General features: G+C 45.2%; 164 protein-coding genes and 2 tRNA genes (1 of these 166 cut by a window edge). 64 read left to right on the forward strand and 102 right to left on the reverse strand.

The features are described 5' to 3' along the window. Window positions 1-365 carry the 5' end (the start) of an ATP-binding protein gene (locus ACRD7A_RS03625; RefSeq protein WP_430810933.1) on the reverse strand. Its footprint begins 1,075 nt before the window's first position, so only the first 365 of its 1,440 coding nucleotides appear in the window; the start codon lies at window positions 363-365; the stop codon falls past the left edge of the window. 222 nt (window positions 366-587) lie between these two features. On the opposite strand from ACRD7A_RS03625, the gene ACRD7A_RS03630 reads away from it, so the two are divergent. Genes ACRD7A_RS03630 through ACRD7A_RS03640 form a run of 3 tightly spaced genes read left to right on the forward strand, consistent with a single transcriptional unit; the run spans window position 588 to window position 3,279 of the window. After that, complete coding sequence (locus ACRD7A_RS03630) at window positions 588-2,363, forward strand: alanine/glycine:cation symporter family protein (RefSeq protein ID WP_430810934.1); 1,776 nt, start codon at window positions 588-590, stop codon at window positions 2,361-2,363. A gap of 21 nt (window positions 2,364-2,384) precedes the next feature. Then, window positions 2,385-2,684: a LysO family transporter gene (locus tag ACRD7A_RS03635; protein WP_430810935.1), complete on the forward strand. Its 300-nt coding sequence runs from the start codon at window positions 2,385-2,387 to the stop codon at window positions 2,682-2,684. Continuing rightward, window positions 2,674-3,279, forward strand: a complete 606-nt coding sequence (locus ACRD7A_RS03640) for a LysO family transporter (RefSeq protein ID WP_430810936.1) — start codon at window positions 2,674-2,676, stop codon at window positions 3,277-3,279. The genes ACRD7A_RS03635 and ACRD7A_RS03640 overlap by 11 nt, the downstream gene beginning before the upstream one ends. A 460-nt stretch (window positions 3,280-3,739) precedes the next feature. Here the strand turns inward: ACRD7A_RS03640 and ACRD7A_RS03645 are convergent, their stop codons facing one another. Beyond that, the gene (locus ACRD7A_RS03645; RefSeq protein WP_430810937.1) at window positions 3,740-4,192 is read right to left on the reverse strand and encodes an META domain-containing protein; all 453 of its coding nucleotides are present in this window, start codon (window positions 4,190-4,192) and stop codon (window positions 3,740-3,742) included. A gap of 272 nt (window positions 4,193-4,464) precedes the next feature. Here ACRD7A_RS03645 and ACRD7A_RS03650 point away from each other — a divergent pair, with 272 nt between their 5' ends. The 8 genes from ACRD7A_RS03650 to ACRD7A_RS03685 all read left to right on the forward strand — a co-directional run bounded on the left by ACRD7A_RS03650 (window position 4,465) and on the right by ACRD7A_RS03685 (window position 11,890). Then, window positions 4,465-5,568 (forward strand): DNA polymerase III subunit gamma/tau, encoded by a 1,104-nt coding sequence (locus ACRD7A_RS03650; RefSeq protein WP_430810938.1) that lies wholly within the window; start codon window positions 4,465-4,467, stop codon window positions 5,566-5,568. 29 nt (window positions 5,569-5,597) lie between these two features. Further along, complete coding sequence (locus ACRD7A_RS03655) at window positions 5,598-6,185, forward strand: DUF8493 domain-containing protein (RefSeq protein ID WP_430810939.1); 588 nt, start codon at window positions 5,598-5,600, stop codon at window positions 6,183-6,185. Between the two features lie 105 nt (window positions 6,186-6,290). After that, complete coding sequence (locus ACRD7A_RS03660; protein WP_430810940.1) at window positions 6,291-8,519, forward strand: NADP-dependent isocitrate dehydrogenase; 2,229 nt, start codon at window positions 6,291-6,293, stop codon at window positions 8,517-8,519. A gap of 203 nt (window positions 8,520-8,722) precedes the next feature. Next, complete coding sequence (locus tag ACRD7A_RS03665; RefSeq protein WP_430810941.1) at window positions 8,723-9,217, forward strand: DUF4199 domain-containing protein; 495 nt, start codon at window positions 8,723-8,725, stop codon at window positions 9,215-9,217. Window positions 9,218-9,388: 171 nt separating this feature from the next. Continuing rightward, window positions 9,389-9,736 carry a type II toxin-antitoxin system RelE/ParE family toxin gene (locus ACRD7A_RS03670; RefSeq protein ID WP_430810942.1) on the forward strand — a complete coding sequence of 116 codons (348 nt, stop codon included), beginning with the start codon at window positions 9,389-9,391 and terminating at the stop codon, window positions 9,734-9,736. Continuing rightward, window positions 9,733-10,062: a helix-turn-helix domain-containing protein gene (locus ACRD7A_RS03675; protein WP_430810943.1), complete on the forward strand. Its 330-nt coding sequence runs from the start codon at window positions 9,733-9,735 to the stop codon at window positions 10,060-10,062. Before ACRD7A_RS03670 ends, ACRD7A_RS03675 begins: the two co-directional genes overlap by 4 nt. A gap of 22 nt (window positions 10,063-10,084) precedes the next feature. Next, window positions 10,085-10,855 (forward strand): DUF169 domain-containing protein, encoded by a 771-nt coding sequence (locus tag ACRD7A_RS03680; RefSeq protein WP_430810944.1) that lies wholly within the window; start codon window positions 10,085-10,087, stop codon window positions 10,853-10,855. Between the two features lie 312 nt (window positions 10,856-11,167). Continuing rightward, the gene (locus ACRD7A_RS03685; RefSeq protein ID WP_430810945.1) at window positions 11,168-11,890 is read left to right on the forward strand and encodes an NAD(P)-dependent oxidoreductase; all 723 of its coding nucleotides are present in this window, start codon (window positions 11,168-11,170) and stop codon (window positions 11,888-11,890) included. A gap of 106 nt (window positions 11,891-11,996) precedes the next feature. Here the strand turns inward: ACRD7A_RS03685 and ACRD7A_RS03690 are convergent, their stop codons facing one another. Continuing rightward, complete coding sequence (locus ACRD7A_RS03690; RefSeq protein ID WP_430810946.1) at window positions 11,997-12,950, reverse strand: metallophosphoesterase; 954 nt, start codon at window positions 12,948-12,950, stop codon at window positions 11,997-11,999. 95 nt (window positions 12,951-13,045) lie between these two features. On the opposite strand from ACRD7A_RS03690, the gene ACRD7A_RS03695 reads away from it, so the two are divergent. The 8 genes from ACRD7A_RS03695 to ACRD7A_RS03730 all read left to right on the forward strand — a co-directional run bounded on the left by ACRD7A_RS03695 (window position 13,046) and on the right by ACRD7A_RS03730 (window position 22,041). After that, window positions 13,046-14,029, forward strand: coding sequence for a glycosylasparaginase (locus ACRD7A_RS03695; protein ID WP_430810947.1), 984 nt, complete (start codon window positions 13,046-13,048; stop codon window positions 14,027-14,029). Window positions 14,030-14,082: 53 nt separating this feature from the next. After that, window positions 14,083-15,075 carry a Gfo/Idh/MocA family protein gene (locus tag ACRD7A_RS03700; protein ID WP_430810948.1) on the forward strand — a complete coding sequence of 331 codons (993 nt, stop codon included), beginning with the start codon at window positions 14,083-14,085 and terminating at the stop codon, window positions 15,073-15,075. A gap of 131 nt (window positions 15,076-15,206) precedes the next feature. Then, entirely contained in the window at window positions 15,207-17,531 is a 2,325-nt protein-coding gene (locus tag ACRD7A_RS03705) for a glycoside hydrolase family 20 protein (protein ID WP_430810949.1), read from the forward strand. A 403-nt stretch (window positions 17,532-17,934) separates the two neighbouring features. Then, window positions 17,935-18,345 carry a methylmalonyl-CoA epimerase gene (gene mce, locus ACRD7A_RS03710; protein ID WP_430810950.1) on the forward strand — a complete coding sequence of 137 codons (411 nt, stop codon included), beginning with the start codon at window positions 17,935-17,937 and terminating at the stop codon, window positions 18,343-18,345. Between the two features lie 36 nt (window positions 18,346-18,381). Next, the gene (locus tag ACRD7A_RS03715; RefSeq protein WP_430810951.1) at window positions 18,382-19,941 is read left to right on the forward strand and encodes an acyl-CoA carboxylase subunit beta; all 1,560 of its coding nucleotides are present in this window, start codon (window positions 18,382-18,384) and stop codon (window positions 19,939-19,941) included. Window positions 19,942-19,952: 11 nt separating this feature from the next. Then, entirely contained in the window at window positions 19,953-20,312 is a 360-nt protein-coding gene (locus ACRD7A_RS03720; protein ID WP_430810952.1) for an OadG family protein, read from the forward strand. 6 nt (window positions 20,313-20,318) lie between these two features. After that, complete coding sequence (locus tag ACRD7A_RS03725; RefSeq protein WP_430810953.1) at window positions 20,319-20,750, forward strand: biotin/lipoyl-containing protein; 432 nt, start codon at window positions 20,319-20,321, stop codon at window positions 20,748-20,750. Between the two features lie 37 nt (window positions 20,751-20,787). Further along, window positions 20,788-22,041 carry a sodium ion-translocating decarboxylase subunit beta gene (locus ACRD7A_RS03730; RefSeq protein WP_430810954.1) on the forward strand — a complete coding sequence of 418 codons (1,254 nt, stop codon included), beginning with the start codon at window positions 20,788-20,790 and terminating at the stop codon, window positions 22,039-22,041. Between the two features lie 399 nt (window positions 22,042-22,440). Here the strand turns inward: ACRD7A_RS03730 and ACRD7A_RS03735 are convergent, their stop codons facing one another. From ACRD7A_RS03735 to ACRD7A_RS03745, 3 genes are read right to left on the reverse strand one after another with little or no spacing between them, the layout of a single operon-like run. Then, the gene (locus ACRD7A_RS03735) at window positions 22,441-23,127 is read right to left on the reverse strand and encodes a DUF4377 domain-containing protein (RefSeq protein ID WP_430810955.1); all 687 of its coding nucleotides are present in this window, start codon (window positions 23,125-23,127) and stop codon (window positions 22,441-22,443) included. A 19-nt stretch (window positions 23,128-23,146) separates the two neighbouring features. Further along, window positions 23,147-25,531 (reverse strand): exopolysaccharide transport family protein, encoded by a 2,385-nt coding sequence (locus tag ACRD7A_RS03740; RefSeq protein WP_430810956.1) that lies wholly within the window; start codon window positions 25,529-25,531, stop codon window positions 23,147-23,149. 5 nt (window positions 25,532-25,536) lie between these two features. After that, a complete protein-coding gene (locus ACRD7A_RS03745) occupies window positions 25,537-26,349 on the reverse strand; it encodes a polysaccharide biosynthesis/export family protein (RefSeq protein ID WP_430810957.1) in 813 nt (270 codons plus the stop codon). A 349-nt stretch (window positions 26,350-26,698) separates the two neighbouring features. Here ACRD7A_RS03745 and ffh point away from each other — a divergent pair, with 349 nt between their 5' ends. Then, window positions 26,699-28,036 (forward strand): signal recognition particle protein, encoded by a 1,338-nt coding sequence (ffh, locus tag ACRD7A_RS03750; protein WP_430810958.1) that lies wholly within the window; start codon window positions 26,699-26,701, stop codon window positions 28,034-28,036. A 69-nt stretch (window positions 28,037-28,105) separates the two neighbouring features. Further along, complete coding sequence (gene folD, locus ACRD7A_RS03755; protein ID WP_430810959.1) at window positions 28,106-28,990, forward strand: bifunctional methylenetetrahydrofolate dehydrogenase/methenyltetrahydrofolate cyclohydrolase FolD; 885 nt, start codon at window positions 28,106-28,108, stop codon at window positions 28,988-28,990. Between the two features lie 156 nt (window positions 28,991-29,146). Here folD and ACRD7A_RS03760 read toward each other — a convergent pair whose 3' ends face one another. From ACRD7A_RS03760 to ACRD7A_RS03775, 4 genes are all read right to left on the reverse strand, one after another. Further along, a complete protein-coding gene (locus ACRD7A_RS03760; protein ID WP_430810960.1) occupies window positions 29,147-29,488 on the reverse strand; it encodes a DsrE family protein in 342 nt (113 codons plus the stop codon). A 29-nt stretch (window positions 29,489-29,517) separates the two neighbouring features. Then, window positions 29,518-31,218, reverse strand: coding sequence for a UvrD-helicase domain-containing protein (locus tag ACRD7A_RS03765; RefSeq protein WP_430810961.1), 1,701 nt, complete (start codon window positions 31,216-31,218; stop codon window positions 29,518-29,520). 157 nt (window positions 31,219-31,375) lie between these two features. Continuing rightward, a complete protein-coding gene (locus tag ACRD7A_RS03770; protein ID WP_430810962.1) occupies window positions 31,376-32,116 on the reverse strand; it encodes a DUF4197 domain-containing protein in 741 nt (246 codons plus the stop codon). Further along, window positions 32,113-34,047 (reverse strand): YgiQ family radical SAM protein, encoded by a 1,935-nt coding sequence (locus ACRD7A_RS03775; RefSeq protein ID WP_430810963.1) that lies wholly within the window; start codon window positions 34,045-34,047, stop codon window positions 32,113-32,115. Before ACRD7A_RS03775 ends, ACRD7A_RS03770 begins: the two co-directional genes overlap by 4 nt. Before the next feature lie 161 nt (window positions 34,048-34,208). On the opposite strand from ACRD7A_RS03775, the gene ACRD7A_RS03780 reads away from it, so the two are divergent. From ACRD7A_RS03780 to asnB, 6 genes are all read left to right on the forward strand, one after another. Further along, window positions 34,209-34,502 (forward strand): DUF3450 domain-containing protein, encoded by a 294-nt coding sequence (locus tag ACRD7A_RS03780; RefSeq protein WP_430810964.1) that lies wholly within the window; start codon window positions 34,209-34,211, stop codon window positions 34,500-34,502. A gap of 9 nt (window positions 34,503-34,511) precedes the next feature. Continuing rightward, complete coding sequence (locus ACRD7A_RS03785; protein WP_430810965.1) at window positions 34,512-34,817, forward strand: cell division protein ZapA; 306 nt, start codon at window positions 34,512-34,514, stop codon at window positions 34,815-34,817. Window positions 34,818-34,923: 106 nt separating this feature from the next. Then, window positions 34,924-36,465: a ribonuclease Y gene (rny, locus tag ACRD7A_RS03790; protein ID WP_430810966.1), complete on the forward strand. Its 1,542-nt coding sequence runs from the start codon at window positions 34,924-34,926 to the stop codon at window positions 36,463-36,465. Window positions 36,466-36,659: 194 nt separating this feature from the next. Further along, window positions 36,660-37,907: a glycosyltransferase family 4 protein gene (locus ACRD7A_RS03795; protein ID WP_430810967.1), complete on the forward strand. Its 1,248-nt coding sequence runs from the start codon at window positions 36,660-36,662 to the stop codon at window positions 37,905-37,907. Window positions 37,908-37,972: 65 nt separating this feature from the next. Beyond that, on the forward strand, window positions 37,973-38,608 hold the full coding sequence (locus ACRD7A_RS03800; protein WP_430810968.1) for a hypothetical protein: 636 nt from the start codon (window positions 37,973-37,975) through the stop codon (window positions 38,606-38,608). Window positions 38,609-39,184: 576 nt separating this feature from the next. Beyond that, the gene (gene asnB, locus ACRD7A_RS03805; protein WP_430810969.1) at window positions 39,185-41,023 is read left to right on the forward strand and encodes an asparagine synthase (glutamine-hydrolyzing); all 1,839 of its coding nucleotides are present in this window, start codon (window positions 39,185-39,187) and stop codon (window positions 41,021-41,023) included. A gap of 292 nt (window positions 41,024-41,315) precedes the next feature. On the opposite strand, the gene ACRD7A_RS03810 is transcribed toward asnB, so the two are convergent. The 17 genes from ACRD7A_RS03810 to ACRD7A_RS03890 form a co-directional block, all read right to left on the reverse strand. After that, entirely contained in the window at window positions 41,316-42,392 is a 1,077-nt protein-coding gene (locus tag ACRD7A_RS03810) for a glycosyltransferase family 4 protein (RefSeq protein ID WP_430810970.1), read from the reverse strand. 54 nt (window positions 42,393-42,446) lie between these two features. Then, window positions 42,447-42,659 (reverse strand): four helix bundle protein, encoded by a 213-nt coding sequence (locus ACRD7A_RS03815; protein WP_430810997.1) that lies wholly within the window; start codon window positions 42,657-42,659, stop codon window positions 42,447-42,449. A 3-nt stretch (window positions 42,660-42,662) separates the two neighbouring features. Then, window positions 42,663-42,806, reverse strand: coding sequence for a four helix bundle protein (locus ACRD7A_RS03820; RefSeq protein ID WP_430810971.1), 144 nt, complete (start codon window positions 42,804-42,806; stop codon window positions 42,663-42,665). A 117-nt stretch (window positions 42,807-42,923) separates the two neighbouring features. Next, window positions 42,924-44,228: an O-antigen ligase family protein gene (locus ACRD7A_RS03825; protein WP_430810972.1), complete on the reverse strand. Its 1,305-nt coding sequence runs from the start codon at window positions 44,226-44,228 to the stop codon at window positions 42,924-42,926. 9 nt (window positions 44,229-44,237) lie between these two features. Continuing rightward, window positions 44,238-45,392, reverse strand: a complete 1,155-nt coding sequence (gene rffA / locus ACRD7A_RS03830) for a dTDP-4-amino-4,6-dideoxygalactose transaminase (protein ID WP_430810973.1) — start codon at window positions 45,390-45,392, stop codon at window positions 44,238-44,240. Between the two features lie 431 nt (window positions 45,393-45,823). Beyond that, window positions 45,824-46,972, reverse strand: coding sequence for an acyltransferase family protein (locus ACRD7A_RS03835; protein WP_430810974.1), 1,149 nt, complete (start codon window positions 46,970-46,972; stop codon window positions 45,824-45,826). Beyond that, window positions 46,973-47,668 (reverse strand): GNAT family N-acetyltransferase, encoded by a 696-nt coding sequence (locus tag ACRD7A_RS03840; protein WP_430810975.1) that lies wholly within the window; start codon window positions 47,666-47,668, stop codon window positions 46,973-46,975. Then, on the reverse strand, window positions 47,665-48,600 hold the full coding sequence (locus ACRD7A_RS03845) for a glycosyltransferase family 2 protein (RefSeq protein WP_430810976.1): 936 nt from the start codon (window positions 48,598-48,600) through the stop codon (window positions 47,665-47,667). Before ACRD7A_RS03845 ends, ACRD7A_RS03840 begins: the two co-directional genes overlap by 4 nt. Continuing rightward, window positions 48,597-48,959: an EamA family transporter gene (locus ACRD7A_RS03850; protein ID WP_430810977.1), complete on the reverse strand. Its 363-nt coding sequence runs from the start codon at window positions 48,957-48,959 to the stop codon at window positions 48,597-48,599. The genes ACRD7A_RS03845 and ACRD7A_RS03850 overlap by 4 nt, the downstream gene beginning before the upstream one ends. Window positions 48,960-49,711: 752 nt before the next feature. Further along, the gene (locus tag ACRD7A_RS03855; RefSeq protein WP_430810998.1) at window positions 49,712-49,819 is read right to left on the reverse strand and encodes a hypothetical protein; all 108 of its coding nucleotides are present in this window, start codon (window positions 49,817-49,819) and stop codon (window positions 49,712-49,714) included. A 28-nt stretch (window positions 49,820-49,847) separates the two neighbouring features. Beyond that, a complete protein-coding gene (locus tag ACRD7A_RS03860; RefSeq protein WP_430810978.1) occupies window positions 49,848-50,081 on the reverse strand; it encodes a hypothetical protein in 234 nt (77 codons plus the stop codon). 496 nt (window positions 50,082-50,577) lie between these two features. Further along, window positions 50,578-52,068 (reverse strand): ArnT family glycosyltransferase, encoded by a 1,491-nt coding sequence (locus ACRD7A_RS03865; RefSeq protein WP_430810979.1) that lies wholly within the window; start codon window positions 52,066-52,068, stop codon window positions 50,578-50,580. Between the two features lie 501 nt (window positions 52,069-52,569). Then, the gene (locus ACRD7A_RS03870) at window positions 52,570-53,079 is read right to left on the reverse strand and encodes a GNAT family N-acetyltransferase (RefSeq protein WP_430810980.1); all 510 of its coding nucleotides are present in this window, start codon (window positions 53,077-53,079) and stop codon (window positions 52,570-52,572) included. Then, window positions 53,076-53,363 (reverse strand): type II toxin-antitoxin system TacA family antitoxin, encoded by a 288-nt coding sequence (locus ACRD7A_RS03875; RefSeq protein ID WP_430810981.1) that lies wholly within the window; start codon window positions 53,361-53,363, stop codon window positions 53,076-53,078. Before ACRD7A_RS03875 ends, ACRD7A_RS03870 begins: the two co-directional genes overlap by 4 nt. A 476-nt stretch (window positions 53,364-53,839) precedes the next feature. Further along, on the reverse strand, window positions 53,840-54,154 hold the full coding sequence (locus ACRD7A_RS03880) for a nucleotidyltransferase family protein (protein WP_430810982.1): 315 nt from the start codon (window positions 54,152-54,154) through the stop codon (window positions 53,840-53,842). A 5-nt stretch (window positions 54,155-54,159) separates the two neighbouring features. Continuing rightward, the gene (locus ACRD7A_RS03885; RefSeq protein ID WP_430810983.1) at window positions 54,160-54,561 is read right to left on the reverse strand and encodes a nucleotidyltransferase substrate binding protein; all 402 of its coding nucleotides are present in this window, start codon (window positions 54,559-54,561) and stop codon (window positions 54,160-54,162) included. A 40-nt stretch (window positions 54,562-54,601) separates the two neighbouring features. After that, on the reverse strand, window positions 54,602-54,799 hold the full coding sequence (locus ACRD7A_RS03890) for a hypothetical protein (protein WP_430810984.1): 198 nt from the start codon (window positions 54,797-54,799) through the stop codon (window positions 54,602-54,604). A gap of 285 nt (window positions 54,800-55,084) precedes the next feature. Here ACRD7A_RS03890 and ACRD7A_RS03895 point away from each other — a divergent pair, with 285 nt between their 5' ends. Then, window positions 55,085-55,810 (forward strand): hypothetical protein, encoded by a 726-nt coding sequence (locus ACRD7A_RS03895; RefSeq protein ID WP_430810985.1) that lies wholly within the window; start codon window positions 55,085-55,087, stop codon window positions 55,808-55,810. Window positions 55,811-56,226: 416 nt separating this feature from the next. Here the strand turns inward: ACRD7A_RS03895 and ACRD7A_RS03900 are convergent, their stop codons facing one another. The 27 genes from ACRD7A_RS03900 to gyrA form a co-directional block, all read right to left on the reverse strand. Then, window positions 56,227-56,637 (reverse strand): endonuclease domain-containing protein, encoded by a 411-nt coding sequence (locus ACRD7A_RS03900; protein WP_430810986.1) that lies wholly within the window; start codon window positions 56,635-56,637, stop codon window positions 56,227-56,229. Window positions 56,638-56,721: 84 nt separating this feature from the next. Continuing rightward, window positions 56,722-58,047: a glycosyltransferase family 4 protein gene (locus tag ACRD7A_RS03905; RefSeq protein ID WP_430810987.1), complete on the reverse strand. Its 1,326-nt coding sequence runs from the start codon at window positions 58,045-58,047 to the stop codon at window positions 56,722-56,724. A gap of 400 nt (window positions 58,048-58,447) precedes the next feature. After that, window positions 58,448-59,575, reverse strand: coding sequence for an AlbA family DNA-binding domain-containing protein (locus ACRD7A_RS03910; protein WP_430810988.1), 1,128 nt, complete (start codon window positions 59,573-59,575; stop codon window positions 58,448-58,450). Window positions 59,576-59,828: 253 nt separating this feature from the next. After that, entirely contained in the window at window positions 59,829-60,956 is a 1,128-nt protein-coding gene (locus tag ACRD7A_RS03915) for a glycosyltransferase family protein (protein WP_430810989.1), read from the reverse strand. Window positions 60,957-61,171: 215 nt separating this feature from the next. Then, window positions 61,172-61,606: an IS200/IS605 family transposase gene (gene tnpA, locus ACRD7A_RS03920; RefSeq protein WP_430810990.1), complete on the reverse strand. Its 435-nt coding sequence runs from the start codon at window positions 61,604-61,606 to the stop codon at window positions 61,172-61,174. A 290-nt stretch (window positions 61,607-61,896) separates the two neighbouring features. Next, window positions 61,897-63,099 carry a UDP-N-acetyl-D-mannosamine dehydrogenase gene (gene wecC / locus ACRD7A_RS03925; RefSeq protein WP_430810991.1) on the reverse strand — a complete coding sequence of 401 codons (1,203 nt, stop codon included), beginning with the start codon at window positions 63,097-63,099 and terminating at the stop codon, window positions 61,897-61,899. A 233-nt stretch (window positions 63,100-63,332) separates the two neighbouring features. Further along, on the reverse strand, window positions 63,333-63,767 hold the full coding sequence (gene tnpA, locus ACRD7A_RS03930; protein ID WP_430810992.1) for an IS200/IS605 family transposase: 435 nt from the start codon (window positions 63,765-63,767) through the stop codon (window positions 63,333-63,335). 203 nt (window positions 63,768-63,970) lie between these two features. Then, a complete protein-coding gene (gene wecB, locus ACRD7A_RS03935) occupies window positions 63,971-65,119 on the reverse strand; it encodes a non-hydrolyzing UDP-N-acetylglucosamine 2-epimerase (protein WP_430810993.1) in 1,149 nt (382 codons plus the stop codon). 956 nt (window positions 65,120-66,075) lie between these two features. Beyond that, window positions 66,076-67,182 (reverse strand): glycosyltransferase family 4 protein, encoded by a 1,107-nt coding sequence (locus ACRD7A_RS03940; protein WP_430810994.1) that lies wholly within the window; start codon window positions 67,180-67,182, stop codon window positions 66,076-66,078. Next, window positions 67,182-67,628, reverse strand: coding sequence for a hypothetical protein (locus tag ACRD7A_RS03945; protein WP_430810995.1), 447 nt, complete (start codon window positions 67,626-67,628; stop codon window positions 67,182-67,184). The genes ACRD7A_RS03940 and ACRD7A_RS03945 overlap by 1 nt, the downstream gene beginning before the upstream one ends. A gap of 1,448 nt (window positions 67,629-69,076) precedes the next feature. After that, the gene (locus ACRD7A_RS03950; RefSeq protein ID WP_430811110.1) at window positions 69,077-69,508 is read right to left on the reverse strand and encodes a hypothetical protein; all 432 of its coding nucleotides are present in this window, start codon (window positions 69,506-69,508) and stop codon (window positions 69,077-69,079) included. Between the two features lie 13 nt (window positions 69,509-69,521). Next, window positions 69,522-70,460: a glycosyltransferase family 2 protein gene (locus tag ACRD7A_RS03955; RefSeq protein WP_430811111.1), complete on the reverse strand. Its 939-nt coding sequence runs from the start codon at window positions 70,458-70,460 to the stop codon at window positions 69,522-69,524. A gap of 41 nt (window positions 70,461-70,501) precedes the next feature. Next, window positions 70,502-71,710 carry a glycosyltransferase gene (locus ACRD7A_RS03960; protein ID WP_430811112.1) on the reverse strand — a complete coding sequence of 403 codons (1,209 nt, stop codon included), beginning with the start codon at window positions 71,708-71,710 and terminating at the stop codon, window positions 70,502-70,504. Beyond that, a complete protein-coding gene (locus ACRD7A_RS03965) occupies window positions 71,707-72,237 on the reverse strand; it encodes a hypothetical protein (protein WP_430811113.1) in 531 nt (176 codons plus the stop codon). Before ACRD7A_RS03965 ends, ACRD7A_RS03960 begins: the two co-directional genes overlap by 4 nt. Continuing rightward, on the reverse strand, window positions 72,234-72,416 hold the full coding sequence (locus ACRD7A_RS03970; protein WP_430811210.1) for a glycosyltransferase: 183 nt from the start codon (window positions 72,414-72,416) through the stop codon (window positions 72,234-72,236). The genes ACRD7A_RS03965 and ACRD7A_RS03970 overlap by 4 nt, the downstream gene beginning before the upstream one ends. Window positions 72,417-72,640: 224 nt before the next feature. Further along, a complete protein-coding gene (locus ACRD7A_RS03975; protein ID WP_430811114.1) occupies window positions 72,641-73,195 on the reverse strand; it encodes a DapH/DapD/GlmU-related protein in 555 nt (184 codons plus the stop codon). Beyond that, window positions 73,192-74,439: a glycosyltransferase family 4 protein gene (locus ACRD7A_RS03980; RefSeq protein ID WP_430811115.1), complete on the reverse strand. Its 1,248-nt coding sequence runs from the start codon at window positions 74,437-74,439 to the stop codon at window positions 73,192-73,194. Before ACRD7A_RS03980 ends, ACRD7A_RS03975 begins: the two co-directional genes overlap by 4 nt. A gap of 107 nt (window positions 74,440-74,546) precedes the next feature. Beyond that, window positions 74,547-75,437 carry a hypothetical protein gene (locus ACRD7A_RS03985; protein WP_430811116.1) on the reverse strand — a complete coding sequence of 297 codons (891 nt, stop codon included), beginning with the start codon at window positions 75,435-75,437 and terminating at the stop codon, window positions 74,547-74,549. Beyond that, the gene (locus ACRD7A_RS03990; protein ID WP_430811117.1) at window positions 75,438-76,877 is read right to left on the reverse strand and encodes an MBOAT family O-acyltransferase; all 1,440 of its coding nucleotides are present in this window, start codon (window positions 76,875-76,877) and stop codon (window positions 75,438-75,440) included. 98 nt (window positions 76,878-76,975) lie between these two features. Then, window positions 76,976-78,754: an ABC transporter ATP-binding protein gene (locus tag ACRD7A_RS03995; protein ID WP_430811118.1), complete on the reverse strand. Its 1,779-nt coding sequence runs from the start codon at window positions 78,752-78,754 to the stop codon at window positions 76,976-76,978. Between the two features lie 575 nt (window positions 78,755-79,329). Next, the gene (locus tag ACRD7A_RS04000; RefSeq protein WP_430811119.1) at window positions 79,330-79,608 is read right to left on the reverse strand and encodes a type II toxin-antitoxin system RelE/ParE family toxin; all 279 of its coding nucleotides are present in this window, start codon (window positions 79,606-79,608) and stop codon (window positions 79,330-79,332) included. Continuing rightward, window positions 79,592-79,831 carry a hypothetical protein gene (locus ACRD7A_RS04005; protein ID WP_430811120.1) on the reverse strand — a complete coding sequence of 80 codons (240 nt, stop codon included), beginning with the start codon at window positions 79,829-79,831 and terminating at the stop codon, window positions 79,592-79,594. The genes ACRD7A_RS04000 and ACRD7A_RS04005 overlap by 17 nt, the downstream gene beginning before the upstream one ends. Before the next feature lie 278 nt (window positions 79,832-80,109). After that, window positions 80,110-80,349 carry a hypothetical protein gene (locus tag ACRD7A_RS04010; protein ID WP_430811121.1) on the reverse strand — a complete coding sequence of 80 codons (240 nt, stop codon included), beginning with the start codon at window positions 80,347-80,349 and terminating at the stop codon, window positions 80,110-80,112. Window positions 80,350-80,714: 365 nt separating this feature from the next. Next, the gene (gene rfbC / locus ACRD7A_RS04015; RefSeq protein ID WP_430811122.1) at window positions 80,715-81,266 is read right to left on the reverse strand and encodes a dTDP-4-dehydrorhamnose 3,5-epimerase; all 552 of its coding nucleotides are present in this window, start codon (window positions 81,264-81,266) and stop codon (window positions 80,715-80,717) included. Window positions 81,267-81,282: 16 nt separating this feature from the next. Continuing rightward, window positions 81,283-81,876, reverse strand: coding sequence for an adenylyl-sulfate kinase (cysC, locus tag ACRD7A_RS04020; RefSeq protein ID WP_430811123.1), 594 nt, complete (start codon window positions 81,874-81,876; stop codon window positions 81,283-81,285). An 833-nt stretch (window positions 81,877-82,709) separates the two neighbouring features. After that, window positions 82,710-83,870, reverse strand: a complete 1,161-nt coding sequence (locus ACRD7A_RS04025) for a tetratricopeptide repeat protein (protein ID WP_430811124.1) — start codon at window positions 83,868-83,870, stop codon at window positions 82,710-82,712. A gap of 48 nt (window positions 83,871-83,918) precedes the next feature. Next, on the reverse strand, window positions 83,919-86,447 hold the full coding sequence (gene gyrA / locus ACRD7A_RS04030; RefSeq protein WP_430811125.1) for a DNA gyrase subunit A: 2,529 nt from the start codon (window positions 86,445-86,447) through the stop codon (window positions 83,919-83,921). Window positions 86,448-86,794: 347 nt separating this feature from the next. Between gyrA and ACRD7A_RS04035 the strand changes: the two genes are divergently transcribed. Continuing rightward, window positions 86,795-89,308 (forward strand): ATP-dependent Clp protease ATP-binding subunit, encoded by a 2,514-nt coding sequence (locus ACRD7A_RS04035; RefSeq protein ID WP_430811126.1) that lies wholly within the window; start codon window positions 86,795-86,797, stop codon window positions 89,306-89,308. A gap of 79 nt (window positions 89,309-89,387) precedes the next feature. Here ACRD7A_RS04035 and ACRD7A_RS04040 read toward each other — a convergent pair whose 3' ends face one another. The 6 genes from ACRD7A_RS04040 to mtnA form a co-directional block, all read right to left on the reverse strand. After that, the gene (locus ACRD7A_RS04040; protein ID WP_430811127.1) at window positions 89,388-90,263 is read right to left on the reverse strand and encodes a tetratricopeptide repeat protein; all 876 of its coding nucleotides are present in this window, start codon (window positions 90,261-90,263) and stop codon (window positions 89,388-89,390) included. 177 nt (window positions 90,264-90,440) lie between these two features. Continuing rightward, complete coding sequence (locus tag ACRD7A_RS04045; protein ID WP_430811128.1) at window positions 90,441-91,079, reverse strand: tetratricopeptide repeat protein; 639 nt, start codon at window positions 91,077-91,079, stop codon at window positions 90,441-90,443. A 111-nt stretch (window positions 91,080-91,190) separates the two neighbouring features. Next, entirely contained in the window at window positions 91,191-92,495 is a 1,305-nt protein-coding gene (thrC, locus tag ACRD7A_RS04050) for a threonine synthase (RefSeq protein ID WP_430811129.1), read from the reverse strand. 3 nt (window positions 92,496-92,498) lie between these two features. Next, on the reverse strand, window positions 92,499-93,707 hold the full coding sequence (locus ACRD7A_RS04055) for a cofactor-independent phosphoglycerate mutase (RefSeq protein WP_430811130.1): 1,209 nt from the start codon (window positions 93,705-93,707) through the stop codon (window positions 92,499-92,501). A gap of 113 nt (window positions 93,708-93,820) precedes the next feature. Then, window positions 93,821-96,247 (reverse strand): bifunctional aspartate kinase/homoserine dehydrogenase I, encoded by a 2,427-nt coding sequence (thrA, locus tag ACRD7A_RS04060; RefSeq protein ID WP_430811131.1) that lies wholly within the window; start codon window positions 96,245-96,247, stop codon window positions 93,821-93,823. A gap of 313 nt (window positions 96,248-96,560) precedes the next feature. Then, on the reverse strand, window positions 96,561-97,613 hold the full coding sequence (mtnA, locus tag ACRD7A_RS04065) for an S-methyl-5-thioribose-1-phosphate isomerase (protein WP_430811132.1): 1,053 nt from the start codon (window positions 97,611-97,613) through the stop codon (window positions 96,561-96,563). 231 nt (window positions 97,614-97,844) lie between these two features. Between mtnA and ACRD7A_RS04070 the strand changes: the two genes are divergently transcribed. After that, the gene (locus ACRD7A_RS04070; protein ID WP_430811133.1) at window positions 97,845-98,927 is read left to right on the forward strand and encodes a substrate-binding domain-containing protein; all 1,083 of its coding nucleotides are present in this window, start codon (window positions 97,845-97,847) and stop codon (window positions 98,925-98,927) included. Between the two features lie 4 nt (window positions 98,928-98,931). Here ACRD7A_RS04070 and ACRD7A_RS04075 read toward each other — a convergent pair whose 3' ends face one another. Continuing rightward, complete coding sequence (locus ACRD7A_RS04075; RefSeq protein ID WP_430811134.1) at window positions 98,932-99,300, reverse strand: hypothetical protein; 369 nt, start codon at window positions 99,298-99,300, stop codon at window positions 98,932-98,934. Between the two features lie 216 nt (window positions 99,301-99,516). Between ACRD7A_RS04075 and ACRD7A_RS04080 the strand changes: the two genes are divergently transcribed. Continuing rightward, entirely contained in the window at window positions 99,517-100,674 is a 1,158-nt protein-coding gene (locus tag ACRD7A_RS04080) for a hypothetical protein (RefSeq protein ID WP_430811135.1), read from the forward strand. Window positions 100,675-101,059: 385 nt separating this feature from the next. Here the strand turns inward: ACRD7A_RS04080 and ACRD7A_RS04085 are convergent, their stop codons facing one another. The 6 genes from ACRD7A_RS04085 to ACRD7A_RS04110 all read right to left on the reverse strand — a co-directional run bounded on the left by ACRD7A_RS04085 (window position 101,060) and on the right by ACRD7A_RS04110 (window position 108,390). Then, complete coding sequence (locus ACRD7A_RS04085) at window positions 101,060-101,971, reverse strand: dihydroorotate dehydrogenase (protein ID WP_430811136.1); 912 nt, start codon at window positions 101,969-101,971, stop codon at window positions 101,060-101,062. After that, entirely contained in the window at window positions 101,965-102,735 is a 771-nt protein-coding gene (locus ACRD7A_RS04090; RefSeq protein ID WP_430811137.1) for a dihydroorotate dehydrogenase electron transfer subunit, read from the reverse strand. Before ACRD7A_RS04090 ends, ACRD7A_RS04085 begins: the two co-directional genes overlap by 7 nt. Window positions 102,736-102,908: 173 nt before the next feature. After that, window positions 102,909-103,364: a helix-turn-helix domain-containing protein gene (locus tag ACRD7A_RS04095; RefSeq protein ID WP_430811138.1), complete on the reverse strand. Its 456-nt coding sequence runs from the start codon at window positions 103,362-103,364 to the stop codon at window positions 102,909-102,911. A gap of 1,087 nt (window positions 103,365-104,451) precedes the next feature. After that, window positions 104,452-104,955, reverse strand: a complete 504-nt coding sequence (locus ACRD7A_RS04100; RefSeq protein ID WP_430811139.1) for a flavodoxin — start codon at window positions 104,953-104,955, stop codon at window positions 104,452-104,454. Between the two features lie 12 nt (window positions 104,956-104,967). Next, entirely contained in the window at window positions 104,968-107,013 is a 2,046-nt protein-coding gene (locus tag ACRD7A_RS04105; RefSeq protein ID WP_430811140.1) for an alpha-ketoacid dehydrogenase subunit alpha/beta, read from the reverse strand. 78 nt (window positions 107,014-107,091) lie between these two features. After that, on the reverse strand, window positions 107,092-108,390 hold the full coding sequence (locus ACRD7A_RS04110) for a dihydrolipoamide acetyltransferase family protein (protein WP_430811141.1): 1,299 nt from the start codon (window positions 108,388-108,390) through the stop codon (window positions 107,092-107,094). Window positions 108,391-108,761: 371 nt separating this feature from the next. Between ACRD7A_RS04110 and ACRD7A_RS04115 the strand changes: the two genes are divergently transcribed. The 4 genes from ACRD7A_RS04115 to rimK all read left to right on the forward strand — a co-directional run bounded on the left by ACRD7A_RS04115 (window position 108,762) and on the right by rimK (window position 114,095). Further along, window positions 108,762-110,813, forward strand: a complete 2,052-nt coding sequence (locus ACRD7A_RS04115; RefSeq protein WP_430811142.1) for a M13 family metallopeptidase — start codon at window positions 108,762-108,764, stop codon at window positions 110,811-110,813. Window positions 110,814-111,058: 245 nt separating this feature from the next. Beyond that, a tRNA-Arg gene (locus ACRD7A_RS04120) sits at window positions 111,059-111,132 on the forward strand. A gap of 946 nt (window positions 111,133-112,078) precedes the next feature. After that, window positions 112,079-112,152: transfer RNA gene (locus ACRD7A_RS04125), tRNA-Arg, on the forward strand. Between the two features lie 566 nt (window positions 112,153-112,718). Next, window positions 112,719-114,095 (forward strand): 30S ribosomal protein S6--L-glutamate ligase, encoded by a 1,377-nt coding sequence (gene rimK, locus ACRD7A_RS04130; protein WP_430811143.1) that lies wholly within the window; start codon window positions 112,719-112,721, stop codon window positions 114,093-114,095. 72 nt (window positions 114,096-114,167) lie between these two features. On the opposite strand, the gene ACRD7A_RS04135 is transcribed toward rimK, so the two are convergent. From ACRD7A_RS04135 to ACRD7A_RS04160, 6 genes are all read right to left on the reverse strand, one after another. After that, complete coding sequence (locus ACRD7A_RS04135; RefSeq protein WP_430811144.1) at window positions 114,168-114,962, reverse strand: glycine betaine ABC transporter substrate-binding protein; 795 nt, start codon at window positions 114,960-114,962, stop codon at window positions 114,168-114,170. A gap of 192 nt (window positions 114,963-115,154) precedes the next feature. Beyond that, complete coding sequence (locus tag ACRD7A_RS04140; RefSeq protein ID WP_430811145.1) at window positions 115,155-116,003, reverse strand: glycine betaine ABC transporter substrate-binding protein; 849 nt, start codon at window positions 116,001-116,003, stop codon at window positions 115,155-115,157. Between the two features lie 151 nt (window positions 116,004-116,154). Beyond that, window positions 116,155-117,006: a glycine betaine ABC transporter substrate-binding protein gene (locus tag ACRD7A_RS04145; protein WP_430811146.1), complete on the reverse strand. Its 852-nt coding sequence runs from the start codon at window positions 117,004-117,006 to the stop codon at window positions 116,155-116,157. Window positions 117,007-117,020: 14 nt separating this feature from the next. Further along, window positions 117,021-117,887, reverse strand: a complete 867-nt coding sequence (locus tag ACRD7A_RS04150) for an ABC transporter permease (protein ID WP_430811147.1) — start codon at window positions 117,885-117,887, stop codon at window positions 117,021-117,023. 2 nt (window positions 117,888-117,889) lie between these two features. Continuing rightward, the gene (locus ACRD7A_RS04155) at window positions 117,890-119,131 is read right to left on the reverse strand and encodes a quaternary amine ABC transporter ATP-binding protein (protein WP_430811148.1); all 1,242 of its coding nucleotides are present in this window, start codon (window positions 119,129-119,131) and stop codon (window positions 117,890-117,892) included. A 3-nt stretch (window positions 119,132-119,134) separates the two neighbouring features. Further along, window positions 119,135-120,289: a hypothetical protein gene (locus ACRD7A_RS04160; RefSeq protein WP_430811149.1), complete on the reverse strand. Its 1,155-nt coding sequence runs from the start codon at window positions 120,287-120,289 to the stop codon at window positions 119,135-119,137. A gap of 478 nt (window positions 120,290-120,767) precedes the next feature. On the opposite strand from ACRD7A_RS04160, the gene ACRD7A_RS04165 reads away from it, so the two are divergent. Together ACRD7A_RS04165 and alr are read left to right on the forward strand one after the other, a co-directional pair. Next, window positions 120,768-121,895, forward strand: a complete 1,128-nt coding sequence (locus ACRD7A_RS04165; RefSeq protein WP_430811150.1) for an amidohydrolase — start codon at window positions 120,768-120,770, stop codon at window positions 121,893-121,895. A 66-nt stretch (window positions 121,896-121,961) separates the two neighbouring features. Continuing rightward, window positions 121,962-123,110: an alanine racemase gene (gene alr, locus ACRD7A_RS04170; RefSeq protein ID WP_430811151.1), complete on the forward strand. Its 1,149-nt coding sequence runs from the start codon at window positions 121,962-121,964 to the stop codon at window positions 123,108-123,110. A 369-nt stretch (window positions 123,111-123,479) separates the two neighbouring features. Here alr and corA read toward each other — a convergent pair whose 3' ends face one another. Both corA and hrpB read right to left on the reverse strand, forming a co-directional pair. Continuing rightward, complete coding sequence (corA, locus tag ACRD7A_RS04175; protein ID WP_430811152.1) at window positions 123,480-124,544, reverse strand: magnesium/cobalt transporter CorA; 1,065 nt, start codon at window positions 124,542-124,544, stop codon at window positions 123,480-123,482. Window positions 124,545-124,565: 21 nt separating this feature from the next. After that, complete coding sequence (gene hrpB, locus ACRD7A_RS04180; protein ID WP_430811153.1) at window positions 124,566-127,046, reverse strand: ATP-dependent helicase HrpB; 2,481 nt, start codon at window positions 127,044-127,046, stop codon at window positions 124,566-124,568. Window positions 127,047-127,132: 86 nt separating this feature from the next. Between hrpB and ACRD7A_RS04185 the strand changes: the two genes are divergently transcribed. Beyond that, entirely contained in the window at window positions 127,133-128,011 is an 879-nt protein-coding gene (locus ACRD7A_RS04185; RefSeq protein WP_430811154.1) for a hypothetical protein, read from the forward strand. 546 nt (window positions 128,012-128,557) lie between these two features. Here the strand turns inward: ACRD7A_RS04185 and tnpA (ACRD7A_RS04190) are convergent. The 6 genes from tnpA (ACRD7A_RS04190) to ACRD7A_RS04215 form a co-directional block, all read right to left on the reverse strand. Continuing rightward, window positions 128,558-129,025, reverse strand: coding sequence for an IS200/IS605 family transposase (tnpA, locus tag ACRD7A_RS04190; RefSeq protein ID WP_430811155.1), 468 nt, complete (start codon window positions 129,023-129,025; stop codon window positions 128,558-128,560). 371 nt (window positions 129,026-129,396) lie between these two features. Beyond that, a complete protein-coding gene (gene trpB / locus ACRD7A_RS04195; protein ID WP_430811156.1) occupies window positions 129,397-130,623 on the reverse strand; it encodes a tryptophan synthase subunit beta in 1,227 nt (408 codons plus the stop codon). 248 nt (window positions 130,624-130,871) lie between these two features. Further along, entirely contained in the window at window positions 130,872-132,272 is a 1,401-nt protein-coding gene (locus tag ACRD7A_RS04200; RefSeq protein WP_430811157.1) for an NfeD family protein, read from the reverse strand. Window positions 132,273-132,312: 40 nt separating this feature from the next. Continuing rightward, window positions 132,313-132,882 (reverse strand): DNA-3-methyladenine glycosylase I, encoded by a 570-nt coding sequence (locus ACRD7A_RS04205; RefSeq protein ID WP_430811158.1) that lies wholly within the window; start codon window positions 132,880-132,882, stop codon window positions 132,313-132,315. A 91-nt stretch (window positions 132,883-132,973) separates the two neighbouring features. Then, a complete protein-coding gene (locus tag ACRD7A_RS04210; protein WP_430811159.1) occupies window positions 132,974-133,786 on the reverse strand; it encodes a M48 family metallopeptidase in 813 nt (270 codons plus the stop codon). Window positions 133,787-133,958: 172 nt separating this feature from the next. Beyond that, window positions 133,959-136,424, reverse strand: a complete 2,466-nt coding sequence (locus tag ACRD7A_RS04215) for an FAD-dependent oxidoreductase (RefSeq protein ID WP_430811160.1) — start codon at window positions 136,422-136,424, stop codon at window positions 133,959-133,961. A gap of 251 nt (window positions 136,425-136,675) precedes the next feature. On the opposite strand from ACRD7A_RS04215, the gene ACRD7A_RS04220 reads away from it, so the two are divergent. The 3 genes from ACRD7A_RS04220 to ACRD7A_RS04230 all read left to right on the forward strand — a co-directional run bounded on the left by ACRD7A_RS04220 (window position 136,676) and on the right by ACRD7A_RS04230 (window position 140,515). Then, window positions 136,676-137,575, forward strand: a complete 900-nt coding sequence (locus ACRD7A_RS04220) for a DMT family transporter (RefSeq protein ID WP_430811161.1) — start codon at window positions 136,676-136,678, stop codon at window positions 137,573-137,575. A gap of 122 nt (window positions 137,576-137,697) precedes the next feature. Continuing rightward, window positions 137,698-139,116, forward strand: a complete 1,419-nt coding sequence (locus ACRD7A_RS04225; RefSeq protein WP_430811162.1) for an SDR family oxidoreductase — start codon at window positions 137,698-137,700, stop codon at window positions 139,114-139,116. A gap of 88 nt (window positions 139,117-139,204) precedes the next feature. Then, window positions 139,205-140,515 (forward strand): cryptochrome/photolyase family protein, encoded by a 1,311-nt coding sequence (locus ACRD7A_RS04230; RefSeq protein ID WP_430811163.1) that lies wholly within the window; start codon window positions 139,205-139,207, stop codon window positions 140,513-140,515. 19 nt (window positions 140,516-140,534) lie between these two features. On the opposite strand, the gene ACRD7A_RS04235 is transcribed toward ACRD7A_RS04230, so the two are convergent. Then, window positions 140,535-140,900, reverse strand: a complete 366-nt coding sequence (locus ACRD7A_RS04235) for a NifB/NifX family molybdenum-iron cluster-binding protein (RefSeq protein ID WP_430811164.1) — start codon at window positions 140,898-140,900, stop codon at window positions 140,535-140,537. A 104-nt stretch (window positions 140,901-141,004) separates the two neighbouring features. Here ACRD7A_RS04235 and ACRD7A_RS04240 point away from each other — a divergent pair, with 104 nt between their 5' ends. Beyond that, entirely contained in the window at window positions 141,005-141,421 is a 417-nt protein-coding gene (locus ACRD7A_RS04240) for an acyl-CoA thioesterase (protein ID WP_430811165.1), read from the forward strand. A 21-nt stretch (window positions 141,422-141,442) separates the two neighbouring features. On the opposite strand, the gene ACRD7A_RS04245 is transcribed toward ACRD7A_RS04240, so the two are convergent. The 5 genes from ACRD7A_RS04245 to ACRD7A_RS04265 form a co-directional block, all read right to left on the reverse strand. Next, window positions 141,443-145,339 carry a leucine-rich repeat domain-containing protein gene (locus tag ACRD7A_RS04245; RefSeq protein ID WP_430811166.1) on the reverse strand — a complete coding sequence of 1,299 codons (3,897 nt, stop codon included), beginning with the start codon at window positions 145,337-145,339 and terminating at the stop codon, window positions 141,443-141,445. 62 nt (window positions 145,340-145,401) lie between these two features. After that, on the reverse strand, window positions 145,402-146,427 hold the full coding sequence (locus tag ACRD7A_RS04250; RefSeq protein ID WP_430811167.1) for a glutaminyl-peptide cyclotransferase: 1,026 nt from the start codon (window positions 146,425-146,427) through the stop codon (window positions 145,402-145,404). A 6-nt stretch (window positions 146,428-146,433) separates the two neighbouring features. Continuing rightward, a complete protein-coding gene (locus tag ACRD7A_RS04255) occupies window positions 146,434-147,606 on the reverse strand; it encodes a MalY/PatB family protein (RefSeq protein ID WP_430811168.1) in 1,173 nt (390 codons plus the stop codon). Between the two features lie 67 nt (window positions 147,607-147,673). After that, entirely contained in the window at window positions 147,674-148,162 is a 489-nt protein-coding gene (locus ACRD7A_RS04260) for a DUF4625 domain-containing protein (RefSeq protein ID WP_430811169.1), read from the reverse strand. A gap of 81 nt (window positions 148,163-148,243) precedes the next feature. Beyond that, the gene (locus ACRD7A_RS04265; RefSeq protein ID WP_430811170.1) at window positions 148,244-149,230 is read right to left on the reverse strand and encodes an SDR family oxidoreductase; all 987 of its coding nucleotides are present in this window, start codon (window positions 149,228-149,230) and stop codon (window positions 148,244-148,246) included. A 347-nt stretch (window positions 149,231-149,577) separates the two neighbouring features. Here ACRD7A_RS04265 and ACRD7A_RS04270 point away from each other — a divergent pair, with 347 nt between their 5' ends. The 8 genes from ACRD7A_RS04270 to ACRD7A_RS04305 all read left to right on the forward strand — a co-directional run bounded on the left by ACRD7A_RS04270 (window position 149,578) and on the right by ACRD7A_RS04305 (window position 158,209). After that, window positions 149,578-150,339, forward strand: a complete 762-nt coding sequence (locus ACRD7A_RS04270) for an enoyl-CoA hydratase/isomerase family protein (protein ID WP_430811171.1) — start codon at window positions 149,578-149,580, stop codon at window positions 150,337-150,339. Between the two features lie 24 nt (window positions 150,340-150,363). Beyond that, window positions 150,364-151,695: a 3-hydroxyacyl-CoA dehydrogenase family protein gene (locus ACRD7A_RS04275; protein WP_430811172.1), complete on the forward strand. Its 1,332-nt coding sequence runs from the start codon at window positions 150,364-150,366 to the stop codon at window positions 151,693-151,695. A gap of 3 nt (window positions 151,696-151,698) precedes the next feature. Next, complete coding sequence (locus ACRD7A_RS04280) at window positions 151,699-152,934, forward strand: thiolase C-terminal domain-containing protein (RefSeq protein WP_430811173.1); 1,236 nt, start codon at window positions 151,699-151,701, stop codon at window positions 152,932-152,934. A 30-nt stretch (window positions 152,935-152,964) separates the two neighbouring features. Further along, a complete protein-coding gene (locus tag ACRD7A_RS04285) occupies window positions 152,965-154,113 on the forward strand; it encodes an acyl-CoA dehydrogenase family protein (protein ID WP_430811174.1) in 1,149 nt (382 codons plus the stop codon). Between the two features lie 18 nt (window positions 154,114-154,131). Beyond that, the gene (locus tag ACRD7A_RS04290; RefSeq protein WP_430811175.1) at window positions 154,132-154,875 is read left to right on the forward strand and encodes an electron transfer flavoprotein subunit beta/FixA family protein; all 744 of its coding nucleotides are present in this window, start codon (window positions 154,132-154,134) and stop codon (window positions 154,873-154,875) included. A 61-nt stretch (window positions 154,876-154,936) separates the two neighbouring features. Beyond that, entirely contained in the window at window positions 154,937-155,914 is a 978-nt protein-coding gene (locus tag ACRD7A_RS04295) for an electron transfer flavoprotein subunit alpha/FixB family protein (RefSeq protein ID WP_430811176.1), read from the forward strand. 223 nt (window positions 155,915-156,137) lie between these two features. Then, window positions 156,138-157,394, forward strand: coding sequence for a 4Fe-4S dicluster domain-containing protein (locus ACRD7A_RS04300; protein WP_430811177.1), 1,257 nt, complete (start codon window positions 156,138-156,140; stop codon window positions 157,392-157,394). Between the two features lie 26 nt (window positions 157,395-157,420). Continuing rightward, the gene (locus tag ACRD7A_RS04305; RefSeq protein ID WP_430811178.1) at window positions 157,421-158,209 is read left to right on the forward strand and encodes a (Fe-S)-binding protein; all 789 of its coding nucleotides are present in this window, start codon (window positions 157,421-157,423) and stop codon (window positions 158,207-158,209) included. 179 nt (window positions 158,210-158,388) lie between these two features. Here ACRD7A_RS04305 and ACRD7A_RS04310 read toward each other — a convergent pair whose 3' ends face one another. From ACRD7A_RS04310 to ACRD7A_RS04335, 6 genes are all read right to left on the reverse strand, one after another. Then, entirely contained in the window at window positions 158,389-158,829 is a 441-nt protein-coding gene (locus tag ACRD7A_RS04310) for a thioredoxin family protein (RefSeq protein ID WP_430811179.1), read from the reverse strand. A gap of 112 nt (window positions 158,830-158,941) precedes the next feature. Continuing rightward, on the reverse strand, window positions 158,942-160,357 hold the full coding sequence (locus ACRD7A_RS04315; protein ID WP_430811180.1) for a TlpA family protein disulfide reductase: 1,416 nt from the start codon (window positions 160,355-160,357) through the stop codon (window positions 158,942-158,944). A 160-nt stretch (window positions 160,358-160,517) separates the two neighbouring features. Further along, window positions 160,518-161,894: a RagB/SusD family nutrient uptake outer membrane protein gene (locus ACRD7A_RS04320; protein ID WP_430811181.1), complete on the reverse strand. Its 1,377-nt coding sequence runs from the start codon at window positions 161,892-161,894 to the stop codon at window positions 160,518-160,520. A gap of 84 nt (window positions 161,895-161,978) precedes the next feature. Continuing rightward, entirely contained in the window at window positions 161,979-165,494 is a 3,516-nt protein-coding gene (locus ACRD7A_RS04325; RefSeq protein WP_430811182.1) for a SusC/RagA family TonB-linked outer membrane protein, read from the reverse strand. A gap of 79 nt (window positions 165,495-165,573) precedes the next feature. After that, on the reverse strand, window positions 165,574-166,758 hold the full coding sequence (locus ACRD7A_RS04330) for a FecR family protein (protein WP_430811183.1): 1,185 nt from the start codon (window positions 166,756-166,758) through the stop codon (window positions 165,574-165,576). Between the two features lie 156 nt (window positions 166,759-166,914). Next, window positions 166,915-167,475 carry a sigma-70 family RNA polymerase sigma factor gene (locus ACRD7A_RS04335; RefSeq protein WP_430811184.1) on the reverse strand — a complete coding sequence of 187 codons (561 nt, stop codon included), beginning with the start codon at window positions 167,473-167,475 and terminating at the stop codon, window positions 166,915-166,917. A 242-nt stretch (window positions 167,476-167,717) separates the two neighbouring features. Between ACRD7A_RS04335 and ACRD7A_RS04340 the strand changes: the two genes are divergently transcribed. Beyond that, window positions 167,718-168,233, forward strand: a complete 516-nt coding sequence (locus tag ACRD7A_RS04340) for a hypothetical protein (RefSeq protein ID WP_430811185.1) — start codon at window positions 167,718-167,720, stop codon at window positions 168,231-168,233. A 12-nt stretch (window positions 168,234-168,245) separates the two neighbouring features. Here the strand turns inward: ACRD7A_RS04340 and ACRD7A_RS04345 are convergent, their stop codons facing one another. The 3 genes from ACRD7A_RS04345 to ACRD7A_RS04355 form a co-directional block, all read right to left on the reverse strand. Next, window positions 168,246-169,709 (reverse strand): hypothetical protein, encoded by a 1,464-nt coding sequence (locus ACRD7A_RS04345; RefSeq protein WP_430811186.1) that lies wholly within the window; start codon window positions 169,707-169,709, stop codon window positions 168,246-168,248. A 345-nt stretch (window positions 169,710-170,054) separates the two neighbouring features. Beyond that, entirely contained in the window at window positions 170,055-171,335 is a 1,281-nt protein-coding gene (gene odhB, locus ACRD7A_RS04350; protein ID WP_430811187.1) for a 2-oxoglutarate dehydrogenase complex dihydrolipoyllysine-residue succinyltransferase, read from the reverse strand. An 89-nt stretch (window positions 171,336-171,424) separates the two neighbouring features. After that, window positions 171,425-174,247 carry a 2-oxoglutarate dehydrogenase E1 component gene (locus tag ACRD7A_RS04355; protein WP_430811188.1) on the reverse strand — a complete coding sequence of 941 codons (2,823 nt, stop codon included), beginning with the start codon at window positions 174,245-174,247 and terminating at the stop codon, window positions 171,425-171,427. A gap of 218 nt (window positions 174,248-174,465) precedes the next feature. Between ACRD7A_RS04355 and ACRD7A_RS04360 the strand changes: the two genes are divergently transcribed. Beyond that, on the forward strand, window positions 174,466-177,321 hold the full coding sequence (locus ACRD7A_RS04360) for a PD-(D/E)XK nuclease family protein (protein ID WP_430811189.1): 2,856 nt from the start codon (window positions 174,466-174,468) through the stop codon (window positions 177,319-177,321). Between the two features lie 10 nt (window positions 177,322-177,331). Here ACRD7A_RS04360 and trmD read toward each other — a convergent pair whose 3' ends face one another. Further along, window positions 177,332-178,009, reverse strand: a complete 678-nt coding sequence (gene trmD, locus ACRD7A_RS04365; RefSeq protein WP_430811190.1) for a tRNA (guanosine(37)-N1)-methyltransferase TrmD — start codon at window positions 178,007-178,009, stop codon at window positions 177,332-177,334. Between the two features lie 284 nt (window positions 178,010-178,293). Between trmD and ACRD7A_RS04370 the strand changes: the two genes are divergently transcribed. After that, a complete protein-coding gene (locus ACRD7A_RS04370) occupies window positions 178,294-180,222 on the forward strand; it encodes a DUF349 domain-containing protein (RefSeq protein ID WP_430811191.1) in 1,929 nt (642 codons plus the stop codon). Window positions 180,223-180,296: 74 nt separating this feature from the next. Here ACRD7A_RS04370 and ACRD7A_RS04375 read toward each other — a convergent pair whose 3' ends face one another. After that, the gene (locus ACRD7A_RS04375; protein WP_430811192.1) at window positions 180,297-183,050 is read right to left on the reverse strand and encodes a fasciclin domain-containing protein; all 2,754 of its coding nucleotides are present in this window, start codon (window positions 183,048-183,050) and stop codon (window positions 180,297-180,299) included. Between the two features lie 385 nt (window positions 183,051-183,435). On the opposite strand from ACRD7A_RS04375, the gene ACRD7A_RS04380 reads away from it, so the two are divergent. Together ACRD7A_RS04380 and ACRD7A_RS04385 are read left to right on the forward strand one after the other, a co-directional pair. Beyond that, the gene (locus ACRD7A_RS04380) at window positions 183,436-186,363 is read left to right on the forward strand and encodes a DEAD/DEAH box helicase (protein WP_430817927.1); all 2,928 of its coding nucleotides are present in this window, start codon (window positions 183,436-183,438) and stop codon (window positions 186,361-186,363) included. Between the two features lie 93 nt (window positions 186,364-186,456). After that, window positions 186,457-187,149 carry a head GIN domain-containing protein gene (locus ACRD7A_RS04385; protein ID WP_430811194.1) on the forward strand — a complete coding sequence of 231 codons (693 nt, stop codon included), beginning with the start codon at window positions 186,457-186,459 and terminating at the stop codon, window positions 187,147-187,149. Between the two features lie 238 nt (window positions 187,150-187,387). Here the strand turns inward: ACRD7A_RS04385 and ACRD7A_RS04390 are convergent, their stop codons facing one another. Next, window positions 187,388-187,981 carry a flavin reductase family protein gene (locus tag ACRD7A_RS04390; protein WP_430811195.1) on the reverse strand — a complete coding sequence of 198 codons (594 nt, stop codon included), beginning with the start codon at window positions 187,979-187,981 and terminating at the stop codon, window positions 187,388-187,390. Window positions 187,982-188,438: 457 nt separating this feature from the next. Between ACRD7A_RS04390 and ACRD7A_RS04395 the strand changes: the two genes are divergently transcribed. From ACRD7A_RS04395 to ACRD7A_RS04405, 3 genes are read left to right on the forward strand one after another with little or no spacing between them, the layout of a single operon-like run. Further along, window positions 188,439-189,581 carry an efflux RND transporter periplasmic adaptor subunit gene (locus tag ACRD7A_RS04395; protein ID WP_430811196.1) on the forward strand — a complete coding sequence of 381 codons (1,143 nt, stop codon included), beginning with the start codon at window positions 188,439-188,441 and terminating at the stop codon, window positions 189,579-189,581. 2 nt (window positions 189,582-189,583) lie between these two features. Beyond that, window positions 189,584-192,730, forward strand: a complete 3,147-nt coding sequence (locus tag ACRD7A_RS04400) for an efflux RND transporter permease subunit (protein ID WP_430811197.1) — start codon at window positions 189,584-189,586, stop codon at window positions 192,728-192,730. After that, window positions 192,727-194,100, forward strand: a complete 1,374-nt coding sequence (locus ACRD7A_RS04405; RefSeq protein ID WP_430811198.1) for an efflux transporter outer membrane subunit — start codon at window positions 192,727-192,729, stop codon at window positions 194,098-194,100. The genes ACRD7A_RS04400 and ACRD7A_RS04405 overlap by 4 nt, the downstream gene beginning before the upstream one ends. 106 nt (window positions 194,101-194,206) lie before the next feature. Here the strand turns inward: ACRD7A_RS04405 and ACRD7A_RS04410 are convergent, their stop codons facing one another. Further along, window positions 194,207-196,414 (reverse strand): bifunctional alpha,alpha-trehalose-phosphate synthase (UDP-forming)/trehalose-phosphatase, encoded by a 2,208-nt coding sequence (locus ACRD7A_RS04410; protein ID WP_430811199.1) that lies wholly within the window; start codon window positions 196,412-196,414, stop codon window positions 194,207-194,209. A gap of 253 nt (window positions 196,415-196,667) precedes the next feature. Here ACRD7A_RS04410 and ACRD7A_RS04415 point away from each other — a divergent pair, with 253 nt between their 5' ends. Beyond that, a complete protein-coding gene (locus ACRD7A_RS04415) occupies window positions 196,668-198,476 on the forward strand; it encodes a glycoside hydrolase family 15 protein (RefSeq protein WP_430811200.1) in 1,809 nt (602 codons plus the stop codon). A gap of 617 nt (window positions 198,477-199,093) precedes the next feature. On the opposite strand, the gene ACRD7A_RS04420 is transcribed toward ACRD7A_RS04415, so the two are convergent. Further along, a complete protein-coding gene (locus ACRD7A_RS04420) occupies window positions 199,094-199,600 on the reverse strand; it encodes a ferritin (protein WP_430811201.1) in 507 nt (168 codons plus the stop codon). A 207-nt stretch (window positions 199,601-199,807) separates the two neighbouring features. Here ACRD7A_RS04420 and accC point away from each other — a divergent pair, with 207 nt between their 5' ends. Genes accC through ACRD7A_RS04435 form a run of 3 tightly spaced genes read left to right on the forward strand, consistent with a single transcriptional unit; the run spans window position 199,808 to window position 203,417 of the window. Then, entirely contained in the window at window positions 199,808-201,343 is a 1,536-nt protein-coding gene (gene accC / locus ACRD7A_RS04425; RefSeq protein ID WP_430811202.1) for an acetyl-CoA carboxylase biotin carboxylase subunit, read from the forward strand. 11 nt (window positions 201,344-201,354) lie between these two features. Continuing rightward, a complete protein-coding gene (locus tag ACRD7A_RS04430; RefSeq protein ID WP_430811203.1) occupies window positions 201,355-201,861 on the forward strand; it encodes a biotin/lipoyl-containing protein in 507 nt (168 codons plus the stop codon). Window positions 201,862-201,878: 17 nt separating this feature from the next. Next, complete coding sequence (locus ACRD7A_RS04435; protein ID WP_430811204.1) at window positions 201,879-203,417, forward strand: acyl-CoA carboxylase subunit beta; 1,539 nt, start codon at window positions 201,879-201,881, stop codon at window positions 203,415-203,417. Between the two features lie 72 nt (window positions 203,418-203,489). Here ACRD7A_RS04435 and ACRD7A_RS04440 read toward each other — a convergent pair whose 3' ends face one another. Next, on the reverse strand, window positions 203,490-203,861 hold the full coding sequence (locus ACRD7A_RS04440; RefSeq protein WP_430811205.1) for a hypothetical protein: 372 nt from the start codon (window positions 203,859-203,861) through the stop codon (window positions 203,490-203,492). 142 nt (window positions 203,862-204,003) lie between these two features. On the opposite strand from ACRD7A_RS04440, the gene xerA reads away from it, so the two are divergent. Next, on the forward strand, window positions 204,004-205,377 hold the full coding sequence (gene xerA, locus ACRD7A_RS04445; RefSeq protein ID WP_430811206.1) for a site-specific tyrosine recombinase/integron integrase: 1,374 nt from the start codon (window positions 204,004-204,006) through the stop codon (window positions 205,375-205,377). A 296-nt stretch (window positions 205,378-205,673) separates the two neighbouring features. Next, on the forward strand, window positions 205,674-205,997 hold a 324-nt coding region (locus ACRD7A_RS04450; protein ID WP_430817928.1), incomplete at its 3' end, for a hypothetical protein.

Genomic DNA, 205,997 nt, shown 5'->3' on the forward strand with positions numbered 1-205,997 from the left:
AGTACCGCCATTAAAATCAGAATGGGATAGATGAATGCCGAGGCTGCGGTGGCCACACCAATGGGACTGAATAAGATGGAGTAGTTATAGATGTGGAGGGATAATACCACAATATCGATGGTGACTGAGAGGTAGGGTACCCAGGTATGGAGGGTATGTTTCTTTAAGATCCAATAGAGGGAGAAGTTATATCCACCGTATAGCGCAATGGGAAAGGCAGATACTAATGCTTCGTACCGATGTCCACGTGAATAAATATAACTGATTAAAACAATTATAACTGTCAGTAAGACCCAACGGAACTGCATGGCTTTTTTTTCGCCCCATTTGGCTTCGCTTTCAAACAAACGGTTAAATTCATTCATGCTCATTGGGATTAGCCTTGTAAAGATAGGAAAAACCACAGATCAATCTTTTGATATGCCAACACTATATTTGAAAATCATAGCGCTGAGAACAATCATCGTTAAAATAAGTTAGGCTTACAATAAGTAGTTTTTGGGCTTTAAAAACTTGCCTATGTCCCATTCAAAAACAATATTTGTTATAGAAAATCTACACATTACAATAATCTTAGATCCAATTCTATGCAGATAATCAATGAGTTTTTGCTCTTAATCGACGCGTACATAGGCAGTCATATTTGGTTTGTTTTATTTCTTTTACTCACCGGTATTTTTTTTACTTTTTATCTTAAATTTCCTCAGTTTCGCTATTTTAGATATGCCTTACGCATTGTAAGGGGTAAGTTCGATAAGGACGATGATGAGGGAGATACCTCCCATTTTCAGGCTCTCACCACTGCTTTGTCGGGTACGGTGGGTACCGGTAATATTGCCGGGGTGGCCCTGGCTGTGCACCTGGGCGGTCCTGCTGCTCTTTTCTGGATGTTGGTAACGGCGCTGTTTGGTATGACCACCAAGTTTGTGGAGGTAACCCTTTCACATAAGTATCGCGAGAAGGCTGAGGACGGTTCTATAGCGGGCGGTCCCATGTATTACATGCGTAAGCGGCTTAACATTAAAATGCCGGGCGGTAAAATATTGAAAACCGGTCACTGGATTGCCGGTATTTTTGCCCTGGCTACAATACTATCCTCATTTGGTACGGGCAGTCTTCCGCAGATTAATAGTATCTCCAATTCTTTGTTTGCCACCTTTGGTATTCCCCATATGCTTACCGGCCTGGTATTGGCAGTGCTGTTGGGCTTTGTTATCATTGGCGGCATTAAGCGCATTGCGCTGGTAACTTCGCGTTTGGTGCCCGCCATGGCTGTTATCTATTTCATTGGAGCTATGGCAGTTATTTTATTCAATTACGATAATATATGGCCTTCGCTACAGGCCATTGTAGGAGATATATTTACAGGCTCTTCGGCCAGTGGTGGTTTCCTGGGGGCCACTATTGCCTTTGCTTTTAACCGCGGTGTTAACCGGGGCTTGTTCTCCAATGAGGCAGGGCAGGGGTCGGCACCCATCGCTCACGCGGCTGCCAAGGCTCACGAGCCTGTTTCAGAAGGCCTGGTGGCCCTCTTGGAGCCTTTTATCGATACCATAATTATTTGCAGTCTGACGGGCTTGGTGCTGCTTTCCTCGGGCGTTTGGCGCGAAAAGGTGGATAATCGCTTTCAGCTCGTTGACTTGCAAGTGATCAGTTCGGAGCATATCAGCGATGACAATGCAGAGGGACGCAAGGAGCTGGCGCAGCATGTATTGGGCGATAAGATTTTGCCCTTATTCAGTGGGGAACTCAGGGTTGAGGAAGGCCGTATCCTAACACCTGTTACACTCATTCATGCACGCTCCCTGGCCGAAGAGGTGAAGGTGAAGCGGGGACAGCGGCCATATAGCGGGGTGCTATCAGTGAACGAGGGCAATATTATTATTCAGGATAAAGCATTGGGCCTGTTTGAGCGTATTAAAGCACAGTTTTCGCACAGCGGCAACAATAAAATTGTCATAGAGGGTAAGTCGCTCATTCATAGTGCGCCACTTACGGCTGTAGCTTTTACGCGTAGTTGGTTTGGTCACTGGGGACAATACATCGTGTCCATTGGACTGCTGCTTTTTGCCTTCTCTACGGCCATCTCGTGGTCGTACTACGGCGACCGTGCCATCACCTATCTATGGGGTTCTAAATATGTATTATGGTACCATTTAGTTTACGTCATCGGTTTTTTCATCGCCTCTTTTGTCGATACCACCATTATCTGGACGCTTTCGGGCATAACAATCGCGCTAATGACCATTCCCAACCTGTTTGGTTTATTATTTTTGCACAAAGAAATGAAGCGCGATGTCAAAAGTTTTTGGGAAGAGTATAAACAGCGCTTCCCGGAGGATAAAAGGGTGCCGCGCGATTAATTATCTTATTTTTTTGATGTTATGACGTCGTATATTGTAATTGCTTTGTTTGCTATGGGAATTGGCTTTGGTCGCCTGATGCGCGATAAGGACAAGGCACGTAAAGGAATAGATGCCGCCGTTACCTGGTCGGTGTATCTCTTATTGTTTTTATTGGGCATAGCCGTGGGTACTAATGCTGACATTATCAATAACTTTTCCCGTATTGGTTACACGGCTTTTTGGCTGACTATTGGAGCTGTGGGCGGCAGTGTGTTGCTCGCAGCATTGGTCTATCACTTCTTCTTTAAAGCTGGGAAAGGAGCTGATTATGAAGGGTAGTATCATTATTCTGGGTTTTTTTGCTCTGGGCTTAATCGGGGGTATTGCACAATGGTTTCCGCAATGGTTGCTTAGTGATGATTTAACAACGTATGCCTTGTTTATACTCATGTTTTTGGTGGGCATCAGCATTGGCAGCGATCGTAATGCTTTTTATATCTTGCGCAAGCTTAATGTTAAGGTGGTGTTGGTGCCCCTATCAGTGATCGTGGGCAGCCTGGTAGGTGCTTCTGTAGTATCCTTCATGCTCAGTGACGTGAATGTTAAGGAGGCCATGGCGGTGGGTGCCGGATTTGGTTATTATTCGCTATCCAGCATCTTTATTGGGCAGTTGCACAGTCAGGAGCTGGGCGTCGTAGCGCTCTTGTCCAATATCTTTCGCGAAATTATCACTCTGTTGGCAGTGCCTATTCTCGTTAAATACTTTGGTAAGCTGGCCGGCATCGCCACGGGGGGCGCAACGGCCATGGACACAACATTGCCGGTTATTGTGAAGTTCACCGGTAAAGAGTACGGTATCGTCGCAATATTTAGTGGTATTGTCCTTACCATCCTGGTACCTGTGCTGGTTACGCTGATTCTGGAAGTGTTGTAAGGTGGGGATACGTGACAAACCTTCAAAATTCAACCGCCTTATGGTTGTTAGTGGTGTTTTTAAGTTCGTTAGCATCATTCTTGTTATAAGATAGGGTTTAGGTTGTTGATCCCCATCCCCGCGCCCTTGGCACGGTACTTCCCCTTTTGCTGAGGCAAAAAGGGAAGAGGTGATGGGATGTTTAGGTTTGATATTGCGAATGTTATGCCAAATCATACCCCCTTACACATCGTACATTGCTATTTGATCCATTCAGGATTATTGTATTAAAAACCACGAATGTGGTTTACTTTGAATAGCCCTGGATGTAATCCTGGGCATATTAAGATAATATCGTTTTTGAATCCTGGAGGGATTTTAATCTTTAAATGTGTTTTCCCTCAGGTTAGCGGATAAAAAAATCACGCTAAGGCTGTAAGATATCCTTAGCGTGATCGCAAATAATTTTATCAGAAGTTTTCTACTCTGCTTTCAGGGTAAAAGCAAGTAACACAACATCATCTTTTATCAACTCCAGGGTGTTGCCGCTTATCTTGTACTGAAATTTTTGTTGCAGCAATTTGAAAAATTCATTTTCAGGCACGCCGCCGCAGTACATCTTGGTTGAAAATACATTACTGAAGGTAATGTTATCGCCTTCGATAAGTATTTGCGCACCAAAGGAGTTGCAGCCGCCATTACCACCGGCTTTCTGTTCTGCTTTGTTAATGACAAGCATAGGCGTCTTAGCTACAAATCCTGCTTCGGCAGGTGTTTGCCCCTTAAAACTGCTCAGCTCCCACTGATTGGTCTCTGTAAATTGCTCACTAACACTTTGTGCAGGCGTTAATTGCGTGGCGGGAATGGTATTTTTTTGTGTCTTACAACTCATCATTGTTGAAATGGCCAAAAGGGCAAAAATTACTTTTTTCATATCTATCCGTTTATTTTAATTTGATGTTTCGACAATAAATATCGTGCCAAATTTAGCTCAAAAAAAAGAAAACTAGAACTAATCGTAGCGCAGCCGCTTTTCGCAGTACCGTCAGTAGATTGAAAACAAAGCCTTGAGTCTGTTGATAACTTATGAAGGTGCAAATTGGGAAGCGCCCAAAGAAATTATATATTTGTCTTGCAAAAAAATGGCGGAGGTCTCAGTCTAGTGCAATGAGAACTACTGCATTTGCTTATATTAAAATAAATTGAATGGAATATATTGTTTCGGCAAGAAAATACAGACCCGCTACCTTTCGTTCGGTTGTGGGACAGGATAATATTACTACTACACTAAAGAATGCTATCAAAAGCAATCATTTAGCGCATGCGTATTTGTTCTGTGGCTCGCGTGGTGTGGGTAAAACTACCTGTGCGCGTATCTTTGCTAAGACAATCAACTGTTCGAATATATCGGATGATTTTGAAGCCTGTAATGCCTGCGAGTCATGTATGTCTTTTAACGATAATCGTTCGTACAATATTCATGAGCTGGATGCCGCCAGTAATAACTCGGTGGACGATATTCGCAGCCTGATTGATAAAGTGCGTGTACCCCCACAGTTAGGCAGTTATTCTGTTTACATCATCGACGAGGTACATATGTTGTCACAGGCGGCATTCAACGCCTTCCTGAAGACCCTTGAGGAGCCGCCGCGTCATGCTATCTTTATATTAGCCACCACCGAGAAGCACAAGATATTACCCACCATACTCTCGCGTTGCCAAATCTTTGATTTTAATCGCATTACCATATCCGATGCTGTTGGGCATTTGAAATACGTGGCCGAAAGCGAAGGAGTAAGTGTGGAAGAGGAAGGCTTGGCTGTAATTGCTCAAAAGGCCGATGGTGCCATGCGCGATGCGCTGTCTATCTTCGATCAGATCGTGGCTTTTTCGGGAAAGGATATTAGTTATCAGCAGGTTATTGAAAACCTGAATGTGCTGGATTACGATTATTATTTTAAGCTAACCGATGCTTTTCTGGCTGAGGATTATAAGCAGGGGCTTCTTACTTTTAACGAGATTTTGCTTAAGGGCTTCGATGCACAGCATTTTATGGCGGGCCTCAATAGTCATTTTCGTGATTTACTGATGTGTCGCGACGAAGCGACGGCAAGCCTGTTAGAAGTAGGGCAGAGCACGCGTGAGAAGTACAGCCGTCAGGCAGTGAATTGCTCGGTTGACTTTCTGTATGAGGCTTTGAAGATTATTAATGACAGTGAGCAAAATTACCGCTCGGCCAAGAATAAGCGCCTGCATATTGAGTTTGCCCTTATTCGCCTGGCGCGCATCATCAGCGAAAAAAAAAAGTAGCAGCCGATGAGCCGATTCCCATCGTAACGGTGGGTAAGGTGATTCCCAAGGCTACTGCGCCTGTCCGGCAAAATGCAGGCGGCAAGAATCAAGTACCAAAGATACCGCCACCCCCCAAAGCCAATGGCAGTGCAGGAGGTATCAGGTCGGTGTCTTTAAAAAATCTGGCGCAGAAGTTTCAACAACATGTTGTCGCTGAGCCTCAGGTAAACCAGCAGAAAACAGAAGCGCCCATCGATCCAAATTGGAAAGATGCCTTCAATCAGGAGCAGCTGGATACCGCATGGCGTAGCTATACACGGCAGCATGAATCATCACCTCGCCTGCATACCATTTATAAAAACCATCCGCCCAGGCAGGTGCAAGATGCCAGCCTGCGAATTACACTGTTGAATAAAACACAGGAACACGAACTCAATAAAGAGCGTGCTTCAATTCTTTCGTATCTAAGGCGTAGCCTGCGCAATGCGGCTATTCAACTGGATCTGGAAATTTCACAGGATGAGGGGACGCAAACGAAAAGAGCTTATACGGTAGCGGATAAGTATAAAGAGATGGCTGAGAAAAATCCGGCCCTGGTAGCTTTTCGTAAACAGTTTAACCTGGATTTTGAGTAGAGAACTGTAGGGGATGACATTTAGCTACTTAAGGTAGCTTGCATTAAACACATCCAGCAATTAAACGTTAACATTAGGCATGTATTCATTTCATAATTGATTAAAATGAGAACACAAACTCCGAAAATTATTTACACTAAAACGGACGAAGCGCCGGCCTTGGCAACCTATTCATTATTGCCAATAGTAGAAGCCTATACAAGGCAGGCCGGCATAAGTGTTGAAACCCGTGATATTTCTCTGGCAGGTCGTATCCTTGCCAACTTTCCGGACTATCTGAAGCCGGAGCAGCAGATAGATGATGCTCTTGCTGAACTGGGACAGATGGCCCAAACACCGGAAGCTAATATCATTAAGCTGCCCAATATCAGTGCCTCAATACCACAGATGCAGGCTGCTATTAAGGAGCTGCAGGCCAAAGGTTATGCCTTGCCTGATTACCCTGAAGAGCCACAGAATGCTGCCGAAGAGGCCGTTAAAACCCGCTATGATAAGATCAAAGGAAGTGCTGTAAACCCGGTTTTGCGCGAGGGTAACTCCGACCGACGTGCGCCGCGTGCCGTTAAGAATTATGCCCGTAAAAATCCGCATTCCATGGGTGCTTGGCGTGCTGACTCCAAATCCACTGTGATGAGTATGAGCGAAGGTGATTTTTACGGTAGCGAGCAATCGCTGACCCTGGAAAAGGCGACCGTCGTGCGTATTGAATTGAGCGATGAGAAGGGGGAGAAGTATATTTTAAAAGAGGGTTTATCCCTTCAGAGTGGTGAGATTATTGATGCTGCTGTTATGAGCAAGAAGGCCTTACGTGCTTTCCTGGCTGAGGCTATTGAAAAGGCCAAAGCGGATAATATCCTCTTCTCAGTTCATCTGAAAGCAACCATGATGAAAGTGTCTGACCCGATTATTTTCGGACAGGTGGTGGAAGTCTTCTTTAATGAAGTATTCGAGAAATACGGAGATCTGTTACGCGAGAACGGTATCTCGGCCAACAACGGCTTGGGCGATATGCTGGCCAAGATAGCAAAGTTGCCAATGCCCCAACGCAGTGAAATAGAAGCGACCATAGAAGCGTGTTATGCCGAGCGCCCACCGCTGGCCATGGTGAACTCCGACAAGGGTATCACTAACCTGCATGTGCCCAGCGATGTGATTATTGATGCCTCCATGCCGGCAGCCATTCGTAGCTCGGGTCAGATGTGGGGACCTGATGGAGAATTGAAGGATACTGTATATACTATTCCCGATCGTTCTTACGCCGGGGTATATCAGCAAACCATTGATTTTTGTAAGAAGCATGGGGCTTTTGATCCCACAACCATGGGAAGTGTTTCCAATGTGGGACTGATGGCGCAAAAAGCCGAGGAGTACGGCTCGCATGATAAGACTTTTCATATACCTTCAGCAGGAACGGTAAGCGTAATTGATGAAGACGGTAAAGTACTGCTGGAGCACAGCGTAGAAGCAGGTGATATCTGGCGCATGTGCCAGGTGAAAGATGCGCCGGTGCAGGACTGGGTGAAGCTGGCTGTTAAAAGGAGCCGGGCAACAGGAACACCCGCCGTATTTTGGCTTGATGAGATGCGGGCGCACGACCAGGAACTCATTAAAAAGGTAAAGGCCTATCTTTCTGATCATGATACACAAGGTTTGGAACTGTATATAATGGCGCCAGAGGAAGCCACCCGTTATTCGCTGGAGCGTATCATTAAAGGGGAAGATACCATATCAGTAACCGGCAATGTGTTACGCGATTATCTTACCGATCTGTTTCCCATACTGGAGTTGGGTACAAGTGCCAAGATGTTGTCTATTGTACCCCTTATGAAGGGCGGTGGGCTATTCGAAACCGGTGCAGGGGGCTCAGCGCCCAAGCATGTGCAGCAGTTTGAGCAGGAAGGTCACCTGAGATGGGATTCATTGGGTGAGTTTCTGGCGCTGGCCGTATCGCTTGAACACCTTAGCACAAGTACTAATAATGCCAAGGCAAAAGTACTGGCCGAAACGCTGGATGAAGCAACAGAAACATTGCTTGAGAATCGTAAGTCTCCGTCGCGTAAGGTGAAGGAGCTGGACAACCGGGGAAGTCATTTCTACCTGGCCATGTACTGGGCACAAGCGCTGGCGCATCAAGGTAAAGATGCAGAACTGCAGGCTATCTTTATGCCTGTGGCACAGAAGATGGCCGAGCGCGAAGCGCTGATTGTGGATGAGCTGAATAAAGCCCAGGGAGCGCCCATGGATATTGGGGGGTATTATGCACCCGTATTTGATTTGGCCTCAAAAGCCATGCGACCAAGTGAAACATTCAATGCATTAATCGACAGTTTGTAAGATGCTGTTTTGAAATAGATTAAGAAACGCCGGTGTAGTACGCATCGGCGTTTTTTATAGCTAACTTTTTCAAAGTTTTAGACTGTTGGAAAAGTCTCTTTCCTTGACTTGGGGTATTATATTGCAATATTTTCCTGGAACATTTGGTCGGTTAAGCTGTTACAAAAGCGCCAATAAATTTCATATATTAAAGCGTTGGAACCATGAAAAAAATTGCGATAGAACTTAAGTGGGGCATCATCTTTTTTGCCATTATGTTACTTTGGGTAGTATTTGAGAAGATGATTGGCCTGCACGATGAGCGCATCGATCGCCACCATATCTTAACTAATTTCTTCGCCATCCCCGCCATTATTATTTATGTATTGGCGCTGCTCGACAAGCGCAAGAGTCTCGGCGGAGTCATGTCCTGGTCGCAAGGCTTTGTATCAGGGCTTATCATTGCCCTTATTGTAAGTTTACTGAGTCCTCTGGGGCAGTATCTAACGCATAGCTATCTGTCGCCCCATTACTTTTCCAATATAATTGCTTATACAGTGGAGCAGGGACAGCTGAGCCGCGAACAGGCCGAGGCATATTTCAACCTACGCTCGTACATTCAACAAAGTATGGTGGGCAGCCTGATTATGGGTGCTGTAACCGCAGCCATAATTGCCTTTTTTACCCGTAAGAAAGCCGATGATAATACTTATGCATAGAGGAGCAGGAGTATCTATTGCCTTGTTAGAATGCTGATTATAAGACATGTATTGAATGTGCATTGCTTGTATGCTTTTTGCTTTTATAGTTAGCTTTAAGGCATATAATACCTTGCAATGTTTCAATATATGGAAACATTCACTAACTTTGGATTGAAATAAGGGTCTCTTATGAAGCAGAAATTTGAGGTGATATTTCTAGATGAAGCCATTGATTTTGTAAACAGTTTGGACAGTAAATCACGCAATAAGATCTTCTATAACATCGACAAAACAAGATATTTAAATGACCCGAAACTATCTGAGAAACTCGAAGGTGAAATTTGGTATTTTAGGACAAAGTTTCTAACGCTTCAATATCGTGTGTTTGCTTTTTGGGATAAGACAGATAAGGTTGATACGTTGGTAGTAGCAACACACGGAGTTATTAAGAAATCAAATAAAGTTTCAAATTCAGAAATTGAAAAAGCAGAAAAAATTAGACAAGAATACTTTAATAATATAAAGCGCCAATCATGAACACGAAGGGAAGTATGAAGATGATGACTTTAGATGAGCTTAAAGATAAACATATCGGGAGAATAGGTTCTTCAGAACGAGACGATTATGAGTTTGAGCTGAAAGTTGAAGTTCTTGGAGCAATGATTAAAAGCGTAAGAATAGAACGTAACTTAACCCAAGAACAACTTGGGGAATTAATAGGTGTCAATAAATCTCAGATATCGAAACTTGAGCGCAATACGAAAAATGTTACAATAGAAACTGTGTTAAAAGTTTTTAGAGCCTTAAAGACCAACATAAAGTTTTCCATCGAAAAAATGGATGAAAATTACGGTCTGGCATAAAAAACACTAAAGTCAATATATCATGGAGGATCCGATAAGTAGCAAGTTAATTGAGGCCTTGAGATTTAAAATGCAGCCGGTGGCAATAATTCACACTGATGAAAAACCTGAAGAAGGACTGCATTTTAAGGAAGGAAGCAAGCGTGGTTGTGTGGCTTCTTTATTGGTGTCGGCAAGCAAGAAAGGCCGCCTTGCTTTTTTTGACCGTAATTCTTATGGTTGCCCCGGTGGAGGCACCGGTTTGGGCTTTGGCGATCGCTATGGGAAATTTCCCATCGAGTGCCTTTTGTCAACCGGCAATAAGGAGATGGCTCAGCAAATGGGGCGTGAAGGATCCATGATGATGGAGGGAGAACGGTTTTATAAGGACCCTAAGCTGGCGAGGAAATGGGTTGATTCGTTGCCCATGACCGATGTGGATGCCGAGTATGTGGTGTTTAAACCCTGGGAACAAGTCACCGAGAAGGATAAACCCGAGTTAATCGTCTTTTTTGCAAATGCCGATCAACTGTCCGCTCTGGTGGTGATGGCCGATTATAATCGGGGAAGTAATCAAAGTGTGGCGGCGCCCTTTGGGGCAGCTTGTCAATCAATCCTCTATGGCTATGCCGAAGCCAAGAAGGAAAATCCCAGGGGGGTGATGGGTTTTTTCGATATCTCACAGCGGTGGGCCGTTGATAGTGATATTTTGACCTTCACCGTTCCATTTAAATTGTATCAGGTGATGGAGGCAGGCGTGAAGGGCAGTTTCCTGGAGATGCATGCCTGGAAAAAACTACAGGAGCGCCAGTAGTATGGATGTTTTCAAATGTAGCGCAGAGGAATAAAGCAGGTTCAAAACTGCATATCCTTAAACCCTGCCTTTCAAAGCAGAAGCGTCTTCTGCATGGATATAGGCTTTAGCCATGACCTTTAATGTGTATATCACATATTTAATGATGGCAGTTGGGGCCGATTGATGCATACTGCACAATCCCATTAAGGGGGGTGTAAGTATTGCCTTTAAGCCTTTCCCCTTCGGTAATGGAAGTTAAAGCTTTTCCAAAGTTTTAAACTTTGGAAAAGATAGGATTTGCATAGTGAAAACACCTAAAAACATCGTGTAATGAAAGTATTAGTTGTAGGTGCAAGTGGTGCCACAGGAAGACATTTGGTCAACCAGCTTCTGCTCAGGAAGAATAAAGTTAAAATAATCGTCCGTTCAAAAGAAAATCTTCCGGAGGGATGGCATAACAACACTAGCTTAGAAATTATTACTGCAAGTATCCTTGAGTTGGGTACTAACGAATTAATGAATCATACAGCCGGATGTGATGCAGTTGTATCCTGCCTGGGGCACAATATTTCCTTCAAAGGTATGTTTGGTAAGCCCAGAAAGTTGGTGACAGAGGCAACTATGCTACTTTGTGATGCCATCAAAAAGCAACAACCTCAAAGGCCTGTTAAGTATGTTTTAATGAATACTTCCGGAAACAGTAACCGCGACTTGAATGAATCAATTTCCTTGGCTCAAAAATGTGTAATTGCCCTTCTGCGCTTATTGCTTCCGCCACATGCCGATAATGAACAGGCGGCTGATTATCTAAGAACCCAAATAGGTAAGGGTGATAGGTACATAGAATGGGTGGCAGTGAGGCCGGATGGTTTGGTAAATGAGGATGAAGTGAGTAATTATGAGTTATATCCCTCTCCAATCAGAAGCGCTATTTTTGATTCAGGAAAGGTAAGTCGCATCAATGTGGGACACTTTATGGCTGAATTGATAAACGACCATAAGCTTTGGAATAAGTGGAAGGGGCAGATGCCTGTAATTTATGCGAGCGACTGAATACAAGACATGTATGATGAAAGTAATTTACTTTTAAATTAAAGAACAATTGGGTTAGTCTCATCTCAATTCTCACATCTCATTCCTACTAACGAAAGACTAATCCTTACTTTCCAAAAACAAAGTGATCGGCTGAAGGCTCCTTTTCGCCGTTGTAGCGATAGGCGGCCAGGCGGCCGGTGCCGGTCACGCAAGCATCCACGCAGCATACGTTGGAGGTGGGGATCAAAGGGCCTCTTCCCATGCAGTAATGCCCTACAAACACCAGGGGTGCCTCTTTGGGATACACCGCGTAGTCGCTCATTATCTCGGTGGGGACGGTGTAGTCGGGCAACTCAAATTTATTACCATAGCTCAGCTCTTTAAATGTCTTGCCGGTGGGCGCGCACCACCATTTCACCCTGAAGCTGTCGCGTTTGATGTTATCGGCATCTTTAATCACCAGGTCGCGGGGCATTTTCAGCTCAACCCCTTTAATGGTTTCAGCAAAGGCCCGCCCCAGAGCCGTGTCGGTATCGCGCAGCTTCTTAAGGGTGCGTTTCTTTAGTTTCCCCTTACGATGCAGGTTACGAAGTTTGTCTATGTGGGCATCGTTCCAATAGGCATGTACTACCCGAATGCCGTTCAGCTCAAGGAATAGGGGCAGCGTGCGCAGCCACTTAATGTCTTTTTTCAGTGCCTCCGTATTCCCATGATATTCCTGCTCAAATTTATTCAGTAGCCTTGCATTGCTGTTTCCCGGAAGGCGCAGGGGTCGTCCTTTATCATCTTTCGTAAAATAGAAAATGGCATTGACCTCGTGGTTGCCAAGGATGGCCAGCGCGGTGCCGGCATTTACCATATCACGTATAGCATTAATCACACCTCGGCTGTTAGGCCCACGGTCAATAAAGTCGCCCACAAATACGGCCGTGCGGTAGGCATGCGTCCACACACCGTTTAGCAGGGAGTAGCCAAGTTTAATCAGCAGGTGCTGTAATTTCAGGTGATGGCCGTGTACATCGCCAATTATGTCGTAAAAATGTTCATCTTGGTGTGCTAGCTTGGAATTGGCCGTCATCCTATTCTTAATTTTGTTACATTTGGTTGTGCTGCATCAAAAATAAAAATTTTATATACTGTATCAGCATGCTTTGATTTAAAACAAACGAAAATATGAGTTCACGGAGAAATTTTATTAAGAAGAGTGGTTTGGCATCGCTGGGATTGCTGGCTGCCGGTGCACAGGCAAACAATATGAAAGCAGCAGCTTTTAAACGCAAACGTATTGTAAAACCGCTGGCTATTTCTACCTGGAAAAATGGTATGCAAGCCAATGAGGCAGGTTGGCAGGTGCTCAAAAGTGGCGGACGTGCTTTGGACGCTGTAGAACAAGGGGTGAAGGTGGTGGAAGCCGATCCCAATGATATGAGTGTGGGCTATGGCGGACGTCCCGACCGCGATGGCATTGTAACACTGGATGCCTGTATCATGGATGAGACAGGAAATGCAGGTTCGGTATGTGCGCTCGAAAATATTAAGCATCCCATATCAGTAGCGCGGCGGGTGATGGAGAAAACACCCCATGTGATGCTGGCGGGTGACGGTGCCCTGCAGTTTGCCAAAGAGGAAGGCTTTGTGGAGGAAAACATACTGACCGAGAAAGCTAAAAAGCAATGGCAGGAATGGCGCAAGACCTCTGATTACAAGCCCGTGATTAACATTGAGAATCACGATACCATTGGTATGCTGGCCCTGGATGCTAAAGGCGATATTTCGGGTGCCTGTACTACCAGTGGGCTGGCTTATAAGATGCATGGACGGGTGGGAGACAGTCCCATTATTGGTGCCGGCATGTATTGCGATAATGAAATAGGCGGAGCCGTTGCCACGGGCATGGGCGAGCTGGTGATGAAGACGCTGGGCTCCTTTTTGGTAGTTGAGCTGATGAATCAAGGCTTAAGTCCGCAAAAAGCGGTGGAAGAGGCCATTGCCCGTATCGTTAAAAAGATACCCGGGTACCAGGATTTTCAAATTGGTTATCTGGCCATTAATAAAGCCGGTGAGGTGGGTGCTTACAGCCTGCACCGAGGTTTTAATTATGCTTTATATGCCAATGATGAGAATCGGCTAATTGATTCGGATTACTATTTGAAATAGGCCACGGCTGGTTAAAATTTTGTATTGGATATTCACACACAAAAAAGTACACTATGCTCAAACGTATTAAATGGGGAATTATAGGTTGTGGTAATGTTACTGAGGTTAAAAGCGGTCCTGCTTTTAATAAGGTAGCAGGTAGTTCATTGCAGATGGTGATGCGGCGCGATGCCGAAAAAGCCAGATCCTACGCCGAGCGTCATGATGTACCGATCTGGACCAATGATGCCGATGCTTTAATTAACCATCCCGATATTAATGCCATTTATATTGCTACGCCTCCCGGGGCGCATGCCGATTATGCCATAAAAGCCATGGAAGCAGGCAAGGCGGTTTATGTGGAGAAGCCCATGGCAGCTACCTACGCCCAGGCACAGCAGATGCTGGCCTGTAGTGAGCATTGTGGGGTGCCTCTGTTTGTAGCCTATTACCGGCGTACTTTACCCGGATTTTTAAAAGTGAAAGAGCTGTTGGAAGCAGGCACGATTGGTCAGATGCTTTATGTGAATATGCGCCTGATACGATCAGCGCGGCCCCACGAAAAAACGGGGCAGGATACCTTCTGGCGACTGCAGCCGCAGCACTCCGGGGGGGGTATATTCTATGATCTGGCATCGCACCAGCTCGACTTTCTCGATTTCCTGTTTGGCCCTATCAAAACTGTGTTTGGTGTAGCCGCCAATCGCGGTGGGTATTACGAAGTGGAGGACACCGTGAGTGCCTCCATGCAGTTTGAAAATGGTGTGGTGGGAAGTGGCATCTGGTCTTTTGTGAGCTCTGAGAATACTGAAGAAGATGTTATTGAGATTGTAGGTACTCAGGGTAAGATTCAGTTCTCCGGCTTTCAGCATACACCCATTGTATTGTTTAAGGATGGTGATGTGATTGATTATCCCTATCTCAATCCCGAAAACATTCAGTATAACTTGATAAAACAAGTGGTGGAGACCCTGCAGGGCATAGGCGAGTGTGTTAGCACAGGGGCTTCGGCCATTCGCACCAACCGTGTGATGCAGAAGATTGTACAGGATTTCTATACGACCTGAGAAACGTGTTGCCGACAACCCCGAACTTTTTCCCGTCCTGAATTTTAGGTGGGGAGGTTTATCAATAATTAACTGCGTTTACCCTGGAACGAAATGAATAAAAAAGTAAAACAATTAATCAATAAATAAAAATGATACGTAAACAACATTTTCTTGCCTTTGCCGCCTTATTGGCCGGCCTGTTCATGGGGCAGACAAAGGCACAAACAACCGCTGACTACCGCGTGGTGCCCTTACCACAAACTATTAACGAGGTGGGGGGCGAAGCCTTTGTGATGAACGCCAAAACGGTGATCACCTATCCGGGCGATGATGCACAGCTGGCGCAAAATGCGGCTTTCCTGAGCGAGTACATCAAGGAGCAAACGGGATTAAGTCTGAAAACAAAGACCAAAGGAAGTAAAAACGCTATCTCCCTGCGTGTGGAGGCCAACGAGGACGCGCCGGAAAGCTATACAATAACAGTGGCTCAGCAGGGGGTTATCCTTACCGGAGCTAGTGCAGCCGGTGTTTTCTATGGTATCCAAACCCTTCGCAAAGCCATTCCGGTGCAGCAGGCCACTCAGGTGTCATTGCCGGCTGTCAGCATTGCGGATGCGCCTCGTTTTGCCTACCGGGGTATGATGCTCGATGTGGCACGTCATATGTTTTCGGTGGAGGAGATCAAGACCTATATCGACATGCTGGCACTGCATAACATTAATAACTTTCACTGGCACCTGAGCGAGGATCAGGGCTGGCGCATTGAGATCAAGAAATACCCACGCCTCACCGAGATTGGTTCAAAACGGAAAGAAACGGTAATTGGTCGTAACAGCGGCGTGTACGATGGTGAGCCTTATGGCGGATATTACACTCAGGAAGATATTAAGGAAGTGGTGGCCTATGCAGCTAAGCGTTACATCAATGTGATTCCGGAGATTGATATGCCCGGACACATGCTGGCGGCTCTGGCTTCTTACCCTGAGCTGGGATGCACCGGTGGCCCCTACGAGGTGTGGACGCAGTGGGGCATCTCAGATGATGTGCTTTGCGTGGGCAATGATAAAACGCTCACCTTCGTAAAAGATGTACTCAATGAGGTGATGGATCTGTTTCCTTCGGAGATGATTCATATTGGTGGCGATGAGTGCCCCAAAACGCGCTGGACGAAATGTGAGAAGTGTCAGGCACGCATCAAAGAGCAGGGGCTGGAGGCCGATGAGGAACACAGTGCCGAGGAGCGCTTGCAGAGCTATTTTATCAGCTATGCCGAGAAGGTAATCAACGAGCGGGGACGTCGTATGATTGGCTGGGACGAGATCCTCGAAGGCGGTTTGGCGCCCAACGCTACGGTGATGTCGTGGCGCGGCATGCAGGGCGGTATTCAGGCGGCGCAGATGGGCCATGATGTGGTGATGACGCCCAACTCACACGTCTATTTCGATCATTATCAATCCACCGATGTGGCACGCGATCCCCTTGCCATTGGCGGCTACTCGCCCCTGAGTCGTGTGTATAGCTTTGAGCCCGTACCGGCCAAGCTAAATGCCGAGCAGCAGAAGCATATTCTGGGGGCGCAGGCCAACCTGTGGACCGAATATGTGCCGGTGTTCTCACATGCTCAGTTTATGGTATTGCCCCGCATGGCTGCTTTGGCCGAAGTGCAGTGGATGCAGCCCGAGCATAAGGACTATGAGGCTTTCTTGCAGCGTCTGCTGAAGTTGATAGAGATTTATAAATTGGAAGGCTATAACTACGCCAAACACATCTACGATATAGAGGCATCCTTTACACCCAACGCTAAGGATGAAACCATTGATGTGCACCTGAATGCCCTTACTGATGGACCTATTTATTACACGGTGGATGGTACGGCTCCTGTAAAGCACTCGCCTGTTTACAAAGATGTGCTGAAGATCAATAAAAATGCTTCCATCAGTGCCCGTACTTTTCACAAGGACGGAGCCAGTCGTGTGTTGCGCGAAAATATCGTTTTTAACAAGGCAACTACCAAGCCTATTAAGGCATTACAGCCTGTAGATAAGCAGTATAGCTATGAGGGTATCAGCACCTTGGTAGATGGTTTGCAGGGCAATAACAACTACCGCACAGGTCGCTGGATTGCCTTTCGCGGCAACGATTTAGAGGCAGTAATTGATATGAAGCGCCCTACTGAAATACGCGAGTCCTCTATCACCACCAATGTGGTGAAGGGTGATTGGGTATTTGATGTGCGTAAGTTTGAGATTCAGGTGTCCGACGATGGTAAGGAATATCGCACGGTAGCTACACGCACTTATGCGCCTTTGGCAAAAGAGGATGCGGATGGAATAAAAACACATACGCTTAAGTTTGAGCCCGTGCAGGCACGTTATGTGAAACTTATCGCTACCACCGAGAAAGAGATGCCTCAGTGGCATGGTGGCAAGGGCAAAGCGGCCTACCTGTTTGTCGATGAAATTGTATTGAAATAATAAAGGCCTACTTACATTATTATAAAAACCCGGCAGGCGGATCGCTTGCCGGGTTTTCTGATTTTTGTTAGCACTGTTTATGATATAAATCAGCGTGGGCTTTTGATATAAAACTACTTTGAGCTTTTCGCTTGCGTTTTGAAAGATTAAATATCACTCTGCTCACAATTTTATACAGTATATCTATCAATTTGTAAGAAGGATCATCTTAGTCTGAATAACTTCGTTTGGGTCGATAGTTGAATTGCATATTCCTTATTTAGTTAATTTTAGTATTATTTAACCAAGATTTATAAGGTTAATATGTTTTAAAACAACCTTTTTTTAGGGCGAAAAATGAGGTTTAGCTTTGATTAGTTTTTACATTTGCTGAAACATTTTATTAAACAATAAATTATTAAAGATGAAACCAACGCATATTGAGCACATTGGGATTGCAGTGAAAGATTTGAAGGAAGCCATTCCTTTTTTTGAGAAGGTTTATGGTTTAGAGTGTTACGCCGTTGAGGAAGTAGCTGACCAGAAGGTGAAAACGGCTTTCTTTAAGGTGGGCGATACCAAAATTGAGTTGCTGGAGTCAACGGATCCTGAGGGACCCATTGGTAAATTTCTGGAGAAAAAAGGAGAGGGTATTCACCACATGGCATTTGCCGTTGAAAACCTGGCCGAAAAATTAACTTTTGCCGAGGAGCAAGGCGTTCGTTTGATTGACAAGGCACCCCGCAAAGGAGCAGAAGGTTTAAATATTGGCTTCTTACATCCAAAATCAACCTTTGGTGTTTTAACAGAGCTTTGCGAAGACCCCAATAAGTAATCCATTTTCTGACTATTAATTACTACTCTACTCTATATGTCAACTCAGGATAAAATTAAAAAACTTATTGATCTCCGCTCAGATGCTAAGCTGGGTGGAGGCGAAAAACGTATCGATAAGCAGCATGCCCAGGGTAAAATGACGGCCCGCGAGCGCATCGAAGTCTTACTCGATGACGGCTCTTTTGAAGAGCTGGATATGTTTGTTACGCATCGCTGTACCAATTTTGGTATGGAGAAAAATAAATTTCTAGGCGATGGTGTGGTTACCGGACACGGTACCATCGATGGCCGTGTGGTGTATGTATATGCCCAGGATTTTACCGTATTTGGCGGCTCACTGTCCGAAACAATGGCCCAGAAGATCTGTAAGATCATGGACATGGCCATGAAGGTAGGTGCGCCCGTTATCGGTATCAACGACTCGGGCGGCGCACGTATTCAGGAGGGGGTGACCTCCCTGGCCGGATACGCCGAGATCTTTGAGCGTAACATATTGGCATCGGGTGTAATACCGCAGATTTCCGCTATTTTTGGCCCCTGTGCCGGTGGCGCTGTGTATTCGCCTGCCTTAACTGATTTTATCATGATGACTGAAGAATCGTCATACATGTTTGTAACCGGTCCTAAGGTGGTGAAAACCGTGACCGGCGAAGAAATTACAGTGGCTGATCTGGGCGGCGCTGATGTGCATGCTTCTAAATCGGGCGTGGCACATTTTAAGGTTGAGGATGAGCAGGAAGGTCTCTTACTGATTCGTAAGCTGGTATCCTATCTGCCGCAAAACAATATGGAAGAAGCACCCGCACTTGAGTGTCACGATCCCATTGACCGCCTTGACGATGCCCTGAATGACATAGTGCCGGATAACCCCAACCTGCCTTACGACATGAAAGATATTATCTTTTCCATTGCCGATGAGGGGGAGTTTTTGGAGGTACACCGCAACTATGCAAAAAATATTATCACCGGCTTCTGCCGCATGGATGGTCAGTCCGTGGGAGTAGTAGCCAATCAACCCAACTATCTGGCCGGAGTACTTGATTGCGATGCTTCCCGCAAAGCAGCCCGTTTTGTGCAGATGTGCGATGCCTTTAACATTCCCATTCTAACACTGGTGGATGTTCCGGGCTTTCTACCCGGGTCGGGACAGGAATATGCCGGTATCATTATTCATGGAGCCAAGTTGATGTTTGCCTATGGTGAGGCCACTGTGCCCAAAGTAACGGTAACCATTCGCAAGTCGTACGGTGGAGCGCACGATGTGATGTCGTGTAAGCAGCTGCGGGGCGACTTTAACTATGCCTGGCCCATGGCAGAGATTGCCGTAATGGGCGCCAAGGGTGCCATTGAGGTGCTGGAGGGGCGTAATGTGGCCAAGCTCGAATCGGATGAGGAAAAAGCCGAGTATGTTCAGAAGAAAACCGAAGAATATGAAACGGCCTTTGCCAATCCCTATCAGGCAGCTTCCTATGGCTATATCGACGATGTGATAGAGCCCCGAAACACGCGCTTTAGAGTGATACGTGCCTTCCAGAACTTACAGACCAAGAAGGTGACGAATCCGCCCAAGAAACATTCTAATATTCCATTGTAAAATCAAGTACCATGACCTTATTAATTGTAGATTCAATGACCTGGACCATCACCGTTCTGGGATGGTTCATCGTCTTTCTGGCACTGGTATTCTTGATCGGGGTGTTTCTTACGGTTCCAAAAATTCTTAACTGGAGCCTGAAACGATCCCTGCGTAAAAAGAACAAGGACAATGTGAAGGAAGACGAGTCGGACGATGCCTGGACCATCACGGGCGAGACAAATGCGGCAATCGCAATGGCCATTCATCTGTATTTTAATGAAATGCACGATGAGGAGAGCAATGTGATTACCATTAAAGAGGTACGTAAGCGTTACTCCCCCTGGAGCTCCAAAGTGTATAGTTTTAACAATGTTAATTTCCCCAGATAGCAGGACATGAAAAAATTTAGTTTTACCATTCGAGGTAATAAATACGACGTTCACTTAAAGGATCTTGAGGAGAATATCGCTCAAATGGAAGTGAATGGCACTCAATATGAGGTTGAAATACATCAGGACGTAAAAAAACCTGTGAAAACACCTAAGCTGGTGCGCAAAGAGATTCAGCGTAAGCCGGGCGAAGGATTTATCACGAAAAATGCGGGTGGAGGTACCATTAAGGTGAATGCACCCCTGCCGGGTAACATCTTCAAAGTATTGGTGAAAGAAGGCGATGTAGTGAAAAAAGGCGATACACTGCTGGTAATGGAAGCCATGAAGATGGAGAATAACGTGCTGGCCGAGAAGGAAGGTACCATTACTTCGGTAAAGGTGTCGGTGGGTGATGCTGTGTTACAAAACGATGTATTAATTGAAATGGAACAGTAGGCTCCGGCTTGTGATATCCATTGTTTAAAAATTAATTATGAAAAGACTTATCACGCTTTTTGGTGTGTTATCCATCTTGTTTAGTCTGCAGTTTGTCGGGGGCGGCTTCGAAGCCATGGCGGCCGGTACTGAGGCGGGAGATACTTTTATGGATCACGCATCAAAGGGGCTGGAAATGTTTTGGAATTTCACCGGTTTTGCCAATGCGCATTACACCAATCTGATTATGATTGCAATCGGTTTGTTCTTCATTTATCTGGCCATTAAATACGATTACGAACCTTTGTTGTTGATCCCCATTGGTACGGGCGTTATTCTGGGTAATATACCTTTTTTAGCCGGTTATAAAATCGGTTTATACGAAGAGGGCTCAGTGCTGAATTACCTGTATTTTGGCGTTCAGCAAGGTGTTTATCCGCCCTTGATATTTTTAGGTATTGGCGCCATGACGGATTTCTCATCCCTGATATCCAATCCCAAACTGATGATTTTGGGAGCCGCAGCTCAGGTGGGTATTTTTGCCACTTTCCTGGGGGCTTCAGCCCTTGGCTTTACGCCACAGGAGGCCGGTGCCATTGGTATTATCGGGGGTGCTGACGGTCCTACAGCGATTTTCCTGTCGTCAAAGCTCGCACCTACTCTCATGGGTGCCATCGCCATCGCAGCTTATTCGTACATGGCTTTGGTACCGGTTATTCAACCGCCTATTATGCGCCTGATTATTCCCAAGCATGAGCGTACCATTAAGATGAAGCCACCACGTGCCGTGTCCAAGACAGAAAAGATTATGTTTCCCATTATCGGCTTGTTATTAACGACTTTCATATCACCGTCGTCCTTGCCGCTTTTGGGTATGTTGTTCTTTGGTAATCTCCTGAAAGAGTCGGGTGTTACAGAGCGACTGGCGGATACAGCCCGTAACTCCATGATCAATATTGTAACCATTCTGCTGGGAATTACCGTGGGTGCCTCTACACAGGCCGATTATTTCCTCACCACCGATTCATTGAAGATATTTGGTTTGGGTGCCGTGTCCTTTATGGTAGCTACCGCCGGAGGTTTGATTTTTGCCCGTCTGATGAACTTGTTTTTGAAGGGAGATAATAAGATCAATCCACTGATTGGAGCAGCAGGTGTATCCGCTGTTCCTGACTCGGCTCGCGTGGTACAGCACGAAGGCTTAAAGAGCGATCCCAATAACCACCTGCTGATGCATGCCATGGCACCCAACGTATCGGGCGTTATCGGTTCTGCCGTAGCGGCGGGTATATTACTATCTTTCTTGATGTAAAGAGATTTTTTACACAATATTAAAGGGCTTGTAACACCGTGTTGCAAGCCTTTTTATTTGCAATGATAAGCTGCGTAAATCAGCAATGAAGGGGGTACTGTTATCTGTTAAAGCTTTGTTTTTTGTTGTTATTCAACTGCGCTGCGGTTGTCTTGGGATGTCTGTTGTTGCCCAGTGCTTCACACCGGGCTATCCATATTCAATCCCTAACGGGATTGCGTTGTAATTTCGGAGTAAAGTTTTGTTCTAAATACATGTATTTTTGGATGCTGTGACCGCCCTAAGCTTCGTGTGGGGGTATTCACAGTCAATTCCTTCGAAATTTGCAGCCCTATGCATTGACAAGTTGCTTTATATGGTGCCCCACATCTTGAAGCTGAGCCATGAGTGGCCGCCCTATTAGTCCATGCGGCGGCATTTGATCACTACTTCATCATTGGCCATCAAATACAACTCCTGATTAAATCTAAAAAAGGCATTCACTTGTTCAAGTGCATTCAGATAGCTGCTTTCCAAAGCGGCGCAGGGGCACATCTTTTTAGTGGTGGATAGTTTTGTTATGGAAAGTCGATTACTACCCTCACTAGTGCTGATTTTACCCTTAAAATGATTGCAGCCCGCTGTGCCCATCACCGTCATGTTATTCAGGTTAATTTCCAGCGTCAGCTCACAGTTCATCGACAGTGGTTTTTGACCCTTTAGATCCATTACGCCCCAAATGTCGTAGAGAGCATGGGCCGGCGGACAATAGGCAGCCGAGTCAATGATCTCAGCTAGCTCATAGCTGATGGAGGAGGCATCGGCCGGTACGTCTGACCTTTTATGCGTGTTTATTGCAACGGTATAAGAAGTACCCGGGGTGTGAGTAAATCCCTTGATGGGGGCATAAAAATACTGCCAATGTTCTTGTTCAGATTTTCGTACCAGCAGGCATTTCATAGGACCTACACCTGTACAATCCACCTTGTAAGGTGCCACCTCATATACTACTTGTCCATTTGGTTTTGGTTGTGGCTTTTGCTTCTTCTGCAGGACTGAACAAGCGGCTAACAGTGCCGCACAACAAAATATTAATATCTGTTTCATTTCATTACTTTATTCGTTTCTACTCTTCGTAATATCCGTGACCGTATCCATAGCCATACCCGTATCCATAGCCGTAACCATATTTGTTGCGTCTGACTTGTATGTCGTTTAGTAAGATGCCGATATTACTTACATCTTCCTCCTGCATGTTTTTTATGGTTTGTGCCAATACCGATTTAACCGTATGTTGTTGCCGTACCAAAAAGATAAGGGTATCAGTATGCCGCGCCAGAAGATAGGGGTCGGACACAATACCCATGGGCGGTGTATCGATGATGATGATGTCAAAGTCGGCCTTTAACCTATCCATAAAAGCTTTGGTATTGGCGGCACTGATCAGCTCCGAAGGGTTAGGAGGGATATCACCCGAGGGTAATATAGTCAGGTTTTCCTGTCCTGAAGGAACCAGTATTTCTTCGTAAGCTACTTGCCCTATCAGATAGTTGGAGATACCCTTTTTATTGTTGATGTCAAGTATCTTATTTAAACCGGGCTTACGCAGGTCAAAGCCCAGTAGGGCCGTTTTCTTGCCACTGAGGGCAAAGGCAGCCGCTGTGTTAAGGGCACAGAAGGTTTTACCTTCGCCCGGCATAGATGAAGATACACCAATAATGGGTGAGGCAACGCCTTTATTCATGAACTCAATGCGTGTGCGTAGTCGCCTGAATGTTTCGGTCACCACCGACTTGGGGTGAGACTCCACAATGTTGTGCTCTTCTTTGCTATTATGAATAATATTACCCACAATGGGCAAGGAAGTAATGCGCTCGATATCTTCGGTGTCAATTACTTTGTTGTTAAGGAGCTGGCGCAGGGCTAAAAAAGCCAGCGGAATGATCAGTCCCAGCAGTAAGGCTTTTTGTTTGTTACCTGTTTTATTGGGGGATACCTGTCCGGCAAAACGGGCGCTTTCCAGTACCTGATGATCGGGTGTATTGGAGGCCTTCTGTATCTGTGCCTCCGATTGCTTACGAAGCAGATAAGTATATACCTCGTTGCTCAAGTCAAATTTCCGCTCAATACCCAATAACCGACGCTCTGTTTCGGGCAGGCTGTATAGCTCCTTTTCATTTCGTACCTTCTCGGCCATCAGGCGGATGCGGTTGTCCTCAAACACCTTCAGCTGGCTGGCAATGGTCTTCAAAAGGGTTTTGCGGGCTATATCAATCTGGTTTTCCAACTCTTTGTTGGCCAGGTTACCCGCCTCACCGTAAGAGCCTATCAGCGACAGCCGCTGTGAATTAAGATCGATAATGGTCTTAACCTGTTCGCTCAACATGGTATTTTCCATCTCGTACATGGCCGGTGCCAGCACATTGTTCTCATCAATTTCGTCGGAGAAATAATTCTGCAGGTATAAGAAATAGCTGCGCTTAATCTCCAGCTCCGTCAATTTCTGCTCCACCTCCTGCATGCCGCTAAACAGGTACTCAGCCTTGGCCGATACGCTTTGTATGCGGTTGTTAGTTCGGAACTGACTGAGTTCTGAGCCGGTCAACTGCAGGGAGTCGGCAATTACCAGCAATTGCTGACTGATAAAGTCTATGGTATTGGTGGCAATGAGGTTTTTCTGTTTTAGGTTATTGGCAATGAATACGCTGGCCAGTTCATTAAGGAAGACCTGGTTTTTTTCGTTGTTTCTGCCGGTGACAGACACCCGTATGATGGAAGAACCTTCGCGGGGCGGTTGCGCTATCAATCGGCTCTTAAAACTGGCAGCCAGCTGTCGTGGATGGTTAAATACAAAGTACTGCTCAGTACCACTGTTGTAATGCGTGCTACGGGGTACAATCTTAAAAGAGGCCCAGGGGGTGGTCACCATTTCGTTGTAGGTTACGGTGGCTTCATACTGGATTGGGCCCACGGTGCTGCCTTCACGTTCTCCTTTGTACACGTGGGTGCTGCTCATCTTCTCAGTATTGACCAATACCTTGCACTGTCGCTCGTTGAGCGGTAGTATGTAGATGGGTGTATTGAGCAGCTGCGGGTAGGTGGAGTCAAACTCAATGTGGTAATTGGTATTGCGGTACATCTCGGTGTTTTTCAGGCGCCCTTCGGCAAAATAGCTGACGTGAAAATCCAGCCGGTCGATGGTTTGTTGCACCACGTCCCACGAGGTGAGTATGGCCACCTGATTATCGATGCTGCGCTGTCCCGGGGTCAGTCCAAAACCCTGCATCAGGTCTTTGTTAGGCATCACATCACCCCGTTCCTCCATCAGCAGGGTAATGGTGGTGCGATAGACCGGATGTACATAGCGGTGTATCATAAAAACCACAAACAGACTCAGCGGTATGGTGATGGCAAAGAGCCACCAGAAATGCAGTAAGTCTTGAATAAAACGTTTTATATCGATATTAAAAGGCGAGTTGTTGCCTTGCGAGGGATGTGATTGAGGCAGCATAAAATTTATTTAATAATAGCATCAAGGGTCAGGTAAAGGGCCAGAGCGGTGGTGATCAGCCCCAGTGAAAAGGATTCGCCAATGCCCAGCTGTTTGGCGCGCATCGGACGGACGTACAAAAGGTCGTTGGGGTAGATATAGTAATACTCCGAATTGACGATGTTTTTATCGGTCAGATCCACCTCGTAGGTAACCGGACCGTCGGGCAGCTGACGCACCAGCTTCATCTTTCGCTTTTTACCAAAAGGGGTTGTCCCTCCGGCCATGGCCACAGCTTCAAATATGGTGACTTGCTCCTTTTGCATGGTCTGTACCCCTTGCTTTCGGAATTCGCCCAAGGCGGTAAAGGTGTTGGAAGCCAGTTTAAACGTGAGGTTATATTCCTTTAGGAAAGGTTTCAGGGCTTCCTGTACCCGTGTTTTCCCCATTTTCACATTACAGCCCGCCAGATTAATCTTACCCACGTAAGGGAAGTCGATGTTCATGGAGTCATCGATCTGGTAATAGAAAAAATTCTGATTGCGTTGCGCGTTACCGCCTCCACTGCTGCTCGATTGGTTGAAAAACTCCGATAGCTTTGGATCCGGGGTTGAAACATTGATGAATAAGTAGTCGTTGGGCATCAAAAAATACTTATCGGTGATGTTAGTGCCCGGGCCAAAGGGATTTTCATAATTTCCTTTTGTGCTCTTATCCTGCAATAATATGTACTCTTTTTGAGGAATGCAGCCACTTAACAAAAAGGTAACTACAAAAATACTGATGATGGTTGGCTTATAGTAGCGCATGGGTTTGATAGGATGGATATTATTATTCATTGCCTGAAGATTCGCCTGTTAATTGTTATTTCGTTCAGGTAAAAGAACGATTTTGCTTATTAATATGCGCAAAAATAAGGTTTTATTTCTCTTTATAACCATAATACCGACGACAATGCACTGAACTTATCACAATCGTTATTTTATCTTTAAAAAACATTTGCTGGTAATGGGGGATGAATTCGCATTCTATGTATTTGTTCATCAGACTCATGCGTTGATGTATTTGCTTTGTGTCCGTAGCAAGACAGGAATCCAATGAGGGAAACTATCGCTTAATAGTAAAAAACTGCGGACTATCTCTTATTATTTTTTTAATTTTGCAGGAAAATTTAAAATCGTCACAGGAATGTTTGAAAATCTGAGCGAAAGGCTTGAGAGGTCCTTTAAACTATTGAAAGGTGAGAGTAAAATCACCGAACTAAATATTGCCGAGACACTTAAGGATGTTCGACGTGCACTGTTGGATGCCGATGTTAACTATAAAACCGCCAAAACCTTTACCGAAACCGTGAAGAACAAGGCCATGGGTCAGGATGTTCTGAATGCTGTGAAGCCGGGAGAGATGATGGTGAAGCTGGTGCACGATGAGCTAGCCGTTTTAATGGGCGGTACTTCCATCGATATTGACCTGAAGAATAATCCCAGTATTATACTGATTGCCGGTTTGCAAGGATCGGGTAAAACGACTTTTACCGGTAAGTTGGCCAACCTGCTGAAGACCAAGCGGGGTAAGAATCCGTTATTGGTGGCAGGCGATGTGTATCGTCCGGCGGCCATCAATCAGCTGCAGGTATTAGGCGAGCAGATCGGCGCTACTGTATATACCGAGGAGGGATCCAAGGATCCGGTGAAGCTGGCCACCGACGGTATTAAGCTGGCCAAGAAGGGGGCACACGATGTGGTGATTATTGATACCGCCGGTCGTCTTGCCATCGATGAGCAAATGATGGAAGAGATCTCTGCGGTTAAAAAAGCCGTTAATCCCGATGAAATTCTGTTTGTGGTGGATTCCATGACGGGTCAGGATGCGGTAAATACGGCCAAAGAGTTTAACGATCGTCTGGATTTCGACGGGGTGGTGCTAACCAAGCTCGATGGTGATACTCGCGGTGGTGCGGCCTTGTCCATCCGTAGCGTGGTAGATAAACCCATTAAGTTTGTGGGTACGGGTGAAAAAATGGAAGCGCTTGATGTGTTCCACCCAAGCCGTATGGCCGATCGTATATTGGGTATGGGTGATATCGTTTCGCTGGTGGAGCGTGCACAGGAGCAGTATGATGAGGAAGAAGCCCGTAAGCTGCAAAAGAAAATCGCTAAAAATCAGTTTAATTTCGACGATTTCCTGAAGCAGATACAACAGATCAAAAAGATGGGTAACCTCAAGGATCTGGCAGCCATGATACCGGGAATGGGTAAGATGATGAAGAATATCGATTTCGATGATGACGCCTTTAAAGGTATCGAAGCCATCATCCGTTCCATGACACCGGCAGAGCGCGAGCAGCCTGCTATCATCAATGGCAGTCGCAAGAAACGTATTGCTTCCGGTAGCGGTACATCCATACAGGAGGTGAACCGACTCATAAAGCAATTTGATGATACACGCAAGGTCATGAAAATGATGACCTCGGGCAATAAAATGGGCAAGATGATGGGTAAAATGCCCATGGGACGGCGTCGATAAATAAAGAAAAGAGAAAAAGAAGCACGCTTGTGCTTCTTTTTTTATATAGTAACCCCTAAAATAAACAGCATGCAACTGATTGATGGAAAACTAACATCGAAAGAAGTACGTAAGGAAATTGCGGCCGAAGTGGCGGAATTAAAGGCCCGCGGCGCCAAAGTACCTCACTTGGCGGCCATATTGGTGGGGCACGATGGAGGAAGCGAATCGTATGTGGCCGGAAAAATGAAGGCCTGTGAAGAAGTGGGTTTTAAGTCGAGTCTTATACGTTTTGAGCAGGAGGTGACAGAAGCCGAGTTGCTAAGCCAGGTAAAGGCCTTGAATGAGGATCCCGATGTGGATGGATTTATTGTTCAGCTGCCACTGCCTAAGCATATTGATGAAGAGAAGGTTAACGAGGCTATTGATCCCCGAAAGGATGTGGACGGCTTCCACCCGGTTAATGTGGGGCGTATGGCCATTGGTATGCCGGCTTTTGTATCGGCTACACCCCAGGGTATCATGGAGCTGTTAAAGCGCTACGAGATAGAAACAGCGGGTAAGCACGTGGTGGTGATTGGTCGTAGCAATATTGTGGGACGCCCTATGAGTATCCTGCTGTCGCAAAAGGGAAATCCGGGCAATGCCACCGTAACAGTAGCACACAGTCGTACAGCTAATCTTAAAGCCTTATGTTTGGATGCCGACATTATTATCGCGGCCATTGGTGTTCCGGGCTTCGTAAAGGGTGATATGGTGAAAGAGGGTGCTGTGGTGATTGATGTGGGTACCACGCGTGTGCCGGCCACCGATACCAAATCAGGATGGCGCTTAAAAGGAGATGTGCTCTTCGACGAGGTGGCGCCCAAATGCTCCTATATCACGCCTGTTCCGGGTGGTGTGGGTCCCATGACAATTACTTCGTTAATCATCAACACGCTTAAGTCGGCCAAGAAAGAGATTTATACTGAGTAAGTAAATATATATAGGATCTTGCTTATCGGATGATTCGGCCATTGCTTGTGCGTGCTGTTATTCTTTCGATGGGTGTTAAAAAGTTACAAGCCAAGATATAATGCACTGTCTCATTGCTGATAAAGTGCATTTTACCTTGGCTCATTTATTTTGTAACTATAAGGTCAATACCTTTGTGGCATCGCTTTGTAAGGTGATGATATCGGGCATGGTACCCTTGTGGCCGGCCACAATGTTATCAATACCGTAATGATCGAGGCAGGTAGAACAGACGATCATTTTCACTCCGCGCTCCTGCAGGGTTTGCAGCTGTCCGGTAAATTCACTGTTCTCCGCCACTATCTTTACCCCCTCATTGTAAAAGGCGATAAAAGCCGGCTGTCGGTTATCCCGTATCAGAATGTTAAAGTATTTACCCAATAGCTCAAGGCTCAGGGCGGGATCGCCGTTGCCCATACCCTTTTGGGCAATTATCAGCAGGTCACAAAGTTTCTTCATCTTCGTTTTGTTTTGTGTATGTTGTTAAATTAAAACCTTAAGTCCAGCTTATCAACGCGCTTAATAATAGCTGTTTGACTGCGTCCCAAAAGGAGCGCTATTTCCTTCACTGTTTTACCTTGTATATACAGTTGCTTGAGTTCTGCTTCCTCGCTGCGCGACCACAGCTGATTACGCCGTGGGGCTTTGGGGCGGGGTTTGCTATTGCGTGCAAAGGCATTCACATCGTTGTCCACGCTTTCATGCTGATGGATATGATAGCCGCTGGGCAACAGATGCAGGGGGATGTGCAGCCGTGCCTTGGTACGGGTAGCGGCTACATATAGCAGGTTAATCTCTTCGGCAAGGGTGTCAGCACTTAGTTCCTGCGCCTTAAGGGCTGGCTTTAAGTCCATGATTTGCTGCTCGTTAATAAAGTCATCCGTAAGAAATACTTCATCGTATTCCAGCCCCTTGGCTTTGTGTACGGTGGAAAACACCATCTCGGCGCGGTGTTTATCGGCCTCGTCCACACAGCAGGTTTTAATGCGATTTAGATAGTAAGGGATGTCTTTATTGTAGGTCTGCACCAGGTCAACCAAGCCTTTTAGTGAGGTGTCGGAAGTCTCTTCCAAATAGTCTTTTAAGTGGTCGAAGGACGGCATAGTCTTCAGCAGGTCATCTTTAATCAAATGACGCTGATTATTATACAGATTCAGTACATCATAAATGGAGCCGCCGTCGTCGGAAAAGGTGTAGGAGCTTAATTGCCCCTCAAAATAGATGCTATCAATGTCTTTTCGTTGTACCAGCAGCTCAATGGCCTTGGTTACCAGCTTGCTGTTGGAGCGGGCCAATAGGAGGCGTGACTTGATTGCGTTATGCACCCCCAGACCCTGTATACGGGCTTGGCTTATCTGGCCAATCTCTGTTTTCCAGCCCAGTATGGATTTGGCCAATCGGGCTATTTCCTGATTGAAGCGAAAGCTATTGCTCAGGTTTAATGAGGGATAGCTGATTTGCTGGAGTGCGTTTACGGCATAGCGCCAACCGTAGATCTGTTGATGTTGGTCGCCAATGATAATGATCTTAGCCCTTTGTTGCAGCACGGTATCCAGCATGGCACCCGAGGCATCCTGTCCTTCATCAAAAAGAATATAATCGTAAGGTAGGGAGGGTTTGCTGAGTTGAAATTGTTTCAGGTAAAAATCGTGTATGATAGGTATCTCGCCCCGTTGCATTTTGGCCAGAAATAGCCGGGTGTAATGGGCGATGGCATCATAATACTGCGTGGCAAAGTCCAGGCTTTCCGCACTGGTGAGGGTCTCCAGGTAATCGATATCCAGTACTTTCCTTGCTTTTGAATTGCAAAAGTAGCGCACGAACAGCCCAATATGGCTGGCCATCTTCAGGTGCGATAAATCGCCAGCACTAGGTTGTATACCCAGTATCTGCACAATCTCATGGGGTTTGTAGTCGAAACGTAAGCGGTATTGCCGATAGGGAGCCAGGTATTTATAGGCCAGTGAATGGGCTGTTTCCACCCGTACATGCGTCAGTTGCATCTGCGCAAGTTTCTGTTCGGCCTCCAGTTTCACCGACTTGTTAAAAGCCAGGTAGAGGATGGAAGCTTTAGGGCGCCGCCGTGCATATTCCATAATGGTGGTCGTTTTGCCTGAGCCGGCCACCGCATTTACTTTCAGGTTGCCATCGTGGTCAATAATGGCTCTTTGTTCATCACTTAATTGCATTCACCGTTTCAATTATTTCCGGATGTTACAGCCCATCCTGGGTAATCCGTCTTTAGCAGCGTGTTGGATATATTTTATAAAAGGGTGCTCTATCGCATGGTACCTAAAAAAACCGTTCCGTAAAGAGTTTATTAATAGGAGCATTCAATACCTACTGCTAGCTGCCAAAAACACGTTTTAAGAGGGCGTTAACACGAGCCTGAGGATTTTCGCGGATGGCAGCTTCCTCCTGGGCAATTTTTACGAACAGGCCATTCAGGGCCTCTTGGGTCAGGTAAGTATCCAAATCGACCTTCACCGCATTAAGGCCGGCCATTTTACCCAGGGGGTTATCGGCAATGCGGTTCCATTTGTTGGTCATGGATTCCCACGATGCATTGGGGGAGATGCCGGCAGCTATTTCCTTATCCAGTGCGGCCTCTATCTTTGGCTGGTATAGCTCGAAGAGTGCGTCGTAGGTGTTTTCTTTCAGATAATCGGTGGCAGCGCTTGGCTCACCCTTCAACAGGGTAAAGGCATCGCTTATGCTCATTTGCCGGATGGCCTCCCAAAATACAGGACCCGCTTCGCCTGCCGCCTGTTCGGCTGCCCGGTTGATATGCCGCAGTACATCTTCAACAAGGCGCTGGCCACCGGGTATTTTACCGGCATTTTCCACAATAATATCGGTCTGAGGAGGCAGCTGTATTTTCACCAGGGCATCGCCGTAATAGCCATCCTGCTGTCCAAGGCGTGCGGCTGCCGAATCGGTGCCCACGCGCAGGGCTTCTTTCAGGCCTTGAGCCACTTCATTTTCCGTAAGTGGTGCATTGGTGGTGTAGGTATCCATCACGGCCGTCAGTTCAGCGCAGGCGCACAGGGTGAGTAAACTTAGTCCGTAGAATATTTTTTTTATCATGATCTGTATTTCTTTGGGTGCTTAGTATTCGTTTTGTGTTTCTTGTGCTTGCCTTTGCCCGCGGGCTTAGGTGCCGGCTTCCCATCCTTGTCGGGAAATAGCTTTTTCAGCATATCGAAACGCTTGAAATTCTTAAGCCGCTCTTTAATTTTGGCTTGGTACTCTTTCTTGTACCAAAACAGGTACATTCGCTGCTGTAATTTCTCGTTTTTAGTGCGGGGCGTATAAGTTTCTTCCAGGGTATAGGGATGCACGCCGGAATAATAGATAACGGTAGCCACTGTCATGGGGGTTGGGGTAAAGTCCTGTACCTGTTCCAATTTAAAATCCATATCGTGCGTCTCACAGGCTAGGTTAGCCATATCCAACTCTTCGCTGCCCGGGTGGCTGGAGATAAAGTAAGGGATGATCTGCTGATTTAGTTTTTTGGCTTTGTTAATGCGATCGAAATCGGCCTTGAACTTATGAAACAGTTTAAAAGTAGGCTTGCGCATGATTTTAAGCACCTGATCGGAGGTATGCTCAGGTGCTACCTTCAGGCGACCCGATACATGGTGCTCAATCAGTCTTTGCATATACCGTTTATGGCTCTCTTTTTCATCAGCCGATGCCATGGGGTTGTATAGCATGTCGTAACGCACTCCGCTGCCGATAAAGGCTTTCTTAATGTTAGGATGCTGACTCACCTGTTCATACAATTCCGTCATGGCGCTGTGGTCGGTATTCAGGTTGGTGCATATGTTGGGATGAATACACGACGGACGGGTACATCGCTCGCAGATGCGCAGGTTTTTACCGGCCATGCGGTACATATTGGCACTGGGGCCGCCCAGATCCGACAGGTAGCCCTTAAAATCAGGCATCTGGGTAATGGCATCCACTTCTTTCAGGATACTTTCCTTGGAGCGGGAGGCGATGAACTTGCCCTGGTGGGCCGAAATGGTGCAGAAGCTGCAGCCGCCAAAGCAGCCCCGGTGCATATTCACCGAGAATTTGATCATTTCAAAGGCAGGAATTGCTCCTTTGGCCACGTAACGCGGGTGTGGCAATCGTGTATAAGGCAGGTCAAAGGAGGCGTCCATCTCGCGGCTGGTCATGGGTGGATAAGGCGGATTGATTACCACCTTGTGTTCGCCTGTGTCCTGACTGAGTCGCGCAGCATGCCAGCGGTTCGATTCTTCTTCGATGTGCCGGAAGTTACGGGCATATTTTATTTTATCGGCCAAACAGTCTTCATGACTATTCAGTACAATGTCTTTCCAGTTTTTATTCTTGGGTAAATCACTCTCTTTGGCTTGTAAAAAGGCGGTTTGAGGAATTGTTTTCAGACTTTCCATCGGCACGCCGCGATCCATCAGGCGGATGATCTCCAGCAGCGGTTGTTCACCCATGCCATATACCATCAGATCGGCCCGTGCATCGGCCAGTATGCCGGGCCTTAGTTTGTCTGACCAATAATCGTAGTGACTTACACGCCGCAGAGAGGCCTCAATGCCGCCCAGCAGCACGGGTACATCGGGGAAGAGGTCTTTCAATATATTACAATATACCACCGAGGCATAATCGGGTCGCTGCCCTGCACGACCGTCGGGCGTATAGGCATCATCAGAGCGCAGACGTCGGTTGGCCGTATAGTGGTTGACCATGGAGTCCATGGCACCGGCAGTCACTCCAAAGAAATAGTTAGGGCGTCCCAGCTTTTTAAAGTCCCGCAGATCATCGCGCCAGTTGGGTTGAGGCACAATGGCAACCCGCAAGCCATGGGCTTCCAGCAAGCGACCGATCACGGCGGCTCCAAAAGCCGGGTGGTCAATATAGGCATCACCGGTAAAAAGAATAACATCTATGCTATCCCATCCGCGGCGTTCTACTTCCTTGGCAGAGGTAGGCAGCCAGTCCTCCATCTTATTCTTTCGCTCAGTTTTTATCATATCAGGGGCAAATGTAGCTGAATTTTAATTATCTTGCTTTCCGTTCGGGGTATTGCCGGCAGAAAAAGTGTTTTTCATTCAAAAGGTAAACCCCCAAAAGAGTTAAAGGTTTTTTTTTATATTATAAAACCAATGTTAACTTTGTATTGAAAAATTTGGCCATGACAGACCCAAATAGCGAATTAATTGTTGAGTTAAAAGACAAGATTAACAAGTTGATACAACGCTATCAAAGCTTGAAATCGGAAGTGCAGTTGTTGGAAGGAGAGAAGAGTAGATTAACGAATCAGCTGGAAGATGCCGCCCGGGAATACCATAACCTGGAGCAGCGATTCAACAATTTAAAGATTACGAAAGACTTGGTGATCGGTAGTTCAGAAGCCGGTGATACCAAAAAGCGAATTGGTCAAATTGTGCGGGAAATTGATAAGTGTATTGCGCTTTTAAACCGTTAAGCTAATTAAATGGACGATAAACTCTCGATACGTGTAAACATTGCCGATAGGTTTTACCCCTTACGCATCGATCGCAACGATGAAGAGCGTATTCGTCTTGCTGCTAAGCTCATTAACGAAAAGGTTTTACAATATAAGCAACGGTATTCAGATAAAGATGTGCAGGATTTTTTGGCTATGGCCACCTTACAGTATGTGATTAAACTGTTGGAATTGGAAAATCGCCACGATGTGGATCCTTTTATTGAGTTGGTACGTGATTTAAACGCGCAATTGGAAAAAGTGCTGTCTGATAAAACAGACGTTGTTTATTAGATAAGTACATATTAATTAGAATTTTACCCGCATTGTTTATTGTACTCCTATAATTAGGAGACTAATGAAATAATGCGGTTTTGTTATATATATAAATACGATAAACATGAGTTTACCAATAGTAATAGGAATTGCAATTGGGGCGCTTCTGTTAGGTGCTTTTGTAACATGGCTGATTATTACAAAAGCGCTTAAAACAAGAAGTGAACAAATTGTAAGGGAGGCCGAGGCAGAGGCCGAAGTGATCAAAAAAGACAAGATTCTGCAAGCAAAAGAGAAATTTTTGCAGCTGCGCACCGAACACGAGAAGGAGATCAATTCTCGTAACGCCCGCATGGTGAATGCTGAAAACAAAATGAAGCAGAAGGAGTCGAACCTTTCGCAGCGTATTGAAGAGCACAATCGCAAGAAGAAAGAGGTGGAGGCCATACGTGAAAACCTGACGGCACAGCTGGAGCTGGTGGAAAAGAAGACTGAGGAAGTAAATAAGGCGCATAAACAGCAGGTAGAGCAGCTGGAAGCCATTTCAGGCATGTCGGGCGATGAGGCCAAAGAAATGCTGATGGAGAGCCTGAAGGCAGAGGCCAAGACTGAGGCCATGTCGTACATCAATGATATTATGGACGATGCGAAAATTAATGCCAATAAAGAGGCCAAACGCATTGTGTTACAAACAGTGCAGCGCGTGGCGACTGAAACGGCTATCGAAAATTCAGTGACCATCTTCCACATTGATTCGGATGAGATGAAGGGTCGTATTATTGGTCGTGAAGGACGTAATATCCGAGCACTGGAAGCTGCTACAGGTGTTGAGATAATTGTGGATGATACCCCCGAGGCCATCGTATTATCGGCCTTTGACCCCATGCGTCGTGAAATTGCTCGTCTGGCTTTGCACCAGCTGGTAACCGACGGTCGTATACACCCCGCACGCATTGAAGAAGTAGTAAATAAGGTACGCAAGCAGGTGGAAGAGGAGATTCTGGAAACCGGTAAGCGCACTGCCATAGACTTGGGTATTCATGGTCTGCACTCCGAGCTGATTAAGCTAGTGGGTAAGATGAAGTACCGTTCATCCTACGGGCAAAACCTGTTGCAGCACTCGCGCGAAACGGCCAACCTGTGTGCCATTATGGCGACCGAATTGGGCTTGAACGCCAAGCGTGCTAAGCGAGCCGGTTTATTGCACGATATTGGTAAGGTGTCCGATGAGGATCCGGAATTACCACACGCTATCCTGGGTATGAAGCTGGCCGAGAAGTATAAGGAGAAACCTGATATTTGTAACGCCATTGGTGCCCACCACGATGAAGTGGAGATGACCACCATGATAGCGCCCATCGTGCAGGTGTGTGATGCTATCTCGGGTGCCCGTCCCGGTGCCCGTCGTGAAATCATCGAGGCTTATATCAAGCGTTTGAAGGATTTGGAAAATCTCGCATTGTCCTACCCGGGTGTGCTGAAGACCTATGCCATACAAGCCGGTCGTGAGCTGCGCGTGATTGTGGGTGCGGAGAAAACAACGGATAAAGAAGCCGAGGAGCTATCGTATGACATTGCGCGTAAGATACAAACTGAAATGACCTATCCAGGTCAGGTGAAGATTACAGTGATCCGCGAGACGCGTGCCATCAGTTACGCCAAATAATAAGGTATAATCAATGATACTGAAAAGCGGCCGAGGCCGCTTTTTTTGTTCTCTCTCTTCCCCTTGGGGAAGTCCGCGCAGCCGGATGGGGCCTCTTCCCCCGGGGGAAGTGCCTGCAAGGCGATGGGGAATTAAGCAGCCCAATAGAAGCTTAATTTTTCAGACTAAGAAGACTATTCACTATCTTCGCCTACATGAAAAAGCAAACACCTAAGCGTAAAATCCTCATCTTCATAGACTGGTTTCTGCCCGGCTACAAAGCAGGTGGACCGGTGCGTTCCATGGCTAATATGGTGGAGTACCTGAAAGATGACTATGCGTTTTATATTGTCACACGGAATACCGATTATACTGAAACAACACCTTATACGGGCATTGAGAGTAATACCTGGGTGGACTTTAGTCCGCATGTAAAAGTATTTTATGCCGATGAGGCGCATCAGGATAAAAAGAACTACCGCAACCTGATCAGGGAGATGAACCCGAATGCTGTTTATATCAATGGGGTATATTCGTGGAAGTTTTCTATCCTGCCATTGATGGTGGCAAAGAAGGCTGGTGCGCATCAGGTGATTGTAGCGGCACGGGGCATGTTGGCTGCCAGTGCTATAGATGTAAAGGAAGGTAAGAAAAAGTTATTTCTGCGCCTGGCTCGTCTGGCTGATTTATACAAAAACACAGTGTTTCATGCTACCAACGAAAAGGAAAAGCAAGACATAAAAGATAGTTTGGGTAAAAATATCCGGATAAAGATAGCCGATAACCTGCCCAAAAGTAAGCTGCCGGCCATAAAACCTATCGCAAAGCAGCGTGGCAACCTGCGACTGGTGAGCCTGGCGCGTATAGCTCCCGAGAAAAACACCCTGTTTGCCCTGGAGCAATTGGCCGGGCTGGGCCATGTGGCCGGAAACATCACTTTTCACCTGTATGGGCAGGTTTATAACGAAAGCTACTGGCAACAGTGTCAGACTGTGATGGCGCAGTTGCCTGATAACATTCAGGTGGAACACATGGGAACAGTGGATGCCGACCTGGTGGGGGAAACCATCCAACAGTATCACGCCCTCTATCTGCCCACACGCGGCGAGAATTTTGGGCATGTGATTCTTGAAAGTCTGAGCGCCGGACGCCCCGTACTAATAAGTGATCAGACGCCGTGGAGGGGATTAATAAATGAGAAAGCAGGGTGGGATATCTCTCTTGAGTTGAAAAGCGGAAAAGTTGATGAGTTGAATGTAGAATCAGCGTCCAGGGTGCAATGTCCGATGTCCGGAGTCCGTGGTCCAGAGTCCGAAAGTAGTGCATGGTGCGCAGTAATTCGTACACTGCTTGAGATGGAGCGGGAAGAGTTCGACAGTTGGTGCACAGGTGCACGAAATCGGGCAGAGGCCTTTGTTTATAACCCGGCGCTGAAAGAGGCGTACAGGAAGCTTTTCGATTAACCGCTGCTTTAACGCTGTCTGGTACAAGTTCGCAGACAGATTTTGCAGCTATAAACCAAATGGCGATGGCTGATTCGTTTGAAAAGATAGAAGCAGGTAGGTTTTACCATATCTATAATCGGGGGATTAACAGCTGCAATCTATTCGATGGGGAGGCGGATTATAAGCATTTTCTGGTTCTGTATGAAAAATTTATTGACCCCATAGCGGAGACTTATGCGTGGACACTTTTATCGAACCACTTTCATTGTTTGGTTAAGATTAAGGAGGACATCAGGTATAAATATACGATGGAGAAGGTTGTTAAGGCCAACGCACGTAACGTTGTCAGGACTAAAGACGCTGACAAGTTAGGCTGGGTAAAAGACTTTGCAACAAATAAATGGGCAACGGTTCCTTTACCTGACGGCGTCAACGACCCGTCAGCGTTAAAAGGCAACGATGTCGAAGAGGGTGAAAACGATGGCCCGTCAACCTTTCGGGGAATTGCTGATATCCATCCCTCAACGCTGTCCGGTACAAGTACGCAGACAGGTTTAGGGAGGCAGTCCGATGACGCTGTCAGGCTACCGAACCCTACAAAACATTTCTCCCACTTATTTAATGCCTACGCCAAATATTATAACACGAAAAATAACCGGCATGGCGCTTTATTCGAACGGCCGTTAAAAGAAGGTTGGTTGATTCAGCGGATTATCTGAAGCAATGTGTTATTTACATTCATACTAATTCTGTTCATCATCACTTTGTTTCAAGCCCGATGGAATACCCTTGGAGCAGTTATTTGGATTACCTATCATGTGAGAATACGCTGTACAATGAATGTATCAGTGATTATTTTGGCGATATAGCCAATTTTAAATATTGCTATAATAAAATGAACCATGATTTTGAATGGGAATAGCCCCAACCGGTCTGCGTCGGCACAACCTGACCGCGTAGGGGGCGGTTAATGAAGATGACCGCGTTGGGCGGTACGACCTGACCACGTGGGGCGGTTTAAAGTCTAATTCATTGGACATAGAAAGAAACCCGTTAGGGGTTGACGAAGCATTAAAAGATAATTATTCCCTGTTAAACTCCTCAACGCTGTCCGGTACAAGTACGCAGACAGGTTTCGGGCTGTTGCATTCTAAATGCTTTCCTGTATATTTGTGACCGTTAATATGGCAGGCTCATCAGGTTAGGATCGTAGCCGCGGAGCACTCCGGAAGAGCGATGAAACGGTAAAGGGTATAGGATAAAATAGCCGCGGAGCGGCGACAGAATAGTTAGCAATGTGTGGAATAAACGGAATAATAGCAGACAGCAAGGATAAACAGGATCGACTCAGCAGGATGAATGCCGCCTTGCAACACCGGGGACCGGATGATGAAGGGACATTCGTAAACGATGAAGTGGCATTGGGGCACCGCCGTCTGATGATTATCGACCTGTCACCAGCCGGGCATCAGCCGATGACGACACCGGATGGACGTTATACCATGGTGTTTAATGGCGAGGTATATAACTATCGCGAGATTCGTAAGGAGCTGGATTATCCCTTTCGTTCTAATACCGACAGTGAAGTGATTCTGGCAGCGTGGCAGAAGTGGGGTTCCGAATGCGTGCAACGCTTCAACGGTATGTTTGCCATCGCTATCAGGGATCACCACCAAAAACAACTCACCCTGGTGCGCGACCGGCTTGGCATTAAGCCTTTATACTGGCATTACAGTAAGGGGCAATTGGTGTTTTCGTCGGAGGTGCGTGCGTTGCTGGCTTCCGGTTTGGTTGAGAAAACCATTGACCCCGATAGCCTGGTGGATTACCTGCGTTATCAAACCGTGCAGGCACCGGATACCATATTGAAGGATGTTAACATGCTAAAGGCCGGTTCGTTGTTACGATTCAGGCTGGGTGATCAACCTGTAGTTACTGAATATTGGCGGCCTGAGGTGAAAAGTATACAGGGAACCACCAGCTACGAGGAGGCTAAACATAAGGTAAGGGAGTTGTTCTTTAATTCTGTGGAGCGGCGACTGGTGGCCGACGTGCCTTTCGGAGCCTTTCTGTCAGGAGGTATTGATTCCAGTGCCATCGTGGGTGCCATGAGCAAGGTATCCAATCAGACTGTAAAGACCTTTAATATCTCCTTTGCCGAGGAGGAGTTCAGCGAAGCCCGTTATGCCCGTCATATCGCCGAGATGAACGGAACCGATCACACTGAAATAAAACTCAGCCCTGAAGATTTCCTTAACTACCTGCCAAACGCCTTGGCCGGCATGGATCATCCCAGTGGTGATGGCCCTAATACGTGGTTGGTGTCGAAGGTAACCAAGGAAGCGGGTGTCACCATGGCTTTATCTGGGCTGGGGGGCGATGAGCTCTTTGCCGGTTATCCCATCTTTAAGCGGATGATGACCCTGGACAGTAAAAAATGGATTTGGAACACGCCCGGTGTATTCAGGCAATTGGCCGGCACGATCCTGAAAACGCTAAAGCCCGGCGTAGCGTCAGAAAAGATGCGCAGCCTGTTGCAGATGTCCGATTATCAGTTTGCCGACGTGTATGCGGTATCGCGGCAGGCACTGATGGATAATCAATTGGCCGGACTGCTGAACCGCGATGCCTTGCCTGCACATAAGCCCGCAACTTACCTAAGTGCTCTGATGAATGAACACCCGCAGCAGGTGCTGAGTAATGTATCCATAGGTGAGTTAAGCACCTATATGCAGAATGTGTTATTAAGGGATAGCGATCAGATGAGTATGGCCCATGCCTTGGAGCTTAGGGTGCCCTTCCTCGACCATGAACTGGTGGAGTACATGCTGAGTCTGCCCGATACTATCAAATACCCAACAACGCCTAAAAAGCTGCTGGTGGATAGCTTGCCCGACCTCTTGCCCGATTATATCGTTAACCGGCCCAAGATGGGATTTGTATTCCCCTGGCAACACTGGCTAAAAAATGAGTTACATGCTTTTGTTGATGAGCGACTGGCCAGCCTGGCTAAACGTGATTTCTTTAACGAAGCAGCGGTGATGAATTTATGGAAACAGTTTAAAAACGGAGATCCTTCCGTAACGTATTCACGTATTTGGCCCTTGGTGGTGCTGGAAGAGTGGATGAAATAGGGGGTAGGGTATAGGACTTAGGAAATGCGGTGTAGGTATAAGAGTTTAGATTTTAGGATGTCTGCGGTTTTAGGCAAGTCGGAGCAGTAGTGTGATGGTTTGACGCTCTGCCGGAGTGCGGTGCACGAGGTAAGCTATTTTCTGCCAACCATTGACTTAATACGCTAAATCCTACGTGCTATAACCTAATCCTCAATCTTTACCATCATACCGCAAACCGCTTTTCTGCCGACCCAATTAGCACATCCTATGTCCTAAACCCTACAATCTACAGCCGAAGGCGCCCTAACACCTAAATCCCCATCACTTTCTCTGCCCATATTTCCGGCGTATGCTGCATGCCCAATTGGTGCGATTGCTGGCTCATGTTTTTTAATGTAAGCTGATCCATATCCATCGTTTTTTTGAGTGCCTGCTTCAAGGCTTCTTTGTTTTCATTTTCAAAGATAAAACCGTTGTGGCCATCCTGCAGAAAGCGGGTGGCCGAGCCTATGGCATTGGAGCAGATCATTGGGAAGCCCGCCACGGCCATCTCATGTACCACTACACCCCAGGGCTCAAAGCGGCTGGGCAGCACAAACACTCCTGTCTCGCTCAGGTATTGATGCATGTCGGCAGGCTGCACAAAGCCATGGTGCTGAATCTTCGGGTGCCGGGGGCGCTGATCAAACAGTTCGCCCGTACCCAGGCACCAGAGCTCCCATTCCGAGGCCTGTTCGTTCTGCAATTCCATGAAAGCCTCAAAGAGCAGATCAAGCCCCTTGGCTGCTATATAACGTCCCACGTACAAAAAGCGTTTGGGTACTTCAGTTAGCTGCTTTTTATCGTTGTAGATCTGTTGAAAGTGGGCGGTGTCAGCACTGTAAAAGCCGGTGGTGATACGCTTGCCAAAGCCCAGTTTACGGGCATAGGCCGCCTGCGGCTCGCCGGGCACCCACGCATGCGAGAAGTGTCGGCGGATAAAGAAAGGTGACAGCAGGCGCATCACCAGTTGCTTCGCGTTGCCAAACCAATGGTTATCGAGGGTGAGTAAGGTGGGTACCTGTCCTTTGTAAGCCTTGCACACCTTCAGGTAGCCTTTATCTACCCAGCCGCTGCAGATGATCTTATCCGGATTAATGTCATTCACCAGTTTCATCAGCAGCTCATCGGTATAATCCGGCCGGTTGTAGATGTGTACCCCATCCGGACTATCAAACGCAAAAGGCGCTTCTTTATTTACCGGCCAGCGCACCACGTGGACTTCGACACCCATCGGGTGGTTTAGGCCATTGGGTATAGGATTTAGGGATTGTGGTGTGGCGGCTAAGGCCTTAAAGCAGCTCATTACGTAGCCGGCCAATTCGGTGTATAGGAAAAGTATTTTCATGATTATTATAGGTTATTGGGTTTAGGGTATAGAATATAGGTTATGGGGTTTAGGCTATAGGGTTGAACGCTTTGAGGATATGAGCGCGTTTATCATTTTTAATATTTCCATGCTTTTACTCTCTAGTAATTCGAGTTGAGAATGTTGAAGGTGCCCTCTTCTATAGAAAAGATTGAGTACTGTAATTGACTCGAATAAAGAAGCTCTGGCAATGTGAAGAAAATGGATAAATTCCTTTTTTGAATAGCGTCCTTTACCCTCGGCAATATTTTAAGGTACGGAGCAAGAGCATGCTTCAAGTTGTTCACACAATCGAAAATGCCCTTTAATGGCTTCTGTAATTTGAAGACATTCGTCAGCAAAATCCATAGCTTTCTGCCAAACCACTAATTCCTTAAAACTGAATTTTTCCATAACTTATTTATTTTTGAAATTTTGTCTTTGGTTGGGGTTAGGATATAGGTCGTAGGTAATAGGTTGAAGGGTATAGGGTAAAAGGTAAAAGGAATCCTAAAACCCACACCCTACGTCCTATGTCCCACACCCTAACTCCTCATTCCTGTAAAACCCCTCATTTCCCAACATACTCAAGATAATCACCAGTACAATTGTAAATGGATTAAGGGAAGCCACTAGCCATGATTCTACACTAATGGAAAGAAGCATACCAAATAGAACGGCCCATACCAAAGGGCTGAGGCGTGATGCTTGGCGGAAATTTGCTAACCAGCCGTAGGCAAATAATATAAGGCCAACAAGACCGGTGTCCATCCATATAGTAAGCCAGCTATTATGCACATTGCCCTGGTGTCCGTGCTGGACAAAATAATCGGCATATTGAGCAAGGATATGCAAGTGATAAGTGAAGCCATAGCTAAACCAATAGTTCATCTTTATATGCTTCCACGCTATTTCGGCTACCACTAAACGCCCCGAACCTGAATCAAGACTCTCTAAGCGGAAGTATTCGGCCAACCCCAGGGAGGTGACAATTGTTTCGAAGTTAGCCATCACATATTGGTAGGATGCAAAAACCAGCGACATCACAACAAAGGCGACTAATACGCTGCGCTTAAACAGAATGTAGGCCATGGTAAACAGCAGGGCAGAGAAAATACCGCCACGTGAGCCGGCTAATATGAGTGATGCGAGAATAACACTGTAGATAAAAATGATTTGAGGTCGTGTAAACAGATGTTTTTGAAAATGGATGGTTAGCGTGAACAGCGCAAAAAACAGAAAGCCATAGATGCCAATAGCATTGGGGTTTCCTAAAAGGCCTGAGTAACGGCCGCCGGCAAACATCACAAAGCCCGGCGCCATAAAGCGTAGTGCCAAGCCGGCTGTTAGCACCAATACGCCAATCATAACCAGATGGTAAAGAAAACGATCGCGCTCATAAGTGATTAACAGATTTACAAAAAAGGGAATGATCACCAGTAGCAATAGATAAGACAGGGTTTTCTGAAAGCCTGTAAACCCAACAGGACCCGATAAAAGCGAAAAGAAAGCTAATGCAAAAAACGGAATAAAGGGGCGTAAAAAAGCTAAGTGATCATAGCGGCCTTTAGGTGCCGTCATGTATAAATAGCCCATGACTAAGATCATGGCTGTTTTCAGGTTTTTGGCAAAGCTAAAAATGCCCTGGCGGCTATCACTAACGGTTAACACCAGCCAAAACCCCAAAAGAATCCACAGCCATTGACCTTTTTGCTTAATCATAAGCACATGCACCGGAACAGCTACATAAGTAAGCGGTCCTGCTACAATCCCTATTAGTAGCCAAAACAGTAAGGTGAGGTAGTTATTCTTTTCTAAAAGAATTTGCTTGTACATGAAACGATATTATTTAAATTCCCTTAAGGTATCCATAATCTTTTCCTGCATCGCCGGTTCCAGGTCGTAAAAGAGTGGCAGTCGAACCAGGCAATCCGAGTAGCGGTCGGATTGGGATAGTTCCGGACCTTCATACTTGTTTTTATAATAGGGGCTTTTGTGCAGACTCAGGTAATGGAACACACTGTGTATATCGTTTTCGCGCAGGTAGGCAATCAGGCGGGTGCGGAATTCACCATCGGGGCATATCATGTAAAACATGTGGCCATTAACCGTGGCATGGTGTGGGATTGTCGGGAGTTTTACGTCCTGTTGGTCTGCCCATTCCTTTAGGCCTTCGTTGTAGGTATGCCATATTTCGTTGCGGCGTTTTTGTATGGTATCCAGTTCTTCGAGCTGTGCCCACAGGAAGGCGGCGGTTACTTCGCCCGGCAAAAAGCTGCTGCCCGTATCTACCCAGCCGTATTTGTTTACTTCGCCACGGAAAAACTCGGCCCGGTTGGTTCCTTTCTCCCATAATATTTCGGCGCGTTGGATAAAGCGCTCGTCGTTAATGGCTAATAAGCCACCTTCGCCGCATTGAATGTTCTTGGTTTCGTGGAAGGAGAAACACCCCAGGTGACCGATGGATCCCAGCGATCTGCCTTCCTCCCCTTTGGGGAGGACCGACGAGGGGCTTTTATAATAACTATCCACAGCTTGTGCGGCGTCCTCTACTACAAAAATATTGTATTTATCGGCCAGGGCCATTATCTTATCCATATCGCAGGCCACACCGGCATAATGCACGGGCACAATGGCTTTGGTTTTGGGGGTGATGAGCCTTTCTATTTGGCTTTCATCAATGCCGGGATGGTCGGGCCGGCTGTCGGCAAAGCGAATAATAGCCCCTTGGCGCACAAAAGCCAATGCTGTGCTCACAAAAGTGTAGGAGGGAATAATCACTTCATCGCCCGGCTGAATATCCAACAAAAGAGCGGCCATCTCCAGGGCATCGGTGCAGCTGGTGGTGAGCAGGGTCTTTTTAAAGCCCCAGCGTTCCTGAAAATAATTTTGGCATTTTTTGGTGTAGCTGCCATTGCCACTGATGTGTCCGGTAGCCACCGCACCATAGATGTGGTGTACCTCTTTACCGGTGATATGGGGTTTGTTAAATGGAGTCATATATGCGATTGTTAAAGCGTTAGTAATTAGATTGATAGCTTGGCTATAGATGTTACCCTATAGCTGCATACTTGCCTGATATAAATAAGTTGATGTACGCAATCATTTTTATAAAAGTCACAAATTTAATCCTTTTTTTGGAGGACAAAATACGAATGTTTCTTTTTGGTATGTTATGTGTAGCAGAAGCCTAACCGCAGGGTATCGTGGTGTTAAACACCGAGTAACGCAGAGTATAATGTTTAACAAATGAGTACCACGGAGTTTTTAATTTCTCTCCCGTCTGAGCCGGGACAGCTTGTGTAACTCCTATTTTAAAAAAATACTCTGTGTAACTCTGTGGTTTATTTTCGTTTGCTGAGCACCGCCGAAGTATAAGCGCAAAATAAACGCTCAATACTCACCTCTCAAAACTCACCTCTCAAAACTCACTACTCTTTACTGCCGCTCTTTATAATGGCAAATTTTGATTTGAATTTTAAGAATATTTTCTCGTATCGATGGTAACTGAGCTGTGCCATGGCAATGGTTAAAAGTGTGCTGGCCGGGTAGAGAAACCAATTGCTGACCAGCCCGTACTGCAGGGCAAGCTTGATGCATAGCACGATGGCAATTGGGTGTAGCATGTACAATCCGTAGGAGATATTTCCCAATGCATTGAAGAGCTTATTCTCCAGCTTGATTTTGATATTGGGGTTGGCCGCAAAATTTAATATGATTATGGCATAACAGCCCGAGTAAACAATGTTGTTGATGTAGGGGTAATACATACCCAACAGGTAGTTAGTGACTGCAAACGCGATAGCTAGGTTAAAAGCCACCCTGTTTTTAAGTAATTTTAACAACTGGGGGGGGTGATGAGCAAACAGCATCACTGCGAAAAAGCCACCGATGGCCATGGTATCAATTTTAAATCCTGCCCAAAACTCCCTCAAAATAGTATGGTAGGGTAATGATAACGAAACCGGCGATGCCAGCAACATGCGGATTGCATTATAGCCAATTACAATGGCAACCATCAGTAAAAGACGGTTCTTTTTAATATAGCGAATTACCACTGGCCATAGGAGGTAAAACTGCTCTTCGGTGCCAATACTCCAGGTTTGCGAGGCGTAGGGGATGATGCCCAGCAAGGCCAATACCAGGTTGGCAAAGAAGAAGAGGTACAGAAATAGTTTAAGCCCCAAATTGGATTGGACCTCCTCAATAGGAAAACCCGGCAGGCTTAATAATTCGATATGAGGAAAAGCAAACAGCGACAGAAGTACCACGGCGAGGTAAAGGGGCCATATCCGCAATATGCGCCGCATGTAAAACTTCTTTATTTTAATGGTGTTTATTTTTTGTTCTTCGGCCAGCAACAAATAGGTGATTAAGAAGCCACTCAGCACAAAAAACAGGATGACTCCCTGTCCGCCCACAATGCGAATAAACTTGTTAATAAGCGCATCGCCCGTCCAATAGGAGGGAAGCTGAAAAATGGCCTTGAACTGTTCGATATGATGAATAATCACCAAAAAGGCCGCGATAAAACGCAGGCCATTCAGGTTGGGGAAATAGATTCGCTTGGAGGGGTGCATTTAAATATGGTAAATTAATTGAGTATGAGCGACATTATAGCCTGATTTTGTGTATAGTTTACAGGCTCCTGTATTATCCAACTGGGTAACAACGGATGCTTGAGTTATTCCGTTTTTAGCGTACCACTTGTGAGCAGCTTTTATTAATGCACCACCAATACCTTGGCCATGATATGACGGGTCAACTGCTATTAAACCTATTTGACCCATATTGCTATTTTTTTTAACAGTCACAAAACCTCTTATATGATTGTCGATTGAAGCTACAAAAACACTATCAGCCATTTGCCCTCTTAAAGACTTCTCAATCCATTGCTGATAGAGCGCTTCAAATTTTTCATTTAAGATGGGGTCTTTTTTAAATCTACTTTCATGCCCACTTAAATAAGTAAGTTGAAGCAATTCTTCAGATATGATACCATTGTAGTGTATTATGAAATCCGTGGGTTGATTACTTGTCGAAATATGGTGAGTGATATAGGTTACTTTTTTATCGATAATTTTAATGTATCTTTCTTCAAGAGTTTTTTTTGCTTTTTTATCTGTCTCTTGTGTAAATAGATAAATTAAGTCATAATTTTTATTTGTTTTTTCATGGAATAAATCAATCAAAGTTGCCTCAGTTAGTATTGAAACTTTACAAGAGCCAATTTTTTTCTTAAAAAAATGAGAATCCCATTCCAAATATTTTATCATTCGTCGAAGTTTATTAACTGTTCAACTATAAATGTAGGGCGGTTTTTCACCTGTTCAAAAATGCGGCCAATATATAAACCCAGCATGCCTAACAATGTTATGATTACACCGGCCAGAAACCAGATAGAAATAATTAAGCTGCTGTAACCAATTACATCAATTTCTCCATTTAAGGCTCGAATGAATGTATATATAGCAAATACGAAAGAAAATATAGAGATGTAGATCCCTAGCTTTACAGTTAAACGAAGTGGTTTGTCAGAAAATGATAATATGGTATTCAAAGCAAGTCGCAGCAGGGCTTTAAAATTATACCCACTTTGGCCCTCTTCTCTGGCAGCATGAGCTACTTTTATTTCGGTTCTTGAAAAACCAACCCATTTAACCATTGCAGGGAAATAGCGCGTTTTATCTTTCATAGATAAAATGGCATTAACTACTTTGCGATGATAAATGCCAAAATTAGCTACCTCTGCATTTTGTTCAGTATCGGTTAGATAAGCAAGCGTCTTATAAAACCATTTCGACATATTCTTTTTTAAAAAGTTATCCTGGCGTTCAACTCGTCTGCCTAATACAATATCATAACCCTCTTTTGCTCTCTCCAGGAAAGCGGGGATTTCTTCCGGTTGATCTTGTAAATCGCCGTCCATTACAACAATCCATTCACCAGTAGCGTGTTTTAATCCTGCGTGAATAGCATAGTGCTGCCCAAAGTTTCTGGAAAGGTTAACGCCCTTGATTCGTTGATCAGAAGCAGTTTGTTCCTGAACTTTTTCCCAATCATTTTCAGGACTTGCATCGTTGACCAGAATTATTTCAAAATCGGAAGTAATTGATTGAAGTGTTTCAACAAGACGGTTGCTCAATTGAGCAATAGATGCACTGCAGCGATAAAGTGGTACAACGACCGATATATAGATCTTCTTCATAATTTCACAGTTACAATAATACCGGCAATAATAAGCAGCAGTCCGGCTACTTTGCCCCAGGTAAACGATTCGCCAAATATACCCACACTTAATAGCAACACCAAAACAAAGGCGAGACTCATAAAGGGGTAGGCAAAAGAAATTTCGAATTTGGTCATGGCGGCCATCCAAAACAGGCTAGCTACAAAGGCAGCAGCAAAGCCGCTTAGTAGCCAGGGGTCTAAGAATAGTTTGGCCATAAAAAACAGCTTGTCTGTTAGCTGCTCCGGTAATTGACCTTTGAGGTTCATGCGCCATTTAAGCGCTAGCTGTCCGTAAACAGTAAACAGGATGCAGCCAAAAATGTAGAGATAGCCCATGGGGGATTATTGTTTATGTTGTTCATGTTTAACCACGGAGTAACGCGGAGTTAAAATTTTAACGCAGAGTAACGCGAATTTTTTTATTTACTCTGTGCCACTCTGTGGTTTCATTGGATGCTGAGCGTAGCAGAAGTATAACCGCTGAGTATCGCAGAGTAAGGCACTGCCTGTCCCTTATTCGGGAGAGTACCACGGAGTTTTTTTATTTTCTTTGTGTAAGTTATTTTAAAAAACTACTCAGTGTAACTCTGTGGTTTAAACTTAACCGCAAAGAACGCAAAGGAAAATGAAACGCAAAGGCCGCAAAGAATTTTTTCATAACGTACTTAGCGCCATCTTAGCGTACATCGCGGTTCCTCCGTATGCTGAGCGTAACCGAAGCATAACCGCAAAGGTCGCGAAGAAAATTAAATCGCAAAGGACGCAAAGGATTTTTTCTCCGCGCTCTTAGCGCCTTCTTAGCGTACATCGCGGTTCCTCCGTATGCTGAGCGTAGCCGAAGTGTAACCGCAAAGGCCGCAAAGGTAATTGAATCGCAAAGGACGCAAAGAGTTTTTATAGCGTACATAGCGCCTTCTTAGCGTCATGGCGGTTTTCTTGTATGTTGAGTGCTGGCGAAGCATAACTGCAAAGAACGCGAAGGATATTGAATCGCAAAGAAGGCAAGGGTTTTTTCCTTTGTGTGATTTATAATAGTTTACCTTAGCAATAATGCCGGGAGCGGTAGTGGGCTATTCAATATATGAGCATCAGTTAATTTTGAATAATTCCATAAGTTTCGAATTCAATGTGTCTATCTCATTACGTGTCATGTTGCCCAATTTGCCTAATGCCAGTTCTTTATCTATTGTAGCTATTTTATTGAGTCTTACAACTGATGTTTTTTTAAGACCATTTGTATCTTTCTTTCAGATCATTCACAGAATACAAATCTTCTTCTTCATATAGGTAGTCAAGGGCTTTCGATGCTGAAGAAAGCTTTTGCACTCCTTCTGCAATAAGGCTGTCATCCAGTTTGCTTAGTAGATATTCAGCAAAATCATGTACCTGGTTTACCTTATCCGCCGGTAATCTGTTTAAAGTTTGTATCGTATCTTTTATAATAGCCTGTTTGTTCATTGATGTTGTATTTTTGTATTAAAGATACGCTAAAATAAAGATCTGAGTCAATAATTAGGGTGCTGTTATGTTTTTTATTTGAGCCGGAACAGCTTGTGGTTCGTTAACCGCAAAGGGCACGGAGTGAAATTTAACCGCAGAGAGCGCGGAGGTTATTTTTCTGCGTACTTAGCGCCATCTTAGCGTACATCACGGTTCCTCGTATGATGAACGTAACCGAAGCATAACCGCAAAGGTCGCGAAGAAAATTAAATCGCAAAGGACGCAAAGGATTTTTTCTCCGCGCTCTTAGCGCCTTCTTAGCGTACATCGCGGTTCCTCCGTATGCTGAGCGTAGCCGAAGCATAAGCGCAAAGGTCGCAAAGATGTTTTTGCTTGATGCATACTACCGATTACTGAATACCGACACACTGATTATTGTTTTTCAGGCTCGCATCTTGATATTTCAGGTGCTTAGCAAGCTGCGATCCTTTAGTTTCCTTCTCTCCTTTTAAGTTTATTTTTTTGGCTTTACCCGTATCAAAGTTCCTTCGTAGCTCGACTGAATGGGAATGGGTAAACGCTTAATGAGGGTGGTGATAAAAGAAGATTCCTCAGTGGGAACATAACTTACCGATTCCAGAAAGGTAAATTCCTGTTTATAAGCATCGATCACAGCCTGTGTTGTTTGGCCGGATATAAACAGATAATCGGGCTGGAAGTGGTTCAGATGAAAACGGGCACGCGTAGCAGGGTCTTTCACCCGGTCGATGTATTGATATGTACATTGGTTTTTGATACAGGCATAGTAAAAGCGGTCATCACCCACTATTTTGGAGTTTTGCGGTATGTGCGTATTGACCCATTCCTGAAGGGGCTGTGGGTCGCGTATGGCCTGGCTGCCGATGATAGTGGCCGCTTTAAGGGTAAAAATACCCGTGTTGCACAGGGCGATGATTAGCACCATTCCGTAAACACCTATGCGGCTCACCTGAGTGATTTTCCTCTGGCTGATAAGTGTTAGTCCCAGTCCAATGATCATATACCAAAAGGGCATGATCAAGGCACTGTAGGCTCCGGTATCGGCCACCACAATATAAAAGGATAAGATGGGTAAGACAAACAAAAACAGGATGGACAACTTGTGCCGTTTGGCCGCTATAAGCCCAGCGCTAAGGAAAGCGGTAAGGATTACAGGCCATTGGTAAAAGGGAATGTACAGGTTCCCACCCATATAGTTAAAGATGCTGTTGGCAGCATCACTGTCTTCCATAGCCGGGCCGGTAAAGTGTTCAATGAATCCAGTGATGGAACCAAAGGCTACGACAATCCAAATAAAATAAACCAAAGCAGGCAGCAGTGTAATAAGGCCGGCATGCAACATCTTCTTTGAGCGGATGAACTGGTACAAGGCGTAGATAAAAAGCGGGAAGACTACCACCACAATGCGGGGCGTAGTCAACACGGCTGCTACTCCGGCAATGGCCATAATAAGGATGTGTTTACGATGCTTGCCGGGTTGTAAATAGGCCCACCAGGCCAGTAAACCAAAAAATAAGGCTACCATATCCATGCGTCCGCTATGGCTGTTTTGCACAGTGATGACATCAACGATGAGAAGCAGCAATAAAACACGGCGTATGGTCTTACTCATGCTTAGTTGGGATGCGATGCGATTAAAAACAAAAAGACTCAAAGCCGCAAAAAGAAGAGCTACTATCCGAAACTGAAAAATACCTGTGCCAAAGAGTAAAAAGGATAAGCCTGTAAGCAAAAAATAGATGGGGCCATAGGTTAATACCTCTTTACCGCCGGTTTGAATAGGGCATACTTCCAACATAAAGCCTTTGCCACTGAGTAGTGCTCTGGTGATGGATACATAGAAGGTCTCATCGAACCAGGGGAGGGGACTGTAGTTCAGACTCCATAGGTGCCATAGAGCGAAAGCTCCTAATAAGGAGTAGAAGAATGTATTATTCTTTAAAATATTGCTAAATGTATTTGTCATGATGTTGTAATAAATATATGCTTGTTCGATTTATAGGTTGTTAGGTCAATAGGTTGATAGGTCAATAGGTTGATAGGTCAATGGGTCAATAGATCGATAGGTTAATAGGATATAGGACTTAGGTTATAGGATTAGGGTTTGAGGTGCTACGGTGTGCGGATTTGGATATGATGGTTACGTTTTGGGTTTGTTACTGTACATATAATGCCGATTACTGATTTTAATCGCAAAGCTCGCACAACCTGTCCCGGCTCAGACGGGAAAAAATAGAATCACCAAGCTCGTAAAGTATTTTTTTTCTGCGTTTATGGCGCCATCTTCCTTTTGGGGAAGTACGCGAAGCGGGACTTTCCCCCTCAGTCCTACGGACAGCTCCCCTCCCGAAGGGTCGGGACAGGCACGGGAGAATAGATTGATAGCAAAGTTGGTAATCAGAATACGTTCCTGACTTTTTAGCCGGTGCTTCCTGTTACCAGGCTCGCATCTTGATTGACAAGGCGCTTAGTAAGCTGCAATCCATATTATTAGTTGTCCAATTATTTTCATTGGGAGAAATAATTTTTTACTGTCAGGTAGTTGTTCAAATCCATATTTCTTATAGAAGTTAAAGGCTTTGTCATTTATTGGATCCACTATTACTGCCATTGCCCCAATACTCTCGTTCGATAGTTTGTAGCTCCTGAATAGTGCATCTAAAAGAAGATGTTCGCCCAGTCCGCTTCCTTTTGTTTTAATATCTCTTGCCAGTCGGCCTAATAAAATAACAGGTGCATTATAGCCTTTGGGCATTTTCTTTAAATATTTGAGAGGGATTACATCTCTACCCAGACTTTCGCTTGTTAAAGTGTAGTAGCCAATAACATTTTGTTTTTCATCGATAACCACAAAGCAGGTGGCCAGCCTTTTTCGAATATCCTGACTTACTTGTTTCCTGATATATTCAGTTAATGTTGATTCTTCACCCACAAAATTTTTTCTATTATGTGTGTGTGCTAAGAGTTGTATTTTCACTCGGTATCCGTTTGAGACTTATACTTTTCAGCCGCTTTCAGTAAATTCGAATTGGGTTTTCCATTTCCAAATACGGCCTCAAAAAATGCGGCTCTGTCTCTTTCGCTGGCAATAATTCTATCATTTTGAGCAACAATTTTTTCTGCTTGCTTTTTTACAATTCGAACAATAAAACTACTAAACGACTTGTCGCCACTTAACTGCTGTGCTTTTTTAAAGACCTGCTTGTCATGTGAGGATATCCTGATAACAATTCGCTCATCTTTATTTATCTGTGCATCCATTCCATTTAGCTTTTTACAAATGTACGGCAAATAATCGTACATTATAACTGATGATTTTAATAGCTTGTGGATCGTCAGTTAAGGAACGTAGCATACTAAGCAATCTGCTGCTGAAGATGCGTTCCAGATTTTTTCTCAACTGATTTCAGAAGTAACAGAACTCGGAATATAGGTGGTCGATTTGTGATTAGCGCTTATTTTCGGCTAAAGCCGGATGGTTTGACTGTGGTTAGTCAACGGCATGAATGCCGTTGTTAGTTATATGGCTTCTTCCATGTGTATTAATGCTATTATCACTCGCTGTAGTCTTTAGCCTGCTGATTTCGGCTAAAGCGGGGTTGTGGTTGGTCAACGGCATAAATACCGTTGTTAGTGATGATCTAAGGTTGCTTTTTATAAGGACAGCTTCCCTACAGGTTTTGTGGGATAGGCATAAGTATATAAAGGAGGAGAACTTATTTAATGAAACAGCCTCTCTATTGCTGATTTTCAACATCCAACAGTATTTGTCCTTCGTTAAGAATATGAGCTTTTAATTTATTATTATCGATTTTGTTAAAATCTATTATCTCAATAAAAAAGGGTATAGGCTCCTCTTCATTTAGTGCATCAATGGCATATAGTATATCGTGGTTGCTAATATTGGTGCCCATCACAGCAATGTCAATATCTGAACCCGGTTTGTAATTACCCATGGCTCGTGAACCAAACAGCCAAGCTTTTTCAATACCCTTTATATTCTTCAGGTGATGTATCAAGGCATCCATATCGCGCTGCATTAATCCGTACATCGCATTTATATTTTTCGGTTAAAAGTTGAGTAAAGCTCCTTGAGCAAAGGAAAATAGATACCTGTTATTTTGCCTTCGATGAGCAGGGCTGTAGCTTCATCATAGGTGTGTACGGTTAAATTACGGTCGGTCAGTGCATCTATCCAATCATGCCCATTTTCGATTAAACCTTGCTGAAAAGCCGTTTTGATGGCTTCGCGCGGACTTTTCACCTCTGTGCCATTGGCCTCCAGGTAATCTTTGAGTACTTTCCATGCCAGTTCAAAACTCATTTCAAAAAACTGTATCAGGCCGGCACGTTCTAAAATGGTATCTGTTCCTTTATTAACAGCCGACTCCAATAATTTAAATGAGCGTTCGTAATTTTCAAAGCGCTGTTGCCAGCGTATGTCCTTTAATTCATCCATGTGTTCAAATTTTGAATGGTCGTTCAGATTCTTACATTGTTTAAATGGCATTTACACGTAAACCTTTATTCGTTTGTTGTTCTAAGATAGATAAAATTGAAGAAATAAAAGTTTCATTATCCTGCAAAGTTTCTTGGATGTCAACGGCATAAATGCCGTTGTTAGTGATATGGCCTCTGCCGCGGGCTTTAGCCTGCGGAATGCTGTAATGCCAATAGATGGCTTTACCCGAAACCATATTCTAATGGATGTGTACCAAACAAATGCCCTCGCTATTTAAACTGCTTTGATATTGTAGCCGATTCACACGATGGTTAATTCAGGCTCGCATCTTAACAGACATCCATTTATTAAGTTGCGAGGCGTTCGAAAAAAAGACCAATAACGACGGTTTTCTTAAAATTCTTTTGAACGGGCTTGTATTTTTTGTGAATTATTGAGGCTCACAGATAACTCCTTGGCGGACTTCCGGTAGGAGGTGGTAAAGGAGCCCGGTGAGCACCATAATCAAAAACAATGAGCTATGTGTAACTTGCAAGATTACGAGGCCTCGCTGCCCTTGGCACAGGCCATTTCACTTGAGGACATTAAAACGCCTTCCATACCCGTGGGTATCTACAGTCAGGAGGCGGAAGATTTGCACCAGTGGTGCCAAAAAGACAAAGAAGCCCTGATGGGAGCCGGTGTTCCCGAGGACTATTTCGATTTACTGAACCGGGCAGCCGGTGGATTGCGGCAGGCACAATCCATCTGGAGCGAGGAACAGAAGACCCGCCAGGATGCCGAGCAACAATGGGCCGATGAGGCACCGGAGGCCTTTGACTTGCGCGACCGTATGGTGCATGCCTTCCGTTATGCTTACCGTAAGGATGACGATTTGCTGGGCAGGGTAAGTGCCATCAACGAAGGATCGAGCAACGCCGATATGATTCAGGACCTGAACGATCTGGCCATATTGGGTCAATCAAACCCCGAGCCTTTGCAGGCCATTAACTTCGATATGGCACTATTGGAGCAATGTGCTGCTACCTCGGCTAAGCTGGCCGATATACGGGCCATGGCCAATGGCGAGAAATTTGAGACCAACGAGAGCCTGCTGATCCGTAACCGCATGTACACCCTGCTAAAAACCTACGTGGATGCCATACGCGATGCGGGTAAATATCTTTTCTGGCGCGACGAACGCCGCTTAGTTGGCTATGGTAGTCGCTTTTTACGGGATAAGAACCGAAAAGCGAAAGCTGAGTAACGCTTCGATAACGTCCTGGTGGTTTGGGTATTTTTTTTGTTTTGCCCCGTGTAGTATGATAGTGTTACATGGGGCAAACTGCTATCTGATTGGGCTTAGCTCTTATCTGGGCACGTCAAACACCTATCTGGATGGGTGAAAACTCCTATCCTTGTTTAATAGAAAATCATTACACAAGGTAAACCTCCTATCTGGGCCACTTTATCTCCTATCTGAATGTCAGAAAACACTTATCCGAGCCACTTAAATCCCTATCCGGGTGGGTCACTTCCCCCAGGGGAAGTACCTGCAAGGCGATGGGATCATCTTCCTTTGGGGGAAGTACGCGAAGCGGGATGGGGGACTTTCCCCCTCAGTCCTGCGGACAGCTCCCTCCCGAAGGGTCGGGACAGGCACGGGAGCATACCCCCTCAGTCCTACGGACAGCTCCCCCGGGGGAGCATAGTTTTTCGTTCTTCAATTACTTGCTCGATGATGCTTAGCGTTAGCGATAGGTCGTTGAGTATCATCCCGTCTTCAAAGCGAAGTACTTTAAAACCGATGGCCTCAAGGTCTTTATCACGCTTTTGATCTCTTTCGGCAGCACCTTCCACCAGGTGACTTGCCCCGTCGCACTCGATGATGAGCAATAACTCGCGACACATAAAATCGGCAATGTAATGCAGCACGGGTCGTTGACGTAGGAACTTAACACCCATGGCACTGTTTTTTAGGCCATATTTCCACAAGCAGGCTTCTGATTTGGTAAAGCGCTTACGCAGTCTCCTGGCTCGTTCAGTCAGGTAAGGGTTGTGGTACCAGTTATTTTCTTTTGAGACGCGTTGCATCCGAGAAAGTTCTGAAAGAAAGATGAGAGAGTCAAGTCCCCCTCAGTCCTACGGACAGCTCCCCAAGGGGAGCATACCTAAAACCTACCAACCTAACAGCTCCAAGGTTCTGCGTGCCACTACATCCCAGGTGTATTTCTCTTTTACTCTATTATAGGCGTTTTCTTTCATTTGCTGCAGCTCACTATCGTCAACCGACATGGCTTCCATCATTGCGTTTTTAAGCCCACTCACAATATCACCTGATATCAACCAGCCATTGTTTTTATCCACCAGTTCGCCAGAGGCTCCCACATCGGTGGCGATAAGGGCACAGCCACAGGCCATAGCCTCCAGTATCACAGTGGGCATGCCTTCGGAGTAGGAGGGGCAAAGCAATACATCGCTCTCGTGCAGCAATGTTTGTATGGTTTGCTGGGAGGTGATGGTGCCGTGGTAGTGTAGGTAATTAGGTCGATAGGCTGATAGGTCGCTAGGGTTTGTTTTGTAGGGTTTGGGGTTTAGGTTGTGGGGTTTAGGGTTTAGGGTTGTAGTGTTTCTTTTCGCCCTATCACCAATGCCCTTCGTCCTATGCCCTATACCCTTTGCCCTATGCCCTATATCCTTTTCATTATCTCCTAAATCCAACCTTTTATTCTCTGGTATCGGTCCTATAAAATGGAGCTCAAAGGCGCTGCCTTCTGCTGTTAATTGCTGTGCCACGGTATTAATCTCCTCTATGCCTTTGCGGCGTTCGTAACGGCCGATGAAGATAAAGCGGCGGATAGTATTTTGAAACCTGACAGGTTTATTGATGTTTTGAAACGCAAACCTGTCAGGTTTTATTTCTTGCAGCCATTCCGGCGATATGGCATTGGGCACTTCAAACACCGAACCCGCTTTGGCACCCTGTTGATATAATAGAGGTGTTAGCTTGCCGCCCAGAGAAATTTGTTTGTTGGAATGCTTGATAATCGGTTTGGCAGCTATACGTAATAAATGGTGTTCTAACTTATTTTTCCGGTTAATGGCCTTTTGGTACATCTCCAACCCGTGCAGGTTAGTGACTACCCTGGGGTGTTGGGGGTGTTGTTTTAAGATGTACCACCCGGTAAAGCCCTGAGCGTAGATGCCATCATAGCTTTTGTCACTGACAGCCTTGTAAAGGGCTTTGGAATAGCAGTAGCTATTGTACACATAATGCCCTGGAAATGAGGGCGAGGACGGGTGCTTTACAAAATGAAACTGCAGGCGCTGCAACTCATCCGCGGTAAAATGCGCCTGTAAGCTTACATCGTCTGCCTGATTGGGATGAAAGATATGTACGTTTACACCTTGCCGGGCCCAGTACTTAGCCAGGTAGTAGCTGTGCTTTTGTATGCCACCCAAAGTAAAAGGGTAGAAGCCGTCGGTGAGGAGTGCGATGGTCATGAAGTTAGGTATTAGTTATTAGGACGCAGCAGAGCTGCTTTAGGGGTTAGATTATTAGATTGTTAGGTGAATAGGGGATAGGATTTAGGAAATAGGGTATAGGGGGGTAATGTATTCGGTATTTAAAGAGCAAAATAACCGCCTGTTTTTTTACTCCCCCTTCGTTCAATAAGGTTAAGTTTAAGTAAAAATCGAATATGCCGATCAATGGTTCCAAAGGGTATGTTCAAATCATGTACTATATCTTTCCCCTGTTTTCCGGGGCTGTGCATAATATATTGCAACACGAGCTTTTGGCCTTTATTTAATTCGTCATTTAATTCGTCATTTAGTGTTCCACTTGCTTTTATTGATTGCTTAAGCGGTATTTCGGTAACGAATATATCCTCCTCATTAAAAATTATTTTGTATTACCCGAGTAGGCTTCCGTATATTTATATACATTTTGTATGCCGGTTCCTAACTCTTCGCTATGTCCGATTTGTGTAAAAACATTGGCTATATCCGGGTTTTTAGGAAAAGGTTTATAAGTACCCGGCTCCAGCCTTCCAAAGTGCTTTGCCTTATTGGCATTTTGGGCAATAACCTTATCGGCATATATGATAAATGAAGAAGGGAAGGCGTTGCTATACTCGCGGTGGATCAGCATATTTGCTGCTACCTCTCTGAATATTTTATCGCGTAGCGAAACACGTTGAGTTCCTTGTAAATAAAACTTATCGGGCAAGTGTTTTCCTACAAATGCCATAATCCGGTCATAGGCTTCAATCAAATTACAACGAATGTTATCCCTATCATCATACCTGTCTGTATTTTCACGTCTTAAAACAGCATCGATCTTGTAATGGGGTAGGGCACTATGGATTATTTCTTCTTTCCCAAACAATAAAATGGCTGCCAAAGTAAACCCTTCCTCTCCGCTACTAATATCACGCCGGAACAAGCCTGTTATTTTGAAAAACTCATCATTAGACAGTTCATTCCAGGGATGGTTGGGACGATAGATACGTATCATTTTTCTTACCCGCTCAACAATACCATCGGCAAAATCATTTTCGTTCACAAAGGGGTAAATTTTGTTTTCGGAATATTGGCTACTCTTCCTAATATAGGCCTGCCGTATTTGTTCATCATTTTTTAGCTCAAAATCGCCATCGGCACCCCGGTCATAAATTTTACCCTTATGCCTATGAACCTGAGAGGAAACCGGGATGTACAGATAAAGAATGGTCTTACCCTTGTAATCTATTACTTTTGAGTCAATTAAAAAGGAGGGATATAAAAACTGTGGATTGTTGCTCAGGTTCGAGATTTGCTTTTGATACTGTCCGGCCAGTTCTTTTTCTATTCCTACCACTTGTCCATTGTCTTCCACACCAAGCAGTATTTCCCCACCACTACGATTGAGAAAGGCAACAACCGTATCAAACAGGTTTGAAGGAAGACCGCTGTTTGCTTTTTTAAATTCGATGCATAGTCCTTCGCCCGTGGCCAGCAACTGTTTTATTTTCCGGGTAATATTGTTCATGTGGTTTATACCAAAATACGCTTTTATACCTTTTTTAGCAAATTAAGTTGGGTCAATAGATCGTTAAATTGATTGATCAATAGGGTATAGGATTTAGGTTGTAGGGTATGGCGGTGACCGGTGTGCGGTTTGGCGGTGGCTGCTTTAATTGATGCAATTAATTATACTTAACCTTTTTTAAACCTGACAGGTTTAAAAAGGGATGCATATAATGTTGTGGGAATTAATTAGATTGTTGAAAAGATATGTTCTTCTAACCATATACTTTTTTATAGGCACTAATTACAGTAGTTGAGTTTTTGCTAAAATATTTTTGTGCCATAGCTTGGTTATGTTGCCTTTTTTCCCGTGTTATTTTTTTTAAAGCAACGTGGTCATTATCTCTATCAACCCAACCACAGTTTTCTTGTTGGATAAAGGAAGAATAGTCTCCGATATTGGGTGAAATAATTACTTTTAGGCCTGCCATCAGGTATTCTGCCACCTTAACAGGTGAAGCTACGCTATTGGTTATTGTTTGATGCCGGAGTAGTAGACCATAATCGCACAGACTGATGGCTGTATGCACCTGATCCGGTTCTACAGTAGTCAGTAATACCTGTTTTGGAAATTGCCTTTGGAAATTCAATAATTCATCTGTGGCCGGACATAATAACAGAGCAGCTGCCTGCTTATTCGCTTGTAGTTGCTGTGTTAAAAATGACACTAAGAGGTCGATGCCCTGCCACTTACCATTGCCACCGGCAAATGTAAACAGGGTTTTGTTTTTGTTGGCTTCTATAAAGCTTTTGACTTCATCAGGGATAGGCGATAACCTTTTACTTTGCGACACAGTGCATGGGATCACCACATGTTGGTTTGATGCATAGCCAAATTTCTCCTTCCAGTATTCAGTCAGTTGAAGGGTTACGGCAATGCGGAAATGACTTTTTAAAACGGCTTTCTCTTCGATGGCGAATAATTGGTTTTCAATACCACTACCTTCAAATACGGCATACTCCTCATGCTCGGCAAAGACAGCACCACGTCCATCATAAACAACTGATTTATTTTTAAATACGTCTATAGCCAGGCAGGTCGCCATGGGACCACGACAAATAATTTTACGGGTGGTTAAGAAAGGTTTGATTAGCCACAAAAGTAGTTTGTTTTGCTGCCAATATTTTAGAGGAGCTAAGGCCGGCAGTACCACTGCCTGTTGATTAAGCTGTTTGATCTTTGCCCGGTTTGTGCGAAAACCCCGTGGCGAAATAATTGCCAGGAGCTGTACCGTAAGCTTTGAATCAAGCGTATTCAGGTACTTGACCACTTCGATAACCTGACTGTTGTAGACTCCGCTGGGAGGGTCGTTAAAAGTGAAGTAGGTGATTTTATTTTGCATAGATGTGTTTTGTTTTGGCCTCTACGTCCAAGCTATTACCCCAACCTCCTGAAAGGGGCTTATCCTGTAAAGTTTTCTGCTAAAGCAGTGTTCTTGGGTTGTGTGGGATCAACGGCATAAATGCCGTTGATAGTAATGATTTAATCCCTTGTGAATGACTTGCCGAAGGCTAGCCTGCGGGATATTAAATGATAGTAATATGGCTTTAGCCAAAACTATTTCTTAATGATATTAAATCCATAGCGTTCAATAAATTTTTCATATTCCTGCGCAAAGGTCAGCTTTTTATGATGCTCTTCCTGGTTGGCAATATATTTTCGGACGGTATTCAAGCTATCATCACCTACACCAATGGCAAAATATTCGTCCTGCCATGCAAATTTCGTTGCAGTTAGTTTTCGCTGATTAATCCAAAAGGATGATTCGCCTTTTAGTAATTGAGCTATCTTGCCAATACTAAGATTATCATTCAACGAAACCAGACAATGCACATGATCCATATAACCATTGATGAAATCTATAAAGATGTTTTTCGATTCGGCGTTATTGCGAATATGAGAAAATACATCCTTACGAATCTCATCAGTTAAAAAAGGAATTCTGTTTTTAGTTGCCCATACATAATGGACATAAACACTGATGAATGACATGGTGTAGGTTTTATTTTTCGGCTCAAGCCTGATTACTTGCTTATAGTTTGTCAACGGCATAAATGCCGTTGTTAGTTATTATCTATGGATAGCTAGTATCACTTACTACAGGCTTTAACCTGCGTATATTAAATATAGCGAATTTTTGACTAAAACCGTATTGTTAGGTTGTCGTCAGTCAATGGCATAAATGCGATTGTTTGTAATGATTTAATCCCTTGTGCATAATTTGCCGCAGGCTTTAGCCTGCGGATAAAATGTGCAAGATGAAAGTCAGGCTTTAGCCAAAGCTATTTTCTGATACCACAAAAATCAAGTTCCAGCTTATCGATGGCAGTATCTATGAAGGCCGAATGCCGTACCAGCCATACAATAATATCTGCCTTTGCTAAGGCATCAGCCTGTTTTGACAAGCTAAAGCTCGCATGGGACTTTATATTTGGCTCAACAACTAATACTTCGCCACGCGACTCCGCTACAATGCGGGAAGTAATGTATTTGGCAGGTGACTCGCGCAAATCGTCAATATCGGGTTTAAAGGCCAGACCCATACAGGCAATCACAGGTTGTCGCCCATGCTCCACTTCAAACTCCAATGCTGTTTTTAAGGTTTTCTCTACGCACCAATCGGCTTTATAATCGTTGATTTCACGTGCCTGACGAATAACATGTGCCTGCTCTGGATAATCAGACACAATAAACCAGGGATCCACCGCAATACAATGGCCACCCACGCCACAGCCCGGTTGAAGAATATTGACCCGTGGGTGCTTATTGGCCAATTCAATCAACTCCCATACATTAATACCGGCTTTATCACAGATAATAGACAGTTCGTTGGCGAAAGCAATCTGCACATCGCGCGATGAGTTCTCTACCAGCTTACACATCTCTGCCGTGCGAGCATTGGTCGGGTGGAGCTGCCCTTCTACAAACAAACGGTAGAAGTTAATGGCTTTTTGCGTGGAGGCTTCATTGATGCCGCCAATCACGCGGTCGTTAGCCACCAATTCTTCCAGAGCTTTACCTGGCAGGATGCGCTCGGGGCAGTAGGCGATATGTACTTGATCTTTTAGTTCAGGGCGCTTTTGAAATATCAATTCCGCCATTTTTTCGGTGGTCAGCACCGGCGAGGTGGACTCAATGATAAACAAATCACCCTCTTTTAACAGTGGCAGGACACTTTTTGTGGCCGCTTCAACAAAGGAAATGTCCGGTTCGTTGTTCCCCTTAAATGGTGTGGGCACCACGATCAGGTACACATCGCCCTGCTTTAGGGTGCTACTTGCTTTTAGGTGACCTGTAAGAAGACCCTTTTGCACCAGCTCCTGCAGGCCGGGTTCGATAATGTGGATTTCGCCCTTGTTGATGGTTTCCACCACTGCGGGGTTAATATCGTAACCGCATACTTCAATTAGCTTGCCTGCAATAAGAGCAGCGGTTGGCAGGCCGATGTAGCCCATGCCTACGATGGATACTTTTGGTGTTTGCATAATTAAAAATTTAATACAGAGGCGCAAAGGCGCAGAGTTTGTATTTTGTGGCTCCCCTGAAAGAAAGACAGAGCGTGACTTCGTTTAATTTTCGGCTAAAGCCTTGTTGTTAGGTGCTTTGTAAATCAACGGCATGAATGCCATTGTTAGTAATGCTTCAAATCCCTTGTGAATGACTTGCCGCCGGCTTTAGCCTGCGGATAAGGTTTGAAAATATATGGCTTTAGCCAAAACTATTTCTTAATGATATTAAATCCATAGCGTTCTATAAATTTTTCATATTCCTGAGTGAAAGTCTGTTTTTTGTGATGTTCTTCCTGCTTAGCTATATATTTTCGGACGGCATTCAATTTGTCGTCTCCGACACCAATGGCAAAATATTCATCTTGCCAGGCAAATTTATGTGATGTCATCTTTTGCTGGTTAATCCAAAAGGATGATTCACCTTTTAACAGTTGGGCTATTTTACCAATACTAAGATCATCATTTAACGAAATCAGGCAATGTACATGATCGGTGTAACCATTGATAAAGTCAACATAGATGTTTTTAGATACTGCATTTTGCCGAATATGAGAAAATACATCTTTGCGAATGTCGTTAGTTAAAAATGGGAACCTGTTTTTAGTTGCCCAAACGTAATGGACATATACTTTTATGAAAGACATGGGTTTGGTTTATTTTCGGCTAAAGCCTTGTTGTTTGGTTATTTCTTTCTCACCGGGATAAATCCCGGTGCTAGTTAATTTGCTGCTTGGTTGGTTTCCTTCTTGATATCATTTGCCGTAGGCTAAAGCCTACGGTATGTTGGTGATATAAATATTGGCTTTAGCCGAAACTTTTTCTTCAAAAAAATTGATGCTGTTAACAATTACAGCTTCTTCTTCAAAAATTCAATAATCCTTTCACAAGCCTTGCCATCACCATAAGGATTATGGGCTTTCGACATTTGTTGATAAGCTGCTTCATCATTCAACAGCGTCAAGGATTCTTTGATGATTACCTCCTTATTAGTTCCCACAAGTTTAACCGTTCCGGCTTCCACGGCTTCGGGGCGTTCTGTTGTGTCGCGCATCACCAATACCGGTTTGCCTAAACCAGGCGCTTCTTCCTGGATGCCACCGCTATCGGTGAGTACAAAGTGGCTTTGGCTCATCAGGTAGATAAATGGTAGATACTCTAAAGGAGGAATCAAATGAACGTTGGCAATATGACCTAATACTTCATTGACCGGCTTTTGTACATTGGGGTTCAGGTGTACGGGGTAAATGATTAAAGCCTCCGGCTGTTGGGTGGCTATCTCTTTTATGGCCTCACACATCTGAACAAAGCCATCGCCAAAATTCTCCCGTCGGTGCCCAGTGATGAGTATTAGCTTTTTAGCAGCTAGCTGTTCTTCAATATCTGGTATGTGTGTACCAATGGTTTGAGTTATCTCTTGCTTTAAGGCCGCTGACTGTTCTATTTTTTCCAGTGCGAGGTGCAATGCATCCACCACCGTATTGCCGGTGACTGCTATGTGCTGCTCGTTTATATTTTCTTCGAGCAGGTTACTTTTCGAGAGGGCAGTGGGGGCAAAATGCAGCGTGCTGATGCGGCCTGTTAGCTGGCGGTTCATCTCTTCGGGCCAGGGAGAATAGATATTGTTGGTGCGCAAACCGGCTTCAATGTGTCCAACGGGTATTTGCTGGTAGAAGGCAGCCAGGGCAGCAGCTGTGCTGGTGCTGGTATCGCCGTGAACCAATACCATATCAGGCTGAAACTCCTTTAACACATCCCGAATGCCCAGTAAGGCACGTGAGGTAATATCGTATAAATCCTGACCCGGCTTCATCAGGTTTAAATCGTAATCGGGCACTATATCGAAAAGGCGCAGCACCTGATCGAGCATCTCGCGGTGTTGGGCAGTGACGCATACTTTAGTAGTGAATTCAGACTCGGCAACCAGCGCTTTTACCAGGGGCGCCATTTTAATGGCCTCGGGGCGTGTACCGAAGATGAGAAGGATATTTTTTGACATAGTTATATTTTATTATGGGATAAAACCCTGCTGCTTAGTTGTTTTTGCTCAACGGCATAAATGCCGTTTTTACTTATACAATTTGATTAGCTATTTTCATAATACCAATAATAAGGCTTTACCCAAAACTGCTTCTTGATAATGATAAAGCCATATAGAGCAATAAACTTAATGAAAAAATATGAAATAGTTATTTATGGCTGAAGCCAAGTTTCTATGTTATGCCTGATCAACGGCATAAATGCCGTTGTTAGTTATTATACCGAGATGGTTTGTTTCACTTGCCGCTGGCATTAGGCTGTGGCTGTATGGATGCTACTATCAGGCTCGCATCTGGATGGGCAAGGCGCTTAGTAAGCTGCGATCCTTTGACAAGCCATTTTTTTAAGTTATGTCTGTTCACCGACATTAATGCTGTTGTTAGTGATGTGGCTTGCCATGTCTGTATCTATGTATTTATCACTTGCCACTGGCATTAGGCTGCGGTATTGGATAGGTTAACATCAGGCTTTAGCCGAAAATACCATACCCCCAACCCCCCTGAAGGGGGCTTGAAGAGCAGCTTGGTTAGCTTTCTTTCAAATTTCGGCTAAAGCCTGGTTACATATTATCGCAGTTCAACGGCATAAATGCCGTTGTTAGTTAATTTGCTGCTTGGTTGGTTTCCTTCTTGATATCACTTGCCGCTGGCATTAGCCTGCGGAATGCGGAAATGCCAACATCCGGCTTTAGCCGAAAATACCATACCCCCAACCCCCTAAAGGGGGCTTTAGCCTCCCACACCGTTAACCGCCTACCGCTTTTTCCCTAAATCCTAACCTGGACAAGCCAGAAAAGTACAAAGTATCAAGATTTGAGTATCAAGACTATTGGCAGCTTGCTTATATTTTCTGCCAAAAAATACACGAATTTCATTTGTTATACACTAAAGCCTAACGATCTATCGACCTAAAGGCCTATTTACCTAAGCCATAAACCTCCACAAGCCTCTGTGCATGGCGTTCCGGATCATGCTCTTCCTTAATCCGCCTGAGGGCTGCCGCTGCTTTAGGCTGAATTATTTCCGGTGACGCTAAAATTTCTTTAACGGTGGTGTAAAGCTCTTTTTCAATGGTTTTACTGAACATGGCTCTCTCTTCAGGTATATGCAACACTCCATTACCCAATGTGTCTTTGGGTACTTTAATTACCCACCCACATTCGTTGTTATTGATTTCGGGCAGGGCACGAATGTCGGTAGTGATAACCGGACAACCACAGGCCTGCGCTTCCAATACAAAATAACCATAGGTGTCGGCATAAGTGGGCATGAGGGCTACGTGGCTTTGCTTTAACAAAGTTAATAACTCGTTGTTGGGTAATTTGCCAATGATGCTAATGGAAGGAGGTAGTGTGGCAAATCGCGCATTAAGCTCTTCTGTGTCTTTTTGTGTGGTATGCGAGGCATAACCATCAGGGCTAAAGTTGGAAATGATGTTAAGCTGAAAATTATATCCTTCAGCATGAAGCTTTTGAAAAGTAGCGAGTATTTCGCGGCCACCTTTGCCAAAAAACTGATTACCCACAAAGGTAAAAATAACAGGCGCGATAACCCTCTCTCTCACTCTCTCTACCAACACAGGTTGTGGTGGGTGCAGCACGATGGTTTTAGCCATGATGGCAGCACTTAGGTGCGGGTGTTTTTCTTCTAAAAACTGCTTTTGAATATTATACGTGCATTGTGAAATGGCAATAAGACCCAAGCAGTCGTTACCGGCCAAGCGCTTTACAGCCCAACTGTTTAGCCAAGTGGGTACTTTACCTAAACGGGGCAAAGCCGTTTCGAAGGTGGTGACAAAACGCTGGCGGCTCAGGGCGATGCCATTAAAAAAATGAAGGGTGGCTTTGCGTGATTTAAACGGATGCCAATACAGGTTTAAGCCCCATTGTGGTATGTTGTTTAGCCATTTGAACGAAATATGGCAGATGAGTTTAAAAACATCGACCGATTGCTTGAATCGAACCAAGCGGCTGTTTAAAAAATTACGACGCTCGGGGTAGCCTTTGTGGGAGTGGAAAATCATTAGTAAATGTATTTTAGTAGAAAGCCTAAGTTTAGAGGGCATAACAGATAATCTGCAAAGCGATTTTTCCAGGCAATCATTCGTTGCGAACCCCATTTGTTATGAAAAATAATCCTGTCTTTATTCGCTTTTTCATTATAACCAAAGCCATCTGTTATACTTGAAGTTTCACCGCCTAAATGTACGACATTGGAATTAGGAACCAGATAGTGGGGAATATTGTATTTACGCAAGGTTAAAGCAAAATCATCATCCTGGAAATAAAAATCGAATTGTTCATCGTGTAACGATATGGTATCAAACAATTCACGCTTAGCAATATAACACCAGCCAACAAATTCTTTTCGTATGCGGTAGCCTTTTTTTACTCTATCGAACTCCTTGCTTCTTGTCCACTTAGATTTAGGGTCTTTGGGGCAAAAGCAAAGACCATTAGTATTTTTCATGGTGGCATATATTGCGCTAAACCAACCCTTTTGAAAAATTAAATCATTATTACAGAAAGCTATGTATTAGTTTTGAGTGAGTGTGATGCCTTTGTTTAGGTATTTATTAAAATGAAAGGGTTCATCAGGGATAATTACCTTTACTTTCGGAAACGTGCTGTAAGACATTTCTAATTCATTGAAGTTTTTGTTGCTTTCGAAAAGCAGAACATTAAAATTGAATTCAGTTTCCGATCGAAATAAACTGTCCAAACAGTTTAAATTCATCTGATAAATTTCCGAATTAATGCAGTTGCTAAGAATAATAATATCTACTTGTGTCATGTGTTTTGTTAATGTTAAATCCTACTCCTTAGACTATGGGAATGGAGAACAGTAGTTTCGGCTAAAGCCAGGTTTCGTATTATAGTGGTTCAACGGCATAAATGCCGTTGTTAGTTATTATCGCAGGATGGTATGTATCACTTGCCGCCGGCTTTAGCATGCGGCTGTATGGATGCTACTATCAGGCTCGCATTTGGATGGGCAAGGCGCTTAGTAAGCTGCGATCCTTTGGACAGCTATTTCTTTAAGTTATGTCTGTTCACCGACATAAATGCGGTTGTTAGTGATGTGGCTTGTTATGTCTGTATCTATGTATTTTTCACTTGCCGCCGGCTTTAGCATGCGGCTGTATGGATGCTACTATCAGGCTCACATCTGGATGGGCAAGGCGCTTAGTAAGCTGCGAGCCTTTGATCGGCCATTTCTTTAAGTTATGTCTGTTCAACTGCATAAATGCCGTTGATAGTGATGTGGCTTGTTATGTCTGTATCTATGTATTTTTCACTTGCCGCCGGCTTTAGCATGCGGCTGTATGGATGCTACTATCAGGCTCACATCTGGATGGGCAAGGCGCTTAGTAAGCTGCGAGCCTTTGATCGGCCATTTCTTTAAGTTATGTCTGTTCAACTGCATAAATGCCGTTGATAGTGATGTGGCTTGCTATGTCTGTATCTATGTATTTTTCACTTGCCGCTGACTTTAGCCTGCGGTATTGGATAGGTTAATATCCGGCTTTAGCCGAAAATACCATACCCCCAACCCCCTAAAGGGGGCTTGAAGTGCAGCTTGGTTACACCCCCAAACCCCCTGAAGGGGGCTTTGGCGACCCGGTTCTCCCCTTTAGGGGAGTTAGAGGGGTAGGACGGGGTAAAAAAGAATGCGGTCAGGCATGGGACTTTCCACTCAGTCCTGCGGATAGCTCCCTACCGAAGTGTCGAGACAGGCAAGGGGAGAATATTTAATTCTATGGAGCTACAAGCGTGAACGTTAGAGGGGTAAATAAGTGCGATGCTCATGATCTTTTATTATTTAGCCAGACCTTTTAGTTTTTCTTCATAAATTGTTATTTCCTTCTTTATGCGGGGCAAATAACTCAGTATTGTTATGGATAGAATAATCCAAAATTATATAAGGAAGCAATTAAACTTACTTATTAAAATCCCGGTGCTTACGAAGGCCAATAAAGGGGCAATAAACAGATTATCTATCCTTACATAATAAAACGAGTTCAGGTTGCTAATCTTAGCCAAATAGTAGTTGGCCAGTTCAAAGTTTCGGTTTAATGCTGCTATCTCAAAATGTTTTGGCTGGTCACTAAACTCGAACCATATCCTGCCGATAATATTATTTTTGAGGGAAACGGAAAGTTGATGGATGATAACGCCAATGGGTACGGATGCTAATCCCAGTGCAACAGCATAGAAGCTCTCTGTTTTACTCTTTGCGGCATAGGCAAGGAGTGTTTCTAACGAGCCAAACTTGCAGGTGGTGTAATACAACACACACCAAAGCAAATAGGAGGTACCCGACACGCCGTAGCGCAGAAATTGTTTCATGGTGTTCCAGTAATTATTTTTTAGTCTGTTTTTGCCATCGCCTAAACAGCTCCGCTCCCCGAAACCCCAAAATGTTAAATAACCAAACATACGGCCTGGTGGAGTGTGTTTGGTTGGGAGAGGGGCGATAGTGCTCTTTTAGGTATTGCTTGTGCAGGCGGTTGGCTGTTTTAAAATCTTCTTCGGCCATTATTTTTAGTATTCCAAACAGGGCATCCTGGTAAAAGGCTTTTTCGACTTTGTAATGCTCCGGTTGATAGTGTTGCAGCCACTCCACTATTTCGATGCGTTTGTTAAAAAAGCGTTGCCATTTTTCGGAGTGGTTGCTTTGCGAGATTTGCCCGAAGGGGCGTTCGCGCACGATGGTGAGTGGTTCTTGATCAAAGGCCACTTTATCATTCTGTTGCAAGAGGCGGAACATGAGATCGGCCTCCTGACTGCTTTTGAGGGCTTCGTCCCAACCTCTAATTTGGTCAATGTAACGGCGATTCCAAAGGTTGGCACAGGTATTTCCCAGCTGGGTGACAAAGAGACTTTTAAAAGGATTTCGCTCAAACGGCCTATTGGGAGTGTCTTTGCCCGTCAAGTCGCGCTTTAGGCAGCTGCCGGCAATAAAACTGCAATCGGGGTTTTCTTTAAGCATGCCAACTTGATGCTCAATTTTTTCGGGCATCAGCAAATCATCGGCATCCAAAAACTGAATCCATTCCCCTTTGGCCAAAGCAAGTCCTTTGTTGCGGGTGGCAGGAGCCCCCAGCTTGCTTTCTTTGTTGATAATCAGTTGTGGATATTGCTGTTTGAGTTGTTCCAGCTTTTCCCGGGTGGCATCGCTGCTGTTGTTGTCGATGCAGATGACTTCGATGTGGGGATAAGTTTGGGTGTATGCCGAATGGACGCATTCTGCTATATAGTCCTGTACATTGTAACAGGGAATAATGATTGAGATGAGCATGTTATATACTTGAAATAAATAATGTGGGATAGAGGGATTGTTTATTCTATCTTTAAGTTTTTTAGCAGCTTGGCAAAGCCGAAGTAATTGCGTTGGGCATTAAAATTAAGGTTCCATACTTCATGTACTAGCCGGCGTTTTTCAGGGCTTTGATATCCGACAAAAACTTGAAGCAAGCCATCTTTAATTTGTTTTGGTGCGGGGCTTGCTTGCAATAGCACTCCGGATTTAGGGTTTATTATTTCCGATGTGCCCCCTACATCAGTTGCTACAACAGGGATACCATAGCTAACGGCCTCCATAATAGACACAGGAAGTCCCTCGGAAGAGGATACGTTGATAAAGGCATCCACTATATGTTGATGGTAATATTCATAAATGGCTGTATTGGGCAATTGTCCTTTAAACTCAACCTCAATATTGTCAGGTAGTAGTTGTTTGGCCAGCTTTTTTACTTCTTCCAGCAAAGGGCCGTCGCCAAAGTGCACCCAGCGGATGGGTATGTCTTTTACCTGTGCCAGGGCTTCCACAATCAGGTGAACCCGCTTAATGTCTACCACGCGCGAACAACTCACCAGGGTGTAGGTATCATCTTGCCTGGCTTTGGCTATAAAGGGATGCTTGTGCTCCACACCGAGGTAGGAGAGCTGGTATTTGTGGGCATAAGCCGGGTATTTCTGTTGCATGTAGTGAAGGCCGTCGGCGGCAATCAGGTAAAGCTTCGACACATAATGCAGCTGAAAAACTCGGAAGGGGATAAAGCCCATGGGGTTGCGCTCTTCATACAAATCGAAACCATGAGCACGGGAGATAAAACCATTAATCTTATGCTGTTGCTTCAGGATGGCCAGCAGGGTGCTTTGCTCGTTAAACCAGTAGGCATAGTGGAGGGTATTAATCAGCAGCTGCTTGCGTTTTAAAAGGGTATACAGCACCTGTGCCTGATAGCCTGCCCGCAGGAGTGTGCTAAAAGTCAGTTTTTTATTTGTGCTGCGGCGCACATCGGAAAGGCAGTGGCGCATCCAGCTACCGGCGTGTTGCAGCCCTTTCGCGGTAGTATAGCCACTGTAGTCGGCCACGCAAACTTCCACGTTGGCGGGTAAGGGGCGGGGCCTACCTTCCGCAGTGCCCGGTATAATCACTACCCGCTCAAAAGCCTGCGCCAGATAGGTGATTTCTGTTTCGATAAACTGTTCGCCCAGTCCGTAAGGAAATTGGGCGGTATGGAGGCAGAGGGTGATGTTGGTCATTTGATGAAAAAAATTGCTTTAATTAAGCGTTTTACTAGTTGGATACCATTTGAAAAGATTTGCTGTGTTCTGGCTAAAAGGTAATTTAGTGTATCAATTCTATATGGATTTAACCAACTATTTTGTTTTTTCAAATTTGCAGCTCTTATAATCTTTCCCCGTAAGCCATTTGAAATATTCTGACCGTGGATTACCTGAAGCCAGTGATACCCTTTTATTTGTGTTTGCGCTAAAGTTTCAGAATGGTCGTGGTTTAAAATGCTTTTGATGCCATTACTTACATTCTCTATTTTGGAAAGAAACGGACTGTTTTTATAGGTGTATTTCGAAAACACTTGTTTTTCAATACTGTAGCATAATCTTTGACAAAAATTGATGAATTCCCCATGCTTTTCCTTGAAATTTTGTTGAATCAGTTCGATATATTTTGGGCCGATTGCATCATCATTATCTAAACGTGAGGTGAGGATGTATTCTGTGTTATGTTGGTTAAAATTCAATAGATCTGTTCCTACCTGTCTTTTCATCTGTTCAAAAGAGATACTTTTAAGAGATGAGTGTTATCAGGCACATGGTTTTCTAATTGCTTGAGCGCCCATTTTGGTGTTAGTGCATCTATATATATTAACCAGGTAAAATTATTTCTGGTCTGATTTTTCACTCCGGACAAACAATATTTTAAGAATATTTCTATTCTTTGTTTCAGCCATTTTTCGTCGGGACTCTTCCCGTTGACCTACGGTACATTGAAGCGGGTGATTAAGAAGTGATTGAATTTCAAGTTTATGCTACTTTATTATGAAAGATAGAAAGTGTCTCCTTGTCTTTTCTTATGAAAAGCTTGGCTCAAATAAGGTAATGGCGATATTGATAGCCCAGAGTATTAAGATTATTCAGCTATAGATTATTAGTTGCAGAGCTATGAATGGCTTAATGGTTGTAACCAATACCGGTTGTCATTCTATCATTCATTTCTTTTTTTAGTTCAGGGGTAACATTCTTACGAAGGCTGTATTTATCAGAAAAAACGGGCACCTGGCTAATTTCCTTTTTCCTTTTTTCTAAATATTCATCAATTGAGCACATATATTTGGCCGGATTTCCTGCTACTACTGAATTACTGTCGATACTTTTTGTAACGACAGAGCCTGCACCAATAACCACATTATCACCAATTGTAACACCCGGTAAAATAATACTTGCAGCCCCTACAAAGACATTGTTTCCTATTTTTACCTTGCCTAAACGGGTGTAGTCAATAAACTTTCTAGTGCTAGCATCATGTGCTAAAATATGTACTCGCGGTGCCAGGGTTACATTATCACCAATAGTGATATGCCAGCAATGTGAGAAATCAATTATTACTTGTCCCATCATGTCGAAATTTTCTCCAACAATCAAACCTTTTTGCTTTAAATCTTCCAACTGATTATATGGCTTAGGTGGATTAATAAGGCGTTTAATCCTTCTTAAAAAATCAATCATGATAATTTATGTTTAATACGATTTATTGCTTTGAATATTCTTGTTCTAATTTTTAAACGGTATCTGACTTTTTCTAATAAAGTAGGTTTTCTGAAGTCACCATAAAGACGTAATTTTTTAGATGGTAATTTAATTTTTGTTGGTATAATAAATTGTTTTTTAGTTTTTTGTGATGATAATCGCTCAAAGAGGTAAATCCATTTTTCTGCAGCCGCGTTAATGGAGTATCTAGCATCTATTGTCGCAATTGCATTTGCTGCAATTGATTTTAAATTATAATTATCCTGCTGAATTTTTATTATTAAATTTTTAAAATCATCTTTTAAGTTCTTAATAATGAATCCGTTTTTTCCATGCTTAACGAGTTCATCAATTCCATGAAAATTGGCAACAATGGGAATTAATCCACAAGACATACCATCCATTATGGCACCGGGCATACCTTCAAACTCGGAAAATAACAATATAAACCTGTGCTTGGATAATTCCTTTTTATACAAATCACCACCTAATTTTGGTTTACATTCAACAATGTTTTGAATGCCTAGGTTCTCAGCTTTTTTAGAATAAGTTATTACTTCGCTTTCATAGCCACCAACCATTGTAAGGCTTACATTTGGGTTTAATGCATATAGTTCCGCAACTGCTTCAAGCATCGTAGTTAGTCTTTTCGGCCTTTCCATAAAGCGCCCTGCATAAACAAAAGAATAACTGGGCTTAGATTGGTCAGCAAAATGTATAGAAAGAGGAACGCCTGAAGGAATTACTTCCGTTATTAGATTATTTGTGTTATGCTTTTGTAGTTCTTTCTCAAGAAATGAACTAACACAAACAATTGCATCGTGTTTATAAATTGGATGCGTTGCAAAAAATACGGCTTTGCTTTGGGCTGTTGGGTCTGGTGTTCGATGCGTGGAAATTATCGGTATTCCCGCTTTTCGCAGGTAAGGAGCTAAAAAACTGGCGCTTGTAGAGGTATTCGCTACAAAAATATCTGGTTGAATCTCACTAATAATTCTAGCATACCATTTTACTTGATCTTCGGTATAATGCATTCTCTCACAAATGTGACATTTTATTCCAAGATTCTGAAGCTTTCTGGCATTAGGATAGTCTTGAGTATACAAAACCAAGGCATGTATTGTATGGTTACTCTCAGCAAGTTTACTTAGCAATCTTAATGCATTTATGGTTGGTCCTCCAGCATAATCTGCATAATCGTAAAACTGAAATGCGATTTTCATATTAATAATTCTTGGTCTTGGTAGTTGTGGCTTTTTTACCAATTAATATCTGGCGTATACTTCTTATCACTGTTTTGCTATTTATTTCCTTAATAAGCTTTTGCAATCTAATCAGAAATTATTTTACGAATGTTGGTATTAAACCAAGTAGAAAACTTATGTGCCCCTCTATAATTTAAATGGCCTAAATCGGCAAAATCATTATTTGATAGAGGATAGTTTGCAAAATCAATAAACTTTATATCTCGAAATAAGGAGTCCTTTACATGCTTTAATACCAAATCATTTTGCTTCAATAAATAATTTTTGTGAACAGGGCAGCGAATTAAAAGTACCTGCTTATTATTTTTTTTACATAACTGAATTAATTTTATGAGATAGTCGATGTTTGTGGTTGATAATCTGCACGTCTTGCTCTTTTCTTCAGAAAACGGTGTGTTTTGAAGAATGGAATCTACCTTGCTAACTGTTAGTTGTTTATAACCTCCTATTCTTGTGGAATAATTATAGTCGTTGGTAACTATATCAACCAGTCTGTTTTGTCCAATAATTGAGCTACTATTTAGAAATGCCCTAAAACTATTTTTCAGTAGTATTTTCTTTTCAGTAAGACCCATTATTGGGGACAATTTCACATATCGGTGCATCAAGTATTTTTCACTCCAAATATTTAGGTTAGCTTTATCAACAAGTTGATTGCTAGAAAAATCAATAAAGACGGTTTTTATCTCGGGATTTTGTTCTAATACTTTCTTTGTTTTAAAATAGGTATAAAAATAGGCTTCACCGGATTCACCAAGATTGCGAAAGTTGTTGATAAGCGAATCGTTGAAAGCACATTCGGGGTGTGAGTGACCCACTACAATATGCGTGGGCTTGCCCGGAAGTACGAAATTAGCCTTTGAATTAATTAAAGCAGAAGTGGCCACATCGAATATTACAACTAAAGCAATGCCAACAAAGAAATATAGGAGCGTAAAGTGGATAAACTTTTTCATCTAAAACTGGAAATAAATAAATGTTTGCGCTTCATTAACCATAAGCAGGAAGGTAATACTGCCCAAAATAAAATAGGCAGGCCTCCGCAGCCAAGGGGTTGTATTGTTGATACGCTCTAAAGCATTATCGTGCCTAAATACAAACCATTCTAATAATCCCCAAACTCCAATTATAAAGATATATTTGGGATGGAAATAGTAGAAGTTTTCCGGCAGAAAGGGTCGGGTAAGGATATTGCTTAGATATTCGAAGGCGATGCTAATATTTTCGGCTCGGAAAAACACCCAGGCCAGGCAGGTTAGGGTAAAGGTTAAGCCCATCTGGAATATTTCTTTGAGCGAGGGCAGATGTTTGTTTTCTGCTATCGCTCCTGTATTCTTGCGGTTATAACCGGTGAGAAGCAAGGGTATAAAATAAATAGCATTTACAGCACCCCAGGCGATAAAGGTCCAGTTGGCGCCATGCCAAAAACCACTCACAAGGAATATAATAAAAGTGTTGCGAATAGCACGCGCTGTATTTACCCGGCTGCCACCCAGTGGAATATACAGGTAATCGCGGAACCAAGTGGTGAGAGAGATGTGCCAGCGACGCCAGAATTCGGCCACATCGCGTGAGAAATAGGGGGTACGGAAGTTGGTCATCAGCTTAAACCCAAAGAGGCGTGCCGTACCAATTGCAATATCGGAATAGCCTGAGAAGTCGCCGTATATCTGCAATGCAAAATAAATGCTGCCCATAATAAGCACCGAGCCGGGGAGTGTTTCGTAGTTATCAAATATTTGATCTACCATTACGGCGCAGTTATCGGCTATCACCATCTTTTTAAAGAGTCCCCAGAGTATCTGTCGCATACCGGTAGCACCTTCTTCGTATGAGAACACCCGTTTCTTTTGGAACTGGGGCAGTAGATTGGTGGCACGTTCAATGGGCCCGGCTACCAACTGCGGGAAGAAACTCACATAGGCAAAAAAAGCAATAATATCGTTGGTGGGCTGTAGTTTTTTGCGGTACACATCAATGGAGTAACTCATCGTTTGGAAAGTATAAAAACTGATACCAACGGGCAGCACCACATCTAAAGTAAAGGGGTGCATTATATAACCCACTTGAGCTAAACCATCGGCCAGGGATTGAGCAAAGAAATTAAAATATTTGAATACTCCCAGAAAACCCAGATTAGTCAGCAGACTAATGGTTAAAAAGAGGCGCCGGGTGTTACGCTTATCACTGTGCTCAATTTTCAGCCCGGCAATGTAATCTACCAATGAACTAAAGGCAATGAGCGATAAAAAGCGCCAGTCCCACCAGCCGTAAAAGACATAAGAAACCACAAGCAGCAAAAAGTTTTGTGCTTTCAGGCTTTTATTGGTCACAAACCAGTATAAGACAAAGACGATGGGTAGGAATAAAGCGTATTCGAATGAATTGAAGAGCATTGATGATAATAATTACTAATGATGAGTTAGGGGATAAGTGGCATGTTTCTCACAAAGCGCAAGGGTTTTCAATTTTATAGACAAGGTATAAATCTACTCTACCTAACTTCTTTAACCAATTGTTGATAAGCCACCTCTCGCTTAATTTCTCCCTCGTTCACCTCAATTATCCGGTCGCAATATTTGAGGGTTGAAACACGGTGGGCGATAACTACAATGGTTAGTTTTCCATCTGTGAGCTGTTGGATGGATTCTGTGATTTCCTCTTCGGTTTGCGTATCCAGGGCCGAGGTAGCCTCATCAAAAAATAAGATACTGGCTCCGGCATAGAGGGCACGTGCTATGCCTACCCGTTGCCGCTGCCCACCTGACAGCTTAGTTCCTCGTTCGCCAATGGTGGTTTGGGCTTTGTCGGGTAAAGACTCAACAAATTCCCATAAGCTGGACTGCTTCAATACTTTTTCTAACTTTTGTTGGTCAATTTCGGCTCTTTCCAAACCAAAGGCAATGTTTTCGGCAATGGTGCCATCCAGAATATATACCTCTTGCTGCACATAGCCCAGTTGATCGCGCCAGTTGCTGAGGTTAGCGGCGCTCAAGGTCTGACTGTCGATAATAATTTCGCCCTCGCTGCCCGGCCAAAAGCCCAGCATTAGGTTCATCAGTGTGGTTTTACCGGCACCCGATGGTCCTACAAAGCCTATGGATTCGCCTTTTTTGATGGTGAGGTTGATTTTATGTAAAAGGTTGTCTTTACTGTCGGGAAAACGAAAACAGAGGTTATTAAGGGTTATGGTCTTGTCAAAAGTGAGGGGCTCTGCTTGTGGCTTCTGCGGGGTGTAATCTTTCACCTGCCCAATGGTACCGAAAGTATATTGGTGTCCTTTAATACTGATCAATGCCATCATAATCCTGTTTACAGAAGGCAGAATGCGGTAGGCGGCCAAGGCAAACAAGCCCAGTAATGCTGTGAGCCCCTGCCGGTCGGGTAAAAAATAGAGGCCATAAGCCGTAATGGCAAAAATGGTGATGACCATGCCGGCTTCAATCACTTTGGTGGGCGCCTGTGCATAGATTGTACGTTTAATACTCAACTTCACCATTTTATTCAAATAGGCGGCTATCTTATTGCGGAAGCGTTCCTGCGTGTTAGTAATCTCCACATCGGTAAAACCAAAAATACTCTGAAAGATGCTTTTGCCTAGTAGGGGCTGAAGTCTATTGGTTTCACTTTCTACTTTGGCAGTTCGCCCTTTTACCCAGTTGTAAAATACAAGGAAAATGGGAAGTATAGTGCAACTTAAAAGCACTATGGCTTTCCAGTCGTACAGCACCAGACTGATCAGGATAAAGGACAGGACAAATAGTTCGTTCAGGAAATTAAACACGGGCAGTACCATGTTGTTGGCAAAACGCTGCGGTATAGCACTTACATCACGCATAATCACGTTGCTGTTGGTGTTTTTAAAGTAGGGAAAGCCTTTGCTGTAGTAGAATTGGTGCAGGCGGATGGCAAAATACTGGTAGAGGGAGAGGGAGAAGGTGGCCTGTGATTTGAGGATAAACAGAGACATCACATTTTTAAATACAATAGCAAACACAATAAACCCTGCCAACACCAATATAAACTGGTTTTCGGAGCTGAAACCACCCAGTTGATAAACTTGGCTAATGATGGGGTGGGTTTGGATAACATTGTCCTGCAATATAACCGAGAAAAGGGGAAGGAAGGCTGCTAGTCCAAACAGTTCCATCATTGAGTTCAAAAAAAGCAGGGCCATCATTTTGGCACTCTTCTTTTTGTAGCCGGGAGGCAGCACTTCAATTATTCGATTAATACTGTATGTTATGATGTTATTGGTAATCGGGTTGCGCATTGTGTTGTATTAGAAAATGATGTTATTCAATTGATCGCTTTACGCTGTATTGGTTTAATGGTTACGGTTTGTGGATAGTTATTAAGGGTTAATGATAAATGGTTAGGGGTTAGCTCGTAGGTATTAGTTGTTAGGTGTTAGGTATTAGGGGTTAGGAGGTGGGGCAATAGGTCGATAGTTCATTAGGTCAATAGGTTATATGGTACGTGGTGTGTTGGTTTATTGGTTTGGCGTATGCTTATTAAGGCTCGCATCTTGACGGGAAAGGCGCTTATTAAGCTGCGATCCTTGGGATACTGATTTTTGTCTTTGTGCTACTCCTTTTTACGCTGTGTGATTCTTCCGCTTTGGCAGAACAGGTAGTGTTTTACTTTTCAATCCCCCTGTCTGGTTTTAACTTGATGCTTTGTTTTGATCCTTCGCCAAGAGGGAAGGCAAAAGTTTTATTTCTCGCAAAGAAAAATGGTTCGCAAAGATCGCCAAAGAAATGAGTATTGTGTTACGGTGATTCAAAGCACTCATTACTCTGTGTGACTCTGTGGTTAAAGATTTGCTGCGCATTTGATGGTTAGGAGTTATAAGGGCTTGTTTTGATATTTTACAAATCCAAACACTTCAATCGTATTCTGGTTAATTCGAAATACAATGGTGTAACCTTTAAAAATTAAATCTCTTATTTGCTTATTGTCAAAATAAACAGAGGGACGAAATTGATAGGGATTATTGGGGATACGTTTTAATTGGCTGAGCAATTCTGTTTTAAAATTTCGAGCTCTTGCCGGACTATCTTTGGCAATATAATCGATTTGTTCTTCAAGTTTAGTAATGAAGGAATCTTTATAGACGATTATCATGCTTCATTATTTTATGCTCCAATCGTTCGTCTAATTCCTCGAAAGTATAATACTTTGCTTTGCCCTCGTTAATTTCGTCGAGTTCTATCTGAAGTTCTGCCTGTGTTTTCAGAAAAGCCTCATCTTCATTAATAATCTCAATTTCATCCTTGCTGAATTTACTTAAAAGCCATACGAAATGCTTATAAGCTTTATCGTGTATTTTTAGTTTTATCGTGTGCATGCCTTTTAATTAAGCTTTTATTAATCGTCAAAGATACTTTAAAATTAATTTCAGTGTGAATAATTAGGGTTACGATGTGTGTCGGTCTATCACTTGCTGAGCGGAGCCGAAGCATAACAGTGAAGGAAGTGGAGTAACGTTTTTAATTTTGAAGGACGTACACGACTTCAGCTACAATTTCTCCAGGTGTAATCAGCGTCTCTTTTTCGATGATATTTTGGGCAGTTTGGAATTGTTCCTTAATATCGCCAAGCAGGTATCTTAAGATGTAGTTCGCATCAGCGATTACCATATTTTTCCTTAATGTGTTTACTATAGGCCGTCTTCTCCTCAGCTACTTTATTGGTATCGGCATATTTGTTTAAGGAGCCAGCCGCAAGGTATTTACTATCATCTTTTTCGACTTCAGTATCTTCAACCAGTATGATTACTTCAGCTTTTCTTCCTTTATACGCCTTGACTTCTTCAAATGGTAATATAGAAGGGTCGATCACCGTATTTATTCGTATTGCTTTCATATGATTATATTTTTTTTCAATTGCCATATGGAACTCGCCAGGAAATAATCATCTTTCTGTGTGAGCACCGTTTGCTCATGGCTCGTTTCATCTGTTTAAATTTATTCTCAAAAACTGACTGGTGCAGGTTATTCTGATTTATAATTCATTTAATGAAAGCTAAGTTACGAGTTTTTTGTCAATCTATTCTGAATGCGGCGTATAATCCCAAAGGAACTGAGCATTGTGTTACGGGTTGTCTTGATAACTGAATACTCACCACTGCATCCATACATTTCAATCCCCCTGAGGTCATTCATATTGGAACCTCTTTATTAACAAAGTGTTGGTTTATAAAACACGGCTTACCAGCGAACAGACAATTCTCAGAAGCACGGTATCTCGGTTTCGGCCATGGGCTTTAATAACTGATCTTTTGCTGAAAGAATCAGCTGTTCGCGGGGGAGTTGCCAGTCTATATTCAGTTGTGGGTCGTTCCAGGCAATGCCGCTGTCGTAATCAGGTGCGTATTTATTATCCACCATGTAACTGAAAATAGCCGTTTCACTGAGCACCACAAAACCATGCGCCATTCCACGGGGCACAAAGAGCTGATGTTTGTTCTCGCCACTGAGCTCAAAGCTAAGGTGTTGACCATAAGTAGGAGAGTCCTTACGCAGGTCCACCACCACGTCCAGTACCTTACCTTGGATGCAACGCACCAGCTTAGCCTGTGTGTAGGGTGGTTTCTGATAGTGCAGTCCACGCAGCACGCCAAAGGATGATTTAGATTCGTTTACCTGTATAAAATTGACATCACCCACCTGCTCGCGGAATTTATCCTGGTTGAAGGATTCGAGGAAATACCCCCGCTCATCACCAAAGACGGTGGGCTTTATTAATACAAGGTCTTGTATATCGGTTTTTATAAATTGCATAGTTAGTTGTTAGTTCTTACCACCGTACTTGTGCTTTTACATATTCGTAGGCTTTTTCGATGCCTTCCTCAATGCTCAGCTCGTCGGTATTGATGATGAGTTCGGCTTTATCGGGTTGGTCGAAGGGCGCATCCAGCCCTGTGAAATTCTTGATTTCGCCGGCCAGGGCTTTTTTATAGAGGCCTTTGGGGTCGCGTTGTACGCAGGTGTCGAAGGAGGTATCCATAAATATCTCAATGAAATCGTCGCTACCAACAATGTCGCGTGCCATCTGCCTGATCTCATTGGTGGGGGAGATAAAAGCATTGATGGTGATGATTCCACAGTTCAGAAAAAGCTTGTTTACCTCGGCTATGCGACGGATATTCTCTGTGCGGTCATCCTCGCTAAAGCCCAGGTTATTGTTTATGCCCGTGCGTATATTATCGCCATCGAGCACCTGCGTGAGATATCCACGACCGGCCAGCCGACGCTCCAGACCGCTGGCTAAAGTGCTTTTTCCTGAACCTGACAGACCGGTAACCCATATTACTTTGGCTTTCTGCTTTAAATACAACTCTTTGTCATCACGTGTTAAATAGATATTGGTTGGATGTATGTTATTAGCCATTTCTTATTTAAAGTTATGTTATATTTATACTGGTCGAAATTTAAGTTTTTTTGTGGGATCAGGTTCCGTTTTAGTGCTAAACCATGCACGGCTTCGCCTCCTCAGTCACAGTGTGTGAGTTATCGACCGCGCTCATCTATTAGTCAAGTGCCTGGTTATGAGCACCAGCATCGGTCTTGCAAATCTTCAATCAGGGGAGTTACTATTTGCCTTCCTTAAAGAATACGCGAATTTAATAAAAAAGTGCACTTGCCACAGAGAAAGGCCTCTCATTGTTGAAAAGTAGAATTTTACTAGTTAACATAATTGGAGATGTAAGGAGTGAATTGCTAAGAGGCATAGAAATTAGGTATGAGTCGCTATCAGTTAGTGACTTGTGGTTTGGATATTGATCTTAACTAAATGAATTGAAACCGTATTCTGTATAAAGCTGAATCATCAAATGCCATGACTAAAAAGGTTTTGCACTCAGATTAAATATTTGAGGTTTATGGTGGCTTTAAGCTGTAGCAGTATTAGCTGCTTGACATCGGATAGCACGATGAATGGATCAAAAACCTTGATGCTATGCAAGTGGTAATCGGTATAATCTGTCAAAGCTTTTTTCAAGTGTGCTGGCTGAGTATTGCTTAATGCACATTATTCGTATGGAGATATAGTTATTGAAAATAATATAAGATCAACATAATATTGAAGTACGATATCATGTTATATTTTGACTATAATACTTTCTTATAAGCAATTAACCACCGTACCACCTTGTCCTATATTTGATATTATGTTATTTCTATATATAGAAAAATAGCCGGCGTTAAACCGGCTATCTCCTGCTATTAATTTAAGGCTTCCAGCTTAGCCTTTACTTCGTTGTATTTATCCATGCGCTCAAAGCGGTAGTATAAACCCTTCAGCGTTTCTAACACACCGGCTTCCTCAGGCTGCACCTCATGGGCTTTCTCCATGTAAGGCAGTGATTGCTCCCAAAAACCGTTGGCCACTTCCATGGCAGCATTAAACTCCTTGGTTGTGGTTTTATCATTGGCAACCGACTGCTGCTCAACACCTTTGTTGTAATATATTACACCGATATTATACAGCGCATTGAAAAAGGCCGCATCAATTTCCAGCGCCTGCTCATAATTTTCAATGGCCTTGTCCTTATCGATACTTTCATACAAAACACCACGCGCATAGTAGAACGATGGATTTTCAGGATCTTTCTCAATGGCAGTGTTCAGATACTCCAGTGCATCATCATTCTGCTCTGAGTCAAGATAATACTGAATCAAGGTTGTTAGGATACGCTCATCCTCCGGAAATTTCTCGAAACCACGCTTTAGGTTGGCGGCTACTTTTGTGCTATCGCCCGAAGCATCAAACACCTGGTCAAGCAGTAAAACGGCATCACCACCACCATAACCATAATCAATGGCCTCATTGAAGAATTTCTCAGCCTTGTTCCAATCCTTGGCATTGTAGGCCGCTAAGGCGCAGTTGTAGATAATGGCTGTATCCACACCGGCTTCATCAGCCTGAAACATAGGCAGCTCATTAAAATACAGTACATTCTCGAAGGCAAACAAAGCCTGTTCGAAGTTCTCCGTATTAAAACCCTCGATACCCGAGTTTGTCAGATCGGGTTTAAAGAAAGTCAGCTGTAGCTTAATATCCTTCTCGTATTTACCAATTTGCTTACCTTTCTCATTGCCTTTGGCATCCAGCTCAATGGCTTTTTTATAATAGTCAACAGCTTTTTTGATGCCTTCATCGTCCTTACCGGCTTTCGACAGCTCGGTATAAACCTTGGCAGCCACAATATAAGTTTTTGGCCATGTGTTTGACTTTTCATGCTCCAGGGCCTGGTCAATAGCTTTTTTTGCAGCATCCAGGTCGTTTGTTCCCAAATAACCGCTGGCCGCCGATACTTTTCCCTTCTGGGCAAATACCGCCGATACGCTGAACATTAACATTGCAAATAGTGCTATTCTTTTCATCTTAAAAAGTTTTAGATTGATTTTGTGAGGCAAATATAGTATTTATCCTCAATCATTGGTTTGTTCCTTTGTATTTTCGCTTATTACCTCGTCATTATCATCCTCTTCAAAGACTTCCTGCTCAATGGCGGCCTCCGAAGTTACCTTGGCTACCGAGGCAATTTCATCCTGCTTTTTCGACAGGTTAATCAGGCGCACCCCTTGTGTGGCACGACCCATCACACGCATCTCACTCACAGAAAGGCGGATGGCGATGCCCGAACGATTGATAATCATCAGGTCGTTATCGTCTGTTACGTTCTTAATGGTAATCAATTCGCCGGTCTTATCACTGATATTCATGGTTTTAACACCCTTGCCACCACGATTAGTCACCCGGTAATCCTCCGTTTTCGAACGTTTCCCGTAGCCCTTTTCCGACACCACCAGGATGTCTTCGGCCTCGGTATTTTTTACACAAACCATGCCAACTACCTCGTCATTCTCTGAGGCCAGCGTAATCCCCCGCACTCCCGAACCGGTACGTCCGATGCAGCGCGCCTGTGTTTCGTTAAAACGGATGGCACGGCCCGACCGTGTTGCCATTAGTATTTCCGAGGCACCATTGGTCAGACGGGCTTGCAAGAGCTCATCGTTCTCCTTGATGGTGATGGCGTTCACCCCATTCACACGTGGGCGCGAATAATCCTTCAGCAAGGATTTTTTCACCACACCTTTTTTGGTACCCATCATAATGTAGTGCGAATTGATGTAGTCCTCATCATTCAGCTTCTTCACCTTAATAAAAGCCTTTACCGTATCATCAGGATCGATGTTCAGCAGGTTTTGAATGGCACGTCCCTTGGAGTTTTTCGAACCTTCGGGTATCTCGTAGACCTTCAGCCAGAAGCAACGTCCTTTCTTGGTAAAGAAAAGCATGGTGTTGTGCATCGATGCCGGGTAGATGTGCTCGATAAAATCCTCATCACGCGTGGTGGAACCTTTAGAGCCCACTCCCCCACGGTTTTGTGTTTTAAACTCCGTCAGCGGCGTACGCTTCATATAGCCCAGGTGCGAGATGGTGATAATCATCTCCTCATCGGCATAGAAATCCTCTGGGTTAAACTCTTCCGAGCTATAGATAATATCAGTGCGGCGCTCATCACCGTACTTGGCTTTTACTTCCTGCAGCTCTTCCTTGATGATGCTCATACGCAGTTCGAAGTTGGCCAATATTTCCTTCAGATGGGCAATCTCCTTCATCAGCTCCTCGTACTCGGCACGCAGCTTATCCTGCTCCAGTCCGGTTAGCTGACGCAGACGCATCTCTACAATGGCGCGAGCCTGCACTTCGCTCAGCTCGAATCGTTTTATCAAATTCTCACGCGCTTCATCGGGCGTTTGTGCCGCTCTGATGATCTTGATTACCTCGTCAATATTATCACTGGCAATGATCAGTCCTTCAAGGATGTGCGCCCGTTTCTCGGCCTGCTCCAGCTCATACTGCGTACGACGGGTTACAACCTCGTGGCGGTGCTCCACAAAGCACTTGATCAAGCCCTTGAGATTCAACAGTTGCGGACGACCATTCACTAGGGCAATGTTATTCACCCCGAAGGAGGTCTGCATGGCCGTGTACTTATAAAGGTGGTTCAGCACCACATTGGCAATGGCATCCCGCTTCAGGTCGATAACGATGCGCATACCATGGCGATCCGATTCATCGTTGACATTGGAGATGCCATCGATCTTCTTCTCATTCACCAGGTCGGCAATTTTCATAATCAATTCCGCCTTGTTCACCAGGTAGGGAATCTCAGATATGATAATCTTCTCGCGTCCGTTGGCCTCTGTCTCAATATCGCTCTTGGCGCGTATCACTACACGTCCCTTACCGGTATGAAAAGCATCCTTCACACCCTGATAGCCATAAATACTGCCCCCTGTTGGGAAATCGGGCGCCTTAATTATATCGATCAGCTCATCAATTTCAATGTCATTATTATCGATATAGGCGATGGTGGCATCAATGGTGTCGCTTAGGTTATGGGGTGGCATGTTGGTAGCCATCCCCACAGCAATACCCGAAGCTCCGTTTACCAATAGGTTGGGGATGCGTGTGGGCAACACCGTTGGTTCCTTGATTGAATCGTCGAAGTTCAACTGAAAATCTACGGTGTTCTTCTCAATATCAACCAACATCTCCTCCGCCAGCTTATTCAGGCGTGCCTCGGTATAACGCATGGCCGCCGGGCTATCGCCATCAACCGATCCAAAGTTACCCTGGCCATCTACCAGTGGATAGCGCAAGGACCACTCCTGTGCCATTCGCACCATGGCAAAATATACCGACGAATCGCCGTGCGGGTGAAACTTACCCAGCACCTCTCCCACAATTCTGGCCGATTTTTTATAAGGTTTATTAGCTGCTAAGCCCAGCTCACTCATACCGTACAACACGCGGCGGTGCACCGGCTTCATGCCATCACGAACATCAGGTAAGGCACGCGATACAATCACCGACATCGAATAATCGATGTAGGCCGACTTCATCTCCTCCTCAATGTTGATCTTTATTATTTTTTCTCCGTCAGTCATTTATGAGTTTGTTTTTGTATATATCGTAACACTAAAAAATGGCTTTGTTGAGCCATTTTTTGAACGCACTAATTTAAGTAATTTCACTAACATGAAAAAACCTTATTAAACACAATTTATCAACAGCTGCAAAGCGCAAGATACTCAGCCCTGTTAGTAATATTTTTTGATTATTGGGCCGATAATAATTAATTTCATCCGGTGATTAAACACTGCCCAAATGGCAGATTTGAGTATTCGATGGATGATTTTACCGTATTTGCACGGTTCTTGTCGAGTATTTATAGTCTGGGTGCTAAACAAGAGCCCCGACAACTTGTTTTTAAGAATACGATTCAACTAATAATATGGATTTAAATTTTTCGCCACGTATTAAAGACGTGATATCCTACAGCAAAGAGGAGGCAGAACGCCTGGGCAATGCATTTATTGCGCCGGAGCATCTGATGCTGGGCATTCTGCGCACCGGTGAAGGTGTCGCCATTGAGGTGCTGGAGCGGCTCAATGCTGATATGGATCGCATCAAACGAGCCCTGGAGGCTCCACTCAGGGAGAAGGAGGCTATACAGCGTGATCACCTGCCCCTCTTGCAATCGTCGGAGCGCGTGCTGAAGCTGGTGCACCTGGAGGCCCGAGCCCTGAAAAGCGATCGCGTTAATACCGGTCATTTATTAATCGCTCTGTTAAAAGAAAAGAGCAGCGTAATTTGGGAAATTATGGCAGAAGACAATATTAATTATCAAAAGGTTAAAGAATTAATCGAGCGCGAGGAGCCCCTGGCCAAGGCTGATTTTCCGGAGGATGATGATCAGGACAGTCCCTTTTCAAGCTCCGGCTCAGGCAGTAACCCGGGCGAAGGTAGCAAAGGAAATGTAAAGGGAGGATCGGATACGCCCGTACTTGATAATTTTGGCATTGACATCACCAAGGCCGCCGAAGAAAACCGCCTGGATCCCATTGTGGGGCGTGAGAAGGAGATTGAGCGCCTGGCACAGATACTGAGTCGCCGCAAAAAGAATAACCCCATATTGATTGGTGAACCCGGCGTGGGTAAGAGTGCCATTGCCGAGGGATTAGCGCTGCGCATCAACGAGAAGAAGGTGTCACGAGTGTTGTTTGACAAGCGGGTGGTTACCCTCGATCTGGCTTCCATTGTAGCAGGCACTAAATATCGCGGACAGTTTGAGGAACGCATGAAAGCCATTCTGAATGAGCTGAGTCGCACACCCAATATCATCCTGTTTATTGACGAGATACACACTATTGTGGGTGCCGGAGGCGCAACCGGATCGCTGGATGCTGCCAATATGTTGAAGCCGGCACTGGCGCGCGGTGAGATACAATGTATCGGCGCTACCACCCTGGATGAATACCGTCAGCATATTGAAAAGGATGGCGCCCTGGAACGCCGCTTTCAGAAGGTAATGGTGGAGCCCACCTCCATAGAAGAAACCGTGGAGATACTAAATAACATACGCGAGAAGTACGAAGATCATCACAACGTAAGCTACACACCGGAAGCCGTGGAAGCCTGTGTGAAGTTAACCGAGCGTTACATCTCAGATCGTCATCTGCCCGATAAAGCCATAGATGCCCTTGACGAGGCCGGTTCGCGTGTACACATCTCTAATATTGTGGTGCCCGACACCATTGTGAAGATTGAGAACGCCATTGACGAAGTAAAAGAGAACAAGATTAACGCCGTGAAGGCACAGAATTTTGAGCTGGCGGCCAGCTTCCGCGATAAGGAAAAAAGCCTGATGGAAGAGCTGGAAAGCGCCAAAAGCAAATGGGAAGAAGAACTATTGCAGCACCGCGAGCAGGTAGATGCTGAAAAAGTGGCAGAAGTAGTAGCCATGATGACAGGCATTCCGGTGCAGCGGGTGGCACAGGCCGAAGGCTTTCGTCTGCTGAAAATGGGTAAAGAGCTCAACGGATCGGTGATTGGTCAGAATATGGCCATCGAAAAAATTGTGAAAGCCATACAGCGCAATCGTGCCGGCCTGAAGGACCCCAATCGGCCCATCGGCTCTTTTGTTTTTCTGGGGCCTACCGGTGTGGGAAAAACACACCTGGCCAAGGTGCTCGCCAAATACCTGTTTGACACCACCGATGCCCTGATCCGTATCGATATGAGCGAGTACATGGAGAAATTCTCGGTATCGCGCCTTGTGGGAGCGCCTCCGGGATATGTGGGTTACGAAGAAGGTGGTCAGCTGACTGAGAAAGTGCGCCGTCGCCCCTATGCCGTAGTGCTACTGGATGAGATAGAGAAAGCACACCCCGATGTGTTTAACCTGTTGCTTCAGGTGCTGGATGAGGGGCGTCTGACAGACAGCCTGGGCCGTAAGGTGGACTTTAAAAATACCATTATCATCATGACCTCCAACATTGGTACGCGCGAGTTAAAAGACTTTGGCCGTGGCGTAGGCTTCACGCCAGCCAGCAGTATCTCCGATCGCGACCATGCCAAAGGCGTTATTGAGAAAGCCCTGAAAAAAGCCTTTGCACCGGAATTTATCAACCGTATTGATGATGTGATCATCTTTAATAGTCTTGAGAAAGAAGATATTCACAAGATCATCGACATAGAGCTGAAAGGCCTGTATGAGCGCGTGGAGGCGCTGGGTTACAAGCTGGTATTGTCTGATGCCGCCAAGGATTTTATCGCCACTAAAGGTTATGATGTTCAGTATGGTGCACGGCCCCTGAAGCGAGCCATTCAGAAATATCTGGAAGATGAGATGGCCGAGGTGATTATTCAGGCCAGTGTATCAGAAGGTGATATTATTAAAGTTGATTTTGATGCAGAAGAAAAGAAAATCACCACGGAAATAGAGGCCCTATCAAAAGAGTCATAATCGAAAAGTATATAAAAAAGCGGAAGGCTGCACGATACATCGTGCAGCCTTCTCGCGTTTTATAGCATTATCATAATTCCTATTTCAGAAGAGGAGTGATCTGAGCAGCCTTCTCCTCCATTTTCAACCTGCGATACGCCACACTTAAGCAGGCAATAATTGCTTTGTCCTTGGGTGAGAAGCTATGCGCTTTTTCCAAATAGGGTAGTGACTTCTTATAGTCCAAGGCAATTTCTTCCAGTTTCTGGGTAGAATTATGGTAATCCATCCTCGTGGGACTCTTCAGTGCTTCGTAGCGCTTTGTTTCCTTTTCATATAGGTGGTTTGTTAGCTTAAAGTAGATAACCCCCAGCTTCTTAATACTGTTTTTATGATTGGGGTGTAATGCCACTACCTTTTCCAACTCCGTTGCTGCCAATTGGTAATCTTTCAGCCGTTCGTAAGACGAGCCAAGCAAGTAGTGGTAAGTGTAGTTATTGGGTTCTACCTGAATAGCCGCATTTAAACACTCCACAGCCTGATCGTACTGCCGTGAGTTAAAATAGAGATAACCAAGCTTTTTTGTAAACTCCGCCTGTTGATCAGGAAATAGCTTCTTACCCTTTAGCAAGGTCTGCTCAGCCTTATCAAACTGCTTAAGGCCCGCCTGCGCATCGCCCATGGCAGCGTATAAGTTGGCCTCCTCATAGTTGTTAGCTTGCGCTTTTTCTAACATTGTAAGTGCCTTAGCATAACTTTTCACCTTCACATAATTCTGTCCTGCTTTGAAGAAGGAGAAAGCGTCGATTTGTCCGTTGGCTTCGTATAAATGAGCTGCTTTTTCATATAGTTCTGCCGCTGTGCGGTACTGCATTACGCTCTCCTGCATAATGGCATCACTCTTTATTACATCAGCCTCTTGAGCCATGCCAGTGGTCACCCAGGTGAGTAATATTATTATAAAAAGTTGTTTCATCAATATCTGTTTTTTTAGAGCTTAAGCTGCAAAATAACTGCGTTACTTTTAAATTTCAGTAAAAAAAGCACAAAATTATCGCACATCTCTTTATTCGCTATGATTCACGTGTTGTTTTTAAATAAAAAAAGCGACAAGTAAGGCTACTTGTCGCTCAATAATTTTATTATTTGGCAATTAGCTCGCCAGGAAAGTATCGATACCGCTCAGGATCGCCTGCGCATTTTTGTTAGCAGCATCATACTCTAAAGCCTTATTGGCAAATGCAGCTGCCTCGTCCAATACTGTTTTGGCTTTGGCCTTAATAGCATCCCACTGGTCGCGGTTACCATCCACGCGTGTATTCAAGATTTTCTGCCCCTTGGTGTAAAGCGCATTACTCTCTATTACATAGTAACCAGCCAACATTTTTTTCATGTGTTTCACATATTTACTGGTTCCATACTCTTCAATACCGGCCAACAGCACTTTTTCCATTTCCTTGTCTTTGTCCATGCTCTTGCAAGCTGCCGCAATGTAATATGTTGCAGCATCAGGTTTATAACCTAGCTTTTTTGACTCGCCGTAATATTTCTGTGCTTTTTCATAATTTTTAATTTTACGGGCACTGGTGGCGGTATTATATACCATGGCGGCATCCATTTCCTCATCACCCCAGGCAGCAATGGCCTTTTCAAAAGCTTCGAGTGCACCCTTATAATTTTTGGCTCTCAGTGCATCATTCCCCTGATTCTTGAATTCAACAGCACTTTCTTCCTGAGCAATAGCTCCTAAAGACATCATTAACGCAAGGGATAAAGTTGCTAAATACTTCATAACAATTCTTTTTTTTTATTTTCAATTGATACAATGTTCTTCAATGGATGTAAAAATAGTTTTTTTTTGAAAATATCTAAAAAAAGCCTTTATTTTTTAAAACAATCAGAGCTACACTCCGCCCTTTCTACACAGTAATTCTTTGAAATGATCATAGGATTTTGAGCTTTGTTCGCTCTTCTTACTGCCCTGCATAAAGGCGCGCAGGCGCTCCGGCTGTTCAACAGTACGCTCCAGTGTTAGTTCCACGGCCTCAGGGAATTTGGCCGGATGGGCGGTGCCCAGAAACACTCCGTACTCCCCATTTTGCAGTTGTTCCTCAAGTATAGCGCAGGCCGTTGCTCCATGTGGATCCAAGACATAATTCGCGGATGCAAAAAAGTTTTTGATACTTGAGAAAATAGTTGCGTCATCGACGGCATGTGCCATCAGATGGGCTTTTATGCGTGTTACATCGTGCTGAAAGAGGTCCTCGATGCGTGCCCAGTTACTGGGATCCCCCACATCCATGGCATTGGCCGGAGTAGCAATGCTGGGTCTTGCCGCATAGTGCCCGGTTGCCAGGTACTGTGGTACCACATCGTTACGATTAGTAGCGGCGATAAAGCGTTTAATGGGCAATCCCATGCGCTGCGCTACTAATCCCGCTGTCAGGTTACCGAAATTACCACTGGGCACAGCCACCACTACATCACGATGTCCCTGCTTTATGGCCTGAGCATATGCATGAAAATAATACACCATTTGAGGCAGGAAACGCGCCACATTAATGGAGTTGGCTGAAGTAAGCGTCATGGCTTCCCGCAGCTCTTCATCCATAAAGGCCGTTTTAACCAATCGCTGGCAGTCATCAAAGGTACCCGCTATTTCGATGGGCGTAATATTCTGCCCCAGGGTCGTAAACTGCATCTCCTGCACCTTAGAGACTAAACCTTTAGGATACAGCACAAAGACACGCACCCCTTTTACGCCCAGAAAGCCATTGGCCACGGCACTGCCCGTATCACCTGAAGTCGCCACCAACACATTGATGGGGCGCTCATCTGTTCGGGTGAAATGTGCCATTACACGGGCCAGAAAGCGGGCACCTATATCTTTAAAGGCCAGTGTGGGACCGTGAAAGAGTTCCAGCGCACCCAAACGCTCATTAACGGGTATCAGGGGAACGGGGAAGTTAAAGGCCTCCCTTGTAAGCGTTTGGAAAGCAGACTCAGGTATGTCCGGACAAAAGAATGGGCGCAGTGTCTCAAAACCAATGTCACCCAGAGACATGTCCGGCAGCTTCAACCAGAAATCGTTGCTCAGCATGGGTATGGTCTCGGGCATGTACAATCCCTTATCGGGTGCCAGCCCACTGATGACAGCCGTTTTTAGCGGATGGCGCAGATTTTTATCGTTGGTACTATAATAAAGCATAGATTATTTTTTAGCAGATAATAATAAGGGCATAAAAGCCGTCTGATCAACAAAACCAAGGCTTCCTTCTTGCACGGAGACCTCATTATACACGGTTACCTTATCGGCATTAGCCCCAGGCTGATAGAGCATAAAAGGCACATGATCGCGCGTGTGGGTGCGTAGCGCACAGGGCGTCGGATGATCGGGCAGGAAAGCTACCGTCAGTGCCTCGGGATGCTCATCGAGGTAGGCCAACACGGGCTTTACAACATGCTGATCAATATCCTCCAGTGTTCTTATCTTTAAGGCCACATCCCCTTCGTGCCCCGCCTCATCGGGTGCCTCAATGTGCAGATAGACATAGTCATGATCGTTCAGGGCTGCCAGGGCTGCCGCTGCTTTGCCTGAATAATTGGTATCATACAAACCCGTTGCCCCTTCCACATGTAGGGATTCCAATCCGGCCAGGCGTCCCAGGCCATGAATCAGATCCACTGCCGAAATCACCGCTCCTTTCTCAATACCATACAGGGTTTTCAGATTAGGCATATCCGGTCGCACCCCCGGCGACCAGGGCCAAATCATGTTGGCCACAGGCAATCCCTTCTTTCGGCGATGCACATTCACAGGGTGATTACACAAAAGCTCATTGGAAGCAAACATTAACTGGCGCAAACGCTTGGCTGTGGCGTTGTGTTCAAATGGCCGTGGCAGCACCGTCTCCACATATTCATCCGGTACATCGTGGGGCGGTGTGCATTCCATGCCGGGTACTCCTCCTTTAATGCGTAGCACATGTCGATAACTCACCCCAGTATAAAATTCCACCTGCTCATCCCCCAGCTGTTCATTCAACACATCCACCAGCTGGCGTGCCTCGGTAGTGGAAATATGACCTGCCGAATGATTCAGCAGTTTGGCATTTTCCACTGTTACCAGGTTGCAGCGAAACACCAGGTCATCAGGTGCCAGATCAAGCCCCAATGAAGTGGCCTCCAGAACCCCTCGTCCCTGGTAGTAGCGCTCGGCATCGTATCCCATGATGGTCATGTTAGCCACCTCACTGCCCGGATGCAGCGAATCAGGAATGGTCTTAAGCGTGCCACAGCGCGAGCGTTGGCAGAGGCGATCGATGTGCGGTGTACGTGCCGCCATCATGGGGGTTTTATTCCCCAGGCTTTCAATGGGCCGGTCGGCAAAACCATCGGCCAGTATTACTAAATGTTTCATGCAATAAAAATTTCTTTTCAATGGTCACTTAGAATGTGCCAAGGCGCATTCTAAGTGATAAGATATTAGTTAAAAGGAACACAAGCGCTTTTGACAGAATACGATATGATCCTTTATAAATTAAGTACTTTAATAATATCGGCAAACACCCCTGCTGCCGTCACATCGGCACCCGCCCCATAGCCTTTAATCTCCATGGGATGATCATAATAATAATCTGATCGCAGCAGTACCTTGTTATTACTGTCGGCCAGCTGGTAAAGCGGATGTTCAACATCCACCTCCACAAAGCCCACCCGAGCCTGTCCGCCTTTGAGAGCCGCCACATAGCGCAGCACTTTGCCTTTTGCCTCGGCAGCACTTCGTTGTTGTTCAAAGATCATATCATAGTCCTCTAAACGCCTCAGAAAATCCGATACAGATTCCTCCCGGAATAGATCTGAAGGAATAAACGATGTGGTTTCAATGTGCTCCTCTTCAAGGGCATATTCACTCTCCCGAGCCAGTATCAGCAGCTTACGTACCACATCAGTACCGCTCAGGTCGATGCGCGGATCCGGTTCACTATACCCCTTTCCCATGGCCTCTTTCACAACTTTTGAAAGGGGATTTTGCGCACTTACATTATTAAGAATGTAATTTAAGGTACCCGACAAAACCCCTTCCAGCTGCAGGATGCGGTCTCCGCTCTGCACCAGGCTATTAATCGTGTTAATAATGGGCAATCCTGCTCCCACATTGGTCTCAAACAGGTACTTCACACCCTTGTTGCGCGCCGTCTTTTTTAAGTTGGCATAATGCTCATAGGCCGAAGCACCGGCAATTTTATTGGCCGTTACCACCGACACATTGTTTTCGAGCAAACGCTGGTAGTGGCCGGCTACCGCTGCACTTGCTGTACAATCGACAAACACACTGTTGGAGTAGTTGTTGGTAATAATTTGATCAACAAATTGATTCATTGTTCCTGCCGGAGCAACCTGCAAGCGATCCAAGGCCTGATTGAGGGGCAGTCCCCGCTCACTAAAAACCATGCCCCTGGAATTGGCCAGCCCGGCCAGACGAATGCTCAGGTGCTCCGTCTTGAGCAGGCGCTGGGCTTGCCGCTCTATTTTTTGCAGCAGGCTCTTGCCCACCACTCCCACTCCCACCAGATAGAGATGAATGGCCTGGTAGGAGCTCAGGAAAAAGGCTTCGTGGACCACATTCAGGCTCTTGCGCAGATCGGCATCCCGAATGACAAAGGAAATATTCAGCTCCGAAGCCCCCTGTGCAATGGCATAGATGTTAATACCGTTACGCCCCAGGCTATCAAAGAGACGACCTGACACGCCAGCCGATCGTTTCATGCCCTCACCTACAATGGCCACCACCGCCATATCCTTCTCTACGGTAACACCATTAATGGCTCCCCTCGCAATTTCCTTCTCAAAGGTTCTGATCAGGGCCAGGCGTGCCGTTTCCGCATCGCCCTGATCCAGCACAACACTGATACTGTTCTCGCTGGAGGCTTGTGAGATCAGGATAATATTGATATCGGCCGCTGCCAGAGCGCTGAACAAACGCATAGAGATACCGGTGACACCAATCATGCCACTTCCCTGCAGCGTCAGCAATGCTACCTCACGGATGGATGATAGGCCCTTCACCGTCTTTTGGGCATCACGATGTTCGTCAATCAGGGTACCCGGCGATGCGGGTTGAAAAGTATTTTTTACCCGGATGGGTATTTTCTTCTGAAGTGCCGGCAGTATGGTGGGCGGATAGATGACCTTGGCCCCGAAGTGCGACAGCTCCATGGCCTCGGCATAGCTCAGGTGATCAATGCAATAGGCACGTTTGATCAAACGGGGATCAGCCGACATAAAACCATCCACGTCAGTCCATATTTCCAGCTGCCCGGCACCCACACCGGCTGCCAGCAAAGCGGCTGAATAATCAGAGCCCCCACGTCCCAGGGTGGTGGTCTCTCCCTGCTCGTTACCGGCAATAAAACCCGGGAATACATTCACATGCCCTAATGAAAAGCGCAGTTCACCAAGGGCCTGGAGCGTATTGGTCAGCTGCACCTGATGCCCCCGCCCGTTGGCCTCCGTGCTAATGAAACGGCGACTATCGAACAGTTGGGCATTGCCCAGGCGTGCACTCAGTAGCAAGGCAGAGATTCTTTCGCCCGTAGCTACTATCGTATCATAACTCTTGGTGCTCAGTTCGCGGGTGAGACTCACCCCTTTCAGCACCTGCGTCAGCTCTTGCCAGATACCCTCATAGTCTTTTGTAACAGCCATCTGTTGCACAGGTGTCAGTAGCGACTTTATTAATTGTCGGTGAGTGTTGTCCAACTCATCTAGCAAAGTCTCGTAGGGATCACCCACTTTTGCCAGTTGAGCCGCCTTGGTTAGACGATCGGTCACACCACTTACCGCCGATACCACAACAATTAGCGGCGTGGATGCTGCCGTCTGCTCAATGATGCGCTGTACTTTTCGGATGCTTGCGTCACTTCCCATGGAAGTACCGCCAAATTTTAACACCTTCATATTGTTAGTTTTAGTTACTGGCTTGTAATGTATTTATAAACAGGACACCCGTTTCTGCCCAGTGGCACTACAGCAGCCATAGATATTGTAAAGAGAATGATATATACGACCCGCCCCCTAAGGGGTGATAAAAATGGTGTGGATAATCATATAGTAGTACAGATCCATTATATTGCGGTCGTAAATTGATTAATTCATAACAAAAATAGGGATATATAATTTAATTCAAAATTATATATCCCTATTTTTTAATAAATTATCACCACCCTAAATCACAGAGCCTTGTAGAATAAGGTACAGCAACATGATTTCATCACCCCTCGGCAGCGGTATCCGTTTTTAAGGCATGTAGCTCGGAGGGTTTGAAGATGCCACGATCCGTGATAAAGGCCGTAATATATTGGGAAGAAGTTACATCAAAGGCAGGATTCAATCCCCGGCATCCCGGTGCTGCCATGCGTATCTTTCGCATCACCCCCTCCTCGTCGGGACCTTCGTGATAAAGTAGTTCTTCATCCGCACGTTCTTCAATGGGAATGGATGCACCACTATCGGCATTAAAATCAAAGGTGCTAAAGGGCGCCGCCACATAAAAGGGAAGTCCGAATTCTTTGGCCAGGATGGCCTTTTCCAGTGTGCCAATTTTATTGGCCACATCGCCATTGGCTGCAATGCGGTCGGCTCCGGTAATTACCAGGTCCACCTCACCCCTTGCCATATAGAATGCCGCCGCATTGTCGGCAATAATTTTATGTGCTATGCCATTATGAAACAGCTCATAGGCCGTCAGGCGTGCCCCCTGTCCCCGTGGACGCGTCTCATCCACATAAACAAAAGGGCTTTTGCCCGCCTGCTTGGCTGTATAAACCGGCGACAAGGCAGATCCATAATCCACAAAGGCCAGCCAGCCGGCATTGCAATGAGTAAGCACCCTTGCATCATCCGGCAAGAGGGTATTTCCGTACTCCCCAATGCTTTGACACATTCGCGCATCCGCATCGGCCCAATCCTGTGCCGCCTTGCCAGCCTGCTGCACTGACTCTAGGCCCGCCATATATACTTTTTGAGTGGCATGGAATAAATTTACTGCGGTGGGCCGGGTGGCTTCTATCAGCAGTCGTGCCTTAGTGATCGCCCCCTCATCCTTCAGTGAGACAAAGGCCTGGGCCATGGCAAAGCCCGCCGTAGCACCAATGGCACCGGCACCCCGTACCGCCATATGGGCAATGGCAGCAGCTGTCTCCCGGTAATCCTTACAATGCAGTATCTCCAGCTGAAAGGGTAGTTTGCGTTGGTCGATCAGGCTCACCACATTGCTCTGCCGATCGTACCACACCGTGCGGTAATGTTGATTATGAATAAGCATATTCTTTGATTTTTGAATTTATTGGAAACCAACAGCAAGATAAGCAATCTCAGCAGAAAGCCTCCGAATTTCAAAAAACCGATTGGCAGTTTGAGAAAGCTAAGCCTCCTTCGACTCATTAACAGCGGAACCCGTAAGTCGCACAGCACGTAATTTTCAGCCTCCATGCTTTACTTTGGATCGCATTTTTTGTAAATTAAATTCAAAATTATCCACCACAAAATAATCGGTATGAGACGAATCGACGAAACAACCCCCTGCACAGCGGATGCACAAAGGATCGATGTAAAATTCCAATCCCCTGGTGTACAGATTTCGCGTTACAAGCTGATCTTGCGATATTTTATTTTTGCCTTGCTTTTGGTGGTGCTTAGCGCCTGTGAGACTAAACCCAAGGTCGGTTTTCTGATGGACAGCCTGGATATAGAGCGCTGGAACAAAGACAAAGCCCTATTTGAGCAAAAGGTGGATGAGCTGGGCGGCATTCCCCTGGTGGAAGTTGCCGGTTCGAATGCCGATAAGCAGCTTGAGCAGGCCCGAAAACTCCTGGAAGATGGGGTGGATGTATTGGTGGTGGTACCCGTGGATCTTGAAAGAGCCGGTGAGATTGTTAAGCTGGCTCATCAACATTATGTACCGGTAATATCTTACGACCGCCTGATAAAAAACTGTAATCTTGATTATTATGTCTCTACCGATAACATCAATATCGGTGAGCTGCAAGCCAACTATCTAACGAAGATCAGTCCCCAGGGTAATTATGTACTTATTAGTGGCCCCACTTCCGACTACAACGCTTACCTGCTGCGCCTGGGTTGGATGAATGTGTTGCAACCCCTTATTGACAGAGGAGACATTCAGGTAGTGGTGGATGAGTTTAGTAATTACTGGCTGCCCGATGAAGCCTATCGCATCCTCAGCACTTATCTGGGGGCCAACAATTCGGTGGATGCGATTATCTGTGGTAATGATGCGCTGGCCTCGGGCGCCATTGAAGCCCTCAAGGAGCATAACAAGGCCGGCAAGGTGCTGTTGGCAGGTCAGGATGCTGATATACAAGCAGTACGTAACATTGTAGCGGGTAACCAAACTATCACCATCTATAAGCCCATTGAATCGCTTGCCCTAGCCGCTGCCAATGCCGCCATTAAAATTGCCGATGGGGAAGCGCCATCCAATATGGATATCACTGTAAACAACGGCAAACGCCTGGTGCCGGCCATACTATTACAGGCCAGTGTGGTGAACAGCCAGAATATCAAGATGACTGTCATTCAGGAAGGTTATCTTGGTGAACAGGATATCTTTGATTAAAATATTAATATTTCCCCTTTGCAAGTAAGCCATTTATCCCACCAGGTAGGTGGCTTTTTTGTTGAATCCGTTGTGTCATTAGCCACAAGGGCTGCGGAAGGCTTCGAGCAAAACGAATTAATGCAGCACAAGATTCACTGATAATCGGGCTGAAAAAAGTGACCAAGCCAATGCCACTGAAGTGAATTGGCTGTGCCAGACGTTTGTGCATTATTGTTAGATGCTTTGTTAAAGAGACGATAACTTTTTTTTCCAAAACAGTCTCGGTTGTCTGCCCTTCCTCAAGATGGGTGACATGATAAGCCGGATCGAAGAAAAGGTACATAAACCATTCAGCCAGCACATCCAGAAAACGATAATAGTCATTTGCCATAGCTTAAGTTTTTCAGTGTTCGCCATTTAGCTAATTGTTCTCTCTTGGGTAGGAGAACAAAAAGAATTTATGCAAATATCTGTTCATTTTCAATTGCTTAGTAACTTATTAAGTAGTATTTTCGCCTTGCTTAAGTATAAGTTTTGCATAATTAACTTAAGCATCTGCTTAAGTTATTACTTAATTTTTGTAGATTTGCTTAATTAAGTGACCAACATGAATAGCCCCTTGAAAATAGCGTCTCACAATCATCCCGCTGCTTTTTTATTAGAGCAGTGGCAGCTATTTTTGAATGGACTTGACCGGGTTATCCTATTTTACAGAATAAACAATGTTGAGCCCGGTTATGAAGCCATGGAATGGAACCGTCAGCTGCAGCAGGCCATGGTGCCCATGACTGTGGGTGAAGAACTTGCTGCCCGGCTCGATGAGATCATTGCCGAGCGCAAGCCACACCAGTGGTTACGTCCTGAGCACCTTCCGTTTGTGCAGCAAGCCACCCTTAGCATTGCCCAACTCGATCTCTTTTCTGAGTCACAATACCTTGTGCTACTGGTAAAGAGTCAGGTTAGCCACCTGGCCATCTTGTCCTATTTATTTTTTCGCAATGACTGCAGCAACTTTGGCATTAGTGACGGACGCAGTCAACTCGAAACCAGCCACAAAGCCATTATCGGAAAAATGGCCAGTCAGTTTGCCAGCATCAGTCTTAATACTTTTGAGCGCAATACTACCGCTGAAAAAACCTTTCGGGAACAAACCCGTGAATTATTGAGCGCCAGACAGATGGTAACACAGAACTCACAAAACGAGTTCACAGATTGGAAAAGCCAATGGTTAGACTCATACTTGAATAAACAAAGCGAAAGAGACGGTGTTAATTATGTTATATCTAAAAACACCCAAGCGAAAATACTGAATTCACCCGGCAGCTACCGGCAAATTGAGCAAGCCCTTGATAAAGCAGTAGATTACATCTGTAAACTATTCCCGGCTACCCCGGGTGATACCATTTCACTCGATGAAGCCTATTTAATATTACCCAGCGATACAAGCCAGTCATCAGACCACACGACAGCAAATCAGCAGCCGCAGACACGTCAAAGCAAGACCATGCAACTGCTGGACCGTTTGGAGAATGCTGCCAATGCCCTACAGCAGAGGGGGCAAGCCATAACCAGTGCCGATGTGGGGGCCGCCATGGCCAAACCCATCAGTGCACCGGCTATATCTGATGCCTTGCGCAAGAATAAAATACGCATCCTACAATTGCTGGAGCAATACCCACAGCGCTGGACTACCATTCGCCAGAGTTTTAAGCCCATCATCAACCTGAGTGTTAAAAGGGACGACTATCTGAGTGCCAGTGGGTAGAATCCCTACACTATCCCCTTTGTTAAGGCTTTTAAGTAGACGAATGCATATAATTGAGCTCGCTATAGGCATATAGTGAAGTCAGAACAGTATCCAAACATTTTTCAGGCCGCCTAACCACTCTATCCTAGGAGATGGGCATATGCTCTGCCTTTCAGCAGTAAATTCTGCTAGATTACAATTGTCAAATAGTGATGAGTACAAATGTGAAATCCCAAAGCGCATAGGCACACTACATGTGTAAATTGATGCAAATTTCATTATTTACATATGTCGCAAACAGATTTCTAGAGATGCTACGTAGCGATATTACAAATGTAACTCACAAAAAAAAGCCCGCCTTAAGGCGAGCCATTTCTATCATTACAAGTAAGTAAGCGCTAAGTTATAATTCTAAAGCCCCCACCAAGTCCGTAATCTTTTCCACGCCCTGCTCAGCGCAGTAGTTTTCCAAACCGTCCACAATCTTTGCGGTCACACAGGGATCAATAAAGTTAGCCGTACCCACCTGAATGGCCGAAGCACCCGCCAGCATAAACTCAATGGCATCAGTGGCTGTCATAATACCACCCATGCCTACTACCGGCACCTTCACAGCCTGGGCTACCTGCCACACCATGCGCAAGGCCACAGGCTTCACGGCAGCTCCGGATAAACCCCCGGTAACCGTTGATAATAAAGGGCGCCGTGATTTCGCATCAATGGCCATGCCCAGCAAGGTATTAATCAGGGAAATAGAGTCGGCACCCGCCCCTTCAACAGCCGCGCCAATCTCGGCGATATTAGTAACATTGGGCGATAACTTCACCATCAGATGCTTCTTATACACCTTACGCACCGCCTCCACAACAGCCATGGCAGAAGGGCAGCTGGTACCAAAGGCCATGCCCCCTTCTTTCACGTTAGGGCATGAGATGTTCAGCTCAATGCCGGGTATCTTGTCCAGTTCATTAACTACCTCAGCCGTCTGCACATAGTCCTCAATGGTAGAGCCCGACACATTAACCAGCATATTGGTCTGATAATCTTTGATGCGCGGATAAATATGCTCGGCAAAATACCGTACCCCTTTATTTTGCAGTCCCACTGCATTAAGCATCCCCCGCGGCGTCTCAGCCATGCGCGGGTAGGCATTGCCCTCGCGGTGTTCCAGGGTGGTTCCCTTCACCAGCACGCCCCCCAGGCGGCTGATATCAAAAAAATCCATAAACTCCTCGCCGTAGCCAAAAGTACCCGAGGCCGTCATCACCGGATTCTTCAGCTGCAATCCGTTTAAATCTATTGTTAAGTCTACCATTTTAAATAAGTTGAATCAAAAACGGGTCCATCAGTACAAGTGCATTTGTGTCCGTCCCGGGTATCAGCCACACAACATAAACAAGCTCCAAAGCCACAGGCCATCTGGTTTTCGAGCGATACCTGACAGGCAATGCCATGCTTGGCAGCATATTTGGCCAACACTTTCATCATGGGCTCAGGACCACAGGTATATATCTGATCAATCTCCGGTGTATCAGTTCGCATCACAGGGTGATGAATAACAAAACCTTTGGTGCCCTCCGAGCCATCCTCGGTAGTAGTGAACACCTCGCCCAGACTGCGAAAGGCCTCCATTGCGATCAATCCATCTTTACTACGGGCTCCCAATAAAAAACGAGGCGCAATGCCTTGTTCCTTCAGGTACCTACCCAATAATAAGAGGGGCGCAATACCACAGCCGCCACCTACCAGCAGCACACGCTTGCCCTTCGGCAAGGAAAAGGAGTTACCCAGAGGATATACCAGGTTACAGGTATCACCCGCCTGCAGCTGGCCCATCCGGCGCGTTCCTTCGCCCACCTCCTGCACCAGCAACTTCATAGTATTGGTCTTTTCATCCACATCGTGAATAGAAATAGGACGTCGCAGAAAGGTATGTGGTGCATTATCCACCCGCACCTCCACAAACTGACCGGGCAACATCGCCGGTAAACGCCCCGGGTGTTGCAGGGTAAGAATGACATACTCGTGGTTTAAGCGTTCGTTATGAACGACCTTAAAATCGTCGATGTATTTCTTCATGTAGCTTATAAACAATTAATTGTGAATAGTCACAAACCGCGATTTACACTTGTAAACGGCTTAAAATTGCACAAAGATACCAAAACAAATTAAGAAATAGCGCCTATTGCCCCTTTGATTTTAACGACAGAAGAAGCAAACCGCGCCTTAAAAATACAACTCAGGGGCTAAGCTCATGGTGTCTCCGGACGGAATTCAGAAAAGCTTCGGTCATCATAAAACACAATAATGCGCTCAATGCGTTTACCTTCTGCCTTTGGCAAGGGAGGTAGAACCGGCTGCTGCGGCTTAGACAGGGTCTCATAAACCGGTTCAGGCTCTTCTTTCAGTGCTTTTTTGGGCATTTTAAAGCTGGTAGCGGGACGTTCCTGCTCCATGGATAAATGCAACTGACGATCCTTTACAGCGGCCGCCGCTTCAGCACGCAACATCTCACCCTGCCCCGTAATCAACCAATCGCCACTGATATGTGGAAAACGAGCCATTAATTTGGACAGAAAATCCACACTGGGCTTATTGCGACCTGCTAAAATATGCGATACGCCTGAACGCTGCACACCTATGGCATCAGCAAACTGTGAAGGCGTCATCCCCTCGTGTTTTAATAGCGCTTGAATACGTGATTTCATCTGTTTACATCTTTAAATCAGTTGTTTTAGGCTAAGTAAAGAAAACTCCCCGTCAAACAATACACTTGTAAACTTAACACTCACTACAAATGTATTTAATAAATCAAATTTTCCTTCCGTCTTCCTTCACTTCCTTGCGGTACAAATGTAAACAAACTTTTTATAGTAACAAATGTATCGGCTGAAAATATCGGATATAAACACCAAGCCACTTCCTCAAGGTCAACATGCACCTATTCACCATCCACTATGCATTGGGCCCCATAAAGCACTACTCGTAATGAGTCTTTATAAGCAACTGCCGCGCAATACGGTAGGCATATTACAAGACTAAACACTCCAGAGCTTAATTAGGGTTTAGAGGACTATGGGGGTACTGTGACCGCATCTGTAAACAGCTGATAAGCATAGCTTTAATAATTATTGCATTTTTACTTGAAGTAAATCTAGTTAAATACTGGTATACAAGCATATATAACTGCATAGTACTTGTTTTTTGACCACTATGTATAATTATACGCTCTAATCCTGTGTGTGATTGATATTAAACTTTATATAAAAGCTTTAACGTGCTGGTTTAATGGTGTATATGCAGTGGAACACTTGCTAATGCATAAGTTCTGGGCGTATTTACCTTTGTCAACTAACAAGGCAAGTAATTTGGATCGAATGGTTAATTCTCGATGTAATATTGTAAACAAAAAATAGAGGTGTTATGATTATGTTATTGTTTACAACTGTAAATGTGGCATTGGTCCCCTTTTTTCTTTTCCTAATGTAGAAATGTAAATCTGCATGTTCGATTACATCTGTCACCAACTACCCTACCCTTTCTAAAATTTACAAATGTTCAAACTTCTATAGCTAGCAGCTATATATTATCAATAGCGCAGTAAAAAGCAGGGCTATCCCTTGAGCATACCTGTGATTTAGAAATTTGTCCCTCTGCTGAAGGTAATTGCCGACTTTGCTCAGAATATACCTAATATCATGCCTTTTTTTCTAGCGTATCCTCAGGGACTTAATTATTGTTAATAAAAAAAAGGATGACCCCAAGGCCATCCTTTTTTATCATGCATCTTTAAAATTATTTAAAAACCTTCTTCAGGCCGGTTACCCATTGCTCGATGCGTTCATTGCTCAGCGCTGCCTGATTTTCGATATCCAGTGCCAGGCCCACAAACTCATCACCACGCTGTGCCTTACTTCCTTCAAAGTGATAACCCTCAGTGGAAGTAAAACCTACTATTTTTCCACCATGCTCCTCCAGGAACTCAGCCATCAGCCCCAGGCCATCCACAAAATTCTCGGGATAGCCCTTCTGATCGCCCCCACCAAAAAGGGCAAACTGTTTTCCACTCAGATCCTCATCTTCAATGGAAGGCAGGAACTCGTCCCAGTAGGAAGGCAGCTCTCCGTCGAACCAGGTGGGTACTGCCAGAATATAATTGCTATACTTCATAAAATCCTTGCCGGTAGCAACATCCACATCCACCGACTCCACCTGGTCGCCCAGCCCCTTAGCAATTTTCTTCACCTGCTGAGCTGTTTTCACCGAGCGGAAACTATAAAAAATACCTATTTTCTTCATGATTCCTTTTTTTTAGTAAGCCAATAAGTCCTTCGCCGCCTTAATAATACGCTCATTATCGGGCAGTACAGCCGCCTCCAGCGCACGGTTAAAGCCCACCGGCGTAAAAGTGGAACCCACCCGTTTTACCGGAGCATCCAGGTATTCGAAGGCATCGGCCATCACCTGAGCCACCAGCTCACCACCAAAACCACCAAACACCTTATCCTCATGTACCACCAACGCCCGTGATGTTTTACGAACTGAAGTGATAATGGCCTCCGTATCCAGCGGAATCAGCGAGCGCAGATCGAGCACCTCAATATCACCCAATCCCTGCTGGGCCAGCTGCTCGGCCACCTCCACACACATGTGGGTAGTGTTACCGTAAGTGATGATGGTCAGATCCTTACCCGTGCGTCGTACGCGCGCCTTGCCAAATGGCACTTCATAATCATCGGGTATGGGCGTAGCCGCCTTGGGCGCATTATACAAGGCCTTGGGCTCCAGCAATACCGTCATCCCCTCGGAACGCATGCTGGTACGCAGCAATCCTGCCGCATCATCGGCATAAGACGGATACACAATGCGCACACCCGGAAAAGTAGCCAGGGCACCTTCGATGGTCTGGCTATGGTAAAGACCACCGCCGATATAACCTCCTGATGCCAGGCGCACCGTTATATTGGGCGAAAACTGCCCCTTGGTACGCCAATACTCATGGGTGGTCTCCACAAACTGCTCCATGGCCGGCCAGAAATAATCGGCAAACTCTGCACCTTCCACTACCACACGGATATCTTTGTTATAGCGCACCATACCGTTGGCCGTACCCATGATAAAATCCTCGGCGATGGGCGCGTTGAACACCCGCTTCTTGCCAAATTCCTGCTGCATGCCTTTCGATACGTTAAAGATGCCCCCCTTATCCTTATTGGCAATGTCCTGCCCCCAAAGATAGGTATGGGGATTATGACGAAACTCCGCCTTCAGCGTCTCGTTGAGTCCCTGAATCAGTTTCTTGGGCTCTCCCTGTTCCTGGTGCACACCCTCCGGATATTTGTTGGCCGTATAAGGTTCGGGCAGCACAAAATCGTGAATCGACTCAGGGGTGGGATGCGGTGCCGCCATGCCCTTGCGATGCGCTAGTTTCACCTCGGCCGCCACCGCCTCTTCAATCTCCTTCAGCTCCGCCTCGCTGGCTCGCTCATAGCGCAGCAGCAAACGACGGTATTTGGCCAGGGGATCATACTCCTTTACGTAACCCAACTCATTATCATCGCGATAGAGCTCGTGACGATCCGAGTTACTGTGGGAATGAATCCGCACACAATTGGCCTGCACAATCACCGGCTTCTGGTTTTCTTCGGACCATCGCACCGCTTCCAACATGGTATTCATGGCATCAAACACATCCTTACCATTGCAATACATCACACGCAGGTTCTTGAAGGCCTCGAAGTTTTTACCCACCTTGCGGTTGGCCGTTTGGTCTTTTTTGGGCACCGAAATACCATAACCATTGTCCTGAAAAACAAAAACCACAGGCAGCTGCTCCTTAGAAGCGCCATTAATGGCTTCATAAACATAACCTTCCGACACGGATGACTCGCCCTGAGAGCTGATGGCCACCCCTTTGGCCTCATAGGTCTTAATGGCACGGGCAACCCCCACAGCATGCAAAGTGTGATTACCAGTACACGATGAAACATTATGTATGTTCCAGGCCGGCTTGGCAAAGTGGTTGGACATATGACGTCCACCGCCTGCCACATCGGCATCTTTGGAAATCCCATTGTAGATGATCTCTTCGGCCGTCAGACCCGCCGAAATATTAGTTACCAAATCGCGGTAATAAGGAAACAGATGATCTTTACTGCGGTCAAACACCTGACCAATGGCCAGTTGAATACCATCATGACCTGCTGCCGGCGCATGGTAAGACCAGCCAATGGCCTGTTTCAGGTAATTGGGCGCTTTCTCATCCAGCGTACGTCCTAAAAACAAAAGGCGGTACCACTTCAACAGGGTTTCCTTGTCGGTTTTCTTGATGGAATGTATCTTAGGAATATCACTCATGTTAACAATATTTTATTCAAGGTTATAATAAGGAAGGTGCCTATAAACGCACCTCCATACTGTGAATCTTTTCTAACACTATATATCACGATCCAGCTCGAAGGCCTCCAGATAATCGCCAATGCGGCGCAGGAAAGCACCCCCCAGGGCTCCGTCTACAATGCGGTGATCGTAAGATAAGGACAGAAACATTTTGTGGCGGATACCAATCACATCCCCTGCCGGTGTTTCAATCACGGCCGGCTTTTTCTCGATAGCCCCCGTCGCCAGGATGGCCACCTGAGGCTGATTGATAATGGGAGTTCCGATGATGTTCTGGAAGGATCCGAAGTTGGTGATGGTAAAGGTACCGCCCTGAATATCATCGGGTGCCAGCTTATTGGCACGGGCATCCTGTGCCAGACGGTTTACCTCCCCGGTAAGACCCACCAGATTTTTCTGATCGGCCTGCTTGATCACCGGCACGATGAGATCGCCCGATGGTAGCGAAACGGCCATGCCCACATTAACCGACTTACGCAGGATAATATTATCGCCATCCACCGAAGCATTCACCCCCGGGAAATCGCGCAATGCCTTGGCCACCGCCTCGGTGATGATGGGCATGTAGGTTATCTTCTCGCCATATTTCTTCATAAAGGCATCCTTCATCCGGGTGCGCCACAGCACCATATTGGTCACATCGGCCTCCACCACGCTGGTTACATGGGGCGACACCTGCTTTGACATCACCATGTGATCGGCAATGAGCTTACGCATGCGCCCCATGGCCACAATTTCATCGTTGGCCGATACCGAAACATGCACCTTATGAGCTTTCTCGGGAGCCGGCGCCGATGGTGCCGCGCTCGTGGGTGCTTCGGCTGGCTTCTGATGGTTGCGATTGGCCAGATAATTCTGCATATCTGTCTTGGTTACACGACCCTCCTTGCCCGTGCCCGGTATTTGCTCCAGCTCGCGGGCATCAATGCCTTCGGCCTTGGCCATATTACGCACCAGGGGTGAGTAAAAACGATCGGAGGAAAGCAGCGACTCATCCGTAGACTCACTGTCCTGTGGAGCTTGTGTTGGCCTGTCCGTTTTTGTCTCCTGAACAGCTTCTTCAGCTTCCGGTGCCTCTTCTGTATCTTCGGCACCTTCCAGCAGAATGACAGCCACCGGCAACCCCACCGCCACCACGTCATCCACCTGGTATTTTATCGATTTCACCGTGCCCGCCACGGGCGATGGTATCTCAGAATCAACTTTATCGGTGGCTATCTCCAATAAGACATCGTCCTCCTGAACCTTGTCTCCCTCAGAAACAAACCATTTTGTAATTGTTGCCTCTTCTACGCTCTCGCCCATTTTCGGCATTAAAATTTCAAATGTTGACATATTCTTATGTTTATTAATTCTAGAAAATTTCTGCTAAGTGTTATTTAAACAAAATCTAAATACCGTTTTTAAAACAAACATTTTCATCAAAATGTTTTGCCCCAAATTGTCATCTCCAGATAACAAAACTATACTGCTAAACAAGCATATTTAAGATTTGTTTATCCGATTATCGCAAATCGCCTTTGGATTCAAACATCCAGTCTGTTAGTAATAGCTAAAGTGTTAAATATCAAATACTAGCGCTTTTATCTGGTAAATGTAACTTGCCATCAATCATGTTTTTATCTTTGGTCAAATCAGTGCTTTTCTCTTAATTTGCAAGGCCTTTTGAAAAGGCTTTATGTTTCATAACATACAACAACACATTCATGAGAACAATACCAAAAACCGCTTTACTGAGCTTCTGTGCCCTGGGACTGTCCCTTGGTGCTTGTCAGCAAAGCACCAAGACCAAAGAGCTGATCAAACCCGTATTCTCGGCCGATGACATGGATCTAAGTGTAGATCCCGGCACCAATTTTTATCAGTACGCCAATGGCGGATGGATGAAGCAGCACCCCCTGCCCGATGACAAGAGCCGCTTTGGCAGCTTCGATCTGCTGGCTGAGCAGAGCAAGGAAAAGGTAAAAAGCATTGTGGAAAAAGCCGCGGCTAAAAAAGGTGCTAGCGGTTCGTTAAGCCAAAAGATAGGTGATTTTTATAGTGCCGGCATGGATACCGCCGCCATTAACGCCGCTGGCCATCAGCCCATACAAGCCCTGCTGAATCAGATAAACAGCATTGAAAGTAAGGCGGCTGTCGTGGCCATGATCAGCCAACTGCAAAGGCAACAGATGGCCCCTCTGTTTTATTTTTACGCCACGGCCGATCAGAAAAACAGTGGCATGACCATTGCCGGCATCTACCAGGGAGGACTGGGCATGCCCGATCGCGATTATTACCTGGAGAACGATGAAATATCGGCCGGGCTACGCAAAGCCTATACGGACTACCTGACCAGCTTATTTGAGCTGAGCGGTAGCCCCAGTGAGGCAGCAACAGCCAGCGCAGCATGCGTGATGGCCTTTGAAACAGCACTTGCAGAGGCTTCTAACACGCGCCTTGAGAACCGGGATCCCCACGCTACCTATAATAAAATGAATGTGCAAGGTTTACAAGGCCTAGCGCCTTCCTTTCCCTGGATAGACTTCCTGAGCGGCATTGATATGGCTGCTCCAGAGGCTATTAACGTCAGCCAGCCTCGCTTTATCAAAGCGGTGGCTCGTATGTTTGAGCAGGAAGAGGTGAACACCTGGAAGCAGGTATTACGTGCTGCTGTACTGCGCAACACAGCGCCTTACCTGAGTGATGATTTTGTGAAGGCCAACTTTACCTTTTACGGAGCCGCCCTATCGGGACAAAAAGCCATGGCACCGCGCTGGAAAAAAGTGCTGGACAGCACCAATGATGCACTGGGTGAAGCCGTGGGGCAGCTCTTTGTGGCTGAGTACTTCCCTCCGGCTGCCAAACAGCGCATGGACAGCCTGGTGGAGAATCTGCGTATTGCCTTTGGTCAGCGCATAGATCAGCTCGAATGGATGGGAGCCGAAACGAAGCAGGCCGCTCACGAGAAACTGGCAGCCATACGTGTTAAGATTGGTTACCCTAATAAATGGCGCGACTACAGTAAGCTGAACATCAGCACCGATTCCTACCTGGGTAACATCATGGCCAGTAATCGCTTTGATTTTGCCTATGAGATGTCGAAGATTGGTAAGCCGGTGGATAAGGAAGCCTGGCATATGAACCCGCAAACAGTCAATGCCTACTATAGTCCGGTGGGTAACGAAATTGTATTTCCTGCTGCCATTCTGCAGCCTCCCTTCTTCTACCTGGATGGCGATGATGCCGTTAACTACGGTGCCATCGGTGTGGTGATCGGACATGAGATGACCCATGGATTTGATGATAAGGGACGCCTCTATGGGAAAGACGGTAACCTGCAGAGTTGGTGGAGCGAGGAAGATGCTGCCCGTTTCAATGCCCGCACGCAGGTGTTGGTCGATCAGTTTAACCACATTGAAGTGCTGCCAGGCACCCATGCCGATGGTGCCCTTTCATTAGGCGAAAATATTGCCGATCTGGGGGGACTCACCATCTCTTACCAGGCCTATCATAACGCCATCGCCAACCAGGAAGCAATTGCCGATATTGATGGTTTCACGCACGAACAACGTTTCTTTCTGGGCTACTCACGCGTGTGGGCACAAAACATACGTGATAAGGAAATACTGCGTCGCACCAAAACGGATGTGCACTCCCTGGGCATTAACCGGGTGAACGGCCCCCTGCCCAACCTGCAAGCCTTTTACGATGCTTTTAACCTGGAAAAGAGTGCTGCCCTTTATATCGCTCCCAAAGACAGGGCCAGCATCTGGTAAAATAGTACACTTACAAAAGAAGCGTGCCCTACGGGTGCGCTTTTTTTGATGTTGCCCGTATCCATAAAAAATCACATTTTTTTGTAGCTTGAGGATCCTGCTTAGCATTTGAATCATTGGCAATTGCTTGCTACCACTAAAAAACAGTTGAATTTTTTCGCACTTATTATTTGCTCAAGTCCGGGAAATACGCTTCTTTTGCATCGCAATTGAGAACAAGGGTTCACAAGCAAGCAAAAAATCTTGGTTCTGTAGCTTAATTGGATAGAGCACTGCGTTACGGCCGCAGAGGTTGGGGGTTCGAGTCCCTCCAGGATCACAAAGCCTGTAAGTTTCTAACTTACAGGCTTTTTCTTTGGTGTAAAACGTACAGATCCGCTTCATGGTCTCAGCATATCTTTATGCATAATAGAATTTTAAGATCCCAAAACCAACGATAGCAAGGCTTGGCAGCTTTACAAGCCGAAAAGGGATGAATAAATGGGAACAACGACTTCTCGCATGAATGCAGAGGGTTCCTGCGGAATCGGTTTTAACCCCGGAGAGCTTACCTATTTATAGCCAAGGGGGCAATCCATGGATTTAGCTAACACCCTACACCACCCCGGAGCGTGTTGAAAATAAAAGAACATAAAATTTCACGAATTGGACAAATTAAATTGCCTCCGCAATTTTTAAAACATGAAGCGGTTATTCAACTACGCTGCAGTCGTCTTTGGTGATCGATGATACTTTCCTACCCTATGTTTCGCGCAAGCCAATTCATATTCAATTCAGCTGTAATCATTTACAACTGTGCTAAACCCATAAATGGCTTTAAACCTAATTTAGACTTCCTCCTACTCTTACTAATCACGGATGATAAGTTTTCAGATAAAACTTAACAGTACATAAGATATAAGACAAGGTAGTCAAACTGGAACATTCCTTAAGCAGCTGCAGGCAGTTTATACCGATTGCTCAATGACTTTTGCCTAAATTCACCAGCGTCCTTAACGCGCAATCATGAGTACTCCGAAATTACACCCAGTGCTAATGTTTTAGTAAAAATAGTATGCCTATGCTGTGTGTCCCCTGTTAGCTGATGACCTTGAAAAATATGATGCTATATTTAAGGCTTAAGGTCAACACCTTATCCTCTGAACCTCCCACAACTAGCGAAATTACTTACATTTTAGGCAACTTTTTATTTGCATTTATAACACAAAAAGCCTTTCTTTGCACCGCAATTGAGAACAAGGGTTAGCAACAAGCAACAAAAGAATGGTTCTGTAGCTTAATTGGATAGAGCACTGCGTTACGGCCGCAGAGGTTGGGGGTTCGAGTCCCTCCAGGATCACTTTCAAAACCTGCTAATCTGATGATTGGCAGGGTTTCCTTTTTTAAAAAATACTCCATTGCGATCAAGGATCTCAGGTCCAAAATTTAGCACCTACACCAACCCCGGAGTGGGGCGAATTTAATAGAATACCACAGACTGAGTTGCTTATTATTATCTTAAAGGAGTAGGATTCAGAATCGCATTTCTAATTTTAATAGGCAGTCAAGCTGCGATCCTTCAATGCTTCAATGTATATCACACCTTACCAATTCACCAATGGCTCAGTTAACCAATTCAACCTTTCAACCCTAAACTCTTCAACCAATTGGCCACTCCCCCATTTTTTTACTTCAACCCCCTCAACTAATAAACATCCAATCTGTTTTAAATCAATTACCTAGATTGCCAATCGAGACCTTTACACCTGACGCCAAAAACCATATTGATGTCCTTAAACAGTCGGCAAAAAAATTATTAACTTTCTTTCATGCACCCTCTCAAGCAATGGAAAAGTTGCCTATATTGCGCCGCTTTAATCCACTGTGAGGCGAGCCGCTTAATTGCTTAAAAATTAGACTACTTAAATGAAGGATCGTAAGATTATTGTTGGCTGTGAGGAATGGTGTAATTTCCCCCAGCTGAATATCCCGGGCATAAAAGCTCGTGTTGATTCGGGTGCCAAGACCTCGGCGCTGCACGCCGTTAATATCAGCCCTTTTCAGAAAAATGACCAGCAGTGGATCAGTTTCGACGTGCATCCGCTGCAAAAGGATGGCCGCACCACCATACATTGCGAGGCACCCCTGCAGGATAAACGGCAGGTGAAGAGTAGCAGTGGTAATATTGAAGTGCGTTATGTTATTAAAGCCCTGCTAAGCGTGGGGCACGAGTCGTGGGAGATTGAAGTAACCCTTACCAACCGCGACTCCATGGGTTACCGCATGCTATTGGGGCGTCAGGCCATGTCGGGCAAGCTATTGGTGGATCCGGAGGCTTCTTTTGTGCTGGGCGAGCTCAGCAAGGAGAAGCTGCACGACTATTACCAGGCACACCTTACGCCAGCCACCGGCCTGAAGATTGGTGTGCTGGCCAGCAACCCCGATCTATACAGTAATCAGCGCATTATAGAAGCCGGACAGGAACGGGGACATGAGATGGAGTTTTTGAATATAAAAGACTGTTATATTAAGTTAGATGGCAGCAACCCCGAGATGCATTACCGGGGTGGACGCATACTGCGCGATTTCGACGCCATCATACCGCGCATACGTCCCAGTGCCACCTTTTATGGCTGTGCCCTAACGCGGCACTTCGAGGCCATGGGCGTTTACACCCTGAATACCGCCTCAGCCATCACGCAGTCGCGCGATAAGCTCTACGCTTTGCAGCTGCTGATTAACACTGGACTGCCCATCCCTACCACCGGCTTTGCCAACTCGCCCCTCGACACCAACGAATTGATACGCATGGTGGGCGGTGCTCCGCTGATTGTGAAGCTACTGGAGGGCACACAGGGAAAAGGTGTGGTACTGGCCGAGACCAAGAAAGCTGCCGAGAGTCTTATTAATGCCTTTAAAAGCCTTAGAGCCAATATACTGGTACAGGAGTTTATTAAGGAAGCCGACGGAAAAGATATTCGCTGTTTTGTGGTAAATGGAAAGGTGGTAGCCAGCATAATGCGCACAGCAGCACCCGGCGAGTTCAGGGCCAATATACACATGGGCGGTACGGCCTCCATCACCAAGATATCGGCCGCCGAACGACGCATTGCCATATTGGCGGCCAAAACGCTGAACCTGAAGGTAGCCGGGGTGGATATTATCCGCGGTAAGAACGGCCCCTTGCTGCTTGAGGTTAACTCATCGCCCGGACTGGAAGGTATTGAGGGAGCCTCCAACAAGGACATCGCCGCTAAGATGATAGAAGCCGTTGAGAAAGACCTGAAATACGTAAAATGCTAATTAGGCGTGGTTAAAATAAAATGGGTGCGCATTCAAATAATCCGCACCCATCGCTTCATATTTTTCACATCATTATTTCAGCCATGTAGCTACCAAATCTTTATTCTGAGCCACCCATTTTTTGGCACCGGCTTCCAGATCATTAGCATCTTCCATTACTACAAGTAAGTTCGACAACTGCGCTTCGCTAAGACTGAAGTTACTAAAGTACTTAGCGGCAAAAGGATCTTCTTCCTTAAAGCCTTTCCGGGCGTAGGTTTCAATATTCTGCGCCTCACCAAATATCCCTTTCGGATCATCCAGAAATTTAAGGTCGTAGCGGCCAAATTTCCAGTGAGGAGCCCAGCCGGTCACCACTACCCATTTATTGGCTTGGATGGCCTTTTGCAATTCGGCCAGCATGGCTACGCCTGATGCATTCATCTGTTCCAGCGATAAATCATAAGCCTCTATGGCTTCGTTGGTTTTAATGGTGATGCCCGCTCCTTTTTCTATGCCCACAATGCGATCATCGAATTTATCGGCGTGCTGATTTAATTCATCGACCGACGATATATTGACGTATTGAGGTACTACCAAACCAATTTTCGCATTGTCGAAGTTAACGCCCAGACTTTCTATTTCATCTTTAAATTTGGCCACCTTCTTTCCCTGGGAAACAGGCAGCCAAACGTCCATAAAAACATCGGTATCGCCATTGGCCATGGAGGCAAATATTAAGTCCAGCGCTGCTGTTTGCATCTTTACTTCATAGCCCTTTTGCGTTAATATTTCTTTGGTAATTGCAGTCATGGCAATACCCTCGGCCCAGCCATCCACATACGCGATGTTAATTTGTTTCTTTTGGTCTTCCTTTTTATTAGACATTTTACAGTTTGTAATAAGAAGTACCAATGTTAATAATAAGCTAACTCGTAACAACATAGATTAATTTTTAATGATTTTCTTTTTTATATGTGTTTTTGAACTTTTTGAAGGTACACAGGCTTCCACCCGCTATTATGAAAAATGGGCACGAACCTTTCGTTCCGCGCCCATCTTCTAATATTTTTCAAATATCTATTTCAGCCAGCTGGCTACCAGATCTTTATTTTGTGCCACCCATTCTTTGGCGCCCTTGGCCTGGTCTTCGTAGGCCACCATAAACATCAGCATCTGCCCCATCTGCTCATCGGTCAGCTTGAAATTGGCAAAATACTTCGCCGCAAAGGGGTCTTCTTCTTTAAAGCCTTTACGTGCAAAGGTCTCTACTGTTTCAGCCTGACCGTAAACACCTTTAGGATCTTCAAGGTATTTCAAGTCGTAACGTCCGAATATCCAGTGAGGTGCCCAGGCAGTTACGACCACCCATTTGTTGGCATCGATGGATTTTTTCAGCTCGGCCAACATGGCAATGCTTGATGAATTCATGTGCTCCAACTCAAGTCCATACTCTTCCACGGCTACATCGGTTTTGGCCGTGATACCGGCACCGCGCTCGATACCCACGATTTTACCATCAAACTGCTCGGCATTGGCATTCAGCTCCTCAATAGAATTGACATCCACATAAGCCGGTACCGCTAAGCCAATCTTGGCCTTGCGATAAGTAATGCCGATGCTCTCTATCTTATCCTTAAACTTAGCTACCTTGGCACCATGGGTTACCGGCAACCAGGTATCCATAAACACATCAGTATCTCCCATGGCCAGCGAGGCAAAAATAAGGTCAACTGCAGCTTTCTGTGTTTCCACCTCATAGCCATGCTCTTCCATAATCGCTTTGGTAATATAGGTCATGGCAACGCCTTCTGCCCATCCATCCACATAGCCGATGGTAAGTTGTTTCTTCTCTTCTTTTTTAGCGCCTGATTGGCAACTAATTAATAATACGGTGATGGCCATTAACAGGCTTATCCGTTTCATCATAATCTTTTTCTTTTTTTGGTTGACAGCCATATTAGGCCGCCTTAGGTTATAAAATTGACGTAAAAAAAGGGGTGCGATTGTTTTTCAACACCCCATATGATTCTTTATCATTATTAGTATACCATCATAACATGGCAACTAAGACAGGTAACTACTGTATCCAGCTGTTTACTAAATCCTGATTTTGGGCCACCCATTTTTTAGCACCCTCTTCCTTATCGGCAAAGTCATTAAGGAACATCAGTACCTTTCCCATTTGTGCATCATCGAGCTTAAAATTGGCAAAATATTTAGCAGCAAAAGGATCCTCTTCTTTGAATCCCTTACGGGCGTAGGTTTCAATACGCTCAGCTTCTCCATATACGCCTTTGGGATCATCGAGGAATTTCAGATCGTAACGACCGAATTTCCAGTGAGGTATCCATCCGGTTACCACCACCCATTTATTAGCATCGATGGCTTTCTTTAATTCTGATAACATGGCAATACCTGAAGAATTCATTTGTTCCAAGACCAGATTGTATTGCTCCACAGCCAAATCAGTTTTGGTGGTGATACCTGCGCCACGCTCAATACCAATAATCTGCCCATTAAACTTATCGGCATTGGCATTTAGCTCCTCGATAGAATTAATCGTCACGTAGGAAGGCACCACCAAGCCTATCTTAGCATTTGAAAAAGGCTGTCCGATACTCTCAATCTTACCCTCAAACTTAGCCACTTTAGTGCCGTGTGTCACCGGCAGCCACGTGTCCATAAACACATCGGTATCGCCATTGGACATGGAGGCAAAGATCAAATCCACCGCTGCTTTCTGGGTCTCTACAGCATATCCATTTTGTTCCAGAATCACCTTGGTAATGTTTGTCATGGCGACGCCCTCTGCCCATCCATCCACATAGCCGATGGTAATCGCTTTCTTATCATCAGACTTTTTTGCACCACCACAACTGAAAACCAGCAGAGCCAGCGCCATCAACAAACTGAATCTTAAACATTTCATAATTTATATATTTTTTATTTACGTTTAAAAATTTTCGATACCGAAAAATTCTTTTCCTTTTTTGCTTGTCCCAATGCTTGCGTAATACGATCGAGCACAATGGCCAGAATCACCACGGCCAGTCCACTCTCAAAGCCCAAACCGATATCCAGGTTATTAATCCCTTCCAGCACGCGTTCGCCCAAACCACCGGCTGCAATCATACCGGCAATCACCACCATGGACAGTGCCATCATAATGGTTTGGTTTACACCCGCCAATATGGTGTTAAGGGCCAGGGGCAGCTCCACCTTAAACAATATCTGTTTGTTGGTGGCACCAAAGGCACGGGCTGCCTCCTTCAGGTCGGCAGGCACCTGCTTGATACCCAGCGAAGTGAGACGCACAGCAGGGGGCATGGCAAAGATAACGGTAGCAAATGCACCGGGCAGCTTACCAATACTGAAAAATAACACGGCCGGTATCAGATACACAAAGGCCGGCATGGTTTGCATCAGGTCCAGTATGGGACGTATAATACGCTCTACCCGATCGTTTTTGGCTGCCCAGATACCCAATGGTAATGCCTGTATAAGGGCTATGACCGTTGAAAACAGAATCAGTGCCATGGACTCCATGGTTTCTTCCCAAAAGCCCATGAGAAAGATTAATCCCAGGCCAATAACGGTAAAGGCCGCTACGCCTCGTCCTGCCTTATACAGTGCCAGCAGGCCGATAAGGGCAATGATGATGTAAAAAGGCGTGCTGATTAACAGCCACTCAATACCTTCGATACTGGTGTTACCCACATTCTTTATCAGATCGAATAGTGGGGCAAAGTTTTCGGTTAGCCAATCTACGGCTAACTCAATGTATTCGCCTATGTTTATTATTTTTTCCATAACTATTGCTCCCTTGCTTGCTCTTTCAGTTCAACAATTTCCTCTTTATTAAAGCGCGTTGATTCGATTACCAACGAGGTTTGTGTCACCACACCCAACAGGCGTCCGTTGTTCTCATCCACCACGGCAATGGGCGATTTGGTATTGGTTATGAGCGGCAGCATCTCCTCCACGGTCACATCGGGATACACACTGGGACAAGTACGGGTGATAAAGTCAGATATGCTGGTGGCATTCTGCTTTTTGGCTTTTATAACCTCAGGCAGCCAGATAAATCCTTCAAAAACCTTATTTTTATTAATAACCGGCAGCACCTCAAAAGCCGACTCACGTATCTTACGCAGCACCGATTCGGGCCCGTCCTTTTCCAGAGTCACAATTTTGGGTTTCTCAAACATGAGCGAACCGGCCGTAATAATAGCCTTGCGATCCACCTTCTCCACGAAAGCCTTCACATAGTCACTGGCAGGATTCTTAAGAATGTCTTCCGCCGTGCCGACCTGCTCAATCACTCCATCTTTCATAATAGCAATGCGGTCCCCCAGCTTAATGGCCTCATCTAGGTCGTGGGTAATAAACACAATGGTTTTCTTCACCTTCTCCTGTAGCTCGATGAGTTCGTCCTGCATATCCGACTTAATAAGCGGGTCGAGGGCTGAGAAGGCCTCATCCATCAGCAATACCTCAGGGTCGTTAGCCAGGGCCCGAGCCAGGCCTACGCGTTGTTGCATACCTCCTGATAACTGAGAAGGCAATTGATTCTCAAAACCTTTAAGACCTACACTTTCAAGGGCTTCCTGTGCCACCTTCAAACGTGCCTCCTTCTCTTCACCCCGAATTTCAAGGCCAAAGGCAGCATTCTCGAGAATGGTACGGTGTGGCAATAAGGCAAATTTCTGAAACACCATACTCATTTCTGTACGACGTGTTTCCAGCAGGGCTTTGTTGTCCTCTTTGGTGATGTTAACATTGTTCACAATTACATCCCCCGCAGTAGGCGAAATCAAACGGTTTAAGCAGCGTAAAAGGGTTGATTTTCCACTTCCCGAAAGACCCATAATCACAAAAATCTCACCTGTTTTAATCTGAAGGTTAGCTTTGTTAACTCCAACGGTACACTTGGTCTTTTTAAGTATCTCGGTCTTACCAAGCCCTTGCTCGAGCATTTTTAAGGCCTGTGATTTTTTCTTACCAAAAATCAGACTCAGGTCTTTTACTTCAATCTTAATATCATTTTCTTCCATCGCTTAAAAATAATAGCCAATGTTAATATTAAATCGTGCTTCCCATTCGGCGTCTGGATTACCGGCTCCTAAACCATTGGTCCATTCAGGACTTAACCAAGGCTGATTTTTACCCATGGCATAGTCGATGTAGGTATAAATAGGACCGGCCGAAACCATCACACCCGTTACATTCATCATAGCATCCTCAAAACTCGCCTCGCTCTTATCCAGCATTCCGAACTCGTTGTATACGATAAAGCTTGAGATATGCTGCCAGTCAACCGGAATGGTATAGGAGGCGCCAATGGTATAGGTACAGGCCTCGGCGGCTATTAAATAAGGTGCGCCATAGGCTGTTAAAGCAACCAAATCATCCCCTTGCTCAAGCGGATTTTCGGAATTGTAGTTATAATACGCAATCCCTGCCTTTAATCCAAATTTATTGAGGGTCAATTTGTAATGTCCTTCAAAAGCACTGTGATTACCCATCTCTTCAGTGTCCAGGTTATAAAGCCCACCGTACTGTGCCGAAGCACCCAGGTGATGACTCACGCTTTGGCCGCCCCAGTTATAGCCTATACGACCATTTACCTGATTAACCTCTTTATTGCGATAGCTGTTGACACCATCGATGGTAATGGAACCGGCATCGTAGGCATAACGGCTGGGATCCGTATCTGTATTGGATCCAAATCGCATCTCCTCGGCATTCTTAAAGAAGGCCAGATCAAACTCCCAGTTGTTCTTACGGTGAGAATACTTTATACCCATATCGTAGTCATCCTCCAGCCCTACGTAATAATTCATGCTAAAAAAGAAGCTGTTAGAGTTATAGGGCAGCATACCAAAAGGTACTTGTGTGAGTCCCAGTTGCAGGTTATTACTCTCGTCAAGCTGATAGCCTACCCATCCGTGCTTTAGCATACCGCCGCCAAAACCACTGGCATACAAACGATATTCAGCATCGAGACTCAGCTTCTTATAGGCTGCCTTGGCATTTAAGCGAAATACATCAAAACCGAAGTCACCGCCCCGCTTTTTCTGTCCCTCTTTCCACGATGAGTGATTATAGTTAAAACGCAGTGCACCACCAATGTTAACTGTTGGTTTTTCTTGAGCAAACATAGTAATTGAGATCAGTGCGAACACCAATACGAACTTAAATTTTAAATTCATAAAATTTTACTTAATATAAAATGTTAATTAATTTTATTAAGAGAAGTCATCTATCGAAACACTGTACGGATCAGCAAAAAAGGGCATTAGATTTGCCCGGGGGGTTTAAACTTATCCAGCTCGTTTCTGAATACCAGATTATAGACTATTGATCCGCGTTCCTTATTTTGTTCGTGTAGACTTGAAATCATGGAATGCAAAGGTAATTCATTTCCTGCTTATTACAATATTTGCTCGTTAATAAACCATTCAATATGTTAATAGACCTTAATTTTGAAGGCTATTTTAAATTCTTTTTGCAAGCGCAAAATACTTATAACCATAACTTTATGTACTGGTTAGCCATATACCTAATACAACATCAAAATTCAGTGGTGTACGAACGAATATTACGAATACAACTTTGAGCTTTGGGCGTCATTTCGTAACTTCAAGCGATATATGCTTCACAAATGATCATTCCATAGACCCTATAATTATGAAAGATATTATCGCTTTACGGCACTATCTCCATCAGCATCCCGAGCTATCGAATCATGAAGTAGAAACCGCAACTACCCTATCTGCTTTCATACAAGCGCTACATCCTGCTGCTACATTTGATGTGGGTAGTACCGGCAAAATAGCCCTTTTTAAGGGTGCTGCAGCCGGTCCTACCGTCCTTTTCCGTGCCGAGCTGGACGCACTGCCCATTGGGGAGATAAGCACATTGCCCTACCGGTCGCAAAATGGCGGGGTAGCCCACTTATGTGGACATGATGGACATATGAGCATACTGGCGGGTTTGGCACAGTATATTGCACGAAACAAACCAACAAAGGGCACCGTAGGCCTTCTTTTTCAGCCTGCCGAAGAGGTGGAACAAGGCGCTCGTGATGTACTTCATAGTAAGGTTTTCCAACAACTGAAGCCCGATTATATGTTTGCCCTTCATAATATACCGGGTTATCCACTGCACCAGGTAATTCTAAAAGAAGGGAGCTTCAGCGCTGCCTCGCAGGGCATGACGGTGACTCTGAGTGGCAAAACAGCCCATGCCGCCGAGCCTGAGAACGGCCTTAATCCAGCAACAGCCATCGCCCGCATCATTGATGCTATGCACCGGCTGCGCACCGAAGATGAATTGTTTGAGCAAAGGATATTAATTACAATTATCCACATTCAGCTGGGTGAAATTGCCTTTGGCACCTCGCCGGGGCATGCCATTATCCGTATGACCCTACGAGCTTTTGAAAACCGGGATATGGAACAGCTGACCAAAATTGCCACCTCACGTATCAGGCAAATAGCACAAAAAGAGCGACTCGGCTGTAGCATTGAATTTTCGGAGGTCTTTCCGGCCACGATGAATGATGCCGAATGCGTGTCAATCGTTGAGGATGTGGCAAAGCACTGTGACCTTTCAGTGGTGCAACGACAGCAACCCTTTAGCTGGTCGGAAGATTTTGGCTATTACACTTCCACTATTAAGGGAGGCTTCTTTGGCATTGGAGCGGGAACAGAGCAAGCTGCTCTGCATAATCCCGACTATGACTTTCCGGATGCCTTGCTAAAAACCGGTATTGATCTTTTTTCTAACATTTACCGAAAACTACTGTGCGAATAGGCAGCATAAGAATCAGCTTTCAGAATATACATTTAAGCAGAGATCACTCCCCAAAAACAATTCCCGATGAATAAAACCTCATTCATGACGCTGGATACTAAGGCTGTAGAGAATAACATCCGTTTCCTGAAAAGCAAAATAGGCGCTGGTGTGAAGTTATCATCCGTGGTAAAAGCCAATGCCTATGGCCATGGTATTGAGCAGCTAACACCCATCGTTGAGGCGGCCGGTGTGGATCATTTTTCGGTATTCAGCTTTGATGAAGCCCTGCGGGTTGAAAGTAGCACCCAGGAGCAGCCCGGGATTCTTATTATGGGTTGGATTGCCGATGAGGATCTGCCCTGTGCCATTGCCAAGGGTTTTGAGTTTTTCGTTTTCTCGCTTCATCGCCTCTACGCCGCACAAAAAACAGCGCTGCAACAGGGTAAAAAGGCAAAAATACACCTGGAGGCCGAGACGGGCATGAACCGTTCGGGACTCGATACGGATCAGCTGAAACAGGCCATCACCTTTATCAAAGAACATCCGGCACAATTTGAATTAACTGGCTTTTGCACCCATCTGTCGGGTGCTGAAAGCATCTCTAACCACCTGCGTATTCAGCGGCAGCTAAAGCAATATCACAAAATGTTAAAGCTGTTGGAGCAGGCCCAACTAAAACCTCATTATCTCCATGTTGCCAATTCGGCCGCTGCTTTTGTATTTCCCAAGGCCCGGTATGATATGGTTCGTATAGGCATTATGCAGTATGGGTTTTGGTCCAGTGCCGAGACTTTTATCCATTATACGCGCAATAAAAAAAGCAAAGACGATCCTTTAAAGCGCATTCTCAGCTGGAAAAGTAAAGTGATGTCCATTAAAACCGTAAAGACAGGCGAATTTATAGGATACGGCACTTACTACCTGGCACAAAGCGATATACGCACCGCTCTGATACCTATCGGTTATGCCAGTGGTTATAGTCGTTCGCTCAGTAACAAAGGGCGCGTACTTATTAGGGGTCAACGTTGCAGTGTTATCGGACTGGTTAATATGAATATGATTATGGTAGATGTAAGCAATGTGCCAAAGGTAGCCATAGGCGATGAAGTGGTAATCATCGGGCGGCAGGGGGAGCTGGAAATTAAGGTTTCGGCCTTTAGTAATATCAGCGATGAGCTTAATTACGAAGTATTGGCACACCTGCCCGGCGACATTAAACGGATCGTCCTCTAGGTTATGCTATAAAGTCCCAGCGCATAACTATTATTCAATTTTATGAAATCACCTTTGATAAACGCTATATGCCAACTGCAGCGCAATTGAATAACGGGTTCACATTTTATAAGAGCGAAAGTAGTTCAATCTGAAAAAAAAATAGAAAATTTATGGTTTCCCTCACATTCAACCCCCTTCGGGTTCGTTTATGCTTAGACCCGGAATTTACATCTGATCTATCCTAGCTTCATCACGTCACCCTTGCAGTGAGTTTTGAATGTTCCATATTAATCAATCATGCAAGGAACGGTTCTTTATAAATGCCTTGAGATAGAGAACCGTTCCATTTAACATCTTGAACGCTCTACCCGCCATATTCCCTGTTCTCTACCACCATTTTTTCCGCTTAAAATAGGCCACCATGCCCAAGGCCGTAAGGACGATCACGCCCCACATAATAAAATAGCTGTATTTGTAGTGTAGCTCGGGGATATGATCGAAGTTGGTGCCATAAACACCTGCTATGAAGGTAATGGGGATAAATATAACCGAGAAAATAGTAAGGGTTTTCAGGACATCATTAAGCTTATAGGCCACCGTGGTGTGGAAAATATTAAGTTGATCGGACAGGATAACCCGGTAGTTATCCACCGCTTCGTTGGCCAATTCAATATTATGACGCAACTCGTTAAGGTGTACTTCAAGGTAGTCGTTGATATAGTCAGAGTCGGTTTTACAAAGACTCAAGACCATCTCCCGGCAAGGCTTTACTATTTTGCGGAGATAGTTAATCTCCACTTTATAGCGGTTTATCTTCTCCAGACTCTCAGCACTCGGGTATTCGATGAGCTCATCGTCCAGATCCTCAATTTTTTCTCCCAAACGGCTAATGGTATGTATATAATTGTCAATCACGACATCGAGCAGGGCAAAAGCCAGGTAGTCACTATTGGAAGATCGTATTAACTTTCGATTGCGGCGCAGACGCTCGCGCACAGGATCAAACAAGGTGCCTACCTTTTCCTGAAAAGACAAGAGCAGGTGGGTATTAAAAACCAGCACCAGGTTTTCGGAGCTCAATTGGTTACTGACTTCATCGTACTGTAACATTTTAAGGGAGATAGACAGGCAGTTGTTATACTCCTGCAGGCGCGGCCGGCGGTGGGTATCCAACACGTCGGGCACAATTAGTGGTGGCAGATCCAGCCGATGGGTCAGTGACTTAAGCAAATCTGTATCGTGCAGACCATCAATATTAATCCACGACACTCCATCGCTAACACCCCTTGCGGCAGCTTCATCAACGCTTTGAGGCTCCTGCTCCGTTAATTGCTCAGCATTGTAATTGATCTGCCGCAAGCGTACATAGTCAATCTTTTTCTCGCCCCTGAAGATGAGGTCATAGGGCGACAAGCCAATAGATTCTTTCTTTGATTTTAGAAATCGGGCCATAGGGTTTGATTTATAAGGCTTTTACCTGCGCTTAACCCCTCTTTGAGCCGTTGCCTCCAGGGGATCGTCAGGCCAGTAATGTTTAGGATACCGTGCCTTCAGTTCTTTCTTTACCTCAAAATAAGCATTATTCCAAAAACTTTTCAAGTCATTGGTAATTTGTACCGGCTTAAAACCGGGCGATAGCAGATGTAGCACCAGGCTAACCTTACCCTTATTGATACGGGGTGTTTCGCTCATACCCAATACCTCCTGCAGGCGCACCGCCAACACTGGCGCTTCACCATTTGCTTTGTATGCCAGCTTTATTTTCGACCCGCTGGGTACTTCAATGCGCTCCGGTGCCAGCTGGTCCAGCAGTCCTTGCAGTTGATAATCCAGGTGATGTTGCAAAACATCCTTCAAGTCAATCTTTTTCAGGTCAGAAGGCCGTTTCACATCCCCCAGGTAGGGTGCCAGCCATTCTCCATTGTTCTGCAACAGGGTTTCTGTAGATACATCAGGCCAGCTATGTGAATCATCCCAGACGCGCAGGCTCAACACCCGATTCTGCCATTGTACCACCTCTTTAGTGAAGTTAAGTAGCCAACTACCCTCCTGCTTTATGGCATCACTTATAGCCTTGATCTTTAGATCCTCATCAAAATCATGTAAAGGCTTACTTTGCAATATAATGCTACCAATCCTTAGCTCTTTCTCTGCCTTAAAACCACCCTGTCGCGTATCCCAGCTAATCACATCCACCGACTTTACCATAGGTGCCAGGTCTTGCGGATTTAAAGGGGATGCCAAAAATATTTTACCAATGCCATCGCGGGCATTGAGGTTGGCAATGGCCAGCCAGGACTCATGCGCCAGGTCGTCGTGATGGCCGGCCGCCGCAATGCTACCATTGGCCAGTTTAAACTGGGCATTATTACCCGGCCGGGCATGAGCGATACGCTCGGGAAAAGCATAAACAAGCAGCAGGCCCGTTGCATACGGATCAACCGCCGCGTTATCCGCCTCCGTTTTTAACAGGCGATGGTACTGAGCGGCAACCCTTGCGATGCGTGCCAGCTTTTTATTTTTTAAGGTACCCTTACGCTGACGACGCAACGCTTCAATCCGACTGTTCAGATCAATACCCGCCTCTTTTCCCAAAGGATCACGTTCCTCGAGCAAGGCCGCAATGTCGCAGGCTAAGGGTGCCAGACCTTCATCCTGTGCCATTAATAGCATATGGGCCAGGCGCGGGTGACATGGCAATTGATGAAGGGCCTGACCATGGGAAGTGATCCGTTTATTATCCAAGGCCTCCAACTGATGCAATAACTCACTGGCCTGTGCCACATGACCGCTTGGTGGTGGTGTCAGCCAGGTGAGGCCATTCACATCATCAACACCCCATTTGGCCATCTCCAACACCAACGCGGCCAGGTCGGCTTCTTCAATTTCAGGCGTTCGATGAGCCTTTAAGCGATGATGCGTAGCCTTGCTCCACATACGGTAACACACACCGGGCCCTAAACGACCGGCCCGGCCGGCCCGTTGATCAGCCGAATCGAGGGATATATCTACCGTTTCCAGTTTCGATAGACCTGAATTGGGGTTAAACCTCAAGGTGCGGCTAAAACCACAATCGACTACCACCCTAATGCCTTCGATGGTTAAACTAGTTTCGGCAATGGAGGTGGCCAGAATAATTTTACGTTTCCCCTGGCGATGCGGTATTAAGGCAGCATACTGTTTATTCGAGGGCAACTGACCATACAAGGGATGGATCGATAAGTTGCCATGCGCCTTTTTAAGCAAGGTTTCACATGCTTTTATTTCGCCTTCGCCCGGCAGGAAAACCAGGATGTCACCCTCCTGCTCTTTAACAGCTTTAGATACTACCCGGGCCGTTAGTTCGGGTAAAAGCATCACATCATTCTCCCCTTCGTGAATAATCTTAACAGGGTATTGCCGCCCCTGACTTACCACAGCTGGTGCCTCTAATAAGGCTTTCAATTGTGGCATATCCAAGGTGGCCGACATGATCATAATGCGCAAATCGGGCCTTAAGACCTGCTGGGCTTCGAGCGACAGTGCCAGCGCTACATCGGCATATAAGCTACGCTCATGAAACTCATCGAAAATAATAAGGCCAACACCCTCCAGAGCATTATCGCTTTGCAGCATGCGGGTTAAAATACCCTCGGTCACCACTTCCAACTGGGTATCAGCGCTTACACAATTATCAAAACGCACCCGATAGCCTATGCGACGCCCCACCTTTTGATTCATCAAGTCAGCCATTCGCTCTGCAATTGTGCGGGCTGCCAAACGACGGGGTTCCAGCATAATTATTTTTTGCCCCTTAAGCCATTTCGCCTCCATTAAGGCCAGTGGCAAAACGGTACTTTTCCCGGCTCCCGGTGGTGCATTTACAATTAACCTGTTTCCTTCAGTTAAAAGCTGCTTCACCTCATCAATTACCTCGGTTATGGGCAAGTCTATATGGTATGGATTGAAATTCACGATCGAAAAATTTTACGCAAAAATAAAGAATTAATTGCGCAAAAGAATTTGTATTTTCGTCTAAACAAATTCCTAAGCCCTGGTTTATGCGAAAAATTTTATGGCCGTTTCTTTTCTGGTCCTGCTTACTATTCGGCACCTTTACAGGCAACGCACAATCTGCCCGAGTACTATCCCCTTCCGACTCGATTGCCCGGATGACATTGCGTTACTTACATCCATTCTACAAGTCGCTGGAAAAGCAGCACCCTTTCAGTGGTACCTATGACCTTGGATTTTCGTACCCCCTAAATAAGAAGTGGCAGATTAACACCTCCATCCCCTTTGGTTTGGCTAAGTACGATGTAAATTTATTTCAGCCTGAATACGACGATCCAATGCTCAATCATATTAAAAAGATATCGAAAACAGCCTGGGGAAATGCGATGCTGGGGCTAAGCTACTCCAATAAGCACCGAACTGCCCACTACTCTTATTGGCAAGGCTTTGTGTTTTTGCCCACCGCCACAAGAGGCCATAACGAAGCCGCCCCATATATGTTAATGAGTAACATTAATGAATTTCACAAATATCTGAGTCATGCAACCATCCTAGGCTTTGAGGCAGCATATGGTCGTCAGGGACCAGTTAGGTGGCATTATGAACTAGCAGCTGGCTTCGAGTATTTTTTAACAGGCAGCCGCGCTATGCTTTCTGATGATTTATATGCGCGTTATACCCTCACAGGTGCTTATAAATTGAATTCACTTCTGATTAGTGCCGACTATTCGGGACTCATCAACATCAGTAAAACAGATCTTGATGCATTCAGAGATCGTATGTATGATGTTATAAATATTGGTATTTATTATATCGGTAACATCGTTCAGCCCGGCTTATTTTTTGCCTATAATGCTCGTGATTTTTATAGAGATATAGCAGACGGATCAATGGGGATTAAGCTGAGCTATCGATTTGCCAATTAGTAATGCGAAAAACGTTAAACTGTAAAAATATTGAATATTAATTACGTATAGGTATTTGCCACAACTCTCTGTCGTTAAGATGTCAGGGCTACGCCCCTTTTATGTATGTTTATTCCTTTTTTACGAAGATGTTAGGGCTACGCCCCTAAAATCTAAAGATAAGATATCCATATGATTGTTACTATGCCTATTTGCAATAACACAGCGCGAAATCTTTCGATTACCAGCCTTTAATACAGGTATATAAACTTCGGCCCCTATCAGTTAACAGCTACCAAGGGGCGTTAGCCTTGCGTTCTTCATATCCTTCGGTATAAATCGTCAATTTTAGGGGCGTAGCCCTGATATCTAAAGATAAGATATCTAGATGATTGTTATTGTGATTTTTTTTAAAAAATATCTCGGAACTAGTCCCTGCTCAATTGATCATTAACACAGACTCATGGTCTTCTTCTTTGGGTAGAACCAAGCTGCTAAGGGGCATTAGCCCTGCTTTCTTCGTAGCATAGGTTGTAAAATGATAATTTAGAGGCGTAGCCCTGATATCTAAAAATCGTCATACCATTCGAACAAATATTTTGGATTGTAATCCACATCATATTTTTCGAAAAACAAGAGATATTCGTCTCTAAATGATTGTTTCTTATGATGCTCAGGTTGATTTAACACATATTTTACCACCCTATCAATGTGCGATTTTGAATAAGTAAAAGCCCCGTAGCCATTCTGCCACATAAATCTACCGGGTATGTATTGTTTATTATTCAACCAATTAGATGACCCGGATTTTACTTGTTCCATCAGTTTTGATGGGGCTATATCCGGATGCATACCAACAAAAATGTGTGTATGGTCTGGATTACAATAAATCGCATAGGTTTTGCATTTATGATGAGATACAATACCGCACATCACTTTTTCTAATTCATCCCTAAACTTTTCCTGTATCAGATTTTCCCGGCCTTTCACCGAAAAGACATATTGGATGTACAATTGGGTGTAGGTGTTCGCCATGGCTCTGGATGTTAAGATAACAGGGCTACGCCCCTTTTATGTATGTTTATCTCTTTTCTAAGAAGATGTTAGGGCTACGCCCCTAAAATCTAAAGATAAGATATCTATGTGATTGTTACTATGGCTATTTGCAATTACACAGTGCGAAATCTTTCGATTACCGACCTTTAATACAAGCATATAAGCTTCGGCCCATATCAGTTAACAGCTACCAAGGGGCGTTAGCCTTGCGTTCTTCGTAGCCTTCGGTACAAATCGTCAATTTTAGGGGCGTAGCCCTGATATCTGAAAATTGTGATGCAATTCCACCATACAAAAATGCCTGCCGGGTTAATAATTCCGACAGGCATGAATTTATGATGACACGGAGACTATAATGCTATTCCGTAGTCTTTTCCAAATTTCTCCATCACATAATCAATATCCTTATCCCCACGTCCCGACAGGTTCACCATAATGGTTTGATCAGATGGCAAGGTGGCTGCCATTTTCATGGCATAAGCCACGGCGTGCGCACTCTCTAAGGCCGGAATAATACCTTCCTGACGCGCCAGTGCCATAAAGGCATCAATGGCTTCCTGATCGTTAATCGTTTCGTAGGACACGCGTTTAATATCTTTCAGGTAGGAGTGCTGAGGCCCTACACCCGGATAATCCAAACCAGACGCAATGGTGTTAACCGGCGATGGATTGCCCTCTTCGTCTTGCAACAGGTAACACTTAAAGCCATGGATCATACCCGGCTTACCCAATGTTAAGGTAGCAGCATGATCACCAGTTTTGAAGCTTGTTCCTGCCGGCTCTACCCCATATATCTTCACCTGTTCGTCCTGCAGGAAGGCCGAAAACAAGCCCATGGCATTGGAACCACCCCCCACACAGGCCACAATATGATCGGGCAACTGACTGGTCATTTCCTGGAATTGTTCACGTGCTTCGCGGCCAATCACCGATTGAAAGTCGCGCACCATCATTGGAAATGGGTGTGGTCCAACCACCGAACCGATGGCATACAATTGGTTAACCGGATCTTTTAAATAGGCTTCGAAGGCTGCGTCTACAGCTTCTTTTAGAGTTTTCAGACCATGGGTAGCCGGTATCACATTGGCACCTAATATTTTCATGCGCACCACATTAGGATGCTCTTTGCATATATCCACTTCACCCATGTAAATATCGCACTCGAGGCCAACCAAGGCTGCTGCGGTGGCCAGAGCCACCCCATGCTGTCCCGCTCCTGTTTCGGCAATAATTTTTTTCTTACCCATTTTTTTGGCCAGCAGAGCTTCACCAAGGCAATGATTAATTTTATGGGCACCGGTATGGTTGAGATCTTCGCGCTTGAGGTAAATTTGCGCACCGCCCATTTTATCGGAGAGATTTTTGGCATGGAAAACCGGTGAAGGGCGACCTGTGTAGTGTTTTTGTAAGTAATAAAGCTCTTCTTTAAATACAGGATCGTCCTTAATTTTTTCGTAGGCCTCAGTTATTTCCTTCATGATAGGCTCCAGCATGGGGGGCACAAAACAGCCTCCAAACTCACCGAAAAAACCTTCTTTGCTGGGCATTGCCGTACTGGCCAATAATAATTTATTCATGGTATTTCTTTTTCGACTTTAGCTTTAAGATAATAGCTATAAAGTCTTGGTTTATAATATGTATAAAAACAAAAAGCCGCAGGAGGAACTCCCACGGCTTTTGTTTAATTTTATTGCATCAACCTATTGTTCCACCTTATCAAAAGTAGAGCATAGCCACCAATAATTATGTAACAGTTGATTTGTCATTTTTTGTTTTTCTGATTGCAATTATAATCAAATGATTTGTTTGTGCAAAAAAATCAGGCTTATTTTATTTTTATCACATAAAGCTGACCATGCCTAAAGCGGGTTATTTTTACAGGTGTACCCTTTTCGATAAAACCTGCTTCGGCCACAGCATCATACTGCTCATCTTCCACGGTAATCTTACCCGACGGGCGCAGCGAAGTGAAAGCCACTGCTTCCTGCCCTACCAAATTCCCCATCGATGCCTCTACACCAATATAGCCCAGCTCTACGTTCTCCTGGGTCTGCAGGGCTATCTTCGCCCCAAAGGTAGATGAAGAAAGCAACTTCTTACTCAGATAAATAATGGCCAGTAAAGAGCCAAATAGTCCGGATAAGACGATGCCCAATGCTTCCAATAACTTGCTGAAGCCCACCCCATCAAAGTTAAACAGATCGTTATCCAGCAGACTAAGAGTTAAGCCGCCCACTACCAGCACAATACCGGAAAAACCGGCTACACCAAAACCGGGTATCACAAATACTTCGAGGCCAATAAGCACAAGACCAATGATGAAAATAACAATCTCCCAATTGGCAGCTAAACCATCGATATAAAGCGGCGAAAAATACAACACGGCGGCAATGGCGGCTGCCAGCAATGGAAAACCGACACCGGGCGTTTGCAGCTCAAAATAAATACCGCCCATTATCACTAAAATTAAAATCCCCTGCAGAATAGGACTGGTCAAAAAGCCTTTTAATCCATCGTAAAAAGAAGGTTTAAAAGTCGTTATTTCATAGTCATAGACCTGCAGCTGCTGCAACACCTCATCAATGTTATTGGCCTGCCCCTCACAGAAACCATGCTCAATAGCTTCCAATGTGGTAAAAGTGAGAATCTTGCCGGTATCCACCACATTTTCAATATAGATACTTTCATCTACCATGGCCTCGGCAATGTGCGGGTCGCGTCGCCACACATAGGTAGTATCCTTACCTGTCACAACGGTATCCTTACCGTGCGCCTCGGCAGTAGCGCGGATGGTCGAGCGCATATAGGACTGGTATTTATCCGGCATCTTCTCACCGCTTTGGTTGACCACGGTAGCGGCTCCGATGTTGGCACCCGGCCGCATATAGATGCTGTCGCAGGCAATGGAGATAAGGGCACCGGCCGATGCCGCATTGTTATCGATAAACACATGCACCGGAATATGGCTATTTAGTATTTTTGTACGTATAGAATCGGCAAACACCACCTGCCCGCCATAGGTATTCATGTGCAGCAGAATCATATCAGCCTGCATGGCTTCAGCTTCGGCAAAGGCCTCCTGGGTGTGTATCCATGAGGTGCTGCCAATCTCCCGGAATATTTTGTAGGTATATACCTGGGTTTTGACACTGTCGGCGGGTTGTGCCCAGGCAATCAGACCCATAAGGAAGAACAAACAAATGCTGAAAATGTGTTTTTGATTCATAGTGCATAGCGTTAGAATAGATGCTTAAAAATAACAAGATTTATGCATTCAGCAATTCATTATATCGATAACAAGTAACAATGTGATCGTTTATGACTCCAATGGCCTGTAAAAAGGCATAACAAATGGTGGTACCAACGAATTTAAATCCATCCTGCTTCATACGCTTGCTCATGGCATCTGAAATGGCCGAAGTGGCGGGAATATCCGATTCGTGCTCCCAGGCATTTGTTATTGTTTTGTAATGAGTGAATTGCCAGATGTAGCGGTCAAAGGAACCATGCTTTTCTTTCAGAGCCAGGTAGACTTTGGCATTATGTATGGCCGCCCTTATTTTTAATTGATTACGCACAATATTGGGATTTTGTAATAATTGGGTGACCTTTTCGTCGTTATATTCAGCTATTTTGCTTGCATCAAAGCCATCAAAAGCATCGCGGAAGGCCTGACGTTTATTGAGTATGGTTGACCAGCTTAATCCAGCCTGAAACCCCTCCAGAGTTAGAAATTCGAATAATTGCTGATCATCGTGCAAAGGTACTCCCCATTCCTCATCGTGGTAAGCCCGGTATAAATCCGAGCTCTCGCACCAACTACATCTTTTCTTCATAAATGCTGTTTTTAATAGGTTATTATAACACAAAAGGGTCTTCCACAGCCATTAGCCATGCAGACCCTTTGCCACTGCTTTATCCGTTGAACTATTTTTTATAGTACTTTAAAGCCTCGGGCATAGCAGCCTTTAGATTTTTAATGCGGGTTTCATCGGCAGGGTGCGTGCTTAGGAACTCCGGTGGCTTTTGCCCGCCATTCGCTGCCATCCGCTCCCAGAAAGGCACGGCTGCCTGCGGATTATAACCGGCCATGGCCATAAATATCAAACCCATTTTATCGGCTTCATTTTCATGGGTGCGCGAGTATGGCAACATAAAACCCACCTGCGTTCCGACCCCAAAGACCGCCATGTAAAGCGCTTTGGTCTCCTCCGGCTTTTCATTGAGGGCAACCGAAAGGGCTGCGCCGCCCATCTGAACGCCCATCTGATGGCTCATCCGCTCATTACCGTGTTTGGCTACCGCATGGGCAATCTCGTGCCCCATCACCACGGCCAGGCCCTCTTCGTTTTTGGTATAGGGCAGAATACCGGTGTAAAACACCACCTTACCCCCCGGCATGCACCAGGCATTGGGTACATCTTCGTCAATCAGGTTAAACTCCCAGGCAAAATCCTTAATATGACTGCTATGGCCATGGGCCTTCATGTATTCCTCCACGGCCGCCGCAATGCGCTTGCCAACCCGCTTAACCATGGCGGTTTCGGCCTGATTGGTCGATAATTTATGCTCTTTTAAAAACTGATCGTATTGACTAAAGCTCATGGCCATCATTTCGGAATCCGGCATCAGATTCAGCTGCTTACGCCCGGTTATGGGCACGGTAGAACAAGCTACAAGCAGGGGCACAATCAGCAAGGCACTCCACATTAAAGCCTTGTTTTTAAATAATCGTCTCATCGCTTTATCGTTTAAATTTAGATGTATAGTGTGATAAATTTGCTTTAAAATTAAGCGAGAAAAACTAAACATGCCTTATTGGGAGGTAATTTTTATCTGGTTATTACAAAATTAAAAAGGGTAAACATGCCTAAACAGACACATTTACCCCCTAATAATAAAACCGTTATTTTTAAATAAACAGGTTCACATTAGCCTGTTCGGCTTCTTCGAGGTAATTAGCTACCCCGCCAATGTTAACCCCGTCGATCAGCTCTTCTTGCTTCACCCCCATAACGTCCATACTCATCTGACAGGCGATGAGGTTAATACCCGCATCCACTGCGTTTTGAATCATCACGTCAATCGAATCCACCTTCTTACTCTTCATGCGCATCTTCATCATTTTAGCACCCATACCGCCCATGTTCATGTTCGACAGTTTCAGGTCGCCGCTGTGTTTGGGCATCATCAGCTCAAACATCTTATCCATAAAGCCCTTTTTAAGCTTAGGCTTATTGGGCTTTTTAATCACATTTAAGCCCCAGAAGGTAAAAAACATGGTGACCTTTTTTCCCATGGCTGCCGCCCCGTTGGCAATCACAAAAGAGGCCAGTGTGCGGTCCATGTCGTCGCTAAATACAATCAGGGTTTTGTTATCGCCTTTGCCCTGCACCGAGAACCCCTCCTTCAGCACATCGTTTTTGCGGATAAGCGCCGTAATTTCACCGTTGGCCTTCTCGCGTTTTACCAATTCGTTACCCGTAACCTTACACCACGACTCCACATCTTTGTAAAAGCCCGGATCGTTGGCTTTGATCATCAGCTCCCCTTGGGTAGGTAACTTATCCATTTCGGATTTTAATTTCATTACCGGACCAGGACACTGCAAACCGCAGGCATCTACCTGCAATGCCGCTGTTTTTATCACTTGCTTTGTTTCTGTTTTATTTTCAGCCATGAGTTCTGTACTATCTGTTAACTGGATTCTGTTATCCTGGGCTTGCACGGCATTACGATACACCTTTAATCCACCCGATAAATTATACACGTCGGTATAGCCATTCTGACGCAGGATTTGAGCGGCAAGATAGCCCCTTAAACCTACCCCGCAATACAAACACACCTTTTTATCCTTTGGTATCCGGTGCATGTTGTCGCGAACGGTATCAATTGGAATGTTAATAGCGCCCTCCAACGCTCCCAAGGCAAACTCATCGGCTGTGCGGGTATCAATTAATACCATCTGCTCCCGGTCCATTTCATCCAACTCGTATGGCGACAATGGCTTAAACAGTCCCCGGATAATATTTTCGGCGTTAAAACCAGCTTGATTAACCGGGTCTTTTGCTGAACTGTAAGGGGGTGCATAAGCATGCTCAACCTCTTGCAGGTCATAAATGGTACCCTCATTTTTAATAATAGTAGCCAGAATATCCAGGCGCTTATCCACGCCTTTGTAACCCACAATTTGCCCACCGTATAAACGACCTGTTTTCGGGCAAAATGATATTTTAGTGGTAAGCTGCATGGCACCGGGGTAATAACCGGCATGCGATCCATTATTGACAATGGTAGAAGCAAACTCAATACCGGCCGCCTTTAAACTCTTGTCTGCCAAACCAGTGATACCGGCTGTTAAATCAAATACTTTAGCAATGGCGGTTCCGATTGAGCCCTTATAGGTTTTGGTGTGCCCATACGTGAGGTTATCGGCCAGGATGCGCCCCTGCTTATTGGCTGGACCGGCCAAAAAGGCTAGGCTTGGTTTAGCTGATATGGGGTGCGGAAATTCAATGCTATCGCCTACGGCATAAATATCATCCTGCGACGTTTGTAAATACTCATTTACCCAAACACCGCCGGTTTCACCAATCTTCAAACCGGCTTCCTTTGCCAGTCGCGCATCGGGCCGCACACCAATGGATAAGATCACAAAGTCGGCCGACAAAACTTCACCATCGGCCAGGCATACGTCTATGGCACCTGCTGGTGTTGATTGAAATGTTTGCACCGCGTTATTCAGGTACAGACCCACGTTATTTTCTTTAAAATGCTGATGCAAGCTGGCAGCCATCTCCGGGTCAAGCATATTCATCACCTGCGGCGCCGCTTCCACCACACTGACATTTAAGCCGCGTTGGTGTAAATTCTCAGCCATTTCCAAACCGATAAAACCAGCGCCTACCACAACAGCTGTTGCTGGCTTTTGATCATCTACAAAGGCTTTTATTTTATCGGTATCTTCTACGTTTCGTAGCGTAAATATATTGGGATGGTTAATGCCTTCGATGGGCGGAACAACCGGCATGGCTCCCGGCGAAAGTATCAGTTTATCGTACGTCAGATCGTATTTTTCGCCACTTTCGAGGTTATGCACCTGCACCTTTTTTTCGGCTGGCGCAATGCTGGTTACTTCTGAATGAATGCGGATATCGATATTAAACCAGGCATTAAAGCTTTCGGGTGTCTGCACTATTAGCTGATTGCGGTCCTTAATTACACCGCCAATGTAATACGGTAAGCCACAATTGGCATAGGAAATATGCGGTCCTTTTTCAAGCATAATGATTTTAGCCTTTTCGTCAACCCGGCGTAAACGCGCTGCTGTGGTGGCCCCTCCTGCCACACCCCCAACAATTACATAAACTTTACTCATCCTTTTATTGAAATTTTTCAGTATTGATGGGCAAAGAAACTAAAAGTCCATATATCTGCATATCCATATATGTATAAAAAATGTTAATCCCTTCCTAATATTTACTTATCCCCTTCGCAATCAACACTTAACTATTTATGAGTTACCCACGCTTCGTGCCAACTACAGAATCCTTGGTAAAGAATCCCAATTCCGGAAGCCATTAATGCAAACTATTCCTATTTTTGAACACACTTTACAGACACAAAATAATGATGAATTCCGTACTAAAAAGTCATGCCAAACTCCATTTTGTGGTATTGCTCTATGGCTTTACCGCCATATTAGGCAAACTAATTACGCTACCGGCCTCCCAACTCGTATGGTACCGTATGTGCATTGCTTTTTTGGCCCTGGGTGGATTTCTTTGGTACAAAAAGATACCGCTTCAGATTGGACGAAAAAGCATCATGCAACTAGTTGGTGTTGGGCTGATTGTGGCCCTCCACTGGATTACCTTTTTTCATGCCGTTAAAATAGCCAATGTGTCTGTCACGCTGGGATGTATGGCATCTACTACTTTATTTGCCAGCTTTTTAGAACCACTTATCTTTCGCAAACCTATAAAATGGATCGAAGTTTTGCTGGGCCTTCTTATAATTGGTGGGCTTTACCTTATTTTTCAATTCGAATTACACTATTGGAAAGGCATCTTAACTGCCTTATTATCGGCTTTCCTGGCCGGTTTATTTACCGTATTAAATAAAATTTTTATCCATAAGCATCATCCGGTAACCATTAGTTTTATTGAGATGGGCAGTGGCTTTATGGGTATTACTGTTTTCCTGTTAGTTAGCAATACACTTCCCGGCCAGTTACTGATGCCAAGCGCTACCGACCTTTTTTATGTGGCTATCCTGGCTATTGTTTGTACGGCCTATGCCTTTGTGGTTGCCGTGGATGTTATGAAGCTTCTATCGGCCTACACGGTGGTTTTAGCCATTAATATGGAACCGGTTTATGGCATCCTCCTGGCCTTCGCCATTTTTGGGCAAAGCGAATTTATGTCAGCCGGTTTTTATTTGGGGACGCTGGTTATTTTAACAGCAGTATTTCTACACCCGGTACTTTTAAGACTACAAAGCCGACGAACTAAAACAAATCGACGCTGATTTCCGGCAGGACGCTAACCCTGCCAAAACGAAAAATCGGCCATCACTAAAAAAGGCTACAGAAAAACCCAAAGCTGCCTGCGGGATACAGAACATTTAAGCGCGTTATTGTTTATACAAGTATGCGAATTTTATTAACAGGTGCCACGGGCTATATTGGTAAACGCCTACTGCCGGCTCTGATACAAAAAGGATATCAGGTCATTTGCCTGGTACGCGACCGGCAACGTTTTCATGCACCGGCTGCCTACCAACCTTATCTGACTGTTCTCGAAGCGGATTTAACACGGGCTGAAAGCCTGAAACAAATTCCGACAGACATTGATGCAGCCTATTACCTGGTTCATTCTATGGCAACCGATAGAAATTACGGAGAAACCGAAAAAGAGTCGGCCAGGCACTTTAGAATAGCCATGCAAAACACACAGGTGCAACAGGTTATTTACCTGAGTGGCATTACTAACGAAGACCAACTATCGCCCCACTTGCAATCGCGTAGAAATGTAGAAATGGAATTAGCCAAGGGGCATTACGCTTTAACAACCTTACGAGCCGGTATTATCATTGGGTCGGGCAGTGCATCCTTTGAAATCATCCGCGACCTGGTAGAGAAACTCCCAATTATGGTGGCTCCCAAATGGTTAAACACACGCTGCCAGCCCATTGCCATTGCCGACGTCATTCGCATTTTAACCGGTGCTTTATTTAATAAGGCATGCTATCAGGCTAATTTTGATATTGGCGGACCCGATATTCTGAGCTACAAGCAAATGCTACTGGGCTATGCTTCCGTTCGTAACATGAAGCGTTACATTTATGTGATACCGGTTATGACGCCCCGCTTATCGTCGTACTGGCTCTATTTTATCACCGCCACCTCCTACAAGCTGGCCACCGCTCTGGTTGATAGCATGAAAGTTGAAGTAACCTGTCGTAATCAATACATTAACAATATTTTAAACATACAACCCTTAAGCTATCAGCAGGCTTTGAAAGCGGCCTTTAGCGAGCTTAAGGATGCCCAGATATTATCCAGCTGGAAAGACACCCTGGTGAGCGGACAAAGCCAATTTCAACTATCCGACTTTATTGAAGTGCCTACCTTTGGCTGCTATATCGATAAGAGACAAATGTCTGTAAATAACACCACTAACACTCTTGATCGCATTTGGCGTATTGGCGGTACAACGGGTTGGTATTATGGCGACTGGCTTTGGTTACTGCGTGGTTTTATTGATAAGTTATTTGGCGGTGTGGGCTTGCGCCGGGGACGGACTAATATGGATGTAATACACGATGGCGATGTCATTGATTTTTGGCGTGTACTTTACGCCAATAAAGCAGAAGGCCGCCTGCTTTTATACGCCGAAATGAAATTACCCGGCGAGGCCTGGCTCGAGTTTAAACTCATCGATCAAACATTAATTCAAACGGCTACTTTCCGACCCAAAGGTTTACTGGGAAGGCTGTACTGGCTATCGGTTCTACCCTTTCATCATTTTATTTTTAACGGATTGATTAAAAAAATAGTAGGTAATTAAGCCGAATAGCAAAAGATATGCAGACCAATACTATTTCCTTAATGTGGAATTTCAATGAACAAAACCATCTTTGTCTTTTTAGATGAGTATGAAAATAACAATCCACTGGTTTCGGCGCGACCTGCGCCTGCTTGACAATACAGCCCTAAATGCAGCGCTGAGAAGTAACAAGGCGGTATTGCCTTTGTTTATATTCGACACTAATATTATTGAAGAGTTAGATAAAGATGATGCCCGTTTATCGTTTATATACAATCAATTAAAGAAAATAAACCATACACTAAAGCAAGACTATAACAGCGGAGTATGCATCGAGAAAGGATGTCCTGAAGCAGTTTGGAAAGAACTGCTTGAGCACTATGATATTGCTGAGGTACATTATAATCGCGATTATGAGCCCTATGCGATGCAACGCGATAGCGCTATAAAAAAGATGCTGCAGGAAGCGGGCGTAAAGGTGGTGAGTCACCGCGACCATGTGGCATTTGAGGCCCATAAAATCCTTAAAAAAGACAAGAAGCCTTACACGGTATATACACCTTATAAAAATCAATGGCTATCGCATTTTAAAAGTACTGAACACCCTGTTTCAGGGCTGGCTGATGGGACTTTTGCAAAATACAACAAGACATTTCCGGCCTTGGAGGAATTGGGTTTTCAGCCCTCGTCCATCCCTGTGCCTGACTGGTCTTTGGATAAACTGGATGAGTATGCTGCCGAAAGAGATATACCGGCCTGTGACAGCACTACGCACCTGGGTCCTCACCTGCGCTTTGGTACCGTGAGTGTGCGCCAGGTGTTGGCTCAACTGAAAGACCACCATCAGGTATTTTTAAGTGAATTGATATGGCGCGAGTTCTTCCAGCAGATACTGGTGCATTTTCCACAGGTGGTAAGCCGCAATTTTAAGCCTGCCTATGATAACCTTGCCTGGCGCAACGACACGACCGATTTTGAACGCTGGTGCACGGGTACCACAGGTTACCCGCTGGTGGATGCCGGCATGCGTCAGCTCAATGAAACAGGACAAATGCACAACCGGGTGCGCATGGTGTGTGCCAGCTTCCTGTGCAAGCATTTGCTAATCGACTGGCGCTGGGGCGAAGCTTATTTCGCACAGAAGCTACTGGACTATGAACTGGCCGCCAACAATGGCAACTGGCAATGGGCGGCCGGTACCGGCTGTGATGCCGCACCCTACTTCCGCATCTTCAACCCCTGGGAGCAGGCGCGCAAATTCGATCCTCAGGGGCTCTATATCCGTCGTTGGGTAAATGAGTTGGATAGCTTTCAATATCCGCCCCCAATGGTAGATCACAAGCAGGCGCGTGCCCGTGCCCTTGCCAGCTACAAGAAGGCATTAAACGAAAAAAGGCCGCCTCAAGAGACAGCCTACTAATACGATTAACCTACGGGCATTAGTGCTCACACTGATGCCCGTGGCCGTGTTGCTGGCACCCTATTCCTGAATCCTCAACTTTGTTATTCAAGTAATTTTGAGCCACTTGCATCACGTCACCTGAACAGCCTCTGAAGACACGAATACCGTGGGAATTCAGGGCATTGAGAGCTCCTGTACCCATGTTGCCGGCCAGCATTACACTTATGCCTTTCTGCTGCAGAACAGCAGCAATATTACTCTTACAGCCACACCCCGCAGGTGCTGCCATGATTTCTGTGTCGAGAATATTCTGCTCGGCATCCGCCGTAATAATTGTATAGGCTTCACAATGACCGAAGTGATCATCTACCACATTGTTCTTTGTTGGAATTGCCAGTTTCATAATTTGAGCCTCCTGATTTTTAATTTTTCACGGGCAAAATTACAATTTATTATGAGCAAATGCTCATTATAATTCATATTTTTGCTTGAAAATAAATTAATAGCATGAAGAATAGCTTTAACATTAGTGAAACACGCATCTGCAAAGCCATTTTCCCCAATACCCTGAATGCCAATGAGAGTCTATTTGGCGGCATGGCGCTTCAATGGATGGATGAAGCAGCCTACATAGCAGCCACCCGCTACACGCGTCAGCGCATGTTTACCGCCAGTACATCGGACATTAAGTTCTTAAGAGCTCTAAAGCCCGACTCCATTGCCGAGGTGATTGCCCGGGTGATCAAGGCCGATGCCGTGCGCCTGACCGTGCAGGTGCAAATCACCACCGAAGGAATGTATCATAATGATAAACAAGTGGCTATCGAAGGTCATTTTAATATGGTATCGCTGAATGAGCGCAATCGCCCTCAGCGCATCGATTATAGCATAACCGAAAAAATGACCGGCAAAAAGCCCATATGAATCGCGCGGCGAAAAAGATAATTACCACACAGCCTTAATGACAGTGCCCGGAAAAAAAGGATTGTGAATATCGGCCCTATAATCACGGTAGAAGTCCCCCTTTAAACTAATATAGTGTTTGCTCGTGTTGATTGCCTGTCCCGAGCGATACCAACTTATGGTGTTGGTCTTATCCATCACATCATTCACATAAACCGCACCAATACCATCGTCATAAGCCAGCTTATAAGTAATTCTCTGCTGCCCGCTAATGAGCTTACCCACTTTCTGGGGCAGACTGTAAAGCAAGGGCATAAGCTGCTCGAACTTGAGCCGATTGAGTGAGACATCAATGGTGTCCAGCTGCTTGCAGTTATGCAGATCGAGCTCTACTTTCTTTAGCTTATTGTTGCGCAAGGATAAATAACGCAACTGAGGTGCGTAGGCCGTAAAGGCAATGGAATCAAGGTGATTATTGCGCAGGTTCAGACGCTCTAAAGCCACCGTATCGGACATGATAGGCATAAAACCCAACAGATGATTGTCAGCCAATTGGATCTGTTTCAGCTGGCTTAGCGGACGCAGATCAGCATTGAAAGAATGCATCAGGTTGCCCGAAAGGTCAATATACTGAAGCAAAGGGCTCAACAAATCACGTGTCATCAGTCCGGCTATCTCATTCTGAGACAGCTGCAAATGCTCCAGTTGATCAAAGGCTTTAAAATCAGAAGGAACATAACCACGTAGATGATTATTGGAAAGACTAATGGATTTTACCCTACCCGATGCAGAAAAGGTAACGCCGTATAAGGCATTGAAGGAACGCGGCAGGCGCCTGCCCCGCCGTATTTGATCCCAGCCATCATTGCAATACCATTTATCGCCCTGCATCTCCTCATAAAAGCGACTTAAAGCCATTACTTCCTCTTTGGGTACAGCTACATTGGCATAGGCCTCGTAAGTATATTGCAGCCCCGGAAGATCGGGGTGCTTCACTGTGCAGCTAATCACCCCCTTAAAGTCGTCGTTAATCAAGACCTGATTACCTCGCTTATCAATCTCATTTCCATTTAATTGCCAATTTACCTGCAAGGCCTCAATGCGTGCAATCAGGGAATAGACCCGTTGAGTGGCATTAACCTTCTGCCAACGCAGTAAGCCCGGCAAGTATTGATTATGATAGCTAAAATAAGGGATGTTGCGGGCATAGGAACGACGTGCCCCTAATATGTAATCGGGCGACAAGTGATTGTTATCCAAGGTAACTGTATCCAGTTCAGTTTCTTTAGCTATACTCAGATTTACGTCGCTCAGTAGGTTATGATCCAAAAACATATGCTTCAGTTGAGGGCTCCAGCTAAGATCCAAATCAAGATTTCGTATACGGTTTTTGCGCAGGTTGAGAGTATGCAATTGCGAGCAGCCTTTAAAATCAATATATACCTGTTCAATGGCATTATTGGCGGCATTGAGTGACTCGAAAAACCAGCACTCATTCAAGTCCAGCTTCAACAGGGCTATATTATTATTGGCAAAATTCAAATGCTGCAAATTCATACTATTGGACAGATTGGCCACAAAGAAAAAAAGTTCATTATCTGATAAGTCAATTTCGGTAAGGTAAAACAGGTTGTCAAAATCGATATCGAACTGCACCAATCGGTTATTTTGTAAGTATAGAGTCTCTAAGTTATAACACTGATCGAGTTGGTTGTTAAAAAACGAAAGATTGTTGTGGCTCAGATCAAGATTTTGCAGTTCGCCCAACTCCTGAAACGAAAAGGCGATAAACGATAATCCATTATGCGAAAGATTCAAGTTGCGCAGTTTACGCATTTTACCCACTTCGGTACCGAGGTAGCGCAGCTGATTATGACTCAAATCGAGCGTACGCAGAAAGCGGCAGCTATCCAGATTATGAGCAAACTGCTGAAAGCTGTTGTGATCCAGCAAAAGATGATGCAGTCGAGGACAATGATTTAAATCGCTTTCGATGTAGCTAATATTGTTTTGCCCCAGGTCAAGAGACACCAACTGCTCATTACTCCTCAGGTTATAGTTAAAACGTGACAGATAATTATTTCGCAGATTCAGCTCTCTGAGCTGAGGCAACAGATAGAAATTGATTTTGGGATGACTAATCTGATTGTGGCTTAAATCAAGTACTTTTAAACGAAAACCATTCACCCTTGCATCGCTAAAGTCCAGCAAGCGATTATGGGCCAGGTTCAAAAGCTCTAACTGAAAATTAGCGCGCAGATCGAGGGCAAAAGTATCCAGCTTATTATGCGACAAATTAAGCATCTTCAGGGCGCGACAATTGAAGAGTTTTAGATCCAGCTTATCAATTTGATTATGCTCCAGCATCAAAGCCTCTAGCTTATCCTGATTAAGCATATCCACAGCGAATTGTCGCAGTTGGTTATTTGACAAGTCAAGTGTTTTGAGATTGGGGCAATGAAAGAGCTGCGCGTCGAAATGGCTGATCCGGTTGCCCTTGAGCAGCAGTCGTTCCAGCGCCCAGTTACGCTCGAAGTTTAACTTTAGGTCAATCAGATCATTATCACTTAAATTCAAATACTTAAGCTTTGGACATCTCCCCAGGTTATAACAAAAATCTTGCAAGCGGTTATTGGACAAATCCAGCTGTGCCAAGGCACTGCATCGTTCCAGTTGCGCCTTAAAAGTGCTGAGTTGATTATTGGCCAGCACTAAAATTTCCAGCTGATGATGATATTGTAGGGCTTGCTTAAATTCTGTCAGCGCATTATTACCCAAAAACAATTTATTGAGTCGTCTGTTTCGCTGCAAGCTGGGGGTGAATACTTCTAATCGGTTGTTGCCCAGATTGAGTATCTCAATTTGGGTACAAGCACTTATATCGAGCTCAAATTTCGTTAATTGATTACCCCATAAGTCCAATTCCTGCAAGGCTTTAGCGGGACTTAAGTCAATATCTAATTCAGTAATATCATTGGAATTTAGCAAAAGGCGCTCTAAGCTACTATGCTGCGGCAGCTCCGTTGTAAAGCGCCGCAAATTATTGAAGGATACATCCAATACTTCCAGGCGACTGCACCGGTCAATTCTTGCATTAAAGGAACTTAAATTATTGGATGCCAGATACAAACCCGTCAGATTGGTACAGGCATTCAAATCCATATCGAAACTTGTTAATGCATTATTACTCAAGGCCAGTTGCTCCAGGGCTCCACAGACTTGTAAGGACGCATCCAGATTGGTAAGCTGATTATAAGATAAATTAAGCTCCCGCAAGTGGCACACCGCCCTTAGGTTATGATTAAACTGCTGCAGCCGGTTATGATCCAGAAACAAGGTAGCAAGTCGGTTGCTTCCCGAGCCTTGAAGATCAAAATTCCGGATTTTGTTATAGCTAAGCAGGAGTACTTCTAGATGCTGAAAGCGATCCAGGTCAAGCGTAACTTCCTCCAGCTCATTTTTAATTATATTAATACGGCGAATAATATTCTTATCACTAAAGTTAAAGTCGAAGTGCGTGAGTCTGTTACCCGACAGATTCAGCTCCTCCAGGTGCCTTAACAAGTGACAGTTAAGCTCAAGATGACACAAGCCATTGCCATTGATATTCAGCACTTTAATTTTATTTTTATCAGAGAAATTTATTCGACAAAAGTCTACTTGGTTATGACTCAGGGTAAAGGCTCGGAGGTGCGGTAAGAACGATAAGTCGGCAAGCAATGTATCCCGCTGTAAAACGCCCACAGCTTGAATACCCACGATGCGCCCCTGTCTATCTAAACTAAGGTATTGTTCATCAGGTATACCATCTTTATTCTCATCAAATTCAGGGAACACATTCAATAAACGTTCAAAGACAGGCTGACCGGACTGCGCGTAAACCGCGTGCAGGCATAGGAAAAGCTGCAAAAAGGTAAGCTTGACTATATATTTGAACATGAGACAATTCTATTTTTTTAAGTAGATTGTTAATATTTGTTAACAAACATACTTTTTTTATTTCAGTTATCAAAGATCTGAGCCTTCCAAACAATGATGAATGGCCAGTTTTTTCCCGTAAGGTACACCAGGCTCCGCAAAGGATCATAGGCAATTCCGTTGAGAACTCCGGCCCTTGGATACTGCTCGCGGTTGATGCATGCCGATACATCTACTTCCATCCTTACCTTGCCCGTTTGAGGGTCAACCACCACAATGGTGTCATCGCCCAGCACATTGGCCCACACCAGCCCATTGATATACTCCAGCTCATTGAGGTACAGCACCGGCCCCCTGTGATTATATACATCGGTGCTTTTCCTGTGCTTCAGGGTCGGGGATAAATGCAAGAGATGATGCGATCCATTCGTAGCCATTAAGCTGCTATCCCCGGCGGTAGTCAGTCCCCATCCCTCCTCTTCGTATGGCTGTACCCACTGTTGCTGCAGGTTTAGGTCAAAACCATAGGCCACACTATCCTTCCAGGTAAGCAGTATAAGATGGTCATCATACACAGTGAGGCCTTCGGCAAAGATTGTTGGATCCAGGTCATGCTGCTGAAGTATGGCACCACTGCCCGGATCAATCTTACGCAAAGAAGAAGCACCTACCAGACCTGTCGACTCAAATAAATAGCCCTTCCACCACACCAGACCCTGCGTAAAGGCCTCTTCATCGTGGGGCAAGCGTGTGAAATGATCAATACTATACTGCCGGGGGCTTATGTCAGAAACCAGATAAATAACCTCCTGCGACTTACGCACCTTACCCCCGGCATAAAAAATCAGTTCTAGTGTGTTGCTCCCGGGCTTCAGCAAAGCAGCAGGCAGGATAAAAGCCCCGCTGTCACCACCTTGATATACACGTCCACTGGCGACATGCACCACTGAATCGAGTACCGCCATGCCCGGCGGTAGAAGATAAACAAGACTATCGCTGCTCGCCACTGTTTTCCATGCCGGGGAAAGCCCTGCCGACGGATGTTCAAGGTATATACCACAACTGCACAACAGCCGGAGAGCGCCGATAAGTAAGATCCATTTATGCATGGGCGGTTATTTCATGCGGGCTTCCCTGATCTGCTGCAAGGCTTGCTGCAATGTGGCACGCGGACTAGCCACATTAAGCCGCATGTATCCTTTTCCCTCACGACCAAATGAAAGACCATCATTTAAACCAACCTGTGCCTTATTCACAAGGAAATCGCGTAAATCTCTCTGCGACATACCCCAGCTGCTGAAATCAATCCAAAGAAGATAGGTAGCTTCAGGGCGGTAAAAAGATAGTTCTGGCAGGTACAAGCCCAGATATTCCTCTATAAACATTATATTCTCCTCCAGATAGTTCTTCAAGGCGGTAAGCCAGGCATGCCCCTTGGTATAAGCCGATGTGAGGGCAAGACCGCTAAACACATGACCCATCTGCAGGTGCAAGCGGTTCTGCATAGATTGATAGGCCGATAACAATGCCTCGTTTTTGCTAATCACATAAGAAGTACTGAAACCCGCAATATTAAAGGTCTTGGAGGGAGCCATAAACGACAGACTGTGCAGGGCGGCCACATCGCTGATGCTGGCATACGGAATGTGCCTGTGCCCGAAGAGTGCCAGGTCGGCATGTATCTCATCAGCCAGCACTAATACCTTGTGCTGATGGCAAATGTCGGCGATCCTCTGCAGCTCCTCACGCGTCCACACACGTCCCACGGGATTATGAGGTGAGCAAAGAATATATAGCTTCACCTCCGGACGTGCCGCCTGTTCCTCCAGCAGCGCAAAGTCAATCTCATACCGCCCATCCACATTGCGTAGCGGGTTTTTCACCACCTGACGCTTGTTATCGCCAATAATAGAATAAAAAGGTGGATAAACCGGTGTATTGATAATCACCCCATCCCCTTCCTGCGTCAACGACAGGAGCGAGAAGGTGAGTGCAGGTACCACACCCGGTGAATACTCAATCCATTGGGGTGCCACCTCCCAATCATGCACTTGCCGGCACCAATTTACGATGGCATCTGAAAAAGCATTCTGTCTGATGGTATAACCATATATCTCGTGGCTAGCTCGCTCAAGGATATCGGCCTGCACCTCTGGGGGTACCGCAAAATCCATATCGGCTACCCAAAGGGGTATTACCTCCTTATTGCCAAAATACTGCTGCCTCAACTCCAGCTTATAGGCATCGGTGCCACTGCGATCAATGGGTGTATCAAAGTCGTATGTCATAATATTGTAATTGTTACGATCTAAAAAAGGGGCCTAGGCCCCTTTCATTCATAATTTTCTAAATGCTTTACTGAGCGCTGACAATCTGAATATCGATGGTTTCAATAGCCTCATTGGGCACTTCCGCGTTGTCGTTAAACACTATTGTCAAGCGATAATTACCACTCAGGCAGGCTGCTTCTATAGGTATCCCAAATAACTGTGCTTCATTCACTTCCTTGGTCTTTTCGCCATTAAATTGTAGGGTATGCTCCATTTTGGGCTCCTCTGCAGGTTTCCAGGGAGTAGCAAAACCCTTTAGCTGAGCACTGCCCGGCAAGGCATCCAGGTATTCAATGGTAATGGTGCATTTGCCAAGGCCCTTATTATCGCTAAAGGCAGCCACGAAAGGCACATTAGTTTGTCCGTTACTTTTCTCAAAAGCCTGACCTGCTGTGGGACTTGTAATGCTAACGGTTGGCGCTGTTGTATCGGGTCCTTCCTTCTTGTCGTCGCTACCGCCACCACAGGCTGCCATCGTTAAAACAACAAGCAGCACAGATAAAAATCTAGTCATCTCATTCATAGGATTAAATTTTAACACAAATATACATTTTTTTCATAGTACAGCCCACCGTAATAGTCAAATCTTCGAGCTCTATTTCAGGTTTTCCCAATACCAGGCAATGGCTTCTTTTAACCCATCGTGTATACTATATTGTGGTACATAGCCAAGCAATCGGGTCGCCTTATCGATGGATGCCAGGCTATGGGGTATATCGCCTTCTCTGGCGGAGCCATAGGTAATTTTCACCTTCGCTATATCATCATCAAATTCGCTGAGAAAGGTTTGCAGGTGCCCCACCAATTCATTCAGGGTAGTGCGCTGACCGTAGGCCACGTTATAAACCGTGTTGAAAGCCTGCTGATCACTCGTAGTGGCTGCCAGCTCGTTGGCTTGCAGTACATTATCAATATATGTAAAATCGCGCGAGTAGCTTCCGTCACCATTAATCACCGGAGATTCTTTGTTAATCAGGGCTTTCACAAACTTAGGTATTACCGCCGCATAAGCCCCATCAGGATCCTGACGTCGGCCAAAAACATTAAAGTAGCGTAATCCGATAATCTGCATGTTATAAAGACGGGCAAACACATCGGCATATAACTCATTTACATACTTGGTAATGGCATAGGGCGATAAAGGTTTCCCAATAACGTCTTCCACCTTGGGCAGGTTGGTGCTGTCACCATAGGTTGATGAACTGGCAGCATACACAAAGCGCTGCACACCGGCATCGCGCGCTGCCACCAACATATTTAAAAAACCGGACACATTCACATCATTGGAGGTGATGGGATCGGCAATGGAGCGCGGCACGGAGCCCAGAGCCGCCTGATGTAAAACCACTTGTACACCTTCAACAGCCCTTTTACAATCATCCATATTTCGGATATCACCTTCCAGCAAAGTAAAATTGTCATCCGATAAAAAGGATGCTATATTTTTGCGTTTGCCAGTGGCAAAATTGTCAAGGCAAACGACAGTATTATTTTGTTTTAACAATTTCTCGCACAAGTTAGAACCAATAAATCCGGCTCCACCCGTTACCAGCACTTTTTTATTATTAAGTATTTTATTCATCCATTATCGACTTTAGAAATGTAAAAGTAGCAAAGCGTTGCCAAAAAATAAATTATTGCCCCATTTTGTAGGTATAAAATTGGGGTACCCTCATAAGTTGAGGCTAATTATGCAATACAATATGGGATTACAGAGGTGCTTACAGTGTTAAGGCCACCAGTTTAAATGCGCCTCAGATGTAAAACAAACCCCCGGACGTTTAAGGGCCGGGCGTTGCGTGATGGTTTATTTACTTCCTTACTTACCGAAAAGCCTTAAACCTGACTATACTTCAATCATAAAAAAGACATTGAAATCTTAAAATAGTTTCCATAACTTGAAAAGGATTCTATTAAAGATGATTTTTTATGAACCACCTCACCTTCACAGAACACGATGCTGTTGGCACTATCACCTTTTCGCGTCCCAAGGCTCTCAACGCCATTAATAGCGAAGTACTCAAAGAACTAAATGCCCTCCTGGAAAAATTAGAAGCCAGTGAGCACATTCGTGTGGTTATACTTACCGGCGAAGGCAAAGCCTTTATAGCTGGTGCCGACATTGCTGAGATGCAAGGGAAGTCGGAACAGGAGGCTAAAACTTTTTCCCGCTTAGGGCATGATGTGATGAACCGCATTGAGCAATCACCATTGCCATTTATCGGCGCCCTCAATGGCTTTACTTTGGGAGGCGGCCTTGAAATCGCTTTGTCTTGCAGCTTTCTGTTGGCTGCCGAAACAGCTAAGTTTAGCGCCCCTGAAGTCAATCTGGGTCTGATTCCGGGCTTTGGCGGTTCACAGCGTTTGGTACGCGCTATTGGGCTGAATAATGCCCGCTATTACTTGTACACTGCCAATATGTTTGATGCCACAGACGCCCTGCGAATGGGATTGGTTCAGGCTGTTTATTCCAATGAAGAATTGATGGATAAAGCACTGGAATTGGCAAGAATGATTGCCACAAAAGGGCCAATGGCGATACAGTCCCTGGCAGCTGTTGTGAATGTTGGATTAGAGAAGGGCTTTGAAGCTGGCTGCTTAAAAGAACAACAAGTGTTTGGCTCTTTGTTTGATAACGAAGCGCAGGAAGGGATGACGGCTTTCCTCGAAAAACGCAAACCGCTGTGGTAAAGTAACCCAATTATACTATATACGATGAGTCACCTGGATAGATTTAAAAACATCAGTGTTATTGGTGCAGCCGGTAAAATGGGAAGTGGCATATTGCTTCTTAATGTTTTGCATGCAGCTAAGTTGATGCACCATGGACCTTACATTGGGCAGACATTTGTAATTAATGCCATTGATCAAAATTTTGAGCGCTTGCAAGGGGTAATGACTTACCTTAAAGGGCAGCTCCTAAAGTGGGCTGAGAAAAACATTGTGGAACTAAGAAAACTCTTTGCCAATCGGGCTCATCTGATTGATAATAAAGATATCATTGAGGCCTTTGTGTTCGAAGCGCTGTCAATAGTTAAACCATCCATTAATATGGAGGCGGCCTATCATTCGAGTCTGGTATTTGAAGCCATTATTGAGGATGAGACCATTAAGGCATCTGTTTTGAAGCAAATCAATGATAATAATCCGTATGAACCATATTTCCTGACCAACACCAGTGCTATTCCCATTGAGGTGCTGAATCAGAAAGCGCAGTTGGGTGGACGTATCATCGGCTGTCATTTTTATAATCCGCCGGCGGTACAAAAGCTAATCGAGGTGGTTGAATTGAAAGGCGGGCATCCGGAGTTGAGTAAAATCGTGGATGGTTTTGCCCGGCACATGGATAAACTCATCGTGCCTTCTTTCGATGTGGCAGGCTTTGTTGGCAATGGCTTCTTTATGCGTGAAATTTTATTTGCCGAGAAAATGTATAATGATCTGCGAAAGGGACTGGGTGCGCAACAGGCATTACTGATTACGAATAAAGTCAGTCACGAGTTGATGATGCGCCCCATGGGCATCTTTCAGTTGGTCGACTATGTGGGTATAGATGTCTGTGTGTTGATCATGAACGTGATGAATACTTACCTCGATGAAGAAATTGTCAGCCCTTTACTAACCAGTCTTTTGGAGAAAGGCGTCAGAGGTGGGCAACACCACGATGGCTCTCAAAAAGCGGGTTTGTTCAGCTACGAGAAAGGCCGCGCTGTTGAATTGTATGATCTGGATGCCGATAAGTATGTTCCCATTGAAGCACCTGCTTTGGAAGCTGAAAAATATTTGTCAGTACAGACAAAAGTCTATTCCTGGAATCAGCTGAGTCGCTCGAAATACCGGGAGCAACATCTGAAAGAAACCTTTGAGAACCTGGCTCAGGAGGATAGTCGTGGAACCCAACTCCTGAAAACCTACATGACAGCCATGAAAGCCTTAGGTCTTCAACTAAAGGAGGATGGTGTCACCGCATCCACTGATTATGTCAATGCCGTGATGATGAATGGATTCTATCACTTGTACGGACCCGTTAACGATTATAATTTCTAAGCCATGCAAAAACGTGTTTTTTTAGTAGCCGGATATAATACGGTATCGCTCGGGAGCGGACGTTCGGAGTTCAATCCAAAAAAAGAAAACCCGGGACTGGCGCATTACATACAGGAAGCCGGGCGTAAGGTATTGGAGCGCATTAATGGGGCAGAACAGGTGGATGAAAGCGTTATCGGTAACTTCATTGCTTCTCGGTTCAATAACCAGGCGCACCTGGCGGCTTTTATTCCTTCTATCGATGAAAAACTGAAATACAAACCCGCTGTAAGGGTCGAAGGGGCCTGTGCTTCGGGCGGACTGGCGGTGATGACTGGCGTGAAGTCTATCCTGGCTGGCACGGCAGAGGTGGTGCTGGTGCTTGGTGTGGAAGTTCAGAATACCGTGAAGGCCATGTATGGTGCCGATTTTTTGGCTCAGGCCGATTATTATCCGAAACGAAAAGACGGGCATGCCTATTTTTTCCCTGGCAAATTCAGCGATCGCGCCGGAGCTTATGCTGCTGCCTATGGCGAAGCCTATATGCGAAAAGGACTGGCGCAATGGTATGTTAACTGTGTAGAGAATGCGCGTTTGTGTGAAACAGCACAGGAATACGAAAATAGAAACGAAAATTTAATGGAGATGGGCTTGTTGCCCCCTGATGGTAGTCGTTTTGTGGATCATCTTAATTACACCGACTGCTCTAAAGTATCGGATGGGGCTTCGGCCCTCGTTCTTGTGTCGGAAGAAGGATTGAAGCGAACCGGCCTACCACTAAATGAAGCCATTGAGCTGGTGGGTTTTGCTCAGGTTGAGGATAACATCATGGAAGAGCCGGCTGATCCTTTGGAATTAAGCACTACCAAAGCGGCTGTTAACAGAGCGTTAAGCATGGCTGGCATCGGAAATGAACAGCTGGCAACGGTGGAAACGCACGATTGCTTTACCATTGCCGGCGTATTGGCAACAGAGGCCATTGGTTTTGCAGCCAAGGGGCAAGGAGCAGCCTATGTGGCCGAAGGCAACACGGCGCGTAATGGCACTATCTCTTTTAATACCACAGGCGGACTAATTGCCTGGGGACATCCAACCGGAGCTACCGGCGTGCATCAGGTGGTCACTATCTGGCAGCAACTCACCGGTCAGGCTGGTCAGGCTCAAATCAGTGTTCCGGCTAATAAGCCTTACGGGCTGACGGTGAATATGGGCGGTAATGATAAAACGGTGGTCAGCATGGTGTTTAAGCAATGTAAATAGAATGCTCCCTAAACAAATAACTATAGACAGATGAATTTCCAATTAACAGAAGAGCAAATAATGATTCAGCAGGCTGCCCGCAATTATGCGCAGCGTGAGCTGATACAGGATGTGATTGAGCGGGATGAGAAAGCCATTTATCCCACCGAACACATTCGTAACCTGGCCGAACTGGGTTTTCTGGGCATGCTGGTTGATCCTAAATATGATGGTGGCGGCATGGATACGGTGTCCTATGTCTTGGCCATGGAAGAGTTTTCGAAGGTCGATTCCTCAATTGGGGTAATAATATCGGTTAATAACTCGCTGGTGTGTTACGGGTTGGAAAAGTACGGCACCGAAGCCCAGAAAGAGAAATACCTCAAACCGCTGGCCCGTGGTGAAATAACAGGTGCCTTCCTGCTGTCTGAGCCGGGTGCCGGTTCCGATGCGACCTCGCAGCAGACCAAAGCCACTGATATGGGCGATCATTACCTGGTGAATGGCGTTAAAAACTGGATCACCAATGGTAACACGGCTTCGGTCTATCTGCTGATGGCACAAACCGATCCGGGCAAAGGGCATCATGGGATCAATGCGCTGATAGTGGATCGGCACGCCGAAGGCATTACGCTGGGGCCACATGAAAACAAAATGGGGATGCGCAGTTCAGATACGCATTCGGTGCAGTTTACCGATGTGAAAGTACCCAAAGCTAACCGTATTGGTGAAGATGGCTTCGGCTTTAAGTTCGCCATGAAAACGTTGGAAGGCGGGCGGATAGGTATTGCATCGCAGGCTTTGGGGATTGCTTCAGGGGCTTACGAGTTGGCGCGTAAATATGCCATGGAACGAAAAACTTTCGGCAAGCCGATTATCAGGCACCAGGCCATTGCCTTTAAGCTGGCCGATATGGCCACCGAAATAGAAGCCGCCCGGTTTCTCTGTCTGAAAGCCGCCTGGCTCAAAGATCAGGGACAGCCTTACGGCATTGCCAGTGCCATGGCCAAACAGTATGCGGCCGATATGGCCATGCGCGTCACTACCGAAGCCGTGCAGATTCATGGTGGATACGGCTATGTAAAAGAGTACCATGTGGAGCGGTTGATGCGCGATGCCAAGCTGACGCAGATCTATGAGGGCACTTCCGAGATCCAAAAGATCGTCGTATCCCGGGCCATTGAAAGTGGCGATATTTAATTAACTAAAACAAGAACCATGAGAGTATTCGTTTGCATGAGTTATGTACCTGATACCACCACCAAAATACGTTTTAAGGAAGCTAATACCCAGTTGGATGATGCAAGCATCCAGTGGGTAATTAATCCATGGGACGAGTTGGCCTTAACGCGTGCTGTTGAACTGAAGTACGACGCCGCATCGCCTGTGGATGAGGTGGAGATAGTAATGGTTGGTGGGGTGCGCTGCGAACCCATCCTTCGCAAAGGATTGGCTATTGGCGCTGATAAAGCCACCCGAATTGATGTGGAACCGCTGGATGCCTTTCAGACAGCCACTCAGCTGGCAACCTATCTACAAGGAAAAGATTGTGGGTTTATTGTTTGCGGCATTGAGTCGGGCGATTACAACGAGGCGGCCGTGGGCGGTATGCTGGCCGAACTGTTGGATTATGCTTCGGTGTCTTCGGTATCTTCTGTTCAGTTTGATGGGGACGCACCAGTTTACCAGCGTGATGTGGCCAATGGCAAAGAGCAGGTAAAAGTGGATGGACCGGCCGTTTTGATTGTGCAAAAAGGCTTCGCCCGTGTGCCTAAGATACCCAATATGCGTGGGATCATGACGGCCCGAAGCAAGCCATTGGATGTGATTCCAGCCATAGAAGTTGAGCCTCTGGTGGAGTTTGTTGAGTATGCTGCTCCGCCAGCCAAAGGCCGGGTGAAGATGCTTAACACGCCGGAAGAGTTAGTGCGAAGCCTGAGTGACGAGGCAAAACTCCTCTAACACACTTAAAAATATATCGCCAGAATCAATCACACCATTATTAACATCTTAAATCAGGACTATGTCGATACTCGTATATATCAGAAATGTTGGGGGACAGCTAAAAAAGCAGAGCCTTGAACTAAGCGCTTATGCCAAAGCGATGGCTGATGCCTTGAACCTTGACGTGACAGGTTTGGTAATTGGTACCATGGCCGATGGTGAATTGAAAAAATTAGGTAACTATGGCATGAGCCGTGTGCTTAAAGTAGATGATGAGCAATACAATCAACGGGTGAACCGCGTTTATACGCGTATTGTGGAGCAGGCAGTGAATAAAACGGATGCCAAATACATTCTGTTTCCCGATAATGCGCAGGGAAAAGCCATTGCACCTCGCCTGTCAGTGCGCTTAAGAGCCGGTTTTATTCCACAGGTATTGGATTTGCCTTCATCGTTTGAACCATTCACCGTTAAGAAGCGAGCCTTTACAGGCAAGGCCATTGCAACGGTAACAGCCCATACCGAACGCGTTATTCTGACGCCCATGCTCAATAGTTTTGGCTTACCGGAAAATGCCCAGGACCTGGAGATACAAAGCTTCGAACCACATATTGAAGAGCCTGACTCACGATTGGAATTGGTTGGCAAACAGTTGAGTGAGGAAGGGGTGCAGCTGGCAGATGCCGATATTGTTGTAAGTGGCGGACGGGGCATGCGCTCGTCTGAGAATTTTGCCATGCTGGAGGAACTGGCTGCCACGCTGGGAGCCGCAACGGCTTGTAGTCGACCCGTGGCCGATGATGGCTGGCGGCCGGCCGATGAACACGTGGGACAAACAGGTAAGATTATTGCCCCGAACATCTATTTTGCCATTGGCATATCCGGTGCTATTCAGCATGTGGCCGGGGTGAGTGGCGCCAAGTGCATTGTGGGCATTAACTCCGACCCCGAAGCGCCCATTTTTGAGGTGGCCGACTACGGCCTGGTGGGCGATGCTTTTCAGATTGTTCCGGAGCTAAATGAGGTGTTCAGGAAGCATATGCACGAGAAAAAGTAAACTTCTGCCTTCTACCCTCTGTCTACCAACTATCAAACTAATAATATATGAAACGACCATATAAATTTGATTATCCATATTGACACACAGGCGGATGATCTAATCTTTTGGGAGTTCCATCTGACCATTGAAAAATAAATTTGAACAGATGAAAACAAGTCTGAAATACTCATATCTCAATATAAAACTACTGGCTACTGCCTAAAAACTATTTAACTTATTTATGAATCAACTTGTTTTTACCATACTACTCATTGCCGCCATGGCGGTTTTGCTACGTTCATTCTGGCAGATACGCGCAAATTTTGCCCGAACCCGGGAGGTGGCGTTCGACGGACAGGTGATGAAACGCCTGCGCTTAACCGCAACAGTCGCTTTGGGACAAACTAAGATTCTGCGCAAGCCCTTCATCGGCCTGATGCATGCCCTCGTGTTCTGGGGTTTTATCGTGATTACCATCGGAAGCCTTGAGATGGTGATTGATGGGGTGTCAGGCTGGCATCGCTCATTGAGCATTCTGGGGCCTTTCTATACTTTGATTGCTGCCAGCGGCGATATTTTTGCCTATGTGGTGCTGGCCGGCATTGTTCTGTTTCTGGCGCGTCGCCTGTTGATGCATATCCGGCGGTTCGATGGAGTTGAGCTGACCAAAGCCAATAAAACGGATGCCGCCATTGCCTTGGGTTTTATCATGCTACTGATGCTGTCGTTGATTGGACTCAATATGACCGATCTGTATCTGCATGGTGATGCCTTGCCGGGTGCCTATCCAATATCGGCCTGGTTATTGCCCTATTTCGATTTATCAACAGTTAATGCTGAAGTGATGTATAAGTTTTATTGGTGGTCGCACATTTTGCTCATCTTTATTTTTGCCAACTACCTGCCTTACTCCAAGCATTTTCATGTGTTCATGTCCTTGCCCAATGTGTTTTTTAGTAACCTGAATCCGTTGACCTATCTGCCTTCGATGCCTGAAGTACAAAAAGAGGTGGCGCTGATGCTGAGTGGTAATGCTTCTGATGCAACACCACCGGAACAAGCCCAGCGTTTTGGCGTGAAGGATGTGGAGGACATCACCTGGAAAAACTATATGGATGCATTGACATGTACCCAATGTGGGCGTTGTACGGAGGTGTGCCCGGCCAATATTACAGGTAAACTATTATCGCCACGAAAAATCTTTGTTGATATTCGGGCCCGGATGGACGATAAAAGTAAGAATGGCTCGGGTAAATTCCTGTTGGGCGATTATATCTCTAAGGAAGAGCTATGGGCCTGTACCACCTGTAATGCCTGCGCCCAGGAATGCCCTTTAAATATCAGTCATCCGAACCTGATAATGGATATGCGCCGTTACCTGGTGTTGGAAGAGGGCGCTGCCCCGGATGAACTTAATGCCATGTTTGCCAATATCGAAAACAACGGGGCTCCCTGGAAGTATTCGGCCGAAGACCGCTTGAAATGGACAGAGGCCTAAAGCATTTTTAATCGTAAATCACACGCATGACGAAGATAGATGTGCCAATAATGGCAGAAGTAAGTGCACAAGGGCATCAGCCGGAATACCTGTTTTGGGTGGGCTGTGCCGGTGCCTTTGATAAACGTTACCAGAAGGTGACGCGCGCCTTTGCGCAAATACTCAATGCGGCAAAGGTGGATTATGCCGTTTTAGGCACTGAAGAAACCTGTACGGGCGATCCGGCTAAACGGGCTGGTAACGAAATGTTGTTTCAGATGCAAGCCATGCAGGTCATCGAAACGCTTAATGGCTATGGCGTGAAGAAGGTCATTTGCATCTGTCCGCACTGTTTCAACATCCTCAAAAACGAATACCCCGAACTGGGGGGCGACTATGAAGTCATCCATTATTCAGCGTTTATTAACCAGCTGGTCGACAGTGGTCAGATTCTGGTTAATCAGGAAGGCTTGAAGAATAAACGTATTACCTATCACGATCCCTGTTACCTCGGACGCGGAAATGGTATTTACGAAGCGCCTCGTAAGGTGATTAGCCAGTTTAAAATTGATTACCGGGAGATGAAACGCGCTAAGAGTTTCTCGCTTTGTTGCGGGGCTGGCGGGGCGCAAATGTTTAAGGAAGCGGAAAAGGGGCATAAAGAAGTATATGAAGAACGTACGGCCGATGTGTTGGCAACCGGGGCGAATATCGTGGCTACTGCCTGTCCGTTTTGCATGACCATGCTAAGTGATGGGATTAAATTTGCTAATAAGGAAGCGGAAGTAACTAATATGGATATTGCAGAGCTCATTGCTCAAAACCTAGTGGATTAAAACAGGATGTGACTATAATAAGCCATCGGGAACTAGTAGTAAGTTCCATTTTAATTAAGTATTTAGGGGATGGCTCTCTTGCGTAAGATGCTTATAAAGAACCGTTCCCTAAAACTTATTGAATGCTCTGCTAGCGCATATTACCCCAGGCTGTCGCCTGAGGTAAATGTGCTGCATTATCATTTTTTGATGAAGCTACTGTGCTTTATCGCCTCATCTGCCAGCTTTTGCATGGTTTCAGCATCCATAAAACCGGTGTTTCGGGTTAATATCATACCCTCGGCATTAAAAAAGATGAGCGTAGGAAACCCTTTTACCTGATGCTGTTCTCGGGCCATCTGCCTTAACTGACTGTCTTTTACCGGATCGAGCTTTAAACTGATAAAATGCTTATTTACATAGCTGGCCAAAGAAGCATTGGTATATACATTGGCCTCCATTTGTCGGCAAGGAACGCATCCTTTAGTTGAGTAATTCACCAATACCCCCTTCCCTTCTTTCTTAGCAAGAGTCAATGCTTCTTCAAAACCAATACTTTGAAACTTAATCTGCTCGGCCTTTTGTGCATTAAGTTGATATGTACTCAACAGTATAATTGCGGATAATAGTAACAATTTCATTCTTGATGTTTTTAAAACCGGATTTGCTACCAAAGTATTAAGCGAATGGGCTTATACCTGGTGGATACCTGTTGATTGATAAAATATAAGCTACAGAGCTTATGGCTACTGATTAATTAAGGTGTTTCATCAGCAAACTCTCTAATCCTTTATCAGAGGGACGAGGAGCATCTGCTGAGATAATTACACCTTCTTTATCGAATAGCATAAAACGAGGAATGCGATTGATACCATAAGCCGTTGCCACTGGCGAATCAAAGTCATCATCGGCGATGAGCTGCACCCCTGTCAGGCTGTTATCTTTTACAAAAGAACGCCACTTTTCAATATCTTTGGCCTTATCCAATGACAGACTCACGAAAGTAACGGGTTGTCCGTGAAATTTTTTCTCCAACGCTTGCAAAGCGGGAATTTCTGCCTTACAAGGACCACACCAGGTTGCCCACAAGTCAATATATACCAAAGTCCCTTTAAAATCAGAAAACTCATGAAATTTGCCATTCACATCTTGCGCCTTAAAGTTGAAGCCCAACTTCCCTTCTTTAAAATTACGAATACTAATCTCATGAGCTTCTGCCTGTTCCTTTAGGTACGGCGTTGACAAGTATGACGAAACAAGCTGTTTATAATTCAGATATTTATCATCGTATGTTTTATAGCGCTGAATGTTATCAATGGCAAAATAGCCCTTCAGCAGCTCGTTTTCCACCGTAGCCAATTGGGCTTCAAGCCGCTGCTGGGCATTTGACAAATTCAAACCCGAATTCATCACTTTATACATAGAATAAGTACGCATAAATTCACGCGTATTGGCCAATTCAAGCAGGCGCTCTGTATCATTTGCTTTTTCGTTCAGTATCTGCTTGTAATAGTCCGGATACAGATCTATGCTTGGATGCTTTTGCTGCGGAGTAAACAGAAAATTAACCGCCGCAAACTTAAGATCTAAATCCACCATTAAACCCAACAACTCATCGAAAGAAGCATCATTGGTACTTATCAGATACTTAAATTTGTCGGCCTGATCTACAAACTCAGGCAAAACCGGGAAAAAGTCTTCGTAAGACAATAAATTGTATTGAAAACCATGAGAATAGGTAAAAATAGAATCGGCTATTTCATTCCACTCACTTAATAATTTATTCTTTGCACAATTACTTTTTACCAGTTGGTAACTCCCCTCTTCCAGGTGAATATCTATATTAACACCTTTATCGAGATAGAAGCGTTTGAGATTATGCTCCTGCCTAACAGGACGCTGAACGCTACTCCACATTACATTAATTACGTATAATCCAGGTTCATCAACCGGGCATGCAAAACCAAACTCTCCCTTTTCATTCAGCATGCTTGTTGAAACAGTATGCGTAGTTCCATGCTCCACCTTGCACAGGTGTATTTCTTTATCTTTAGCCTCTCCATTGAAAGTACCTGTTATCTGGGCGTAATTACTCGTGTCTTCTTTACATGAGAATAAGCAAATGGCGCTGATTAAGCACACTAGCGCTGCTTTAAATATTGTTTTCATTAAGTAATATTTTTTTGATTGGTAAATAAGGAAATCGACCTTTATTGAAGCTGTATATTTTGCGGTACAGCTAACAACAAAAGCCGGGCAAAGCAGGTAATACTAACATCCCCTTTATGTTAATTACTACCCTTCCTTTGCCCGGCCCTTAATTAGATTTCTATTTTGAATTTTGCTTTAAATTCACATTTCTTGACAATGCTTCAACAGAAAACGGATGAATATAAAGGTGCGACTCTGGCTCTAAAGTGTAGGTTTGTCCCTTGTATGTACGTGTTAAAGTTACCGCATACTCCGGCTCAGTATTTAAGCGCCTTAAATCCCAGTATCTATTGGGTGTCAGGTTCAACTCACGAGCTCTTTCATCAATGATAACAGCCATGGATTCCTGCGTGTTGGCAGCAGTAAGCGGCACGTAATTTTCGGGTCGGATGCGCTTTGCACGCAATTGATTCACTAAGTCCATCGCAGCATCAACTTCGCCCTGTCTGGCCAAACATTCGGCTTTCATCAGCAAGGCTTCCACCGACCTTAAGCCACCGGGATTTGGCTCAAAAGCAAAGTTCATTAAACTATAAAACATACAGCCTTCGATAAGGTTAGGGTTGTGTCTGAAAAATAATTCCAAACGCAAGTCTCCGGTTTCAAAATTCTGAACAAATTCAGGACTCACCACCGAAAAGTATAGCCCCATAGAATTCCATCCATATCTAAAAAGGTTATGTTCGCCCATTTCGTATCCTACACGAACTGCAAATGGGTTACCTGCTGTTTGGTTGGCATAGTCAACCATATCAAAAATATAGTCGTTATAGCTCAGCGACTGATCAGCGGCAACCAATGCCTTGTCAAATTCCTTTTTAAATAAATGCACCTTTGCTTTTAGTGCATAACCAAAGGCTTTGCCCGGACGAAATGTATTATTGGGTGTTTCAGGCAACCACTCGATGGCTGCTTCTATATCCCGCCCAATGGCCTCGTACACCTCCTGCACGCTGTACTGTTTAAGCACCGACTCCAAATCCAATTCAAAGGTAAGGATAATGCCATTATCATTGGACGCAGAGCTGGCCTGGTAATGCTTGGCATAAAAATTAACCAGAAAGAAGTAATTGTAGGCGCGTAAAATCTGCGCCTGTGCTTTAACTTGTTGCTTTAAATCGGTATCGCCTTCTGATTCATCAATATTTTCGATGACGATATTATAGTTCGAGATTCTCTTATAACAGCTGTTGTACAACCGGTCGGTCTCGATAAACTTGGCACGATCGGCACGCTCATCAAATGTAACATTGGCCTTAATCACCGGATAATTATCCTCGGTTAACCAACTTTCACTCATCACAAAGCGTTCGCCCGTTAAATAACCGATATCGTTGTGCGGAAAATCAAAGTACATATCATTCTCTAACAGAGCCGAGAACTCTTCTGCAGTTTCCAACAGTTTGCGTTTTTTAGGTTCTATGTCCAGATAGTTATCACAAGCCATCAACAGAACACCCAAAAAGGCGATATATATGATATTTATTTTCTTCATTTTTATTTCTTTTCGCGATTCTTACTCCTACTCATTTATAGCTTCTTCCACTATGCGCGGAAACCATAAATTTTATAATATCGATTAAAATCCAAGCTTTACTCCCACCGACCAGGACGGCATTTGAGGGAATAAGCGATAGCCATTATTAGCCATATAAGCTTCCGGATCTATATTGTTGCCTGCCGCACTCCAATAGAGTGGATTTGTTACCTGCCCCTTGATTTGCAAGTGGCGTGCGTGGAATTTTTTAGCTATATGTTCTGGTAAGCTATACGCCAGTGTAACGTTTCGCAATTTGATAAAATCAGCATCTTTCACGTGTATATCGGCATACTTCCAGTGCGCCTCACGAAAGCTATTATAGCTGTAGGTAGCCATTCGCGGAATGTTCGTATCAGTATTTTCAGGTGTCCACGCATTGGCCACATCTTTATGGATATTTCCATCAGAAATACGATCATACAGTGGGGTCACGTCCTGGCGTAGTTTGTGTCCTCCGTAAAAAATCACCAAGGCAGACAGCTCAAGGTTTTTATACCTTAAGTGGTTATTCACAGAGCCATTAAATACCGGATCGATTTGACCCACACGCACCATCGCATCCGGATCATTCATTTGATCATTGGCTACAACATTGCCATCGGCATCATACACCGAAGGGTCACCCTCGTCAGTTAGCCCGGCATAACGGAAAGCATAAATCGAGTTAAAAGCCTCTCCTTCCAGATAATAATCTTTGGGGAACTTCAAGAGATTGTTTCCGTCAATAACTTCGAAATTAACCTTGTCAATTTCATTTTTATTGTGGGAATACACCAATGAAGTGTTCCAGCTAAAGTCATTATTTCTAAACCAATCGTAGGCAATGGAGAGCTCAAAACCCCTGTTCGTCATAGCTCCATTATTGACCTTGGCACTTGGAAAACCCGTTGCCGGATCCAGTTTTTTATTGGCCAACAGATCCGTACTTTTCCTGTAGTAAGCATCAAGCGCTCCAATCAGGCGGTTATTAAACATGGCAAAATCCACCCCAATATTGTAGGTGCTGGTTTTCTCCCATCGCAACAAAGCATTGGGTGGTGAAAGAATAAAAGCAGCCATATTCCCTGTTTTATAGTTGTTCATTAGCGAAGCCAACAAGTAGGGACTGGTTGATTGATCGACATGACCATTCACTCCATACGATCCTCTTAGCTTTAGCATGTTTAACCAATCGGTATATGAGAGAAAATCTTCCTCTGACAGGTTCCAGCCGGCACCAAAAGACCACAATGGACGGTAGCGGTACTTCGGATCGGAACCAAACAAATCGGCCTGGTCTACCCGTACACTGGCAGTAAAATTATATTTATGGCGCAAGGTATAGGCTGCATTGGCATACATGGAGAAGAAGCGATGCGTTTCTTCGTTAAGATAATCATCGGGCGACAAGCGCTGGCTGTTTAGATTATATAATTCACCCGGAACCCCGTTAACCAGTGCCTCCCAGTCCATGTATTCGGTCGATAAAATTTTATCGTCATAACCATAAACAGTAGTGCGCTGATATTTAAGTGAATTTTCCATGATTTCTGTACCTACAATGGCGGTAACATTATGATCTTCTGAAAAAGTACGATCGAAGTTCAACTGGTTCCGAAAAGTATAATTATCATAACCGGTAAAAACACGCTGCAATGCTCCATTATTCGGAACGTAATAATTTAATGATTGATTATTCAAAACCGCATAGCGATTAATCATCTCGCGCATCTTAAAACTCTCTTTCTCAGCGTATCTGCTTTCTTCTCGTTTAATAGTCTCGTACTGAAACTTAGTTGAGTAACTTAAGCCTTTAAAAAGCTTAACGTTTGCATCAATAAAGAGGCGTATATTTTGTTTGTTGGTTTTTCTATAATCCTTGTCCAACTCTTCCAACACATTATATCCAATGTCGTGCATTCCATCAATCTGCTGAATCTCAGAAAGACGTTTGAAATTATACTTGTAATAACGAAGGGGATTGCCATCGGCATCATGCATCTGTTCGTAAGGCATGGCATCGGTCATTCCTTTAAGCGCAGCATGATTTTTAGATTTATTAAAGGACAAATTACCGCCATAGCTCAGTGAAAACCAGTCTGTTAATTGGAGCTGATTTTTAAGATAAAAGTTATAAGCGCCATTATTTTCATTTTGAACCAACAATTTATTGGTGGTGGCATTGGCCGAAAGCACCAGGTTTGATTTTTCACCAGCGTTTCGGAATGTCAGATTATATTGCTGCCTCAGCGGGTTTTGATATACTTCATCGCGGTATTTGCTTCGATAGTCTATACCTCTTAAGGCATTAATTTTGCCATCAACCTCGTTTTGGGTCATCTCGCCATTGGCCAGCAGTTTATAATAGTTCACCGCTTTTGAGTATACCCGCTGCTCGGTATCCAATGTATTAAAATAGCTGATAGGATTTTCCTGATAGTGTGGATTATTTTTTAAATAATACAACTCATAATCAATCACATCGCTGGACGATGCATAGTTAAAGTAATCAAGATCCGGCTTATCGGTCACCGTCCAATCGGCACTAAAATCAACCTCTGTCGTTCCCTTTTTGGCCTTTTTGGTGGTTACTACAACAACACCATTGGCCGATTTGGCACCGTAAATAGACGCTGCAGCCGCATCTTTTAGTACGGTTACAGACTCAATATCATGCACATTAATGGCAGAGAAACCACTCGCTGTTGGTATACCATCCACAACTACTAAGGGGCTGTTATCATTACCAAATGTTCCTTTGCCTCTGATCACCAACTCTCCCTTGTAGGAGTTAAGACCAGCCACCTTCCCTTCTAAAGCGGTTGTAATGTCCGATACAATCTGTGTTTCCAGTTCTTTTTCGTCTACAATAGAGTAAGAACCTGTTGAGCGTTCTTTAGAAATTGTTTGATAACCGGTAACAACCACTTCATTTAAACCGGATATAGTTTCGCTTAGGGTGATGTTAAATTGTGATTTATCACCAATAAGCTCTGTTACCGTGTCAAAGCCCAACATGCTAATGAACAGAACCGGTGCTTCCTGATCGCTTGGGTATTGTAATGCAAACTCCCCGTTTATATCGGTGGCTGTTCCAATCGTAGTGTTCTCCAACATAACAGCAACTCCGGGCAAAGGCACGCCGTTCTGATCCGTCACTTTACCGGTAATGGTTACATTTTTCTCAGGTTGTTGCACACTCTGTTTTACTACAGGTGGTGCTTTTTTGATGATAAAGGCATCATTCTTTTTTTCATAGGTCAAGCCTTTATCAACGAGTATCTCATTCAGAATATCTTCCAAATCACCACTCACATTTACTTCCAGATTGTCAAAATTACTCACATGTTCCTGACTGAATACAAACACAAACCTGGTTTCACTTTGAATTTTCCACAAAAGCTGTTCGAGGCTGATGCCTTTTTCTTTAATTGTGACCTTTTGTCCTTGCGAGTACACACTGGCACTCACCTGGATAAAGGCAGCCAGCAAAAAAACTGACGTTAGTTTCATAACTCTCATCCACTTCTCCTCTCTTTTGCGCGAATGCATCAGGAGGTGTAACATTTTTTTCATACTTTTGATTTTGCATTTAACATTGAGCCAACCCGTTATTGGCTTTAATTAACTCACTGGGGAGTGCTGGTAACACTCCCTAGTTTTTTTGAGTGGGACTCACCACTATGTTGTTGTTATCTATTTTAAAGGATATTTCTCCCGTTGCCTCAAGCATTTCAAGAATACTGGTAATATTCTCATAACGTTTCAGGTACAGGGAATATTCACTATACTTAATTTGTTGATTGGTATAAAAAACATTGGTATTGTACCAGCGCGACAGGTCAGCTAAGATAAGCTCCAAAGTAGCCCGGCGATACATAAACATTCCGTCTTTCCAGGCTGTATACTGCGCTGCATCCACTTCCTTTATCACCGTTTCATCGGAGCTTATTACCGCCTGCTGGTTGGGCTTTAAAATATCGCTGCTCCCATTTGAGCACAAAGCAATGCTGCCTTCACAAAGTGTCACATAATCGGCCTTACCGGCGCCATAGGCCCGGATATTGAACGCAGTACCCAATACTCTTATTCTGTTATCGCCCGAATACACATAAAACGGTTTCTCGCTGTTAGGTGCCACCTCAAAATAAGCCTCCCCCTTAACATATACAGTTCTGTCATTGGCTGCAAAATGCTCGGGATAACGTAGCTCTGAATCAGCATTGAGCCAAACATGCGTTCCATCGGCTAAGCACAACTGATATTCACCACCACGAGGTGTGCGTAAGGTGTTATACTTTATTTCACTTGTTTCCCTGGTATCTTGCCGATAGCTAAGCCTGTTGGCATCAATGGTAAGTTGCGTATTACGAAGGCGGATAGTAGTGTCATTCTCTCCCAGCTCAAGCGATTGACCATTGGCTAAGGTTAAAACAGCCTTGTTAGCGCCCGGTTGAATAGCTTCCTTCACTTGCAAAGGAACTGCCTTTTCAACCTGACTATAAGTATTCAATAGCCAATAAATACCTATGACAATCAGGATAGACCCAGCGACTGAGACAGCTTTCCACAGTGCCTTATTATGAACAGGTACAGATTTCTCCGGCGTAGCTTTTAACTGTACTTTCTCCCAGGCTTCATCTGCATTAAAGCGTGCCATAGCTGCCTTTCGGGTTTCAACAAATCCCTCAGCTCTGATCTTTTGATAGAGCAATTGATGATTGATCGATTCATTAAGCCAATCATTCAACAGCATTTGTTCTGCTTCCGTTAACTCCCAACTCATCTCCTTGGTAATTAACTGAATAATACGCTGACTATCTACCTCCAAAATCCTCATTATAATAGCTTTGTTGAGTTAATACACTTAAAGAAGGTAGGTGGGTGAATCAAATGTGAAAAAAATGCAATATTCTAAAAAAAACAATCCGGATCGGAAAACACACTCCCTAAACGACGAAGTTACAGATGCACCTTCTCTCCTGTTGCCGCAGATTTATCCGAATAATTGGGCGCTGAGAATCGCCAGGGCAAACACATGATCTTTTAACAGTACACGAAGCTTGGAGTAAGCATTCTTTTTCAGTGTTTTGACGGTATTAATGGAAATATTTAAACGCTGGGCAATTTCACTATTGGCATAGCCCCTCAATGCCAACTTTATTATGTGCTGACTTCTCTCTGGCAGCTGCCCTACCGCTATATGCAGCACATTGAATACTTCCTCCTCAATATAGGCTAAGTCAACAAGTTCATAATCATCAGCCGGTTCATTCCTGTATTTTTGCTGAACTTTCTGATGACGCAAGTGGTTGAGGCTCTTATTTCGGCAGATGGAATAAAGATAGACCTTGGCTTGCTTTAGCGATGCCTGTGAATGCCGATTGCGCCAAAACTCGATCATTGCATCCTGAGCAATATCTGAGGCCACATCCTCAGCTCTGACAAATTCATCACAAAAATTACTTAACGCAGGGTAGAAAGCATCAAAAAACAATTTAAATGATGACATGCTTCCCTGCGCAATTTCTTTAATATGCCGATCGCTAATGAGCATTAAACGTGACTTTTCTGAATTTGGAAGGACAAAACTAGCAAAATATCAAAAACTTTAATGATGCATTGATTTGACCACATCGCATATGGATCGTAGCATAAGCCCTTATGCTTTTTAGTTTCAGAAGGTTGCCGCCACCAATAAACATTATGCACTTTTAGGTGTAGAAAAAACCCATCTGTAAAACCCTTGTTTATGACAAAAAATGATTTGTTTTGCAGGCGAACTAAAAAAATACCATTATGATTGCAAAATATATACGACTCATTTTTGCGGTAGTTTTCTTTGTGGCTGCCACCCTATTATTTGTTGCAGGTTATACCGGCACCGGAATCATCAGCGTACTGCTGGGTGCCTTCGCCATTCTTTTTCATTTCAAAAACGAAATGAACCTTTTAATCTTTTACTTTGTGCGCAAAAACAAGTTTGCTACCGCCGAAACACTGATTAATAAAGTAAAACATCCCGAGCGCATGACCCAACACCAGGAAGCCTATTTTTATTTCCTACGTGGCCTTATGCACTCGCAAAAGCAAAAATTAAGCCCGGCCGAAAAAAGCCTTAAAAAGGCACTTTCGACAGGGCTTCGTACCAGTAACGACCGTGCTATGGCCAACCTGAATCTGGCAGGCATCTCCTTGTCGCAACGCAACAAAAAACTGGCTACCTATTATCTTCGCGAAACGAAAAAACTGGATAAGCAAAAGATGCTGACTGCACAGATTCGCGAAGTTGAACAGATGATGAGACGCATTTAATCGAAGTAGGTCTTATCGAATTTGTAACTCATCAAGGGGCAACCAGTTGGTTTGCTCCTTTCTTTCTTTCACCGCCAGAGTAATTTCTGCCTCACCGGTATGGGTATTTACAATACCCACCATAAGACGATACTTTCCGCTGTTTAAACCATCGCATGCAAAATGATCGGCATAGTGCATCTGCTTTTGATTCACCCAGTCTGATGGTTCTGCCTGGCTGCTATACCACATCTTAACAGTATTGCCATCTTTGTCTTCCAGACAAAAAGCCACCTTATACTTGTAGTTCCACGCTCTGTTATTATTGGGTAAAACCCCTACTCCAATATTAGTCCAGCTATGAGAAATACACAGACTATCGCCTTGCTGTATTGATTGCGGATAGCGAAGCTCGACAGGGTAAATTCGATACCCCCCTTCACTCAAAAATCGCTTCACCTGCTCCGGGGCATCACCCGTCCAGCGAATGGCTTCCACTGCCTCGCGTAAATCCAGATAGTTGGCATGAGTATTCAGGGCGAGGTCTACCACCTGCTTATAATAGTCAGCCCAACTGTTCCACTTAAATTCCCTTTCTACACTATTGACCCACTCAATGGTTCGATCCTGCCAATAGCAGCACTCAGCCACCACAAAACACTGTGGGAACAAGCCCTGTATTAAAGTCTGTTGGGCTTCGGGCATCCAGCAACTCGCATAGCCATCGCGACGTATGGCATACCCATAGCGCTCAATGGCATATTTCAGCTCTTGCTCATGTCCAATCTCACTCGCCACTGTAATCACCAAAGGCACCCTCGTAAAAGACTGTCCGTATAACGAGGTAATCCAGTCAAAAACCTCCACAGCACGCTCTCGCTTTTGAAAAACCAAGCCATGACCTTCTCCCCACAAGCCTAAGTTGTAACCATCAACATAATTAACACGCGCAGGATCATCAAATTCGCGTGCAAAAGCCTTCACAAAAGTTTCAAATTTAGACTGAAAAATAGGATCATCGGGATAGGGCGAACGCACCGCTCCATTTATACCTTTCCCCATATAGTATTTGGCACCTGCATCAAATACATAGCCCGGCGTTGACTCATACTCATTATCCTGACTCGCCACATAAACCCGAAAAGCCAGTTTGAGTCCCCTGTCAAGCGCACCCTTGATCAGGTCTTTAAAATTTTCATCGTACTCCCAGGCATACTTACCTTCCTCAGGTTCCATATCACTCCATCGCCACCTAACATAAAGCGTTGTAGCATAGCGGCGTGCAATGGTATCTTGCTGTTGCCAAAATTCTTCGGCATTGGCAACATGATCATTGGCATCATCATAAATCGTCCATCCCATACCCGGGTTGCGAATTAAGGAAACATTGTCCACTTCAAAATTAACACGCTTTAACTGATCTCCCTGGTCACATGCTTGCAGTCCTAACAGCACAAGCATCGATAGCATGCCATAAAAAACATCAACTAATCTCATCTTTAAAATACTAAATTTTATTATTACACTTTGTTATCAATACAGATTCATAAGCCCATGTGCAACCCTCACATTGAATAATGGAAACCTTGTGTGATAGCACAGGCGGGCGACGAAGATAACATCTTAAGTATATTATGCAGATTAATTTTTCAGTTTATTAGACAACAAACGAGCTAACACACTCATAGTATTGTTAGCTCGTTTTGTTTTGGGCAGACTAGCAGTAAAGTCTGAAAAATCCAATATAATTAAACATTTACGGAGCGATTCTTTATGAGCACCTTACACTAGAAAACCGCTCCCTAAAGCTTATTGAACGCACTACAAAGTATCTACCGTGTATTATATATCCAGCAGAGCCTGCTCGGGGTCGAAACCACCGGCCAAGAGTTTGGCGGGGTCTTCAATCATCTCTTTTACCTTCACCAGAAAACCCACCGAATCTTTACCGTCAATAATGCGATGATCATAAGACAGCGCAAGGTACATGATGGGGCGTATCTCCACCTGTCCATTAACGGCCACGGGGCGCTCCACAATGTTATGCATGCCCATAATGGCCGACTGTGGCGGATTGATAATGGGCGTACTTAGCATAGAGCCGAACACACCGCCATTGGTTACTGTAAAGGTGCCACCGGTCATTTCCTCCAGGCTTATCTTACCCTTGCGGGCTTTCTCGGCCAGCTGCTTAAGGTTTGATTCAATGTCGTTCAGTCCCTGGGCCTCCACATTACGGATAACGGGCACCATCAAGCCTTTGGGCGTCTGAACAGCCACCGATATGTCGTGATATTCGGGGAGCATAATCTCATCACCGTCAATCATGGCATTCACCATGGGATGATGCTTCAAGGCCAGGGAGGCTGCCTTGATAAAGAAAGACATAAAACCCAGTTTAACACCATGCTTATCTATAAATTGAGGCTGATATTTCTTACGCAGCGCCATCACAGCCGACATATCCACCTCATTAAAGGTTGTTAGCATGGCTGTTTCATTCTTTACGGCTACCAAGCGCTGGCTCAGCTTCTTGCGCAGGTTACTCATCTTCTGACGCTCTGCTTCACGGCTGGACGTGGGGGCTATAAAAGCCGTATTGCTGTGCCCTCCATCGGCATCCACCCCGGCAGGGCTGCTTTTCACCCGCTCCACCTCTTTGGTGGTGATGCGCTTTAAGCCATTTACCACCTGATCAATATCCAGGTCTGCCTCCTCCATCTGCTTTTTTGCCAGCGGCGTAGCCTTGGCTCTCGGATAGGAACTTTCCTGAATTATTTCATTACTATCCTCCAAGGAATTGGACTTTTTATCGGCTACTTTTTCTTCTCCCGGAGCATCGGCAGTCTGTCCAGACTCCTCCTTTTTCGCAGGCGTTTCACCGGCAAAGTCCGTATCCACCGTACAGGCAACGCTATCCACTGCCACCGTTTCACCGGCCTCAACCATAATCTTAAGCTTACCTCCTTCGCTGGCTACAAGCGATAAGGTTGCTTTGTCCGATTCTATTTCGGCAATCTCCTGGTCTTTCTCAACGATGTCGCCATCCGCCACCATCCAGGTGGCCAGCTCTACTTCGTTAATGGACTCGCCCGGGGTGGGCACTTTTATCTCAATAATCATAGATTCTTTATTTTCGTTGGACGCCCGTGCACAGAGGCGATTAGAGGCTCCGGGCTCATAGCAACCAACATTTAACGGCTTACTAATTCTTATATGGAAAATCTTGGTTTCTCTTCAAAATACTTATGCTGTTTTAATATTTCGGCACGCGACTTACCGGTTACGCACTGCAAACCACAATACTTAAGCTTACGCTCGCAATGACAAGCCTTAAATACCTTATTGATGATCTCATTCTGACCCACCATGTGCAGACCATTAAGCCCGGTAGCCGGACTACCGCTGGCAATGCGCGCCACAGGCACTATTTCCACATCCGTCATCTTACTGCGAATATAGTTCCAGGCTCCCATGTTTTCGGGCTCTTCCTGAACCCACAAGTGCAACAATGCGTTTGTGTATTTTTTGTTAATGGCATCTATCTGCTCTTTGGGGAAAGGATGCATCTGTTCCAGTCGCACCAATGCCACATCTCGGGCCTCCAGCTCTTCCTTGCGTGCCAGCAAATCGTAGTACACTTTACCGGTACAAAATACCACGCGCTTTACCTGCTCCACATCCACCTGCTCATCGTCTATCACCTCCTTAAAACCACCCTGTGCAAAATCATTAAGGGAGGATACACACTGCGGGTGACGCAACAAGCTCTTGGGCGTAAATACAACCAAAGGTATACGGAAGGCACGCTTTACCTGACGCCTGAGCACATGAAAAAAGTTGGCCGGCGTAGTACAGTTCACCACCTGCATATTATTACGTGCTGCTAAGGACAGGAATCGCTCTACGCGGGCACTGGAGTGCTCAGGCCCCTGCCCTTCAAAGCCATGGGGCAGCAAAAGCACAAGCCCATTCATAAGCCCCCATTTCTCCTCGGCTGACGACAGGTACTGATCGACGATAACCTGCGCCACATTATAAAAATCACCAAACTGAGCTTCCCAGATTGTAAGCCCTTCAGGTTTCGCCAAAGCATAACCATACTCAAAGCCCATTACTCCATACTCCGATAGTAATGAGTTATATACATTAAAATCAGCCTGATCGGGCGATATGTGCTGCAAAGGTCGGTACCGCTCATCCTTATCCTGCAGGGCAAGCGCAGCATGACGATGTGCAAAGGTGCCACGCTCTGCATCCTGCCCACTGAGTCGCACCGGATGCCCCTCAGTCACCAGCGAGGCATAGGCCAGCTGTTCACCCAGCGCCCAATCCAGTCGGTCGCCTTCTACCATGGCTTTTCGGTCAGCAACAATCTTATGTAGTTTCTTAAAAAAGCTTTTATCCTCAGGCAGGTAATTAATGCGGTTCAATAGTGTGCGAAGTACCCCTTCTTCAATGCCGGTATTGGGTGATCGCACAAAATCAACCGGCTCAGAATAACGATAGGGTCGCCAGTCATCATGCAGAAAGCGCTGTATTACCACCTTATCAATTTTCTTGGAAGCCGCCAATTCCTCCTCCAAGGCTTCATTGAAACGCTGCTCCTCCTTTGCTGCCTCTTCTTTTGACAGCACCTGTTGCTCCTGCAATTTTAACTTATAAATATCACGTGTATTCTTGTGCTTGGCTATGGCGCTGTAAAGCAGCGGCTGTGTAAAACGTGGCTCATCGCCTTCGTTATGTCCGTATTTACGGTAAGCCAGCAAATCGATAAATACATCAGCGTTAAAACGCTGACGGTACTCCATGGCTAGCTCCACGGTGTAAACCAAGGCCTCGGCATCGTCGCCGTTAACGTGAAATACAGGTGAGCGGGTTACCTTGCCCACATCGGTACAATAGGTGGAGGATCGTCCTTCCAGGTAGCTGGTGGTAAAGCCCACCTGATTATTAATAACAATATGTATAGTACCTCCTGTTTTATAACCCCGCAACTGCGCCATTTGCACCACCTCATAGGCAATACCCTGTCCGGCAATGGCTGCATCACCATGGATAACAATGGGGACTACTTTATCGTAATCCTTATTGTATTTATGGTCAATTTTAGCGCGCGAAATTCCCTCTATTACAGGCGCCACCGTCTCCAAGTGCGATGGGTTGGGCGCCAGATTAACGCGCACCCTTTTACCACTGAGGGTATCAATATCGCTGCAGTAGCCCAGGTGATATTTCACATCGCCCAGCGAAATTCCATCCTCATATTCATCGCCCACAAATTCCTTAAACACATTCTTATAGGGCTTTTGAAGTATATTGGTAAGCACATTTAAACGCCCCCGGTGCGCCATGCCAATGACCACTTCTTCGGCACCCAGCTCAGCACCCTTATTAATAAGGGCATGCAAGCCGGGTATCAAGGATTCAGAACCTTCCAGCGAAAAACGTTTTTGACCCACAAACTTCTTATGGATAAAGGCTTCAAAGCCCACCGCCTTATTCAGCTGATGGAAGATCTGTCGCTTTTTTTCAGACGAAAAATCGGGCGTGTTACGCACCGATTCCATGTGTTGCTTCATCCAGCTTAATACTTCCGGGTGACGGATGTAAAGGTATTCGACGGCTACTGAGCGGCAGTAGGTCTGCTGAAGGTGATCAATAATGGTGGCCAGCGAAACAGGCCCCAGACCCAGTTCATTACCAGCTTGAAATACCGTACTAAGATCCTCCTCACTGAGTTGAAAATTCTCAATATCCAGTGTCGGGTAATATTTACGACGACGACGAACGGGATTCGTCTGGGTAAACAAATGACCGCGCTGACGATAACCATGAATCAGGTTTAACACCAGAAACTCCTTATCAACGAGTCCGGTACCTGATGAAGGCTGATAGTTTGCCATGGCAAAATCAAAGCCCTGAAAAAATCGTTGGTATTCGGTATCAACCGATTCCGGATCTTGCTGATATTGCTGATACAGCTCATCAACAGAACCTATTTCACTATTACCAAGAAATGAAAATTTATCCATAAAACATTATATAATAGCAATACTATTTGCGTATTTCTTTCCTCTTTTAACAAATAAAGGACATTAAAGTTAAAATATTTTCAGCCCCCATCAGCTATTGTAAAACAGCTTTTTCTCTTTCCTGAATATTTGGTCGTTTAACTTAAAATCTTATCAAGTTCTGAATTTTTCTTTCTTAGCGGGAGTATTTACTATCTTTGGTGATTAAAATTTCACGCATGACAGCCGGTTTCTTAAACGCCATAGCAGCATACTACCATCAACACCACCGCAATGATTTAGCCGATTATTGCTTTGTTTTTCCCAGCCAGCGCGCAGGCATCTTTTTCACCAATCACCTTCGTCAGCTGGTAGATGCCCCCACCTGGGCACCCCGCATCATGACGGTCAATGATTTTTTTGCCTCCCTGTCGCCTGCCATTGTGGCCGATAACATTACCCTTCTGTTTGCGCTGCACCAAAGCTACAATGCCGTGAGCAGTATGCCCACTACCTTTGATGAATTTCTGCCCTGGGGCGAGATGCTGCTGAGTGATTTTGATGATATTGATAAATACCTGGTGGGCGTTGACGATCTGTTCTCCAACATCATCTCCTACAAAGAACTGGAGGATGACTACAGCCACCTTAACGAACAACAGCGCGAAGCCATCAAAACATTTTGGGGTGCCTTTAATGCCGAGCAGCTTTCATCTCATCAGCGACATTTCCTGGATAACTGGACGCTGATCCCCAAGGTATATACCGCTTTTCGTAAGGCACTGAGCGCGCAGTCGCTGGCCTACGAAGGCATGGTGTATCGCCGTATTGCCGAATCGATTAAACAGGACGCACTGCTTGATATCCAATGGAAGAAGGTGGTATTTGTGGGCTTAAACGCCCTTACACCGGCCGAGCGAAAGCTGATGGATCACCTACAAAAACGCGGTATGGCTGATTTCTTTTGGGATTACTCTCCCTGGATGCAGAAAGACGCTGAAGGCGGCTCGCTACCGACCCGGGGTCCCGGTCTTTTTCTCAATGAGAATAAAATGCGTTACCCGGCACCTAAAAATTTTGTACTTCCTCTTCATGAGCAGGGGCCAGACATAACCATCACTGCGGTTGCCAACCCTACTGAGCAGCTTAAATCCGTGCATAGTTTCTTGAACAAGGAGTATGAAAGCGACCTGAAGACGGCTCTTGTATTGGCCGATGAAACCTTACTGATGACGGCACTACACGGCATTCCTGAGTCGGTGGATCGGGTGAATGTAACCATGGGTTATCCGCTCAACAACACACCGGTTTTCGGATTGGTTAACCTGCTGTTTGAGATGCAACGCAACGCCCGTAGCAGTAAAAATGGTCTGTGGCTATATCATCGCCATGTGCTGCCCATTTTACAACACCAATACGTCAGCATGCTGGCCGAAGAAGACTGCCGTACTTTGCACAAAAAGCTGGTGAAGGAAAATATCATTTTTGTGCAGGCTAAGGACTTACAGATCAATCCCCTTTTTAAGCTGATTTTTAGCCGGATAAGTGATGGTGCCCAGCTGGCGCATTACCTCACCAGCATACTCAGTAAAATTTATGAACTGCTACAGCCTAAAGATGATAAACTATTGGAGCAGGAATTTGTATTTACCCTGCACAAAAGCATCGTACGCTTGCAGGACTTGCTGGAACAAAACCAACAGGAAAGCATCACGGCAGAAACCTGGATGAAGCTGTATAAGAAACTGGCCGATTTTCAGACTGTACCCTTCAAAGGTGAGCCGCTGGCCGGTCTTCAGGTAATGGGCATACTGGAAACGCGTGCCCTGGATTTCGACAAGCTTATTATTCTTGACCTTAACGAAGGGGTGTTTCCCCGCACATCGGCGCCCAACACATTTATTCCGGCTACCCTAAGAGCGGGGTTTGGTTTACCCACCATCGAATTTCAGGACACTATCTTCTCCTATTATTTCTTTCGCCTGATTCACCGTGCAAAAAAAGTGGAACTGCTCTATTCCACCGGTGCCCAGGGGATGAAATCCAACGAGATGAGCCGTTATCTCTATCAACTTAAATATGAGTTTAATGCCACTATTAAAACCCAAACATCGGGTGGTCATGTAGCACTATTGAGTCCACCCCTGCCCCATGCTCCCAAAACCCCCGAGGTAATGGAGATACTGACACAGTTTAAGGCTGGTGGCAAGCGTTCTCTCTCGCCCAGCGCCCTGTCGGTGTATATCGAATGCCCCATGCGCTTTTATTACCAGAAGATAGCCGGCATACGCGAGGCCGATGAGATCAATGAGGAGGCCGATGCCCGTATCTTCGGCCTTATCTTCCATGATGTGGTGGAACAGCTGTACCAGACACACATCAATAAAACGGTAGACGCCAACACCATTGAAAGCTGGTTAAAAGACAAGCCCAGGATTGATGGGCTGATACGCGAAGGCTTTAAAAAGCACCTGAGTGATTATGACAAGGGTAAAAATGCCTTTACGGAGATACACGGGAAAAACGTGATGGTATTTGAAGTAATCCGTCGCTACCTCATGCAGTTCCTGAAACTGGAGAAACAACGTGCTCCCTTCACCATTATTGATTTGGAGCGTGAAGTGAAACACGTTATCAACACCGGCAGTCTGCAGCTCAATATGGGTGGTTTCATCGATCGTCTCGAAAGCAAAGATGGCATTGTGAGTGTAACGGATTACAAGACAGGTAACGGCGATGCCACGATTACAGCAGTGGCCGACCTGTTTAACACCGATAAGCACAAGAAGATAAAGGCCACATTTCAAACCCTGCTATACGCCCTCATACTGGAGGAGACCACGCACGCCAATGTCCCCCTCCAGCCTGCTGTTATCTGGGTGCGCGATGTCTTTAAGCGCTCCTATGACACACGACTCTTCCGCAAACAAGGAAAAAACAAAGAAGCCATTTTACTTCAAGCTGTACAACAGGAGTTTAAGGAGGGGCTCTACGACTTACTGGAAGAACTCTATAACCCGGATATCCCTTTTCAGCCGGTTGAGGATACTAGCAAATGTCGTTTCTGTACCTACAAAAGTCTGTGCAACCGATAAATAGACAAGCTTACTCTTCCAGCAGGTCGGGACGGATGGCTTTGGTGCGCTCATAAGCTTGCTGCTCCCGCCAGGCATCGATCTTAGCCTGATTGCCACTCAGTAGCACATCGGGCACTGTCCAGCCTTTGTAATCGGCCGGACGCGTATAAACCGGCGGCGACAACAAACCATCCTGAAAACTATCGGTCAGCGCCGATGTTTCATCGGACATTACACCCGGTATCAGGCGTATAATAGCATCGGACACCACGGCAGCTGCCAGCTCACCACCCGTGAGTACATAATCGCCAATCGACAGCTCCATGGTGATGTAATGATCGCGTATGCGCTGATCAACACCCTTATAATGACCACATAGAATCATAATATTACCACTCAAGGACAGGGTATTGGCAATTTTCTGCTCAAAACGTTGCCCATCGGGTGTCATATAGATAATATGATCATAGTCGCGCTCTGCCTTGAGCTGATCCATTAAATCGGCAATGGGCTGTATGGTCATTACCATGCCGGCGCCACCACCAAAAGCATAGTCATCCACCTTTTTGTGCTTATCCAGTGTATAATCGCGTATATCGTGAAAATACATCTCAACCAAACCCTTATCAACAGCACGTTTCATAATAGACTGCGTGAGGGGGCCTTCAAACATCTCGGGAAAAAGTGTTAATATATCAATGCGCATAGTGTTCTAATTTAGTGTCTAACAATTGAGATTTGTGTATTTTGTGACAGAAAATATAAGCAAGCTGCCAATAATCTTGATACTCAAATCTTGATAATTTGTACATTTCTGGCTTGTCCAACGTTAGGGCAAAGATAAATAAAAAGCCTTTCGTCAATAACGTTTCGTCTTTCGCTTTCTTTTTGCATCAAATAATTTGCCCATTGAGCGATTTAAGATATATTCGTAGTAAAATTTAATTGTCAAGGTAACTAAACCTAGCAGTGTAAACGAACTCAAAGCTTATGGAAGCACAAGACCTAAACAAACCGACCGAACAAGGTTCCGGTTTGAATTCAGACAAACAAGCTGAAAATACGCCTGCCAACAACTCACCTGAAAACGAGGTGCCTACTCCTACGTCCGATGATACGGCCCACCAACCTGCACCCAAGACTGATGGCGATGCTGCCCCCGCTACTAATGCGGACGAGCCGATAAAAGAAGAGGCTCAGCTAGAGGCCGTTGAACATATTATGCTGAGCAAAGAAGAGCTGGTGAAGCGCCTTCAAACCGTATTAAAAGATTTTCCGGTTGAGAATATCAAAGAGGAAGTGGAAGCCATTAAATCGGCCTTTTATAAGAAACACGCCGCTGAGCTGGAAGATCTGAAACGTAAGTTTATGGAGACGGGTGAACCCGAAGAAAACTTTACACCGCCCGTGACTGACCTGGAGCTAAACCTAAAGGCTTATCTGAAGCAATTTAAAGAGCGTCGTGCCGAGTTCAACAAGCGCCTGGAAGAAGAAAAAGCTCAAAACCTGCAAGCCAAACTAGATGTGATTGAAGGCATTAAGGAACTGATCAATGGCCAGGAATCGCTCAATGAAACCTTCCAGCTATTCAGGACGCTGCAGGAAAAATGGCGCAGCATAGGCTCTATCCCACAAAACCGCGTGCACGATTTATGGGAGACGTATAACCATACCATTGAGAATTTTTACAGTTATATAAAGATTAATAAGGAATTGCGCGACCTGGATCTGAAAAAGAACATGGAAGCCAAGACGGACTTATGCGAGAAAGCCGAAAAGCTACTGCTGGAGCCCACCATTGTAAAGGCCTTTAAAACGCTTCAGAAATATCATGAACAGTGGCGCGAAATAGGTCCGGTTCCCCATGAGCACAAAGAGGAATTATGGGCGCGCTTTAAGGAGGCTACTTCCAAGATAAACAAACGCCATCAGGAATATTTCGAAGGGCTAAAAGATCAGCTACAAAAAAACCTGGAAGCCAAGACTGAGCTGTGTGAGAAAGCCGAAACTTTGTCGGCATTAAGCCTGCACTCCCCCAAGGAATGGGAGGGCAAGAGCAAGGAACTTATTGAACTGCAAACCATTTGGAAAACCATTGGCTTCGCTCCTAAGAAAGATAACAATCGCATCTACGAACGCTTCCGCACCGCCTGCGATACTTTCTTTAATAATAAGCGTCAGTTTTTTAAATCCTATAAGTCGGAGCAATCCGAGAACCTGCAGCTGAAAACCGATTTGTGCATTCAGGCGGAAAGTATGAAAGACAGCACCGACTGGAAACGCACCACGGAAGAATATATACGCATACAGAAAAAATGGAAAGAGATAGGCCCGGTGCCGCGCAAGCAGTCCGATGCTATCTGGAAACGCTTCCGCACGGCTTGCGATGCTTTCTTTGCCCATAAAAATGCCTTCTTCAGCAAGAAAGATGAATCACAGGAGGAAAACCTGAAGCACAAACTAGCACTCATCGAGGAAGTAAAAGCCTTTACACCCGGTGAGAATGCGGAAGACAACTTCCAGCAGCTGCAAGCCTTTCAGCATCGCTGGAATGAGATTGGTCATGTGCCCATCAAGGAGAAAGATCGTATTACACAGGAGTTTCGTGCACACATCAACGAGTATTTCGATAATCTGAACCTCAATGAGTTTGAGAAAAACCTTGAAAAATTCAGGAATAAGATAGAAAGTTACAAGACGGAACATGCCAACGATAAACTCATTCAGGAGCGTAATAAGATCATTAATAAGCTGAAACAGCTGGAGAATGACATCACGGTTTGGGAAAATAACATTGGTTTCTTTGCCAAATCGAAGAAGTCGGATGCCCTGATGCGTGATTTTAAACACAAAATTGAAACAGGTCGCCGCAACATTAAGATGCTCAACCGAAAGCTTGATATGCTTGAATCCTTGTAATCACTATCTGACATTAAAGCGAATAAAAAAAGCTATCCGATAAGGATAGCTTTTTTATTATTGTTACATGGCTTTTACTTAATCACTACTTTCTCGATCTTATAATCATCACCAATGGATACTTTAAACAGATAAATACCATTGGGCAAATCAGATATATTGAGCGCTGTACTTGTTGCATTTAGATCTTGCTTTCTAACAAGCTGACCACTCACATCATAGATATTAACAGTAGCCACTTCGCCCGGATCAATGCCTAGCTGAATATTAATATCATCAAAGGCCGGGTTAGGATAAATACTAAACCCCTTTGCATCCAAGGCATTAACATTAGTAGCTTCAGGAACAAGTACCTTATCAATCAAATGTACAACTCCTTCGTCAAAGGCATTATCGGCTCCAATAACAAGAGCATCATTGATAAACACCTGATCACCCTGGATATCAACAGTTAACACTCCACCCTGCAAGGTAGTCAGGGTCTGATCATCAAATAAATCACCGCTTAAGGCTCTTGTGTCTGCAAGATGATATAAGAGAGTATTCACTAGCTCATCATCCACACTCTTTAGCTGAGCTCTGCCTGCCTGTATGGCATCAAAAGCTTCATTGGTAGGTGCAAACAGCGTATAGTTATCCAGTCCCATAAGCGTTTCCCATAATCCTGCCTGCTTCAAAAGACTCACAAGGGTAGTTAATGAAGGATGAAACTCCAGGAAGTCCGTAACTGTGGTCGGTGGCAATAACACGGCATCAATCACATGAACCACACCATTATCCGCTTCCAGGTCAGCCAGGGTAACCATGGCATCGTTGATCATGACGGTGCTGCCGTCAATCGTTACCTTCACTTCTTTACCATTCACGGTAACAATCATCTGTCCGTCATGCAGATCGCCACTCATGGCCTTACCCGCCACCACATGGTAAAGCAGTATCTGAGCCAGATCACCCGTAGGATCTTCCAGTAAGGCGGCTACGGTACCCTCGGGAAGTGCGTCAAATGCCTCATCGGTAGGTGCAAACACAGTGAAAGGACCTTCACCTATCAGGGTTTCCTTCAATTCAGCAGCCACAATGGCCGCCTCCAGTGTTGTATGATCGTCGCTACCTGCGATGATATCAAACACGGTGATGGTCGGTGGTAATAACACGGCATCAATCACATGAACCACACCATTGTCCGCTTCCAGGTCAGCCACGGTAACCATGGCATCGTTGATCATGACGGTGCTGCCGTCAATCGTTACCTTCACTTCTTTACCATTCACGGCAACAATCATCTGTCCGTCATGCAGATCACCACTCATGGCCTTGCCGGCCACCACATGGTAAAGCAGTATCTGGGCCAGATCACCCGTAGGATCTTCAAGCAAGGCGGCTACGGTACCCTCGGGAAGTGCGTCAAAAGCCTCATCGGTAGGTGCAAACACGGTGAAAGGACCTTCGCCCATCAGTGTCTCCTTCAGCTCAGCAGCCACAATGGCGGCCTCCAGTGTTGTATGATCGTCGCTACCTGCGATGATATCAAACACGGTGATGGTCGGTGGTATTAACACGGCATCAATCACATGAACCACACCATTATCCGCTTCTATATCCGCCACGGTAACCATGGCATCGTTGATCATGACGGTACTGCCGTCAATCGTTACTTTCACCTCTTTACCATTCACGGTAACAATCATCTGTCCGTCATGCAGATCGCCACTCATGGCCTTGCCGGCCACCACATGGTAAAGCAGTATCTGAGCCAGATCACCCGTAGGATCTTCCAGCAAGGCGGCTACGGTACCCTCGGGAAGTGCGTCAAAAGCCTCATCGGTAGGTGCAAACACGGTGAAAGGACCTTCGCCCATCAGTGTCTCCTTCAATTCAGCAGCCACAATGGCCGCCTCCAGTGTTGTATGATCGTCGCTACCTGCGATGATATCAAACACGGTGATGGTCGGTGGCAATAACACGGCATCAATCACATGAACAACGCCATTATCCGCTTCCAGGTCGGCCACGGTAACCATGGCATCATTGATCATGACGGTGCTGCCATCAATCGTTACCTTCACCTCTTTACCGTTCACGGTAACAATCATCTGTCCGTCATGCAGATCACCACTCATGGCCTTGCCGGCCACCACATGGTAAAGCAGTATCTGAGCCAGATCACCCGTAGGATCTTCAAGCAAGGCGGCTACGGTACCCTCGGGAAGTGCGTCAAAAGCCTCATCGGTAGGTGCAAACACGGTGAAAGGACCTTCGCCCATCAGGGTCTCCTTCAATTCAGCAGCCACAATGGCGGCCTCCAGTGTTGTATGATCGTCGCTGCCTGCGATGATATCAAACACGGTCTCAGGCCGGAATAGAACACCTTCAATCCGATGAACTAAAGAACGATGCAAATTAATGTCGGTATATGATATCATAACGTTGTTGACGTACCAGCTATCTCCCTCCTGTTTAACAAACAGTTTATTGCCATTCAAAGCCGTTAAAATCTGCCCATCCACTAAATCCTCCGATGATAAAACACCGGACACCATGTGTCCCTTGATTAAATCAATTAGATCAAGATAAGGATGGGTAAACAGTGCCTCTTTTTGCTCAGCAGGTAAATTATGAAAGGCTGCTTCGCTAGGCAGGAAAATGGTGTAAGGCGCGTTATCAACCAAATCATCTATCAAATCATTAATAAACGACAGATGGTCAAACGTGAGGGAGCTAGTCGCCTCTGTTGCCTTCAGCGTTTGGGCTACCGTAGGCTGTATCATGGGGGTGACCAATAGCACAGCGAGTAGCGCTCTTTGTAAAATAGTGTAAAGTAATCGCATAATCATGTGATTTTTTTGTGATTAATCCTTTTCATCACACAACATGAAAGAAATGTGATGATGATTCTTAAATCCTTAATAATCTTCATTTCACTTTCGACAAGGAAAGTGCGGAAAGACAATTAAACCACAGCGGTTTAACGGGTGTATCAGATGGTTAAGCGAAAGATTGACAGAAGAACAACATGAAGGTTGAATTTTTGTTTACTTTTTTTTAAAAAAAATTATACAATAATCATATCAACCTTGCAAGTTAAAAGGAGACACACAGATTGTCAAGCAGGGAAAAAATTTGACAGACCCGAACGGAGGCCACATGATTACCATTATATTTGTTGGTTTGAAAAATAAAGAAGCTTTTAACAATAAGGATTGCAGAAAAACTATGGAGCAGTTGATCGTTATCATTTCTGAAAAACGAAATTTGGGTATGACACTTATTCCCTTCTTTGCTGAGGCCAGTGAGAATAGCATATTACAGCTGGTTGAACCCGCCACGGAGGATCACATTGAAAAGGATCGCTTCTCTTTCAGTCCGGCACAGGAAGAAATCGTTAAGCTATTATCAGCCATCAGTGAGCAGAGCCTTTTTAAACGTTTCTCAAGGCAGAAAAACCTGAAGCTCTTTTTTGAAAAGCTGGAGTCGAAATTTGCGGATGACCACATACGCCCCTTGATGGACAGTAAGATTACACAAGCACTCGACATTATTGCCCTGGCAGACGTTCCGGTATTCTATAAAAATCCCAACTACAGCCACTTGTATGAATCGGATCGCATAAAGGTACGCACACTGTTTGATGCACCTCATTTTTCGTTTGACCTGGATGACAATGGTTTGCGCTACACCCTCAAAATAAAAACCGAAAAAGGTGAGATGGGTCTGACCAACCGCGATGTATTGGAAATAACCGCCACACCCTGTACCTTTTTAATCAACAACCAACTTTTTCGCTTTCAACACATTGATAGCAAAAAATTCAGACCTTTCCTCAAGGTTAATCACCTGCTTATTCAGCCCCGCAGCGTTGATGCCTACATGCATTCTTTCGTTGAAAATTGTGTGCGCGATTACCATGTCGAGGTCAAGGGTTTCTTTATAAATAATAAGTCCGCTGCACTCAAACCTATTTTGATATTGCAGCCGGATCTGTCACACGCACCGGTTCTCACCCTAAAATTTAAATACGATGAGCGTGAATACATGGCGGGCACCAAGTCAAAAGTATTTGTGAATCATCGTAAGATGATGGGGCACCATATCTTCGACCGCTTCGAACGAGATATAGAGAAAGAACAGCACATTGTACAGATACTGAATCAACTCGGATTAGCAGCCATCAGCGAATCACAATATCGTCCGCGGGCTGTGGATAAGGAGCTTCCTACCCTCCCACATGTTATTGAATGGCTGAATACACACGCGGAGGCACTGCACCGGGAAGGGATCATGCTGGATCAGCAAGACTACGATGAGCACTATTATGCCGGCAAGGTAAGCCTGAGCATGCGCTATATCGAAGAAAACGACTGGTTTGATATTCAGGCCGTCATCAACATTGACGGGCAGCAGATACCATTTCAACGCATACGGCAGCATATATTACGAGGCCGGCGTGAATACCGCCTGCCCAATGGCGAAATTTTCATCATTCCCGAAGAGTGGTTTACCCGCTACACGGACCTAATGCATTTTGCAAAGGAAGAAGGTGATAAACTATCGATCAATAAGATACACTACAAGTTGTTGGATGAAGAGCAGCTACAGGAAGAATCACCGGTTTGGCAGGCTCAGGTGGCTGCTTTACAGCAACAAACCATACAGAGCGCTTCACCCGAGGGTCTGGCGGCTACCCTTCGCCCCTATCAGCTGGAGGGCTTCACCTGGATGAGAACCCTCAATACCAATGCCTTTGGCGGCATCTTAGCCGATGATATGGGATTGGGTAAAACCATACAAACCATCGCACTGCTCCTGAACGAATACACCAAAGCCGATACCTCAGCGCAGAAAAACGGACTGGAACAACTCAACTTATTTGATACAGTTAAAGGCTTTAATAATACCACACTGCCTGCCAGTCTCATTGTAATGCCCACTTCGCTGATTCATAACTGGGCCAATGAGATAGCCCGCTTTGCCCCCGCACTAAAAATATACCTGTACACCGGTAATAACCGCGCCAAATCAAAGGATATTGGTAAAATATTGAAACACTATCACATTGTACTAACCAGCTATGGCATTGCACGTAACGACATAGAGTACCTAAAACACTATAATTTTCACTACACCATACTGGATGAAAGTCAGAATATTAAAAACCCTGGCTCTAAAATTTATCAGGCGGTGAGCGAAATACAAACACAGCATAAGCTTGTACTGACGGGTACGCCCATTGAAAATGCTCTGGTGGATTTATGGGCACAGATGAATTTTGTCAACAAGGGTCTTCTGGGAAAACTCAATTTTTTCAAAAATCATTTTGCAGGCCCCATCGAAAAGAAACAGGACGAAGCCAAGGAGCAGAAGCTGAGGCTGCTCATTAGCCCGTTTATACTGCGGCGCACCAAGGAAATGGTAGCCAAAGAACTGCCACCGGTGAGTGAGCAAACGCTGGTGTGCGACATGACCGAAGAACAACAGAAGTTCTACGAGCGTGAGAAGTCGGGTATTCGCAATGAGTTGCTGAAGGCCATTGAGCAGACGGGTGTCAATAAAAATGCCATACTGGCACTGCAAGGACTCACACGCCTGCGCCAGATTGCCAACCACCCGGCTCTGGTAGATGATAAGTATGAAGGATCATCGGGTAAATACGAGCAAATTTTCGAAAAACTAAGCAGCGCCATTAGTGAAAATCATAAAGTACTGATTTTCTCCTCTTTTGTAAAAGACCTGGAGCTGATTGAGCGTGATCTGAAGAAAAAAGGCCTTAAATATGCCAAACTGACCGGCGCCACCACCGAGCGGCAGAAAGAGATCAAACGCTTCACCGATAATGAGGAGTGTCGCGTCTTTCTCATTTCACTAAAGGCAGGAGGCGTAGGACTTAACCTGGTAGAAGCTGACTATGTGTTTGTACTCAACCCCTGGTGGAATCCGGCTGCCGAAGCACAGGCCATCAACAGAGCACATCGCATCGGTCAAACTAAAAATGTATTTGTTTATAAATTTATTTCGGGCGATACCATTGAGGAAAAAATTGCACGATTGCAGGAGCGGAAAGCGGCATTGGCAGACACCTTTATTACCACCAATAACCCACTTAAAGATTTATCGGAGGACGCCCTGCGTGAATTATTTGCATAGTTTTTGCTTACAACAGCCATATTTTATGATTTTTCAACACTTTTTACCCCAACCTAACCATTACAATTGCGTATCACATTAAAATTATTATTTATGAAACTAACTAAGACCATTGTACTGTTATTCGCACTTACAGTAGGCATGTATGCACAAGAGCCCGATCACACACAAATTCGCAATGTGGGTTCGTTTGACAAGATAAAAGCGGCCAAAGGAATCAACGTAACACTTATAGAAGGTGATAAAGAAGAGGTAGATGTACACATCAAAAACGCAGAGGTAAGTGATGTGATTACCAAAGTGAAAAACCGTGAGCTTAGCGTGAAGATGAAAACCAAGATTTACAAAGACATGGCCGTGCAGGTATATGTGACCTATAAGCGATTGCGCGAGATTGATGCCGGCTCGGGTGCCACCATCGATGGGGAAAATACCATTCATGCCGAGTCCTTAAAAATACGTGGGGGTACCGAATCAAACGTATTACTGGCGGTAGATGTAAACAATCTGGATGTCAAAGGCTCCACTTCTAATATTGAGCTGGAAGGCAAGGCTCGCTATCAGGATGTGAACATCGGCACCGGTGGTAAGTACAAAGGTTTTAATCTGGATTGCGATGAAACCTACGCCCGTGCAACCCTGGGCAGTATTGTGGAAGTAATAGCCAACAAAAAGCTAAGTGGCACGGCCGGATCGGGCGGTGTTATCTATTTCAGGGGCGAGCCCGCCAAGCTGGAGAAAAATGAAAATACAGGCGGTAAAATCAAGAAAGACACCGATTGGTAGAATATGATCCCCGAGTTCGACAAGCGATTGAAAGCAATTTTCAATAAAGACTTGTTCCGCAACATTATAAGTAAAGTAAAGCGTACAATAAGTTTTAGGGAACGGTTCTGTTTCGGAAGATGCACATAAGAACCGTTCCCTAAATACTTAATTATAATGGAGCTTTACATTTCAGAACTTACAACTTTGCGCACTTCGCGAAATTATTAGCGTGAAACTTACACCATCTTATTAGTTATTACTTCTTATGTGTTTTACGCTTCTTTTTCTTTTTTTCCACCGAATAACCAAACTTACCGATCTTCTTACCCACCTCAAAATAGTGCCCGTGTGAGTAGCAAATAGGCTTGGCCTTCTGCAGACTAAACGCGCCTGAATTAGCGTCGATATATCGCTCATCAGCCTTCACATTCACCACTTCGGCTATAAACATATCATGGGTGCCCAACTCCTTTATCTCAGTCACGCGGCACTCAATATTCAGGGGCGACTCCTCAATAATGGGCGCACTCACCACCGAAGCCTTACCCGGTGTTAAGTGCATCTCCTCAAACTTATTATAACGACGCCCCGAACGCACACCACACCAGTCGGTAGCATACGACAAATCCTTGGTGGTGAGGTTAATCACAAACTCACCGGTTTCCTTAAGTGTTTGATAAGAGTGCCTCCCCTTACGCACCGAAATGTAACATAAGGGCGGATCGGAACAGATCGTGCCGGTCCAGGCAATGGTGATAATATTATAATTCTCAGGGGTATTACCCACTGTTACCATCACGGCCGGTAGTGGATAAATCATATTTCCGGGTTTCCAGTCTTGCTTTGCCATACTTTCAATATTTTTAACAAAGATACATTTAGCCACGCCAAAGGCTTTGATGATTACAAAAAATTAACATGTCGGAAGATTAGTGTCAATAATAATTAATGTTTTTAATGGAATATTTACACTCTTTGGTCTAAGAAATACTCTCCTTGGTCATAATCACTTCAGGATAACATAAAGTCACCTATTGATTTCATTATATTTGTAACACTTTCCTGACAGGTTGTTTTCCCCTTGCCCCGTTCTCACACTCTTTCCGGATGAACGGGGCATTTTTTTTATTCCCTTAGCATTAGCATTTATAGTTTATTATTTAAACAATAAATCCCCCCACATGTTGTTAAAAGGTCTTTATCAAATCGATAAATAGTGTTATAAAAGCTTAAAATTCCATACATTTATTTAATCAAACAAAACAGTAATGCTTTAAAACAATTCTTGGACTAAACATACCTATACGATGAGAAACTACATTACAGTACTTGTGGTGCTAAGCATTGTGGCCGGCTGCAATAACAAGTCGACGCAAATGACTCCCCCACAGATACCCGTTTACACGGCAAAAAATGAAACCGTTCAATTGACAAAAGATTTTGTGGGACAGACATACGGGCTTTTTGACATTTCAGTGCGCGCCCGCGTAGATGGTTATCTTGAAGGCATCCATTTTACCGAAGGCGGCCGCGTAGAAAAAGGACAATTGCTCTATTCCATTGACCCCGCTCCCTTGGATGCACGCGTGGCCGAAGCATTAAGCATGGTGGCACAGGCTAAGACTAACCTCGTAAAGGCTCAGAGCGACTACGACCGTTACAAGCCGCTGGCCGAAACCAATGCCGTGAGTCAAAGCGACTATGATGCTGCCGTAGCCGGACTAGGTGCTGCCAAAGCCTCACTAGAGGCCGCAAATGCCTCGTTGGAATTTGCACGCATACAACGCAGTTACACCAAAATACATGCGCATACCGACGGCATCATTGGCCGCTCAGAAGCCAAGGTGGGCGACTACGTGGGACGCGAACCCAACCCCGTGGTACTTAACACCGTATCGCGGCTCGACACCATCCGGGTGCAGTTTCACCTTACAGAATTGCAATACCTGGAAATTGTTCAATACGAAAATGCACAACGCACTGTTAAAAACCCACGCCGCAATAAAAAGGCCGATGTCATCCTTTTCTTTGCGGATGGCAGCCGGCACAGCGAGCTGGGCAAGGTAGATTTTGTGGACCGTAATATAGACCCCACAACCGGTACCCTGCTGGTGCAGGCCTCTTTTGCCAACCCGGGTGAGATCATTCGACCCGGACAGTTTGCACGCCTGCGCATAGGCCTGGCCGATGCTGCCGAACGTCTTCTGATACCTGTGAGGTGTTTGCAGGAAGTGCAAGGTGAATACAACGTATTTGTGGTGGGTAGCGACAACAAGGTAGAATACCGGGCCGTTAAGGTAGGTCCCACCTTACAGGATATGGTCATTATTAAAGAAGGCTTACAGGCCAACGAACGCATCGTACTGGAAGGCATCAATCAGCTGCGATCAGGCATGCCCGTAGTGCCCCTGGAAAAAGAGTTTAAATCGGTACGCACTAATCAAGACTAATTATGGGAAGTTTTTTTGTTAAGAGGCCCATTGTGGCCATGGTGATTGCCATTATTATTCTTATCGTAGGCGGCTTGTCAGCCTTGCAGCTTCCCATGGAACAGTTCCCGGACATTACACCGCCCATGGTGCAGGTAAGAGCGAACTACACTGGCGCCAACGCACTCAACGTAGAACAGTCGGTGGCGACCCCTCTGGAGCAACAGCTCAATGGTGTGGAGAACATGATTTATATGAAATCGACCAACGCCAACGATGGCAGTATGGCCATTAACATCTCCTTTGAGGTGGGCACCGACCCCGATATGAATACTGTGTTTGCCCAAAACAGGGCATCGGCAGCCACCGCCAAGCTGCCCGAAGAGGTAAAGCGTTTGGGGGTAACCACCCAAAAAAGTATGAGCAGTATTGTGATGGCCCTGGCCGTTTACAGCGATGGACGCTACAATCAAGAGTTTCTGGGCAATTATTCCATCATTAACATACAGGATATTCTGGCCCGCACAAAAGGGGTGGGACGCGTACAGGTGATGGGCGCCAGCGACTACTCCATGCGCATCTGGATTAAGCCTGACCGACTGTCGCAACTCAACCTGACAGTACCCGAGATAACGGCAGCCATACGCGAACAGAACATCATTGTTCCGGGAGGTAAATTCGGTGCCGAGCCGGCACCTCCGGGTACCGAGCTAACTTATACCGTTACCCTGCCCGATCGCCTGGTTACTGAAGATCAGTTTGGTGAGGTAGCCATACGCACCAATAAAGACGGTAGTCAGGTAAAACTTAAGGACGTAGCCACCATAGAACTGGGAACCGAAAACTATAATACCGATGCCCGTTTTAAAGGAAAGCCCTGTGCACTGATTACCATCTATCAATCGCCCGGCACCAATGCGGTGGCCATGGGCGAAGAAATTATCGCTACCATGGACGAGTTGGCGCTGTCTTTCCCCGAGGGCGTTACCTACGACGTGGCACTGGATGCCACAGCCCCCATCACAGCAGGCCTTAAGGAGGTGGGCATCACATTAATAGTAGCCCTTATCCTTGTAATTTTGGTGGTCTTCCTGTTTATTCAGGACTGGCGCGCCACCCTCATCCCCACCATTGCCATCCCCGTATCTCTTATCGGGGCCTTTGCAATCTTTCCGCTACTGGGCTTCACCATCAATACATTATCTTTATTAGGACTGGTGCTTGCTATTGGTATTGTGGTGGATGATGCCATTGTGGTAGTAGAAGCCGTGCAGGTAAATATTGAGAAAGGAATGGGCAGGCGCGAAGCCACCATTGCTGCCATGAAGGAGGTAACCGCTCCGGTTATTGCCACTACCTTGGTGCTTATCGCCGTATTTATCCCGGTGGCCTCCATGGGGGGCATAACTGGTCGTCTTTATCAGCAATTCGCCATCACAGTAGTGGTATCTGTCTGTTTCTCATCAATTAACGCACTCACCCTGTCACCAGCACTGGCTTCTATCCTCTTACGCAAGCCTGAGCTGCCTGGCGGACCTTTGGGGCGTCTGTTTGGTGGATTCAATAAAATATTCGACCGCAGCTCGGTAAATTATATGAAAGTAACCAACCTGGTGGCGCGCAAGATAACGCGCAGCATGCTGTTTATTGGTGCTACCGTATTACTCATTCTCGTTGTGGCTCGTTTTGTACCCGGTGGTTTTATTCCTGAGGAGGACCAGGGCTATGTATTTGTGAACATACAGCTGCCCGATGCCGCCTCGCTGCAACGTACGCGGGCAGTAATGGATCAGGTGCAGTCACTGGTGGGCGCAGTGGAAGAAGCCGAGAGTGTATCAGGTGCCTCTGGCTTTAACTTGCTATCAGGCAGTATGGCCACCAATGCAGGGGTGGTCTTTATCACCCTTACAAACTGGAGCGAAAGAAACACGACCGCCAATGAGGTAGCCCGTAAACTCAACTACATATTCTACCAGAACATTAAAGAAGCTCAGGTATTTGCCTTTGGACCACCGGCCATTCCCGGTTTGGGAAGCGGATCGGGCTTTTCCCTTATGCTACAGGATAAACAGGGCAATACACCGCAGTATCTGGCCGAGCAGGCGCAGGCTTTTATTGCAGCCGCTCAGCAACGACCCGAGATTGCCAATATATTCACCACCTATCGGGCCAACGTACCCCAGCGGCGCCTTAATATCAACCGCGATAAAGCCTTGAAAGCCGGTGTGCAGCTCAGCGACCTGTATACTACCATCAGTGCATTTCTGGGGGGTGCCTACATCAATGATTTCAACCGCTTTGGCCGCCTCTACAAGGCCTATTTGCAGGCGGCACCAGAATTCAGGCAAAATGGTGAGCAACTGGATATGTTCTTTGTAAAAAACAAAGACGGCGAGAGCCTGCCCCTCTCCTCGCTGGTAACAGTGGAGCAAAGCTATGGTGCCGACTTCACCAACCGTTTTAATTTATACCGGTCCGTAGGGCTCACCGGATCTCCCGCCGAAGGTTATTCATCGGCACAGGCACTGAACGCGCTGGAAGAGGTGGCGCAAGAGGTACTACCTCCGGGCATGGGATACGAATGGGCCGATATGTCATATCAGGAGAAAAAAGCCAGTGGATCGGGCAATGTGGTGTTTATCTTTGCCCTTATCTTTGTATTTCTCATCCTGGCCGCACAATACGAGAGCTGGTCGCTGCCCTTCAGTATTTTGCTGGGCACACCCTTTGCCGTGCTGGGAGCCATGTTATTTGTATTGCTGGCACGCTTATTCAGCCCAAGCTTTGAAAACAATGTGTTTATGCAAATATCGTTGGTGATGCTCATTGCCATGGCTGCCAAAAATGCCATTCTGATTGTGGAATTTGCCAAGATTAAATTTGACGAAGGCATGAGCCTGTTCGATGCCGCCATTGAATCGGCTCGACTACGTTTCCGCCCCATTCTGATGACAGCTTTCTCTTTTATACTGGGTGTATTGCCGTTGGTAGTCGCCTCAGGGGCTGGTGCCGAAGCACGCAAAGTGATGGGGGTAGCGCTGCTGGGCGGCATGACCGTTGCTACCTTGCTGGGCGTTGTAATGTACCCCATGTTATTCGTATTTATAGGCAAACTGGCTAAATACGAGGAGAAAAGAGCCATGGCAAATCAAAAGAAAGAAGAAGCATGAAAATACTAAAATATACCTTATTGATATTACTCTTTACACTGCTATGGAGCAGTTGTAAGGTGGGCAAAAAATATACACGCCCGGCAATAGAAGCGCCCCAGAGTTTCCTGCAGGCCGATGGCGATACCAGTTATAATGCGACCCTCAGGTGGTGGGATCTGTTTGACGATCCCGTGCTCGATACCTTGATAAATAAAGCCCTGCGCAATAACAAGAACCTGCTGGCCACCGCCCAAAATGTTGAGGCAGCGCGCCTGCAAATGGCTATTCAAAAAGCCGACTTATGGCCCCAGTTCAACTACTCAGGTGGTGCCGCACGGGGTAACTATCAGGGCGTGAAGATGCCGGAGACCAGCAACGCCTTTAACATTGTTGGTCAGGCCAGCTGGGAGATTGACTTTTGGGGCAAGCTGCGACGCATGAATGAGGCCGCCAAGGCACAGTACCTGGCATCGGAATATGGGCTTCAGGCATTGCGTTTGTCGCTCATTAGCACGGTGGCCGCCACCTATTTCCAGGTGATGGAATTCAGGGAGCGTACGCACATTGCTGAGCGCACCTACACCATACGCGACAGTTCTTATCTGCTTTTAAAGCAACGCTTTGAGGCCGGCATCATTCCGGCCATTGACCTTAACCATGCCCAAATACAAAGAGCCATTGCAGCCACTGCCATTCCCCTTTATAAGCGCAATGCCGCACAATCGGAAAACCTGCTGAGCCGCCTGATTGGTGAAGCGCCGCAGCTGCATCGTTTTGAAAATAAAATAAACCACTATGGCCAGGTACCCAATATACCGCCGGGTCTGCCGGCCGACTTGCTCAACCGGCGACCCGATATACTCATGGCCGAACAACAACTGGTAGCACAGAATGCTATGGTGGGGGTGGCACAGGCTGCGCGACTGCCCAATATCAGCCTCACAGGCATGCTGGGGCTAGCCAGCGACGACCTGAGCACCATGACCTCGGGCGACCCAGCCTGGAACATCGGTGGTAGCCTGCTGGGACCCATTTTCAACTGGGGCAAAAACAGCAAACGTGTGAAAGCAGAGCGAGCCCGCACGCAAGCCGCTATTCATCAATACGAGGGTACGGTGATTAATGCTTTTAACGAGGTGGAAGATGCCCTGATTAGCATTAAGACACTGAAAGAGGAAGAAGCTGCCATTAAGGAACATTTGGAGGCCGCTACCGAGGCGGCTAACCTATCGGGTGATCGCTACGACAAGGGGATTGCCAGTTATATTGAGTTCCTGGAGAGTCAGCGGCAGGCCTTTGATGCACAAATGCTACAGACGGGTAATAAGCAAGACCTGCTGGAAGCCTATATACGCTTGTACGAAGCGCTGGGCGGCGGCTGGGAATAAGCGCACAAACGTATAAAAAACGAGCTTGTCCAAAATAAAGTTTCACGCTAAGAACGCTAGTAATGTTATTGGGCAAGCTCGTTTTTTGTATTATCATTTGGCTACGTTAGTCACCCAACTCCGTCAAAAACTTACGCACGGCACTCACCGACTCCAGTTTATACCGGGCACTCGTATTCTGAATGCCCACCTTAACGGTAATTGCCTCACCCGGCAATTCCCTAAACATATACTCATCGGTCCAGTCATCGCCCATGGCCATTAAAAAGTCGTACGCCCCATTATTGATGAACTGATTGGCAGCTATTCCCTTGTTGATGCCGCCACTTTTCACCTCAATCACTTTACTGCCCTCCATAATTTCCAAATTCAGGTTGCCCACCAGGTGCAGCAACTCATCCTTCAGCTCATTGGCACGTATTACGCTCTGCTCAGGCTCTGCTTTACGATAATGCCACACCAGCGAGTAGTTCTTTTCCTCGATAAAAGAACCGGGTGTACGATCCACAAAACGCTCCAGCACAGGGCGTATCACTGGCATCCAATCATTATTAACGGTGGTAAGAGTCTGCCATTCTTCGCCATGCTTGCGCAACCATACGCCGTGCTCGCAAATCAGATTAATAGGCACCTCGGCAAACCATTTCTCAAGGGTAGCACGGTCGCGTCCGCTGATGATGGTCACTGTATTCTTTTCGTCGGCAATCAAACGATTCAGTAGCTTATACAATTCAGCGTTAGGGGTAGCTTCCTGCGGATTTTTATGAAAAGACGTTAAGGTACCATCATAATCAAGGAAGATAGCACGTTTCTTAGATGAAAGATATTTCTTATTGAGGGCGTTAAATACATTAGCATTGATTTTCTTCGCCAAAAACTCTTTCTGTATACGTTTCACTTTTTCCAGGGCATCTACAAACTCGCCGGCCCATTTAAATACCGAGTAACGCTTGATACGCTCCTGCAAAAGCCCCATACGTTCCCGCTGCTCGTCCAACGGCATGGTCAAGGCCCGGTTTAGGGCATCAGCTATTTCATCCTCGTTAATGGGGTTGATGGTAATGGCCTCACCCATCTCTTTAGATACGCCTGCCATCTCACTCAATACGATCACACCGGTTTGATTACCGCGCGAGGCAACATACTCTTTGGCTACCAGGTTCATACCGTCGCGCAGGGGCGTAATCAGTGCCACATCCGACATATTGTATAGCTCCACCAGGTTTTCAAAGGGAAGGGCTCGATAGAAATACCAAACAGGCGTGTAATTTACATTACCGTAGGTGCCGTTGATGTTCCCCACCAATTCGTCCACCTCTTTTTTCAGCATCATATATTCCTCCACATGGCCACGGCTGGGCACGGCCAGCATCACCAGGGTTACCTTACCATGAAAATTAGGATATTTTTCCAGAAACTTACGAAAGGCTTTCAGGCGCTGTGGTATACCCTTGGTATAATCCAGACGGTCGATGGATAAGATAAGACGACGATCGGGCGAGCTCATAAAATACCGCTCCAGCTCCTGATGTAACTCTGAGCGTTCCTGAAAGGTTTTCTGATTGACCATGGCCGAAGTCTTATGAAACTTTTCGTAATCGATGCCCATGGGGAAGGAATCGGCCTTGATGATACGTTCATCGGCATGTATCTCATTAAACGCAATCTCATAGCCATAAAGGCGACGCACTGAACTCAAAAAGTGTCGTTCGTAATCGTAGATGTGGAAGCCCAGCAGGTCGGCGCCCAGCATACCTTCCAACAGCTCCATGCGCCAGGGCAGGATGCGAAACACCTCGTACGATGGAAAAGGAATATGCAGAAAGAAGCCCACCGTAACATTGGGTTTGATAGATTTAATCATACCGGGCACCAGCAGTAGCTGATAGTCGTGCACCCACACCGTATCGCCATCTTCGGCCACTTCAAGCACACGATCAGCAAAGCGCTGATTAACGCGTTTATAGGTCTCCCAGTTTTCGGGCGAATAATCAACATACTGGGTAAAGTAATGGAACAGGGGCCAGATGGTTTTATTACTAAAGCCCTCGTAATATTCCAGCACCTCCTGCTCGCTCAGGGGCACTGTAACACAGTTTTTTTCAGCCAGCTGCGCATCAATCTGGGCTGTTTCATTGTCCGACAATTCATCGTTATTTAAGCCCGACCAGCCAATCCACTTACCACCATAGCGGGTATAGATGGATTTCAGGCCTGTGGCCAGGCCACCCACACTCTCCACCAGGTCATATCCTTTTTCTTGTTTTGCTAAACTGTATGGCAAACGATTGGCCACAATATGAAGTTTTGACATAAGTTGAAGTTTTTACTCTTCGCCCGGAGGCGTCCGGCAGAATGCCGGCGGCCCTTTAAAAGCCCTTGCTGACACCATCCTATCGCGAAGAAGGGTTGTGTATTACATGATTTTAAAAAAGAAAACTACAAAAAGTAGCGTAATTAAAAAAATACCTTTTTTTTTGCAGTGCTAAGCAAATATACACTTTTATCGATGATTTCATTGGATAAAGCTATGTTTGTTGTTTGAATATAGATTAGTTGTATTGTGTATGAAAAACCTTGATTACGGTATTATTGGAAACTGCCGCAGTGCAGCACTGGTGTCAAAAACTGGATCGGTGGAATGGTTGTGTTTACCCCACTTTGCCGCAGCCTCGGCTTTTGCAAAGATACTGGATGAAGACAAAGGTGGTTTTTTTAGTATCCGCCCCATCGAAGAATACGAAACAGAGCAATTTTACATTCCCCGTACCAACATACTGGTTACCCGCTACTCTTGCCAATCGGGTGTGTTTGAGCTGCACGATTTTATGCCGCGCTACCGCAACGAATACGGGGTGTATTACACACCGCCCGATATTGTGCGCTACATCAAACATATTTCGGGTAAAGTTAATGTAGTGGTAGATTTCGAACCCCGCTTGGGCTATGCACAGCCTCAAACGGCCGTAAAGCTTGAGGAAGACTATCTAAAGGCACATACCACTACGGGAGAATATGACTCCATCTACTTATATTCATCACTGAACAAGCGGAACATAAAAAATAAACTTCCCCTGTGCATTGAGAAAAATGAGTACCTACTGCTAAGTTATAATCAAAAGCTGCTGCAGCAGTCCACCAAGCGCTCGTACCTGAAGCACCAACGCACCAAGGTATATTGGCTTAACTGGTCGGACAAAACCACGAGCTTCAAAAAATACGAGGAGGAGATCAATCGCAGCGCCCTTACACTTAAACTGCTGAATTATCAGAAGTCGGGGGCTATACTGGCGGCCTTAACCACTTCGCTGCCCGAGACCATTGGCGAGGTGCGTAACTGGGATTATCGTTTTTGCTGGATACGCGATGCCTCCATGGTGGTGAAGATAATGACACAGCTGGGCCATCAGCGCATTGCTGAGCGTTACCTCAACTTCATCATCAGCCTGATGCCTGACAAAGGGGAAAAGATGCAGATTATGTATGGTATCCATGGTGAGAAAGAGCTGACCGAGAAAAATCTGGATCACCTGAGTGGCTACGAAGGCAGCAAGCCCGTGCGCATTGGCAATGCCGCCTACAGCCAGAAACAAAATGACATCTACGGCATCCTGATGGATGTGATACTACAATATTTTGAGCTTTTTCGTTCCACCCTGGGCAACAGCGAAGACCTGTGGACCATTGTGCGCAACATTGTTAAGGTAGTTGATGAAAACTGGCAGCAGCCCGATAAGGGCATTTGGGAAATACGCAGCGAAGGCAAGCATTTTACCTTTAGCAAGGTGCTGTGCTGGGTGGCCATCGACCGTGCCTGCAAGATTGCCAAACTGCTGAAACGCGATACCTATGTTAATGCCTGGACAGTGCTGAAAGAAACCATAGCCGCTGACATACATGCCAATGCCTGGTCGGAAGAAAAGCACACTTTTACCCAGTCATACGGCTCCAACGACCTGGATGCCGCCGTTCTATTGATGGAGTCCTATGGCTTTATCAAGGCTGACGATCAGCGCTATAAAAAAACGGTGCTGGCCATTAAAAAAGAGCTGGAACACGATGGTCTGATGTATCGTTATAAGAATGAAGATGACTTTGGCGAACCACAATCAGCCTTTACGATATGCTCATTCTGGTTAATCAACAGCCTGTATAAGATTGGCCTGAAAGACGAAGCCACTCGTAAATTTGAAAAATTACTTTCGTATTCCAATCACCTGGGACTGTTTAGCGAGGATCTAGACTTTAAAACGCGACGTTTGCTGGGTAATTTCCCTCAAGCCTATTCGCATTTGGCCATTATTGAAACGGCCATCACCCTGTCGGGCGAAGAAGTATCGAAGGAACAACAAATTATGCAGTCCATAAGGCTTTAGTACCGAAATATGCTTTAAGCATTCATCCTCCTTCTGCACTATGTGGTACGAGGGTGTCCCAAAATATGCTAATGTTTTCATTTATTTTACCATTTGTAACCATGAACCCAACACTTCTTCCCTTTGCTCTTGAGAGCAAGGGGAAGTCCGCCGCCAAAGGCGGTGGGATGGGGATTGTTAATGGGCTTAAATGGCCAACTGTAAATTGAAATTATTATTTCAAACACTGTTGAGACACCCTGGAGTAAAAGACTTTCCCTCCTGATTTTTTAGGAGGGGTGACTACAAGATAGGGCAATCACTTCTATAGATTTAATCCCTTCAGGATTCCAAAATAATTTCGTTTTAATATGCCTCGGATTACATTCGGGGCTATTTGAATTAAACCACATTTGTGGTTTGCATATGCAATAGTCCTAATAGGATTCATTATAAATGAGCCCCGTACGAAGTGCAGTGGGTATGATTGGAGATAGTATTAACAATTATAACCTAATTGTATTTTAAATGCAATTACCCTTGCCGACGGACAGTGAAGTTTATTAATAAAAAAAGCAGTTGCCTCAAAATCATTGAAGTAACTGCTTTTATATTTTTACCCATATTGGTTTCAAATGCTACTCAGCACTGGCGGGTACTTGTCCGCGCATGCCCATAATATCGCGATCGAACATATACAGGTTATGATCGCCCAGTAGGTTTAGCTTATCATTGATGGCTGACACCGAAGCTTCCTCCTCAATCTGCTCATTTACAAACCACTGAATCCAGTTGTGGGTAGTAAAATCTTTTTCTTCCAAACACACGCCCACAATACCGTTAATCAGCTCTGTTACATACTGCTCGTGCTCCATTACCTGAGCAAATACTGCCCTGATATCCTTATACTCAGACGGTGGCTGCTCAATGGAAGGAATAATGGCCTTGCCCCCACGCTCATTTACATATTTTATAAACTTCATCATGTGCATGCGCTCCTCTTCGGCTTGTGCATATAACCAGTTGGCAGTACCTTCATATCCGCTTGTGTCGGCCCACACAGCCATGGCCAGGTATAAATTTGCCGAATAAGCTTCCTTTTCGATCTGATTAACCAATATTTCTTCTACCTTTTTCTTAAGCATAACATTTACAGTTTAAGTTTTCAATAACAAATATACACTTATTAAACCAGTCAATCGGCCGCCTGTTTATGCCTTCACTTATTTATAATCATTCCACACAAAATAAGCACAGCACTGGATGAAATAACAGAAAGCTGCATCTTGATGTATCAGAATTTAAGATCTTTTAATACTGTTCAGAACAATTTGGGCGCTAATTTTTTATAAATGAAACCTTTATTCCATTTTATGATTAAAAAAGTATTAGTGGCCAACCGTGGCGAAATCGCTGTTCGCGTGATGCGCTCGTGCCGCGAAATGGGCATCAGCTCAGTCGCCATCTTCTCCGAGGCCGACCGCACGGCCATGCACGTGCGCTATGCCGATGAGGCTTATTGCGTAGGGCCTGCTGCTTCAAGCGAAAGCTACCTCAATATGGATAAAATTCTGGAGGTGGCACGCACAACAAAGGCCGACGCCATTCATCCGGGCTATGGCTTTTTATCAGAAAACGCACAATTTGCCGAGGCCGTTACCCGTGCTGGCCTTATCTTTATCGGTCCCTCGGTACATGCCATCAATACCATGGGCGATAAGCTCACGGCCCGACAGCTGATGATTGAGTCGGGCGTGCCGGTGGTACCGGGTACACAGAAGAATATTGACGATCCGGATCAGCTAAAACGCATTGCCTCCGATATGGGTTATCCCATTATGCTAAAGGCTAGTGCCGGCGGTGGTGGTAAAGGCATGCGCCTGGTGCGGCACGAGAAAGAGCTGGTTAATGCCTATAACATGGCCAAGTCAGAGGCACGCGCCGCCTTTGGCAACGATGCAGTTTACATCGAGAAATATATTGAGTCGCCCCATCATATTGAATTTCAGATTATGGCCGACAGCCATGGTAATTACGTGCATCTGTTTGAGCGCGAGTGCTCTGTACAACGGCGTCATCAAAAGGTAGTGGAGGAAACCCCATCGCCTCTGATGACACAGGCGCTGCGCCATACCATGGGACAGCAGGCCATCGCCGCGGCCCAATCGGTTGACTATGTGGGAGCCGGAACCGTTGAGTTTCTGGTGGATAATGACTTAAATTTTTATTTTCTGGAGATGAATACGCGCCTGCAGGTGGAGCACCCCATTACCGAGCGCACCACAGGCATCGACCTGGTAAAAGCACAAATTAATGTGGCCATGGGGCTGCCCCTCTCCTTCCGCCAAGACGAGCTAAGGCAGCACGGCCATGCCATTGAGTGCCGCATCTATGCGGAGGATCATCAAAACAACTTTATGCCCTGCCCCGGCGTGGTGAAAAACATTACGGAGCCCATGGGGCTAGGCATGCGTACCGATGGTTATGTGTATGAGGGCTATGAAATACCCTACCATTACGACCCAATGATTTCCAAGCTAATAGCCTGGGCTCCCACCCGCAGCGAAGCCATCGACCGCATGAAACGTGCCCTCTACGAATATAAAATTACGGGCGTTAAAACATCCATTCCCTTTGTAGCCCGCATAATGGAGGCGCCTGATTTTGTCGACGGCAACTACAACACGCACTTCATCGAAAAAAACATGGATTACCTGATGAGCCACGAAGACGACTGCGCCCAGACCTGTGAGGACATTGCCCTGTTTGTGGCTTTTCTCGACTACACGGAGAAGCTGAAGGCAGCGGCCGACAAAAGTAATGTGGCGACACCCAATCAATCGGCCTGGAAAGAATATGCACGACGAAAAAACATATTACGCCTGTAAAACTAGTAACTATGCCCATTGAGTTAAAAATAAATACACGACGCGCCCGCATCAAAATACTGGAGCAAGAGGGCTCACAATACAAGGTGGATATTGATGGTCGTCTTTATCACCTTGATCTGGTTAAGGTGGAGGCCGACACCTACTCCATCCTCATGGATGGCCGCTCCATTAATATGGAAATGATAGAAGGCAACACCCTAAATGAGTATAAGGTGAATACCATGGACAATTATTACGAGATTGAGGTAATTGATGCTGCCACACGTTACCGCAACGCCTCCAAAGCCGCCATGGATGCAGGAAGCAACATTATTTCCACCCCCATGCCAGGTAAAATTGTGAAGATACCGGTGCAGGAGGGCGATACCGTAGAGCAAGGACAGACCCTGATTATAGTGTCGGCCATGAAGATGGAAAGTGAATATAAAAGTCCCATCGATGGCATGGTGAAACGCATTTATGTAAAAGAGGGAGATGCCACAGAGGGCAATCAGCCCCTGATAGAAGTTGAATAAGACCTTAGTTGAAAGATATGCAAAGATTAGAGGATAAATACAAGAAATTTGAAGCCCTCAATAAAGCGGCAGAAGCCGGGGGCGGACCTGAGCGTAACGAGAAACAGCACAAGGGTGGTAAGCTAACGGCACGCGAGCGCATCAACATATTTTTAGATGCCGGCACCTTTGTAGAGCTGGATAAGCTGGTGAAACATCAGTGTACTAATTTTGGAATGGAGAAAAGCCACTATCCCGGCGATGGTTTTATCACGGGCTATGGCAAGGTAGACGGCCGGCTGGTGTATGTTTTTGCGCAGGATTTTACGGTGTTTGGAGGCTCACTAAGTCGATCCAACGCCGATAAGATCATCAAAATATCGGAGCTGGCCCTGAAGATGGGCGCACCCTTAATTGGCCTAAACGACTCGGGCGGGGCGCGCATACAAGAAGGTGTGCAAAGTCTGGCCGGCTATGGCGACATCTTTTACCTGAATGTAAAGGCATCGGGCGTAATACCCCAAATATCGGCTATTATGGGCCCCTGCGCTGGCGGTGCCGTGTATTCACCGGCGCTTACCGACTTTATTTTTATGGTAAAAGATACCAGTTATATGTTTGTTACCGGACCGGATGTGATTAAGACCGTTACGCATGAATCGGTTAGCAAGGAAGAGCTGGGCGGTGCGGCTACACATAACACCAAAAGCGGAGTGGCTCATTTTATGGCCGACGACGATGAGCATACCCTGATGATGATACGCGAGCTACTCAGCTTTATTCCTTCCAACAACATGGAAGACCCGCCCGTGCTGCCCACCACCGACAATATACGGCGCGAAGAAAGTGCCCTGCAGGAACTAATACCGGCCGATCCGAACAAGCCCTACGATATGCTTGATTTAATAACAGCGGTGGTCGACAACAAACACTTTTTTGAGGTAATGCCCCATTATGCCCGTAATATCATCACCGGATTTGGGCGCATGGCCGGTCGATCGGTGGGCATTGTAGCCAATCAGCCCAACTACCTCGCCGGAGTACTCGATATTGACTCATCCATTAAGGGTGCCCGCTTCGTTCGCTTCTGCGATGCTTTTAACATACCTGTAGTTACCTTTGTGGATGTGCCGGGCTTTTTGCCGGGTACCGTGCAGGAGTATGGTGGCATTATTAAGCATGGTGCAAAGCTCTTGTATGCCTATGCCGAGGCCACCGTACCTAAAATTACCGTTATCACCCGTAAGGCCTACGGGGGTGCCTATGATGTAATGGCTTCGAAACACCTGAAAGCCGATATTAATCTGGCCTACCCCACCGCCGAAATAGCGGTGATGGGTCCCGAGGGAGCGGTCAAAATCATCTTCAGGGGGGAAAGTGATGAGCAGGTACATGGGAAACATGTGGATGATTACCGCGAAAACTTTGCTAACCCCTACCGGGCAGCCGAACTGGGCTATGTAGATGAAATTATACTGCCCAAAAACACGCGCTTTAAACTTATTCAGGCCCTGGAGATGACCCAAAACAAAAGCGAGGCAGCACCACTAAAGAAGCACGGCAACATACCCCTGTAATCCCAAGTTGAGACGCGGGGTGATAAATGGAACTTTCAGAACTTACTGCTAATAATGTTTTGGTCAACCCCATCAGGCTTTCATATAATCCTGCCATTGCACCAAAACATATTTATCCACCCCGTGCTCATTGCTGGCCATAAATCCGTACTCGTAACAAAAGTAATAGGTATTTCCATTTTTGGCCTGCCAGTAATGCGTATGGTAACGCGGATCAAAGCCATCGTCCATTATATGGGCACGGCGCACCACCGATTTCCCGGCTTTGTTATAGGCCTTGAGCAACCTACGGTTGGTCTTCAGCTGACGGTCGATGACCAGAAAGCGCGTATCCTCGCTGTGCTTATGTTGCTGATAGTGATAAGCTGACTTGCAGTAGGGCGAACAATATTTCTTATCGCTTCGCCCTTGCAATAATTCATGACAATACAGACAATGGGCCATGCTACTATCGGTTGATTTACCCGTCTATTATACGCATAATTCGACTGTTAGTCAAGGTTTTTGTCCCATTTTCATCGATATTGCATAGTAGTGTTTCTCCAATATCCGAGTTAATACTTTGTTGAATTTAAAGCAGAGCACCATGAAACCTGTTATTGCCATTATTCCCTTTAGTCACAAAACAACACCGCTTATTAAGTTAAGTTTTCAGGGCGACAAGACTACTGAACAGCACTTAAAACAGTTAGATTTTGTTTACTACAGTCAGTTATACAGCTGCTACTACACCCGCTTTCGCAATGAGTATTTAGAACGTTTGTTTAATGCCCTTGGACAGCATGTTATCTTCAATATTGATAAAATAAAGAAACGCGGCATGGGCGATGTACTCAACAGGCACCGCAAGTCTTTTGAACCCTCCCTCCCAGTCATTACCCTATCGCTGGCTAATAAAGCCTGTTACTTGCTGCTTCCCACACCCTATCAAAGGCAGTGGGTAGTTTTTATACACGGTATAGGAGGGGTATATGAATATCGGCGACGGATTTGGGTCATTGAAAACTATGCTACAAAACGCCTGAAGATACATACTTACTTTGAGCAGCAGGGCTGTAAGATTCAATACAATAACCAGCGAGATATCAAAGTATTATCTCATTTAAAACGATCATCTCAAGCCCTTGATAAGGAACTGCTTCAACTTAAAAAAGTAATGACATTACAGGGTGCACAAAAGCGTACCATTGATAATTACCTGAGTCAGCTTAATAAATTAAAAAACTACTATGAAGGTAAGTCAATTACTGCCATCAGTGATGATGAAATACAGGATTATCTTTTCTTTCTGCGCGAAGAATTAAGCTACTCGCGATCGGCCCAGAATATTGCCATCAGTGCCATTAAGCGCTTCCTGCTTTCCTTTACTGAACGCGAACTGGATACCGATAAGATTCCCCGCCCCAAAACAGGCCGTCAGCTACCAAAAATACTCGACAAGAAGGAGGTAGAAGCCATTTTAAAACAACAAATATACCTTAAGCACAAATGCATACTTACTCTGTTGTATGCTGCCGGACTTCGCTGCGATGAGCTGATTAAGCTGAAGGTTATTGACATTAAATTCGATAACAATATTATAACCGTTAAGAACGGCAAAGGCGATAAGAGCCGCATTGTTCCGCTGGCTGCTAAATTAAAAGACATGCTGCTGCGCTACATACGCAAAGAGCGCCCCCTGTTGTATCTTTTTGAAGGACAACACGGCGGCACCTACAGTGCCAGCAGTATACAGAAAATACTAAAGCGCACTGCCGTAAAGGCCGGCATTGACAAGCGTGTTACACCCCACATGCTTAGGCATTCCTTCGCCACCCACTTGCACGACAAAGGCGTTGACATACGAAATATACAACGCTTATTGGGCCATAGCAGCACCAAAACAACTGAGATATATACTCATATATCTAAACGCGATATAAGTCAGCTAAAAAGCCCGCTGGATGACTTGGATGTGTAAATAATATTGGTTTATTTTACGTGGCTTTTTATAGTGATAATTTTATTACTATTAATGCATAATTGACTTAAGTATGAAGGATGGCACGTGGCGCAGGCAATATTACATGATTAGAGAACTCTATTATCCGAGTGTAATTGAGGAGGCGAAGCTGAATTAAAATCTCACTCTCCCTTTTTTAATCTATACTAATGCCACCCCAAAAACCGCCTTTTTTGCCTTCACCTTCCATAAGCGTATATAAGTCATACGCTGCATACAAACAAGTTGGGTGGCATTAAAACAAACTGATACAGATGAATAAGCTCATACTTTTTGTTTTGCTTTTTGCATTATTATCCTGTACAAATAGGATAAATAAAAATCAGACAAAGACAGAACAATCAGACATTAAAAAGGAAGTACAAATTAATCGACAAGACTTCAAGACTGAAAATATTGAATTTGCATCTTATCTTGAATTAATTCCAAAACTTGAACTACCAATTGAGAAAATGTGTTATGACAATTTTGCAAGTCCAACCCTAAACCTCGATAATTCTCTAATCAATAAATTTAGACCAGAGGGAGCAGGTATATATGGTAAATTTTCAATCAATGAGAATGTCATTGCTGTCATT

This window comes from Carboxylicivirga longa (assembly GCF_050589825.1).
In the GTDB taxonomy this organism is placed as follows: domain Bacteria; phylum Bacteroidota; class Bacteroidia; order Bacteroidales; family Marinilabiliaceae; genus Carboxylicivirga; species Carboxylicivirga longa.

Bases quoted from the DNA above. Each gene is read 5' to 3' on its own strand.
- ACRD7A_RS03630 (WP_430810934.1), top strand. From the start codon at position 588: ATGCAGATAATCAATGAGTTTTTGCTCTTAATCGACGCGTACATAGGC.
- ACRD7A_RS03635 (WP_430810935.1), top strand. From the start codon at position 2,385: ATGACGTCGTATATTGTAATTGCTTTGTTTGCTATGGGAATTGGCTTT.
- ACRD7A_RS03640 (WP_430810936.1), top strand. From the start codon at position 2,674: ATGAAGGGTAGTATCATTATTCTGGGTTTTTTTGCTCTGGGCTTAATC.
- ACRD7A_RS03645 (WP_430810937.1), bottom strand. From the start codon at position 4,192: ATGAAAAAAGTAATTTTTGCCCTTTTGGCCATTTCAACAATGATGAGT.
- ACRD7A_RS03650 (WP_430810938.1), top strand. From the start codon at position 4,465: ATGGAATATATTGTTTCGGCAAGAAAATACAGACCCGCTACCTTTCGT.
- ACRD7A_RS03660 (WP_430810940.1), top strand. From the start codon at position 6,291: ATGAGAACACAAACTCCGAAAATTATTTACACTAAAACGGACGAAGCG.
- ACRD7A_RS03665 (WP_430810941.1), top strand. From the start codon at position 8,723: ATGAAAAAAATTGCGATAGAACTTAAGTGGGGCATCATCTTTTTTGCC.
- ACRD7A_RS03670 (WP_430810942.1), top strand. From the start codon at position 9,389: ATGAAGCAGAAATTTGAGGTGATATTTCTAGATGAAGCCATTGATTTT.
- ACRD7A_RS03675 (WP_430810943.1), top strand. From the start codon at position 9,733: ATGAACACGAAGGGAAGTATGAAGATGATGACTTTAGATGAGCTTAAA.
- ACRD7A_RS03680 (WP_430810944.1), top strand. From the start codon at position 10,085: ATGGAGGATCCGATAAGTAGCAAGTTAATTGAGGCCTTGAGATTTAAA.
- ACRD7A_RS03685 (WP_430810945.1), top strand. From the start codon at position 11,168: ATGAAAGTATTAGTTGTAGGTGCAAGTGGTGCCACAGGAAGACATTTG.
- ACRD7A_RS03690 (WP_430810946.1), bottom strand. From the start codon at position 12,950: ATGACGGCCAATTCCAAGCTAGCACACCAAGATGAACATTTTTACGAC.
- ACRD7A_RS03695 (WP_430810947.1), top strand. From the start codon at position 13,046: ATGAGTTCACGGAGAAATTTTATTAAGAAGAGTGGTTTGGCATCGCTG.
- ACRD7A_RS03700 (WP_430810948.1), top strand. From the start codon at position 14,083: ATGCTCAAACGTATTAAATGGGGAATTATAGGTTGTGGTAATGTTACT.
- ACRD7A_RS03705 (WP_430810949.1), top strand. From the start codon at position 15,207: ATGATACGTAAACAACATTTTCTTGCCTTTGCCGCCTTATTGGCCGGC.
- mce (WP_430810950.1), top strand. From the start codon at position 17,935: ATGAAACCAACGCATATTGAGCACATTGGGATTGCAGTGAAAGATTTG.
- ACRD7A_RS03715 (WP_430810951.1), top strand. From the start codon at position 18,382: ATGTCAACTCAGGATAAAATTAAAAAACTTATTGATCTCCGCTCAGAT.
- ACRD7A_RS03720 (WP_430810952.1), top strand. From the start codon at position 19,953: ATGACCTTATTAATTGTAGATTCAATGACCTGGACCATCACCGTTCTG.
- ACRD7A_RS03725 (WP_430810953.1), top strand. From the start codon at position 20,319: ATGAAAAAATTTAGTTTTACCATTCGAGGTAATAAATACGACGTTCAC.
- ACRD7A_RS03730 (WP_430810954.1), top strand. From the start codon at position 20,788: ATGAAAAGACTTATCACGCTTTTTGGTGTGTTATCCATCTTGTTTAGT.
- ACRD7A_RS03735 (WP_430810955.1), bottom strand. From the start codon at position 23,127: ATGAAACAGATATTAATATTTTGTTGTGCGGCACTGTTAGCCGCTTGT.
- ACRD7A_RS03740 (WP_430810956.1), bottom strand. From the start codon at position 25,531: ATGCTGCCTCAATCACATCCCTCGCAAGGCAACAACTCGCCTTTTAAT.
- ACRD7A_RS03745 (WP_430810957.1), bottom strand. From the start codon at position 26,349: ATGAATAATAATATCCATCCTATCAAACCCATGCGCTACTATAAGCCA.
- ffh (WP_430810958.1), top strand. From the start codon at position 26,699: ATGTTTGAAAATCTGAGCGAAAGGCTTGAGAGGTCCTTTAAACTATTG.
- folD (WP_430810959.1), top strand. From the start codon at position 28,106: ATGCAACTGATTGATGGAAAACTAACATCGAAAGAAGTACGTAAGGAA.
- ACRD7A_RS03760 (WP_430810960.1), bottom strand. From the start codon at position 29,488: ATGAAGAAACTTTGTGACCTGCTGATAATTGCCCAAAAGGGTATGGGC.
- ACRD7A_RS03765 (WP_430810961.1), bottom strand. From the start codon at position 31,218: ATGCAATTAAGTGATGAACAAAGAGCCATTATTGACCACGATGGCAAC.
- ACRD7A_RS03770 (WP_430810962.1), bottom strand. From the start codon at position 32,116: ATGATAAAAAAAATATTCTACGGACTAAGTTTACTCACCCTGTGCGCC.
- ACRD7A_RS03775 (WP_430810963.1), bottom strand. From the start codon at position 34,047: ATGATAAAAACTGAGCGAAAGAATAAGATGGAGGACTGGCTGCCTACC.
- ACRD7A_RS03780 (WP_430810964.1), top strand. From the start codon at position 34,209: ATGACAGACCCAAATAGCGAATTAATTGTTGAGTTAAAAGACAAGATT.
- ACRD7A_RS03785 (WP_430810965.1), top strand. From the start codon at position 34,512: ATGGACGATAAACTCTCGATACGTGTAAACATTGCCGATAGGTTTTAC.
- rny (WP_430810966.1), top strand. From the start codon at position 34,924: ATGAGTTTACCAATAGTAATAGGAATTGCAATTGGGGCGCTTCTGTTA.
- ACRD7A_RS03795 (WP_430810967.1), top strand. From the start codon at position 36,660: ATGAAAAAGCAAACACCTAAGCGTAAAATCCTCATCTTCATAGACTGG.
- ACRD7A_RS03800 (WP_430810968.1), top strand. From the start codon at position 37,973: ATGGCTGATTCGTTTGAAAAGATAGAAGCAGGTAGGTTTTACCATATC.
- asnB (WP_430810969.1), top strand. From the start codon at position 39,185: ATGTGTGGAATAAACGGAATAATAGCAGACAGCAAGGATAAACAGGAT.
- ACRD7A_RS03810 (WP_430810970.1), bottom strand. From the start codon at position 42,392: ATGAAAATACTTTTCCTATACACCGAATTGGCCGGCTACGTAATGAGC.
- ACRD7A_RS03820 (WP_430810971.1), bottom strand. From the start codon at position 42,806: ATGGAAAAATTCAGTTTTAAGGAATTAGTGGTTTGGCAGAAAGCTATG.
- ACRD7A_RS03825 (WP_430810972.1), bottom strand. From the start codon at position 44,228: ATGTACAAGCAAATTCTTTTAGAAAAGAATAACTACCTCACCTTACTG.
- rffA (WP_430810973.1), bottom strand. From the start codon at position 45,392: ATGACTCCATTTAACAAACCCCATATCACCGGTAAAGAGGTACACCAC.
- ACRD7A_RS03835 (WP_430810974.1), bottom strand. From the start codon at position 46,972: ATGCACCCCTCCAAGCGAATCTATTTCCCCAACCTGAATGGCCTGCGT.
- ACRD7A_RS03840 (WP_430810975.1), bottom strand. From the start codon at position 47,668: ATGATAAAATATTTGGAATGGGATTCTCATTTTTTTAAGAAAAAAATT.
- ACRD7A_RS03845 (WP_430810976.1), bottom strand. From the start codon at position 48,600: ATGAAGAAGATCTATATATCGGTCGTTGTACCACTTTATCGCTGCAGT.
- ACRD7A_RS03850 (WP_430810977.1), bottom strand. From the start codon at position 48,959: ATGGGCTATCTCTACATTTTTGGCTGCATCCTGTTTACTGTTTACGGA.
- ACRD7A_RS03860 (WP_430810978.1), bottom strand. From the start codon at position 50,081: ATGAACAAACAGGCTATTATAAAAGATACGATACAAACTTTAAACAGA.
- ACRD7A_RS03865 (WP_430810979.1), bottom strand. From the start codon at position 52,068: ATGACAAATACATTTAGCAATATTTTAAAGAATAATACATTCTTCTAC.
- ACRD7A_RS03875 (WP_430810981.1), bottom strand. From the start codon at position 53,363: ATGGATGCACAGATAAATAAAGATGAGCGAATTGTTATCAGGATATCC.
- ACRD7A_RS03880 (WP_430810982.1), bottom strand. From the start codon at position 54,154: ATGTACGGATTAATGCAGCGCGATATGGATGCCTTGATACATCACCTG.
- ACRD7A_RS03885 (WP_430810983.1), bottom strand. From the start codon at position 54,561: ATGGATGAATTAAAGGACATACGCTGGCAACAGCGCTTTGAAAATTAC.
- ACRD7A_RS03890 (WP_430810984.1), bottom strand. From the start codon at position 54,799: ATGGTTTCGGGTAAAGCCATCTATTGGCATTACAGCATTCCGCAGGCT.
- ACRD7A_RS03895 (WP_430810985.1), top strand. From the start codon at position 55,085: ATGTGTAACTTGCAAGATTACGAGGCCTCGCTGCCCTTGGCACAGGCC.
- ACRD7A_RS03900 (WP_430810986.1), bottom strand. From the start codon at position 56,637: ATGCAACGCGTCTCAAAAGAAAATAACTGGTACCACAACCCTTACCTG.
- ACRD7A_RS03905 (WP_430810987.1), bottom strand. From the start codon at position 58,047: ATGACCATCGCACTCCTCACCGACGGCTTCTACCCTTTTACTTTGGGT.
- ACRD7A_RS03910 (WP_430810988.1), bottom strand. From the start codon at position 59,575: ATGAACAATATTACCCGGAAAATAAAACAGTTGCTGGCCACGGGCGAA.
- ACRD7A_RS03915 (WP_430810989.1), bottom strand. From the start codon at position 60,956: ATGCAAAATAAAATCACCTACTTCACTTTTAACGACCCTCCCAGCGGA.
- tnpA (WP_430810990.1), bottom strand. From the start codon at position 61,606: ATGTCATTCATCAGTGTTTATGTCCATTATGTATGGGCAACTAAAAAC.
- wecC (WP_430810991.1), bottom strand. From the start codon at position 63,099: ATGCAAACACCAAAAGTATCCATCGTAGGCATGGGCTACATCGGCCTG.
- tnpA (WP_430810992.1), bottom strand. From the start codon at position 63,767: ATGTCTTTCATAAAAGTATATGTCCATTACGTTTGGGCAACTAAAAAC.
- wecB (WP_430810993.1), bottom strand. From the start codon at position 65,119: ATGTCAAAAAATATCCTTCTCATCTTCGGTACACGCCCCGAGGCCATT.
- ACRD7A_RS03940 (WP_430810994.1), bottom strand. From the start codon at position 67,182: ATGATTTTCCACTCCCACAAAGGCTACCCCGAGCGTCGTAATTTTTTA.
- ACRD7A_RS03945 (WP_430810995.1), bottom strand. From the start codon at position 67,628: ATGAAAAATACTAATGGTCTTTGCTTTTGCCCCAAAGACCCTAAATCT.
- ACRD7A_RS03950 (WP_430811110.1), bottom strand. From the start codon at position 69,508: ATGAAACAATTTCTGCGCTACGGCGTGTCGGGTACCTCCTATTTGCTT.
- ACRD7A_RS03955 (WP_430811111.1), bottom strand. From the start codon at position 70,460: ATGCTCATCTCAATCATTATTCCCTGTTACAATGTACAGGACTATATA.
- ACRD7A_RS03960 (WP_430811112.1), bottom strand. From the start codon at position 71,710: ATGACCAACATCACCCTCTGCCTCCATACCGCCCAATTTCCTTACGGA.
- ACRD7A_RS03965 (WP_430811113.1), bottom strand. From the start codon at position 72,237: ATGAAAAGACAGGTAGGAACAGATCTATTGAATTTTAACCAACATAAC.
- ACRD7A_RS03975 (WP_430811114.1), bottom strand. From the start codon at position 73,195: ATGATTGATTTTTTAAGAAGGATTAAACGCCTTATTAATCCACCTAAG.
- ACRD7A_RS03980 (WP_430811115.1), bottom strand. From the start codon at position 74,439: ATGAAAATCGCATTTCAGTTTTACGATTATGCAGATTATGCTGGAGGA.
- ACRD7A_RS03985 (WP_430811116.1), bottom strand. From the start codon at position 75,437: ATGAAAAAGTTTATCCACTTTACGCTCCTATATTTCTTTGTTGGCATT.
- ACRD7A_RS03990 (WP_430811117.1), bottom strand. From the start codon at position 76,877: ATGCTCTTCAATTCATTCGAATACGCTTTATTCCTACCCATCGTCTTT.
- ACRD7A_RS03995 (WP_430811118.1), bottom strand. From the start codon at position 78,754: ATGCGCAACCCGATTACCAATAACATCATAACATACAGTATTAATCGA.
- ACRD7A_RS04000 (WP_430811119.1), bottom strand. From the start codon at position 79,608: ATGATAATCGTCTATAAAGATTCCTTCATTACTAAACTTGAAGAACAA.
- ACRD7A_RS04005 (WP_430811120.1), bottom strand. From the start codon at position 79,831: ATGCACACGATAAAACTAAAAATACACGATAAAGCTTATAAGCATTTC.
- ACRD7A_RS04010 (WP_430811121.1), bottom strand. From the start codon at position 80,349: ATGAAAGCAATACGAATAAATACGGTGATCGACCCTTCTATATTACCA.
- rfbC (WP_430811122.1), bottom strand. From the start codon at position 81,266: ATGCAATTTATAAAAACCGATATACAAGACCTTGTATTAATAAAGCCC.
- cysC (WP_430811123.1), bottom strand. From the start codon at position 81,876: ATGGCTAATAACATACATCCAACCAATATCTATTTAACACGTGATGAC.
- ACRD7A_RS04025 (WP_430811124.1), bottom strand. From the start codon at position 83,870: ATGAAAAGAATAGCACTATTTGCAATGTTAATGTTCAGCGTATCGGCG.
- gyrA (WP_430811125.1), bottom strand. From the start codon at position 86,447: ATGACTGACGGAGAAAAAATAATAAAGATCAACATTGAGGAGGAGATG.
- ACRD7A_RS04035 (WP_430811126.1), top strand. From the start codon at position 86,795: ATGGATTTAAATTTTTCGCCACGTATTAAAGACGTGATATCCTACAGC.
- ACRD7A_RS04040 (WP_430811127.1), bottom strand. From the start codon at position 90,263: ATGAAACAACTTTTTATAATAATATTACTCACCTGGGTGACCACTGGC.
- ACRD7A_RS04045 (WP_430811128.1), bottom strand. From the start codon at position 91,079: ATGAAGTATTTAGCAACTTTATCCCTTGCGTTAATGATGTCTTTAGGA.
- thrC (WP_430811129.1), bottom strand. From the start codon at position 92,495: ATGCTTTATTATAGTACCAACGATAAAAATCTGCGCCATCCGCTAAAA.
- ACRD7A_RS04055 (WP_430811130.1), bottom strand. From the start codon at position 93,707: ATGAAACATTTAGTAATACTGGCCGATGGTTTTGCCGACCGGCCCATT.
- thrA (WP_430811131.1), bottom strand. From the start codon at position 96,247: ATGAAGGTGTTAAAATTTGGCGGTACTTCCATGGGAAGTGACGCAAGC.
- mtnA (WP_430811132.1), bottom strand. From the start codon at position 97,613: ATGCTTATTCATAATCAACATTACCGCACGGTGTGGTACGATCGGCAG.
- ACRD7A_RS04070 (WP_430811133.1), top strand. From the start codon at position 97,845: ATGAGACGAATCGACGAAACAACCCCCTGCACAGCGGATGCACAAAGG.
- ACRD7A_RS04075 (WP_430811134.1), bottom strand. From the start codon at position 99,300: ATGGCAAATGACTATTATCGTTTTCTGGATGTGCTGGCTGAATGGTTT.
- ACRD7A_RS04080 (WP_430811135.1), top strand. From the start codon at position 99,517: ATGAATAGCCCCTTGAAAATAGCGTCTCACAATCATCCCGCTGCTTTT.
- ACRD7A_RS04085 (WP_430811136.1), bottom strand. From the start codon at position 101,971: ATGGTAGACTTAACAATAGATTTAAACGGATTGCAGCTGAAGAATCCG.
- ACRD7A_RS04090 (WP_430811137.1), bottom strand. From the start codon at position 102,735: ATGAAGAAATACATCGACGATTTTAAGGTCGTTCATAACGAACGCTTA.
- ACRD7A_RS04095 (WP_430811138.1), bottom strand. From the start codon at position 103,364: ATGAAATCACGTATTCAAGCGCTATTAAAACACGAGGGGATGACGCCT.
- ACRD7A_RS04100 (WP_430811139.1), bottom strand. From the start codon at position 104,955: ATGAAGAAAATAGGTATTTTTTATAGTTTCCGCTCGGTGAAAACAGCT.
- ACRD7A_RS04105 (WP_430811140.1), bottom strand. From the start codon at position 107,013: ATGAGTGATATTCCTAAGATACATTCCATCAAGAAAACCGACAAGGAA.
- ACRD7A_RS04110 (WP_430811141.1), bottom strand. From the start codon at position 108,390: ATGTCAACATTTGAAATTTTAATGCCGAAAATGGGCGAGAGCGTAGAA.
- ACRD7A_RS04115 (WP_430811142.1), top strand. From the start codon at position 108,762: ATGAGAACAATACCAAAAACCGCTTTACTGAGCTTCTGTGCCCTGGGA.
- rimK (WP_430811143.1), top strand. From the start codon at position 112,719: ATGAAGGATCGTAAGATTATTGTTGGCTGTGAGGAATGGTGTAATTTC.
- ACRD7A_RS04135 (WP_430811144.1), bottom strand. From the start codon at position 114,962: ATGTCTAATAAAAAGGAAGACCAAAAGAAACAAATTAACATCGCGTAT.
- ACRD7A_RS04140 (WP_430811145.1), bottom strand. From the start codon at position 116,003: ATGATGAAACGGATAAGCCTGTTAATGGCCATCACCGTATTATTAATT.
- ACRD7A_RS04145 (WP_430811146.1), bottom strand. From the start codon at position 117,006: ATGAAATGTTTAAGATTCAGTTTGTTGATGGCGCTGGCTCTGCTGGTT.
- ACRD7A_RS04150 (WP_430811147.1), bottom strand. From the start codon at position 117,887: ATGGAAAAAATAATAAACATAGGCGAATACATTGAGTTAGCCGTAGAT.
- ACRD7A_RS04155 (WP_430811148.1), bottom strand. From the start codon at position 119,131: ATGGAAGAAAATGATATTAAGATTGAAGTAAAAGACCTGAGTCTGATT.
- ACRD7A_RS04160 (WP_430811149.1), bottom strand. From the start codon at position 120,289: ATGAATTTAAAATTTAAGTTCGTATTGGTGTTCGCACTGATCTCAATT.
- ACRD7A_RS04165 (WP_430811150.1), top strand. From the start codon at position 120,768: ATGAAAGATATTATCGCTTTACGGCACTATCTCCATCAGCATCCCGAG.
- alr (WP_430811151.1), top strand. From the start codon at position 121,962: ATGAATAAAACCTCATTCATGACGCTGGATACTAAGGCTGTAGAGAAT.
- corA (WP_430811152.1), bottom strand. From the start codon at position 124,544: ATGGCCCGATTTCTAAAATCAAAGAAAGAATCTATTGGCTTGTCGCCC.
- ACRD7A_RS04185 (WP_430811154.1), top strand. From the start codon at position 127,133: ATGCGAAAAATTTTATGGCCGTTTCTTTTCTGGTCCTGCTTACTATTC.
- tnpA (WP_430811155.1), bottom strand. From the start codon at position 129,025: ATGGCGAACACCTACACCCAATTGTACATCCAATATGTCTTTTCGGTG.
- trpB (WP_430811156.1), bottom strand. From the start codon at position 130,623: ATGAATAAATTATTATTGGCCAGTACGGCAATGCCCAGCAAAGAAGGT.
- ACRD7A_RS04200 (WP_430811157.1), bottom strand. From the start codon at position 132,272: ATGAATCAAAAACACATTTTCAGCATTTGTTTGTTCTTCCTTATGGGT.
- ACRD7A_RS04205 (WP_430811158.1), bottom strand. From the start codon at position 132,882: ATGAAGAAAAGATGTAGTTGGTGCGAGAGCTCGGATTTATACCGGGCT.
- ACRD7A_RS04210 (WP_430811159.1), bottom strand. From the start codon at position 133,786: ATGAGACGATTATTTAAAAACAAGGCTTTAATGTGGAGTGCCTTGCTG.
- ACRD7A_RS04215 (WP_430811160.1), bottom strand. From the start codon at position 136,424: ATGAGTAAAGTTTATGTAATTGTTGGGGGTGTGGCAGGAGGGGCCACC.
- ACRD7A_RS04220 (WP_430811161.1), top strand. From the start codon at position 136,676: ATGATGAATTCCGTACTAAAAAGTCATGCCAAACTCCATTTTGTGGTA.
- ACRD7A_RS04225 (WP_430811162.1), top strand. From the start codon at position 137,698: ATGCGAATTTTATTAACAGGTGCCACGGGCTATATTGGTAAACGCCTA.
- ACRD7A_RS04230 (WP_430811163.1), top strand. From the start codon at position 139,205: ATGAAAATAACAATCCACTGGTTTCGGCGCGACCTGCGCCTGCTTGAC.
- ACRD7A_RS04235 (WP_430811164.1), bottom strand. From the start codon at position 140,900: ATGAAACTGGCAATTCCAACAAAGAACAATGTGGTAGATGATCACTTC.
- ACRD7A_RS04240 (WP_430811165.1), top strand. From the start codon at position 141,005: ATGAAGAATAGCTTTAACATTAGTGAAACACGCATCTGCAAAGCCATT.
- ACRD7A_RS04245 (WP_430811166.1), bottom strand. From the start codon at position 145,339: ATGTTCAAATATATAGTCAAGCTTACCTTTTTGCAGCTTTTCCTATGC.
- ACRD7A_RS04250 (WP_430811167.1), bottom strand. From the start codon at position 146,427: ATGCATAAATGGATCTTACTTATCGGCGCTCTCCGGCTGTTGTGCAGT.
- ACRD7A_RS04255 (WP_430811168.1), bottom strand. From the start codon at position 147,606: ATGACATACGACTTTGATACACCCATTGATCGCAGTGGCACCGATGCC.
- ACRD7A_RS04260 (WP_430811169.1), bottom strand. From the start codon at position 148,162: ATGACTAGATTTTTATCTGTGCTGCTTGTTGTTTTAACGATGGCAGCC.
- ACRD7A_RS04265 (WP_430811170.1), bottom strand. From the start codon at position 149,230: ATGAATAAAATACTTAATAATAAAAAAGTGCTGGTAACGGGTGGAGCC.
- ACRD7A_RS04270 (WP_430811171.1), top strand. From the start codon at position 149,578: ATGAACCACCTCACCTTCACAGAACACGATGCTGTTGGCACTATCACC.
- ACRD7A_RS04275 (WP_430811172.1), top strand. From the start codon at position 150,364: ATGAGTCACCTGGATAGATTTAAAAACATCAGTGTTATTGGTGCAGCC.
- ACRD7A_RS04280 (WP_430811173.1), top strand. From the start codon at position 151,699: ATGCAAAAACGTGTTTTTTTAGTAGCCGGATATAATACGGTATCGCTC.
- ACRD7A_RS04285 (WP_430811174.1), top strand. From the start codon at position 152,965: ATGAATTTCCAATTAACAGAAGAGCAAATAATGATTCAGCAGGCTGCC.
- ACRD7A_RS04290 (WP_430811175.1), top strand. From the start codon at position 154,132: ATGAGAGTATTCGTTTGCATGAGTTATGTACCTGATACCACCACCAAA.
- ACRD7A_RS04295 (WP_430811176.1), top strand. From the start codon at position 154,937: ATGTCGATACTCGTATATATCAGAAATGTTGGGGGACAGCTAAAAAAG.
- ACRD7A_RS04300 (WP_430811177.1), top strand. From the start codon at position 156,138: ATGAATCAACTTGTTTTTACCATACTACTCATTGCCGCCATGGCGGTT.
- ACRD7A_RS04305 (WP_430811178.1), top strand. From the start codon at position 157,421: ATGACGAAGATAGATGTGCCAATAATGGCAGAAGTAAGTGCACAAGGG.
- ACRD7A_RS04310 (WP_430811179.1), bottom strand. From the start codon at position 158,829: ATGAAATTGTTACTATTATCCGCAATTATACTGTTGAGTACATATCAA.
- ACRD7A_RS04315 (WP_430811180.1), bottom strand. From the start codon at position 160,357: ATGAAAACAATATTTAAAGCAGCGCTAGTGTGCTTAATCAGCGCCATT.
- ACRD7A_RS04320 (WP_430811181.1), bottom strand. From the start codon at position 161,894: ATGAAGAAAATAAATATCATATATATCGCCTTTTTGGGTGTTCTGTTG.
- ACRD7A_RS04325 (WP_430811182.1), bottom strand. From the start codon at position 165,494: ATGAAAAAAATGTTACACCTCCTGATGCATTCGCGCAAAAGAGAGGAG.
- ACRD7A_RS04330 (WP_430811183.1), bottom strand. From the start codon at position 166,758: ATGAGGATTTTGGAGGTAGATAGTCAGCGTATTATTCAGTTAATTACC.
- ACRD7A_RS04335 (WP_430811184.1), bottom strand. From the start codon at position 167,475: ATGCTCATTAGCGATCGGCATATTAAAGAAATTGCGCAGGGAAGCATG.
- ACRD7A_RS04340 (WP_430811185.1), top strand. From the start codon at position 167,718: ATGATTGCAAAATATATACGACTCATTTTTGCGGTAGTTTTCTTTGTG.
- ACRD7A_RS04345 (WP_430811186.1), bottom strand. From the start codon at position 169,709: ATGAGATTAGTTGATGTTTTTTATGGCATGCTATCGATGCTTGTGCTG.
- odhB (WP_430811187.1), bottom strand. From the start codon at position 171,335: ATGATTATTGAGATAAAAGTGCCCACCCCGGGCGAGTCCATTAACGAA.
- ACRD7A_RS04355 (WP_430811188.1), bottom strand. From the start codon at position 174,247: ATGGATAAATTTTCATTTCTTGGTAATAGTGAAATAGGTTCTGTTGAT.
- ACRD7A_RS04360 (WP_430811189.1), top strand. From the start codon at position 174,466: ATGACAGCCGGTTTCTTAAACGCCATAGCAGCATACTACCATCAACAC.
- trmD (WP_430811190.1), bottom strand. From the start codon at position 178,009: ATGCGCATTGATATATTAACACTTTTTCCCGAGATGTTTGAAGGCCCC.
- ACRD7A_RS04370 (WP_430811191.1), top strand. From the start codon at position 178,294: ATGGAAGCACAAGACCTAAACAAACCGACCGAACAAGGTTCCGGTTTG.
- ACRD7A_RS04375 (WP_430811192.1), bottom strand. From the start codon at position 183,050: ATGCGATTACTTTACACTATTTTACAAAGAGCGCTACTCGCTGTGCTA.
- ACRD7A_RS04380 (WP_430817927.1), top strand. From the start codon at position 183,436: ATGGAGCAGTTGATCGTTATCATTTCTGAAAAACGAAATTTGGGTATG.
- ACRD7A_RS04385 (WP_430811194.1), top strand. From the start codon at position 186,457: ATGAAACTAACTAAGACCATTGTACTGTTATTCGCACTTACAGTAGGC.
- ACRD7A_RS04390 (WP_430811195.1), bottom strand. From the start codon at position 187,981: ATGGCAAAGCAAGACTGGAAACCCGGAAATATGATTTATCCACTACCG.
- ACRD7A_RS04395 (WP_430811196.1), top strand. From the start codon at position 188,439: ATGAGAAACTACATTACAGTACTTGTGGTGCTAAGCATTGTGGCCGGC.
- ACRD7A_RS04400 (WP_430811197.1), top strand. From the start codon at position 189,584: ATGGGAAGTTTTTTTGTTAAGAGGCCCATTGTGGCCATGGTGATTGCC.
- ACRD7A_RS04405 (WP_430811198.1), top strand. From the start codon at position 192,727: ATGAAAATACTAAAATATACCTTATTGATATTACTCTTTACACTGCTA.
- ACRD7A_RS04410 (WP_430811199.1), bottom strand. From the start codon at position 196,414: ATGTCAAAACTTCATATTGTGGCCAATCGTTTGCCATACAGTTTAGCA.
- ACRD7A_RS04415 (WP_430811200.1), top strand. From the start codon at position 196,668: ATGAAAAACCTTGATTACGGTATTATTGGAAACTGCCGCAGTGCAGCA.
- ACRD7A_RS04420 (WP_430811201.1), bottom strand. From the start codon at position 199,600: ATGCTTAAGAAAAAGGTAGAAGAAATATTGGTTAATCAGATCGAAAAG.
- accC (WP_430811202.1), top strand. From the start codon at position 199,808: ATGAAACCTTTATTCCATTTTATGATTAAAAAAGTATTAGTGGCCAAC.
- ACRD7A_RS04430 (WP_430811203.1), top strand. From the start codon at position 201,355: ATGCCCATTGAGTTAAAAATAAATACACGACGCGCCCGCATCAAAATA.
- ACRD7A_RS04435 (WP_430811204.1), top strand. From the start codon at position 201,879: ATGCAAAGATTAGAGGATAAATACAAGAAATTTGAAGCCCTCAATAAA.
- ACRD7A_RS04440 (WP_430811205.1), bottom strand. From the start codon at position 203,861: ATGGCCCATTGTCTGTATTGTCATGAATTATTGCAAGGGCGAAGCGAT.
- xerA (WP_430811206.1), top strand. From the start codon at position 204,004: ATGAAACCTGTTATTGCCATTATTCCCTTTAGTCACAAAACAACACCG.